The organism is Flavobacterium sp. LK-23, from assembly GCF_058135255.1.
Window position 1 is genome coordinate 173,015 of the sequence record NZ_JBYUVT010000003.1, and the last position, 230,686, is coordinate 403,700.

General features: G+C 33.0%; 213 protein-coding genes and 2 tRNA genes (2 of these 215 cut by a window edge). 104 read left to right on the forward strand and 111 right to left on the reverse strand.

Translation table 11 applies throughout. The features are described from left to right. Positions 1–922: the 3' portion of a PAS domain S-box protein gene (locus tag AC3Y25_RS06330; protein ID WP_489902143.1), read on the forward strand. The gene continues 3,098 nt to the left of window position 1, outside the view; the window shows 922 of its 4,020 coding nt (coding positions 3,099–4,020); the start codon falls outside the window, past its left edge; the stop codon is at positions 920–922. Between the two features lie 88 nt (positions 923–1,010). Here the strand turns inward: AC3Y25_RS06330 and AC3Y25_RS06335 are convergent, their stop codons facing one another. After that, a complete protein-coding gene (locus AC3Y25_RS06335) occupies positions 1,011–1,427 on the reverse strand; it encodes a lipocalin family protein (protein WP_489902144.1) in 417 nt (138 codons plus the stop codon). Positions 1,428–1,559: 132 nt separating this feature from the next. Continuing rightward, positions 1,560–2,528 carry a hypothetical protein gene (locus AC3Y25_RS06340; protein ID WP_489902145.1) on the reverse strand — a complete coding sequence of 323 codons (969 nt, stop codon included), beginning with the start codon at positions 2,526–2,528 and terminating at the stop codon, positions 1,560–1,562. A gap of 358 nt (positions 2,529–2,886) precedes the next feature. Between AC3Y25_RS06340 and AC3Y25_RS06345 the strand changes: the two genes are divergently transcribed. The 9 genes from AC3Y25_RS06345 (at position 2,887) to AC3Y25_RS06385 (ending at position 10,820) form a co-directional block, all read left to right on the forward strand. Beyond that, positions 2,887–3,072 carry a hypothetical protein gene (locus AC3Y25_RS06345; RefSeq protein WP_379796677.1) on the forward strand — a complete coding sequence of 62 codons (186 nt, stop codon included), beginning with the start codon at positions 2,887–2,889 and terminating at the stop codon, positions 3,070–3,072. A gap of 53 nt (positions 3,073–3,125) precedes the next feature. Beyond that, positions 3,126–4,835 (forward strand): tetratricopeptide repeat-containing sensor histidine kinase, encoded by a 1,710-nt coding sequence (locus AC3Y25_RS06350; RefSeq protein ID WP_489902146.1) that lies wholly within the window; start codon positions 3,126–3,128, stop codon positions 4,833–4,835. 6 nt (positions 4,836–4,841) lie between these two features. Then, entirely contained in the window at positions 4,842–5,510 is a 669-nt protein-coding gene (locus tag AC3Y25_RS06355) for a response regulator (RefSeq protein ID WP_489902147.1), read from the forward strand. A gap of 143 nt (positions 5,511–5,653) precedes the next feature. Beyond that, complete coding sequence (locus tag AC3Y25_RS06360) at positions 5,654–6,280, forward strand: hypothetical protein (protein ID WP_489902148.1); 627 nt, start codon at positions 5,654–5,656, stop codon at positions 6,278–6,280. Positions 6,281–6,357: 77 nt separating this feature from the next. Then, on the forward strand, positions 6,358–7,332 hold the full coding sequence (locus AC3Y25_RS06365; protein ID WP_489902149.1) for a PIN-like domain-containing protein: 975 nt from the start codon (positions 6,358–6,360) through the stop codon (positions 7,330–7,332). Positions 7,333–7,474: 142 nt separating this feature from the next. Continuing rightward, positions 7,475–8,542, forward strand: a complete 1,068-nt coding sequence (locus tag AC3Y25_RS06370) for a type I restriction endonuclease (RefSeq protein ID WP_489902150.1) — start codon at positions 7,475–7,477, stop codon at positions 8,540–8,542. 82 nt (positions 8,543–8,624) lie between these two features. After that, positions 8,625–9,038: a hypothetical protein gene (locus tag AC3Y25_RS06375; RefSeq protein ID WP_489902151.1), complete on the forward strand. Its 414-nt coding sequence runs from the start codon at positions 8,625–8,627 to the stop codon at positions 9,036–9,038. Positions 9,039–9,047: 9 nt separating this feature from the next. Further along, positions 9,048–9,257: a hypothetical protein gene (locus tag AC3Y25_RS06380; RefSeq protein WP_489902152.1), complete on the forward strand. Its 210-nt coding sequence runs from the start codon at positions 9,048–9,050 to the stop codon at positions 9,255–9,257. Positions 9,258–9,467: 210 nt separating this feature from the next. After that, on the forward strand, positions 9,468–10,820 hold the full coding sequence (locus AC3Y25_RS06385; RefSeq protein WP_489902153.1) for a GH1 family beta-glucosidase: 1,353 nt from the start codon (positions 9,468–9,470) through the stop codon (positions 10,818–10,820). Positions 10,821–10,954: 134 nt separating this feature from the next. Here the strand turns inward: AC3Y25_RS06385 and AC3Y25_RS06390 are convergent, their stop codons facing one another. Next, positions 10,955–11,320, reverse strand: a complete 366-nt coding sequence (locus AC3Y25_RS06390; protein ID WP_489902154.1) for a hypothetical protein — start codon at positions 11,318–11,320, stop codon at positions 10,955–10,957. 364 nt (positions 11,321–11,684) lie between these two features. Further along, complete coding sequence (locus AC3Y25_RS06395; protein ID WP_489902155.1) at positions 11,685–12,314, reverse strand: hypothetical protein; 630 nt, start codon at positions 12,312–12,314, stop codon at positions 11,685–11,687. Between the two features lie 604 nt (positions 12,315–12,918). Between AC3Y25_RS06395 and AC3Y25_RS06400 the strand changes: the two genes are divergently transcribed. From AC3Y25_RS06400 to AC3Y25_RS06410, 3 genes are all read left to right on the forward strand, one after another. Further along, entirely contained in the window at positions 12,919–13,065 is a 147-nt protein-coding gene (locus AC3Y25_RS06400; protein WP_489902156.1) for a hypothetical protein, read from the forward strand. Between the two features lie 306 nt (positions 13,066–13,371). After that, positions 13,372–14,841 carry a tetratricopeptide repeat-containing sensor histidine kinase gene (locus tag AC3Y25_RS06405; protein WP_489902157.1) on the forward strand — a complete coding sequence of 490 codons (1,470 nt, stop codon included), beginning with the start codon at positions 13,372–13,374 and terminating at the stop codon, positions 14,839–14,841. 164 nt (positions 14,842–15,005) lie between these two features. After that, the gene (locus tag AC3Y25_RS06410) at positions 15,006–16,613 is read left to right on the forward strand and encodes a tetratricopeptide repeat-containing sensor histidine kinase (protein ID WP_489902158.1); all 1,608 of its coding nucleotides are present in this window, start codon (positions 15,006–15,008) and stop codon (positions 16,611–16,613) included. A gap of 71 nt (positions 16,614–16,684) precedes the next feature. Here AC3Y25_RS06410 and AC3Y25_RS06415 read toward each other — a convergent pair whose 3' ends face one another. Further along, positions 16,685–17,218, reverse strand: a complete 534-nt coding sequence (locus tag AC3Y25_RS06415; protein WP_427874840.1) for a 5' nucleotidase, NT5C type — start codon at positions 17,216–17,218, stop codon at positions 16,685–16,687. Between the two features lie 99 nt (positions 17,219–17,317). On the opposite strand from AC3Y25_RS06415, the gene AC3Y25_RS06420 reads away from it, so the two are divergent. Both AC3Y25_RS06420 and AC3Y25_RS06425 read left to right on the forward strand, forming a co-directional pair. Then, entirely contained in the window at positions 17,318–18,067 is a 750-nt protein-coding gene (locus AC3Y25_RS06420; RefSeq protein WP_095929037.1) for a DeoR/GlpR family DNA-binding transcription regulator, read from the forward strand. Positions 18,068–18,469: 402 nt separating this feature from the next. Further along, the gene (locus tag AC3Y25_RS06425; protein WP_111362943.1) at positions 18,470–18,739 is read left to right on the forward strand and encodes a hypothetical protein; all 270 of its coding nucleotides are present in this window, start codon (positions 18,470–18,472) and stop codon (positions 18,737–18,739) included. Positions 18,740–18,896: 157 nt separating this feature from the next. On the opposite strand, the gene AC3Y25_RS06430 is transcribed toward AC3Y25_RS06425, so the two are convergent. The 14 genes from AC3Y25_RS06430 to AC3Y25_RS06495 all read right to left on the reverse strand — a co-directional run bounded on the left by AC3Y25_RS06430 (position 18,897) and on the right by AC3Y25_RS06495 (position 34,448). Continuing rightward, on the reverse strand, positions 18,897–19,460 hold the full coding sequence (locus AC3Y25_RS06430; protein WP_489902159.1) for a DUF2931 family protein: 564 nt from the start codon (positions 19,458–19,460) through the stop codon (positions 18,897–18,899). Between the two features lie 607 nt (positions 19,461–20,067). Beyond that, positions 20,068–20,511 (reverse strand): hypothetical protein, encoded by a 444-nt coding sequence (locus AC3Y25_RS06435; RefSeq protein ID WP_489902160.1) that lies wholly within the window; start codon positions 20,509–20,511, stop codon positions 20,068–20,070. Positions 20,512–20,533: 22 nt separating this feature from the next. Further along, positions 20,534–21,127: a hypothetical protein gene (locus AC3Y25_RS06440; RefSeq protein ID WP_489902161.1), complete on the reverse strand. Its 594-nt coding sequence runs from the start codon at positions 21,125–21,127 to the stop codon at positions 20,534–20,536. Beyond that, positions 21,124–22,119: a hypothetical protein gene (locus tag AC3Y25_RS06445; protein ID WP_489902162.1), complete on the reverse strand. Its 996-nt coding sequence runs from the start codon at positions 22,117–22,119 to the stop codon at positions 21,124–21,126. The genes AC3Y25_RS06440 and AC3Y25_RS06445 overlap by 4 nt, the downstream gene beginning before the upstream one ends. 91 nt (positions 22,120–22,210) lie before the next feature. Beyond that, positions 22,211–23,593, reverse strand: coding sequence for a T6SS phospholipase effector Tle1-like catalytic domain-containing protein (locus AC3Y25_RS06450; protein WP_489902163.1), 1,383 nt, complete (start codon positions 23,591–23,593; stop codon positions 22,211–22,213). 1 nt (position 23,594) lies between these two features. Then, complete coding sequence (locus tag AC3Y25_RS06455) at positions 23,595–24,641, reverse strand: DUF2931 family protein (protein ID WP_489902164.1); 1,047 nt, start codon at positions 24,639–24,641, stop codon at positions 23,595–23,597. Positions 24,642–24,708: 67 nt separating this feature from the next. Next, a complete protein-coding gene (locus AC3Y25_RS06460) occupies positions 24,709–24,882 on the reverse strand; it encodes a hypothetical protein (protein WP_250837012.1) in 174 nt (57 codons plus the stop codon). Positions 24,883–24,892: 10 nt separating this feature from the next. Next, positions 24,893–26,749, reverse strand: coding sequence for a phage baseplate assembly protein V (locus AC3Y25_RS06465; RefSeq protein ID WP_489902165.1), 1,857 nt, complete (start codon positions 26,747–26,749; stop codon positions 24,893–24,895). Positions 26,750–26,770: 21 nt separating this feature from the next. Next, positions 26,771–27,163 carry a type VI secretion system tube protein TssD gene (gene tssD, locus AC3Y25_RS06470; protein ID WP_095929050.1) on the reverse strand — a complete coding sequence of 131 codons (393 nt, stop codon included), beginning with the start codon at positions 27,161–27,163 and terminating at the stop codon, positions 26,771–26,773. Positions 27,164–27,498: 335 nt separating this feature from the next. Continuing rightward, positions 27,499–28,950 (reverse strand): TolC family protein, encoded by a 1,452-nt coding sequence (locus AC3Y25_RS06475; RefSeq protein ID WP_489902166.1) that lies wholly within the window; start codon positions 28,948–28,950, stop codon positions 27,499–27,501. Then, complete coding sequence (locus AC3Y25_RS06480) at positions 28,943–32,110, reverse strand: efflux RND transporter permease subunit (protein WP_489902167.1); 3,168 nt, start codon at positions 32,108–32,110, stop codon at positions 28,943–28,945. Before AC3Y25_RS06480 ends, AC3Y25_RS06475 begins: the two co-directional genes overlap by 8 nt. Positions 32,111–32,230: 120 nt before the next feature. Further along, positions 32,231–33,313: an efflux RND transporter periplasmic adaptor subunit gene (locus tag AC3Y25_RS06485; protein WP_489902168.1), complete on the reverse strand. Its 1,083-nt coding sequence runs from the start codon at positions 33,311–33,313 to the stop codon at positions 32,231–32,233. Positions 33,314–33,490: 177 nt separating this feature from the next. Next, positions 33,491–33,871 (reverse strand): hypothetical protein, encoded by a 381-nt coding sequence (locus tag AC3Y25_RS06490; RefSeq protein ID WP_489902169.1) that lies wholly within the window; start codon positions 33,869–33,871, stop codon positions 33,491–33,493. 169 nt (positions 33,872–34,040) lie between these two features. After that, the gene (locus tag AC3Y25_RS06495; protein WP_489902170.1) at positions 34,041–34,448 is read right to left on the reverse strand and encodes a GNAT family N-acetyltransferase; all 408 of its coding nucleotides are present in this window, start codon (positions 34,446–34,448) and stop codon (positions 34,041–34,043) included. A gap of 175 nt (positions 34,449–34,623) precedes the next feature. Between AC3Y25_RS06495 and AC3Y25_RS06500 the strand changes: the two genes are divergently transcribed. Continuing rightward, on the forward strand, positions 34,624–35,187 hold the full coding sequence (locus AC3Y25_RS06500) for a porin family protein (protein ID WP_095929056.1): 564 nt from the start codon (positions 34,624–34,626) through the stop codon (positions 35,185–35,187). A gap of 48 nt (positions 35,188–35,235) precedes the next feature. Here AC3Y25_RS06500 and AC3Y25_RS06505 read toward each other — a convergent pair whose 3' ends face one another. From AC3Y25_RS06505 to AC3Y25_RS06520, 4 genes are all read right to left on the reverse strand, one after another. Then, the gene (locus AC3Y25_RS06505) at positions 35,236–35,850 is read right to left on the reverse strand and encodes a hypothetical protein (protein WP_427874855.1); all 615 of its coding nucleotides are present in this window, start codon (positions 35,848–35,850) and stop codon (positions 35,236–35,238) included. A gap of 162 nt (positions 35,851–36,012) precedes the next feature. Further along, positions 36,013–37,890 carry a M1 family metallopeptidase gene (locus AC3Y25_RS06510; protein WP_489902171.1) on the reverse strand — a complete coding sequence of 626 codons (1,878 nt, stop codon included), beginning with the start codon at positions 37,888–37,890 and terminating at the stop codon, positions 36,013–36,015. Positions 37,891–38,166: 276 nt separating this feature from the next. After that, positions 38,167–39,747: an NADP-dependent glyceraldehyde-3-phosphate dehydrogenase gene (locus AC3Y25_RS06515; protein WP_489902172.1), complete on the reverse strand. Its 1,581-nt coding sequence runs from the start codon at positions 39,745–39,747 to the stop codon at positions 38,167–38,169. Between the two features lie 75 nt (positions 39,748–39,822). Then, on the reverse strand, positions 39,823–40,134 hold the full coding sequence (locus AC3Y25_RS06520; RefSeq protein WP_095929060.1) for a rhodanese-like domain-containing protein: 312 nt from the start codon (positions 40,132–40,134) through the stop codon (positions 39,823–39,825). 362 nt (positions 40,135–40,496) lie between these two features. Here AC3Y25_RS06520 and AC3Y25_RS06525 point away from each other — a divergent pair, with 362 nt between their 5' ends. Both AC3Y25_RS06525 and AC3Y25_RS06530 read left to right on the forward strand, forming a co-directional pair. After that, complete coding sequence (locus tag AC3Y25_RS06525; protein ID WP_250837022.1) at positions 40,497–41,132, forward strand: Crp/Fnr family transcriptional regulator; 636 nt, start codon at positions 40,497–40,499, stop codon at positions 41,130–41,132. Between the two features lie 173 nt (positions 41,133–41,305). Further along, positions 41,306–42,091, forward strand: coding sequence for a sulfite exporter TauE/SafE family protein (locus tag AC3Y25_RS06530; protein WP_489902173.1), 786 nt, complete (start codon positions 41,306–41,308; stop codon positions 42,089–42,091). Between the two features lie 86 nt (positions 42,092–42,177). Here AC3Y25_RS06530 and AC3Y25_RS06535 read toward each other — a convergent pair whose 3' ends face one another. From AC3Y25_RS06535 to AC3Y25_RS06565, 7 genes are all read right to left on the reverse strand, one after another. Beyond that, a complete protein-coding gene (locus AC3Y25_RS06535; RefSeq protein WP_095929062.1) occupies positions 42,178–42,564 on the reverse strand; it encodes a helix-turn-helix transcriptional regulator in 387 nt (128 codons plus the stop codon). A gap of 239 nt (positions 42,565–42,803) precedes the next feature. Beyond that, complete coding sequence (locus AC3Y25_RS06540; RefSeq protein WP_489902174.1) at positions 42,804–43,208, reverse strand: hypothetical protein; 405 nt, start codon at positions 43,206–43,208, stop codon at positions 42,804–42,806. Positions 43,209–43,731: 523 nt separating this feature from the next. Further along, positions 43,732–44,145 (reverse strand): helix-turn-helix domain-containing protein, encoded by a 414-nt coding sequence (locus tag AC3Y25_RS06545; RefSeq protein ID WP_489902175.1) that lies wholly within the window; start codon positions 44,143–44,145, stop codon positions 43,732–43,734. Positions 44,146–44,277: 132 nt separating this feature from the next. After that, a complete protein-coding gene (locus AC3Y25_RS06550) occupies positions 44,278–45,129 on the reverse strand; it encodes a hypothetical protein (protein ID WP_489902176.1) in 852 nt (283 codons plus the stop codon). Between the two features lie 235 nt (positions 45,130–45,364). Next, positions 45,365–46,441, reverse strand: coding sequence for a cytochrome d ubiquinol oxidase subunit II (cydB, locus tag AC3Y25_RS06555; RefSeq protein WP_489902177.1), 1,077 nt, complete (start codon positions 46,439–46,441; stop codon positions 45,365–45,367). Positions 46,442–46,443: 2 nt separating this feature from the next. Then, positions 46,444–47,790 (reverse strand): cytochrome ubiquinol oxidase subunit I, encoded by a 1,347-nt coding sequence (locus AC3Y25_RS06560; RefSeq protein WP_489902313.1) that lies wholly within the window; start codon positions 47,788–47,790, stop codon positions 46,444–46,446. A gap of 319 nt (positions 47,791–48,109) precedes the next feature. Next, entirely contained in the window at positions 48,110–48,700 is a 591-nt protein-coding gene (locus AC3Y25_RS06565) for an HD domain-containing protein (RefSeq protein WP_489902178.1), read from the reverse strand. A gap of 205 nt (positions 48,701–48,905) precedes the next feature. Between AC3Y25_RS06565 and AC3Y25_RS06570 the strand changes: the two genes are divergently transcribed. The 7 genes from AC3Y25_RS06570 (at position 48,906) to AC3Y25_RS06600 (ending at position 55,447) form a co-directional block, all read left to right on the forward strand. Further along, on the forward strand, positions 48,906–50,318 hold the full coding sequence (locus tag AC3Y25_RS06570) for an MBL fold metallo-hydrolase (RefSeq protein WP_482502477.1): 1,413 nt from the start codon (positions 48,906–48,908) through the stop codon (positions 50,316–50,318). Between the two features lie 159 nt (positions 50,319–50,477). Then, positions 50,478–51,041, forward strand: a complete 564-nt coding sequence (locus AC3Y25_RS06575; protein ID WP_427875739.1) for a YeeE/YedE family protein — start codon at positions 50,478–50,480, stop codon at positions 51,039–51,041. A gap of 10 nt (positions 51,042–51,051) precedes the next feature. Further along, positions 51,052–51,528, forward strand: coding sequence for a DUF6691 family protein (locus AC3Y25_RS06580; protein ID WP_250837030.1), 477 nt, complete (start codon positions 51,052–51,054; stop codon positions 51,526–51,528). Positions 51,529–51,869: 341 nt separating this feature from the next. Beyond that, a complete protein-coding gene (locus AC3Y25_RS06585; protein WP_489902179.1) occupies positions 51,870–53,447 on the forward strand; it encodes a glycerol-3-phosphate dehydrogenase/oxidase in 1,578 nt (525 codons plus the stop codon). Positions 53,448–53,736: 289 nt separating this feature from the next. After that, the gene (locus AC3Y25_RS06590; RefSeq protein ID WP_095929073.1) at positions 53,737–54,195 is read left to right on the forward strand and encodes a MarR family winged helix-turn-helix transcriptional regulator; all 459 of its coding nucleotides are present in this window, start codon (positions 53,737–53,739) and stop codon (positions 54,193–54,195) included. 13 nt (positions 54,196–54,208) lie between these two features. After that, on the forward strand, positions 54,209–54,841 hold the full coding sequence (locus tag AC3Y25_RS06595; protein WP_095929074.1) for an NAD(P)H-dependent oxidoreductase: 633 nt from the start codon (positions 54,209–54,211) through the stop codon (positions 54,839–54,841). A gap of 39 nt (positions 54,842–54,880) precedes the next feature. Next, complete coding sequence (locus AC3Y25_RS06600; RefSeq protein ID WP_095929075.1) at positions 54,881–55,447, forward strand: YceI family protein; 567 nt, start codon at positions 54,881–54,883, stop codon at positions 55,445–55,447. Between the two features lie 381 nt (positions 55,448–55,828). On the opposite strand, the gene AC3Y25_RS06605 is transcribed toward AC3Y25_RS06600, so the two are convergent. After that, positions 55,829–56,065, reverse strand: a complete 237-nt coding sequence (locus tag AC3Y25_RS06605) for a hypothetical protein (protein ID WP_427874866.1) — start codon at positions 56,063–56,065, stop codon at positions 55,829–55,831. Positions 56,066–56,294: 229 nt separating this feature from the next. Between AC3Y25_RS06605 and AC3Y25_RS06610 the strand changes: the two genes are divergently transcribed. From AC3Y25_RS06610 to AC3Y25_RS06680, 15 genes are all read left to right on the forward strand, one after another. After that, positions 56,295–57,575, forward strand: coding sequence for a hypothetical protein (locus AC3Y25_RS06610; protein ID WP_489902180.1), 1,281 nt, complete (start codon positions 56,295–56,297; stop codon positions 57,573–57,575). 299 nt (positions 57,576–57,874) lie between these two features. After that, positions 57,875–59,275 (forward strand): anthranilate synthase component I family protein, encoded by a 1,401-nt coding sequence (locus AC3Y25_RS06615; RefSeq protein WP_489902181.1) that lies wholly within the window; start codon positions 57,875–57,877, stop codon positions 59,273–59,275. Positions 59,276–59,356: 81 nt separating this feature from the next. After that, a complete protein-coding gene (locus tag AC3Y25_RS06620) occupies positions 59,357–59,800 on the forward strand; it encodes a hypothetical protein (protein WP_489902182.1) in 444 nt (147 codons plus the stop codon). A gap of 97 nt (positions 59,801–59,897) precedes the next feature. Next, positions 59,898–60,464 carry an anthranilate synthase component II gene (locus AC3Y25_RS06625; RefSeq protein ID WP_489902183.1) on the forward strand — a complete coding sequence of 189 codons (567 nt, stop codon included), beginning with the start codon at positions 59,898–59,900 and terminating at the stop codon, positions 60,462–60,464. 82 nt (positions 60,465–60,546) lie between these two features. Then, positions 60,547–61,539, forward strand: coding sequence for an anthranilate phosphoribosyltransferase (trpD, locus tag AC3Y25_RS06630; RefSeq protein WP_489902184.1), 993 nt, complete (start codon positions 60,547–60,549; stop codon positions 61,537–61,539). Between the two features lie 73 nt (positions 61,540–61,612). Then, positions 61,613–62,398 (forward strand): indole-3-glycerol phosphate synthase TrpC, encoded by a 786-nt coding sequence (trpC, locus tag AC3Y25_RS06635; RefSeq protein WP_489902185.1) that lies wholly within the window; start codon positions 61,613–61,615, stop codon positions 62,396–62,398. Between the two features lie 144 nt (positions 62,399–62,542). Further along, positions 62,543–63,175: a phosphoribosylanthranilate isomerase gene (locus AC3Y25_RS06640; RefSeq protein WP_489902186.1), complete on the forward strand. Its 633-nt coding sequence runs from the start codon at positions 62,543–62,545 to the stop codon at positions 63,173–63,175. Between the two features lie 12 nt (positions 63,176–63,187). Beyond that, positions 63,188–64,369, forward strand: a complete 1,182-nt coding sequence (gene trpB, locus AC3Y25_RS06645; RefSeq protein ID WP_132989783.1) for a tryptophan synthase subunit beta — start codon at positions 63,188–63,190, stop codon at positions 64,367–64,369. Between the two features lie 80 nt (positions 64,370–64,449). Continuing rightward, positions 64,450–64,770 carry a gamma-glutamylcyclotransferase family protein gene (locus AC3Y25_RS06650; protein WP_202006225.1) on the forward strand — a complete coding sequence of 107 codons (321 nt, stop codon included), beginning with the start codon at positions 64,450–64,452 and terminating at the stop codon, positions 64,768–64,770. A 6-nt stretch (positions 64,771–64,776) separates the two neighbouring features. After that, positions 64,777–65,514 carry a carbon-nitrogen hydrolase family protein gene (locus AC3Y25_RS06655; RefSeq protein WP_489902187.1) on the forward strand — a complete coding sequence of 246 codons (738 nt, stop codon included), beginning with the start codon at positions 64,777–64,779 and terminating at the stop codon, positions 65,512–65,514. Positions 65,515–65,720: 206 nt separating this feature from the next. Continuing rightward, positions 65,721–66,482 carry a tryptophan synthase subunit alpha gene (trpA, locus tag AC3Y25_RS06660; protein WP_489902188.1) on the forward strand — a complete coding sequence of 254 codons (762 nt, stop codon included), beginning with the start codon at positions 65,721–65,723 and terminating at the stop codon, positions 66,480–66,482. Between the two features lie 314 nt (positions 66,483–66,796). Further along, complete coding sequence (locus AC3Y25_RS06665) at positions 66,797–67,426, forward strand: TetR/AcrR family transcriptional regulator (protein WP_202006228.1); 630 nt, start codon at positions 66,797–66,799, stop codon at positions 67,424–67,426. Further along, positions 67,416–68,735 carry a TolC family protein gene (locus tag AC3Y25_RS06670; protein ID WP_489902189.1) on the forward strand — a complete coding sequence of 440 codons (1,320 nt, stop codon included), beginning with the start codon at positions 67,416–67,418 and terminating at the stop codon, positions 68,733–68,735. Before AC3Y25_RS06665 ends, AC3Y25_RS06670 begins: the two co-directional genes overlap by 11 nt. A 12-nt stretch (positions 68,736–68,747) precedes the next feature. Then, positions 68,748–69,827 (forward strand): HlyD family secretion protein, encoded by a 1,080-nt coding sequence (locus AC3Y25_RS06675; protein WP_095929088.1) that lies wholly within the window; start codon positions 68,748–68,750, stop codon positions 69,825–69,827. 5 nt (positions 69,828–69,832) lie between these two features. After that, positions 69,833–71,419 carry an MDR family MFS transporter gene (locus tag AC3Y25_RS06680; RefSeq protein WP_250837043.1) on the forward strand — a complete coding sequence of 529 codons (1,587 nt, stop codon included), beginning with the start codon at positions 69,833–69,835 and terminating at the stop codon, positions 71,417–71,419. Between the two features lie 223 nt (positions 71,420–71,642). Here the strand turns inward: AC3Y25_RS06680 and yaaA are convergent, their stop codons facing one another. Continuing rightward, positions 71,643–72,401 carry a peroxide stress protein YaaA gene (gene yaaA / locus AC3Y25_RS06685; protein ID WP_427874882.1) on the reverse strand — a complete coding sequence of 253 codons (759 nt, stop codon included), beginning with the start codon at positions 72,399–72,401 and terminating at the stop codon, positions 71,643–71,645. A gap of 481 nt (positions 72,402–72,882) precedes the next feature. Here yaaA and AC3Y25_RS06690 point away from each other — a divergent pair, with 481 nt between their 5' ends. From AC3Y25_RS06690 to AC3Y25_RS06700, 3 genes are read left to right on the forward strand one after another with little or no spacing between them, the layout of a single operon-like run. Next, positions 72,883–73,257: a GxxExxY protein gene (locus AC3Y25_RS06690; protein WP_095930985.1), complete on the forward strand. Its 375-nt coding sequence runs from the start codon at positions 72,883–72,885 to the stop codon at positions 73,255–73,257. Between the two features lie 14 nt (positions 73,258–73,271). Then, on the forward strand, positions 73,272–74,705 hold the full coding sequence (locus tag AC3Y25_RS06695) for a CCA tRNA nucleotidyltransferase (protein ID WP_489902190.1): 1,434 nt from the start codon (positions 73,272–73,274) through the stop codon (positions 74,703–74,705). Positions 74,706–74,720: 15 nt separating this feature from the next. Further along, positions 74,721–75,746, forward strand: a complete 1,026-nt coding sequence (locus tag AC3Y25_RS06700) for a COX15/CtaA family protein (protein ID WP_095930986.1) — start codon at positions 74,721–74,723, stop codon at positions 75,744–75,746. A 263-nt stretch (positions 75,747–76,009) separates the two neighbouring features. Here the strand turns inward: AC3Y25_RS06700 and AC3Y25_RS06705 are convergent, their stop codons facing one another. The 9 genes from AC3Y25_RS06705 to AC3Y25_RS06745 all read right to left on the reverse strand — a co-directional run bounded on the left by AC3Y25_RS06705 (position 76,010) and on the right by AC3Y25_RS06745 (position 83,176). Continuing rightward, positions 76,010–76,774, reverse strand: coding sequence for a LytR/AlgR family response regulator transcription factor (locus AC3Y25_RS06705; RefSeq protein ID WP_489902191.1), 765 nt, complete (start codon positions 76,772–76,774; stop codon positions 76,010–76,012). A 40-nt stretch (positions 76,775–76,814) separates the two neighbouring features. After that, positions 76,815–77,195, reverse strand: coding sequence for a 2TM domain-containing protein (locus AC3Y25_RS06710; RefSeq protein WP_489902192.1), 381 nt, complete (start codon positions 77,193–77,195; stop codon positions 76,815–76,817). 13 nt (positions 77,196–77,208) lie between these two features. Continuing rightward, complete coding sequence (locus AC3Y25_RS06715; RefSeq protein WP_248727832.1) at positions 77,209–77,514, reverse strand: 2TM domain-containing protein; 306 nt, start codon at positions 77,512–77,514, stop codon at positions 77,209–77,211. Positions 77,515–77,516: 2 nt separating this feature from the next. Continuing rightward, positions 77,517–77,846: a 2TM domain-containing protein gene (locus AC3Y25_RS06720; protein ID WP_489902193.1), complete on the reverse strand. Its 330-nt coding sequence runs from the start codon at positions 77,844–77,846 to the stop codon at positions 77,517–77,519. Further along, positions 77,827–78,150: a 2TM domain-containing protein gene (locus AC3Y25_RS06725; RefSeq protein WP_489902194.1), complete on the reverse strand. Its 324-nt coding sequence runs from the start codon at positions 78,148–78,150 to the stop codon at positions 77,827–77,829. The genes AC3Y25_RS06720 and AC3Y25_RS06725 overlap by 20 nt, the downstream gene beginning before the upstream one ends. Then, a complete protein-coding gene (locus tag AC3Y25_RS06730) occupies positions 78,150–79,487 on the reverse strand; it encodes a 2TM domain-containing protein (RefSeq protein ID WP_095930993.1) in 1,338 nt (445 codons plus the stop codon). Before AC3Y25_RS06730 ends, AC3Y25_RS06725 begins: the two co-directional genes overlap by 1 nt. Positions 79,488–79,508: 21 nt before the next feature. Then, a complete protein-coding gene (locus AC3Y25_RS06735; protein ID WP_095930994.1) occupies positions 79,509–80,129 on the reverse strand; it encodes a hypothetical protein in 621 nt (206 codons plus the stop codon). Between the two features lie 48 nt (positions 80,130–80,177). Then, positions 80,178–80,585, reverse strand: coding sequence for a DUF2141 domain-containing protein (locus AC3Y25_RS06740; RefSeq protein ID WP_489902195.1), 408 nt, complete (start codon positions 80,583–80,585; stop codon positions 80,178–80,180). Between the two features lie 425 nt (positions 80,586–81,010). Further along, positions 81,011–83,176, reverse strand: a complete 2,166-nt coding sequence (locus AC3Y25_RS06745) for a TonB-dependent receptor (protein WP_489902196.1) — start codon at positions 83,174–83,176, stop codon at positions 81,011–81,013. Between the two features lie 141 nt (positions 83,177–83,317). Here AC3Y25_RS06745 and AC3Y25_RS06750 point away from each other — a divergent pair, with 141 nt between their 5' ends. From AC3Y25_RS06750 to AC3Y25_RS06790, 9 genes are all read left to right on the forward strand, one after another. Then, positions 83,318–83,776 (forward strand): DinB family protein, encoded by a 459-nt coding sequence (locus tag AC3Y25_RS06750; protein ID WP_427874892.1) that lies wholly within the window; start codon positions 83,318–83,320, stop codon positions 83,774–83,776. A 159-nt stretch (positions 83,777–83,935) separates the two neighbouring features. Beyond that, complete coding sequence (locus AC3Y25_RS06755) at positions 83,936–84,394, forward strand: YciI family protein (RefSeq protein WP_489902197.1); 459 nt, start codon at positions 83,936–83,938, stop codon at positions 84,392–84,394. A 3-nt stretch (positions 84,395–84,397) separates the two neighbouring features. Next, entirely contained in the window at positions 84,398–84,973 is a 576-nt protein-coding gene (locus tag AC3Y25_RS06760) for a sugar O-acetyltransferase (protein ID WP_489902198.1), read from the forward strand. After that, positions 84,973–85,362, forward strand: coding sequence for an SMU1112c/YaeR family gloxylase I-like metalloprotein (gloA2, locus tag AC3Y25_RS06765; protein ID WP_379796822.1), 390 nt, complete (start codon positions 84,973–84,975; stop codon positions 85,360–85,362). The genes AC3Y25_RS06760 and gloA2 overlap by 1 nt, the downstream gene beginning before the upstream one ends. Before the next feature lie 397 nt (positions 85,363–85,759). Next, positions 85,760–87,040 carry a chloride channel protein gene (locus tag AC3Y25_RS06770; RefSeq protein WP_489902314.1) on the forward strand — a complete coding sequence of 427 codons (1,281 nt, stop codon included), beginning with the start codon at positions 85,760–85,762 and terminating at the stop codon, positions 87,038–87,040. Positions 87,041–87,125: 85 nt separating this feature from the next. After that, positions 87,126–87,725, forward strand: a complete 600-nt coding sequence (locus AC3Y25_RS06775) for an HPP family protein (RefSeq protein WP_379796826.1) — start codon at positions 87,126–87,128, stop codon at positions 87,723–87,725. 188 nt (positions 87,726–87,913) lie between these two features. After that, positions 87,914–88,456 (forward strand): IS1096 element passenger TnpR family protein, encoded by a 543-nt coding sequence (locus AC3Y25_RS06780; RefSeq protein ID WP_125719847.1) that lies wholly within the window; start codon positions 87,914–87,916, stop codon positions 88,454–88,456. 97 nt (positions 88,457–88,553) lie between these two features. After that, a complete protein-coding gene (locus AC3Y25_RS06785) occupies positions 88,554–88,913 on the forward strand; it encodes a four helix bundle protein (RefSeq protein WP_132989753.1) in 360 nt (119 codons plus the stop codon). 45 nt (positions 88,914–88,958) lie between these two features. Continuing rightward, entirely contained in the window at positions 88,959–90,017 is a 1,059-nt protein-coding gene (locus AC3Y25_RS06790) for a nucleoid-associated protein (RefSeq protein ID WP_095931005.1), read from the forward strand. A gap of 91 nt (positions 90,018–90,108) precedes the next feature. Here the strand turns inward: AC3Y25_RS06790 and AC3Y25_RS06795 are convergent, their stop codons facing one another. Together AC3Y25_RS06795 and AC3Y25_RS06800 are read right to left on the reverse strand one after the other, a co-directional pair. Continuing rightward, positions 90,109–90,690 carry a TetR/AcrR family transcriptional regulator gene (locus AC3Y25_RS06795; RefSeq protein ID WP_489902199.1) on the reverse strand — a complete coding sequence of 194 codons (582 nt, stop codon included), beginning with the start codon at positions 90,688–90,690 and terminating at the stop codon, positions 90,109–90,111. Positions 90,691–90,761: 71 nt separating this feature from the next. Beyond that, on the reverse strand, positions 90,762–91,514 hold the full coding sequence (locus AC3Y25_RS06800; protein WP_489902200.1) for an SDR family oxidoreductase: 753 nt from the start codon (positions 91,512–91,514) through the stop codon (positions 90,762–90,764). A gap of 227 nt (positions 91,515–91,741) precedes the next feature. On the opposite strand from AC3Y25_RS06800, the gene AC3Y25_RS06805 reads away from it, so the two are divergent. Further along, on the forward strand, positions 91,742–94,111 hold the full coding sequence (locus tag AC3Y25_RS06805) for a GAF domain-containing protein (RefSeq protein ID WP_489902201.1): 2,370 nt from the start codon (positions 91,742–91,744) through the stop codon (positions 94,109–94,111). A 216-nt stretch (positions 94,112–94,327) separates the two neighbouring features. Here AC3Y25_RS06805 and AC3Y25_RS06810 read toward each other — a convergent pair whose 3' ends face one another. Further along, on the reverse strand, positions 94,328–95,515 hold the full coding sequence (locus tag AC3Y25_RS06810; protein ID WP_489902202.1) for a Pycsar system effector family protein: 1,188 nt from the start codon (positions 95,513–95,515) through the stop codon (positions 94,328–94,330). 26 nt (positions 95,516–95,541) lie between these two features. Between AC3Y25_RS06810 and AC3Y25_RS06815 the strand changes: the two genes are divergently transcribed. Further along, positions 95,542–99,273, forward strand: a complete 3,732-nt coding sequence (locus tag AC3Y25_RS06815; RefSeq protein WP_489902203.1) for a metallophosphoesterase — start codon at positions 95,542–95,544, stop codon at positions 99,271–99,273. A gap of 161 nt (positions 99,274–99,434) precedes the next feature. On the opposite strand, the gene AC3Y25_RS06820 is transcribed toward AC3Y25_RS06815, so the two are convergent. Together AC3Y25_RS06820 and AC3Y25_RS06825 are read right to left on the reverse strand one after the other, a co-directional pair. After that, entirely contained in the window at positions 99,435–100,292 is an 858-nt protein-coding gene (locus tag AC3Y25_RS06820) for a hypothetical protein (RefSeq protein ID WP_489902204.1), read from the reverse strand. A gap of 85 nt (positions 100,293–100,377) precedes the next feature. Next, positions 100,378–101,430: a hypothetical protein gene (locus tag AC3Y25_RS06825; RefSeq protein ID WP_250837065.1), complete on the reverse strand. Its 1,053-nt coding sequence runs from the start codon at positions 101,428–101,430 to the stop codon at positions 100,378–100,380. A 106-nt stretch (positions 101,431–101,536) separates the two neighbouring features. On the opposite strand from AC3Y25_RS06825, the gene AC3Y25_RS06830 reads away from it, so the two are divergent. Genes AC3Y25_RS06830 through AC3Y25_RS06840 form a run of 3 tightly spaced genes read left to right on the forward strand, consistent with a single transcriptional unit; the run spans position 101,537 to position 105,650 of the window. Then, entirely contained in the window at positions 101,537–102,448 is a 912-nt protein-coding gene (locus AC3Y25_RS06830) for an ABC transporter ATP-binding protein (RefSeq protein ID WP_489902205.1), read from the forward strand. Between the two features lie 3 nt (positions 102,449–102,451). Next, on the forward strand, positions 102,452–103,288 hold the full coding sequence (locus AC3Y25_RS06835) for an ABC transporter permease (RefSeq protein WP_489902206.1): 837 nt from the start codon (positions 102,452–102,454) through the stop codon (positions 103,286–103,288). 13 nt (positions 103,289–103,301) lie between these two features. Then, positions 103,302–105,650 (forward strand): choice-of-anchor L domain-containing protein, encoded by a 2,349-nt coding sequence (locus AC3Y25_RS06840; protein ID WP_489902207.1) that lies wholly within the window; start codon positions 103,302–103,304, stop codon positions 105,648–105,650. A gap of 119 nt (positions 105,651–105,769) precedes the next feature. On the opposite strand, the gene typA is transcribed toward AC3Y25_RS06840, so the two are convergent. Continuing rightward, positions 105,770–107,566 (reverse strand): translational GTPase TypA, encoded by a 1,797-nt coding sequence (typA, locus tag AC3Y25_RS06845; protein WP_250837069.1) that lies wholly within the window; start codon positions 107,564–107,566, stop codon positions 105,770–105,772. A 168-nt stretch (positions 107,567–107,734) separates the two neighbouring features. Between typA and AC3Y25_RS06850 the strand changes: the two genes are divergently transcribed. Both AC3Y25_RS06850 and AC3Y25_RS06855 read left to right on the forward strand, forming a co-directional pair. Continuing rightward, positions 107,735–109,444, forward strand: a complete 1,710-nt coding sequence (locus AC3Y25_RS06850; RefSeq protein ID WP_489902208.1) for a PAS domain-containing sensor histidine kinase — start codon at positions 107,735–107,737, stop codon at positions 109,442–109,444. A 5-nt stretch (positions 109,445–109,449) separates the two neighbouring features. Continuing rightward, on the forward strand, positions 109,450–109,860 hold the full coding sequence (locus tag AC3Y25_RS06855; RefSeq protein ID WP_489902209.1) for a response regulator: 411 nt from the start codon (positions 109,450–109,452) through the stop codon (positions 109,858–109,860). 228 nt (positions 109,861–110,088) lie between these two features. Here the strand turns inward: AC3Y25_RS06855 and rpsT are convergent, their stop codons facing one another. The 4 genes from rpsT to proS all read right to left on the reverse strand — a co-directional run bounded on the left by rpsT (position 110,089) and on the right by proS (position 112,239). Then, entirely contained in the window at positions 110,089–110,340 is a 252-nt protein-coding gene (gene rpsT, locus AC3Y25_RS06860; protein ID WP_073417115.1) for a 30S ribosomal protein S20, read from the reverse strand. Between the two features lie 153 nt (positions 110,341–110,493). Then, positions 110,494–110,565 (reverse strand) — tRNA-Glu (locus AC3Y25_RS06865). A 45-nt stretch (positions 110,566–110,610) separates the two neighbouring features. Beyond that, a tRNA-Glu gene (locus tag AC3Y25_RS06870) sits at positions 110,611–110,682 on the reverse strand. A gap of 78 nt (positions 110,683–110,760) precedes the next feature. Then, entirely contained in the window at positions 110,761–112,239 is a 1,479-nt protein-coding gene (gene proS, locus AC3Y25_RS06875; RefSeq protein ID WP_489902210.1) for a proline--tRNA ligase, read from the reverse strand. Positions 112,240–112,341: 102 nt separating this feature from the next. On the opposite strand from proS, the gene AC3Y25_RS06880 reads away from it, so the two are divergent. The 5 genes from AC3Y25_RS06880 (at position 112,342) to AC3Y25_RS06900 (ending at position 117,926) form a co-directional block, all read left to right on the forward strand. After that, positions 112,342–113,334 carry a hypothetical protein gene (locus AC3Y25_RS06880; protein WP_489902211.1) on the forward strand — a complete coding sequence of 331 codons (993 nt, stop codon included), beginning with the start codon at positions 112,342–112,344 and terminating at the stop codon, positions 113,332–113,334. Positions 113,335–113,376: 42 nt separating this feature from the next. Beyond that, positions 113,377–114,879 (forward strand): OmpP1/FadL family transporter, encoded by a 1,503-nt coding sequence (locus AC3Y25_RS06885; RefSeq protein ID WP_489902212.1) that lies wholly within the window; start codon positions 113,377–113,379, stop codon positions 114,877–114,879. A 210-nt stretch (positions 114,880–115,089) separates the two neighbouring features. Beyond that, positions 115,090–116,403, forward strand: coding sequence for a 30S ribosomal protein S12 methylthiotransferase RimO (gene rimO, locus AC3Y25_RS06890; protein WP_095931021.1), 1,314 nt, complete (start codon positions 115,090–115,092; stop codon positions 116,401–116,403). Between the two features lie 41 nt (positions 116,404–116,444). Next, complete coding sequence (locus AC3Y25_RS06895) at positions 116,445–116,993, forward strand: hypothetical protein (protein ID WP_489902213.1); 549 nt, start codon at positions 116,445–116,447, stop codon at positions 116,991–116,993. Between the two features lie 27 nt (positions 116,994–117,020). After that, complete coding sequence (locus tag AC3Y25_RS06900) at positions 117,021–117,926, forward strand: N-acetylmuramoyl-L-alanine amidase (protein WP_489902214.1); 906 nt, start codon at positions 117,021–117,023, stop codon at positions 117,924–117,926. Positions 117,927–118,362: 436 nt separating this feature from the next. Here the strand turns inward: AC3Y25_RS06900 and AC3Y25_RS06905 are convergent, their stop codons facing one another. The 8 genes from AC3Y25_RS06905 to AC3Y25_RS06940 all read right to left on the reverse strand — a co-directional run bounded on the left by AC3Y25_RS06905 (position 118,363) and on the right by AC3Y25_RS06940 (position 130,738). After that, positions 118,363–119,457 carry an outer membrane beta-barrel protein gene (locus tag AC3Y25_RS06905; protein WP_427874912.1) on the reverse strand — a complete coding sequence of 365 codons (1,095 nt, stop codon included), beginning with the start codon at positions 119,455–119,457 and terminating at the stop codon, positions 118,363–118,365. A gap of 610 nt (positions 119,458–120,067) precedes the next feature. Further along, a complete protein-coding gene (locus AC3Y25_RS06910) occupies positions 120,068–121,033 on the reverse strand; it encodes a glycoside hydrolase family 5 protein (protein ID WP_489902215.1) in 966 nt (321 codons plus the stop codon). An 11-nt stretch (positions 121,034–121,044) separates the two neighbouring features. After that, positions 121,045–122,277 carry a glycoside hydrolase family 27 protein gene (locus tag AC3Y25_RS06915; RefSeq protein WP_489902216.1) on the reverse strand — a complete coding sequence of 411 codons (1,233 nt, stop codon included), beginning with the start codon at positions 122,275–122,277 and terminating at the stop codon, positions 121,045–121,047. Positions 122,278–122,369: 92 nt separating this feature from the next. Then, a complete protein-coding gene (locus AC3Y25_RS06920) occupies positions 122,370–123,629 on the reverse strand; it encodes a fasciclin domain-containing protein (protein WP_489902217.1) in 1,260 nt (419 codons plus the stop codon). Positions 123,630–123,710: 81 nt separating this feature from the next. Beyond that, the gene (locus tag AC3Y25_RS06925; RefSeq protein ID WP_489902218.1) at positions 123,711–124,784 is read right to left on the reverse strand and encodes an IPT/TIG domain-containing protein; all 1,074 of its coding nucleotides are present in this window, start codon (positions 124,782–124,784) and stop codon (positions 123,711–123,713) included. Between the two features lie 20 nt (positions 124,785–124,804). After that, positions 124,805–126,367, reverse strand: a complete 1,563-nt coding sequence (locus AC3Y25_RS06930; RefSeq protein WP_489902219.1) for a RagB/SusD family nutrient uptake outer membrane protein — start codon at positions 126,365–126,367, stop codon at positions 124,805–124,807. 11 nt (positions 126,368–126,378) lie between these two features. Further along, complete coding sequence (locus AC3Y25_RS06935) at positions 126,379–129,546, reverse strand: SusC/RagA family TonB-linked outer membrane protein (RefSeq protein ID WP_489902220.1); 3,168 nt, start codon at positions 129,544–129,546, stop codon at positions 126,379–126,381. 313 nt (positions 129,547–129,859) lie between these two features. Continuing rightward, positions 129,860–130,738, reverse strand: a complete 879-nt coding sequence (locus AC3Y25_RS06940) for an AraC family transcriptional regulator (RefSeq protein ID WP_489902221.1) — start codon at positions 130,736–130,738, stop codon at positions 129,860–129,862. A gap of 304 nt (positions 130,739–131,042) precedes the next feature. Here AC3Y25_RS06940 and AC3Y25_RS06945 point away from each other — a divergent pair, with 304 nt between their 5' ends. The 6 genes from AC3Y25_RS06945 to AC3Y25_RS06970 all read left to right on the forward strand — a co-directional run bounded on the left by AC3Y25_RS06945 (position 131,043) and on the right by AC3Y25_RS06970 (position 139,517). Then, on the forward strand, positions 131,043–132,179 hold the full coding sequence (locus AC3Y25_RS06945) for a glycoside hydrolase family 26 protein (protein WP_489902222.1): 1,137 nt from the start codon (positions 131,043–131,045) through the stop codon (positions 132,177–132,179). Between the two features lie 37 nt (positions 132,180–132,216). Continuing rightward, entirely contained in the window at positions 132,217–133,608 is a 1,392-nt protein-coding gene (locus AC3Y25_RS06950; protein ID WP_095931033.1) for an MFS transporter, read from the forward strand. A 27-nt stretch (positions 133,609–133,635) separates the two neighbouring features. Continuing rightward, a complete protein-coding gene (locus AC3Y25_RS06955; protein ID WP_489902223.1) occupies positions 133,636–134,826 on the forward strand; it encodes a glycoside hydrolase family 130 protein in 1,191 nt (396 codons plus the stop codon). 6 nt (positions 134,827–134,832) lie between these two features. Further along, a complete protein-coding gene (locus AC3Y25_RS06960; RefSeq protein ID WP_489902224.1) occupies positions 134,833–136,023 on the forward strand; it encodes an AGE family epimerase/isomerase in 1,191 nt (396 codons plus the stop codon). 132 nt (positions 136,024–136,155) lie between these two features. Continuing rightward, entirely contained in the window at positions 136,156–137,445 is a 1,290-nt protein-coding gene (locus AC3Y25_RS06965) for a glycoside hydrolase 5 family protein (RefSeq protein ID WP_489902225.1), read from the forward strand. A 92-nt stretch (positions 137,446–137,537) separates the two neighbouring features. After that, positions 137,538–139,517: a retaining alpha-galactosidase gene (locus AC3Y25_RS06970; protein WP_489902226.1), complete on the forward strand. Its 1,980-nt coding sequence runs from the start codon at positions 137,538–137,540 to the stop codon at positions 139,515–139,517. A 50-nt stretch (positions 139,518–139,567) separates the two neighbouring features. On the opposite strand, the gene mgrA is transcribed toward AC3Y25_RS06970, so the two are convergent. Beyond that, a complete protein-coding gene (gene mgrA / locus AC3Y25_RS06975; protein ID WP_489902227.1) occupies positions 139,568–140,524 on the reverse strand; it encodes an L-glyceraldehyde 3-phosphate reductase in 957 nt (318 codons plus the stop codon). Between the two features lie 113 nt (positions 140,525–140,637). On the opposite strand from mgrA, the gene AC3Y25_RS06980 reads away from it, so the two are divergent. Both AC3Y25_RS06980 and AC3Y25_RS06985 read left to right on the forward strand, forming a co-directional pair. Beyond that, positions 140,638–140,868, forward strand: a complete 231-nt coding sequence (locus tag AC3Y25_RS06980) for a DUF433 domain-containing protein (RefSeq protein WP_253788729.1) — start codon at positions 140,638–140,640, stop codon at positions 140,866–140,868. Further along, complete coding sequence (locus AC3Y25_RS06985; RefSeq protein WP_489902228.1) at positions 140,868–141,203, forward strand: DUF5615 family PIN-like protein; 336 nt, start codon at positions 140,868–140,870, stop codon at positions 141,201–141,203. The genes AC3Y25_RS06980 and AC3Y25_RS06985 overlap by 1 nt, the downstream gene beginning before the upstream one ends. Positions 141,204–141,445: 242 nt before the next feature. On the opposite strand, the gene bglX is transcribed toward AC3Y25_RS06985, so the two are convergent. The 3 genes from bglX to AC3Y25_RS07000 all read right to left on the reverse strand — a co-directional run bounded on the left by bglX (position 141,446) and on the right by AC3Y25_RS07000 (position 146,650). Further along, positions 141,446–143,761: a beta-glucosidase BglX gene (gene bglX, locus AC3Y25_RS06990; protein ID WP_489902229.1), complete on the reverse strand. Its 2,316-nt coding sequence runs from the start codon at positions 143,759–143,761 to the stop codon at positions 141,446–141,448. Between the two features lie 416 nt (positions 143,762–144,177). Next, positions 144,178–145,560 carry a sialate O-acetylesterase gene (locus AC3Y25_RS06995; RefSeq protein ID WP_489902230.1) on the reverse strand — a complete coding sequence of 461 codons (1,383 nt, stop codon included), beginning with the start codon at positions 145,558–145,560 and terminating at the stop codon, positions 144,178–144,180. Then, entirely contained in the window at positions 145,550–146,650 is a 1,101-nt protein-coding gene (locus AC3Y25_RS07000; protein ID WP_489902231.1) for an SGNH/GDSL hydrolase family protein, read from the reverse strand. Before AC3Y25_RS07000 ends, AC3Y25_RS06995 begins: the two co-directional genes overlap by 11 nt. A 215-nt stretch (positions 146,651–146,865) precedes the next feature. On the opposite strand from AC3Y25_RS07000, the gene AC3Y25_RS07005 reads away from it, so the two are divergent. Continuing rightward, a complete protein-coding gene (locus AC3Y25_RS07005) occupies positions 146,866–147,366 on the forward strand; it encodes a C40 family peptidase (RefSeq protein ID WP_489902232.1) in 501 nt (166 codons plus the stop codon). A gap of 143 nt (positions 147,367–147,509) precedes the next feature. Here the strand turns inward: AC3Y25_RS07005 and AC3Y25_RS07010 are convergent, their stop codons facing one another. After that, complete coding sequence (locus tag AC3Y25_RS07010) at positions 147,510–149,090, reverse strand: L,D-transpeptidase family protein (RefSeq protein ID WP_489902233.1); 1,581 nt, start codon at positions 149,088–149,090, stop codon at positions 147,510–147,512. Between the two features lie 167 nt (positions 149,091–149,257). Beyond that, a complete protein-coding gene (locus AC3Y25_RS07015) occupies positions 149,258–149,677 on the reverse strand; it encodes a DUF1573 domain-containing protein (protein WP_489902234.1) in 420 nt (139 codons plus the stop codon). 164 nt (positions 149,678–149,841) lie between these two features. Here AC3Y25_RS07015 and AC3Y25_RS07020 point away from each other — a divergent pair, with 164 nt between their 5' ends. From AC3Y25_RS07020 to AC3Y25_RS07030, 3 genes are all read left to right on the forward strand, one after another. Continuing rightward, positions 149,842–151,107: a sensor histidine kinase gene (locus AC3Y25_RS07020; protein WP_427874935.1), complete on the forward strand. Its 1,266-nt coding sequence runs from the start codon at positions 149,842–149,844 to the stop codon at positions 151,105–151,107. Then, a complete protein-coding gene (locus AC3Y25_RS07025) occupies positions 151,104–151,790 on the forward strand; it encodes a response regulator transcription factor (protein ID WP_095931045.1) in 687 nt (228 codons plus the stop codon). The genes AC3Y25_RS07020 and AC3Y25_RS07025 overlap by 4 nt, the downstream gene beginning before the upstream one ends. Positions 151,791–151,874: 84 nt before the next feature. Then, positions 151,875–152,639, forward strand: a complete 765-nt coding sequence (locus AC3Y25_RS07030; protein WP_489902235.1) for an MBL fold metallo-hydrolase — start codon at positions 151,875–151,877, stop codon at positions 152,637–152,639. Here the strand turns inward: AC3Y25_RS07030 and AC3Y25_RS07035 are convergent. Continuing rightward, a complete protein-coding gene (locus tag AC3Y25_RS07035; RefSeq protein ID WP_489902236.1) occupies positions 152,636–154,840 on the reverse strand; it encodes a B12-binding domain-containing radical SAM protein in 2,205 nt (734 codons plus the stop codon). The two genes, AC3Y25_RS07030 and AC3Y25_RS07035, sit on opposite strands and share 4 nt — an antisense overlap. A 114-nt stretch (positions 154,841–154,954) precedes the next feature. Here AC3Y25_RS07035 and AC3Y25_RS07040 point away from each other — a divergent pair, with 114 nt between their 5' ends. Next, positions 154,955–158,344, forward strand: a complete 3,390-nt coding sequence (locus AC3Y25_RS07040; protein WP_489902237.1) for a DUF7948 domain-containing protein — start codon at positions 154,955–154,957, stop codon at positions 158,342–158,344. A 71-nt stretch (positions 158,345–158,415) separates the two neighbouring features. On the opposite strand, the gene AC3Y25_RS07045 is transcribed toward AC3Y25_RS07040, so the two are convergent. The 4 genes from AC3Y25_RS07045 to AC3Y25_RS07060 form a co-directional block, all read right to left on the reverse strand. Next, positions 158,416–159,774 carry an alpha/beta hydrolase family protein gene (locus tag AC3Y25_RS07045; protein ID WP_489902238.1) on the reverse strand — a complete coding sequence of 453 codons (1,359 nt, stop codon included), beginning with the start codon at positions 159,772–159,774 and terminating at the stop codon, positions 158,416–158,418. A 16-nt stretch (positions 159,775–159,790) separates the two neighbouring features. After that, a complete protein-coding gene (locus AC3Y25_RS07050) occupies positions 159,791–160,453 on the reverse strand; it encodes an SdpI family protein (RefSeq protein ID WP_489902239.1) in 663 nt (220 codons plus the stop codon). A gap of 4 nt (positions 160,454–160,457) precedes the next feature. Then, positions 160,458–160,712 carry an autorepressor SdpR family transcription factor gene (locus AC3Y25_RS07055; RefSeq protein WP_250837105.1) on the reverse strand — a complete coding sequence of 85 codons (255 nt, stop codon included), beginning with the start codon at positions 160,710–160,712 and terminating at the stop codon, positions 160,458–160,460. A 102-nt stretch (positions 160,713–160,814) separates the two neighbouring features. Then, on the reverse strand, positions 160,815–162,092 hold the full coding sequence (locus tag AC3Y25_RS07060) for an MFS transporter (RefSeq protein WP_489902240.1): 1,278 nt from the start codon (positions 162,090–162,092) through the stop codon (positions 160,815–160,817). Positions 162,093–162,364: 272 nt separating this feature from the next. Here AC3Y25_RS07060 and bshC point away from each other — a divergent pair, with 272 nt between their 5' ends. The 3 genes from bshC to AC3Y25_RS07075 all read left to right on the forward strand — a co-directional run bounded on the left by bshC (position 162,365) and on the right by AC3Y25_RS07075 (position 165,999). Next, positions 162,365–163,954, forward strand: coding sequence for a bacillithiol biosynthesis cysteine-adding enzyme BshC (gene bshC, locus AC3Y25_RS07065; RefSeq protein ID WP_489902241.1), 1,590 nt, complete (start codon positions 162,365–162,367; stop codon positions 163,952–163,954). A 123-nt stretch (positions 163,955–164,077) separates the two neighbouring features. Then, positions 164,078–165,349 carry an acyltransferase family protein gene (locus AC3Y25_RS07070; RefSeq protein WP_489902242.1) on the forward strand — a complete coding sequence of 424 codons (1,272 nt, stop codon included), beginning with the start codon at positions 164,078–164,080 and terminating at the stop codon, positions 165,347–165,349. Positions 165,350–165,579: 230 nt separating this feature from the next. Continuing rightward, positions 165,580–165,999 carry a nucleoside-diphosphate kinase gene (locus tag AC3Y25_RS07075; RefSeq protein ID WP_012026941.1) on the forward strand — a complete coding sequence of 140 codons (420 nt, stop codon included), beginning with the start codon at positions 165,580–165,582 and terminating at the stop codon, positions 165,997–165,999. Positions 166,000–166,071: 72 nt separating this feature from the next. Here the strand turns inward: AC3Y25_RS07075 and AC3Y25_RS07080 are convergent, their stop codons facing one another. The 16 genes from AC3Y25_RS07080 to AC3Y25_RS07155 all read right to left on the reverse strand — a co-directional run bounded on the left by AC3Y25_RS07080 (position 166,072) and on the right by AC3Y25_RS07155 (position 178,677). Next, positions 166,072–166,791, reverse strand: coding sequence for a hypothetical protein (locus AC3Y25_RS07080; RefSeq protein WP_489902243.1), 720 nt, complete (start codon positions 166,789–166,791; stop codon positions 166,072–166,074). Positions 166,792–166,930: 139 nt separating this feature from the next. Next, a complete protein-coding gene (locus AC3Y25_RS07085) occupies positions 166,931–167,227 on the reverse strand; it encodes a DciA family protein (RefSeq protein WP_095931056.1) in 297 nt (98 codons plus the stop codon). Then, positions 167,208–167,648 carry a lipocalin-like domain-containing protein gene (locus AC3Y25_RS07090; protein ID WP_320492327.1) on the reverse strand — a complete coding sequence of 147 codons (441 nt, stop codon included), beginning with the start codon at positions 167,646–167,648 and terminating at the stop codon, positions 167,208–167,210. Before AC3Y25_RS07090 ends, AC3Y25_RS07085 begins: the two co-directional genes overlap by 20 nt. A 314-nt stretch (positions 167,649–167,962) precedes the next feature. Further along, positions 167,963–168,127, reverse strand: coding sequence for a hypothetical protein (locus tag AC3Y25_RS07095; RefSeq protein WP_427874945.1), 165 nt, complete (start codon positions 168,125–168,127; stop codon positions 167,963–167,965). Positions 168,128–168,133: 6 nt separating this feature from the next. Then, the gene (ftsY, locus tag AC3Y25_RS07100) at positions 168,134–169,087 is read right to left on the reverse strand and encodes a signal recognition particle-docking protein FtsY (protein WP_489902244.1); all 954 of its coding nucleotides are present in this window, start codon (positions 169,085–169,087) and stop codon (positions 168,134–168,136) included. A 189-nt stretch (positions 169,088–169,276) separates the two neighbouring features. Then, a complete protein-coding gene (locus AC3Y25_RS07105) occupies positions 169,277–169,429 on the reverse strand; it encodes a DUF4295 domain-containing protein (protein WP_008468081.1) in 153 nt (50 codons plus the stop codon). Between the two features lie 75 nt (positions 169,430–169,504). Further along, a complete protein-coding gene (gene rpmG / locus AC3Y25_RS07110; protein WP_011963553.1) occupies positions 169,505–169,687 on the reverse strand; it encodes a 50S ribosomal protein L33 in 183 nt (60 codons plus the stop codon). 27 nt (positions 169,688–169,714) lie between these two features. Next, entirely contained in the window at positions 169,715–169,951 is a 237-nt protein-coding gene (gene rpmB / locus AC3Y25_RS07115; RefSeq protein ID WP_008468080.1) for a 50S ribosomal protein L28, read from the reverse strand. A 71-nt stretch (positions 169,952–170,022) separates the two neighbouring features. After that, positions 170,023–171,276, reverse strand: a complete 1,254-nt coding sequence (locus AC3Y25_RS07120; RefSeq protein ID WP_489902245.1) for a CinA family nicotinamide mononucleotide deamidase-related protein — start codon at positions 171,274–171,276, stop codon at positions 170,023–170,025. Between the two features lie 178 nt (positions 171,277–171,454). After that, positions 171,455–171,799: an Hpt domain-containing protein gene (locus AC3Y25_RS07125; RefSeq protein WP_008468078.1), complete on the reverse strand. Its 345-nt coding sequence runs from the start codon at positions 171,797–171,799 to the stop codon at positions 171,455–171,457. After that, complete coding sequence (locus AC3Y25_RS07130; RefSeq protein WP_489902246.1) at positions 171,799–172,410, reverse strand: fumarylacetoacetate hydrolase family protein; 612 nt, start codon at positions 172,408–172,410, stop codon at positions 171,799–171,801. Before AC3Y25_RS07130 ends, AC3Y25_RS07125 begins: the two co-directional genes overlap by 1 nt. Before the next feature lie 87 nt (positions 172,411–172,497). Then, the gene (locus AC3Y25_RS07135; protein ID WP_095931062.1) at positions 172,498–173,268 is read right to left on the reverse strand and encodes a 3'-5' exonuclease; all 771 of its coding nucleotides are present in this window, start codon (positions 173,266–173,268) and stop codon (positions 172,498–172,500) included. A gap of 219 nt (positions 173,269–173,487) precedes the next feature. Further along, positions 173,488–174,846 (reverse strand): dihydrolipoamide acetyltransferase family protein, encoded by a 1,359-nt coding sequence (locus tag AC3Y25_RS07140; protein WP_489902247.1) that lies wholly within the window; start codon positions 174,844–174,846, stop codon positions 173,488–173,490. Positions 174,847–174,930: 84 nt separating this feature from the next. Further along, positions 174,931–176,094, reverse strand: a complete 1,164-nt coding sequence (locus AC3Y25_RS07145; protein WP_489902248.1) for a glycosyltransferase family 2 protein — start codon at positions 176,092–176,094, stop codon at positions 174,931–174,933. A gap of 31 nt (positions 176,095–176,125) precedes the next feature. Beyond that, on the reverse strand, positions 176,126–177,307 hold the full coding sequence (locus AC3Y25_RS07150; RefSeq protein WP_489902249.1) for a BamA/TamA family outer membrane protein: 1,182 nt from the start codon (positions 177,305–177,307) through the stop codon (positions 176,126–176,128). A 179-nt stretch (positions 177,308–177,486) separates the two neighbouring features. Next, positions 177,487–178,677: a DUF5009 domain-containing protein gene (locus tag AC3Y25_RS07155; protein WP_489902250.1), complete on the reverse strand. Its 1,191-nt coding sequence runs from the start codon at positions 178,675–178,677 to the stop codon at positions 177,487–177,489. A 112-nt stretch (positions 178,678–178,789) separates the two neighbouring features. On the opposite strand from AC3Y25_RS07155, the gene AC3Y25_RS07160 reads away from it, so the two are divergent. Further along, complete coding sequence (locus tag AC3Y25_RS07160) at positions 178,790–179,527, forward strand: tyrosine-protein phosphatase (protein WP_427874950.1); 738 nt, start codon at positions 178,790–178,792, stop codon at positions 179,525–179,527. Between the two features lie 16 nt (positions 179,528–179,543). Here AC3Y25_RS07160 and AC3Y25_RS07165 read toward each other — a convergent pair whose 3' ends face one another. From AC3Y25_RS07165 to AC3Y25_RS07215, 11 genes are all read right to left on the reverse strand, one after another. Then, entirely contained in the window at positions 179,544–180,959 is a 1,416-nt protein-coding gene (locus AC3Y25_RS07165) for an undecaprenyl-phosphate glucose phosphotransferase (RefSeq protein WP_489902251.1), read from the reverse strand. 174 nt (positions 180,960–181,133) lie between these two features. Then, the gene (locus AC3Y25_RS07170; RefSeq protein WP_489902252.1) at positions 181,134–183,503 is read right to left on the reverse strand and encodes a GumC family protein; all 2,370 of its coding nucleotides are present in this window, start codon (positions 183,501–183,503) and stop codon (positions 181,134–181,136) included. A 20-nt stretch (positions 183,504–183,523) separates the two neighbouring features. Further along, positions 183,524–184,291 carry a polysaccharide biosynthesis/export family protein gene (locus AC3Y25_RS07175; protein ID WP_489902253.1) on the reverse strand — a complete coding sequence of 256 codons (768 nt, stop codon included), beginning with the start codon at positions 184,289–184,291 and terminating at the stop codon, positions 183,524–183,526. Between the two features lie 135 nt (positions 184,292–184,426). Beyond that, a complete protein-coding gene (locus tag AC3Y25_RS07180) occupies positions 184,427–185,845 on the reverse strand; it encodes an undecaprenyl-phosphate glucose phosphotransferase (RefSeq protein WP_489902254.1) in 1,419 nt (472 codons plus the stop codon). An 18-nt stretch (positions 185,846–185,863) separates the two neighbouring features. Next, the gene (locus AC3Y25_RS07185) at positions 185,864–186,958 is read right to left on the reverse strand and encodes a DUF1972 domain-containing protein (protein WP_489902255.1); all 1,095 of its coding nucleotides are present in this window, start codon (positions 186,956–186,958) and stop codon (positions 185,864–185,866) included. A 106-nt stretch (positions 186,959–187,064) separates the two neighbouring features. After that, on the reverse strand, positions 187,065–188,204 hold the full coding sequence (locus tag AC3Y25_RS07190) for a glycosyltransferase family 4 protein (RefSeq protein WP_489902256.1): 1,140 nt from the start codon (positions 188,202–188,204) through the stop codon (positions 187,065–187,067). Continuing rightward, entirely contained in the window at positions 188,204–189,259 is a 1,056-nt protein-coding gene (locus tag AC3Y25_RS07195) for a polysaccharide pyruvyl transferase family protein (RefSeq protein WP_489902257.1), read from the reverse strand. The genes AC3Y25_RS07190 and AC3Y25_RS07195 overlap by 1 nt, the downstream gene beginning before the upstream one ends. A 2-nt stretch (positions 189,260–189,261) precedes the next feature. Next, positions 189,262–190,473, reverse strand: a complete 1,212-nt coding sequence (locus AC3Y25_RS07200) for an oligosaccharide flippase family protein (protein WP_489902258.1) — start codon at positions 190,471–190,473, stop codon at positions 189,262–189,264. Next, positions 190,467–191,741 (reverse strand): O-antigen polymerase, encoded by a 1,275-nt coding sequence (locus AC3Y25_RS07205; RefSeq protein ID WP_489902259.1) that lies wholly within the window; start codon positions 191,739–191,741, stop codon positions 190,467–190,469. The genes AC3Y25_RS07200 and AC3Y25_RS07205 overlap by 7 nt, the downstream gene beginning before the upstream one ends. After that, positions 191,742–192,722 (reverse strand): beta-galactosidase, encoded by a 981-nt coding sequence (locus AC3Y25_RS07210; RefSeq protein ID WP_489902260.1) that lies wholly within the window; start codon positions 192,720–192,722, stop codon positions 191,742–191,744. It abuts the gene before it with no gap. A 5-nt stretch (positions 192,723–192,727) separates the two neighbouring features. Continuing rightward, the gene (locus AC3Y25_RS07215; RefSeq protein ID WP_489902261.1) at positions 192,728–193,153 is read right to left on the reverse strand and encodes an adenylyltransferase/cytidyltransferase family protein; all 426 of its coding nucleotides are present in this window, start codon (positions 193,151–193,153) and stop codon (positions 192,728–192,730) included. Positions 193,154–193,477: 324 nt separating this feature from the next. Here AC3Y25_RS07215 and AC3Y25_RS07220 point away from each other — a divergent pair, with 324 nt between their 5' ends. From AC3Y25_RS07220 to AC3Y25_RS07235, 4 genes are all read left to right on the forward strand, one after another. Continuing rightward, positions 193,478–194,443: a T9SS C-terminal target domain-containing protein gene (locus AC3Y25_RS07220; protein WP_489902262.1), complete on the forward strand. Its 966-nt coding sequence runs from the start codon at positions 193,478–193,480 to the stop codon at positions 194,441–194,443. 90 nt (positions 194,444–194,533) lie between these two features. Further along, a complete protein-coding gene (locus AC3Y25_RS07225) occupies positions 194,534–196,396 on the forward strand; it encodes an ABC-F family ATP-binding cassette domain-containing protein (RefSeq protein ID WP_489902263.1) in 1,863 nt (620 codons plus the stop codon). A 137-nt stretch (positions 196,397–196,533) separates the two neighbouring features. Then, complete coding sequence (locus AC3Y25_RS07230; RefSeq protein ID WP_489902264.1) at positions 196,534–197,016, forward strand: FKBP-type peptidyl-prolyl cis-trans isomerase; 483 nt, start codon at positions 196,534–196,536, stop codon at positions 197,014–197,016. Positions 197,017–197,037: 21 nt separating this feature from the next. Further along, positions 197,038–197,817, forward strand: coding sequence for an O-methyltransferase (locus AC3Y25_RS07235; RefSeq protein WP_489902265.1), 780 nt, complete (start codon positions 197,038–197,040; stop codon positions 197,815–197,817). Between the two features lie 57 nt (positions 197,818–197,874). On the opposite strand, the gene AC3Y25_RS07240 is transcribed toward AC3Y25_RS07235, so the two are convergent. After that, complete coding sequence (locus AC3Y25_RS07240; protein ID WP_489902266.1) at positions 197,875–198,534, reverse strand: DUF6565 domain-containing protein; 660 nt, start codon at positions 198,532–198,534, stop codon at positions 197,875–197,877. A 290-nt stretch (positions 198,535–198,824) separates the two neighbouring features. Here AC3Y25_RS07240 and AC3Y25_RS07245 point away from each other — a divergent pair, with 290 nt between their 5' ends. From AC3Y25_RS07245 to secA, 4 genes are all read left to right on the forward strand, one after another. After that, positions 198,825–199,517 (forward strand): ABC transporter ATP-binding protein, encoded by a 693-nt coding sequence (locus tag AC3Y25_RS07245; RefSeq protein WP_489902267.1) that lies wholly within the window; start codon positions 198,825–198,827, stop codon positions 199,515–199,517. Positions 199,518–199,647: 130 nt separating this feature from the next. Then, positions 199,648–200,217: a cob(I)yrinic acid a,c-diamide adenosyltransferase gene (locus tag AC3Y25_RS07250; RefSeq protein WP_095931074.1), complete on the forward strand. Its 570-nt coding sequence runs from the start codon at positions 199,648–199,650 to the stop codon at positions 200,215–200,217. 261 nt (positions 200,218–200,478) lie between these two features. Further along, a complete protein-coding gene (locus AC3Y25_RS07255; RefSeq protein ID WP_007138072.1) occupies positions 200,479–200,700 on the forward strand; it encodes a DUF2795 domain-containing protein in 222 nt (73 codons plus the stop codon). Positions 200,701–200,787: 87 nt separating this feature from the next. After that, positions 200,788–204,132: a preprotein translocase subunit SecA gene (secA, locus tag AC3Y25_RS07260; protein ID WP_427874970.1), complete on the forward strand. Its 3,345-nt coding sequence runs from the start codon at positions 200,788–200,790 to the stop codon at positions 204,130–204,132. Between the two features lie 175 nt (positions 204,133–204,307). On the opposite strand, the gene AC3Y25_RS07265 is transcribed toward secA, so the two are convergent. The 4 genes from AC3Y25_RS07265 to cysC are packed head-to-tail and all read right to left on the reverse strand — an operon-like array spanning position 204,308 to position 207,225. Then, on the reverse strand, positions 204,308–204,973 hold the full coding sequence (locus AC3Y25_RS07265; protein WP_095931076.1) for a TrmH family RNA methyltransferase: 666 nt from the start codon (positions 204,971–204,973) through the stop codon (positions 204,308–204,310). A 60-nt stretch (positions 204,974–205,033) separates the two neighbouring features. Beyond that, complete coding sequence (locus AC3Y25_RS07270; protein WP_489902268.1) at positions 205,034–206,002, reverse strand: sulfotransferase family protein; 969 nt, start codon at positions 206,000–206,002, stop codon at positions 205,034–205,036. 4 nt (positions 206,003–206,006) lie between these two features. Beyond that, complete coding sequence (locus AC3Y25_RS07275) at positions 206,007–206,693, reverse strand: aspartyl/asparaginyl beta-hydroxylase domain-containing protein (protein WP_489902269.1); 687 nt, start codon at positions 206,691–206,693, stop codon at positions 206,007–206,009. Between the two features lie 4 nt (positions 206,694–206,697). Further along, positions 206,698–207,225, reverse strand: coding sequence for an adenylyl-sulfate kinase (gene cysC, locus AC3Y25_RS07280; protein WP_489902270.1), 528 nt, complete (start codon positions 207,223–207,225; stop codon positions 206,698–206,700). Between the two features lie 134 nt (positions 207,226–207,359). Between cysC and AC3Y25_RS07285 the strand changes: the two genes are divergently transcribed. The 4 genes from AC3Y25_RS07285 to AC3Y25_RS07300 all read left to right on the forward strand — a co-directional run bounded on the left by AC3Y25_RS07285 (position 207,360) and on the right by AC3Y25_RS07300 (position 212,618). Then, positions 207,360–208,061 (forward strand): SIR2 family NAD-dependent protein deacylase, encoded by a 702-nt coding sequence (locus AC3Y25_RS07285; protein WP_489902271.1) that lies wholly within the window; start codon positions 207,360–207,362, stop codon positions 208,059–208,061. Next, positions 208,058–208,750, forward strand: coding sequence for a sterol desaturase family protein (locus AC3Y25_RS07290; RefSeq protein ID WP_489902272.1), 693 nt, complete (start codon positions 208,058–208,060; stop codon positions 208,748–208,750). Before AC3Y25_RS07285 ends, AC3Y25_RS07290 begins: the two co-directional genes overlap by 4 nt. Positions 208,751–208,818: 68 nt before the next feature. Then, complete coding sequence (gene purB, locus AC3Y25_RS07295) at positions 208,819–210,165, forward strand: adenylosuccinate lyase (RefSeq protein WP_489902273.1); 1,347 nt, start codon at positions 208,819–208,821, stop codon at positions 210,163–210,165. Between the two features lie 215 nt (positions 210,166–210,380). Beyond that, positions 210,381–212,618 carry a cation:proton antiporter gene (locus AC3Y25_RS07300; protein ID WP_489902274.1) on the forward strand — a complete coding sequence of 746 codons (2,238 nt, stop codon included), beginning with the start codon at positions 210,381–210,383 and terminating at the stop codon, positions 212,616–212,618. Between the two features lie 162 nt (positions 212,619–212,780). Here AC3Y25_RS07300 and AC3Y25_RS07305 read toward each other — a convergent pair whose 3' ends face one another. Both AC3Y25_RS07305 and AC3Y25_RS07310 read right to left on the reverse strand, forming a co-directional pair. Further along, positions 212,781–213,419, reverse strand: coding sequence for a peroxiredoxin (locus AC3Y25_RS07305; protein WP_248727929.1), 639 nt, complete (start codon positions 213,417–213,419; stop codon positions 212,781–212,783). A 113-nt stretch (positions 213,420–213,532) separates the two neighbouring features. Beyond that, positions 213,533–214,444, reverse strand: coding sequence for an AEC family transporter (locus tag AC3Y25_RS07310; protein WP_489902275.1), 912 nt, complete (start codon positions 214,442–214,444; stop codon positions 213,533–213,535). Positions 214,445–214,561: 117 nt separating this feature from the next. On the opposite strand from AC3Y25_RS07310, the gene AC3Y25_RS07315 reads away from it, so the two are divergent. The 3 genes from AC3Y25_RS07315 (at position 214,562) to meaB (ending at position 217,003) form a co-directional block, all read left to right on the forward strand. Next, positions 214,562–214,969: an RrF2 family transcriptional regulator gene (locus AC3Y25_RS07315; protein ID WP_489902276.1), complete on the forward strand. Its 408-nt coding sequence runs from the start codon at positions 214,562–214,564 to the stop codon at positions 214,967–214,969. A gap of 57 nt (positions 214,970–215,026) precedes the next feature. Next, a complete protein-coding gene (locus AC3Y25_RS07320) occupies positions 215,027–215,668 on the forward strand; it encodes an NAD(P)-dependent oxidoreductase (RefSeq protein WP_489902277.1) in 642 nt (213 codons plus the stop codon). 237 nt (positions 215,669–215,905) lie between these two features. Continuing rightward, a complete protein-coding gene (gene meaB, locus AC3Y25_RS07325; protein WP_489902278.1) occupies positions 215,906–217,003 on the forward strand; it encodes a methylmalonyl Co-A mutase-associated GTPase MeaB in 1,098 nt (365 codons plus the stop codon). Between the two features lie 9 nt (positions 217,004–217,012). Here the strand turns inward: meaB and AC3Y25_RS07330 are convergent, their stop codons facing one another. From AC3Y25_RS07330 to AC3Y25_RS07350, 5 genes are all read right to left on the reverse strand, one after another. Further along, entirely contained in the window at positions 217,013–217,483 is a 471-nt protein-coding gene (locus AC3Y25_RS07330) for an HAD domain-containing protein (protein WP_379797003.1), read from the reverse strand. A gap of 18 nt (positions 217,484–217,501) precedes the next feature. After that, positions 217,502–217,888 carry a hypothetical protein gene (locus AC3Y25_RS07335; RefSeq protein ID WP_489902279.1) on the reverse strand — a complete coding sequence of 129 codons (387 nt, stop codon included), beginning with the start codon at positions 217,886–217,888 and terminating at the stop codon, positions 217,502–217,504. A gap of 49 nt (positions 217,889–217,937) precedes the next feature. Beyond that, positions 217,938–219,875, reverse strand: coding sequence for an LTA synthase family protein (locus AC3Y25_RS07340; RefSeq protein WP_489902280.1), 1,938 nt, complete (start codon positions 219,873–219,875; stop codon positions 217,938–217,940). A 38-nt stretch (positions 219,876–219,913) separates the two neighbouring features. Beyond that, positions 219,914–220,141: a DUF8828 family protein gene (locus AC3Y25_RS07345; protein ID WP_095931090.1), complete on the reverse strand. Its 228-nt coding sequence runs from the start codon at positions 220,139–220,141 to the stop codon at positions 219,914–219,916. 98 nt (positions 220,142–220,239) lie between these two features. Further along, on the reverse strand, positions 220,240–221,622 hold the full coding sequence (locus AC3Y25_RS07350) for an MATE family efflux transporter (protein WP_095931091.1): 1,383 nt from the start codon (positions 221,620–221,622) through the stop codon (positions 220,240–220,242). 189 nt (positions 221,623–221,811) lie between these two features. On the opposite strand from AC3Y25_RS07350, the gene AC3Y25_RS07355 reads away from it, so the two are divergent. Continuing rightward, positions 221,812–222,330, forward strand: coding sequence for a hypothetical protein (locus AC3Y25_RS07355; RefSeq protein ID WP_379797011.1), 519 nt, complete (start codon positions 221,812–221,814; stop codon positions 222,328–222,330). A gap of 72 nt (positions 222,331–222,402) precedes the next feature. Here the strand turns inward: AC3Y25_RS07355 and AC3Y25_RS07360 are convergent, their stop codons facing one another. Both AC3Y25_RS07360 and AC3Y25_RS07365 read right to left on the reverse strand, forming a co-directional pair. After that, positions 222,403–223,161 (reverse strand): hypothetical protein, encoded by a 759-nt coding sequence (locus AC3Y25_RS07360; protein ID WP_489902281.1) that lies wholly within the window; start codon positions 223,159–223,161, stop codon positions 222,403–222,405. A gap of 104 nt (positions 223,162–223,265) precedes the next feature. After that, on the reverse strand, positions 223,266–224,150 hold the full coding sequence (locus AC3Y25_RS07365; RefSeq protein ID WP_489902282.1) for a PPK2 family polyphosphate kinase: 885 nt from the start codon (positions 224,148–224,150) through the stop codon (positions 223,266–223,268). A 228-nt stretch (positions 224,151–224,378) separates the two neighbouring features. Here AC3Y25_RS07365 and AC3Y25_RS07370 point away from each other — a divergent pair, with 228 nt between their 5' ends. The 7 genes from AC3Y25_RS07370 to AC3Y25_RS07400 form a co-directional block, all read left to right on the forward strand. After that, entirely contained in the window at positions 224,379–224,873 is a 495-nt protein-coding gene (locus AC3Y25_RS07370) for a hypothetical protein (protein ID WP_489902283.1), read from the forward strand. A gap of 28 nt (positions 224,874–224,901) precedes the next feature. Continuing rightward, on the forward strand, positions 224,902–225,738 hold the full coding sequence (locus AC3Y25_RS07375; RefSeq protein ID WP_489902284.1) for a DUF6929 family protein: 837 nt from the start codon (positions 224,902–224,904) through the stop codon (positions 225,736–225,738). Positions 225,739–226,079: 341 nt separating this feature from the next. Further along, positions 226,080–226,580: an RNA polymerase sigma factor gene (locus AC3Y25_RS07380; RefSeq protein WP_489902285.1), complete on the forward strand. Its 501-nt coding sequence runs from the start codon at positions 226,080–226,082 to the stop codon at positions 226,578–226,580. Between the two features lie 2 nt (positions 226,581–226,582). Continuing rightward, positions 226,583–227,539, forward strand: a complete 957-nt coding sequence (locus tag AC3Y25_RS07385) for a hypothetical protein (RefSeq protein ID WP_489902286.1) — start codon at positions 226,583–226,585, stop codon at positions 227,537–227,539. Between the two features lie 71 nt (positions 227,540–227,610). Further along, the gene (locus AC3Y25_RS07390; RefSeq protein WP_489902287.1) at positions 227,611–229,764 is read left to right on the forward strand and encodes a vWA domain-containing protein; all 2,154 of its coding nucleotides are present in this window, start codon (positions 227,611–227,613) and stop codon (positions 229,762–229,764) included. Between the two features lie 62 nt (positions 229,765–229,826). Further along, a complete protein-coding gene (locus tag AC3Y25_RS07395; protein WP_489902288.1) occupies positions 229,827–230,414 on the forward strand; it encodes an LURP-one-related family protein in 588 nt (195 codons plus the stop codon). Between the two features lie 114 nt (positions 230,415–230,528). Then, on the forward strand, positions 230,529–230,686 hold the 5' portion of the coding sequence (locus AC3Y25_RS07400) for a 3-ketoacyl-ACP reductase (RefSeq protein WP_095931102.1). Its footprint extends 559 nt past the window's final position; 158 of the gene's 717 nt are visible here — the first part of the coding sequence; it begins with the start codon at positions 230,529–230,531; the stop codon falls past the right edge of the window.

Here is a 230,686-nt window from a genome sequence, read left to right on the forward strand (position 1 = left end):
AGGAAAAGTGATTCATGAAGGATGGCGCGTACGTAAAAACGGCAGCTTATTTTGGGCAAGTGTAGTGATAACGGCTGTTCATAATAAAAAAGGCGATGTTATTGGTTTTTCTAAAGTGACGCACGATTTAAATGAAAGAAAAAAAGCCGATGATAAATTAAAAATGAATGCACTCGAGCTAGAGCAGAAAAACAATGAATTGGAAGAAATGAACAAAGAGCTTCAGTCCTTTGCTTATATCTCCAGTCATGATTTGCAGGAACCGCTTCGAAAAATACAGACTTTTGCTTCGCAGATTATCGAAAAAGAATCGGAAAATTTATCTGAAAACGGAAAAGATAAATTTAAACGAATGCAGAATGCCGCACAGCGAATGCAGACTTTGATTAATGATTTATTGGCTTATTCTAGAACAAATAGCCAAGAACGAATTTTTGTAAAGACAGATCTTAGCCAAATTATTAAGGAGGTTAAAGAAGATTTAACGGAAGAATTAGAACAGAAAAGTGCCGTAATTGAAATTGGAGAAACTTCTGAAGTTGATGTTATTCCGTTTCAATTCAAGCAATTACTATATAATTTAATCAGTAATTCATTGAAATTCTCAAATCCTGAAATTCCGATTTTAATTAAAATTACAAGCACAATTGCTTTTGGTCAAGATTTAGAAGAAGAAAAACTGATTCCGGCCAAAAAATATTGCCACATTAAAGTTTCAGATAACGGAATTGGTTTTGAAGCGCAATACAACAAAAAAATATTCGAAGTCTTTCAGCGTCTTCATGGCAGAGATCGTTATAACGGCACAGGAATCGGACTTGCTATTGTAAAAAAAATTGTAGAAAACCACAACGGAATTATAACCGCTTCTGGCATTCACAACGAAGGAGCTTCTTTTGATATTTATATTCCCGTCAATTAATTTTACTCCATAAAAAAACGGAAACTTCTTAATTGGAGTTTCCGTTTTCCATTTCAAAACAAATTGAAATTATCTCAAAACAATTTTATTATCTAGTATAAACAGTAATAATACCAGTTGTTTTGTCTTTAATTTTAAGTTCTTTGTTAGTAAGGTTCATAATATCGCTTGTTGAACTTAAATTTCCAACAGTAATAGTCAAATCGTTATGAGATCTTACATAAGTTCCAGTAGTTTCTGTTAAAGCACAATCAGATCCACTATAGTCACCAATAACTGCTGCATTACTTAATCTTAAATCTAAATAATCTCTATTACATCCTGCTGCATTTTCTGGTGCGTCAACCAATACTTCTTTTCCGTCTACAATTGTTCCTCTTTGGCTTAGATTATATTTACCTTGAATTGGTACAATTGTTTCTCCTTCATTATCGTCGTTACTACAAGAGGTTACGAACATTCCCGCGCTTAAGGCTAATACGAATAATATGCTTCTTTTTTTCATGATTTGTTTGTTTTTTATTTATTTAATTCAATAATGCTAAATTAAAAGGATATACTTACAAAAAATTCCATGATTTTAGGAATATTTTACATAAATCGCATTTTATGATATTTTAAAAAAATTAACAAAATATTACTTGCAAGGCTTTCCCTTTAAGTATCTTTTAAACATATAATCAGTCATTGGACGAAGCGCTTTTTTATTCTCTGGGTGCCAACCATTTCCATTGTTATTAAAAAAATCAATTCCATTAGCTGTTTTTCCATACCAAACAATAGCCTCCCCATTAGTTAGAAAACATTTTGTTGTATCGCACGCTTTTATTTTTCTAAAATCCAAAAGATCTTTATTTAATGGAATTACTTCATTTAAGTTATTACCTTCATTAGGTGAAGTACAATCTACAACTTCATAATGATTCCCCGTCCACTGCATACAGTGTTTTTTAAAGAAAGCAAAATAGAACACAGCAGTTATTAAACAAAAAATTAAAGCTATTGCAATTATAGTCTTCTTTAGTTTCTCTTTAAACCTTTGCAAAATTTTCTCCCTTGCATCTATAAATACATTTGTTGATTTTGGTTTTAAAGCAAGAGGTAAATCTTCCGCTTGAACACTTTGGGCCTCTTCCTCAAAACTTTCATCTACGATATCAACACTTACTTCTTTTATTTCTTCCTCATTAGTAGTAGAATTAATTTCATTTTTAGAAAAATCAGGTTCAAATCCTTTTTTAACAAATTTTCTAAAAGGTCGATTCTCAAAATCAACCAAAATAGCGGCTAAATCTACAGTACTAATTTTTGCAGTTTCTCTTTCTGCCTTAAAAAAGGCACCCACTTTTTTAAACTTATCAGTGTATTGCTGTGAGGTGTCAAGCTCTTTTGGAATAAATTCAGTTTTAAAGAAAGTACGATAAACTGCTAAGTCATCAGCTTTAGGTTCTGAATTAAAAATTTCCCAGCACAAATCTCTTAAAAGAGCTTGAGAAGGATTACTTAAATAATGTGCATATTTCCCATCACTTTTCTCAACTCTATATTTATCTCGAATCGCTTCTTTATAATCATTTTCAATATCCTCTTGAGTAATTTTTTTCATAGGCTAACAGGATTTTCAGGATTTATTATCAGTTTTTTCAAGTTTTTATCGGACATCATCGGAGAATCAGGAAATCCTGGAAATCCGTATCAACACAGGCTCAAAACGGTTGTTACTTTGCCTCAACAAAATTAGTTATCGCTTTGATCTGCAGGTCAAAAAGCAAATGTACAAAACTAGTTTATGTACCAAGTGCGGAAAACCGTAAGACGGATTTTATTCCGGGAAGTATAGATGAAAATCTTACTGTTCTACGCACTTCACTTCCCAAACAAAATTTGGTATTGCCATTTAAAAACCAACCTGAAAAAGATTTCGGGCAGCAATACCCATGTCCAATTTTTTAAAAATTAAAATCATGAAAAAATTAATTGTTATGGGTGCGTTTGCACTATTGAGTATTACATTATTTTCTTGCTCTGCAGATGAACTAGAAACAACTAAAGATAAAACTGAAGTACAAAAAGAGTCTATTCCGTCACAAGCTAATATTGGTCCAGATGATGATCCGATCACGGTTCCGCCACCACCAAAAAAACCATAATTTAAAAATTTGTAATTTGCAATAAATTACTATTTTAGGGGAAAGTAACTTTTATGCTACGATCCCCTTTTTTTTGTTTGCTAATTGTTCTATTCTTCTTTTCATGCAAAGAGAAAACAGTTGTATCACCTAAGCCTGATCCTGCTCGGGAAGAAGCTTATAAACTTAGAGATGAAGGCATTGTAAATCTTCAGAACAAAAACTACAATAATGCTTTTTACAATTTCAATAAATCGAAAATAATATTTGAAGGCTCTAAAGATAGCACCAATATTGTCTACAATCTTATTCAGATGGCTGCAATCCAGCAGATAAATGGAGATTTTTACGGAAGCAAAGAGACTTTGACCGAAGCCCTTCCTTATATTAAAAAGAAAGATATTTATAGCGTTTCGATTAACAACTTCTTCGGAATCGCCGATAAAGAGCTTTCGTTATACGAAGATGCCATTTACTATTATAATAAAGCTTTAAAAGATTCTGAAAATGAAGTTTTAAAACAATCTCCTTTAAATAACATTGCTGTTATTTACATTGAGCAGAAAAAATATGACAAGGCCATTCAAATTTTAGAACCTATACTTGCGAAACATATTTTTCCTAAAGACGAATACATCATAAAAAAGGCTAGAATTTTAGATAATTTGGGATTTGCTTATTCAAAAAACGGAATGCCCGAAAAAGGACTTCCGTTAATGATAAAAGGATTAGCACTAAGAAACCAAATTGATGATTTTTACGGCAGTATTGCCAGCAATTTACATTTGGCAGATTATTATGCATCGACCAATCCAAAAAAATCCAATCAGTATGCGCTTGAAGCTTACAAAACGGCTACAAAACTTCGCAGTATTGATGAACGTTTAAAAGCATTATCTTTTTTGATCTCCAATGATTCTGAAACTCAAAATACAGGATTTGCAAAAAAATTCGTTTTCTTAAATGATAGCATTATTACCATTCGAAATAATTATAAAAACAAGTTTGCTAAAATTAAATACGATTCTAAAAAAGAAAAAGACGAAAACCAAAAACTACGATTAGAGAAAGCAGAGGATTTACTTGCACTGCAAAAAGCGCAATACCAAAAGATCTTGTTTATAATCGGTATTACATCGCTTTTTCTTTTATTGCTTTATTTGAGAAAGTATTACCAGAACCGAAATCGAATTGAAAAAATAGAGACGGCGTATAATACCGAAACCCGAATTGCGAAAGATATTCATGATGAGCTGGCAAATGACGTTTTCAATGCCATTGCTTTTACACAGACACAGCCTCTAGAAAATGAAAGCACAAAAGAAACTTTGGTTCAAAAACTAGATACTATTTATTCGCGAGTTAGGGGAATTTCTAGGGAAAATAATGATATCGATACAGGTGCAAATTATGCGAAGAATTTAAAAGAAATGCTCTCGACTTATAATAGCAGTCAAACAAACGTTATTATTAATGGTGTCGATAAAATAAATTGGGATTCGGTTGAGGATTTAAAAAAGATTGCCATTCAGAGAGTTTTGCATGAATTAATGGTTAATATGAAAAAGCATAGCGAAGCTTCTGTAGTATCAATAAAATTTAATTCCAACTCCAATTCGCTCTTTATTGATTACAGCGATATTGGCAAAGGCTGCGAAAAATCAAAAATTATAAAAAATGGTCTGCAAAATATGGAAAACCGTATTTTGGCCTTAAAAGGAACTATTACTTTTGACACTGAACCGAATAAAGGTTTCAAAGTAAAAATAACAATGCCTAAATAAGAGCCCATGTTTAAAAAAGTAATTATTGCCGAAGATTTTGAAGAATTCAATTTAGCCGTAAAACAAACTTTGAGTGACCTCAACATTGTCAATTTTCAACATGCAAAATATTGTGATGATGCCTTGCTAAAAATAAGAAAAGCCATTCAGGATAATGAACCTTTTGATTTATTGATTAGTGATCTTTCGTTTAAAAAAGACCATCGTGAAGTAAAAATTGGAAGTGGTGACGAATTAATTCAAAAAGTTCGCGAACTGCAGCCCAATATTAAGATTATAGCTTATTCGGTTGAAGATAAAAATGTTCGTATAAAATCACTTTTTGAAGATTCAAACATTAATGCCTTTGTGCTAAAAGGCAGAAATAGTATTGAAGATCTCAGAAAAGCTCTTTCAATCATTTCTACTTCTGATCAAAAGTTTATTTCTCCCGAAGTGGCTTCTGCATTACAGGAAAAAGGCAACTACGAAATAGACGATGTAGATATTAAAATTTTAAAGTATTTGTCTGCTGGAACATCTCAGGATGACATTATCGAAATTTTTAAAACCAGCGATATTAAACCAAATAGCAAAAGTGCAATGGAAAAAAGATTATCAAAACTGAAAGATTTTTTCAAGGCAAATAATACCGTTCATTTAGTTTCAATTACAAAAGATATGGGAATTATTTAAATTCTTTATTGCTCCATTTTCAAAGCTCCTTCGGGAGCTTTTTTTATTTCTAAAATTTAAATTTTAAAGATTACGGTTTTCCATAAAATACTGGTTTTGATTGGTTTTACTTTTGGATTATTAATCAATTTAAAATTAAGATCATGAATAAACATATTAAAAATAAAACTACCATAAGTGTATCTCTAACCGATTTTATTGACTTTGTGAATAAATCTGGTAATTCAAAAATGACTAAAGTAAAGCAAGTTAAGTATAGAAATGCATATCATCCTGCTTCAGATTTTTACAAAGCATTACGCGAAGAAATTATTGAAACACATAAAATTAATGGAGATAAAAAATCTCTAGATAAATTAATGCAAAAACTTACTGATTTAAAAAAGAAAGTTAATTATCCTATATCAATTGAAGGTTACAAAAAATTTTGGGGAAAGAAGAAAATCGAATGGTTCGATCCTCCTTTTTATCATTGGTTGACAGGAGATTTAGATGTTAAAATTAATCCTGAATTGGGATTATCATTTGATAATAAATTTTATGTAATCAAATTATTTCTGAAAGCAGATAAAATTTCAAAAGATAAATTATCTCAAATTTTATCTCTAATGGAAAGTCAGTTACGAAAAGAAGTTGGAGAAGATGCTATTTTTGCTGTCTTAGACGTAAAAAATGCCAAATTATATGAGAATGTAAAAGGAGATTTTACTTATTTACCCTTATTAGAAGGAGAAGCTAAAAGTTTTGAATCAATTTGGAAAGCTATTTAATTTTTCAATTAGCAAATTGTTTATTGAAAGCAAATTACTATTTTTAATTATAAAAACAGCAATTAAACTATCCACAAGTGAACATTTTATATATTGATGCAAACATTTTTCTTGGGTTCTATAATTCAAATAAACCTGAATTTAAAAAATTAATAGACTCTGTAATTGAAGTTAAAGATAAAATTTTTTTCACAGAACAGATCAAATACGAGATTGACAGAAACAAACTAAACGTTTTTAAAATATCACTCGACAATTACATAAAACAAGTTTCAATAATAGAAACAATCTTACCTGAGCATCTTGATAAAGATAATTCATCAAAATTAATTGATTGGAATTCTTCAAGAAAAAAACTAGAAAAACTAGTTAAAGATTCTAACCTAGAATTATTTCAAATTCTTAATAACACATTACAAAATGTTTCTTCATCAAAAGATGATGTATCAAAGGCATTTTCCTTGCTTTATAATTCTGCAATAAAACCAACATTTGAAGATTTATCAAAAGCAAGATTTAGAAAAGAAATTGGTAATCCACCTGGGAAAAAAAATGATCCTCTTGGTGATCAATTATCATGGGAAATGCTTTTAAATATTGCTCCAAAAATAAAAACTATCTGGATCGTTTCAAAAGATCAAGATTACTACACAGAGAATAATAAATTTCTGTACTTGAATCCTGTCTTAAAAAATGATCTCATTCAACTAAACCCAAATATTCATATAAAAGTTTTTAATAAATTATCTGAAGCTTTGAGGGATTTTAATAATGAAGAGTTAATTATATCAATACCCAGCAAAGATGATTTAGATCGTATTTCAATTTCAGAATCAGATCATGATAGAATCGATGATATAGATATTCAAATTCTTAAATATTTAGCAGCAGGCATTTCTCAGGATGAAATAATAGAGATTTTTAAAAACTCAGATATAAAGCCCAATAGTAAAAGTGCTATAGAAAGAAAGGTGTCAAAACTAAAAGACTTTTTTAAAGCCAATAATACCATTCATTTGGTTTCAATCGTAAAAGATATGGGAATTATTTAAATTCCTTTTTACTCCATTTTCAAAGCTCCTTCGGGAGCTTTTTTTTATTTCTGAAATTTAAATCTTAGAGATTACGGTTTTCCATAAAATACTGATTTTGATTGGTTTTACTTTTGGAATTATTAATCTAAAATCTAAACCTATGGAAATGAACATTCAACTAAAATCATTAGCAGATAAAATAAATCAGCTGAAAAGTAAAATTGAAACAGAAGAATCTACTAAACATGCTTTTGTCTTGCCTTTTATCCATATTTTGGGATATGATGCATTTAATCCGCTTGAAGTAGTTCCTGAATTTACGGCAGATCTTGGATTAAAGAAAGGTGAAAAAGTAGATTATGCGATCTTCCAAAATGGAGAACCGATAATAATTGTAGAATGCAAAAGCTGGAAAGAAAAACTTACCGTTCATAATTCTCAGTTATTCCGTTATTTTCATGTCACAAAAACCCGATTTGCTCTTTTAACAAACGGAATCAATTATCAATTCTTTACCGATTTGGATGATCAAAATAAAATGGATGAAAAGCCTTTTTTGGAATTTGATATTTGTAATCTAAAAGAAAATACAATAAACGAAATTGCAAAATTCCACAAAGCAAATTTTGACGTTGACAATATTGTAAGCAATGCCAGTTCTCTAAAATACATTAAAGAAATTAAGAAACTGATTAACGCTGAATTAGAGAATCCTTCGAATGATTTTACAAAGTTATTTGCAAGTAAAATATACACAGGCAGATTAACTGAAAAAGTTGTAGATGAATTTAAAGATTTAGTTCAGAAATCAGTTAGTCAATTCATTAATGACAAAATTAATGATCGTTTGAATGCCGCTTTAAGTAAAGAAACGATTAAGCAACAAGATGAAGAAATTAGTTCTGTTGAAGATGACAATAAAGTCATAACAACCGAAGAAGAACTTGATGGTTATCGTATCGTAGTTGCTATTTTACGTCGAAAACTGCCAACGGCAAGAATTGTATCTCGTGATACACAATCTTATTTTGGAATACTGTTAGATGATAATAATCGTAAACCACTTTGCAGACTTCACTTAAATGGCGGAAAAAAATATATAAGTCTTTTCAATAACAACAAAAGTGAAGCTAAAATTGCAATATCCTCAATTGATGATATTTATCAATACGAAAAAGAATTATTAGAAACTGTAGCGCTTTACGAAACAGAATTAAATCCCGTATAAGTACTCATTTTAAAGAATTTAATTCTAATTAGATTTATCGCTACTAAATAAACTTTTAACTCTAACCAAAACCACATAGCCTATGCAAAAAAACTACCTCATCTTACTTTTAATATTTGCGTTTTATTCCTGCAAAAAAGCTAGTGCTCCGCCTCCATTACCGCGAGTAAATTCATTTTACAAAAGCGCTATTAGCGCCGACGACCGCAAAACTATTACAACAGAAGAAGCCAAAACTTATCATGTAAATCCTGTATATAAATACGAATACAGAACCGGGCATCCTGGACAATATAAGTACAACTATCATGTAAAGGGAATAAACATACAAGGCGATTCGGTTTTTGGAAACATTAATACAGAAGGAAAATACGGTGCAGGAATTTTAATAACAGATAGTATTCCTGAACTAGAAATTAGTACCGAATGGGTTTCTCACGGAAAACTAAAGGCTATTGATAAAAAAGGAAACGAATATAGTCTAGTCGTCAAATAAAAATAACTAATGAAATATACTTTACTCCTACTTTTTATTTTTTGCACTTCTTTTCATCCTGTAGAAGACAATGTTTTTATCTGCGGTCCTACTGGGGCAAAAAAGTATCACTATAATGAAAATTGCCGTGGCTTAAGCTCTTGTAGTCACGGCGTAGTAAAAAAATCTTTAAAACAGGCTAAAGGCCTAGGCTTGACACTTTGCGGATGGGAAGATTAAAGATCTTCCCATTTTAATATTTAATCATTTGATAATAATGACTTTACAATAATTTCACATTAGTTTTCTTAATTTGATATAAAACTAATCGTCATGAAATTATTCAATCTAAATTTTCTAGTTTCTTTCAAAGAATGGCTTTTCTTAAGAGCTATGCAATCTTCTTTCCTACATTAATAAATATTTATAAATAAAGGAAAGTACGATTGAATGAATAAAATTGAAAGCTCATTTCTGAACAAAAACCAATTTGGTAAAGATTTCTTGTGGGGTGTATCAACTGCCGCTTTCCAAATTGAAGGTGCGCATGATTCTGATGGAAAAGGTTCTTCTATCTGGGATGTTTTTACTTCTCAAAAAGGGAAAATTAAAAACGGTCATCATGCCATAACTGCTTGCGATTTCTACAACAATTATCAGGACGATATTGGTCTCATTAAGGAATTAAATATTCCTAATTTTAGATTTTCTATCAGCTGGCCTAGAATTATGCCAACGGGCGTTCATCCTATTAATCAAGCAGGAATTGATTATTACAACAAAATAATAGATTCGCTGCTAGCTTCTGGAATCGAACCTTGGATAACACTTTATCATTGGGATTTACCACACGATCTAGAAGTAAAAGGAGGTTGGACAAACCGAGAGTCTGTTTCTTGGTTTAAAGATTATGTTGAAGTCTGCGTACAGTATTTTGGAGATCGTGTTAAAAATTGGATGGTAATTAATGAACCTTCTGTCTTTACAGGCGCAGGTTATTTTTTAGGCATTCACGCACCAGGTAAAAAAGGAATTTCGAATTACCTAAAAGCCATGCACCATGTTACACTTGCAACTGCTGCTGGAGCCAAAATAATTAGAGAACGAGTTTCGAATGCGAATATTGGAACTACATTTTCCTGCACGCATATTGAACCTGCAACAGAAAACACAAAAGATGTTGAAGCCGCAAAACGTGTCGATACTCTACTAAACCGAACTTTTATCGAACCCATTTTAGGATTAGGCTATCCGCAGAAAGATCTTCCTGTTCTTAAAAAACTCAATAATTACATTTTAGACGACGATTTAAACAATCTCGATTTTGATTTCGATTTCATTGGTTTGCAATGTTATACTCGTGAAGTGGTAAAATCGGCAATGTTGATTCCTTATATTGGAGCAGAATTAGTAAGCGCCGAAAAGCGAAATGTAATTTCTACCGATATGGGGTGGGAAGTTTATCCGCCAGCCATGTATCATATTCTTAAAAAGTTTAATGAATATGACGGAATCAGAAAAATCATTGTAACCGAAAACGGAGCTGCTTTTCCTGATACTGTAAAAAACGGAAAAGTGCATGACATAAAACGAACGCACTACATTCAGGATCATTTAGAACAGATTTTAAAAGCAAAACAAGACGGCTTAAATGTAGATGGTTATTTTGTCTGGACTCTAACCGATAATTTTGAATGGGCAGAAGGATACAATGCCCGCTTCGGATTGATTCACGTCGATTTTGAAACGCAAAAACGTACTATTAAAAATTCGGGATTGTGGTTTAAAGATTTTCTTTCCTAGATTATTTAACCGCAAAGCACATAAAGAATAAACGCAAAGTTCGCAAAGCTTATTTAAAGATAAAGCTTTGCGAACTTTGCGTTTTATTTCACCGGTCAAAAATAACTTTGCGTGCTTTGCGGTTAAAAAAACTTTTAACGAAATCTATATTTATAATTCTGTTTTAAGATTCCTACATGAATTTTCCCATTACTTTTTAAATGAGTCGTCATCATAATATATTTTTCTTCGGGATATTTTACTTCAAAATTAAAAGTTGTGTCTTTTACTTTAACTTGAAGCAAATGTTTTCCTTCGCCAGATATCGCCAGCCCAACTGTTTCGTAAGTTGGCAATGCTTCTGTAGCCTTTAAATTAATGTCTTGAACTTTTTCTTTATCCATAAACACTTCTAGTTTTAAATTGTCCAATTTCTTTTCTGTTGGCTGCTCAAATGAGACAACATATTTTTTACAGCTGACGGTGCATAAAACGATAAGTAATAATAGAAGCTTTTTCATAAACGATGTTTTTGTAACTGATACTGATAGATTCAAAATCTATTTTAATTTTTATAAATATAGATATTTTTATTGCAATTCGGCTGCTACAAAAAGCGACTTTTTCTATCTTGTAAATGGGCAATAAGTGGGTTTCAAATTATCGGAAAAAAACGCGTTTTTTAGATAAAAAAAGCGCTATTTCATTGATTTTTATTAGGTTTGACGGGATTTTTTTCTTATCTTTATAGTGTAAATAACAGTAAATATATGCCGAAAAACAAACTTTTTAACTATCCAAATCACACTTCAAAAAATCATTCTTTTTATTGCTTCACGCATTTTATTTTTCAAAATGCAATTAAAAATCGGTTAGAATTTATTTCTACTCTTTTTTCTTCACCAAGTTTACACACGCAGACGATACCAGTGCGAATGCATCGACCGCAACCATAATTATTTTTTCTGGCTGTATTTTCTGAACTATTTTTTTAGAAAATTCATCTGCTAAATCAAACAAAAGATTTCCCTTTTTAGGAACTTCTTTCGACTCTTCATGTTCATTTTCCACCAAAACCTTTTTCTCTATGCCCCTATTTTCAATTTCGACCGTTACCTCTTTAACGACACTTTTAGTTTGTTTTGCTTCTTCAATTCTACATTTTTCATTGAACTTTTTAAAAGGGCGTGGCTGAAAATCGACTATCACTGCGGCAAGATTTATCGCATCAATATTTGATGGATCTGTTTCTCCTTTAAAGAAAGTTTCAATAGGCCTAAACTTGTCTTTCTGATCTTTAAACCTATTCTTTTGAGTATGGTCAAAATCTAAGCACAATAAATTTCTAAAAACATTTAAATCGTCTTGAGTCGGATTATCTTCAAAAATAAGCCAACACAAATCGCGGAGTTTTCCGCGCGAAGGGCTGTACAGAAAATCAAAATATTCTCCCTCTTTTTCGATCTCGTATTTAATTTTAATCGCCTTTTTATATGCTTCTAATGTATTATTCATCTTGCCTTTTTTAGGAACTTCTTTAGACTCTTTAATTTCATTTTTAACCAAAACTTTCTTCTATGCCTTTATTTTCGACTTCTACTATTAAACCCTTTCTAGCACTTTCAATTTTTGTTCCAATTCTATATTATTTATATATTTTTTTTTACTGTTCGCAACCAACTTTTAACGGACTTATTGCATCTATAATAATAGAGATTTGTTTAGAATTAAATAACAATTAATTTAAAAAATAGGCCTTCCGATTTCCTTTTATTGGGAATTCTCGGGAATCTCAGGAAAACGCAGGAATTCCGGGAATCCCTTATCAACAGTGATCTAGAAGCGCCTTTACTTTGCATCAGAAATTAGTTCAAGTTTTGTCTGCAGACTAAAACAAAAATATAAAACTAGTTCTAATTAACATTGTGGAAAACCGTAAGACCGAGTTTATTCGGGAAGTATAAATTACGTCTTACAGGTCTACACAAACTACTTCCCAAAAAAACAATTTTGGTATCGCAATTCCAAGATCTGGTTAAATCCGGACAGCCATACCTATGTCTAATTTCTAAATTAAATTAAAATGAAAAAACTAATACTATTTATAGCTTTCACGCTATTGTTCACGATATTTTCTTGTACTCCTGATGAGTACGAGACTCAACCAAAAAAGAAAGTTGAAAAGAGTGCTAATCTATCTATTGGCGGTGATGGAGAAGATCCAGACGGTCCTGGTGACGGTCCAAAAGGACCAGGAAAACCATAAAATTGTTAATTATATATTTTTTAGTATCTAATTTATTATTGTTATTTTCGGGGAAAGTAAATTTGTATGTTACGGTCCCCGTTTTTTTATTTTATTATATTTCTTTTTCTCTTTTCCTGTGAGGAAAAAAAGACTGTTTATTCTAATACGGAAACTTTACGACAAAAAGCGCTTCATTTACGAGAAAAGGCAGATGAAAATTATATAAAACAAAATTTCAATACTGCTTTTTATGAGTTTAATAAATCAAAAGTTCTCTTTGAAAATTTAAAAGATAGTGCCAATATTTCATATATATTAATTCAAATGGCTGCTATTCAACAAATCAACGGAGACTATTATGGCAGTAAAGAAACCGTTACAGAGGCATTACCTTATGCTAAAAAAAGTAAGGATTATATCAGCTGTATAAATAATACATTAGGCATTGCAGATAAAGAACTTTCTCTTTACGACGATGCTATTTTTTATTATAAAGAATCTGTCAAAGATTCCAAAGATCTTGAAGATAAACACATCCCATTAAGTAATATTGCGGCGGTTTATATCCATCAAAAAAAATATAATAAGGCAATTATCATTCTAGAATTCATTTTAAATCAGAAATTTTTAGAAAAGAAATCTAAGGCACGCTCTAAAGCCAGAACACAAGACAATTTAGGATATGCCTATTTTAAAATTGGATTGCAGGAAAAGGGACTTTACTTAATGATCGAAGGTCTAAAATTAAGAAATGAAATCGAAGATATTTATGGCAGCATTGAAAGTTATCTCCACCTTGCAGACTATTACTCCAAAAAAGATCTTCAAAAATCAGATGAAAATGCTCTCTTAGCTTACAAAATTTCTACAAAATTGAATAGTGTGGATGAAAGATTAGAAGCGCTTCAAATACTTGTTTCAAATGATCACAGCCCAAATACTAGTAAATACGTACAACAATATTTTACCTTAAATGACAGTATTATTAAAGTTCGAAATAACTTTAAAAATAAATCTGCCAAAATTAAATACGATGCGAAGAAAGAAAAAGACGAAAACGAAAAACTACGTTTAGAAAAGGCTGAAAATCAATTATCTCTTCAAAAAGCCAAATATCTTCGAATTGTATTCGTAATTGTATTTTTCTTTTTAGTCATTCTAATTGCAATTTTAATCCGCTATTATAAAAACAAAAACAAGGCTATCGAATTTAAAAGTTCGTACGACACAGAAACCAGAATTTCTAAAAAGATTCATGACGAGTTGGCTAATGATGTATTCCAAGTAATTGCTTTTGCAGAATCTCAGCCACTGGCTGTCGAAAATACGAAAGAGAATCTTCTCCAGAAATTGGATGACATTTATGGCCGCGTGAGAGGAATTTCAAAAGAAAACAATAAGATTGAAACGGGCAAAGACTTTACCAAAAGCATAAAAGAAATGCTTTCTGCCTACAACACCGCTGAGATAAACATTATTGCCACTAATTTAGAAAGTGTAAACTGGGAAGATGTCGACGAGATAAAGAAAATCACCATTGGAAGAGTTCTACAAGAATTAATGGTGAACATGAAAAAGCATAGCAAAGCAAGTCTGGTCGTGATAAAATTTGACAGCGATCAGAAATCAATTCTGATAAATTATACCGATAACGGAATTGGCTGCGAAAAAACAAAGATTTCTAAAAATGGGCTTCAAAACATGGAGCACCGAATTCAGACCGTCAAAGGAACCATCGAATTTGAAACAGAACCCCAAAACGGTTTTAAAGCTAAAATAGCAATCCCTAAATAAGCAAACAATAAAATATATAATTAATTTACTATTTTCGGGGAAAGTAAATTTGCATGTTACGATCCCCGTTTTTTTATTTCATTCTACTTCTTTTTCTTTTTTCATGCAAGGAAAAAAAGCCACTTAATCCACAGACAGAAGATATACGAAAAGAAGCGCTTGCTTTGCGAGATAAAGCAATCGAAAGTTATGACAAACAAAACTTTAATACGTCTTTTAACCAGTTTAACGAATCAAAGAAACTCTATGAAGTCTTAAAAGACAGTGCCAATATTGGATATATTCTTATAAAAATTGCAGATATTCATCAAACAAATGGAGATTATTATGGCAGTAAGGAGGTTATGACTGAAGCACTGCCCTATATTAAAGAAAATAAAAATTATTATGGCTGGATAAATAATATGTTGGGTATTGCAGACAAAGAACTTTCTCTTTATGATGATGCCATATTTTATTATAAAAAAGCATACAATGAATATACAGATCCTATTTCAAAACAAATTCCAATACAAAATATTGCTGCAGTGTACATTCAGCAAAAAAAATATAATGAAGCAATCGCTATTTTAGAATTACTTCTAAAATCTCTTTCAAGTAAAAAACTAAATGATAAAGAGCAACTAATAACCAAATCTATACGACTCGATAATTTAGGCTATGCTTATTTTAAGAATGGGATGAAAGACAAAGGGTTTTTATTAATGAATGAAGGCCTAAAAATCAGAATTGACAATCAGGACACTTATGGAAGTATCGAAAGTTATCTTCACCTCGCCGATTATTATTCTAAAAAAGATCTAAAGAAATCAGATGAAAATGCTCTCTTAGCTTATAATGCTGCCACTAAGCATAATAGTGTGGATGAAAGATTAGAAGCGCTTCAAATACTTGTTTCAAATGACCACAGCCCAAATACTAGTAAATACGTACAACAATATTTTACCTTAAACGACAGTATTATTAAGGTTCGAAATAATTTTAAAAATAAATCTGCTAAAATTAAATACGATGCGAAGAAAGAAAAAGACGAAAATGAAAAACTGCGTTTAGAAAAGGCAGAAAATCAATTATCTCTTCAAAAGGCCAAATATCTTCGAATTGTATTCGTAATTGTATTTGTGTTTTTAGTCATCCTAATTGCAATTTTAATCCGCTATTATAAAAACAAAAACAAGGCTATCGAGTTTAAAAGTTCGTACGATACAGAAACCAGAATTTCTAAAAAAATCCATGACGAATTGGCCAATGATGTGTTCCAAGTAATTGCTTTTGCCGAATCTCAGCCATTGGCTGTAGAAAACACCAAAGAGAATCTCCTCCAGAAATTGGATGACATTTATGGCCGCGTAAGAGGAATTTCAAAAGAAAACAATAAGATTGAAACGGGCAAAGACTTTACCAAAAGCATAAAAGAAATGCTTTCTGCCTACAACACAGCTGAGAGAAACATTATTGCCACTAATTTAGAAAGTGTAAATTGGGAAGATGTCGACGAGATAAAGAAAATCACTATTGGAAGAGTTTTACAGGAATTAATGGTGAACATGAAAAAGCACAGCAAAGCAAGTCTGGTCGTGATAAAATTCGACAGTGATCAGAAATCAATTCTGATAAATTATACCGATAACGGAATTGGCTGTGAGAAAACGAAGATTTCTAAAAATGGGCTTCAAAACATGGAGCACCGAATTCAGACCGTCAAAGGAACCATCGAATTTGAAACAGAACCCCAAAACGGTTTTAAAGCTAAAATAGCAATCCCTAAGTAAACAAAAGCCTTTCAGAAGATTTCTGAAAGGCTTTTTCTTCAAAAACAAGTAATTTTTAAAATTACCTTACATTAAACTGCTTCTTTCAATACAGCAACAGCTTCTTTCCAATTATTTACTCTCAAATAATTCTCTTTTTTGGCATTATGAAATGCTGTAAACATAATAGGCTTACCCATGCAAAAATCTAAATTCTTTGGATGATCATCGATTAGATAATCCGTATTGATAATGCTTTTGCTTCCGCATAAAACAATGTTCTGCCAATTGATAAAAGGAAAATGTTCTGCAAGCCATTCTATTTTTTCATTTAGAGAAAGCGGAAATTCGGTCGCCGCAGAAACAATATAAACCTCAAATTCCTCCTGTAATAGTTTTAAACTTTCTACAGCATCTTCTATTACTGGCAATGTCCTAAAAAAATCTTTAGAGTTTAAAACGCTCATTACCTTCTCACGACCGTGAAAAGCTTCTTCTTCTGTCAAACCTTGAATATCTTCTCTTAAAATTGTTATTCCGAAATCTCTTTCGAAGTAAGTGATTAGGTGTGCCTCTACATCAGCAAGCACGCCATCCATGTCGATTGCGATTGATTTCTTTTTCATTTGTAATTTTATTTTGCTGCTAAATTATGCAAAAATTGCAATAAACAGCAAAATGTTGTAATTTTTTATTTATTTTTGCAACATAAAACCGCAAAACAAATGAGAAAGGAAGAACGTCAACAGACCATTTTAGAATATTTATCTAAAGAACATCGTGTAACTTCGGTAGAATTAAGCGAGTATTTGAGTGTTTCTGAAGATACCATCAGACGTGATTTGAAAGAACTTTCAGATCAAGGGCTTTTAAAAGCTGTTCGTGGTGGGGCGGTCGCTCCTTCTCCGATTCCCCTTCATTATAGAAAAAGAGAAAAACACGATATCGAAAACAAAAAAATTATCGCTCAAAAAGCTATTTCGTATTTAAAAGACGGGCAAGTTGTTTTTATTGACGGCGGAACCACTTCTCTAGCTTTGGTAGCAAGCTTTCCTTACGATTTAAAATTGACGGTTATTACCAATAGTTTCCCCATAGCTTCGTTGGTTGAAGATTTACCCAATATTGATTTAATTTTTGCAGGCGGTAAAATGTGTAAAACTTCTTTTGCTACTTCGAGTATTGAAACAATTGATTTCTTTAGGAATTTTAGAGCAGATATCTTCATTTTAGGAATCTGCAGTATTCATCATGAAAGAGGAATTACAGGAATTTTATACGACGATTCTATGCTGAAAAAAAATATGATTAAGAACTCCAACTTTGTTATTGCTTTAAGCTCTATCGAAAAAGTAGAAACCGCCGAACCTTATTTTGTCTGCCCAATAAAAGATATTGATGTCTTGGTAACCAATGTTTCTCCAGACGAAGAAATTTTAAAGCCGTATAAAAATACTAGTTTGACTATTTTATAAATAATAAAAAAAGCCTTTTAAGAGTGATCTTAAAAGGCTTTTTCTCTACAAATTAATTGGCAATATTATTTCCATCCGCCGCCCAAGTCTTTATAAACATGGATTCTAATATCAAAATTAGGGCGCAATTCAACCACAAATAATATTTTCTATCTTTGTTTTAAACCTAAATTCAGCATCAAAATCGAAAAAAGCAAAAAAAAGTAAGTTTTTTCTTTCTTTAAAAATAAAAGCATATCTTTGCTTTGCTAAAATACCTAGGATATCATCCTAAAAACTTTATAAGTTAACATAAGCGATTCCCTCGCCATGATGTACCTGCGGAAACAATGGTAAATCTATCCTATTCGGGTATTTTAGCACATCTAAAGCGAGGGTTTCGTGTGTCTAATATTTTCGATTATGCTAAAAGAAAATCAAAAACCAACACATCGTGATGTAATGCCATCCGTAATTAATTTCCTTTCAGACGAATTGTTTGAGGGAGACTACAAAGAACAGCCCATGTATTTGCAGGAAATCTTCGAGCTCCTCATGCATACAGAATTTGGCGACGATATTAATTTAAGGCAAAAAATACTGAGCTGTTTAAGAACGAGCCGAAATCTCGCCGAAGCCTTATCGCCATTTTCAGAAAAACAAATTTATAAGGCTTGCGCTAGTAATAGATAAATTACTCTAATAAAAATTGAAAACCCTGCGAATTGATATTTGCAGGGTTTTGTTTTTACTGTATATTTTATTATTTACAAATAAAGAATCGCGTAGCTTTTGTTTTTTATCTAAAATAGAAAAAACAATCTTTGCGGACGCGAATTGCAAATCCGCGCTATCGGGTATGCCAAGTTGCTTTTATTTCTTTGGCTTGATATGTTCCAATTTTAAATTTTGTATCCTTGTCGTTTTTATCAAACTTTTGCATCCAAACTGCAAATTTCCCATTGGGCTGAACTTCAGCAATAAAATGAAGAATCTTATCAGAGTCATAATCATTTTTGACACTCGGAAGCATTCCCATTTGTACCGCTTTTGTTCGGATCATTTCAATTGGCAAAACAAAATCACCACCATAAATTTTTTGTTCTTTGTAAGAAAACCATTTTATCGACAGACTATCAGGAAAGAAAACATTCTTCATATAGTCTTCGCAACCATTAATTTCATTCCAACTATTATCCAGTATCTTATCTTTATTAATATGATAATCATTTCCTTTAAAATTACAGACTGCAACCTGTACAATATTTCCTTTACTACTTATAACACCTCCTGTCCAGTCAAATCTTTCATTTGGTTTATAATTATAACATTGAATAACATTTGAAATTACTGTTATTATCAAAATTAATGAAAGCAATTTATTCGTTCTATTATACATTACTTCTTCCTTCATAAATTTAATTTCTAAAAGCTCTACCCAATTCCTGTATGTACAGAAAAAACAGATAAAAATTGACTGTAATAATTACAAAACAACATAATAGAGTCCCTATTACTCTTCTATACAGTAAATTCTCGCTCTCACGAAGATAAACAAAGATTAATAGTATATCAGTCGTTATAAGAGCTCCAAAGCATACTGCCTCCTCAGAATGGTGTTCTCCATTTAAAAAATAGGTCTGTACAGATATAGCAATTAATATTAGTAAAAAGATTGTTAGGACTAATTTCATTTTTATTGTTTTAAATTATTATTTATAACCTATTTGATTGAGCAATTTTATTTTAAAACGTTTTACGCTTCCGATCTTTTGTTGTTTCCATCCCAATAGAACCATTATCTGCAGACCAATTCCGATAGGGCGGATTTGCAATCCGTGCCCGCAACAATAATACATAATACAAATTATCAGAACAGAAGCTACAAAGAATCATGTAGTTTTTGTTTTTATTCAAAATAGAAAACCAATCTTTGTGGGCACGGATTGCAAATCCGCGCTATCGGGTTAAATAAGCTTTATGCTCATGAGCGTGACGCTCGCGCCGCACGGAAAGTTCTTTTATTTTAAACGTAAATTTTCCATATATGGGTTTTCTACGACTTCAAGTACATATTTATTAATCTCTATAATTTTTAATATTCTGACTTTGATTTGCTTGCCTGTAACTTTTCCTGTTTTTAAAAATCTTTCGAATAAAAAGTAATACAATCCGATTACGATGCCAAACAGAAAAACCAACAAAAAATGCAATAAACTTATTTCGTTTTTTTTCATTTTAATATATTCATCTATTTGTGAAATGGTTATGCTTGGATATTCGGCTAGTTTTGCTACGAGATATTCTGAATTACGATCACTCGCTATCTTTTCAATTGTTTCTATATTTCGATTATGAATAGAAATAAATTCTTTTCCCGAATTTATATTGTGTACATTATCTTTAAAACTATTAATTAGTAAAATAGATTTTTTCAGTATGTCAAGTTCTCTTTCTGTAATCATTACTTAAAAATTTTTATTGACCTCACCAATTTATTCTGGCCTTAACATGTATTGGTTTTTTCTCTTTTTTATTACGAATAACAAATGCTATAGAATCGGGAATCCTACGTAATTCTTCAATAATTTTTGGATTATCTCCTCTAAATTTTTTATATGCGACGAGAGATATAGTGTCATTTATACTTTGTATATCATTAATTGTTTTTTTTGGATTATACTTTTCAATTAACTTTTGAGCTATTTCTTTTGATATTTTCATTTTTCTCCCCATAATATATATGTATGATGGATAATTTGGGTAATGAAAATCATCAAGACTAAAAAGTAATTTATTAGTTTCACTATTATATATCAAATAATCATCATCCTCTGAACGCAACGTATCGTTTAGTGTATAATAAATGTTAACAGATCGTATATTAGAAAAATTATTAAAGAGTAAATTAAATTCTAAAGGAATATTAATTACAAAATCTTCCTTATCTCTAGGAAATTCAGCCATTGCAATATTTACTTTTCTCTCAGAGATAATTTCTTTAAAATATGTTTTTTCTTTGCAGTTTAAGAAACACATAGTAAAAATTAAAATAGTAGTCAATTTTATTATTCTTTTCATAATTCTTCATTCATAAATATACTATCAACAACATCATAATAAGTATCAAGCTCTAAATCTTCCACTCCATATGTTATTAATGTATGGGTTAATTTTTCTTTTGTTATAGATCTCCTATCTCTAATTTGTTGTCGTGTTTTTATCTTTCCAATCAGTAGGTCATTCACAATTTCAGTGTTCACAGGATAAGATCTAAAAAAGTTATCTGATGCCCAGCTATTATTGTTTATGAAAGATAATGCTGCATCCAAACCTTTAGTCTTAGTATTTTGCCATTCCAACCACATTTGTTCATTAAAATTATGCTCCCCTTCTTCAAGTAAATCTTGCGCCATCCATTCAAAAATAAAGGCACCAAAAGCTGCTATTTGATAACTAGGAATAAAAGATAATGCTGTCGAAACTGATGGTGTATTAAATTTGCCATTACTGCTTATTTCAGGCATCATATTTCTAATTTCATCCAAAACCTGATGATAAGTAAAAATTTCAGCTGCTATTTTTCCAAATTTTATTATGTTTTTAATTTTATTAAAGATGGCTATTGTTGATCCTTTTGCTACAGGAACTTCAACTACTTTTTCGTCTATAAAAATGTTGGTTACATTTTCTTTTACATGAAAAAAATGGGTTATTTCTTCAATCTCATAACTAACAGCTTCCAGTCTGTTCTTTTTTATGTTAATCGTTTCTGTATAAATTTCCTTTTTGAATTTTTGGATATCTGCTGTGAATTGAAACTTAGTTGTGGATCGAATTTTTAAAGAAACAAATTTCTGAATTTCCCCACTCGGCAATTGATCAATTGCAAAAACTATTGTGTATCCTTTTCGGGAATATATTTCTGGCAATAAATAGACATCTCCGTCAAATGCCGGTTTGATTCGAAGTTTTACATTTGATGGATAACTCCGATAGCGCGGATTTGCAATCCGTGCCCGCAACAATAAGACATAATACAAATTATCAGAACAGAAGCTACAAAGAATCATGTAGTTTTTGTTTTTATTCAAAATAGAAAACCAATCTTTGCGGGCACGGATTGCAAATCCGCGCTATCGGGTATTATTGAGCAATTTTATTTTAAAACGTTTTACGCTTCCGATCTTTTGTTGGTTCCATCCCAATAGAACCATTATCTGCAGACCAATGCAAATATTGGTTTCGCAACGTTCTTAAATCTTCTTGCTCTTGTAGTTCTTGCTGATATGCTTCAAATCTGCTGTCTCCATTTTTTACTCCTTTATACTTTTCATGAATATTTCCATACCATTTAAAAGTATATGATTGTGCGTTTTCAAAAACATACTTATGTAAACGTTTTTTTACTCGAGCTAATAATGGATTATTTGAAATATTATACTTATCAATAACCAATTTTGTATTATCAAAAGGAACACTCTGCTTTATCGCAGCTTCTGCCATAAAATGTAATGGAATATAACTGTATGAGTTTTTTAAATTTCTAGTGCCTTTAAGTTCATGTTGAGGACCAAAAAAAGAAATCTCTAATTGATCTTTTAAATACCAAGCACTATCAACTAGTTTCTCTGAAAGTTTCTCCAATTTTTCTTTAAAGTTTTTCTCGATTACTTTTACTACTTCAATACCATTATTATAACTTCCTCCAACATCTGAGTGTACACCCGGAAATTCTCTTGTTTTTCCGACGTTAGTTGTAGTAAGCGAAAAATTATTTCGATGCTCATCTGCAGCAGTAAAATGCATAACTGATTCTGCTTTACTTAGATTATTTAATGGTAACTGCTTAGTGTCATTATCAAAATTTGGTTTCCCATCAATTAAAGTCGAGTAAGAAGATACAGTATCAAAAAGACCTAAAAAACGAACTTTTATTAAACCTACCTTAACATCTTTTTGTGCCAAATAATACCCCAAAGCACCTCCTTTATTTTTTCGATTAGCCGATAATGGATACGCTTTTTGGCTAATTTCATCTAAAAAAACTCTAGCGGCAGCTGCACCACGGCTGAAACCAAAAACATCTAAATACAGAATATCTACTTCTGAAATACTATTCCTTTTTAAATTATTGACTATTTCTTTACAGCCCGCTTCTACTTTATCTAATATTCCAGTACCACTAAAAACAAATCCCGTACCTAGGCCAGCCCCTAATACAGAATCAGCTTTTTCAGTTTCCGTACCAATACCGTCAATATATGTGGTTAATTCTAAAGGGTAAGCATCACTCAACCTTGCCACATTCGACCAAGCATTGTAATAACTGCTACTTTCTTTGTCTTTCCCATTTTTTCGATAAGCATCTGCCGAAATTGTTTCTTTTGGATTCAATTTTTCGCCTCTTGCCCTTTTATCATAATATTCTTTGGCTTTGGTATTATTTTTATTGTTATTGGTGCCGTCAAAAAAAACACCAATGATTACTTCATTAGTTTTCAATTCTTTTTTAGGTGGCATGTAATCTCCAAATACTATACTCATCTTAGTTTAGTTTACCAGAATCTTGACAATTTTGATTTAAATTATATTTTTTCCCTTCTTGTACTATATAAAAATCTACTACCCACTTATCATCCTCTTGTTTTGTAGGATCGATTTTTATTACCATTTCTGCAGATTTATTTTTATCAAGATGCTCTTTATACAGCATTCGAATCTCGTTTTTATCAAAATCTACAGGAATTTCATCCTTACCCATAGGTTTAAGATATTTTGCCCAATATTCTTTATCTTTAGTAAAAGCAATTCTAGACACAAACCGTCGTTCTTTTTTGCCTTTAGCAACTGACCAGTAAATTTGAAAAGCGTAAGGAATGGCTCTATATTTCGTATCTATTGGCTTATCATAAGGATCTTCCTTTTCTCCATTACACATTTTAATGTACATTGAAGTAAGCTTAGAACCTTCCGGCAAGATTACTCGTGGTTTCCATAAATATTTTTCTCTATACTCCTCATAAACTTCTGATTGGGGATAACCGTATTGTTTGATTTGTTCCCGAACGTCTTCAGATATAACAAAATTGTTTTCTAATCTATGTTGACTATAACCTTTTCGAAACATATACATTTCGCTTTCGATAATAAGTTTAGGATCTATTACCGTTTCATGAGCCTGAAATCGCGCCACTTCCACCTGACTACCAGCCCCCGCTACCCATACTATAACCATTCCTTTTGGTCCGAGACCAATATTTATATAATCATAAGACTCCTTTACATTTTCTAAACCTGGTTTAGCAGGAAATCCTTCATCAAAAAGCTTTTTTATTTTTTCTGTAGGGAGTTTCCAGTCGCCTTTATAGAATTTATTGTCTACATATGATAACCATGTCATATCAAGTCTGTCTGGCACTGGTGCTTTTATATAATCGATACTACCCAATCCTCCCCAGCCAGAATTGCTAAATCCGCCCATTTGGCTAAAAAAATAGCCTCCTGCTGCTCCTGTATAAACTTCTACAGGATACTCTCTTGGTGCACAAATATTTGCTGCCCACTCATATTTTTTTTCTATATATGAACTCATTGTTATTGTTACTACAGTTATCACTATTATTATGATGAAACATAATAAGATGTTGTATTTCTTGATACTATTTTTTCTCACCGTTTATTATTATTTTTTTACCACAAATCAAATTCAAATCGTCTTTTGTAGCTTCATAATTCAATTTATTGGCATTTTTTTCAAGTTTTCTGCCAACAGTTAATTGATAAGAATCACTCACTTTTATTTGAATAATCTTCGCTTGTTTTGCAATTGCCATAAAAATTAAATTAAAAAAGATTAGATTTTTCTGTGCTATTAATACGCACTTGCTTTCCGCTTTGTATGGTCATGTCTTCTTCATGACTATAAAGACTTGCTTTCGAGGCTATTTCATTTGAACTGTCTGAAGTACGACTAAAATCTTTATCAACCAATTCAGTCCTATTATCTGATCTTTCCATAATATTCCCATTTGCATTTACATAAATATCATTTTGAGCTTCTTGAGAGATATTATAACCTGCATCAACCTCAATATCCTCTTTAGCATCAATTTTTATATTTCTCCCAGCTTTCATAACAATATCATCCCCTGCTTCCAATTCAATATTTTTTGGAGCTTTAAACCTGATGTTTCCATCTCCATGAATTACAGCTATAGTTTCGCCTTTTTGACTTTCTATTGTAATGTCGCCCGTAGCATCATCATTTATAATTCTGTTTCCGCTTCGGCTATGCATTATTGCCTTTATATCATTATTCGGCGTACTATAACCGCTTTTTTCCTTTCTGCTGGTCATAGTTCCTAATACAATCGGCAGTTCAGCATTATTGCCCTGAAAGTCTACAAAAACCGTATCTCCAATTTCAGGTATGATATGAGAACCTCTGGCATCGCCTCCATAATTCTGCATTAGAGGAATATAAGGTGTGGTTTCGCCTTTGGCTGCCTGCCACGGCATCTGTACCTGTATACCGCTGAGTCCGTCAGGATCTGCGTTGGCGGTTACAATGGCAATCTGGCTTTTGCAATAGGGCACTAAATCTGGATCTGTTTCTGGTGAAAACACAGAACCGTTAAAATTTACAGCTGTAAAATGGTTTTCGTAACCGCCTCCATCATCACAGATATGTGTTATCTGAGTAACGCGGTAAGAACTTTCCAACTGCATGTCGACACCTGTTACTCTTACTTCGTTTCCTATAGTAATGCCTGGAACTTCGCTTGAAGCTTTTATTTCTACTAAACCGCTTAAAACAGATCGCATTTTGTTTTTGGCATATTCTTCTGAAGATCGCCTTCCAGATCCGCCCACAGGAGTCTGGTTTAGCTGTATAATGGTTTCTTTATTAAAAACTTCATTAGACCTGTTCAAAAAGTTTTGATGGAAACCGTCGGCTTCTTTTCTGTATTTTAAAGTTTCATCAGTTTTATACTGGCCGTCATTGTTATCGTTTTCTATTACTTTAAACAGTGCAGGGATAAGTTTTAGGGTATAATCAAAATCCTGCATGTTTATTCCATACATTAATTTTGGCGTTGCACCCACACCGCCCGGACTTCCAAAAATGGCTGTTCTTCCGTTATAATAGAACCAATGCCCATTTCTTTTGGCCAAACGATTTAGAAAAGCAAAATTGCTTTCGTTATACTGCACAGTGTAAGGCAGGTTGTCTAAATAAAATGGTCTTACATCGATATCAATGTCACAGTCTGATTTTACTTTTTTTGCAATATCATTCAGAGACATGTTGGTGAACGAATTGCATTCGGGTCCGTTTTCTAAAAGTATTGTAGTACTCTTTCCTTTTATTACGATGGTTTCTTCTACGTCTTTAATACGGGATTTTTGCAGTTTGACTTCGGTTACTATGCCGTAAAACTGCATGATGTAATCTTTAGAATCTGCTCCAATAATAAGATCTTCCAGACCTTCTATAGGTTTTATTTCTATGCTTATTTTTTCTCCGTATAACTTTTGGGAAAAAGGCATCACACTTTTAAATTCTTCTACTAATAAATCTTGTCTTACTTCGAAGGAAAAAGTGTGGTGGTCGTGAATCGTCTGAAAAACTTCTAATTTGTTGAAATTAGCAATTCTTATTTCGCCAATTTTAATATTCGTAATTGTTTGCAATGCCATACTAGTTGTTTTTTAAAAGAGCTATGAGTTTTTCCAATTGTTTTCAAAAATTGTATTCCCAATTTTTACTTCGTTTGATGAAATCAAAATCTCAGTAACCATAGGAACTGATCCTTCACTTCTAAAACTCTTATGAAACGATATGCAGAAGGCCTTTTTAAAGGTTACATTTTTCATGGTGCTCATAGCGTCTCTGCGATAAAAAATGACTTTTCCGTCTTTTACACTGGTCTGAGATACCATCCAGTCTGAAAACAGATCTGTCTGTGTGGTTTCTATTACAAGTTTTATCTGTCCGCCTTTTGTCTTGTTGGCCGGTTTTCCGTTGTTATCGACATTCTGGGTAAAATGAACATCAAATTCTAAAACATTAAACACTTCATTGTCTAATTCTAATTTTGCTAAAAAACTCATATCTAAAAGGTTATTGATTATTTTACAGGCTTTTGTAGATTTTATAACCTTAATCAATAAATGAGAAGTGGTATTTAAGTAAATAAAATATTACATAATTATATTGTAAATATAATAAGACCGTTTATATAAGTAAGAAAAATATTAAATTTTAACAATAGGTAAAAATTTAAAAAGCATAAAAAAACCCCGAAAACTAAATAATAGCTTTCGAGGTTTATGGTCACTTTTTTTTCAGAACAGTGAAATGCAAATATAAGATAATTTTCTTACAAAAAAAACCTTTCAGGATTTTACTCCCAAAAGGCTTTCTTTCTACAAATTAATTGGCAATATTATTTCCATCCGCCTCCCAAGTCTCTATAGACATGAACTGCAGCATTCAACTGTTCTTTTTTAGTATCAATTAATTCTAATTTCGCTTCTAATGCGTCTCTCTGCGTCATCAAAACCTCAAAATAATCTACTCGAGCCGATTTAAACAAATCGTTTGACACATCAATCGAAGTATTTAAAGCATCAACTTGTTTTGATTTAAGATCGTATCCTTTTTGAAGATTCTCGATCTTAGACATTTGGTTTGAAACTTCTAGATACGCATTTAAAACTGTACGATCGTAATTGTACAATGCCTGAATCTGTCTTGCATTGGCACTTGCAAACTCTGCTTTGATCGCATTTCTGTTAATCAAAGGCGCTACAAGATCTCCAGCTAATGAGTAAAGAAGAGATTCTGGCATAGTAAACAAATAAGAAGGTTTGAAAGCCTGTACTCCTATCGCTGCCGTAATATCCAAAGACGGGTAAAACTCGGCGCGAGCCACTTTTACATCTAATTTTGCCGCTACTAATTCTAATTCTGCTTGTTTAACATCTGGACGATTTTGTAACAATTGAGATGGAATTCCAGAACTTACAGAAGCTGGCAATAAACTTAAGAAATTAGTGCTGCTTGTTCTTTTTACTTCCTGAGGATATCTACCCAACAAAAAGTTGATTTTATTCTCAGTTTCTTTAATCTGCTGCAAAATGTCAAACTCCATACTTTGCGAAGTTAAAACCTCTGCTTCGAATTTCTTAACTCCTAATTCTGTTGCTCTTGCGGCTTGTTTTTGAACTTTTACAATTTCTAAAGCGTTAGTCTGCAATTTGATCGTTTGTTTTACAATATCCAACTGATTGTCTAAAGCTAGTAATTCATAATACGAATCAGCAACTTCGGCGATGAGGTTTGTAATTACAAAGTTTTTACCTTCTACTGTAGCCAAATATCTATTTAAAGCTGCTTTTTTAGAATTACGCAGTTTTTTCCAGATATCTACTTCCCAGTTTGCATAAGCCGAAATTGTAAAATCTCCAAGCGGATCTGGAGTTTCTACACCTGGTTTAATCTCTGTAGTAGCATCACCTGCACCTTGACTGGTATATCTACCCACTTTTTCTACTCCAGCTCCGGCACGTAAGCCTGCAGTTGGCAATAAAAGTCCTTTTTTAACGCGAATATCATTTTTTGCTATTTCAATTTCCTGCAAAGTGATATTTAATTCCTGATTGTTTTTAAGAGCAGTATCTATTAAATCAACTAGATTCTGATCTTTAAAATAATCTTTCCAGTTTAATGCTGCCGTATTGCTGTTTGCATCCTGAGTCTGAACTGTTGAGCCAAACGATTCTGGAACTGGTGTACTGGTAGTCACTGCTGCCTCAGGTGCAGGGGTTTTACACCCTGCAACTGCTAGACATACAGCAAACGCAATACTATATTGATATGATTTAACTTTATACATGATTGTTGTCAATTTCTTCTGTTAATGGATTTTCTTCTTCATGTTTTACCAATTTGTGTTTCTCAGCAATTTTAGCAAATATGAAATACAAGCCTGGAATTACAAATACACCGCAAATGGTTCCGATAAGCATACCTCCAGCTGCTGCAGTACCAATGGTTCTGTTTCCAATTTTACCAGGGCCAGTTGCAAAAGCAAGCGGTAATAAACCTGCGATAAAAGCAAACGAAGTCATCAAAATCGGACGGAACCTTGCTTTTGCCCCTTCCATTGCAGCATATAAAACTGACTTACCGGCTGCATGTCTTTGGATCGCAAACTCTACAATCAACACGGCATTCTTACCTAATAATCCGATAAGCATTACCATGGCAACCTGTGCATAAATATTGTTTTCTAATCCTGTTAATTTCAATAAAAGGAAAGCTCCAAAAATACCCGCTGGCAAAGAAAGAATTACTGACAATGGCAGAATAAAACTTTCGTACTGTGCCGCTAATACCAAGTAAACAAATCCTAAACAGATTAAGAATACCCAAATTGCCTGATTACCCTGAGCCACCTCATCGGCAGAAATACCTGCCCAGTCAATATCATATCCTCTTGGTAATTTTTCAGCAGCTACTCGCTGAATTACTTTAATCGCTGTACCTGAACTATAACCAGCAGCTGGCGAACCACTGATTTGTGTTGAGGTATACATATTATGACGTGTGATTTCTGAAAGTCCGTACACTTTTTCTAATTTCATAAAAGCAGAAAAAGGCACCATTTCATCACGATCATTTTTTACGTATAATTTTAAGATATCATCTGGCTGTGCACGATATTCTGGCGAAGCCTGAACAATTACTTTATAGTTGATACCAAATTTGATAAAACTGATTTCGTAGTTACTTCCCACAAGAGTTGACAAAGTATTCATCGCGTTTTCGATAGAAACTCCTTTTTGCTGCGCCAAGTCATTGTCGACTTTCATCATGTATTGAGGGAAACTAGAGCTATAGAAACTAAATACGTTTGATAGTTCTGGTTGTTTGTTCAATTCAGCCACAAAATCGTTATTTACCTGTTCCATTCTCTTATAATCAACCGAACCAGTTTTATCTAACAAACGAAGCTCAAATCCTCCGGCAGCACCATAACCAGGTACAGCAGGTGGTTGGAAAAACTCGATATTTGCCCCCGCAATATCTTTACATTTTTCCTCCATTTCGTGCATGATCTCCAAAACAGATTCTTTTCTATCGCTCCAGTCTTTCAAGTTAACCAAACACGTCCCTGAGTTAGCTCCAGTACCTTCAGACAGAATTTCATAACCTGCCAATGAAGAAACCGATTTTACTCCATCAATGTCCTCAGCAATTTTCTGAACTCTTTCTGCAATATTATTTGTTCTTTCTAAAGAAGATCCTGGCGGTGTCTGGATTACCGCGTAAAACATTCCCTGATCCTCATTCGGAATAAATCCTGATGGAACATTACTACTGATGATCCATGTTCCAGCACAGAAACCAAGAAGCGCAACAATAGTAACTACTCTTCTGTCAACAATTTTGCCTAGTAAGTTCTGATATTTACCTTGCGCTAAATTGAATTTTTCGTTGAAAGCATCAATAAATCTATTGGCTGGTGTTTTCTTTTTAGGCACACCATGATTGTTTTTTAACATCATCGCACAAAGTGCGGGTGTCAATGTTAAAGCCACAATACCCGAAAGGATAATCGCAGTTGCCATAGTTACAGAGAACTGTCTGTAGAATACTCCCACAGGACCAGACATAAATGCAACAGGAATAAATACCGCAGCCATCAAGAAAGTAATTGCAATAATTGCCCCCGCAATTTCGTGCATTGCTTTTTTAGTCGCTTTAAATGGCGAGAGATGCTCCTCTTCCATCTTGGCGTGAACGGCTTCAATAACCACAATCGCATCATCGACGACGACCCCAATTGCTAATACTAAGGCAAATAATGTAATTAAGTTCAATGAAATATCAAAGAATGTCATGAACACAAAAGTTCCAACCAACGAAACTGGTACTGCAATTGCTGGAATAACTGTAGATCGCCAGTCTCCTAAGAAAAGGAATACTACTAAACCTACCAGAATAAAGGCTTCAACCAACGTATGAATTACTTTCTCGATAGAAGCATCAAGGAATTTAGAAACGTCATACGAAATTTCATAATCCATTCCTTTAGGAAATCTCTGTTTGATTTTTTCCAGTTTGGCTTTTACTTCTTCAATAACCTGATTCGCATTACTTCCAAAAGATTGTTTTAATACAATCGCCGCAGATGGTCTTCCATTCAAATTAGAATAGATATCATACATCGAGCTACCAAATTCAACTTTAGCAACATCTTTCAATCTTAAAAGCTCTCCGTTTGGATTTGCTTTTACTACAATGTTCTCGTATTGCTCTTTTGTTGTAAAACGTCCAGAATATTTCAATACATACTCAAATGCTTGAGAACGTTTACCAGAACTTTCTCCCGTTTTACCTGGAGAAGCCTCCAAACTCTGACTAGATAATGCTTCCATTACCTCATCTGCAGAAATTTTATAAGCCAACATACGGTCTGGTTTCAGCCAGATACGCATTGCATATTCACGTGTTCCTAAGATATCTCCAGAACCAATACCATTTACCCTTTTCAATTCAGAAAGAACGTTGATATCGGCATAGTTGTATAAGAACTTCATGTCCGTATTTTTGTCTGTACTGTAAAGATTCACGTACATCAACATACTTGGTACTTCACGAGTGATTTTGATACCCTCACGAATTACCAAAGGAGGAAGTTTATTGGTAACCGAAGCTACACGGTTTTGAACGTTAATTGCTGCCTGATTAGGATCTGTTCCTAAGTTAAAAACCACTTTTATCGTAGCTTCACCATCGTTTCCGGCATCTGAAGCCATATATTTCATTCCTGGAACTCCGTTTAAGGCTCTTTCCAAAGGAATAACAACAGCCTTAACCATCAATTCACCGTTAGATCCAGGATAATCTGCGGTAACATTCACCATTGGAGGTGAAATTGTAGGGAATTGTGTAATTGGTAAATTTAAAACCGACAATACCCCCAAAAAGACAATAATCAACGATATTACTATCGACAGAACAGGTCTTTGAATAAATTTATTAAACATTTTTATATTTTTTAAATGATTAAACTTATTGAAGTTTAAAATGTTTCAAGTTTCAGGTTTCAAGTTTCAGGTTCAGTATGCAACTTGAAACCTGAAACTTGAAACTATTAAAACAAAAAACTATTCTGCTTTTAAGCGTAAATGATTGATTACTTCTTTAGGAGATTCGTAATCGAATTTAATTTTGTCGTTTTCTTTTACTTTCTGAACACCTTCAAGCAAGATCTTATCATTTTCTGTAAGACCACTTTTGATTACATATAAATCAGGGATTTCGCCAGTAATAGTGATTTCTCTAGAACTTACTTTATTGTCTTTTCCAACTACAAAAACATATTTTTTATCTTGAATTTCGTAAGTCGCTTTTTGCGGAATCACAATAGCATTTTTAAGAGGAACATTCATTTGAACTTGGCCTGTTTCTCCATTTCTAAGTAATTTTCCACAATTAGGAAATCTTGCTCTAAAAGCAATGTTTCCAGTTTCGTTGTTGAATTCACTTTCGATTACCTCAACATTTCCTTTTTCCTTAAAAATATCTCCGTTAGCCAAAACTAAGTTCACTTTGTTATCTGCACGGTCTTTAATATTCGTTTCGTAACTAATGTATTCTGGCTCAGAAACATTGAAATAAGCAAACATTTGACTGTTATCTGAAAGACTTGTCAACAATTCTCCCTCGTCGATTAAACTTCCTAGTTTTAAAGGAATACGGTCGATTGTTCCGTCAAACGGAGCTCTAATTTCTGTGAATGATAAATGAAGTTTTGCCAGCGCAACTTCAGCTTTTGCAGATTGCAATTTAGCCTGAGCAACGCTTAATTCGTTTTTAGAAACGATATTTTTATCTGCCAGTAATTTTGAATTTTGCAATTCAATTTCTACAGATTTTTGTTCTGATTGCGCTTTTAATAATTCTGCCTGATACATGTTTGGCATAATTTTAAACAACAGCTGTCCTTTTTTTACAAACTGTCCTTCGTCAACATATATATTTTGTAAAAACCCTTTCTCTTGGGCGCGAAGTTCGATATTACGAACCGATTTTATTTGTGAAACGTATTCTTTGGTAAATGAAGTATCGATTCTAACCGGATTAGTAACGGTAAATTTTTCAACTTCTTCTTTTTCTTCTTTTTTAGATGTACAGCTCGTTAAGCACACCAAGGCCATTAAGCCTGTGAACACAATGATTTTTTTCATGATTTAGTTTGGAAATTAAGCGATTGAATGCTTTGGAATGAAAATTCCTTTTGGATGTTAAAATGCATCAGTCAGCCTTAGCCCAGACCTTAACTTTATATAAGCAGAAGTAGAAAAAATATACAACAGCAAGATACGCAGAGATCAAAACTCAGGTAACCGATGTATACTTTAAAATCAAATTCTTAATACTCGTTGAGTAATATAGATAGGATTTGAATGCCCAAAAACAGGCGTAGAAATTTTTAAACGATTAGAATCATTCGCTGCAGACTGATCTGAAAGTGCCAGATACAAAGTGTCTACCAAACTATACGAAGCAGTAAAATATTTGTTCGCAAGTAAATCAACATCTTCACCTCCAACAAGATCTTCTTCTAAATCAACATCTGTAGCTTCTTCAATTGTTGAAGTCCCACGATCTTGATTAGTAAACTTAACTCTATGTTTCTGTAGGTGATGGTGAGTATGAGCGCCAAAAGTATTTGCATTCAAATATTGGCCTCCGCCAAACAGAAGCATATTCATGAATACTAAAAATACTATTAACTTTCTCATTTCGGTGCGAAAGTAGTAAAAGAATTAAAACAAAAAAAGAATTTTTAACAAGGTTTAACAGTTCCATAAAACGAAAACGTTTTCATTCTCTTAATTTTTATTAATCACTTTACTTCAAAATTAAACCCCTTGTTTACAACACTAAAAATCAACAACTTAAACTTTACAATTAAGAAAGCAAAATTTTCATAATCGTAAATTCTTGTCCTGATTTTATAAAAGTTTTAAAAGTATCTATCATTCCGAACTTCTCATAAAATGATTTTTTATTGGTTCTGGCGTTGCACCATACTTTTTTTACACCTTTTTCTTTTGCAAATTCTAGAATATATTTTAAAAGATGAGACGCAATTCCTTTACCTTGATACTCTTCTAAAGTAGCTAATTTTCTAAACTGCATTTCTTTTTCTTCCATAAAACAGGAAACTATAGAAACCAATTTATCTTCTTCAAAAACTCCAAAATGAAATCCTAAATTATCTTCTTCGAGCTGTACAAACTCAAAAGGCTGGTCTGGCCACATTACTTCGTGTCTTATTTGCCAAGTATCACTTGCGTTTATTTTTTTAACGTCCATTTGAATTTATTTAAGCTTCTCAAAATTAATTCATTTTGATTTAATCGAAAAAAACAAACCAGAAATCTTGATCTGATTAATTATCAAAACTTTACAGAAAAATAAATCAGACAAATCATTCAATTCTAATGTATTATGATTATTTTTATAGTACCAAAATCAAATAAATTCCGTTATGAGAAAATTCCTTTTAGCAACATTTTTATGTATTTGTGCCAATGGATTTGCGCAATTAATACAAATCGGGCCGCAGTTTTCTACAAGCATTACTTCTGTCAATGCCAAAAATTTCAGCTCCGATCATACGAATACAGGAATTGGATTTGCCGCATTTGGTCGATTAAACCTTGCACTTTTTTATGCTCAGGGCGAGTTTGGATATGGTCAAACTAATTTTAGCGTATACCAAAACGGTGTTGGAGAAACTGAATTTAAACTATCAGGAACAGATGCCTCATTAATTGCAGGACTTAAAATTATTCCGCTTGGAAAACTCGGAAATGTGAGGCTTTTTGTGGGATACAACTGGAAAAATTATTCAGACATAAGTACCAGCAATAATCTCAATTCTATAGCTATAGAAAAAAATAATCATAGCATTCTTGGAGGTGTCGGAGTCGATGTCTGGAGACTAACTTTTGATGTTAGATATCTTGCTGGACTTAGTGATATAGATGCTTCTAGCAGTGAAATTAAAACTGGAGTTACCAATCTCTCCATTGGATTTAAATTTCTATAAAACTCATAAAAAAAGGGAATCAATCGATTCCCTTTTTTTATATATCATTTACATTTTAACGTAATAATTTTCCTCATTATCACTTTCTATCTTTTTTATTCCCTCTTCTGTTTTAACAGCTACATTAACAACATGTAATACGTCTGAATTTTCATTAATACTACAGTTCCAAACTGTTCCATCAGAAAGAATAATTTCTGAAAATAATGAGACCGTGCTTTTTGCATCATTATAAACTAAATTTTCAGTTCTGAGAAGTTTCTTTACTTTTGTTTTTTTGTCGACCTCGTAAAACAAGATCTCATTTTCTTTAATTTCGACCACTTCGTCAAAAGTAGATTGACTGGCAGTAACTGCTGTTGCCGCAGACCAAACTGGCTGACTTCCTGTCCTTTTCCAAGTTCCAATTGCTTGATTTAAAATTTCTTTTCTTAAAAGTTCGCGTAAGGTGTCTACCTTTTTAATAGCTTCTTTTCCTATTTCATTTTCAGGTTTAATCTTTGCAGCTAAAGAAAACAAATCAATAGCTTTTACAAAATCGGCTTTTTTGTAGTAAGAATTAGCCAATTCATATTTGTTTTTTTGAAATGCAGTCTTTTGATCGTTCTGCGCAAAAAACTGGAGACTGCTTAGCAAAGCAATCAGAACAAAAGTATTCTTCATTAGATTTGGTGGTATGTTTAGTATTTGGCAAACGTAATATTTTTCCCAGAAATATTTATACTGTTTTTTTGCATCTTGAATATTTTTAATTATTTTAAACAAAAAGCGTCACTTTGCTAAAACAAAGTGACGCTTTAATTTATTTAGTTAAATTTAATTCAATTATTTAACATTTAAAACATTGTTCTCTGGTGTTGCATCCATAAATATCCCACCATCAATCTCAATTTTTTCGATTTTTTTTGCGCTTTTCAAAATTATTTTAGCTGTTTTTTGATTTTTCTCCCAAATCGCTGGAGTTTGATGCAAAGTTGTTTTTGACTTATCTGCATAAGTAATTACAACATCAAAAGGAATTGCAAAACCTCCAATGTTTTCTATTGTTATCGTTTTCTTATCTGCAGAAAGACCTTTTACAGCAATATCTATGTAATTGTTAGTAAAGAACCAATTATTAAAAAACCAATTTAAATTCTTTCCTGTTGCTGTATTAAATGAATTAAAATAATCCCACGGAATAGGATGTTTTCCGTTCCAAGTATCCATATAAAAATGAAGCGCTTTTTTGAACAATTCATCTCCTAACATATCTTTTAAAGCCAAATAAGAAAGAGAAGCTTTACCATAAGAATTATTTCCATAACCTGCGCCAGAAACCTGTGTAGACATTGTTATAATAGGCTGATCTTGTTCTGAAGATCGATCGCTTATATAATGTTTCACTCTAAAATCTTTGTAAAACTTATCTGCAGCTTCTTTACCATGTTCAGCAATTCCGATTAAATATTCAAAAGTAGTTGCCCAACCTTCGTCCATAAAGGCATAACGCGTTTCATTGATTCCCATATAAAAAGGAAAATAAGTATGCGCCACTTCGTGATCTTGAACTAACTGTGCAAAAATAGGATCTCCCATTTCAGAATCGTTACACATCATTGGATATTCCATATCGGCAAAACCTTGGAAAGCCGTCATTTTAGAAAACGGATACGGAACTCCTGGCCAATTGTTAGAAAACCAATCTAAAGCATATTGATTGTTTTTTACCGAATTCACAAAATCGGTTCCCTTTACGTTGTAAGCCGCCTGAACGCTCGCACGACGATTTGTTTTCTTATCCACTACAACGCTACTAGCATCCCATAAATAATGATCACTTAAACCAAAGCAAACATCTGTTATGTTTTTAGCTTCAAATTTCCAGACATTCCAATCGTATTGTTTTGTTACGATTCCGCTTTTCATTTCCTGCTCGTTTGCAATATGCAGAATTTCATCTGTTGTGTATGATTTTTTTAAGCGTGAAGCAAATTCAGGTTGCAAAACCTCATCTGGATTTAATAAATCTCCAGTTGCATACACCACGTAGTTTTTTGGTGCTTTTACAGAAAAAACATAATCGTTGAAGTCATTGTAAAATTCTTGACGATCTGTATGTGGTAATCTATCCCATCCATTGTAATCGTCAAAAACTGAAACACGAGGATAACTGTACGCTACAAAAAATGTCGTTTCGTCAATCTGGCCTTCTCTACCACTTTCTTTGGACAAAGGATAATTCCATTGAATATTTATAGTGGTCTTTGAATTAGGTAAAATTGGTTTTTGCAATTTTACATTTCCAACAGTTCCCCAGTTTTTAGCATCTTCTTTATACACTTCATTTTCTACTTTCAATGAAGTAATCGTTAATCCGTCGCTTAAAAAATCGTTGCTTACTTCACTTCCTCTTGGAGAAGAAGGCTTGTGAAGGTTGTTTACAAAACGGATAACTAAGTTTCTTAAAGTATCCTTGCTATTGTTTTCGTAAATAATGGTTTCAGTTCCGCTGACCAATCTCGTTTTCGGATCAACTGAAATTTCCATATTATATTTTCCACGGTTCTGCCAATAGTTTGAGCCTGGTTTTCCGTCTTTAGAGCGGGTTCCGTTTTCGTAGGCTTTTTTTATATTTCGAGGCATGTAAAGCTCTTGAGCAATAGTATCTTGGGCAAAAAGAACGAATGCTATTAATGCAAATTGCAAAAATCTCTTTTTCATAAATAATTCTTAGGTCTTTAAATTGTTTTGATATATAAGACTGCTGTTTTAAAACAATGTTACAAATTTAATTATTAATTGTTAATGTGAATAGTAAAAGGTAAATAGTGAAATGTGAGATGTAGAAAACTTTATTTTATATTTTACATCAAACTTTTACAAAAAAACTTAGAAACTTAGCATCTTTAAAAAAGAACCTTAGCATCTTTAAAAAGAAAAACCGTCTATCACTAAAAGCGACAGACGGCATCTACAATTAATATATAACCTTGATGACTACAAAATATAATCTGTATTAATAAAATTCGATTCTTTGCTGTTAAGCAATTCCTGCAGAATCTCATTATTATAATCGATATCTTTTGAAGCTACAAACGTACGAATTGAGAAAGAACGCAAAGCATCTGGAATACTCAAAGTTCCTACGGCAGAATCTTTTCTTCCTGTAAAAGGGAAAGCATCTGGTCCTCTTTGGCAAGAACTGTTAAGGTTTACTCTACAAACTAAGTTAACCAAAGCATCAATTAGCGGCGCAAGAGTTTTTATATCTTTACCAAACAAACTTACTTGCTGTCCGTAATTTGATTCTGCCATATCTTTCAATGGTTCTTTAATATCTTTGAAAGAAAGTACAGGAACAACTGGCCCAAACTGTTCTTCGTGATACACACGCATTTCTTTGTTTACTGGATATAAAACTGCTGGAAAAATATAGTTATCAGTATGTTTTCCTCCCTTTTCATTGATGACTTTAGCTCCTTTGTGAACAGCATCATCAATTAATCCTTGAATATATTTTGGTTTGTCGGTTTCTGGAAGCGGTGTTAAAGCAACTCCCTTTTCCCACGGATTTCCAAAAAGCAAACTGTCTACTTTTTCAGAAAAACGTTTATTGAATTCTTCAGCAATCGATTCGTGGACATATAACACTTTTAAAGCAGTACAACGTTGTCCGTTAAAAGACAAACTTCCGGTAATACATTCTTGAATAGCCAAATCTAAATCGGCATCTGGAAGAATAATTGCTGGATTTTTAGCTTCTAAACCTAAAATCAAACGCAATCTATTTTTGTTTGGATGCTGATCTTGTAAAGCAATCGCCGATTTACTGTTTCCAATTAAGGCTAAAACATCAATTTTTCCAGATTTCATAATCGGAGAAGCCACTTCGCGTCCTCTTCCGTAAACAATATTGATTACTCCTTTAGGAAAACTGCTTCTGAATGCTTCCAACAATGGCGAAATACATAAAACACCATGTTTAGCAGGTTTGAAGATTACGGTATTTCCCATAATCAAAGCTGGAATCAACAATGAAAAAGTTTCGTTTAAAGGATAATTATATGGTCCAAGGCATAAAACCACTCCAAGAGGTCCACGACGAATCATGGCGTTTACTCCTTGCACTTTTTCAAAATGCGAACTGCGTCCGTTTAATTCTTTGTAGCTGGCAATAGTATCGTAAATATATTCTACTGTTCTGTCAAATTCTTTTTGCGAATCTCCTAATGACTTTCCAATTTCCCACATTAAGTATTTCACTACTTCTTCGCGGGTTTCTTTCATTTGTTTCACAAATTTTTCCATGCACTTAATACGATCAACTACTTTCATAGTCGGCCATAAGCCTTGTCCCATATCGTATGCATTGGTAGCAGCTTCGACAACTTCTACTGCTTCTTTTTCTCCCATAAAAGGGATAGATCCTAATAAAGTCGGCGAATACTTTTCTGTTGAAGAAATAGTAGAAAACACAGGTGTGGTTTGCCCCGTCCATTGTTTCAATTCTCCATTTACAAGATAGGTATCTTGATTTATCAGACTATTAATCTGATATTCTTCTGGTATAAAACTCATAATTTGGTTTGTTTAATGGTCTGGTAATTTTATTTTCAAAAGAAAAAAGAGGCTTTTTGATTGCCTCTTCTTCATTTATGGTTGTACTGTTTCACCTTCCCAATCTAGGATTCCACCAAGCAGATTGTAGGCGTTTTCGATACCCAACTCGTTCATAATCTGGCATGCTTTTGCACTTCTAGCCCCAGAACGACAGTATACGTAATAGTTTTTATTTTTGTCTAATTCTTCGATTTCATAGATAAATGCCTGCCCTTTATTGATATCAATATTTAGAGCATTCTCAATGTAGCCGTCATTAAATTCGTCTTCAGTTCTTACATCAAGTATAACTGCATTTTCGTCAGCTTCTAACTGAGCAACCCAATCTTCTTGTGATAAATTCATAATAAAATGTGTTTTTGTAAAATTACGACGTTTCTCTATATAAAAAACGTACCAAATGCGATTTCGATTATTATTCTCAGAAAACGTTTTAGAGAAAGTATTATAATCAGTGAATTACAAATTTAGTTACTATTTTTAAAAATTCAGCCTACAAAATCGATAGAAAATAGGATTTTTTCATTTACATAAAATTAATCTTAAATCTAGTTTTCTGATAATTATTCCCATTCCAAACTCTTATCTTTGCAAACAATCCTATATTTTTATCCGATTTTGATAAAAACATTTGCCACCAATTACACGAATTCTCAATAATTACTTGTTTTGAATTAATACAATTGATGGCAAAAAAAATCTATAATATGCAACATTCATTAAAAACCATTTTTCCTAATTTCTCCAACGAACTCATTGCTACGATAGAAGAAAACGGAAGCCTTCAAGATTTTGAAGCCGGAACCATTTTAATGCGTACCGGTCAGTATATTAAAAATACAGTTTTGATAACTAAAGGTAAAATCAAAATCTATCGTGAAGGCGAAGATGGCGGAGAGTTTTTAATGTATTACTTACAGCCTGGACAAGCTTGTGCGATATCAATGATTTGCACCGCAAAAAGTGAAAAAAGCCAAATAATGGCAAAAGTAGTCGAAGATGTTACCGTGATGATGATTCCGTTGCAATTGATGGACAAATGGATGATGGAACACAGATCTTGGTACGAATTTGTAATTGAAACCTACCGAAGCCGTTTTGAAGAAGTTCTCGAAGTAGTTGACAATATTGCTTTCCGTTCTATGGATGAGAGATTAGAATTCTACTTAAAAAGACATTCTGATGCCTGTGGCTGTTCTGAGGTAAATTTATCGCATCAGGAAATCGCAACAGAATTAAATACTTCGCGTGAAGTCGTTTCCAGATTACTCAAAAAAATGGAACAACGCGGTTTGGTCAAACTCAACCGAAACCAGATTGAATTGCTAAATTTTAACCATTAAGATATTAAGTTAATTAAGTTGGATCGCTTAATATTACTTAACCTTTAAAAGTTTCATTAAGAAAGCATAGCTTAATTTCCTTAATATCTTAATGGTAAAATTATTTTAGGTCTGTGATAAATGTTACTGTAGGATTCTAATTTCCGAGGCAACTTTGCATCAAAACAAATGCAATGGAATATTTAGGATTTTTTGCCTCAATCATAATCGGAATTTCGCTTGGCTTAATTGGCGGTGGAGGTTCTATTCTTACTATTCCTATTTTAGTTTATTTATTTAAAGTAAATCCCGATCAAGCCACTTCTTATTCCTTATTTATTGTGGGATTAACCGCTTTATTTGGAAGTTATAGCCATTATAAAATGGGGAATCTAAAACTGAAATCGGCTTTGTATTTTGCTGTTCCTTCAGTTATTTCCATTTTAATAATTCGTGAAGTCATATTTCCGCAAATTGCATCGACTTTGTTTTCTGTTGCTTCTTATACCGTTTCAAAAGATTTTCTAATTATGATCATCTTTTCTATCCTAATGATTACGGCAGCCATTTCTATGATTAAAAAAAATCAGTCCGAAATTAAATCAACAGATACTAATTATTCGCAATTGAGTTTTATAGGTTTTTTGGTCGGCATCGTAACTGGATTTCTAGGTGCAGGCGGCGGATTCTTAATTATTCCTGCCTTGCTTTTTTTTGCCAATCTGCCCATGAAACAAGCCGTGGGAACTTCATTATTAATCATCACTATTAATTCGTCAATAGGTTTTGCTGGCGATCTATACATTGGCACACCAATAAATTACACTTTCTTATTAAGCGTTTCTGCAATGGCTTTAATCGGAATGTTTATTGGAAGCCAGCTTTCTAAAAAAATGGACGGCGCGAAATTAAAACCTCTTTTTGGTTGGTTTGTGCTCGTAATGGGATTTTATATCATTGCCAAAGAAGTTTTATTCTAAAAAGAATTTCAACGTTTTATTTAGTTTTACTTGTAGAGTAATCTTTGTCAAAGTTTTAAACTTTGACAAAGATGAAACTAAAACCTTCAGATTTCTCCAAATTTATCTTTATATCTTTCAAGCTCGATTTCAGTTCTCGAAAGCAGTTTTTCAAGCAATTGAATTTTATCTTCATAAAGCTCCTTCAAAACCGAAGAATTATCGGCATTAATCAAAATACTGCCGTTATTGTTTCCTGTTATTTTGTTGTAATTATTAAAGTATTTATCATAATCAAAACTAATTATATCCTCTACGCTTACATCCAAAATTCTTCCTATTTCAACCAATTTTTCGTAACTCAAAGAAGTCTTTCCTTTTTCAATTTTACTATAACCAGCTTGGGTTACGCCTAATCTTTCTGCCATGTATTCCTGAGTATAATTTTTTAACTCTCTAATATTTTTGATTTTACTTTTAATTGTTGTGGCCATATTATTTCTGATTTGTGGTCATGTATAGTCAAAACAGCCAGCCGTTAGAATGTAACGGCAAGACTATACTATTATTTTTATTGGGAAATTATAAAACTACTTCATAACTAAAGACTTATGTCGCAGCGTTTTGTTAATTTTTTCTTTGTGTAATGATAAAATAACCGTACATCAAAGCTGCCATTATGAAAAATGCAATCATAACGGGAAATACTGAATATAAACATCTCTGATTTTTTTTAAGCAGTTCTTTTTATACTTCTTTCAAACTGAAGATCTAAATAAGAATCGATCTGCTTGCCAACCAATATGCGGTCTTTGGCGGCAATTTTAGTCCTTGTTTTGTTCTGGTAAATATCTTTTACAAAAACAAAATAGGCAAATTCGGCCTTGTTCCCGAATCTCATAGCTAAAATAAACGAATAGCACAGAATTGCAGGAATAATGTAATACAAGTCCATTAAGTTGGAAAATAGCATGCAATAATATGTTGCAGCAGTTACGGCTAAAAAAGCACCGTTTTCAAGAAAATATTTTTTCTTTTTTTTAAGCAGTCCAATTTCTTTAATTTCATCAAAGTGATACTGCCAATTCTTAGATTTGTAACGAAATCTAACCTTGTCGGAAAAAACTGTTAAAGGCATAATAATTTAGTAGGTAAAAATAGATTTAAGCTTCTAGTGAAAAATCAATTTCTAAAAATTCTTAGGGGGAAAAAATTCTTAGATACGCAATATTAAGCATTAACACTTTTTTTTTCTTACAATTAACATTATAGAATATAACTATCGGTTGTAATTAAATCTTTCGTAAAAGTTATCTTATACTTTATTTACAAAAAAAAATCTCAAGTAAGAAGATTCTTTTGGGCGTTGCCTCCGGCCGGGCTATCCGCTTTATTCCCGATTAACAAAAACTACGGCTAAAAAGCCTTGTTTTTCTAAATCGGGAGATACCGCTCCTATCCCTAACGCAGACTCAGGTAAAATGACGTTTTGTCTTTAATATTTTCAATCAATTGCCTAAAGCTTTAGCTGGAGGTAAACAAATGTATACAAAAAGGCTTTAGCCAAACCCGGAAAGTTTGGCTAAAGCCCAATTCAAATTCAAACAAAAAACCTCCAGTTAAAACTGGAGGCAATTCATTTGTATCTTTATGTTTTTCTATTACTTTTTAAGCAATTTCTCTAAATATTCTACTTTTTCTTTTTCAGCCTGAACTAATTCTTTTTCAGCTTGAACCAAACGTTCATAAAGTTCCACCATTTTATCCAGAGGATTAAAAGTAAAAATAGGTCCAGATGCACCTTGACCATTACTTGCACTATTATCATAAAAATTATTAAAGAAATTGAAAACAGATTCTTCCGAAAAATTTTCAATAGCTTCTACGGTCACACCAAGTGCTTTTGCTATTTTTAAAAGCCTTTCCTGATCTAATGTTTCGCTCGATTCAATATTTGAAACCCATTGCTGACTTACACCAATCGCAATTGCCAAAGCTTCTTGCTTCATTCCTTTTAGCTCTCTAATTCGGCTTATGTTTCTTCCTATATGTTTTGGTTTTGCTGTTGTGCTCATAATTCAAAGATATTTAAATTTCTTGAGAAATTATTTGATTCGTAAAAATACAAGTTTTTCGTACTAATGCAAAAAAGCCATAGTCTAACTTTATGATTTTTCTAAAGCCAAATTGACTTTAAAATAAAAACTTTATCTCAATTCATAAGTCCATTTTGAAGTCTTTTCATCAAAATCTACAGAAATATAAGCCATGTAATCAACAGCAATTTGTGTTACTTTACTTCTTTTTAGTTCCCAACTCTTTGCTTTTTTGAGCAATTCTATAGCATAAATTTCAAATTCTGTTATAGGTCTTTTACTTTTTACATTAAATTCTGTCATTAAACCAAAATTCGGGTCAATTTTAAAATCCTCAGAAGATTTATGCCAATCAAAAAAATTAAAAACAGAAACTAATTCTCCTTTTTTATTAATGTACAATGCAAAAAGTCCGAATGGTTTATCAGATTTTATATCTTTCGCATCTTTAAAAATGGTGTCGAGATTGGTAATTGGTTTCGTAGAATTAAATTCATTGTTCACCGTATAGTCAAGATCATAGATGTAGTTATCTAATTTAAATTCATTTCCATGATCCAACACCTTTTGCAAACGAGGATCAATTCCTCTTTCGCGAATAACCTGCGAATTGGAACAAATTATACCAAAATATAATTTTCTGCCTTTTCCATGTGCAAAAACAAGCCATTCTTGATTTAAATATGCTTCTTTATAGCACGAATCCCACATACCTTTTTTTTGATAATCAAATGTAAATGACATTTCTTTCGGAATCTTATCTTTTTTATAGTTTGCAAGCACTTTAAATTTAACGGTATAAGTTGCTGAATCTTTACTAATGGTTTTATTTGTAATTATTCCCTTAAATACATGTTTTGATGCATAAAATTCTAATATTGGTTTAGGTATATCACAACTGCAAGCAATTGCTTTTACAGACACAAATAATAAAATAAGTAACGTTAATATTTGTTTTTTCATAGCTGTTTTTTGAATTGCCTCCAGTTTTAACTGGAGGTAAACAAATGTATACAAAAAAGGCTTTAGCCAAAAACTACAAAGCTTGGCTAAAGCCCAATTCAAATTAAAACAAAAACCTCCAGCTAAAGCTGGAGGCAATTAATTCGATAATAAAGAAATTAAAATTCGTGTAATTTACAGTTGCAAAATTCAGAATTGATTCAAATAAAAATTCGTGAATTCGTGGCCAAAAACATCAATGTTCTCCATATCCAATATCATCCATTTTACCACTAAAAACGCGATATTGAATAATAAAATAAATAATTACGAGAAACAAAGCGATAAAAAACCAGCTCAAACCAGCGTTTAATCCGTATTCATGAGCTGCAGTGTTGTAAATCGTTAAAGACGGATTTACATTATTGGTCGAAGGCAAAACATTCGGAAAAATCGAAACCGCTGTAGACGCAAATCCGCCAACTAAAAATAAGGTCGAAAAAATAAAACCATGTCCGTCTGTTTTGAAAGAACGAACTTTGAATAATCCCGCAATTCCAACAAAAGTCATTAAGGGAAAAAACCAAAGAATCGGATTTTCAATAAAATTATGAAATGGTTTTGGTTCGATAAAATGCCAAATTCCTAAAGAAATAAAAACTAAAATCAACAGAACAAAGTTCAGTTTAAAAACTACATTTTTCAATTTCGGATTCAGCGCCGAATTCGTTTTGTAAATAATCCAGTTTGCACCGTGAATCGTTAATGCCACAACACTCACAATTCCTAAGAAAAGCGTAAACCAGTCAATAATTCCCAATTCATTTGCTTGCGGACTAAAAGTTGGATTCCACAAAGGCAAAAAGAAATAATGCGCTTCCTGCGTAGAAACTCCATTTTGAACCATTCCGAGATTCACACCTCGAACAATATTCCCTAAAGCAATTCCGAAAAACAAAGCCAAAAGCAAACTCGCAATTCCGAAAGCTTTATCCCAAATGCTTTCCCACATGTGATTATGAATCTGTCCACGCATTTCTAATCCGATAGCGCGGAAAATCAAAAGCCATAAAATCATAATCAGAGGCAGATAAAATCCGCTAAAAGAAGAAGCATATAAAGTTGGAAAAGCAAAAAACAAAACCCCTCCTGCCGCAATTAGCCAAACTTCATTGGCATCCCAAAACGGACCAATGGCATTTGTAATTGCCTTTTTATCTTTTTCTGTATCGGCAAAAAATAAATGAATAATTCCTGCACCAAAATCATAGCCATCTAAAACCAGATAAACAGCCAAAATTCCCATTAAAACTACGTACCAAAAAAATTCCATACTTATATTTTTTCTGATGAAAGGTCCACATTATGAGGGCCTTTATTAATAATTTTTCCAACCAAAAGTAAAAACAGCATTCCCAGCAAAAGGTATAAACCAATAAAACCAAGCAATGTAAACAAAGTATTTCCTGACGAAACCGTTGGTGAAGCTCCTTCTGCAGTTCGTAATAAATTATAAACCAACCAAGGCTGTCTTCCTAATTCTGCCGTGTACCAGCCTGTTGTATTGGCAATGTACGGAAACGGCATCATGAACATTAGTGACCATAATATCCATTTGGTTTCAAATAATTTTCCTCTTACTAATTGGAAAAGCGAAAGCACCATTAATCCGATAAACACGGTTCCGAGTCCAACCATGATGTGGTATGCATAATACAAACCAGAAATATTAGTTGGATGCAAATCTTCTTCAAACTGATCTAAACCTTTTATTTCCTGATCCCAATTTCCATAAGTCAAGAAACTCAAAATATTAGGAACGGCAATTTTGTTGTCCAATTTTTTGTCTTTCACATCGGGCTGACCGATTAAGACAATCTCTGAACCTTTTTTCTCGGTGTGAAAAATCCCTTCCATAGCCGCAAAAGTTACCGGTTGATATTTTACTACATTTTTAGCCAATAAATCTCCTGTTGGAACAGCCACAATTACACTCGAAATCAATCCGAAAATAACACCTGTTTTTAAGAACAATTTCCCAAAAGAAACATTTTTATTACTTAAAATATAGAAAGCTCCAATTCCAGCTACAACGAAAGAACTGGTTACCAAAGAAGCGGCTTGATTGTGTAAATAAGACGGCCAAAGCCAAGGATTTAAGAATAAGGCTTGAAAATTATTCAGAACAAATTTTCCGTTTTCTAAGATTTCGTAACCCACAGGATTCTGCATCCAAGAATGTGTGGCAATAATTAAGTAACCGCTCGCCCACGAACCAATCATGATTAATAATCCCGTTACAAAATGCCATTTATGCCCGAGTAGTTTTTCTCCAAATAAAAATAATCCGAGGAAAGAAGATTCAAGAAAGAAAGAAAACATTCCTTCCATTGCCAATGTCTGCCCGATAATTCCTCCTGTTAATTCGGAGAACTTTGCCCAGTTGGTTCCAAATTGAAACTCCATCGGAATTCCCGTTACAACGCCCATTGCAAAATTGAGAGCGAAGATTTTCATCCAAAAATGGGTGGCATGATTGTATTGTTCGTCTTTAGTTTTGAGATATTTCCACTTGAGGTACACAATGATCAGCGAAAGACCCATTGTAAGTTGCGGAAAAAGATAATGAAAAGTAATTGTGAAGGCAAATTGCATTCGATCATAAAAGAGCATTTCTTCCATAATGGTAATTTGTTTATGAAGTTCCACAAATTTAACCATTAGAACCCGAATTAACGTCCTTTAAAAAAAGTTTATCGCCCGATATTTGTTAAACTTTTCAACAATTTAAAGGGTAGAAATGACACTTGTCATTACAACTTTGTCAAAGTTTTGAACTTTGACAAAGTTTGTCGTATACTCTTTTTTTGATTTACGTATCGATTTGCATGAGTAAACATAGCTCGTGGTTTCAACCACGGGAGCACAATGCATATCCGATACGTTTCCTGCGGTTGAAACCGCAGGCTATGTTTGTTTTTGATTACATGGTTATTATTGGTTATTTTTCTAAAATCCCTTTTTCAACACTCTCGTTAATTAAACCTTCGGCATAATTCCATATCGATTTTGAACCTTCTTTTATGATACTTTTCTTTTCGTAAACTTTATCGTATTTCACTCCAAACTCCTTCCAAGTTCCACCGTTGTTTGATGTATTTTGTAATAGAGGTTCTAGTCTGTCCATAGATCTTGCAAATTTGGCTTCGTTGGTTTCTCCCGCTTCAAATTCTTCCCAGATTGCAATAAATTCCTCTGCTTGATTTTTAGGCAATAAACCAAAAATTCTATTGGCCGCTAATCTTTCTTCGTCTGTATTATCATGATTCTTGACAGTGTCGTACATAAAAACATCTCCAGCGTCGATTTCGACAATATCGTGTATCAAAACCATTTTAACAACTTTCAAAACATCAATCGGTTCATTAGAATGGTCTGCCAAAACAATTGCCATTAACGCCAAATGCCAACTGTGTTCGGCATCATTTTCACATCTGTCACTGTTGAATAATTTTGTCTTGCGCTGAATGTATTTTACTTTATCGATTTCTTTTATAAAAGCAATTTGATCCAATAAGTGTTGTGTGTTCATTTTATTTTTTGTTTTGAAATGACATTCGTCATATGCAAAATTAAAGCTTAAAGCGTAATTGCTCAACTTTAAATTTAATTTATCTCAACCGAATATGACAAACGCCACATTTTTTTACACAAAAACCTAATTTCTGTAACATTAGTCACCTATTTTTTTAAAAAACAAAGTTACCTTTGTAACCCATCATTTTACAATACCTATCATGAAAATAGAACAAATTTACACCGGATGCCTTGCTCAAGGTGCATATTATATCACTTCAAATGGCGAAGCGGCCATTATTGATCCGCTTAGAGAAATTCAGCCTTATCTGGATCGTTTAGAGCGTGATGGCGTTAAACTGAAATATATTTTTGAGACGCATTTTCACGCCGATTTCGTTTCAGGTCACGTTGATTTAAGCAAAGAAACCGGAGCTCCAATCGTTTACGGTCCAAATGCTGCTTGCGAATTTGACTGCATTTCTGCGAAAGACGGTCAGGAATTCAAAATCGGAAAAATTACAATTAAGGCACTACACACTCCAGGTCATACCATGGAAAGTACTACTTTTTTACTGATTGATGAAAACGGAAAAGATCACGCTATTTTTTCTGGTGATACTTTATTTATTGGAGATGTTGGCCGCCCTGATTTAGCGCAAAAAGCAGCTGGAATGACACAAGATCAATTGGCTGGAATTTTATATCATTCGTTAAGAGATAAAATCATGACTTTGGCTGATGACGTAATTGTATATCCTGCGCACGGTGCGGGAAGCGCTTGCGGAAAAAACATGAGCAAAGAAACGGTTTCAACAATCGGAAATCAAAAAGCAACAAATTATGCTTTGCGTGCTAATATGACCGAAGAAGAATTCATCAAAGAAGTAACGGATGGATTATTGCCTCCTCCAGCCTACTTCAGCATGAACGTTGCCATGAATAAACAAGGTTACGAAAGCTTTGAAACAGTTTTACACAACGGAATGAAAGCGATAAATGTAAAAGAATTTGAAGCAGTTGCTGAAGAAACTGGCGCTCTAATTCTAGACACAAGAAGTGCCGCCGATTTCAGTAAAGGATTTATTCCGCAATCTATCAATATCGGAATCAATGGTGATTTTGCGCCGTGGGTTGGAACTTTAATTGCCGATGTAAAACAGCCTATTATTCTGGTTACTGCGGCTGGCATGGAAGAAGAAACTGTAACACGTTTAAGCCGTGTTGGTTTTGATACAATTATTGGGCATTTGGAAGGCGGTTTTGAAGCTTGGCAAAATGAAGGTTTCGAAATTGACACTGTTAACAGAATTACTGCTGAACAATTTGCTAATGAGTTTAAATTTGGCGAAGATAAAGTCGTAGATATCCGTAAAGAAACAGAATACGCAGCAGAACATATTGATGACGCTTACAGTAAACCTTTAGCTTACATCAATGATTGGGTAAAAGATATTAATCCAAATGAGCATTTTTATTTGCATTGCGCAGGAGGCTACAGGAGTATGATTGCAGCTTCTATTCTTCAAGCAAGAGGTTTCAGAAATTTCTCTGAAGTTGAAGGCGGTTTTGGAGCGATTTCTAAAACCAATATCCCAAAATCAGATTTTGTTTGTCAAAGCAAAACACTATAACGTGTAATTTTTTCACCATTAAGATATTAAGTTAATTAAGTTTTTGAGCTTAATGAAACTTTTCAAAGAAGGCTAAGAAAAATTAAGCATTCCAACTTAATTAACTTAATATCTTAATGGTTAAAATAAAAAAAATCTAAATTTTAAAAGTAAATGAGTATACTTGAAATCATTAAAGAACCTTGGCCTTGGTATGTTGCTGGCCCGCTGATTGGATTAACAGTTCCAATTTTATTAATTATCGGAAACAAATCTTTCGGGATTAGTTCTTCATTGCGTCATATTTGCGCAGCTTGTATTCCTGCAAATATTTCGTTTTTTAAATACGACTGGAAAAAAGAAAGCTGGAATTTATTCTTCGTTCTTGGAATATTTTTCGGTGGTTTTATTGCGGCTCACTTTTTATCAAATCCAAATCCTGTAGAAATTGCTCCTGAATTATCGGAGAAATTAGCGACTTACGGAATTACTGACCACACTGGTTTAGTTCCATCGCAATTATTTTCTTGGGAAAGTTTATTAACGCTTCGCGGATTTATCATGATTGTGGTGGGCGGATTTTTAGTAGGTTTCGGAACACGTTACGCTGGCGGATGCACAAGCGGACACGCGATTATGGGATTATCAAACTTACAATGGCCATCATTGGTAGCAACAATCTGTTTTATGATTGGCGGTTTTGTAATGGCCCTTTTGATTTTACCTTATATTCTTTCACTTTAAAATTTCAAAAATGAGTTTAGAAAATAAAAATATAGACGGCGAAGGAATCAACGCAAGTCAGAAAAAAGAAACTGCATTTGCAAACCTAAAATATTTAATCGTTGGAATCTTTTTCGGAATTGTCTTCGTAAAAGCAGAAATCATCAGTTGGTTTCGTATTCAGGAAATGTTCAATCTGGAATCGTTCCATATGTATGGCGTAATTGGATGTGCTGTTGTTGTTGGATTAATTTCAGTGCAATTGATTAAAAAATTTAATATCAAAACTCTTGATGGCGAAAAAATCGAAATCCAGCCAAAGACTTTCAACAAAGGACAAATCTATGGCGGATTATTATTCGGTTTCGGATGGGCTATTACGGGAGCTTGTCCTGGTCCGCTTTTCGCTCAAATCGGTACGGGTGCAACTGTAATTGTTGTGACTTTAGTAAGTGCAATTGCGGGAACTTGGGTTTATGGTTTGATTAAGGATAAACTGCCTCATTAAAAATTTGTTTCAGGTTTTATTTGTTTCAGGTTTCAAGTTGGAAAACGTAACAAACTCGACAGGTTAAAAAAACTGTCGGGTTTTGTATTTTAAGAACCTATTCATTCCGTAGGAGTGTCTGGTTGGTAGAAATTAAATTTGAATTCCGTCTACACGTTCCGTAGCAACGTTTGATTAATGATTGAATATATCATTTTATAAAAAACAAGTGTCCCTACAGGACACGACGCAAAACGATATTATCTTTTTTCTACCAACGAGATATTCCTACGGAATATTTCTTCATCAATTTTTAATTTCATTTCGTTAAGTTTGCTTTCAACAAAAAGTCCCGTAAATATATGAACCGCCCAGAGCAATTAACCAAACTACAAAATACCGAAAATTGGGACGTAATAATTATAGGCGGTGGAGCAAGTGGACTCGGAACTGCAATTGATGCAGCAAGTCGCGGCTACAAAACCGTTTTATTTGAAGCCGTAGATTTTGCAAAAGGAACTTCGAGCCGAAGCACTAAATTGGTTCATGGCGGAGTCCGCTATTTGGCACAAGGTGATGTTCATTTAGTTAGAGAAGCATTAAAAGAAAGAGGATTATTAGCGCAAAATGCAAATCATTTAGTTAAAAATCAATCTTTCATTATTCCAAATTATCATTGGTTTAGTGGTTATTTTTATACAATCGGATTAAAGATTTACGATTTATTGTCGGGTTGTCTTAGTTTAGGAAGTTCTAAATATCTTTCGAAAAAGAAAACTATTGAAATGCTTCCAAATGTAGAAGAAAACGGTTTGGTTAATGGCGTTATTTATCACGACGGACAATTTGATGATTCGCGTTTAGCGATTAATCTTGCTCAAACTGCCTTAGAAAACGGAGCTTGTGTTTTGAATTATGTAAAAGTTGTCAATTTGCTAAAAGACGACAAAAATCAAGTTATTGGTGTTCAGGTTCAAGATCAAGAAAACGGAATTAAATATGATGTAAAAGGTTCTGCTATAATAAATGCTACTGGAGTTTTTACAAATGCGATCATGAAATTGAATGATAACGTTTATAAAAAATACATTGTTCCTAGTCAGGGAATACATTTAGTATTTGACAAATCTTTTCTTCCAGGTGAAAATGCTTTAATGATTCCTAAAACAAAAGACGGAAGAGTTTTATTTGCTGTTCCGTGGCATAATCGAATTGTGGTTGGAACAACTGATACTTTAATTAAAAAACAAAGTTTAGAGCCTATTGCATTAGAAAGCGAAATTCAGTTTGTTCTCGAAACAGCGCAACGTTTCTTGACAAAAAAACCAACACGAGCAGATGTACTTTCTGTTTTTGCAGGATTGCGTCCGTTGGCAGCGCCAAAAGAAGAAGGAAAAAGCACCAAAGAAGTTTCTAGAAGCCATAAAATTATAGTTTCAGAAACAGGGTTAATTACTATTACTGGCGGAAAATGGACAACGTACCGAAAAATTGCTCAAGATATTATGGATAAAGCAATCAAAACTGGAAAATTATCTCCGAAGGAATGTCGCACAGAACATCTTCCCATTCATGGAAATAAATCTACGAATTCTTTAGATAGAGAAAATCACCTTTATATATATGGTACTGATATTCCGAAAATAATTGAATTACAAGAAAGCGAACAAGAGTTAAAAGAAAAACTGCATCCTGATCACGAATTTACGATGGCAGAAGTTGTTTGGGCTATCCGTTACGAAATGGCAAGAACGGTAGATGACATATTAGCAAGAAGAGTTCGTTTATTGTTCTCAGATGCAAGAGCTGCAATTGAAGTTTCTGAGAAAACGGCAAGAGTACTAGCTAAAGAATTAGAACATGATGAAGCTTGGATTAACACAGAAATTGCCAATTTCAAACAAATTGCAAACGGTTTTCTTCTCTCGGAATTCCAATGAATGGTAAATTCAGCCTATCTTCAATAACTTTTGTTTTAAAATCTTCTTACAAAAAGGCATTTAAAAAATAGTATAAATCAAAATTGCTTCTTGATTTTAAAAAATCATTAATTCACAATATATCAGAACGTTATATTGGAAAATTATTTTAATTTTAGTATCGAAAAACTATTCTTTTAGTTCTTGCTAAAAGCGCAATTAAACATGTTAACAAATAATTAACACAACATTTGTATATACAACTATTAAAAGTTATACATTTGTATATACAAATTATACACTTACGACTATGACAATTGAAGAGGTTATTAAGAGTACGGTTAAGATGGATAATGCGAAAAAAGTTATTCTGAATATCATGTACACGCAAAATGTGATTCAGGATCATTTCAACGAGTTGATCAAACCGTATGATTTATCTGGAGAACAGTATAATGTGTTGCGTATATTAAGAGGACAAAAAGGAAAACCTGCTAATATGTGCGTGATACAAGAGCGAATGCTTGCTAAAACAAGCAACACAACACGTTTGGTAGACAAATTATTATTAAAGGATTTTGTAACTCGAAATGTCTGTCCAGATAATCGAAGAAAAATTGAAGTTTCGATTACAGAAAAAGGATTAGATGTTTTAAAAGAATTAGATCCGAAAGTAGATGAGCACGAACAAACGTTTGCTAACAATTTACAACCAGAAGAATTAGTTTTCTTAAATCAATTATTAGAGAAATATAGAACCAACAAATAAAATAATAAAAACTATGAGCAATTTCTTAGAAAATCAAAATTGGAGATACGCAGTCAAACAATATGATGCTTCAAAAAAGATATCAGATGCTGATTTAAATACATTAAAAGAAGCAGTAAGATTAAGTGCTTCTTCATACGGATTACAACCTTATAAAGTAGTTATTGTTGAAAATCCAGAATTAAGAGAAAAATTAAAAGGAGCAGCTTGGGGACAAACTCAAATTACAGATGCTTCTCACCTATTCATTTTTGCAAATGATTTAAGCCTTGACGGAGGTTCTGTTGATAAATACATCAACAATATTAGCGAAGTAAGAGGCGTTCCTGCTGAAGCTTTAGGCGGATTTAGCGATATGATGAAAGGTGTAATTTCAAATTTATCTGAAGACGCAAAACACATCTGGACGGCAAAACAAACTTATTTAGCTTTAGGAAACTTATTAAATGCAGCTGCCGAATTAAAAATTGATGCTACTCCAATGGAAGGTTTCAGCGCAGCTTCTTTCAACGAAATTTTAGGTTTTGACAAATTAGGTCTAAATGCTTCTGTAATTGCAACTGTAGGTTACAGACATGATGAGGACAAATCTCAACACCAGAAAAAAGTTAGAAAATCACACGAAGAATTATTTATCACTCTATAATTATTTATTAATCAAATTCAAATTTTAATTTTAAAAAACATGAAAAATTTAAAAACTATTGCAATAGCATTATTCGTAGCAGCTGCTAGTATCTCAGTAAATGCTCAAACTAAAAAAATCGACGTAAAAGCATCTACTATTAAATGGGTAGGTAAAAAAGTAACTGGAGAGCACTCTGGAACAGTAAACTTCAAAGAAGGTTCTGTAGTTTTCAAAGGAAAAAAATTAACTGGAGGAAGCTTTACAGTTGATATGACTTCATTAACTTCTACAGATTTAACTGGAGAATACCAAGGAAAATTAAACGGTCACTTAAAAGCTGACGATTTCTTCGGAACTGACAAATTCCCAACTTCAAAATTAGTTTTCAAAACTATCGGTGCAAAATCTGCTGACGTTTATACTGTAACTGCAGACTTAACTATCAAAGGAATCACTAAACCAGTAACTTTTGATATCACTGTAAAAGGAAACACAGCTACAACTGCTTTCAAAGTTGACAGAACTAAATACGATATTAAATACGGTTCAGGTAGCTTCTTCGACGGTTTAGGAGACAAAACTATCAATGACGAATTCGAATTGGCTGTAGCTTTAAAATTCTAATATTTCAAGCTTACTAATTCAGAAATACAATAAACCCCGACAGTTTAAAACTATCGGGGTTTTGTCATTTATGTACTTCTTTTAATTTTTACTGGGTTTTGTCTTGTATCAAATACATCTAAAATTTCAATTGAATTTTTCTTTAAATTAATCCAATAAATAATTTTATAATTTTTATAAACCAAATATCGTATCTCTTCAGAGTAACTTTCTAAAAGTTCTTCTTTTTGTCCTATCGCATTTGTTGAGTGTGGTTTTAATTTCAGAGTCTCTCTGGCAATTCCGACTACAAGTTTTTTGCAACAGTTAAACTAGCTTCCTTCTTATAATAATCAAAAATCTTTTTTAATTCAGCTTTAGCAAATTCAGTCCAATAAATTTTCAACTCCATTTCTCAATTTCAGAAATTAATTCATCAACATCTGTAATTCTTCCATTTTTTGAATCGTCTATAGAAGCATCTATTCGTTTATGAAATTCGGCAATAGACATTGGCTTTAATTCTAAATCTGCTTTAATTTCCTTTTTTAACAGTTTCTCAAATTGAGAAATTGCTTTCTCACTTTCGAGTTTAAGAAAGTCTCTAATAAAAATCACTTTTCGAGTATCTAAATCCATTTCTTTTATTTTTATCAAAGTTACAAATTATCTTCAAATGAAAATTCAATTGCAAATAATTTTGAAATAGGCATTTATGACCAAAAATACTTTAACTCTTTCCAAAATCTTAACATTCTTAATAATATAGTAACGCTTTCGTAATAAGCATCAGGACTTTGATTAACATACGGCTTCTATTTTTGGGACAATTAAAAAAAATCAAAAACTAGAAATTAAAATCATAGTTATGAAAACAAAATTACATTTTGCATCTATAATCTTCATTATCAGCTTTTTCGCACAAGCTCAACAACAACCAAAAGGAATCGTTGGAACTTCTAACTGGATGACTAACTGGACGAGCTTTAAACCAGCTGGTAATGATTATGGTGAAGCAACCAATATAATTGCTGGAACAATTGATAAAGACACTCGATTGTCAAAGCGTAATATTTACCATCTAGTTGGTGTTGTGTACGTTACAAATAATGCCACTTTAACAATCGAGCCTGGTACTGTAATACGAGGAGACGATAAAACTTGCGGAACTCTTGTAATTACAAATGGAGCTAAAATTATAGCTGAAGGATTAGAAACCGATCCGATTATTTTTACTTCTGAAAATGAAATCAACAATAGAAAACCAGGTGACTGGGGCGGAATTATTGTTTTAGGAAAAGCTCCGATAAACTCTCTTGGCGGTATTCATACATTGCCTTTCGATTTAGATCCAACCTTAAATCACTATGGAGGTCAAGATCCAGAAGATAACTCGGGAATTATTAAATACGTGAGAATCGAATATGCTGGAAGAAAATTAAGCGCTTCTAAAGAATTAAATGGTCTTTCTCTTGCTGGCGTTGGAAGAAAAACAATTGTTAGTCATGTTCAAGTTAGCTTTTCGAATGATGATTCTTTCGAATGTTATGGTGGAGATTTGAATCTGAGCAATTTGGTTTCATTTAGAACAACAGATGATGATTTTGATTTTACCCAAGGTGCTCAAATTAACATTAGCAATAGTATTGCCGTTCGCCATCCGTTTTCTTCAGATATTTCAGGTTCAAGATGTTTTGAGGTAGATTCATACGAAAAAGTTGCGGCTACAGACATGACTAAGAAAATGACTAAAATAAATGCCAACAATATTACATTGGTTAATTTAGAAGAAAACAATCAAGGTTTGGTTAGAGAATCTGCTTACATTAAAGAAAACACTTTTTTCAATTTAACCAATAGTGTAGTTTCTGGATTTGCTCCTTTTATTTTATTGGAAGGAAATATCGGAAATGGTGAAGCTAATCTATCAAAAATCACTTTTAAAAATGTAATTGCAAACAATTGTCAAGGAGAAATTGAAAGTGAATCTGGAAGCAATATTCCTGGCATAAAAAATTATTATGGTAACCCAGCTTACGGAATAGAGTATACAAAAATGAAACTTAGCGAGCTATTTGCTATTCCAAATATTAAAGGAAATCCAGATTTTAGACTAAATGTAAATAACACGGTAGCAAGTGGTAACTAAGGAGTTATAGAGATCCTTTGAATTAAAATTTAACAAATTTCACAAATACGAAAAGATTTTTTTCAAATTTTATGTACTCTAATTAAAATTACATTTATATCTTTGTGACATCAAAATAAAGAAATGAGAACAATTTTAAACAATACTTGGTGGTGGAGCAATTTACGTCAGACGTCGTGAACGAAGCTTCCTATGGTATTGTTAAAACTATAAAATATAAAGGGCTTGTCATCACGACAAGCCCTTTTTTTTGGATCAAATTGAAAATAAATTAACAGAACAACATAAAACTATATATTTTGAAACCATTTATTCTTAATACACATTACAAACAAATTCTGGCAGATACGGTAACGCCAGTAAGTATTTATTTCAAAATCAGAGATAAATTCCCAAATAGTTTATTACTAGAAAGTAGTGATTATCATGGAAATGACAACAGTTTTTCTTATATCTGCTGCAATCCGATTGCTACAATTAAAATAGAAAATGAAGTTATTTCTAAAACTTTCCCTGACGGAACTTCAGAAAAAATCAATATTGATGCTTCTACAAATATTCCTCAGGTAATTCAGGAATTTTCAAGTCAGTTTAAATCAGAAAAAAACGATTTTAAATTCATCAATAACGGTTTATTCGGATACATTTCTTACGATGCTGTTCGTTATTTCGAAAAAGTATCTATTGCAAAAAAAGACAATGCGACTTCTATTCCAGATATTTTTTATGCCGTTTATCAGAACATTATTGCAATCAATCACTTTAAAAATGAAGCTTATATTTTTTGCCATAGTCTAGACGGAAAAAACAATATTTCAGAAATCGAGCAATTATTACAATCTAGAAATATAGCTTCTTATAAATTTTCTAAAGAAGGCGAAGGTTTCTCTAACTTAACCGATGCCGAATTTAAAACAAATGTGGCTTTAGCCAAAAAACATTGCTATCGTGGAGATGTTTTCCAATTAGTTCTTTCTCGCCGATTTACTCAAGGCTTCAAAGGAGATGAATTTAATGTTTATAGAGCTTTAAGAAGCATTAACCCTTCTCCATATTTATTTTTCTTTGATTATGGAGATTTCAAAATATTCGGTTCTTCGCCAGAAGCACAAATTATTGTGAAAGATAGAAAAGCCGAAATTCACCCAATTGCAGGAACTTTCAAAAGAACTGGAAATGACGAACGCGATGCTCTTTTAGCAAAAGAACTTTCAGAAGATAAAAAAGAAAATAGCGAGCATGTTATGCTTGTTGATTTGGCAAGAAACGATTTAAGCAGAAATGGTCACGATGTCAATGTAGAAAAATATAGAGAAGTGCAGTTTTTCTCTCACGTAATACACTTAGTTTCAAAAGTTACGGGACGTTTACACGACAAAGCAACTACAATGCAAGTTGTAGCAGACACTTTCCCAGCAGGAACTTTGAGCGGCGCGCCTAAACACAGAGCAATGCAGTTAATTGAAGATTGCGAAAAAACAAATCGTAATTTTTATGGAGGTGCAATTGGAGTTATGGATTTTAGCGGCAACTTTAATCACGCCATTATGATTCGAACTTTCCTTTCCAAAAATCATCAATTACATTGTCAAGCTGGAGCCGGAATTGTAGCAAGTTCTGATGAAGAAAGCGAAATGCAGGAAGTCTATAATAAATTAAGAGCATTAAATACAGCGCTAGAAATGGCAGAGAAGATTTAGTCATCAGTGTTCAGTTTTCAGTCGCAAAACCTGAAACTTGAAACCTGAAACTTAAAACAATTAACCACAAACTATAAAACCATGAAAAAAGCAGTATCCATTTTAGTTTTAATCATTACGATGACATCTTGTAATTCAGAAAAAAAGCACAATCCGATTGAAGGAACCTGGCGTCTTATATCAGCTGAAACAACTGAGAAAGATTCGACTTTTTCAACTTTCAATACCAAAACAAAAATGATTAAGATTATTAACGATACACATTTTGCTTTTTTTAATCATGATTTAAAACACGGAAAAGATACAACAGCAGCATTATTCTTTGGCGGAGGCGGAAAATATACTTTAAAAGATAGTGTTTATACAGAATATTTAGAGTTTTTCAACAACCGCGATTGGGAAGACAACAAATTTGAATTTGTGGTGAAAGTTCAAAACGACACTTTAATTCAAAAGGGAATAGAAAAAGTAGAAAAATTAGGAGTAGATCGTGTTATCGTAGAAAAATACGTTCGAGAGAAATAAAATTTAGTTTCAAGTTTTACTTGTTTCAAGTTCCAAGTTCACCGTAGCTTTTAACTTGAAACTTGAAACCTGAAACTTTGAAACAAAAAACAACACAATGAAAAAGATTTTAGTTATAGACAATTACGATAGTTTCACTTACAATTTAGTGCACTATTTAGAGGATTTAAACTGCGAAGTTACCGTTTACAGAAACGACGAATTTGATATTGATGAAATCGCTTCTTTCGAAAAAATATTGCTTTCACCAGGACCTGGAATTCCAGATGAAGCTGGTTTATTAAAAGCAGTAATCGAAAAATATAGTCCGACAAAAAGCATTCTTGGGGTTTGTTTAGGGCAACAAGCCATTGGAGAAGTTTTTGGCGGAACGCTTTCTAATCTTGATAAAGTATATCACGGAGTTGCGACAAATGTAAAAACAGTAGTTTCAGATGAAATTTTGTTTGAAGGTTTAGGAAACGAATTCGAAGTTGGAAGATATCACTCATGGGTCGTAGAGAGCAATTTACCAGAAGATCTAGAAGCGACTTCTATTGACGAAAACGGACAAATTATGTCTTTAAGACACAAAACTTATGACGTGAGAGGCGTTCAGTTTCACCCAGAAAGTGTTTTGACTCCAAACGGTAAAAGGATTTTGGAGAATTGGATTAAGAGTTAGTGATCAGTATTCAGTCTCAGTTTACAGTCTCAGTAAAAAACTTAGAATCTCAGCATCTTAGAACCTTAGCAACTTTAAAAAAATGAAAACTATATTAAACAAATTAATCAACCACGAAGTGCTTACTAAAGAAGAAGCAAAAAACGTATTGATTAATATTTCAAGCGGTCAATACAATCCAAGTCAGATTTCGGCATTTTTGACTGTTTTTATGATGCGAAGCATTACAATTGATGAACTTTCTGGCTTTCGCGAAGCTTTATTAGATCTTTGCGTTCGTGTTGATTTATCAGCTTACAATACCATCGATTTATGCGGAACGGGTGGTGACGGAAAAGACACTTTCAATATTTCAACTTTAGCTTCTTTTGTATCTGCAGGAGCAGGAATAAAAGTAGCAAAACATGGAAATTACGGAGTTTCTTCTATTTCTGGATCCAGCAACGTGATGGAAAAAATGGGAATTAAATTTAGCAACGATCCTTCCTTTTTAGAAAAATGTATCGATCAGGCTGGAATCTGCGTTTTGCATGCTCCTCTATTTCACCCAGCAATGAAAAATGTTGGGCCAATTAGAAAAGAATTGGCGGTAAAAACATTCTTTAATATGCTAGGACCAATGGTAAATCCTGCATTTCCACAAAATCAATTGGTTGGAGTTTTCAACTTAGAATTGGCCAGAATGTATGCTTATTTATATCAAAATACAGATACCAATTTTACGATCTTACATTCGCTTGACGGATATGACGAAATTTCATTAACTGGTCCAACCAAAACAATTTCCAATCATATGGAGGGAATGTTGAATCCAGAAGATTTTGGTGTTCATCTTCTTTCTCAAACCGAAATTGAAGGAGGAAAAACAATTGAAGAATCTGCAGAAATTTTTACGAATATCATTTCTGGAAAAGGAAATGAAGCACAGAATAATGTAGTTTGTGCCAATGCTGCAATGGCAATTTCGACTGTTACGAAATGTTCTCCAAAAGAAGGATTTGAACTGGCTAAAGAAAGTTTATTGTCTGGAAAAGGGTTAAAAGCATTACAAAAATTACAAGAATTAAGCAGGTAAAAAATTGTTTCAAGTTTCAGGTTTCAAGTTGTTGGAACGAACCTGAAACTTGAAACCTGAAACAAACAAAACAATGAATATTTTAGATAAAATAATACTTGACAAAAAAAGAGAAGTTATTCTAAAGAAATCAATAATTCCCGTTTCTCAATTGGAAGCTTCTGTATTTTTTGGAAAACAGACTATTTCTCTTAGTCAGAAATTAAAAGAAAGCAATTCTGGAATTATCGCAGAACACAAGCGACGTTCGCCTTCAAAATCAATTATCAACAATAATTTTACAGTTGAAGAAGTAGTTAAAGGTTATGAAAATGCCGGCGCATGCGGAATTTCAGTTTTAACCGATGGCAAATATTTTGGCGGATCTCTTGACGATTTACTTTTAGCAAGAGCTTCAGTAAACATTCCGCTTTTGCGAAAAGAATTTATTGTGGACGAATACCAGATCTTAGAAGCAAAAGCCCACGGAGCCGATTTGATTTTGTTAATCGCAGCATTTTTAACGCGAGAAGAAATCAAATCTTTATCTGAATTTGCAAAAAGTTTAGATTTAGAAGTTTTGCTGGAAGTTCACAATCAAGAAGAATTAGAAAAATCAATTATGCCGACTTTAGATATGATTGGCGTAAATAACAGAAACTTAAAAACATTCGAAGTAAGCTTAGATTTCAGTAAAGAATTGGCTTCACAAATTCCGAATGATTTTGTTAAAGTATCCGAAAGCGGTATTTCATCAATTGAAGCCATTCAAGAACTTAAACCTTACGGTTACAAAGGTTTCTTAATTGGAGAAAACTTCATGAAAACCGATAATGCTGGTCAAGCGGCAACAGAATTTATTAACAAGCTAGGCCTATAAACGTTTGCCACAAAGTCACAAAGGCGCAAATTTAATTTGTGGGAGTTTATAAAATAATAAACTTAGTGTCTTAGCGCCTTTGCAACAAAAACAAAGAAAAAAAACTTAGTGTCTTAGCGCCTTCGTGGCAAAACAAATAAAAAAATGAAACTCAAAATATGCGGCATGAAATATCCAGAAAATATCCTCGAAGTAGGCGCGCTCCTACCCGATTATATGGGATTTATTTTCTGGGAAAAGTCCGCTAGATATTGCAACGGGAATGTTCCCGAATTGATAAAAACAATCAAAAAAGTGGGTGTTTTTGTCAATCAAAGTCAGGAAGAAATTCTGGAAAAAGTCGAAAAATACAACTTACAAGCAGTTCAATTACATGGGGAAGAATCAGTTGAATTTTGCTCAGTATTAAAAGAAAAACTTCCAAAAAAAATTGAAATTATTAAAGTCTTTTCGGCCGATGAGAATTTTGATTTTGAAATCACAAAACCTTTTGAAAATGTCTGCGATTATTTTCTATTTGACACCAAAGGAAAATTACCAGGCGGAAATGGAACAACTTTCGACTGGAGCATATTAAAAAAATACAATTCGAAAAAGCCTTTCTTTTTAAGTGGCGGAATTGGAATGAATGAACTAAAAGCCATTGAAGAAATTTCAAAAACCAAATTACCTATTTATGCTGTCGATGTAAATAGTAAATTTGAAATCGAACCAGGGCTAAAAAATAAAAATCTATTAAGCAATTTCAAGAGAAAATTTGATGTTGCCAACTTTTAAAATTTAAATAAAATGAGTTTTAACGTTAACGAAAAAGGATATTACGGAGAATTTGGCGGTGCTTACATCCCAGAAATGCTGTATCCAAATGTAGAAGAACTACGTCAGAAGTACTTAAGTATAATGGATGAACCTGATTTTAAAGCAGAGTTCAACCAGTTGCTGAAAGATTATGTTGGACGTCCTAGTCCGTTGTATTTTGCAAAACGACTATCTGAGAAATACAATACCAAAGTTTATCTTAAAAGAGAAGACTTAAACCACACTGGAGCTCACAAAGTAAACAATACAATTGGGCAAATCCTGCTAGCAAAACGTTTGGGTAAAAAAAGAATTATTGCCGAAACTGGAGCTGGGCAACACGGTGTAGCAACAGCAACAGTTTGTGCTTTAATGGGAATTGAATGCATTGTTTACATGGGCGAAATCGACATCGCACGTCAGGCACCAAACGTGGCGCGTATGAAAATGTTAGGCGCAGAAGTTCGTCCAGCGCTTTCAGGTTCAAGAACTTTAAAAGATGCTACAAATGAGGCAATTCGTGATTGGATTAACAATCCTGTAGATACACATTATATTATCGGATCTGCAATTGGGCCTCATCCTTATCCAGACATGGTAACACGTTTCCAAAGCATTATTTCTGAAGAAATTAAATGGCAGTTAAAAGAAAAAGAAGGTCGTGAAAATCCTGATTATGTAGTAGCTTGTATTGGCGGAGGAAGTAACGCTGCAGGAACTTATTACCACTTTTTACACGAACCAGAAGTTGGAATTATTGCTGTAGAAGCTGCTGGAAAAGGTGTTGACAGCGGACACAGCGCCGCAACTAGTAAATTAGGAAAAGTTGGGGTTATTCATGGCTGTAAAACGCTTTTAATGCAAACTCCAGACGGACAAATTACAGAACCTTATTCTATTTCTGCAGGTCTAGATTATCCTGGAGTTGGGCCTTTGCACGCCCATTTAGCACAAACAGGAAGAGGAGAATTTTTCTCAGTTACCGATGATGATGCAATGAATGCCGGTCTTCAATTAACAAAATTAGAAGGAATTATTCCAGCAATTGAAAGTGCACACGCTTTTGCAGTTTTAGATCAGAAGAAATTCAAGCCTACAGATGTTGTTGTAATAAGTCTTTCTGGTCGTGGCGACAAAGATTTAGATAATTATATAGATTACTTTAAATTGTAATAAAAATTGTAATTTGGGCGTTCAAATCCCGAAAGTTATCGGGAGTCTGTACGCTAACAAATAAAGAGAAAATCATAATTATGGAACTATTATTCTCCTACGGAACATTAAGATCGAAACAAATTCAGATGCAGATTTTTAATAAAGTTTTAAGCGGCAGTCCAGATCAAATACTGGGCTTCAAACTTAAAAGTTTACAAATTGAAGAAGAGTTTGGAATGGCAGATTATGTTGTGGCTGTACCAAGTGAAAGCTTGGAAGACATTATACACGGTGTTGCTTTTGAAGTTTCTAATCAAGAATTGTTAAAAGTAGATCAATTCGAGTCTAATTCATACAAAAGAGTTCAGGTCAAACTTCAATCAGGAAGAGTAGCTTGGGTTTATACAGAAAATAAATAATATAAAATGATTTTAGCGGCTGCGCAGACCAAACCAAAACGTGGAGATATATCTTCTAATTTACTAAATCATTATCATCTTATTGAATTGGCTGCTCAAAATGGCGCTAATTTAATTGCGTTTCCTGAATTATCTATTACGGGTTACGAAAGAGAAAATGCAGAAGCTTTAGTTTTTACAGAAGATGATTATAGAATTGATCACTTAAAAGAATTGTCGGTTAGAAATAATATTGTCATTATAGCTGGAGCGCCAATTCGAATAGATTCAAAACTATTTATTGGCGAATTTATTATAGCTCCAGATGATACTGTTTCTATTTATACCAAACAGTTTTTACATGAAGGCGAAAGCGATTTTTTCGATTCTACATTTGATTACAACCCTATGTTAACGATTGAGGATCAAAATATTTCTTTTGCAATTTGCGCTGACATTGACAATCCGCTACATCCAGAAAACGCAGCTAAAAATGATACCGATATTTATATCGCAAGTATTTTCTTTTCGCCAAACGGAATTCCGAATGCGTACAGCCATTTGCAAAATTATGCTGAAACACATAAAATGAATGTTTTGATGTCGAATTTCAGTGGAGAATCTTGGGGATCGCCATCAGCAGGCCAAAGTGCTTTTTGGAATAATAAAGGAGAATTAGTCGCCCAAATGAATGATTCGGATTCTGGATTGTTGTTGGTTGAAAAAAAAGGTAATGATTGGGAAAGCCAAATCGTAAAATTTTAAAATATATTGCCACAGATTAGAAAAGATTTTCTCTCGCAGATTTAGCAGATTAATAGAGATTTTATTAAAAGCATCTAAAAAAATCTGCGCAGATCAGCTTAAATCAATATAAATCTGCGTGAAATAAACTTTTAATCTTTGGCAAAAAAGAAAATATAAACATACCTACAAGGTTTTGAAAACCTTGCAGGAGAAAAAATATAAAAATGAACAGAATAACTCAAAAATTACAAGAAGATAAAAAGATCCTTTCGATCTATTTTTCTGCGGGATATCCGAATTTAAATGATACGGTGCAGATTATTCAGGATTTAGAAAAAAACGGAGTTGATTTAATCGAAATCGGACTTCCTTTTAGTGATCCTTTGGCAGATGGACCAACGATTCAGGCGAGTTCTACAACAGCGCTTCATAACGGAATGACAACGCAAATTCTTTTTGATCAACTGAAGAACATTCGCGAAAGCGTAAAAATTCCGTTGATTATCATGGGATATTTTAATCCGATGTTACAATACGGGGTTGAAGCTTTTTGCCAGAAATGTGCTGAAATTGGAATTGACGGTTTAATTATTCCAGATCTTCCAGTTGATGTTTATGCAGATGAATACAAAGCGATTTTTGAAAAATATGGTTTGATCAATGTTTTCTTAATTACGCCTCAAACTTCATACGAACGTATTCGTTTTATTGATAGCGTTTCAAACGGATTTATCTACATGGTAAGTTCTGCAAGTGTTACGGGATCTCAATCTGGTTTTGGAGATGTTCAAGAAAGCTATTTTGAAAGAATCGCTAATCTAAATTTAAAAAATCCTCAAATAGTTGGTTTCGGAATTTCTAATAAAGAAACTTTTAATCAGGCAACAAAGTATGCAAAAGGCGCTATTATTGGAAGTGCCTTTATCAAACATTTGAGTGAAAAAGGAAGCGGAAAAATTGAAGAATTTGTTGGAGAGATTCGATAAATACATCTGATTAAAAATATAATATCCGTTTAGTTTGTCATTTCGACGAAGGAGAAATCTTCGTTACAAAATCGACAAAGATTGGATTTCACTTTACGGAGCTACTTGTGGAGATTTCTCCTTCGTCGAAATGACAAGATTGCGAAAAAAAGCCTGAAAAATAGAGTTTTCAGGCTTTTTTATTTTAACTAATTAATGCCCGATTTAACATAAATTATCGAAAACGCTTTATGTTAATATTGTGTTAAAATAAAATTAAACAAGTGTTTAAATTAAACAAGTGTTTAATTTTGCATCCGATTAGAAACAATACCATGTCACACATCGAATTGAACGATAAAAAAATTCAGATTCTTAATGTTGCAGAAAGGCTATTTTCTGAGAAAGGATTTGAGGGTACATCGATACGGGATATCTCTAAAGAGGCCAAAATTAACATTGCTATGGTCTCTTATTATTTTGGTTCAAAAGAGAGATTACTGGAAGCTCTTATTTTTCACAAAACTGTCGATTTAAAACTACAACTCGAAAATTTATTACAAGAAGATCTAGAACCTCTTGAAAAAGTCAATAAATTAATCGAAATTTACATCAACAGAATTTGCCTTAACAAAGGGATTTACAGGGTTTTACACTTTGAACTTTATAACAAAAAGAGAGAAAAAAGCCTTCAAGCTTTTACTGAGCTCAAAAAAGGAAATTTAAAATCGGTTGAAAGCATTATTAAACAAGGCCAGGCTCTTGGGGTTTTTAGAAAAGATGTAAATATCCAGCTCATTACACCAACAATTATCGGAACCTTTTTTCACTTTCACATGAATCGCTCTTTCTTCGAAGAAATATTTGATTTAAAAACCGAAGAAATGTTTAACAATTACATTAAAAACGATCTTACAAAGCACATTCAACAAACTATAAAAGCGCTACTTGTTTATGAAAATTAGTCAATTAATGCTCTTTGGAGTTTTCTTTATTGGAATATCTTCAGTAGAAGCACAAGAAAAAACAAGTTTAACCTTAGGCGAAGCCGTGAAAATGGCATGGGAAAAGAGTGACGAAGTTACGCTTGCCAACACTAAGGTAAACACAAAAAAATACGAATTACAGACGGTTAAGAATAACCAATATCCTGATTTAAAAATATCTGGTCAGTATCAACGTCTTACAAAGGCTTCTATTGATCTACCAAATCAGGGTCAAAGTGCTTCTCTAGCTTCTCCAGACCGAGCAATGCTTGGTATGGCCAATTTAAGTTTACCAATTTTTGCAGGATTTAAAATACAAAGCAGTATTGATGCTTACGACAGTATGTATGAAGCTGAAACTGCAAACGCCGCAAAGACAAAGGAAGATGTTGCTTTAAGAGTAATTACTTATTACACCGCTTTATACAAAGCCCAAAAAACTTTAGATGCTCTAAACGAAAATCAAAAAAGTGCTAAACAACGTGTTACTGATTTTACAGAGTTGGAGAAAAACGGAATTATCCCAAGAAATGATTTATTGAAAGCGCAATTGTTAGTTTCAAAAACACAATTATCAATCGATGAAGCTAATAACAATATCAATAACATCAATTTCTATTTGACAACATTGCTTAAATTAAACCCAACTGCAAAAATACAGGTAAATGAGGATGATTTTTTCAATTTGAAAACGACTGGTGCACCTACAACAGATGCAATGGCTCTTGAAAACAGAAAAGATTTAGAAGCAATTCGTTTACAACAAAAAGCTTCTGAGGCAAGTGTTAAGATTGCAAAAGCAGGATACTACCCAACGCTTTCATTACTTGGAGGCTATACTGCTCTAGATCTTAAAGATATTATTACTGTAAAATATGCAATGAATTTTGGTTTAGGCTTATCTTATGATTTATCTGGAATTCTAAAAAACAGTGCACACGTAAGAGAGGCTGAAAGTAAAGCTCTTGAAGTAAAAAATACAGAATCAATCATGACAGACCGCATTAAAGTTGAAGTTCAAAAATCTATTGAAGATTATGACTTGGCTATAAATCAAAGTGTGGTTTACGAAGAAGCGCTTCAACAGGCTGCAGAAAATTACCGATTGGTAAAAGATAAATTTGACAACGGTCTTGCTGACACCAATGATTTGGTTGAAGCTGATGTTGAACAATTAAGTGCCAAAATCAACACTGCTGTAGCCAAAGCAACCATTATTCAAAAATATTACGAATTACTTTCAGTATCAGGACAATTATCACAATCATTCAATCTTTCTAAAATATAATCGATAGCTCTCATGGAAAAGAAAAAAACAAATAAAAAATTCATCATCATACTTGCAGTTCTGATTTTAGGAGGCGGAACTTACGGAATATCTAAATACCTACACGGTCAAGCTCACGAAGAAACGGATGATGCTCAAATCGAGAAAAAAATGAACCCGATTATCCCGAGAGTTTCAGGATATATCAGCAAAGTTTATGTGAAAGATAATGATTATGTAAAAAAAGGAGATACTTTATTTACTATTGACAAGAGAGATTATCAATTAAAGATTGATGAAGCTAATGCTGCTTTGTTAGGTGCTGAAGGTCAGTACGAAGCTGCAAAAGCTGATATTGGAAGTGCTTATGCAAGCATCTCAGTATCTGATGCTCAAATGAGATCTGCAACCGGTTCTATCGAAAGTGCAAGAATTAGATTGAGACAGCTTACAAACGATTACAACCGTTACAACAACTTGTACAAAACTCATACTATTACAAAACAACAATATGAGCAAGCTTTAACAGCAAAAGAAGAAGCAGAAAACCAAGTACGTGTTTTAGAGCAACAACAAAAAGCTACTTCTTACCAAAAATCTGTTATTCAGTCAAAATCTAAAGTTTCAGACAAACAAACAGAAGTTGCTGCAGCAAATATCAAAAAAGCAAAAACAATGCTTGATGTGGCTCACTTAAACCTTTCTTATACCGTAGTAACTGCTGCAATTGATGGTCAAGTTTCTAAAGTTGATATTCAGCCAGGACAATTGGTTCAGCCAGGACAATCTTTATTCTACATCATTAACAACAACGAAGCTTGGGTTGTAGCAAACTTTAAAGAAACACAATTAAACAAAATGGTTGTGGGACAAAAAGTAAGTTTAAAAGTAGATGCGTATCCAAACTATGAGTTTAAAGGTACTGTAACTTCTTTCTCACCTGCTACAGGATCTCGTTTTTCATTATTACCTCCTGACAATGCAACAGGAAACTTCGTAAAAACAATTCAGAGATTACCAGTAAAAATTAGTATAGATGAATCAAACGATCCTGAGAAAGTAAAACTTTTAAGACCAGGAATGAATGTTGATGTAGATGTACATTTGAAATAAAATAAATGGCAACAGCAGTACAAGATGACGATTTAGTAGAATACGGTTTTAGACGTGTTGTCATTACGATTACAGCAGTACTTTGTGCACTGCTGGAAATTGTAGATACTACGATTGTAAACGTAGCGCTAACTGACATGCGCGGAAGTCTTGGTGCTACCTTGACCGATGTGGCATGGGTAATTACAGCATACGCTATTGCGAATGTTATTGTAATTCCGATGACGAGCTGGCTATCGCAGCAATTTGGAAGACGTAACTATTTTGTGGCTTCCATTATAATATTTACAGTCTGTTCTTTTTTGTGTGGTAATGCCACAAATATTTGGGAGCTTGTAGCTTTCCGTTTCGTACAAGGTATGGGTGGAGGAGCTTTACTAGTAACAGCCCAAACGATTATTACAGAAAGTTACCCAGTAGCAAAACGTGGAATGGCACAGGCTATTTACGGTATGGGTGTAATTGTTGGTCCAACTCTAGGTCCTCCTTTGGGAGGATATTTAGTAGATAATTATTCCTGGCCTTATATTTTCTATATCAATATTCCGTTGGGAATTATTGCAACTATTTTGGCTTTAACATTTGTTAGAAGTCCGAAATATGGAGAAAAACTAAAAGCCAATCAGGTTGACTGGTGGGGAATCATTCTGTTGAGTGCCTTTATCGGTTCTTTACAATTCGTTTTAGAGCACGGACAGCAAGACGACTGGTTTAACGATTCACTTATTGTAACCTTAAGTGTTGTGACAGTTTTAGGATTGGTTCTTTTTATTTGGAGAGAGCTTACCTACAAACATCCGATCGTAAACTTAAGCGTTTTAAAAGATGGTAACCTTAGAATTGGAACTATAATGTGTTTTATTCTTGGTTTTGGTCTTTATGGTTCAACATTAATCATTCCGATTTACACGCAGTCTATTTTAGGATGGACAGCAACTGATGCAGGATTATTATTGATTCCTGGATCTATTACAACGGCGATCATGATGCCATTTGTGGGAAATATGATTCAGAAAGGTGTACCGCAAGGTTATATGGTTGGAGTAGGATTTTTAGTTTTCTTCTTCTTTACTTTTATGATGTATAGCCGAATGACACCAGATACAGGAGTTGAACATATGTATTGGCCTTTAATTTTAAGAGGTATTGGTTTAGGACTACTTTTCGTACCTATTACAACACTTTCTCTTTCTACTTTGAAAGGAAAACAAATTGGTGAAGGAGCAGCATTTACAGGAATGATGCGTCAGTTAGGCGGGTCTTTTGGTATCGCGATCATTACGACTTTCATCACACGTTTCAGCCAATCGCATAGAGTAGATTTAATTAATAACCTAGATCCTGCCAAGTTTGAAGTACAGCAACGAATTGCAGGAATGCAGCACGCGTTCATGGCAAAAGGATATAGTGCAGATGTTGCTTTGAAAAAAGCGTATCAAGCTATTGAAATGTCAGTCATGAAGCAAAGTACTGTAATGGCATATATGGATATTTTCCTTTATTTAGGAATCATGTTTTTATGTTGCATACCGATTATTCTCTTTATTAAAAAAGGGAAGAACAAAATTAGTGCAGCCGACGCAATGCATTAATGATAATAATAATTTTATAATACGCATAAACGCCGAATTCTTAATTGAATTCGGCGTTGTTTTTTATTTTAATTTTAACCGCAAAGGACGCAAAGATTATATTTTTAAGAGGCCAAAAAACGCAAAGTTCGCAAAGCTTTATCATAAAAAACTTTGCGAACTTTGCGTTAAACTTTGTGCCTTTTCGGTCTAAAAAGCTTAGAACCTCAGCGCCTTAAAAAAGTTACCTTGTAAAAACTAAGTGATTCCCTTTAGAAAGATTCGCATCAAACTGATATCCATCGTAATTGAAACCTTTTAAATCGTCAATAGTTTCAGCGTTTGTATCGATAATATAACGAACCATCATACCTCTGGCCTTTTTCGCAAAGAAACTGATCATTTTTAGCTTTCCATCTTTATAATCCTTGAAATCTGGAGTGATTACAGGAACTTTTAAAGCTTTTACATCAACCGCCGAAAAATATTCATTGCTCGCTAAATTCACAAACAATTCGTCTTTTTTCAATTCTTTATTCAAAGCTTTAGTCACAGTTGGTTTCCAGAATTCATGCAGATTTTTAGATTCACCAACCGGCATTTTTGTTCCCATTTCCAAACGGTAAGCCTGCATTAAATCAAGCGGTTTCAAAAGACCGTAAAGACCTGATAGAATTCGAAGTTTATCTTGTAAATCATCTAGTTTTTCTAACGGAATTGTATAAGCATCTAAACCTGTATAAACGTCGCCATCGAAAGTATAAACTGCCGGACGAGCATTTTCTGATGTGAAAGGCGTTTTCCACTCCTGATTTCTCTTCCAGTTTAAATCGGCTAGTTTGTCTGAGATAGACATTAATTCTGATAATTCAGAAGGCTTTTTTTCTTTTACTACTTTATGAACCACTCTTGCTTCTTTTAAGAATGAAGGTTCTGTATATTGAGATGTTGGTAATTCTTTTTCGAAATTCAATGATTTCGCTGGAGATATAACAATTTTCATGTGTGCATTTTTCTATGATTCAAAAATACAAATTGCATTTCTAAAAACAGATTATCGTAATTGATTTGTTCTATGAGCGTATATTTTTTTTTTGCCACGAATTCACGAATTCATTTTTTACAATCTTTGAGTTTAATTTCGAATGAATTCGGGTAATTCATTACTCTAATTTATTCGAAATGGATTAAAATTAATTCGTGAATTCGTGGCGGAAAATTTAGATTAATTCGTATAGGTCGCCATCAGTGTTTTTTATTTTCATAAAATTGAATTGAAAAATTGTGAATTTACTCAAAAAATTAGGCTGTAGATTATAAAAGGCATTTTCTATGTTGTAAATTTGCAACCATAAAATTCCAAAAACATTTTCAATACAAAAATTGAAAGTTGTATTCTAAATAATAGCCACAAATTCACGAATTAACTTTTTAAAAAATTAATTAGAAAAATTCGTGAATTCGTGGCGGAAAAAATTTAGACTATGTCAAAAATATTGTATCAGCAGGAAAGCTATCAGATAATGGGAATTTTATTTGATGTTCATAGAAATTTAGGTGGAGGCTTTTCTGAAATTGTATATAAAGATGCTTTAGAATATGAATTCAAGAAAGCCAATATTCCATTTGAAAGAGAAAAAGAATATTTGGTAAATTATAAAGACATAATATTAGATCATAAATTTTATGCTGATTTTGTTTTGTTTGATCAAATTATACTTGAAATAAAATCAAGCGATTATTTACATCCAAAATACATTTCACAATGTCTTAATTATCTAAAAGTTTCCAAAAATAAATTAGCCATTTTAGCAAACTTTAATTCTACCTCACTTGAACATAAACGTATTATTTTATAAAAATTAATGAATTCGTGGCGATACAAACAAATTACAAAACTGCTTTACAAAACAAAATCTTCGATGTTATTTCGAAAGCTTCTCAGGAATTAAAAATCGACTCTTATGTGATAGGAGGATTTGTTCGTGATTTGCTTTTAAATCGAGGTTCTAAAAAAGATATTGATGTAGTTGCTGTTGGAAGCGGCATCGAATTAGCGCTTAAAGTTTCCGATTTACTTCCGAATAAACCAAAAGTTCAGGTTTTTAAAACTTACGGAACTGCCATGCTTCGTTTTGAAGATACGGATATTGAATTTGTTGGTGCCCGAAAAGAATCATATAATCGTGATAGCCGAAATCCGATTGTGGAAAACGGAACTTTGCAGGATGATCAAAACCGTCGTGATTTTACAATCAATGCTTTTGCTTTATCTTTAAATAAAAACAATTTTGGAGATCTTTTAGACCCTTTTGATGGTTTAAGAGATTTAGAAAATAAAACAATCAAAACGCCTTTGGATCCAGATATTACTTATTCTGATGATCCTTTGCGAATGCTTCGTGCGATTCGTTTTGCAACGCAATTGAATTTCGAAATCGAAGAAAATTCTTTGAATGCAATTACAAAAAATGCAGATCGCATTAAAATTATTTCTGGCGAAAGAATCGTTGATGAATTAAACAAAATTCTTATGACGGATAAACCTTCTACAGGATTTTTACTTTTATACAAAACAGGCCTTTTGGATATTATTTTACCTGAATTGACCGCTTTGAATCAGGTTGAAGAAATTGAAGGTCATACGCATAAAAACAATTTCTACCATACTTTGGAAGTTGTCGACAATATTTGTCCAAATACAAATGATGTTTGGTTACGCTGGTCGGCATTATTACACGATATTGGGAAAGCACCCACTAAACGTTTCACCAAAAAACAAGGTTGGACTTTTCACGGACACGAATTCTTGGGCGGAAAAATGGCAAAGAAAATCTTTGAACGTTTGCACATGCCATTGAACCACAAGATGAAGTTTGTACAGAAAATGGTTATTATGAGTTCACGTCCCATTGTTTTGGCGCAGGATATTGTAACCGACAGCGCGGTTCGCCGTTTGGTTTTTGATGCTGGTGAAGATGTAGAAAATTTAATGACTTTGTGCGAGGCAGATATCACAACCAAAAATCCAGCAAAATTCAAGAAATATCATAAAAATTTCGAACTCGTACGCAAGAAAATCGTTGAAGTAGAAGAACGAGATCATGTTCGTAATTTCCAGCCTCCTATTTCTGGAGAAGAAATTATGGAAATGTTCGATTTAAAACCTTCACGTGAAATCGGAATTTTAAAAGAAGCAGTAAAAGAAGCTATTTTGGAAGGTGTTATACCGAATGAATATCAGGCGGCTTATGATTTTGTGATTAAAAGAGCGGAGAAATTGGGCTTAAAAAAAGTTGAGAAATAAGTATTATTTAATAAAATGAAAAAAGAGAATAAATCAGTAATCATTTGGTTACTATCAGGCTGTGTTTTATTGTTTTTAATGGTTGTCGTGGGAGGAATTACCCGTTTAACCAATTCAGGTTTATCAATGACGGATTGGCATTTGGTAACCGATACCTTTCCGCCTTTAACAGACGCCAAATGGCAAGCCGCCTTTGACGAGTACAAAAAATTTCCAGAGTATCAGAAAATCAACATTCATAACGATTTTCAATTAGCCGACTATAAATTTATTTATTTTTGGGAATGGTTTCACCGTTTTATCGGACGTATTATTGGCTTAGTTTTCTTTGTTCCGTTTGTTTACTTTTTAGCCAAAAAGAAATTAGATACAGATACGATTAAAAAATGTATCGTTCTTTTGGCAATGGGAGCTTTCCAAGGATTTTTAGGTTGGTTTATGGTAAGAAGCGGATTAATTGACAATCCAGATGTAAGCCACTTTAGACTTTCTTTACACTTAACTTTTGCATTCATTACTTTCGCATACACACTTTGGGTTGCGCTTGATTTGATTTATCCAGAAAGAAATATCAACAAGATTTTACCGCTTAGAAATATTGCGCGTTATGCTTTGGTTGCTCTTCTAATTCAAATCATTTACGGCGGATTTGTAGCAGGTTTAAATGCGGGACTAATTCATAATCACTGGCCTTTAATGAGTGACGGAGAATTTATTCACGAATCGGTTTTTATTGAGCAATCTTCTTTAGTAAAAAACTTAATTGAAGGAAAAAGTGGTGTTCAGTTTGTACACAGAACTTTTGCTTATGTAGTAGTCGCGATTATTCTTTTCCTTTTCTTCAAAAGCAAAAAATATACGCTTACACATACACAAGCAAACGGAATCAAAACTTTAGTCGTTTTTGTTTTCATTCAGTTTTTATTGGGCGTTTTCACTTTATTATACAGCGTGCCATTGGCTTTAGGATTAATTCACCAGATTATGGCGTTTTTCCTTTTGAGTGCAATGACATATACATTGCATAGATTGAGCAAATAAAATCGAATATATTAAAACATAAAAAAGCTGTCTTTTGAGACAGCTTTTTTTATGAGCTTCGGAGAAGCGAAATATTTATAGCAAAAGATAAAAGTTTACAATATAAAGCTCCAGCGGAGCGACATATTTATTTTTTTCAGTTTTAATATATGCCGCTCCTCCGGAGCTTATTTTAATTGTTTATTGCAATTCTATAAATATTTCACCCCTCTGGGGTTTTATTAAATTAAAATCTGTTGAATTTCTAATTTTAATAAAAGCTTCTATCCCAACCAAGTCTTAAAATCTTGTACTTTTTCTCGGCTTACAATGACCTCATCTTCCTTATAAGTTGGAAGAATCACTTTAAGTCGAGAATTAGTATAAACCTGAATTTCTTTAATTGCTTTTAACGGAATAATAAATTTTCTGCTTACGCGAAAGAAATCCTTCTTATCGAGTTCTTGTTCTAAAATCTCCAAAGTCGAATCGATCAAATAATCGCGATTGTCGTAGGTATGAATGTAAGTTCCTTTGTTTTCACTAAAAAAACATTCTATTTCTTCTGTAGTAATGACTTTTAAATGCTGACCAATTTTAACCGTAAACCTCTTTTTGTATGTCTTTTCAAAAGGATTAGATAACATCTGTCGAATCTGCTCAAAGTCCAATTGCAAATTTGAAGTTTCTGCTGTTTTTGGAAGGCGAGATTTATATTTTGAAACCGCTGTTTCTAGATCGTCTTCATCAATAGGTTTGAGAAGATAATCTATGCTATTTAATTTAAAAGCTTTTAAAGCGTACTCATCATACGCCGTTGTAAAAATGATAGCGCTTTTGATATCTATTTTTTCAAAAATCTCAAATGATAAACCATCTGACAGCTGGATATCCAAAAAAATCAAATCTGGATGTGGATTATTTTCAAACCAATGAACCGATTCTTCAACAGAGTGAAGCATTGTTTCTACGGTTACATCTAACTTTTCAAGTTTTCTTTGCAACAATCTCGCCGCTGGTTTTTCGTCTTCTATAATTAATGTGATCATTTACTATAATGTGAAATTTGAAAAAATTATGAAGTCAAAGTTACTCCCATTTATTTTTATTTGCGGTCTCTTTTTCCATGTATTTTTGGATTTTTCTTTTCTCCCAATCTGATCCAAAAAACCAATCAGTACCAAATACAGATAATCCGTGAGCTAGTAAACCAATTCCCCAGAAAAGTGCAGTAGAGTACGTGTGCCATTCCGTCAAACCGCTAAAGTCCAATCCTACATTAGAATTATCTCGGGTTAAACTGGATACAATGATGATGATATTGACAATAATGTAAACTTTAAGGTGTGAGTAAAATCCTTTCAGTTTTTTTACTCTTCTATAAGCTGCATTATAATTTTCGTCATCTGTATATTCTCCAAAATGCTGTTTGGTGTAATCTTCGTACATGTTTCTTCTAAAACGTCCCATAACTATATTTTAATTATTTCCACTTATTTTTATTCTGTTTTTCCTTCTCCATAAACTCTTTGATTTTTCTTTCTTCCCATTCTTTACCCATTCCTGGAAAAACCTCAAAAACTTTTAATCCGTGAAAAACTACTCCAACTCCCCACCATAATAATGGCCAAAAAAACCATAGATATTGAGGTGATGTATAAAGGTTTATAAAAATCAAAATTGCGTTTACCAATATATAAGCAACTAGATTTCCGTAAAATCCTTTTAAATTTTCAACTTTTTTTCTTGCCTGAATATATCTTTCTTCCTCGCTTAAATTCGTTTCCATGATTATTCCCATTTTTGTTTTTTATATTTTTTTTCTAAAATGCTTCTCAATTTTCGTTCTTCCCATTCATGTCCAAAAATCTTATAGGAAGCAAACAAATCGATTGCAGAACCCACTATAACAGCCGACCAAATAATTACAACTACCCAATTGAGATATTTTATCGGAAAAAATTGCAATGGCAGATAGGTATATTCTTTTAAAAGAAAAAGGATCATTGCAATGGCATAAACAAATAAGTGTTTGTAAAAATATTTTAACTGAATCACTTTTTTGGTTGCCAAATCTTTCAAGATAACTTCTTCTTGATCGTTACTCAAATTTGTTTCCATGACTATTTTCTAATCGTTGTTTATTTTCTTTTTCTAGAATTTCCTGAATCTTTTTCTGTTCCCATTTCTGATTAAAGAAAGGCGGAAGACTAAAAACTTTCAGTCCGTGCAAGATTATGGCTATTCCCCAGCCCATTACAGACCAAATCCACCAAAGGTATTCTGGAGAAGTCATATAATTTACCACAATCACAATCGGATTACATAAAACGTAGACAGTCAAATGCTCGTAAAATCCTCTTATCTCTTTTACTTTTTTCTGAGCGTCATAATAGCGAACCGTTTCTGTGAAATTATTTTCCATTATTTCCACGTTTTTTGTTTGTTATCTTTCTCTAAAATCTCGCGAATTTTTCTTTCTTCCCAATCTGAGCTGTATCCAAAAACTTTAAAAGCATGCATTGCAACTCCAAATCCCCAGCCTAAAGCTGAAAACCAAAACCATTGAAATCCTGGTGAAAATTTTAGATTAATAAAAACCAAGAACGGAATCACACAACAATATGAAATTAAATTTCCGTAAAATCCTTTCAGTTCCTCTACTCTTTTTTTGGCTCTATAGTAAGCTTTTGCTTCGTCGGTATATTCTGCACTCATTTCCATAACCGCAATTTGTTTGGTTAAAATTGGAATTCTAACAGTGAAATTCTTCTCATCCTGATCAACTTTCACTTTTCTATCTGTTATAATTCCGTATCTGTTTACAATATTTTGCAATCCGACACCTTGCCTATCCTGCAAAACTTCTTTTTTCTGAAGATCATTCTGAATCGCCAGATAATCTTTATCAATAAAAATTCTAATATGAAGCGGTTTTTGTTCGCTTACTACATTGTGTTTTACAGTATTCTCCAGCAATAACTGTAAAGAAAGTGGCACCACTTTGGCTTCTGGATTAATGTTTTCTGTTGGCAATTCGTAAAACAAACTATTTTCGAAACGCATTTTCAGCAGATTCATATAGGTTTTTGCAAATGACAATTCGTCTTCAACCGAAACCAATTCTTTGTCTTTCTGTTCTAAAACATATCGATAAATTTTAGAAAGAGAAGTTGTAAAACGCTGCGCATTGTCTGGATTTTCTTCTATTAAAGAACTCAGAACATTTAAGCTGTTAAAAAGAAAATGCGGATCGATCTGATTTTTTAAACTTTCGAATTTGGCATTTGCCGTTCCCGCAATAATTTTCTGCTGCGTTACTTTATTTTCCTGATAGAGTTTATAAAAATTAAGTCCATGAAAAAACAAAAGCACAATAAAAGTCATTACTGCAGATTCGATATAATTTTCTGCTTTTTCATTGGCAAGAAAACCTATGATTGTTTTATTCTCGATTATTACACTTGTAAACAAACGCAATACTCCAATTACAATCATCGATATTAAAAACGAACTTGCAAAACCAATTAAGATTCTCTTTAGCGAATATGGATTTTCTCGAAAAACCCTATCTAAAAACTCAAAAAGAACAACGTTTACGATATACAAAACCACACTGTAAAGCATGCAGTACAAGAAATAAATGTAAAGATTCTTGGTAAAAACTGCTGTCCCTAAAGAGGCGAACCGAATTAGAAAAGAAAATAAAAATACTATTCCTCCAACGAAGCATGCTTTTAACAAATTAGGTTTTAATATCATAATGTTTTATAAACTATTGAATTATTTACAAGTTTTTTGAATTTCTAATGCTCTATCCAATCCCCATTTTGGAGCGTAAGGTGTAGCTGGTTTAAAAGTATTAAAAAGTTCAATAGATTTATCAACTTGCGCGCATAAAGGTTTTGTATCTACTCCTGTCCATTTCGCACCTCCTAATTGGTAATCTGCTTCACCAAAAACGGCTCTCGGATTGTTTGGGTCTAGCGCTTTTGCTTTTGCGTAAGCTTCCATCACTTTACCAGAATATTTCATCCCGTTTGTCATTGGATCGGCTACAACGTATCCTGTGTAAATTAAAGCCTGCATTACGTATAATTCTGAATTGGCTTGATCCTTTATCAATTCGATATCTAATGCATCTTGCGCTTTTGTCAATAATAAATCGATTTTAGTTTTGTCTTTTTCTGTAAATACAGCTGTCGCATTGATCAAAGCTACATAGTAATTGGGCAGATAACTGTTTTTTTCAGCCGCCGCAATTCTTTCGAATAAAGCAGAAGCTTCTGTATTTTTTCCTTCTTTCCAAAGTCCGAATGCTTTATTCATTCCTTGTTCAAATTGTGTCTGGGCTGAACTTATTACTACTACAAATAGTGCGATTAAAGTGATGATTTTTTTCATTTTATAAATTATTAATGGTTTTGTTTATATAGATTAGTTATTTATTTTTTAGAATACAATTTCAATTTTTGAATCTTTACTGACATTAAATTTAGCATCTTGATACGAAGGAGGCCCCATAAATCCTTTTGCATTGTTTGAAGCTGCATATTCTTCTACTGGCATTCCCATTGCGTTTCTATCCAGCTTTCGGTTACTGTTTTCATCATGATACGTAGAAATTGCATATTCTCCCGCAGGAAGATTATCAAAAGTTACAACTGCTTTATTGTCTTTAATTTCCGAAGCCAAACTTTTGTAAGTTGTTTTAAGGAAAGTTCCGTCTGAATTATATAATCCCACTTTTACAACTCCTGTATCATTTTTTAAACCTGAAACAGCGACAGTTAATTTTGTATTTTGTGCAGACATTAAGCTGCAGATAAATAAGATGGTTATTGTGATAATTTTGGTCATGGTTTCTTTTTTTAAGTTACTAAGGTTCTAAGATTCTGAGATTCTAAGTTTTTCTTTTTAAGATTCTAAGGTTCTGAGTTGCTAAGCTTCTAAGTTTTTTTCTTAGTTTCTTAGAGTCTTAGCAACTTATTCTCTCGAATTTAATTGATGATTAAAACTCTTTTTTTAGCCTCTAAGTTTGTAAGAAATCTAAGTTTCAAAGCTTTTTAAACTTAGCATCTTAGAATCTTAGCCACTTAGCGACTTTTTTAATTTACACTTCAAAAGTATGTTGGTTTTTAGTCTTTTAAAATTAAATGCTACTGAGTTGTTGATTTTAGTTACTGAATTGTTTTTTTTAAGTTTCTGAGATTCTGAGTTGCTAAGATTCTAAGTTTTTCTCTTAGTATCTTAGAATCTTAGCAACTTAGCATCTATACCAAAAACTACAAGTTTTTCAACTGATTCTCATTTTTATTCTGGCTAATCGTCCAGAAGAAACCTACGAAGAAGAATCTATCTGCTGTTGGAACCACGGCTTGTCTTTGATACACTCCACTTGGATCTGGATTTCTAGCATAATCGTATCCGAAAACATTTTGTGTTCCTAACACATTTGAAACCGAGAAATAAAGGATTTTTTGTGTTGTTAATAAATAGGCCCAGTTAAAACTCAAACTATTGTATGATTTTGTTTTTCCGTTCATAAATTGCGTCTGGTTCGGATCATTGTACGGACGTCCTGTACTGAAACTGTTTGTAAAACCAACTTGCGATTTCCAATCTGTAATAAAATATTTCGTTACAACAGATAAATTATGATTTGCAATAAAACTTGGAGTTGCCAGGTAAGGAAAGTTTTTATATTGTCTTTCTGAATCGATATAAGAGTAGGAAATCCAATATTCTAAGTTTTTGTACAAATTGCTATCTCTCCAAAAAATATCCAATCCTTTTGCATAACCCGATCCGTTGTTATTGAAAACCGAATTGTACTGAATATCTCTTGTGTTGTATTGTACTAAATTGCTGTAATCTTTGTAATAAGCCTCTGCTCTAAGGGTTTGCCCAGGTCTTGTAAACGTATAATTCAAAATATAATGACTTGCCTTTTCGCTTTCAAACTGATGGTATTTAGAAAACTTAATATAATCTACAACTGGCGTCTGAGTAAAATCTCCGTAAGCAAAAGAAAACTGGCTGCTTTTTGAAGCTTTATATCCTAATGAGGCTCTTGGCGCAATATGGTTTTCGTTTAGCAAACTGTTATTAGAAAATCTCAAACCTACTTTTAAAGCTAGTTTTTTAGAAAACATAACATCCCCTTCTGTATATGCTGCAAAAATGTTCGAATCGTAACCATTTGTAACATCAAGCGCAATATTATCGGCTACATTTTCATTGTATTTTGTAATGAAATAATCTGTTCCGAAAGACAATTTAAAATAGTTTGAAAATTTCTTGCTTAATTTCAATTTCAACTGAGCTGCATTTTCCTGACTATCAACTCCCGTGATATCATATTTAAGTTTGTTTTTGCTGTAACCGTAACTAACCCCAGAAGTAATCTGCCATCCTGTTCCAAAACTTCCTTTGTATGAAGAATTCAAATAGAAGTTGTTATTGTTCATGTCGGTTCGAATCGGGTTTTCGAAATTGACGTTTTTCTGATTTAAATCGAATTTTTCAGAATCGAATGAAGCATACAATTTAAAAATTCCATTTGTGAAATTATATCTGTAAACCGTTTCGCCTCCAAGCGATTGATACGGATTATTCCAATCTACATTTTGCGGAATCACAGCCTGATAAGGAGCCAAGTTGATATAAGCCATATTTACGCTTAAAGAACTTTTTTTGAATTTCTGTGTATTTCCCAAACTCAAACCAACCGTCATTAATCCTATATCTGTTTTTTCATGATCTTCCTCATCTTGGGTATTTAAAAGCAAAACACTTGATAAAGCTTCACCATATTCTGCAGAATAACCACCCGTAGAAAATGCGATTCCGCTAAATAAGAAAGGAGAAAAACGGCTTCTTGTTGGTAAATTGTTCGTTGTTGCACCGTAAGGCTGTGCTACACGAATTCCGTCAACAAAAGTCTGCGTTTCGCTCGCCTCACCTCCACGTACAAACAAACGTCCGTCTTCCCCAACTGACTGCGTTCCTGGCAAAGTCTGTAATGCCGCCACGATATTTCCAGCAGACCCAGCTGTTGTAACAATATCCAGAGGTTTTAAAACAGAAACTCTTGCCTTGTCTCCAGATTCTAAAGTTCCAGCTGTAATCACAACCGCATCTAGAGCATTAACATTTTCTCTTAATTTTACCGTTTGGTCTTTATAATTGGCAACATCAATTTCTTGTTTGAAAGTTTCAAAAAGCAAAAAGCTCACTACTAAAAATTTGTTTCCTGTTTCTGTCGTTTCAAAAGAGAAACCTCCAGTTTCAGAACTTGTTGCTCCATCATAAGTTCCGTCAATATATATGTTTGCACCTGCAACTGGTTTTCCTTTTTGATCTACTACTTTTCCTGAAATTGTATTTTGAGCAAAAATTACTGCAGTAAAAAATAAAAAACTAAGGGTAAAAAATAATTTGGTTTTCATGTCATCTTTGGTTTTTGATGAAGCAAATGTATTTTAACATTAAACGTTAAAAAATATATAATAACCCAATTGTAGATTTTCGAGGATGAGTTGTAAAATACTAATTTGTATCTTAGCTAGGAAAACCAAAATCATCATTTTATGTCAGAAAGTAAACGAATTTCAAATCTATATCAGTCTATTTATAATGGAAATCCATGGCTTGAAGTTAATTTAGACAATACTTTAAAAAATGTTACAGCTGAGCAAGCTTACAGAAAAATAAACCCAAACCTGAATACCATCTGGGAAATTGTAAATCATTTGATTCAATGGAGAAGAAATATTTTAGAACGCATGCAGGGCGAAGTAATTATTACTCCAGATCATAATTATTTTGTTCCTGTTTTAGATCCTTCTGAAGCTGCATGGGAACAATCTCTTCAAACCTTAGCAAAATCTCAAGACTCTTGGAATGCTTTTTTTGACGATTTTAATGACGAAGATTTATCGAAGATTTATGTTAATAACGGTCATACGTATTACGAACACATTCACGGGATTATTCAGCATGATGTTTATCATTTGGGACAAATTGTTATTTTGAAGAAATTGCTTTAATACGTTGCGATGTCATTCCGAGGAACGAGGAATCTCCGTTAGTAGCTCAACATAGATTGGAATTTCGTTGTAGAGTTTCTAGCGCGATTTCTCCTTCGTCGAAATGACAAGATTGAGACCAATTTTAAAAAATATCTTTTTTAAACTTAAATTATTTAGATGAAAAATTCACTAATTGTTCTCGCATTTTTGGTTTTTAATGCAATCGGTTTTTCGCAAGAAACTGAAGTGAAATATGATGAAAACCTCGCAAAATCTCTCCATGCCGACGAATACGGAATGAAGAAATATGTTTTTTGTCTTTTAAAATCGGGAAGCAATACAACCGCTTCTAAAGAAGAAACCAAAAAACTTTTTGAAGGTCACATGGAAAACATTGGTAAATTAGCCAAAGAAGGAAAACTGGTTGTTGCAGGACCATTCATGAAAAATGACAGAAATTATCGTGGTATTTACATCTTTAATGTAGAAACCATAGAAGAAGCCAAAGCTCTTGTTGCCACTGATCCAGCCATAAAGGCCAATTTACTCGAAGCCGAATTAACGCCTTGGTACTGCACCGCAGCTTTGCAGGAAACTGTAAAAATACACGACAAAATTGCCAAGACGAAAATGTAAAATATGAAAACAGAAAAAGAAAAAATGATCTCTGGCGAATATTATAATGCCTTTGATCCAGAATTACTAAAAGGCCGTCGCGCCGCAAAAAACCTTTTACACAGCTTAAATGTAAAAGAATATAGAGTTACTAAAAAAGCAAAAGAGATTTTAAACGAACTGATTCCAAATGCTGGAGCAGGTTTATATATTGAACCGCCATTTCATTGCGATTATGGCTATAATATTTTTGCTGGAGAAAATGTTTATTTTAACGTGAATTGTGTTGTTTTGGACTGCGCACCGGTAAACATTGGTTCTAATGTATTTATTGCGCCAAATGTTCAAATTTATACCGCTTCACATCCGCTTGACGCTGAATTAAGAAAAACATTAGAAAATGCTTATCCTGTTACAATTGGAGACGATTGCTGGATTGGCGGAAATTCTGTTATCTGCCCAGGCGTAACAATAGGAAAAGGCTGTGTTATTGGCGCTGGATCTGTGGTTACAAAAGATATTCCAGACAACTCATTAGCCGTTGGAAATCCTGCAAAAGTCATTCGAAAATTAAATCAAGAACCTGAATCAAAATCATAATGCTTACCCTTAATAAAGTTCATCATATTGCTATTTTATGTTCCGATTACGAAAAATCGAAACACTTCTATACACAGATTTTAGGTTTAACCATAATTAGAGAAATCTATCGCGAAGAACGCCAGTCTTATAAATTAGATTTAGCTTTAAATGGTTCGTATGTTGTTGAATTATTTTCATTTCCAGATCCACCGAAAAGACCTTCTAGACCTGAGGCTGTTGGTTTAAGACATTTGGCTTTTGAAGTTATTAATCTGGAAGAAACAATTGCTTTTTTAACTTCAAAAAACATAGAATCTGAACCGATTAGAATTGATGAAACAACCGAAAAACGTTTCACTTTTATTGCAGATCCTGATTTATTGCCAATTGAGTTTTATGAGAGATAAATGAGAGGGACAAAGTAACAGAGTTACAAAGGGACAAAGGTTTATAGTAATATTCTTTTGAATTGAGTCCAGCTTTAGTTGCATGAATAAATTATAGTGCCAAAAGGGCTTTAGCCAGACAAAACGTATTGGGCTAAAGCCCTTCTCTCTTTTATTTTCAACCTCCAACTAAAGTTGGAGGCAATTCAAATTTCATCATGCGAAATCAAATATTTAATGCCTCCGCATAAAACTTTGTTCCTTTGTAACTCTGTAACTTTGTCTCTTTTTTACGAAAGAATTTTCCTGTTTATATTCATTTTAACACACTAAAATGAATATTTCCTAGAAAAAACCGAATTTGATGCTTAATTTTGTAATCCGCAGAAAAAAATGCGGAATTCTCAAACTTATAATGATGAACAAAACGGCGCAAATCAAAAAAAATCATCAATTAATTAAACTCCGAAAATTAGTTATTGTTTCTATCTTAATTGGCTTTCTTTCTGCCTTTCTCGGAATTTCACTAAAAAAAATAACAGAATACTACGAAGAAATCTTCTTTCACGAAGTATCGGTACACCCTATTTTTTATATCGTATTTCCAGTTTTCGGATTATCGGTAATTTATTTTTTAAGGCAATATCTTTTTAAGAAAAAAGAAAATAAAGGAATCAAAGAAGTTTTTGAAAGCACAGCATCAAAATCTAAAAATCTTCCATCTTATAAAATTCCGTCGCATTTCATAAACGGATTACTAACGGTTATTTTTGGAGGTTCAACAGGAATCGAAGTTTCTACCGTTGTCGCTACAGCAACTATTGGATCTGTTGCGCATGAAAAAGAAAATGTTTTCCGTCAATACAAAACAGAATTAATATGTGCGGGAGTTGCAGCAGGAGTTACGGCACTTTTCAGCAGTCCGATTGCGGGAGTTTTATTTGCTTTCGAAGTAATTTCTAGAAAAGTAAGCCGTGCATTTATCATTTCAAATTTAATCGCGGTTTCTATTGCATTTGGTTTATTAACGATTTTAAAAGAAGAACCTTTATTTGCCGTTTCAATTGCAACTTGGAATTTAAAAGCAATTCCGTACTTCATTCTTTTAGGAATTTTAGCTGGAATGAATTCGGTTTACCTAACACGTTGTGTCTTATTCTTCAAATCACAATTTGGTAAAATCGACACCCATTATTACAAAATCATTTTAGGTTCAGCGGTTTTAAGTATTTCCTTATTCTTTTTCCCTCAATTATATGGAGAAGGTTATCACGCCATTAAAGGAATTTTTGGAAACGCACCTCAAACCCAATTGACTATAACTTTGGCTTTAACATTTATCGGAATTTTAATTCTAAAACCAATTGTAACCTCAATAACATTGGCTTCTGGAGGTGATGGAGGTGTTTTTGCTCCAAGTTTATTCATCGGAGCATTTTTAGGATTATTATTGGCTTCGATCTTAAACAGCTTTTTCCATGTAAATGTAATTCCGGTTAACTTTATGATTATCGGAATGGCTGCGGTTCTTAGTGCAAGTATTCATGCGCCTTTTACAGCAATATTCTTGGTTTGCGGATTAACAAACGATTATACTTTGTTTTTCCCAATTCTTGTAGTTTGTTTAATTTCAAAATACACTGCAAAAACAATTTATCCGTATACCGTTTATAGTTATTCTCCAAGTTTAGTTAAATAATTTACAGACTAATAATAATCTGGAATTAAAAACGTACAGCAAAGTATATTTAAAAGCATAACGAGTAAAATATAATACCACAATAATGCCAACTGAAAAAATAAAAAGAAGCTATCGCAAAACACGTTACATTCTTTACAAAGAAACTTTAATAGATTATAAGGAACACTTTTGGTCATTTTTAGGTTCTTTCGTCGGAATCGGAATTTTAGCTTATGTACAATCCATACATTTTTCTGGGCCTGATGCCGTTTATTTAATTGGTTCTTTTGGAGCATCGAGTGTTTTAGTTTACGGAATTATTCAGAGTCCGTTCTCTCAGCCGCGAAATTTAGTTGGCGGACACGTAATTTCTGCTCTTGTAGGCGTTACGGTCCATAAACTAGTTCCAGACATTATGTGGATTGCAGCACCTTTAGCGGTTTCAATAGCCATTATTTTAATGCAGATTACCAAAACGCTTCACCCGCCTGGAGGAGCAACAGCTTTAATTGCAGTTATCGGAACAGAAAAAGTAAAAGCCTTAGGTTATATGTATGTGCTTTCTCCCGTTTTTACAGGAGTTATGATATTGCTTTTCACGGCTTTGATTTTTAATAATATGACTTCAAGCAGAAGTTATCCAAGCCACAACACTTATCACAAACATTATCATAAAATTAGAAAAAGACTGGCGAGAAAATAGTTTTATGCTATTGTATGTCACCCTGAGCGAAGTCCAAGGGCATTCCAATTGGGAAAGGGCTTCGACTTCGCTCAGCCTGACAAACTATTGACAATCAATTTTCTAAAATCTTTTCAACAAATCGTAATTCACAATTCGTATTTCGTTTTTTATATTTTACCTTTGACCTCTCAATAAAAACAAAGATTATGGTTTATAAATTTAGAGTTATTCTAGACGCCGAAGAAGATATTTTTAGAGACATTGCTATTCTTGAGGAAGATACTCTTGAGGATTTACACAATGCAATCTTCAACTCTTTTGGCTTTGACGGATCAGAAGTGGCTTCATTTTATACTTGTGATGATACTTGGAATCAAGAAGATGAAATTCCGCTTTTCGATACAGGAGATGTTCCTGGCGAAATAAGAACCATGAACGATTATCCGTTATCTAGTATTTTAGACAAAGAAAATACTAAAATTATCTACGTTTATGACTTCATCAGTATGTGGACTTTCTTAGTTGAATTGGCTGCCGTTGAAGATGAACAAGTTGGAGTTACTTACCCAGAAACTTTGTTTTCTCACGGTGAAATGCCAGCAGATGCTATCGAAAAAAACTTTGAAGCCGATGACATGCATGATGACATCTACGGAGAATTTGAAGACGACCTAGACGAAGACGATCTTGACATGTTCGAAGGCGATGACAGCTTCGAAGATTATGGATTTGAGGAAAATTGGAACTAACGTTAAGTTGCTAAGATCCTGAGACTCTAAGTTTCTGAGATTTTTCTTACCTTTGAAAGATTTTTCTTATTTTTAAATTTAATTAAAAAATAAGACAATGAGTCATTTTAGAAAGATTTTGGTCTGGCAGAAATCAATTTCATTAGTTACAAAAGTTTATAAAGTAACAAGAACTTTTCCAAAAGAAGAAACTTTTGGCTTAACTTCACAAATACGTCGAAGTTCAGTATCAATCCCAAGTAATATTGCAGAAGGATCTGGAAGAGAAAGTAATAAAGATTTTTTACGGTTTTTATATATTTCTCTAGGCTCCTTATTTGAAATGCAGACCCAACTTGAAATTGCAAAAAATATAATTTATATAAACGAAGAAGAATTTAACCTTTTATATGAGGATAGTCGAGAGATCGAAAGAATGCTAGCGTCGTTAATCAAAAAATTAAAAGACACTATCTAAAAAACTTAGTATCTTAGAAACTTAGAATCTCAGCAACTCAAAAAAATGATCAACTTATTCAATACCCACATCGACACCCTTTCCATACACCGCGTTGGAAACAAAAGTCGTAATGAAGCTATTTTTTTATCAGAGCAACCATTCAACTTAAATGATGAAATTGTTCCTTTGATTAAAGAATTCTTTTTTAAGCCTTTTAGAGAAAAAGAAGAAAACTATTATCAGTTTGCACACGAAGTGGACTTGGACTACAACGACATGTTTAAGTATGCAACTGAGATTTTTGCAAATCCGTCAAATGTTCATGAAGTTTCTAAAAACATCACAAAACATTTATACGAGCAGTCAAATCACCCGCACATTAAAAACGGAGAGGTTTATGTAACTTATTTGACAAACTTAAGTATTGACAACAATGTTGTTGATGCAATCGGAATTTTTAAAAGTGAGTTACAAGCAGACTTTTTACAGTTTGAAGAAAATAACAGTAACCTTGAGATGATTTTACAACAGGGAATCAACTTGAATAAATTAGACAAAGGATGCTTGATTTTCAACTACAAAAAAGAAGAAGGATACAAAATCCTAACTGTAGATAGCAACCGTTATGATGCACGTTACTGGTTAGAGCACTTTTTATCTGTAGATGCTTTTGAAGATGAAAATTTCATCACTAAAAAATATTTGAAATTCTGTCAAAACTTCGCAAAAGACGTGGTTTTGCCAGCAGAAGACAAGAAAGAGGAAGTAATGTTTATGAACCGATCTGTGAATTATTTCGCTAAAAATGATCAGTTTGAAGAACAGAATTTCTTGAATGAAGTAATTGATAATCCTGATTTGATCCCTGAATTTAAAAACTATAAAGTTGATAAAGGAGAAAAATACAGCATCGAAGATGTTACCTCATTTCCAATTGCCAACGCAGCAGTTTCTGACGCTAGAAAATCGATTAAAAATGTAATTAATTTGGATACTCATATTCAGATTAAAATGGATTTTATTAATCCTGAAAGCGCAGAAAAATTTGTTGAAAAAGGCTGGGATGAAGAAAAACAAATGTATTACTACTTAGTTTACTTCAACAAAGAAGAAAAAAGCTAAGAAGTTTTCATTTTCTATTACTTACTTATTAATACAGAAAACGGCAGTTACAAATGTAACTGCCGTTTTTTTATTGTCTTAAATTTTAATGTTATAAAACCGAAAATACGGCTTTTACAATATCATCGTAAACTTGTTTGTTTCTTTCTCCAGCGCGAGCCAAGACTCGAATTCCAGAATAATTATTAAAGATAAATCGAGCCAAAACTTTTGCATCAAGCTGTTTGGAAATATGTCCAGCCTCCTGCCCTTTTTTAACCGCATTTGTAAAAACTTCTTCCATCGTTTGGCTGTTGCTTTTTACAATTTTGGCAATTTCTTCATCGTGCATCGCCAATTCAACAGACGAGTTAACCATAAAACAGCCTTTTGTAATTCGGTCCTCCAAACTTTCGATAACAGCCTGCTTAAAAATAGCCTGTAATGTTTCTTTAACATTTTCAGATTTTTCTAAAAGCTCTTTGACAGTATCTTGCGATTGTTGCTGATAACGCTGTAAAGACTTTGTAAACAATTGCTGCTTATCGCCAAAAGTATCATATAAACTAGAGCGGCTCAAACCTAAGTGAGTTACCAAATCCTGAGCCGAAGTTCCGTTGTAACCTTTGTGCCAAAAAATTTCTATTGCTTTATCTAAAGCCTGATCTTCATTAAATTCTTTCGTTCTAGCCATGACATTCAAATTAAATTCATCTACAAAGATATAAAAATACGGAACAATCGTTCCTGAATTAGTCAAAAAAATTATAATACGCTATTTACGATAAGTCCACCATCAACCACAATTTCAGATCCAGTTATAAACGAAGCATCATCTGAGGCTAAGAAACTAACTGTTTTTGCAACTTCTGCAGCTTGTCCAAAACGTTTTAATAAAATTTTCTCACCTAAAGCAGCTCCTAATCCTTCTACTTCTTCTTTTTCTAAACCAACTTTTCCGTACAATGGTGTTTCAATCGGGCCAGGAGAAACTGCATTTACTCTAATTTTTCTTGAGGCCAATTCTACAGCAAAAACTTTATTTAAAGATAATACGGCTGCTTTACTGGCGGCATAAACACTAGAATTTGGCATTCCAACGTGAGCATTTACGGAAGTATTAAAGATAATTGAACCTCCATCGTTTAAAATTGGCAATACTTTTTGAACGGTAAAATAAACTCCTTTTACATTAACGTTCATGATACTATCGTAATGATCTTCTGAGGCTGAATCTAGAGGCGCAAAAGCTGCTATTCCTGCATTCAAGAATAAAACATCAACTTTTCCGAATTTTGCTTTTACTTCTTCAACCAAATTATCAATTGATTTTAAATCAGATTGATCGGCTACAATTCCTGTAACTTTCAATTCTGTTTCCGCTTTCGCTAAAGCTTCTTTGTTTCTTCCCGTTACAATTACTTTTGCTCCTTTTGATACAAAATCGGCTGCAGCTGCATATCCAATTCCGCTATTACCACCTGTCACGATTGCTACTTTGTTTTCTAAACTTTTCATTTTTATTTGTTTTTAAGTTATTGATTATTTAATTATTACAGTACAAAGATATAATAACGGAATGATCGTTCCGTTATTAATAGTGTTAATTTTTAGTTAAAACAAAAAAGGCCTTCCTGAAACCCATCAATTATAAGAAAAAGAATTATTTAACTATAGAGGAAAGAAATCGAAAAATGTCGAGTATACTTAATTTATCCTTAATTTTGCATTAAAAAATTACTCAGATGGATATTCAATTTTTTAAAGAAAGTCCTTTTACCACTATAATTTCATTTCACAAGCTAATTGAATCTTTTGAAGAAATTGCACAATCAGACATTGATTACAGATCAAACTATGCCAAAGCGATTTTAGAACAGATTGAATTAATTCCGGAACTTAGGACTGGAATCCAGGATTATTCGGTTATCAAGAACAATGAAGCTTTAATTAAAAATATATTAGCCGATTTATTTCCGACTGCATTGACGCACAACGAAATAAAAGCGGTAACGATTCCATTTCAAAATATCTCCTTCAATTATACGGAGCGCTTCAAGAAAATCTTGAAAAATGCGGGAGACGAATTTTACATGGAAATTCGTGATTTTAGCGAACATCAATTTTACATTAATAACTGCTGTTTAATTTTAAGCAACTATTACAAACAGCATATCGATTTCAATCAGCCATTTTTCTATGATATTCCAGATGAAAATGGCGTTGAAAAACATTACCGCATTTTATACAATGCCGATTTCATGGAAATTATTCCTACTGAAAACGCTATTCCTTTAACTCAAGAAGATATCGATCAATTAATAGATAATTACAACGATATCGATTTATGGAAATCTAAATTTCCTAAAGGAAGCTGGATTTTAAGAGGTTTTGGTATTGTTTCTTTGTTTGATGCAACGACCGAAAGTGCTATTTCTATATTGAAAAGTAATCTATTGAAGCCTGGTCCAAAAACAGTTACAACTGGCGAGGAGGTTTCTAATATTTTTCAATCGATTTTTAATCTTCCAAACTTGAAAGTTGGATTCATTATTTACAATCCTGAGGAAGAGAAATTCATGCGACCTGCAAAGTACGAAAACCAACTCAAAAGCTTTTTGCTTTCTGCAGATCAGGAAGTCGATTGTAAAAATGCTTTTTTCGGATGTTCTTTCGAAAATCTATTAGACAATCAAGAGCCTTTTGTTATTTCTAATGTCAGTAAATTCACTGAAGAACAAACCAATAAAAGACTGGGCGAACATTTACTAAAACAAGGAATTCAGAGTTGTATTTTTGCACCAGTCATCAAAAGCGGACATTTATTAGGTGTTGTCGAATTGATTTCTGAAAATCCGAGAGATTTAAATAGCGTAAATGCTACAAAACTGGATTTGGTTCTTCCCTATTTAACTGATACAATTGATCGTTACAATACTGATATGCAACATCAGATCGAAGCGATTATTCAGCGAGAATATACTACAATTCACCCTAGCGTTTATTGGAAGTTTAAAAGGGAATCACAAAATTACTTTCAGAATATGAATCATACTAAGGATTATATTTTTAAAGAAATTGTCTTTAAAAATGTATATCCGCTGTATGGACAAATAGATATTAAAGGTTCGTCTGAACACCGAAATGAAACTGTAAAAATTGATTTAAAAAGCCAGCTTACAGCTCTTTTAGAGATCTTTGATAATCAAGAATCTAATTCGAATCTTGTTCTTTTGGAACAGAGAAAATTTGAACTGGAATCGCTTAGAAGCGAATTGGATTTTCCTTTAAAAGCAGATACAGAACAACATGTTCAGCGTTACATTGAAGAAGAAATTCATCCGATCTTAAAAAACACCAAAAGCAGTGCGAAAAGCGAAAAGCTGGAAGAATTGTACTTTGAAAAACTGGATGAAAAAACTGGAATGTTTTACCACGAAAGAAAAAAGTTCGACAATGCAATGTCAATTATCAATAAAAGATTGGCAACTGTTTTAGATAGAAAACAAGTTGAAGCGCAACAGATTTATCCGCATTATTACGAACGTTTTAAAACAGATGGTGTAGAGCATAATTTGTATATTGGAGCTTCAATTTCGCCAACAAAACCTTTCGATATTATGTATTTGCATAATCTTCGTTTGTGGCAATTGCAAACTTTATGCGAAATGGAATTGGAACATCATGAGCTTAAATCTTCATTACCATACGAATTGGATGTTACTTCTTTGATTTTGGTTTTCAGTTCTGCCCTTTCAATCCGTTTTAGAATGGATGAAAAACGTTTTGACGTTGATGGAACTTATAATGCAAGATATGAAGTCGTTAAAAAACGAATTGACAAATCGCATATTAAAGGAACAAACGAAAGAATTACGGAGAAAGAAAAAATCACAATTGTATATTCTCAGAACAGTGAAGAAGCAGAATACCTAAAATACATTAAATATCTGCAGCATAAAAAAATTCTTGAACCTTCTATTGAACAATTTGAAGTTGAAGATCTTCAGGGAGTTTCTGGATTAAGAGCGATTCGTGTTAAAGTAATCAACAATAATTCGAACTCAGAAATTAAGAAAATAACTTATCAGGATTTATTAGATGAGCTCAACTAAATAGTTGAGCTTTTTTTGTTTTTAAACACATAGAAACATAGATTTTGAAATTTAAAAAAGGCGTTTCACTTGCATCAATTCACATAGCTATGTGTGAGAAACTAGTTTCTTTCTTTATTCTTGTAGATAAGAAAAAACTATGTTTCTATGTGTTTAAAATATTTCTATATAAAAAAACTTTGTCAAAGTTTGAAACTTTGACAAAGTTGTCTAAATCTAGATTGATTTAAAAGCAATCACAAATGCGATTACGGTTATGATGATTCCGAACATAAAAAAGTTATAGGCAATTCGGAGTAAATTATATTTTCGCTGTAAAACCAATCCTAGATAATACAAATCTTTGATCATGGTTGAGTACAAATAATCTCTGTCTTTCATCATTTCATTCATTGCCCAATCGTAATCTTCGAGAGGCATTTTATAGAAATTTCCAAAAAACATTAAATTCACTTTTTTAGCTTCTACGTCATCTCTTGTAAAAAATCCAGAAGTCACTTTTGGACGCGTAGAAAGAATGGCAAAAATAATGGTAATTACACTAGACATCAGCATGATAAAAGTGGGAACAACTAAATGTGCATTTTTCGGACTGTCTAATTTTGGAATAATAGAAGATAATGCAATCGAAATAATAATCGCATTTACAGACAATAATATATTGGCTTTACTATCTGCAATGCCACTTAATCGAGTGTGATTTCCGAGAGTGACACGAAACAGTGTATCAATTCCGCGGTCTGGTTTTTCTGCTTTTTCAGCTTTTTCTTTCTTTTTATTTTCCTCCTCAAGTGCAGCAGCGGCTTTCAATTCCTGTTTATTGATTTTTTTCTGAATCATTAATAGATTTTTTTCCTTCAATGGTTGCCATTTTCTTAAAGCGTAATCGGTATAAAATCTATGTTTATTCAGTAAGAAATTTAAATTTTCTCTTGTCCATTCGGCATTAGAAAAACTAACTATTCCTGCATTTTTCAATTCCAGACGCAATAATTCGCAAGTTGTAGCATATTCCGCTCCCATTAAATGCGCGTAATCTGCATCTCTTATAATTTTTTCAAGATGCGTTTTAGGTTCATATTCTTTAACTGTCCCTAAAATTAAACTTGAAACAAGCGCAATAAATTCTTCCGATTTTCCTTTTTTACGCAAAAAATCTGCTGCAATTTCAGTGCTTTTCTGCTCATGATTTTCATATCCTTCTATATATCCAGTGTCGTGAAACCATGCAGCAACCAAAAGTGCCTCTTTATCCTCACCTTCCACATCTTCTTTTTTGCATAGTTCTTTTACCGCTGTAACTACTGTGAAAGTATGGTTAAAATTATGGTAAGAATATAAATTAGAAAGTTTATCTTTGAGTAAATTACCGACAAAATCTTCGGATTGTTCTATTAGATTCATAAAGAATATTTTTATACCACTAAATTATGAAATTGTTTTTGGATAATCATTTTATTGCCAAGATTAAAAACTTTTCTTTGGCAATTATGGCCCTATTTATCGTTTACTCTTGTTCTACGCGCAAACCGCAGTACGGGAAAAACGTTAGTGCCAACGAAACAGAAAACGCAACTGACACTATAAAAATTGCACATACATTTTTTCTTGTTGGAGATGCTGGAAATGCCGACGAAGAACAAGCGCAACAAACGCTAGAACTTTTGCACAAAAAGCTGAAAAAAGCAAATAAAAAATCGACACTTCTTTTCTTGGGGGATAACATTTACCCTAAAGGTTTTCCCGGTAACAAAAAACCTGAAGACAAGGCTTTAGCAGAAACAAAACTGACGAATCAATTAAAATTAACGGAAGGTTTTAAAGGAAGAACCATTGTAATTCCTGGAAATCATGATTGGTACAGTGGAATCAAAGGTTTAGAACGTCAAGCCGATTTTGTAACGAAATATTTGAACGACAAAAAAGGATTTCTTCCGAGAAAATCATGCCCGATTGAAGATGTAAAAATTGATAGCGTTACTACTTTGATAGCTGTTGATAGTGAATGGTTTTTGGAAGATTGGAACGATCACCCAACCATAAATGATAATTGTGAAATTAAAACTAGGGAAGCTTTTTTTGAAGAATTAGAAAGCCTTTTAAACAAAAATCAAGAAAAGACAGTTGTCTTAGCTATTCATCATCCATTATTAAGCAACGGAACCCACGGTGGACAATTTTCGTTAGAAAAACAATTATTCCCTCTAGAACAAAAAATTCCGCTTCCGGTAATTGGCTCTTTTATTAATTTAGTTCGAAAAACATCTGGCGTTAGTCCGCAGGATATTCAAAATAAGCAATATACTATTTATGCTAAAAGAATAAAAACACTTTTGCAAAAGCAGAAAAATGTCATTGTAGTTTCTGGACACGATCACAATCTGCAATATATCAGCAAAGAAAACATTCAGCAGATCATTAGTGGTGCAGGATCAAAATCGGAAGCAGCAAGAGCCATTAATCCTTACGATTTTTCTTATGGAGGAAATGGTTATGCGGTCTTAACAATGTTTAAAAGTGGCGATGCTAAAGTCTCATATTATGGAAATGAGAATAACAAAGAGAAGCTACTTTTTGAACGTGAAATTATAAAAGCTAAAGAGATTAACTGGGCTTCAGATATTCCGAATAAATTTCCCGCTACAGTAACCACTTCGATTTATTCTCCAAAAATGACTCAAAAAGGTGCGTTTCACAGATTTTTATTTGGGCAACATTACAGAAAATACTACAGTATGCCAATTGAAGCCACAACAGCAACGGTTGATACTTTAAAAGGTGGCTTGAAACCAATTCGCGAAGGCGGCGGACATCAATCGGTTTCGTTAAGAATGTCTGATCCTCAAGGTCGTGAGTTTATAATGCGTGCGATGAAAAAAAGTGCTACAGTATTTTTACAGTCAGTTGCCTTTAAAGATCAATATGTGGTAAATGACTTTGACAAAACCTACGTTGAAGATTTCTTATTTGATTTTTATACCACTTCTCACCCTTATTCTTCTTTTGCAATTGGCAGTATGTCTGATCAAATTGGTTTGAGACATACCAATCCGATTTTATATTATATCCCGAAACAAAATGGTTTGGGCGAATTTAATGCCAGTTTTGGAGATCAACTATATATGGTAGAAGAAAGACCGGCTGATAATCATTTGGATGGTAAAAATTTCGGTAAGCCAAGCAACATCATCGGAACTGATGATATGATGCTAAATCTTCATAAAGATGAGAAATATGGGGTTGATGAAAAAGAATATATAAAAGCACGTTTATTTGATATCCTTCTAGGAGATTGGGACAGACACAGCGATCAATGGCGTTGGGCTGAATATAAAGAAGATGGAAAAGTAATTTACAGACCAATTCCGAGAGATCGTGATCAGGCTTTTGTAAAATACGATGGCGCTTTGCTTTCGCTTATCATGAATATGCCTCCGCTTCGTCATATGCGTTCTTTTAAAGGCGACAGAATCAATGTAAAATGGCTAGGAAGAGAACCTTACCCGATGGATTTGGCATTTTTAAAAACTGCTCAAGAAAAAGATTGGGTTGAACAGGCTAAATATATTCAGGAAAGCTTGACAGATGCTGATATTGATGAGGCTTTCAAAAATATGCCTAAAGAAGTTCAGGATGAAACGGTCGATGAAATAAAAGCAAAACTAAAAAGCAGAAAAAGAGATCTTCAAAAGTATGCTCGCAGATATTCTGATGTTTTAAGCAAAACCGTTATGATTGCTGGAACAGACAAAAAAGACAAATTTGTTTTAAACCATAATGTAAAAAAAGGAATTGAAATTCAGGTTTTCAGAATTAAAAAAGAAGGCGATGAATTGCTTTACACTAAAAATGTAACAGATGATAAAACAAAAAATCTTTGGATTTACGGACTAGACGATAATGATGTTTTTGAAGTAAAGGGGGAAGAAAAATCAAGCATTAAAATTCGTTTGATTGGAGGTCAAAACAATGACACTTATAACATTGAAAACGGAAGAAAAGTGATTGTTTACGATTTCAAATCAAAAGAAAACACATACAACTTAGATTCAAAAGCACAAACGCAGCTAACAGATGACTATGATGTTAATTTATACAACTACGAAAAACCTAAATACAACGTAATTGCAGGACTTCCGAACATTGGATATAATCCTGATGATGGTGTAAAAATGGGCGTTAATTTAAATTATACAGTCAATAATTTTAAACAAAATCCTTACACGCAAAGACATATTTTTAATGCTTTTTACTATTTCGCTACCGGTGGTTTAGAATTTAATTATGCAGCACATTTCCCAGGTTTATTAGGAAAATGGGTTATTGATGTGGAATCTTTATATACGACTCCAAACTTTGCCATGAACTATTTTGGTTATGGAAATGAGTCGCAGTATGATGATGATTTAGGAATGGATTATAATCGTGTCCGAATCAGAAAATTTAATGCTTCTACAGCCATAAGACATGTTGGAAGATATGGAAGTGAGTTTAGCGTTCAGCCTATTTTTCAGAGAATGACAGTTGAAGAAACCGAAAACCGATATATTAATATTCCTGGAATCGTAAATCCTGATGTATTTAATACCCAGAATTTTGGAAGTCTAAAGGTAAAATACCTTTTTAAAAATTCAGATTTTGCTGCAAAACCAACTTTAGGCATGGCGTTTATGGTTGCTGCCACTTGGACAACGAATTTGGATGATACTAAGAAAAATTTCCCTACTCTGGAGAGTTTCTTAGGTTTTACACACAAGATTGATCACAACGGAAAATTGATATTGGCTACTTACGTAAAAGGAAAGGCTATTTTCAATAATAATTACGAATTCTATCAAGGTGCTTCTCTTGGTGGTGATACCGATTTACGAGGTTTTAGAAATGAGCGTTTCTTAGGAAGTTCGTACTTTTCTCAAAGTTCAGATTTACGTTTAAGCATTGGAAAAATCCGCAAAACGATTGTTCCTTTTACTTATGGAATTTTAGGTGGTTTCGACTACGGAAGAGTTTGGCTTGATGGCGAAGATTCTAAAAAATGGCACCACGATTACGGCGGCGGACTTTGGCTGAATGCCATAAATGTTATCACAGCCAGAATTTCTTATTTCAAATCTCCTGACGAAATTGGAAGGGTGATTTTTGGAGCGGCATATAGCTTTTAAAAAAGATGCTGAGATTCTGAGATGCTAAGGTTCTAAGTTTTTTAGCTCTGAGTTTAAAAAAACAGCCACGAATTCACGAATTTTAATTAAAGTATTCGTGAATTCGTGGCTAACTTTTTTTCGAAAAACTTAGAACCTTAGTATCTTAGCAACTTAGAATCTTAGAGTCTAAACTCATAAACCTTTCCTCCTATTTTATTTGTTTTTTCGTCGGCGATTAATAAAGTATTGTTGTCTTTAAAAACGATGGCTTCTTTTTGTGAGAAGTGATTTAGATTGAGTTCTGTATGTGTTCCTTTATGGAATAAATCTCCTTTAAAGTTTTGAAATAAAAGCACTTTATCATGACTAAGCAAAGCAACTTTTTTTCCGTCTGGACTTATTGTTGCACTTGTTAATACGCAATGGTTGTAATTACTGCAGGTTTTAAATTCGCCAATTTTTACTGCTTTTTGAGTTCCTGCAGCATTTTTGATTTTGTAGATAAAAGCTGTTCCATCAAAGCCTTTACTTCTGTTTTTGGTAAAGAGATAAAAATAACCTCCATGTTCAAAGAAACCTTCAACGTCGTAGAACATTTCTTTTTTCTTTGGAGGAAATTCTTTTTGTTCTGGATACGAAAATGAAATTTTATATTCGGCTTTGGCCAAATCATTATTCAATTGATTTTTTGCAACTTTATAAATACATAGATCTTTTCTTTCATTATCATTATTTCCGAAATCTCCGATATAAATATTTCCAGATTTGTCTTTTGTAATATCTTCCCAATCGACATTTGTAGCGTTAGAAATCGTGATTGTTTTAGCTAATTTTCCTTTAGAATCAATGGCGTAAATAGCATTTTTATTTCCGCTATCTTCTAAAGTGTAAAGCAAATTCGTTTCAGGAAAATAGGCAATTCCCGAAACTTCTTTTAATTTTTTAGGAAGGGAATAAAGTTCTTTTAATTTGCTATCTGACTGCTGTTGACACGCCAATAAAACTATAGAAACGGCTACTAAAAAAGATTTTTTCATAATATTATTTTTTATTTTGTCACAGATTAAAAGGATTATAATGATTTAAAAATCCTTTTAATCTGTGAAATCTGTGGCTAAAACTTTAAACTAAGTTAGTGTTTTTAAAATTACGTGTGATAAATTCAAACGCGGCTTGCATAACGTGTCCCATCGATTTTGCATTTTTGAACTTCATATCGTTGGTATAACGGTACAACTCCATTTTTAACTGCGTCAGATGTTCATGAGTAGAAATGGTATCGTGACACATTATACTCAGTAATTTTTTTATTCTGGTTTCGGCAGAATGAATACGTTTTGCTAAAATCGCTCTTTCCTCATCTTTATACTGAATAATGGAACGCTCTTCTAATTTCTCCTTGATTAATTGAATCATTGGGAAATTTTCCTTGAAGAACTGCGGGCGATAAACTTTAAAATTCCCTTCGTAACATTGCTGGTCAAAATCGATTGGACGAATTTTATAAACAACCTGATCAAAATCGTGAATTGGAACAATTACATAATTGTAAGCGCGCATATCTCCCAAAAGTCGAATCATACAGCGTTCGTTAAATTTTACAAATTCTTTTGCAATCTGCGCTTTTTCCATTTCGCTGCATTTATCCAGAAGTGTGTCCATAAAAACATCGCCTGGAATTCCGATAATATGCTCCTCGATCAAGGTATCTTTATAAACCAAAAAGTTGATTTTATCTGGCGAAAGGATATCTTCCAATTCTAATCCGTAGATGCGGGAAGCATCTGCTTTTTTGATGTAAAAGTGAACATAGTTGTCGTTGAGAATATTTCGAACTTTGATTCTAAAAGGCTTCGAATTTCCGAAAGTACAATAATCAATTGCATCGACATTCAGAAATTGAATGATTTCGCTATTTCCATCAGAATGCAGAAGCGAATATATTTTTTTTAGATTTAAATCAATTTCATTGCGCTCAAATTCACCGTAATACACCCGAATCCAGAGTGTATCGTTATCATATTTGTCATAAACATTTATAGAACCCGAAAAACGAAGCAAGTCATCATAAAACACAGAAACTTTAGAAATACGTTCGTATCGTTCTAAATAGCTTAAAAGTGGCTGTGTTAAAGGGTAAGACGGTTTTTTTAAAACCATTAAAGGCTCGCTCATTTTGAATATCTTTATTACAAATTTACATCAATACGATTTAAAGTTAGAATTTAAAGTAACAAAAATCAACTTGGCTCGTCATACTAAAAACTAAAACCAGAAAAATTTGGAAACCATATTAACCATTGAGAATTTAAGTAAAAGATACGGCCGAATTCAGGCTTTGAAAAATGTATCTTTTCAAATACAAAAAGGTCGCGTTTATGGCATTCTAGGGCCAAACGGCAGCGGAAAATCGACTACATTAGGAATTGTTTTAAATGTTGTTAATAAATCGTCTGGCAATTATCGCTGGTTTGATGGCAATGTAGAAACGCACGATGCCTTAAAAAAAGTGGGGGCCATTATAGAAAGACCCAATTTTTATCCTTACATGACGGCAGAGCAAAACCTCCAATTGGTTTGCAAAATCAAAAATATAAACTATTCTAAAGTTAATGAAAAACTGGAATTAGTAGGTTTAATCGAAAGAAAAGACAGCAAATTCAGTACTTTTTCTTTAGGAATGAAACAGCGTCTGGCAATTGCATCGGCACTTTTAAACGATCCTGAAATTTTAATTTTAGATGAACCAACCAACGGATTGGATCCTCAGGGAATTCATCAGATTCGAGATATCATTAAAAAAATTGCATCGCAAGGAACCACTATTTTATTGGCTTCCCATTTATTGGATGAAGTAGAAAAAGTTTGCTCGCAAGTAATTGTTTTAAGAAAAGGCGAAGTTTTGTATTCGGGTCCTGTTGACGGAATGTCTTCTAACGAAGGTTTCTTTGAGTTGCAAGCCGAAGATAATTTAGTTTTAAAAACGGTTTTATCAGAACATCCTGCTATTGATAGAATTGCTGAAGAAGATGGAAAAGTTTTAGTTTACTTAAATTCTGACTTATCTGCCTCGGAGTTAAACCAATTTTTGTTTTCTAAAAATATTGTTTTAAGCCATTTAGTAAAACGTAAAAACAGTTTAGAAGCTCAATTTTTAGAATTAACCAAAAACGCCATCGCTCAAAAAAACTAAACCATGAAAAGACTTCTCTCTATAGAACTTCAAAAAATCTGGATGAACAAAGCCAGCCGTATATTAACCCTAACTTATTTTGTTTTACTTTCTTTTATTGCTTTAATCGCTGCAATAAAATTTGATATAGGACCTTTCAAATTTCACTTGGCAGAAATGGGAATCTTTAATTTTCCATTTATCTGGCATTTCAATACGTATGTGGCTGCTTGGCTTAAATTCTTTTTGGCCATTGTAATTGTTTCTATGATGGCGAATGAATACAGCTACGGAACTTTAAAACAGAACTTAATAGATGGTTTAAGCAAAAAAGAATTTATTCTATCCAAGTTCTTAACTGTAGTTTTATTTGCTTTTGGATCTACTGTTTTCGTATTTATCATGAGCTTACTTCTAGGATTGTCTTTTTCATCTTATACCGAATTTGGAATTATTTTTTCTGACTTAGATTATCTTTTAGCCTTTTTTGTAAAGTTGACAGGATTCTTTTCGTTCTGTTTGTTTTTAGGAATTTTAGTAAAACGTTCTGCCTTTGCGCTTGGCTTTCTTTTAGTTTGGAGCATTATTGAAGCAATCATAAGAGGGACTTTGGCTTTTAAAATTTTCCCAAACAGCGATACTGAGGAAAAAATCACACAGTTTTTACCTTTAGAATCAATGTCAAATCTAATTGCTAATCCTGGACCAAGATTATCGGTAATTAAAAATATTGGCACTCAAATGGGAATCGAAACAGAAGGCAATTTCAGTGTAGATTATACTGCTGTATTAATAGTTTTAGCTTGGACTTTTGCGTTTATATATTTTTCTTACAAACTATTAAAAAATAGAGATTTGTAGTATATTTGCTACTATGAGTCAAATAAGAACATTTCTAATTCTAATTTTGTGCTGTTTTTTCCATAAAATCAGTGCACAGAATATTTCTGTTACCGACACAGCAACACCAACAGATTTAATTCAAAATGTTTTAATAAATAGCTCTTGTATTGATGTACAAAGTGTAACGGCATCAGGAAACCCGAATCTAAGTGGACAAAGTTACGGTTCCTTTACAGCTGGTGCGAATTTTCCTTTTTCAGGAGGAATTGTTTTAGCTACTTCTCCTAGCAAAAATGCAGAAGGACCGTTTTACAAACAAGATTCCAAAGGAGTAAGGATTTTAGGTTGGAATGGTGACGTAGATCTTAATAAAGCTTTAGGAATTACGAATAGCACGCAAGCAACACTTATAGAATTTGATTTTACAGCGCAGACCAATTCAATAAGCTTCAATTATATTTTTGCTTCGAATGAATATCAAACTAATTTTCCTTGCACTTATTCAGATGGATTTGCTTTCTTAATTAAAGAAGTCGGAAGTTCTGAAGAATATAAAAATCTTGCCGTTCTACCTAATTCAACTACGGCAGTTTCAGCTACAACGGTTCATCCTAAAATTGAAACCGTAAATGACAATTATGGCCAGCCTTTAGAAGGATGTGAAGCTTTAAACGAAAACTATTTTAATGGTTATAATGCAAATGGAAGCCCGATCTATTATGCAGGGCAAACAATTGTAATGAATGCCTCTACAAGTGTGATTCCGAACAGAACATACCATCTAAAATTGGTCGTTGCCGATGATGCAACCAGACAATACAACTCTGCTGTTTTTATAGAAGCGGGCAGTTTTGTAACTAAAATAAATTTTGGAGAAAACAGAACTGTAGCCAACAACAATCCAGTTTGTTATGGCCAAACTTATGCTTTAAACACCAACTTGAGTGCTACAGGTTATACTTTTAAATGGTTTAAAAAAGATGCGTCTAACACTTATTCTGAACTTCCAGGTGTTACATCTCCTTCTTACAACGTAACATCATCGGGAACGTATAAAGTGGAGGCAACCTTGGGCAATACAACTTGTGTTTCTGTTGGAGAAATCACTGTTGAATTTGCTCCCGAAATTCCATCGACGAATACTTCTTTGCTTCAATGTGATGATGATACTGATGGTATTTCAATTTTTGATTTGACCAAAGCTGGCAATTTCATCAAAAATAATGATTCTCAATTTGTTAATCAGGGATATTATGAAACTTTGGCAGATGCTCAAGCAAAAACAAATCCAATTTCAAATCCGGAACGATATACCAATAAAGGTGCAGATCAAATTATTTTTGCCCGAATTGAAAACACCTTTGGCTGTTATAAAATAGCTGAAATTACACTAAACATCTCTAATTCTACTATTCCAAATCAATCTCCAATAGAAACTTGCGATGGAGACGCTGTGCAAGATGGCTTGTATCAATTTGATTTAAATGCAGAAGTGACTCCTCAAATTTTAACAGGTCTGCCTGCAGGTTTAGCAATCAATTATTTTTTAACCGCTACTGATGCCCTTACCGAAACCAATCAGCTACCTAATATTTTCAAAAATACAACTCCAAACAGCCAAACGATTTATGCTCGCGTTGTAAATGGTCCAAGTTGTTATGATATTACTTCAATAGAATTAATTGTACACACATTTGATCCTCCTAATTTTGAAGAAGAAACGCATTATTTATGTAAAGGAGACGAAATGACGCTAACCGTTGCAACTGGCTTTAGCAGTTATGCATGGTCTAATGGAAACAGTACAAATTCTACCGTGATTAACAGCGCTGGTGATTACTCCGTAACTGTAAAAGATGCAAATGGTTGCGAAAAAACAAAAAATTTTAAAATAATTTTATCCGAACCAGCTACAATTACCGGAGCAGATGTAAAAGATTTTTCTGGAACTGACAATACAATTCAAGTTCAGTATACGGGTGTTGGAAATTATGAATTTTCTCTGGACGGAACTGTTTTTCAAGACAGTCCTACTTTTGCACAAGTAAATCCAGGCGTATATAATGTAAAAGCTCGAGACAAAAATGGGTGTGGTTTATCTAATTCGTTTTTAGTATATGTTTTAGATTATCCGCGTTTCTTTACTCCAAACGGAGACGGATTCAATGATTTATGGGTTATTAAAAATATTGATCAAATGCCAGATTACACCATTTCTATTTTTGATCGCTACGGAAATCTGCTAAAACAAATGAATCAAAATGGAGCAGGTTGGAACGGGATTTTTAACGGGAGACAAATGCCTTCAGACGATTATTGGTTTACGCTCTTTTTTGCTAATGGAAAAAATGTCAAAGGGCACTTTAGTTTAAAAAGATAACTTTTAATAAATCCCATTTTTTTTAAATTCCAAATTCCAATAAAAACATTATACATAAAAAAGAATCCCAAACTCCAGAATTGGAATTTGGGATTTTTTATATTGAAAATTAAATCGAATTAGATTTTATATCTTTTTCTATCTGTTTCGCTTAAGTAGATTTTTCTTAAACGTAAAGATTTTGGAGTAACTTCAACATACTCATCTTTTTGGATGTACTCTAAAGCTTCTTCTAATGAGAATTTGATAGCTGGAATAATTCTAGCTTTATCATCAGCTCCAGAAGAACGTACGTTAGAAAGTTTTTTCGTTTTAGTAACGTTAACAGTCATATCGTCGCTACGAGTGTTTTCTCCAATTACCTGACCTTCATAGATATCCTCGTTAGGGTCAACGAAGAATTTACCACGATCCTGTAATTTATCGATAGAATAAGGAATAGCTTTTCCGTTTTCCATAGAGATTAATGAACCGTTGTTACGTCCAGGAATTTCTCCTTTGTATGGTTCGTACCCGATGAAACGGTGTGCCATAATAGCTTCACCAGCAGTAGCAGTAAGCAATTGATTTCTTAAACCAATGATTCCACGAGATGGAATATTAAATTTAACAATCATACGCTCTCCTTTACCTTCCATAGAAAGCATTTCTCCTTTACGGATCGTTACGAACTCAACCGCTCTACCTGAAAGGTTTTCTGGTAAGTCGATAGTTAATTCCTCAATTGGCTCACATTTCACACCATCAACTTCTTTGATGATAACTTGTGGCTGACCAATTTGAAGCTCGTACCCTTCTCTTCTCATTGTTTCAATAAGAACAGATAAGTGAAGTACACCACGACCAAAAACCATGAATTTATCAGCAGAATCAGTTTCTCCAACTTTCATCGCTAAGTTTTTCTCAAGCTCTTTTGTTAATCTCTCACGAATATGTCTAGAAGTAACAAATTTACCTTCTTTACCAAAGAAAGGAGAATCGTTAATTGTAAACAACATACTCATAGTTGGCTCGTCGATAGCGATTGTTTGTAAAGCTTCTGGATTTTCAAAATCAGCAATAGTATCACCAATTTCGAAACCTTCAATACCTACAACAGCACAAATATCTCCAGCAACAACCTCTTCTACTTTTCTACGGCCTAAACCTTCAAAAGTGTGTAATTCTTTAATTCTAGATTTGATGATTTTCCCATCTCTTTTTACCAAAGAAATTGGCATTCCTTCTTTTAAAGTTCCTCTTTCAAGACGTCCGATAGCGATACGACCTGTAAATGAAGAGAAGTCTAAAGATGTGATCAACATTTGAGGAGTTCCTTCAGAAACTTTAGGAGCTGGAACATTAGCAATAACCATGTCTAATAATGGCTCAATGTTTTCTGTTTGATTTTTCCAATCATCAGACATCCAGTTGTTTTTAGCAGAACCGTAAACCGCTGGGAAATCCAACTGCTCTTCAGTAGCACCTAATTCAAACATTAAATCAAAAACTTTCTCGTGAACTTCTTCTGGAGTACAGTTTTCTTTATCTACTTTATTGATAACTACACAAGGTTTCAATCCTAAATCGATCGCTTTTTGCAAAACGAAACGAGTTTGAGGCATTGGACCTTCGAAAGCATCAACTAGCAAACAAACACCATCGGCCATGTTCAATACACGTTCTACTTCACCTCCAAAATCGGCGTGGCCAGGAGTGTCGATAATATTGATTTTTGTTCCTTTATATTGAACCGATACGTTTTTAGAAGTAATTGTAATACCTCTCTCACGCTCTAAATCATTATTATCTAAGATTAAATCACCTGTGTTCTCGTTCTCACGAAATAACTGACAGTGATACATAATTTTATCAACCAAAGTTGTTTTACCGTGATCGACGTGGGCAATAATTGCAATGTTTCTAATAGATTCCATCTGTGATTTTTAATGGGCGCAAAGGTACACTTTATTTTTTAAAAAAAAATGTTTCTGCCATAGTTTGCGTATATACAATCAATTAGTTAATATAAATCCTAAAAATATCGGTTCCAAAATGACATTAACATACGTTTAGTTATAGTTAAATTAACTATATTTGAAGTGATGAAAAGTAAAACTCTCCAAATTACTCTTATTTATACCATCATCTCGATAATTATGGCGGTCCTATGTCATAAATTACTCATAATCTACTTTTCCTCATCAGAATATTTATATCTATCCTTAGTAAAAGACGTTATATTTATTCTAATTACAGTATTGGTTTTTAGCTTTATCCTTTCAAAAAACGAAAAAAGAAACATAACCATTTTTGAAAAGTTAAACAAAACCAACGAAGAAATAAAAGAATCTAATGAGAAATATGACATTGTAGCAAAAGCAACCAGCGATACTATTTGGGATTGGAAAATTCAAGAGGATAGTATTAATTGGAACAAAGGAATTGAAAGTGTTTTTGGTTATGACCCCAAAGAAGTAGGAAAAACTTCTAAATGGTGGTTTGACAAAATTCACCCGGAAGACAGTATCCGAATGTCAATAAAATTATATTCTTTTATCGAACAAAAAACTGAAAAATGGCAAGATCAATACCGTTTTAGATGCGCAGACGGATCGTACAAATATGTTCTGGATCGAGGTTTTTTATTAAAAGATGAAAACGGAAGGGCCATCAGAATGATTGGAGCCATTCAAGATATTACAAAACAAAAGGAAGAAGAACAGCGATTAAAACTTTTAGAAACCGTAATTACACAATCTAAAGATTCTATTTTAATTACCGAAGCCAATTCTTCTGAAAGAAAAATACCCAAAATAGTATATGTAAATCCAGCATTTTCTCAAATGTCGGGTTATCAGTCCAACGAAATCATCGGAAAATCGCCGAACATTTTTAAAGGACCAAAATCGGATTCGGATGAATTAAAAAAACTTCTGAGAGCCATAAAAAATGAAGAGGAATGCTTAATCGAAACCATTACATACACTAAAAGCAAAGAAGAATATTGGGTACGCTTTTCTATGATTCCTATTTTTAATAACGAAGGCGTTATCTCGCATTGGATTTCGATACAAAGAGATATTACAGATGAGAAAAAACTAGAAACAGAAAAAGAACATCTTATTCGAGAATTAACACAAAACAATAAAGACTTAAAACAGTTTTCTTACATCACCTCGCATAACCTTAGAGCTCCACTTTCTAACTTAATCGGACTATTAAATTTAATAGAAGATATTCCGATCGAAAATGAAGAGCTAGAAGAAATATTAGCTGGATTTACAAAATCGACTCATTTACTAAACGAAACCATCAATGATTTAGTAAAGGTTATTATTATAAAAGACAATCCTTCGATGCAAAAAGAGGAAGTGTCTCTAAAAGAAGTTTTTGAAAATGTATTCAGCCAGCTTTCATTTCAGATTGAATTACACAAACCTATAATCAAGCTTAAATTTGATAAAGTCCCTGAACTTATTACCAATAAAGCCTATATAGAAAGCATTCTATTAAATCTGCTTACTAATTCTATAAAATACAAATCGGAAAATAGAAAATTAAAAATATCAATAACGGCAGAACAAATAGAACAAAAAACAATCTTAACCTTTAAAGACAACGGAATCGGAATTGACTTAGAAAGAAATCGCGACAAAGTATTTGGACTTTATCAAAGATTCCACAATTATCCCGACAGCAAAGGTTTAGGGTTATACCTTGTAAAATCGCAGGTAGAAACCATGGGAGGAACAATCTCTATCGAAAGCGAAGTTAATAAAGGAACCACATTTACAATAACATTTAAAAATTAATTATTATGCTTGAGCAGATTTTATGCATCGATGATGACCCTATCACACTGATGCTATGCAAAAAGGTAATTTCAAAATCTTCATTTTCTTATGAAGTTATTACAGCTCAAAATGGCGAAGAAGCTCTTCATCACTTCAATACCTTAAAATATACCAACGATCAAGCTAAGAAAAGACCAGAATTAATTTTTTTAGATTTAAACATGCCAATTATGGGAGGATGGGAATTTCTAGATCATTTCACTTCTTCAGATTACAAAGAATTTAATACCGTTCCAGTAATCGTATTATCTTCCACTATTGATCCAGAAGATCTTGCTAAAGCAAAAAAATATCCTATTATAATAGATTTTCTTTCCAAACCTATTACACAGCCAATGCTGGAATATCTTAAAAAGAAAATTGATTTAGAGTGAAAAATTCCAAAAATTAAATTCCAAATACCAAAACCTTCAGCACAAAATTAGATTAAGGTTTATAAAATTCCGAATCTCACAAATAACAAAATTCCAAATTCCAACTATTCATAAAGATTGGAATTTGGAATTTATTTTTTATTGGAATTTCATTTACATGTGGAGTTAAAACAAAAAAAGTCCTCTGAGAAGAGGACTTTTATTTATATATCTTACAAATTGTATCAATTACAATTTAGCAACGTGTTTCGTTAATTTAGACTTCAAGTTAGAAGCTTTATTATCGTGAATGATGTTCTTTTTAGCTAATTTATCAATCATAGAGATTACAGTTGATAATTTTGCAGTAGCATCAGCTTTATCAGTAGCTAATCTTAACGCTTTAATAGCATTACGAGTAGTTTTATGCTGGTATCTGTTAAGAACTCTTCTTTTTTCGTTACTTCTGATTCTTTTTAATGCTGACTTATGATTTGCCATTTTCTTTTAATTTTAGATGTAATAATTATTATAAATACTAGTTAAAAAAGAAAAACCTCCCACAATTGCAAAACAATCACTTTGGTTTTAACTAATAAAACAAAAACCGAGACACCAATTTTTGTTTTACAAAACTTATTTACAACTAATTTGTAGTCCGTAGGGGAATCGAACCCCTGTTACCAGGATGAAAACCTGGCGTCCTAACCCCTAGACGAACGGACCAATATTCTCCTAAGTTGGAAACTTTTCAATATGTAATATAACTTGTAGTCCGTGGGGGAATCGAACCCCCCTTACCAGGATGAAAACCTGGCGTCCTAACCGATAGACGAACGGACCGCGCTTCTGTATTGCGGATGCAAAGATACATCTATTTTTTATTTGCGCAATACCTAATGCAAAAAAATCTATATTTTTTTAATACGCCTTAGCAAAAAGCACTCTTTTAGAAGAAGGTTTCCCAGTAAACACGCAGGTTCCCGCCTCTTCTACAGCATCCAAAGGAATGCAACGAATCGTCGCTTTTGTCAATTCTTTTATCTTCTCTTCTGTCTCAGCAGTTCCATCCCAATGAGCAGATAAAAAGCCTCCTTTTCCTTCTAAAACTTCCTTAAATTCCTCAAAATTATTTACTTCCGTAATATGAGTATTACGATAATCTAATGCTCTTGTAAATAAGTCCGTTTGAATCTGTTCTAAAAGATCATTTACGTGTTCAACGATTTTTTCGTTAGAAACCACTTCTTTTGTCAAATTATCACGTCTTGCCACCTCAAAAGTTCCGTTCTCTAAATCTTTTGGACCAACCGCAATTCTAACAGGCACTCCTTTAAGTTCCCATTCTGCAAATTTAAATCCTGGCTTTTGCGTTGTTCTATCGTCAAATTTGACAGTGATTTTCAATTTTCTCAATTTAGCAGTCAAATCCTTAACCGCCTCTGTAATTTGAGCCAATTGTTCATCTGTCTTATATATAGGAACAATTACTACTTGAATTGGAGCCAAATTAGGAGGCAACACCAATCCTTGATCGTCAGAATGCGTCATAATTAACGCCCCCATTAAACGAGTAGATACTCCCCAAGAAGTTCCCCAAACATGCTCTTGCTTTCCTTCCGCATTAGCAAACTTAACATCAAATGCTTTCGCAAAGTTCTGCCCTAAAAAGTGAGATGTTCCTGCTTGCAATGCTTTTCCGTCTTGCATTAATGCTTCAATACAGTACGTTTCATCTGCTCCAGCAAAACGCTCTGTTTCAGTTTTAAAACCTTTTACAACCGGAATTGCCATGAAGTTTTCTGCAAAATCAGCATAAACATTCATCATTTTCTCTGATTCCTCAATTGCTTCATCTTTTGTAGCGTGAGCTGTATGCCCTTCCTGCCATAAAAACTCAGCAGTTCTTAGAAATAAACGCGTACGCATTTCCCATCGAACCACATTAGCCCATTGATTAATTAACAAAGGTAAATCTCTATAAGATTGCACCCATCCTTTATATGTAGACCAAATAATAGCTTCACTTGTAGGTCGAACAATAAGCTCTTCCTCTAATTTTGCATTTGGATCAACCATTAGTTTCCCAGGTCTATCCTCATCATTTTTCAACCTATAATGCGTTACAACAGCGCATTCTTTCGCAAATCCCTCAGCATTTTTCTCCTCTGCCTCAAACATGCTTTTCGGTACAAACAAAGGAAAATATGCGTTTTGATGTCCAGTTTCTTTGAACATACGATCCAACTCAGCTTGCATTTTTTCCCAAATAGCATATCCGTATGGTTTTATTACCATACATCCTCTAACTCCTGAATTTTCAGCTAGATCTGCTTTTACAACCAGTTCGTTATACCATTTCGAATAATCTTCTGATCTTGTAGTAAGGTTCTTACTCATATTATATTTTTTGGCACAAATTTTGTTTTATACAATTTTAACTAAATAGTTTGACAAAACTAACTAATTTTGTAATGTGCAACAATAAAAAACACCACAGATATGAAAACTTACCTTTCACTCCGCCAAAACTCTAATCATTTTTACTTAATCGGATTATTGAGTTTACTGCTTGCATCATGTGGTTCTTACCAAAATTCATCTTATTACGATAATGATGGAGTATATGGTGGTTCATCAGTTAAATATGTACAAACAGGTACAAACAACCAATACAAAGAATATTTCAGATCATTACAAGATGACAATCAGCCGACTGAGATATTTACAGACGTTGACAATTACACTAACTATTCAGACAGCACCCAAACTGCCTCTGCAGGTTATCCTGCATGGGGAAGCAGTAGCTCTGATGTTTCTGTAAATTTTTACTCTAGTCCATCATGGTCATTCGGATTTGGATGGGGCTATCCTTATTACGGCTACGGCTATGGATATGGATGGGGTTACCCTTATTACGGATGGGGATATCCAGGATGGGGTTACCCTGGTTGGGGCTACCCAAGTTGGGGATATCCATACTACGGCTACAATTACTCTTATAACTATGGAAGAAGAGGCTCTGCAGGTTATTATGGCGATAGAAACTATGCTTATAACAGAAATTACAGCACCAATAGAGGCTATAACACTAGCAGAAACTACACTACAAATAGAGGAAACTACACAACAAATAGAAATTATACCACAAACAGATCAAACGGATACACTGACTTTAGACGTTCTAATATGAACGGAAGAACAAGCAGTCCTACGTTTACAAACAGAAGATCTTACGACAATAGCTCAAACTACAACAATAGCAATTACAGCAACAGAAGATCTTATAATAATAGCGGAAATACCACGACAAATAGAACTTACGCACCTAGCAACAACAGTGGCTCATCAAGAACCTATGCTCCTAGCAATAGTGGTTCATCAAGAAGCTACGCCCCTAGCAATAGCGGTGGAGGCTCTAGATCATACAGCGGCGGCGGTGGCGGCGGTGGCGGAATGAGATCTGGTGGCGGTGGCGGTGGAGGCAGAAGATAATTCTTCCTCAACCCTCTCAATTTCTAACTTAAACTTATCAAAATGAAAAAAATATTTTTCCTATTTATAACAGGACTAACTGTCAGCGCGTCATATTCACAAGAAGTTTCAGATGCTTTACGTTATTCTCAAGAGAACCTTACCGGAACTGCACGCTATAGAGCCATGAGCGGTGCCTTTGGAGCAGTTGGAGGAGACATTTCTTCTTTAAGTGTTAACCCAGCTGGATCTACAATTTTTAACAGCAATCAAGTTGGAGTAACATTTAGCAATCAGAATATTAAAAACAATTCTAATTACTTCGGAACTGAAACATCAGATAAAGAGAACTCTTTTATCTTAAATCAAGCAGGAGGTGTTTTTGTATTTAAAAACAATAATCCAAATGTTGGATGGAACAAGATTGCGATTGGTGCAACTTATGAAAACACCAATAATTTCAATAATGAAGTTTTTTCTGCAGGAACAAATCCAACAAATTCAATAGATGGCTATTTTTTAGACTATGCAAACGGACTTGAATTGGGCAATATCACTAAAATCCCATTCAGAAACCTTACATATTCTGAACAACAAGCTTTTTTTGGTCTTGAAGGATACGTGATCAACCCAGTTACAGGCAATGACAACAATACACAATACTACACAAATGTGCCTGCCGGAGGAAATTATCACCAAGAAAATGATGTTTATACTAGAGGATATAATAGCAAAATAAGCTTTAACATTGCAACTTCATACAAAGACAGACTCTATTTTGGAGCCAATTTAAATGCTCATATAACCGATTATAGAAGATCTTCAAGCTTTTACGAATACAATAACAACCCTTTAGAGACATACGAAACAATATCTAATGTGCGTTTCAACAATGAACTTTACACATACGGAAATGGTTTTTCTTTCCAACTTGGAGCAATTGGAAAAGTAACAGACAATTTCAGACTGGGGATAGCTTACGAATCAAATACATGGTACGAACTTTACGATGAACTTTCACAAAGTTTATATTCCACTACCGAAACTAGCTCAGGTGAAACTTTTAGTAACCCAGTAAACCCAAACATCATAAACGTATACGAATCGTACACTTTACAAACTCCAGACAAATGGACTTTTAGTGCTGCTTATGTTTTTGGCAAATCTGGTTTATTAAGCGTTGATTACGGCATAAGAAATTATGGCAACAGCAAATTTAAACCTACAAATGATCCTGGTTTTAGAGGAATCAACAATGACATCAGCAATACTTTAACTAGCACTGGCGAACTTCGTATTGGTGCAGAATATAAAATCAAACAGTTAAGCCTAAGAGGCGGATATCGTTATGAAGGAAGCCCTTACAAAAACGGAATTACAGTTGGCGAATTAAATAGCTATTCTGCCGGTTTAGGTTATAATTTCGGATCTACAAAACTTGACTTGGCTTACTCTTATTTAGAAAGAGAGTCAAATCAAGGTTTCTTTACAAGAGGATTCACAGATGGAGCTAACATTACATCAAAACTGAACAATGTTACTATGACTTTATTATTTGAATTGTAATTAAAAATCAAAATAGATGATTGAAATTTCCGTCAGGTTTTTATCTGGCGGATTTTTTTTTATCCTTTTAAAAACCCTTTAATTTAAATCTAACTCAAAAAGCACAAGCAACCAGAAGAGTTAACTTCATAAAAAACAGCTAAAAACAAACTGGAAACTAGCGTAGTTTGAATAAAAAAAGTGTAATTTTGCACTCCAATTTATAAAAGTATGAGAACCAAGTCTTTAAAAAAGAACAAAATTAACGTAATCACTCTTGGGTGTTCAAAAAATGTTTATGACAGTGAAGTCCTTATGGGACAGCTGCGTGCAAATGGAAAAGAAGTTGAACATGAAGCTCCTGCAGAAAAAGAAGGAAACATTATTGTAATCAATACTTGCGGATTTATTGATAATGCAAAAGCAGAATCGGTAAATATGATTTTGGAATATGCAGACAAAAAAGATAGAGGACTTGTAGACAAAGTTTTCGTAACAGGATGTTTGTCTGAGCGTTATAGACCAGATTTAGAAAAAGAAATTCCGAACGTTGACCAATATTTTGGAACAACAGAATTACCTCAATTGCTAAAAGCTTTAGGTGCAGATTATAAACATGAATTACTTGGAGAGCGTTTAACCACAACTCCTAAAAATTATGCTTATTTAAAAATTGCTGAAGGATGCGATAGACCTTGTAGTTTTTGCGCAATTCCTTTAATGAGAGGTTCTCATGTTTCTCAACCAATTGAAAAATTAGTCAAAGAAGCTCAAGGTCTTGCTAAAAATGGGGTTAAAGAATTAATATTAATTGCTCAAGACTTAACTTACTACGGACTTGATCTTTATAAAAAAAGAAATTTAGCAGAACTATTAGAAGCTTTAGCAGCTGTTGAAGGAATCGAATGGATTCGTTTACACTATGCTTACCCTACTGGTTTCCCTATGGACGTTTTAGAATTAATGAAACGTGAGCCAAAAATCTGTAACTATATAGATATCCCATTGCAACACATTTCAGATTCTATTCTAAAATCAATGCGACGTGGCACAACTCAAGCTAAAACTACTCAGTTATTAAAAGATTTCCGTGCAGCAGTTCCTGGAATGGCAATTAGAACTACTCTTATTGTTGGTTATCCAGGCGAAACTCAGGAAGATTTTGAAATTTTGAAAGATTTTGTTCAGGAAATGAAATTTGACAGAATGGGATGTTTTGCTTATTCTCACGAAGAAAATACTCATGCTTATTTACTCGAAGACAATGTTCCAGATGATGTAAAACAAGCTAGAGCAAACGAAATTATGGAACTTCAATCTCAAATTTCTTGGGATTTGAATCAGGAGAAAGTTGGTCAAGTTTTCAGATGTATTATTGACAGAAAAGAAGGCGCTCATTTTGTGGGACGTACAGAGTTTGACAGTCCAGATGTTGATAACGAAGTTCTAATTGATGCTTCTAAACATTATGTAAAAACTGGAGAATTTGTTAATATCAAGATAATTGAAGCAACAGAATTTGATTTATACGGAGAACCTGCTTAAATTTACACATAACTATTGCTAACATTAGACAAAATACTTTTATGAAACCTACTCTCAACTTAATTATTTTCGTTTTCACTTTATTCTGTTTCAGTACTGTTTCTGCTCAATACGGAAACGGATACTACAATAATGGCTATGGTAACGGTTATGGTCGTGGTGGCGGAATGGGCATGGATAGAAGTATGATGGCTGGTCCGCAAAGCACGCCAAGTAAACCTAAGGAAACTCCTCCTGAGCAAACTGCAGCATTGATTGTAGATCAGATGAAACAGCAGATCAATTTAGATGAGTTGCAGTCAATTGCAATTTCGAATGTTTTGGCTGACAGCATACGCGAGCAAGGTATTTTATTAAAAAACGAAAGCAGTAATCAAGATCAAAAAATTGAGCAGATAAAAGCTTTACGCGAAAGTACCGATAAAAAAATTAGCGCTTTTTTAAATCCAGACCAAGTTGAAAAATATAAAACTTTTATGGATTCTTTAAAAGAAGTAAAAAAGACCAAATCAAAAAAGAAAAAAGATAAAGATTCTAAAGAAGAAACCAAAGAAGTAAAAGACGCACCAGATACGAAAATTTCAGAATAATCGTTATTAACTATAAAACAACGAATTATGACAAAAAAACATTTTTGTTATCTCATTTTAGCTATTATAATTAGCTCTTGCTCTACAAACCCGTACAAGACTACTGAAAAAGCTTATGATCAGCAACTGAAAACTTTAGAAAACCAGATTACAAGCAAAGAATCCAAAACAATTCCTGCGGTTCCACCTTTGGCAATTGACACTTCTTACGCACAACAACTGGGAATCGTAAAAGACACTTTATCTAAAACCGGCTCTACTTATTTGGTAAACGGAATAAATACAGAATGGGTTGGTACTGTAAATTTTAATTTAAGAAAACCAAGTTTTGTTATTATTCATCATACTGCGCAAGATTCTCTGCAACAAACGATTAATACTTTTACAAAGACCAAAACTCAGGTAAGTGCTCATTATATCATTTCTGAAAACGGAAAAGTAGTCCAAATGCTTAATGATTATCTAAGAGCTTGGCATGCTGGAAATTCTACTTGGGGAAAAACAACAGATTTAAACTCTTGTTCGATTGGTATTGAATTAGACAATAATGGCTTTAAACCTTTTACCGAGGCGCAAATTAACAGCTTACTGGCTTTATTAACTAAACTAAAAAAGGATTACAACATTCCTACCCAAAACTTTTTAGGTCATGCCGATATTGCACCAGGAAGAAAACAAGATCCGAGCGCATTGTTTCCGTGGAAAATTTTAGCAGAAAAAGGATTCGGAATTTGGCCAGACGAAGTCTTAGAACCTGCTCCTTTTGATTTTAAAATTGAACCAGCACTTAGAATAATAGGTTATAATACTAAAAATTTAAGTGCCGCAATTCAAGCTTTTAAACTGCATTATATTCAAACTGATGCAACTTCAGTTTTAGACAGAAAAACAATAGACACTATTTATTCGATTTTCAAAAAACAAGTCCAGTAAATAAAAATTAATTTTTAAAAATATACAACGCATTTCTAGATTTTAGAAATGCGTTTTTTTATTCCATAACAATAACTCATAATACAGTTGACGATTTATATTATAATAATAAAATAAAATAAAAAAAAACGTGCTGCGGCGCGTCTCACAATCACATTAATCGATTCATATTTACGATTCGCAAAAAGACGTTCTGTGGTGCGTGTCCAATATAAATCATATTAATATTCACCATTTACGATTCGCGAAAAGACATACTACGGTGCGTCTCTACAATCATATAAATAACACACACAGCAATTTTAATAAATCATTAAGTATCATTCATAACTCATAATTCATAACTAAAATAACTCATCACAATGTAAAAAAGCTGCCAAAACATTAGAATGTTTCGACAGCTCCAAAAAAAAAAAAAAAATATCAATCTTTATCTCTAGAAAGAGTATGTTGTTGCAATTAAACCATAGAAGCTTCCACCTGTTGGCAATGCATTTTTGTCTAAAAATATATCCTCAGAAGCGGCATCGTATCTTAACTCAGGAATTATGGTAAGTTTTCCAACTTTATAATTTAAAGAAACTGTGTTAGCAAATACACTTGATCCTGCTAAAGTTCCTAAACTTGGAGCGGCATCTTTAGCATCAAAATATTCTATTCTGTAAGCCAAAAGTAATGCTGGATTGAATGTATAATTAGCGTAACCTACTACAGAAAACCAATCTCCATCTAAATTACTATCAAAATCATTTGTTGTTTTTGCATAAGTTGCATTTAATCCAAGAGCGAAACTATCACTAATTGTTTTAGATGCAGTTAAATCAAACTGCGTTTTATTTTCGTCTGAAACTGGAATTGTACTTCCTGGAATTGGATTACTACTTCCTGTTGTAAAATTCAAATAAGCACTTCCTGTATCTCCAATATATCCTACTTGCCCAATGAACGTTTTTTGGTAAGAACCTGCGTCCATAGCCGATTTAAAGTCTGTCGGGTTGGTTAATCCTAACATCGCAGTAAAGTGACCTGAAGTATATTGTGCCTTAACCCCAGTATTAAAAAATGGCCCATAAGAAAACGCATACGACATACTGTAATTTTTATTATCTACTGCATCTAACACTTCATATCCGATGTGGGTTCCGAAACTACCCGCCACTACCTTAAACTCTTCAGTTAAATTGTATGTAAAAAATAATTGTTTAATCATAAATTTTGCGCTTGCATCTTTATCTGGCGTTTCATTATATGAAAATTCAGCTGCTCTTTTTCCGAAACCTAAGTCTACAAAAACAGAAGCTTTTCCAAAAGTATGACCTGCTTCAATCGACGCCATTCCTAATTCGAATGAATTCTGTGAGTTGGTAAAGCTCGTTAATCCATTCATTTGTTTTGAAAAATCATATTTATAGTACGCATCTGCAGAACCTCCCCATGTGGTTGCTGGAGCGGTAGCGGCTGCTTCCTCTTCTTGGGCAAAGGCAAAAGAACTTGTTAACATCGCGGCTAAAATGTGAAATGCTTTTTTCATGTTTTAATTTGGTTTTTAGTTATTAATTGATTCTGGTTAGTTAATCTTTTATATATCTATTTTAATAGTATAAGTCATTTCTAAAACCTTTCATGCGCCCTTCAAATCATCATCATTTTCATTAGCGAATTTATTAACTTTTGCATGAGTAGAATAATTCGAAACTGCTTTTTTGACGTTTTAGGCGAAGAATTACGGATTACAAAAATTAAATCTCCAATAATCGTGATTTGATATTTATCGATAATTGTTTTTGAAAATTCAACAACACATTTTAGCCGATATTTTAATTTTAAAAAGGGTATTTAGAAAATAAAACAGATAAAAACTACAAAAAACCATTATAAAAAACATTAAAAGAAACATACACCCCCTAAAATTTTAGGGGTATACCTTAAAATAAAAAAAATAAGACTTTAAAAACAAAAAACAACTAAGCTCAAAAAAATAATTACAATCATGAAAATTATTCCTACAAAAACAACATCAAATTATATTACCTTTTAGACACTAATTACATCTGTATTTTAGTAAAAAACAGAAGTTTAAAAAACAAAAAAGTCTGCTCTAACACGAGCAGACTTTCTTTATTTAAACTATAAAAAAAAGATTATTCTTCTTTATTGTATTTCTTTAAATATTCTCGGACTTTGATTCCTGAATCTTTCAAATCTTCATCTTTCCACTTTCCTTCCGATTTTGCCGATTTTTTTAAAATAGAACACGTTTCATCTTTATCTGAAACAGACCACGTAATCCAGCTTAATTTTCGAGCTTCCATCCAATCAATATAATCTTGCCAAGCAGTATAGTTTAGAGGTCCGTCGCCAGAAGCTTCCATTCCTGCCGATTCCGAAATAAAAACCGGCAATCCACTTTTTATCGCCTTATCTGTTCTATCTCTTAATTCCTTACCGTGCGTTGCCGCATAAAAGTGCATTGTATACATTATATTAGCGTAACCTCTTATCGGATCTTCTGCAGGAAGGTCAATATCTTGGTCCCAATGCGGGCAGCCTACTAATATTATATTATTAGGATCGTTCTCCCTAATAACTTTAATAACTTCTTCTGCATAGTTTTTTACTTCCCACCAAGTCTCATAATCTGGTTCGTTGAATACTTCATATATTATATTGGGATACTTGGCATACTTTTTTGACATCTCTGCAAAAAATTCTTTTGCTTCTTTCAAATTTACATTATGACTGTGCCAATCTATAATAACATATATATCAGACTTTATAGCGCCGTTTATAACAGCCTCTATTTTCTCTTTAGAAAACTGCGGATCTTTTATATAAGAGTGGTCTCCTAATTCGATTCCCATTGCAGCGCGGACCACATTACAATTAAAATCTTTTTTTAACCAACTTACTGCTTTTTCGTTATAAAATCTCGGCCACATACTATGCCATCCAAAACTTAAGCCGCGTAGCACAATTGGATTATTTTCCTTATCCACAAGCTGAGTACCTAGAACACTCAATTGCCCGTGTTTTTTCACAAATTGTGCTTTTGAAAGATTTACAAATAATAAAAGAAAAAAAGCAGCATACCAAACCTTCGATTTCATACTATATAATTTTAAGGAATTAACTTTAAAGTAATTACGTCATGAGAAGCTACTTCAGCAACAAAAGCCTTTTTCGTATTTCCAATTTCTTTGTTTTTCCAAAGATCTTTTATTTTGAAGATTGTCTTGCTAAAATCGGCTTCATAACCAAAATCAGCATCTTTTATATTGTTTTTCTTCCAATCGAAATTCACTTTTTTTGAAGTCTCGGTTCTATTGACAAAGCTTACTGCCCAAGCTCCATCTGAAAGCGGTTTTACCCATACTTCTACTCCATCTAAAATTACATATTTAAAACCTTGAATTCCTAGTTTATCTTGATTTACTGAAAGTAATTCTTTGTTGGTTAAAATTGCCAAAGTTTCTTTAGACATTTTACGATAATCGTTTCCTGTAAATAAAGGAGAAGAAAGCATGCACCACATTGCAAAATGCGTCTTATCTTCGGTATCGTTCATTTCATTTCCGACCTCCATCATATCAAAATCGTTCCAATGATCCGGACCTGAATATTTACGAATATCTTTTCGCATATCGGCAATTTTCATGAATCCCCAAGATGACCAATTTTCTGGATGTTTGAATTCGCAGTCAAAACATGGATAGATATCTCCAGAAATTCTCCAAAGATTTCCAATTGGTTTCCCCCACTCCCACGGCTGATTATCTCCCCATTCGCAAAGACTAAAAACAATTGGTCTGCCAGCAGTTTTTAAGGCATTGCTCATTGTAGTATAAGCTTCTTTTGCTGTGATCCCTTCTGTATTGCACCAATCGTATTTCAAAAAATCGATTCCGAGTTTTGCATAAAATCTCGCATCTTGATATTCGTAACCCCTAGTTCCGGGATAACCTGCGCAAGTTTTTGTTCCTGCACAATTATACAATCCGAACTTTAAACCTTTATTATGCACATAATCTATAAGTGCTTTCATTCCGCTTGGAAATTTTTCTGGATTAGGCACTAAATCGCCGTTTGCGTCACGCTCGTGCGTCATCCAGCCATCATCTAGAACTATATAATTATAACCCGCAGCAGCCAAACCAGATGAAACCATGATATCTGCCGTTTCTTTTACTAACTTTTCGTCAATATTAGTTGCAAACGTATTCCATGAATTCCAGCCCATTGGCGGTGTCATTGCCAATCCTTCAAATTTTCCGCCCTGCTGTTTATGTGTGTTGCCCTGACTGAAAGCAAAACTCGAAATACTCAGAAGAAATCCTAAAATTATTTTTTTCATTCTTTATTCATTTAAAAAAGATCTATAAAAAGATATTCCCTAATTTTTCAATTAGGGAACACCTCAAACTAACTCATAACATATTATTTTTTTTATAAAAATCCGATATCGTCTATATAAAATGCGCTAGACGGAGTAATTGTTCCTCCAGAAAATTCTTGAATAAACACACTATCAAAATTTCCATCAGTTAAAAGCTCAGGATGTAACGCTGAAATAGGAATTGAAATATTATTCCATTGTCCTGGCACTAAAGTTACAGTTGTACCTTTAGCAGAATCGCCCGTATCACTATTTATGGTCACCATTATTTTAGTGCTTTCTGTTGGGAATATAGACATTTTGACAAATTGATAATCTGTCGCTTTTAGAAGAAGATCTGAGTGCATGAAAAGTCCGCTCCAAGCTTCTGCAACTTTTTTGATTGCATGTGTACCTCTGCTCACTTTTTCTGTGCTTTCCCAGGTAATGTCTCCTCCCCAGCCCCAGCCCCATCCTTTCAATGAGTCTTCGTATAATAAATATTTAAGTCCGATTCCGCTTGGAGCAGATACTCCAAACTCCGTTTCTACAACAATAAGTGCGTACGAATCAAAATCGGCTGGAACGGTTGCTTTTATTTCTGTTTTAGAAACCGCAGTAAATGTCGCTTCAGTAGATCCGAATTTTACACTTTTAACTTTTACAAAATTTTGTCCCGTAATTGTTATAACGTCTCCCGGAGAAGCCAAAACTTGGGATAATCCTGAAATCGCTGGAGCTGGCGGAGTTAATTCGATAACATTGCTCAAAACATTCACAAAACCATTTGTTCCGTAATAATCTAATCCTGGCGCTTCTTTATCGGATCCGTTTACCTTTAAAACACCGTTGGTTACGTTAATGCTTAACAAGTATAAATCTGAATTTACAGCGTTTGCCATTGTAGCATAATCTCCCGTTTCTAAATAATCGGCTTCAACCCCTGCAAGTTTACCCACTCTTTTTTTAACACCTTTAATAACATGACTTAAAACAAGCTGTTTTAAATCTTCTACAGGAACCAGCGTTATATCTGGATATCCCAGATCATTTACATATCCATTGGCTACCAAATAAGCATCGAAAGTGGCATCGTTAGGAACAAAATACGTGTAATTATCAGCTGTATTTAATGTCGATTCTAAACCCGCTAATTTTATTGCTTTTGTAAACGAAGTTAAATTACTATTTGCCTGAATTAGGCCATATGCTGTATTATAATTTTGCTCTGCTCCACCAATATCTTCAATTTCGTTATCGCAGGAAGAAGCTGCAACAACCAAAAAGACACTTAGAGCAATATGTTTTATTTTACTATATATATTTTTCATAAATTCTCTTTTAGTTTTTTAATTATGGATTCTGATTAATAGACCGAACTTTTGTCGAAATCTCTATTTGAATCCTAACAATTATTTTAACACCAATCCGATATCATCTAGATAGATCACATTTCCTCCGAAACCTCCAAATTCTTGATATCCAATTTGAGATAATTCAGTTGGATTACCTAGTGAAGCATAAGGCACCTCAACATAAGTCCAAGAAGTTCTGACATCAACGATCACGATATTTTTCTCAGTATCTCCATTAGCAAAAAACTTCACTTTTCCAGCTTTTTCACCTTTAACCCAAAATCTTACCGCTTTGAATTTATCTGTATCATGATAAGACCAGTTGTTAATACCAATAACATATCCATCCCATTCACCCGCTTTCCATTGAACACACTTAGTTCCTTGATAAACATCTTTAGCGTAGGCTGCATCAAACTCATTTGTTCCATCCCACAGCGATTGCCAGCCCCAAATATTAGTGAAAGCATCGTCATATATTTCAGAACCTATTACTTGTGGAGCTACTGTTGTTCCAGACACATTTGTTACCGATAAACTTTTCAAGTAACTTCCTTCAGGAACTTTAACCACGATCTCAGTTAATGTAGAAGATATTGGCTCAACTTGGATGTCTCCAAAATTAACTACAGGACGCAAGAAATATTCTCCTGTAATGGTAATGACATCTCCTGGATTTGCATTGACAGGAAACCCTTTAATATTAGGACTTGGGGGTCTGATCGCCACTTTATAGTTCAGAGTACCTAAGTTGGTTACGATCTTCATTTCGTCCATTTCATTATAGTATGGCGTTTTTGAATCTACCATAACCACAATTGCATTGTCTGTTACGAATGTCGGATTAAAATAAGACTCTAATCCGTTAAATGAAATTGATCTTAAAGTCGCAAAACCAGATCCTCTAATGATATAGTAATTTCCTGCATTAATAACATCTGTAGGCACATCTACTTTTCTATCTCCTTCAACCAAAGGATCATCAACAACAGATCTGCTAATTCCAGTTACTTCAAGCTTTCCAGATGAACCACCTGCCGAATCATCATTGGAACAAGAAGCGAACAGCAAAATTGAAATCGAAGCCAAAAAATACAACTTCAATAACATTCTATTTTTTATATTTTTCATAGTGATTTACTTTTAAAAAATTATTTGAAAGTATAAGGAACTGGTGCCTCTTTCAATTTTGGATTTTTTCTAACTTCAACATCTGGTTTTGGATAAATAAAATCAGTTGGCGTTGGCGTATAATGTATTACCCCTTGCGAATCGAAACCTCTATCTTGCTGAGAAATAATATTGATTGCTTCCTGACGTGGCAACCTTCCTAAATCGAACCAAAATTCACCTTCAAAAGCAAATTCAACTCTACGCTCATGAAACAAAGCTGCTTTTGTTAAAGGCACATTATTCCCTAAAGTTGCAAGACCCGCTCTAAGTCTCACTTTGTTATATGATTCTTTTGCCGCTGCATTAGTAGTTTCATCAGCTCCAGCCATTGTTGCCTCAGCATGTATTAATAAAAGATCGGCATAACGCATAATATAATTACAGTTATTCATTCCGCCCCATCCATCAGCTGGACCTGTCTCGCTAGTAACTTGCCCTACAACATATTTCTTAACAGCTGCTCCTGTATTGGCTAATACATCTGGATATTTCGTTTTATCCATAACAAAACCTACAACACCATCTCCTTTAATGTTAGGATAAGAATCTCCATAAATCATAAAAGATTCTTTTCTTCTTAAATCTCCAATTTCAAAAGCATCTTGAACGTCATTACTTGGCACATAAGTAGCACCGTATGAAGCATTATCATTCAAAATATCCAAACCATATTGGATATTAGAGAAATTTCCTCCTCCATAAGTATTGATAGCACCAGACCACTGCCAAGAATAAATAGATTCTTCGTTGTTATTTTTACTTGTCAAAAACAAGTCTGCAAAATTTGGCAGTAATCCAAATTCTCCTGAGTTAATCACTTTTTCCGCCATTAATTTAGAATCTGCATATTTCTTCTCATATAAATATACTTTGGCTAAAAATGCTTCAGCAGAACCTTGTGTCACAAAAATATTCTCGCCGCCAGGAGTTCTAGATCTAATTTTTGATTTTAGATTGGCTGCCGCAAATTTTAAGTCGTTTTCGATGAATGTGTAAACATCTTCAATTCTATTGGTATTTACCATCGGATCTTTTGCCAAAGCCAAATTATCTTCAATAATAGGCACTGGCCCATATAAACGAACCAAATAAAAATAAGCTATCGATCTAAAAAAGTGCGCTTCTGCAATAGTGTTTTTAATAACTGCCTTATTCACCTCTGCAGTAGCATTTTTTTCAATATTATTAATCAAGTTATTAGCTTGTGCTATAATTGCAAAACAAGCCCTCCAGGGATCTAACAATATTGGACTATCAGAAGTCAATTTAAACTGAATCAGCTCTGGTCCATCGGCATAAGCCAAACAATTTCCAGACGATAATTCAGACAATGCATAAAAATTCTTTGTATAATAAGGAGCCCACATGGCACCATACATTCCGTAAGTAGTTCTTGCTACCTGCTCATCGGTATTATAAAACTGATCACTGCTGTAACTATCTTCAGAAGGGCGATCTAAGAAATCTTCGCTACAAGAAGTAGTTGCCAAACCTAGCGTTAAGAATAAAACTAAGGTCTTTATATTGATATATTTTTTCATAAGAGTAGTAATTAAAATTCTAAATTCATTCCAAAAGTGAAACTACGATTGGTTGGGTAACGCCCTGAATCGATTCCTGATAATAATGGATCTTGGTTATATGATCCGATTTCAGGATCATAGCCTGTATATTTGGTAAATGTGTAAAGATTTTGAATACCAAAATAAAATCTTAATTTACTAATGCTCGCTTTTGAGAGCACATCTGAAGGCATATTATACCCTAAAGTAACTTGCTGAATTCTTAAATACGAACCATCTTCTACATAACGATCTGAGATTGCAATATTTGGATGTCCGTCTCCGCCATCAGGTCTTGGATATTTTGCATCCGTATTTTCTGGTGTCCAAAAATCCGCAGCTTCTGCCAATTGATTTTCATACAGACGCTGGTTTTTAGTACCTGCACGTCTTGTTAAGTTCATTACTTTGTTACCATAAGATCCTTGTAAGAAAACACCTAAATCAATGTTTTTATACTTAAAAGTATTGTTGAAACCGTAAGTGAATTTTGGTGCTGGATTGCCAATGTAGGTTAAGTCTTTATCATCAATCAAACCGTCTTTGTTTTGATCTACATACTCAACATCTCCCAACTGGCTTTTTACTGCTTTATTTCCTGTAAAAGGAATTGGTGCATTGGCCAACTGTTCGTTCGTTCTGATAATACCAACTGCTTGATATCCGTAAAATTGACCTACTGGCTGACCAACTATAGTTTTGGTTACCGCTTTTGTCGTATAATCATTAAGCAATACATCTTTCGTCAAATCGAAATTATCTTGTAAGCTCAACAATTTATTTTTGTTTGTAGAGAAAATTACTTTTGAATTCCATGAAAAATCTTTTCCAAACTTCTCATTATAATCTAAAGTCATCTCAAAACCTTGATTTCTTAAGCTTCCTAAATTTACACTTGGCGCTCCTAAACCACCTTGATACGCATCTGTACCTGTAACGTAGTAAGGCAATGGCAACACAAATAAAAATCCTTCAGATTCTTTTTTGTATACATCAAATGTTGCTTGAAGTTTTGATTTGAAAAGTGTAAAATCTAAACCTAAATTGGTTTGTTTAGAAGTTTCCCAAGTTAAATCAGGATTTGCAATATTGTTAACCGTAAAGAAGTTCCCTATTGCCGATTTGATTGCGCGAACCGTGCTCATGTAACCTCCACCACCAATATTTTGGTTTCCAGTCTCTCCATATCCACCTCTAAATTTGATATTATCAATATATTCTCTAGTTCCTTCCATAAACTTTTCGTTCGAAAGTTTCCAATACCCAGAAACTGAAGGAAAGTAGCCCCACTTTTCACCTGGTCCAAAATTAGAACTTCCGTCTGCTCTCATGGTTGCCTGCAAACCATATCGATTATCATAGTCATAATTAAAAGATCCGAAGAAAGAATATAAAGCAGAACTTCCTTTATACTCTGAAGCTACAACTGAATCGGGATCTCCTAAACTAATAGAATGAATATCATTACTTAATAACCCGGAAACAGATTGCGAATTACCAAACCAATGACTATCATTTGCCTCTTGACCAGCCAAAACATTAAAATGGTGATTTCCAGCATCAACTTTATACGTTAAAACGTTTTTAACGTTCAGTCCATACCAATTATTTGCTCTCTCTGTCAGCATATTGGTTTCTCTAACCGCTGAACCCCATTTATAAGTAGGCTGAAAACCTTCAAAATTATCTATATTAGTAGATCCACCAAAGTCAAAACGATACTCCAATCCTTTGGCAATTCTAAAGTTAGCATAAAAATTTCCTATAAAATTTTTCTTAATCAACTTATTAGTATTCATCAATGCAGAAGCTACTGGATTGATCCAAACCCCAATTGATCCATCTGCTGGCGGACCAGCATAGTTGCCATTCGTATCTTTTACCGCAACATCTGGCGTAGACAAAATAGAAGTACTGATAATACCATTGCTAGCACCATTGATTGTAATATCTTCATTGGTTACACCTGCTCCAACAGACACTCCAACAGTAAGCCAATCTTTTAGTTTGCTGTCAACATTTGTTTTAAAACTATATCTTTTGAAAGCAGAACCAATAACAATACCTTCTTGATTGGTATAGCCACCTGAAATATAATAGTTAGTACCATCTTTTGCTCCCGAAAATGAAATCTGGTGATTGTTCATTATCGCAGTTTTATAAATCTCATCTTGCCAATTTGTTCCTTTACCAAGAACAGACGGAACAGCAAATTCATCTCTTGGCGCTACACCATAAACACCTGCCAAAGCATTTTGCTGTTCTGCGTATTGACTCAAAGTCATTGTATCTAATAAACGAGTAACATTTTGAATAGAAAAATAGGTATCATAGGTAATTTTCCCTGCTCCTTTTTTTCCTCTTTTTGTAGTAATAATTACAACTCCGTTCGACGCTCTAGAACCATAGATAGCAGTTGCAGAAGCATCTTTCAAAATATCCATTGTCTCGATATCGTTAGGGTTTAAAAAAGCTATTGGACTCGAAGTTACGTTTCCTGTATTCGATCCTAAATAACCTGTAACAATTGAACCTCCAGTTGCAGTATTGGCAGCATCTCCAGAAATCGGAATACCATCTATAATATACAATGGCTCATTGGTTCCAGAGATAGAGGTAGTTCCACGTATTTTAACCGATACACTACTTCCTGGCTGTCCAGAATTGTTCGTTACTGTTACCCCAGCAGCACGTCCTTGTAACAATTGATCTACAGATACTTGTGGAGAGTCTGCAATATCCTTAGTAGTAACAGTAGAAATAGCTCCTGTCAAATCCTTTTTCTTTACGCTTCTATAACCTACGTTTACCAAAACTTCACGCAAATCTTCTGCGCTAAGTTTCAAGACAACGTTTACTGTTCCGCCATTTTTAACATTGATAGTTTGCGAAACATATCCAATAAATGAAACAGAAATAGTAGAGTTTGCAGGTGCTTCGATAGAATATTTACCATCAAAATCTGTTGAAGCCGTCTTCTTTGTAGCTGTAACTATGATATTGGCACCTGGTATAGATAACCCTTTTTCATCAGATACAGTTCCCGAAACCTTTACCTGAGCCGTAATAAAATTACTAGTCAGTAACAAAAATAATATCAAAGGAATGGCTTTGTGGTCAGCCCTCCAATGAATGAAGCTAGTCAATAGTTTTTTCATAATAAGTGTTTGGTTAGTTAAATTTGTTTATTGCATAATCCAAAAGTAAATGCCTGGGTAATTTTTACTTTTAAATTATTTAACAAATCTATAACAGAGAGGATTATCAAATCGATAGTATTATATCATTTAATGATAATATTTTTACTATAAGCCCTTAAAAAAACACATATAAAAATAAAAGCGTATAAATTTTAAATTATTCGCAATCATACCTCTCTCTAGAACACAAACGATGCAAAAAAACCAATGAAATCTTAAAAATCAAACGTTTTCGTTAAAAATAATATTTATTTGTGATAAAAAAGTATCACTATAAAATTCGTTTTAAACCAGAAAACTCTTCACGATATTGGCTTGGTGTACAATTTTTTGTAGCTTTAAAACTACGATTGAAATTTGCTATATTATTAAAACCAGATTTAAAAGCAACTTCAGAAACACTCATATCTTTTTCTACCAGCCAACGCGCCGCATAACCAATACGAATGTCATTTATATAATTCACAAAAGTTTTTCCAGTCCTCTTTTTAATGAATCGGTTAAAAGAAATTATCGACATACTCGCTACATTTGCCACGTCTTCTAAAGTAATTTTTTCAGCAAAATGTTTTTGCACATATTCGTAAACCAATTTCATTTTATCATAATCATCAAAAGTATCATAGTCTACTGTATAAGTCGAAAGCAAACGCTGATTTCTAGAATTGGCCAGATCATACAGCAAGGAAGTAATCTCTAAAAAATAATCCATACCATCCAGCTTAGAAAGCCTTACGAGTCTTGGCATCAATTCTTCGACTGTTTTTTTAGAAAAAAGAATTCCGTGAATTGATCTATTAAACATATCGCGAATCGGATTCATGATACGTCGCGCAAGCAAAGATTCATGAAATAAATCATTATGAAATTGAATCGTAATTTCGTGTATCTTTTTATTTGTACATTTATTCAATTCCCAACCGTGATATAAATTGGGACCAATCAAAACTAGCTCGACATTATCAATTTCTTCAATATTATCTCCTACAACCCTTTTAACCCCTTTTCCATTCTGAATAAAATTAATCTCAAATTCTGGATGATAATGAACTGGAAAATCAAAACTATCTTTTACACGATCAAAAACCAAAAAGCTGTCACTCGCAGCAAGCGGTGCTATTTCTCTATAAAAATTCTTCGTATTACTCATCTTAAAAACTATTTCAGGAAAACAAATGTTCTTTTTTTGATGCAATAATATGATATATAATTGATAAAATAATATTAATTACACTATAATCATCCGTTTATCTTTGAAAAAATTAATTTATCATTTCTTTAAAAAGAACATTAATAATAAACATTAATCATTTTTTATTAAATAACTTTTTATAGTTTTAATAATTTTAACGCTAATAGCATAGAGAATTTTCGACAGAAGAAATGCTATTATTCAAAAACCGTAAACCCTTGTTTAGTTAGCATTTAGCTAAACAGCCAACTCTTATTTTTCGATGAAAAAACATTTTTTAACGCTTTTAACTGTAACTGCACTAAGCAGTTCGTGTTGGTCTCAAAAAAGCACTAGTAATACTAATTTGTCACTTTCAGATAAAAAAGCAACAATAGAAACTAAAACTTTATATAAAGAACTTAATACTTTAACTCAAAAAGGTTTCTTATTCGGACATCAAGACGATTTGGCTTATGGAGTAAAATGGAAATACGAAGACGGACGCAGCGACATTAAAGATGTCGTTGGAGATTATCCTGCAGTTTATGGCTGGGATATTGCGGGATTAGAAAATGACAGTCCGAATAATATTGATGGAGTTCCTTTTGCTAAAATGAAACAATATATTATTGAAGCAGATTCTAGAGGCGGAATTTCGACTATTAGCTGGCATTTTGACAATCCTGCAACAGGAAAAAATGCTTGGGATAATGTTCCAAATTCTTTAAAAACGATTTTACCTGGAGCCGAAAATCATAAAAAGTTTACTTCTTGGCTAGATAAAGCAGCTGTTTTCTTTTTGTCTTTAAAAGATAAAAATGGTAAAAACATTCCGATACTTTTTAGACCTTTTCACGAACTTACTGGCGGATGGTTTTGGTGGGGAAAAGGAAACTGCACTCCAGAGGAATTCAAAACCGCTTGGAAATTCACTTTTGATTACCTTCAGAAAAAAGGGGTTCACAACTTGATTTATGTTTATAACACAGGAAGTTTTGGAAGCGAAAACGACTTTCTAGCCAATTATCCTGGAGATAATCATACCGACATGTTGAGTTTTGACACCTACCAAAACAGTAATGATCCAAATGGCGAAAAATTCGTTGCTGAAGTTCAAAATCAGTTTAAAATATTAAACGAAATCAGCTCAAAAAAACACAAATTAATGGCACTCGCTGAAGCTGGTTATGAAGCCGTTCCAGACCCAAAATGGTGGACGAGAACTCTATTAAAAGCAATTGGAGATTATAAAATTTCTTATGTATTGCTTTGGAGAAACCACGGATGGCAGGAAAAAGAGCAAAAAATGCATTATTATGCGCCATTTTCAGGCCAAGTAAGCGAAAAAGATTTTATCGATTTTTACAATCTTGACCAGACTATCTTTGAAAAAGACATTCAGAAAAAATTAAAATAATTGCCCCGAATTAAATTACAACCTTAAAAAATAACCAATGCACGACAAAATTAGTTTAAAAGAAAAAATCGGTTACGGACTTGGAGACGCTGCTTCTTCTATGTTCTGGAAAATTTTCAGTATGTATTTACTGTTTTTCTACACCGACGTTTTCGGATTGGCGCCTGCTGTAGTAGGAACTATGTTTTTAATTACTAGAATCTGGGACTCATGTTTTGACCCAATTGTTGGAATTCTGGCTGACAGAACCAAAAGCAAATGGGGAAAATTTAGACCTTATTTACTTTGGGTTGCCATACCTTTTGCCGTGATTGGAGTTTTAACTTTTTACACTCCAGATTTTGATGAAAAAGGAAAAATCATTTATGCTTATGTGACCTATTCCTTAATGATGATGATTTATTCTTTAATCAACGTTCCTTACGCATCGCTTTTGGGCGTAATGTCATCTGATAGAAAAGAAAGAAATACACTTTCGTCTTACCGAATGGTTTTTGCTTTTGGAGGAAGTCTTTTAGCGCTTTGGTTAATTGAACCTTTGGTAAATTATTTTGGCGGAAATCTAAATTCTAAAACAGGCTGGTTGGCAACAATTGCCGTTTTTGGGTTAATTACAACTGTCTTTTTCTGGGCTTGTTTTGCCTTCACTAAAGAAAGAATCAAACCTATTGCAGATGAACAGAATAACTTGAAAGAAGATCTAAAAGATCTTTGGAAAAATAAACCTTGGTGGATTTTATTGGGAGCCGGAATTGGAGCTTTGGTATTCAATTCAATTCGTGATGGGGCTGCCGTTTACTACTTCAAATATTATGTAAGCAGTTCTGTAAATTTTGATTTTTCGCTTTTCGGAACCGATTTCCATATGACACCAACTTCAATTTATTTGGTTTTAGGACAAGCAGCAAACATTATCGGAGTAATTATTGCAACACCAATTGCCAATAAAATTGGTAAAAAGAAAACCTTTTTTGGTGCAATGGCTTTGGCAGCCATTTTAAGTCTGATTTTCTATTTATTCGGAAAAGAAGATGTTTTCTTAATTATGAGTTTTCAAGTTTTAATCAGCATTTGTGCGGGCTGTATTTTTCCTTTAATCTGGTCCATGTACGCCGACAGTGCCGATTATTCTGAATGGAAACAAGGACGTAGAGCAACAGGATTAGTTTTCTCTGCTTCATCTATGTCGCAAAAATTTGGATGGACGATTGGTGGCGCAGGAGCTGGATGGCTTTTAGGATATTACGGCTTTCAGGCCAATGTTGAGCAGACAGCAACAGCACAAAACGGAATTCAGCTAATGTTAAGCATATTACCAGCAATTGCGGCAGCAATTTCAGTAGCTTTTATAGCATTTTACCCTTTATCAGAAGAGAAATTACAGATTATAGAACAAGATTTAAACGAAAAAAGAGATCAAAATCATTAAAAACAAAAGACATAGAAATCAATTGATATGACAACGATAACATCTTCAGCCACTTTTCAAGAAAGAAAATCGGCATTAGAAAAACAACATAAAACACTGCTTGAGCAAAAAAACGAACCTCAAGAAATAGTTGGAAACGGCATATATGAACGTTACAAAAGCCCTGTCGTTACTGCGGCACATATCCCATTAAACTGGCGTTTTGATTTTAACGAAAATACAAATCCGTTTTTACAGGAAAGAATTGGCGTGAATGCCGCTTTTAACGCTGGAGCAATAAAATGGAATGGAAAATATTTATTGGCTGTTCGAGTAGAAGGAATCGATAGAAAATCTTTTTTTGCTATTGCCGAAAGTCCAAACGGAATTGATAACTTCAAATTTTGGGATAAACCATGCGTGATTCCACAAACTGAAGAACCCGATACAAACGTGTACGATATGCGTCTTATTAATCACGAAGACGGATTTGTTTACGGAATTTTCTGTACCGAAAGAAAAGATCCAAAAGCTCCAAAAGGCGATACCAGTTCGGCTGTTGCCAATGCGGGAATTGTGCGTTCTAAAGATTTAGTAAACTGGGAAAGACTTCCAGATTTGATTTCAAACACAGGTCAACAGCGAAATGTAGTTTTACACCCAGAATTTGTAAACGGAAAATATGCTTTATATACTCGTCCACAAGATGGTTTTATTGATGTTGGAAGTGGTGGAGGAATTGGTTTAGGTTACGTTGACGACATGACCAATCCAGTTGTAAAAGACGAAAAAATCATTTTTGGAAAACAATATCATACGATTTATGAATTGAAAAATGGTTTGGGGCCAACTCCAATTAAAACATCAAAAGGCTGGTTGCATTTAGCGCACGGAGTTCGAAATACTGCCGCAGGATTACGCTACACTTTGTATATGTTCATGACCGATTTGAATGATATTACAAAAGTAACACACGTTCCTGCCGGACATTTTATGGGACCAGAAGGAATTGAAAGAGTTGGAGACGTATCGAATGTTTTATTTTCTAACGGATGGATCGAAGACGAAGATGGAACGGTTTACGTTTATTACGCTTCTTCAGATACTAGAATGCACGTGGCGGTTTCATCTGTAGATAAACTTGTTGATTATGTAATAAATACTCCAGCAGATACTTTTATTTCGGCAGGTTCAGTTCAAACCATCATTAATCAAATCGAAAAAAATAACGCAATTTAAAATATCGTGTCATTACAAAGAAAGCTTTTAAAATCGGAACTAACCGCAGAACTGGATTCTATCCTAAATTATTGGTCGGAGCGTACTATTGACGATCAAAATGGAGGTTTTGTTGGTCAAATCGATTTTAACGATCATCAAATTGCTCATGCAGAAAAAGGTTCGGTTCTGAATGCCCGAATTCTTTGGACGTTCTCTGCCAGTTATCAAACCACTAGAAACGAAAACCACAAAAGACTGGCAAAAAGAGCATTCGAATTTCTTGCTTCTTATTTTTATGACACAAAATTTGGAGGTCTTTTTTGGAGTATAAATGAGGATAAAACTCCAAAAGACACCAAAAACCAGATTTACGCATTGGCTTTTGCGATTTATGGATTGTCTGAATATTATGCCATTTCAAAAGAAGAAAGAGCTTTAGAAATTGCTAAAAACTTATATGCAAAAATTCAAGAACATAGCTACGACAAGATAAACAAAGGCTATTTTGAAGCTTTTACCAGAGATTGGCAACCCATTGATGATTTGCGTTTAAGCGAAAAAGATGCCAACGAAAAGAAAACCATGAATACGCATCTTCATATTATTGAAGGTTATGCGAATTTATATAAAGTCTGGAAAGATGAGAAACTGCTTGCCACTATTATCGAATTATTAGAAACCATCGAGAAGTATTTTATCAATACCGAAACGGGACATTTACGTTTGTTTTTTGACGAAAACTGGAAAGAAAAACCAGATGTTATCTCGTACGGACATGATATTGAAGCAGCTTGGCTTTTGCAGCAATGCGCCGAAATTTCGGGAAATGAAACTTTGATTGCCAATTATAAAAAACATGCCATTCAAATTGCAGAAGTAACCAAAGAATGTTTAGATGCTGATGGCGGTTTATGGTACGAGTATGATCCTGAAAAAAATGAGTTGATTGCAGAAAAACATTGGTGGCCACAAGCTGAAGCTTTAATTGGTTTTTACAATGCCTATCAATTAACCGGAAAAGAAGAATATTTGGATATCGTTTACAGAAACTGGAAATTCATAAAAAAATACATGATCGATCAGCAAAATGGAGAATGGCATTGGGGAGTTTATGACGATTATAGCTTAATTAAAAAAGACAAAGCCGGATTCTGGAAATGTCCTTATCATAACAGCCGTGCCTGTCTGGAGCTTATTCATCGAATTGAAAATTAAGGTTTCAAATAAAAATCAGAACGTCTTACAGAACGTAAAGCCCTAGCCCCGATAGAAGCGGCATCCTTTTATGGTGGGGTTCACCATAAAAGATACAGCGGATAGCGGGATTAGCTCATTAAAATATAAATTATGAAAAACAGATTTTTTAAAACCCTTTCATTGGCCTTGATTTTTACAGCAATTGCTTGTCAGGCACAGGAAAAAATCACCGTAAAAGGAAATGAATTTTACAAAGGCGATAAACCGTACGCTTATATTGGAACCAATTATTGGTACGGAAGTATGCTGGCTTCTAAAAAAATAGGCGATCGTAAAAGGCTTTTGCGCGAGTTGGATTTAATGAAAAAAAACGGAATCGATAATTTACGTGTTTTAGTGGGTGCCGATGGCGGAAAATATGATTTTACCGTTCGTCCAGCACTGCAATACGAGCAGGGAAAATATGATGAAGATTTATTGGACGGATTGGATTTCTTGATTAGCGAAATGAGCAAACGAAACATGTACGCCGTTTTGTACTTAACCAATAACTGGGAATGGTCGGGCGGAATGTCGCAATACTTAGAATGGAATGGTAAAGGAGCAATTCCAGTTCCGAATATTCCGCCGAATACTTGGCCTCAGTTTATGTCGTATACAGAACAGTTTCACAGTTGTGAACCTTGCATGGAAGCTTTAAATAATCATGTGAAGTTTATTATTGGACGAACAAATGCGTATTCTAAAAAGAAATACAACGAAGATAACACGATTATGTCGTGGCAAGTTGGAAATGAACCGAGACTTTTTACGGTAGAAAATGAAGTTAAATTCACAAAATGGCTCAATAACATTGTCGATTTAATTGACAGTTTAGATAAAAATCATTTAGTTTCTACAGGTTCTGAAGGAAAAAACAGTTCGAACGACAGCATGGAAATCTTCGAAAGAACGCATCAAAATCCGAACATCGATTATTTGACGATGCACATCTGGCCCAAAAACTGGAATTGGTTTAAAGCCGATAATGCCGAGGCAACAATGCCTGCAACAATCGAAAATGCTGGTAAATATATTGACGATCACATCAAGGTTGCCAACAATCTGAAAAGACCTATTATTATTGAAGAATTTGGACTTCCGAGAGAAAATGAAAACTTGAATGCAGGAACTTCTTCTATTTATAGAAATCAGTTTTACAGTTATATTTTTGGAAGAGTTGCAGAAAGTGTTAAAAACAATGGTCCGTTAAGAGCGGCCAATTTCTGGGGTTATGGCGGTGAAGGAAAAGCAGTAAACGAAACCGGAAAATGGAATCCAGGCGATCCTTTAACAACAGATCCTCCGCAAGAACCACAAGGTTTAAATTCTGTTTTTAATGGCGATAAATCGACATTAGAAATTGTAAAAAAATACAATTCAGAGTTAAAGAAAAAGTAAAATTAATTTTCCACCATATAAGTTATATAAGTTCATTTAAAAGTTTGATTAAAATGAACTTATATAACTTATATGGTTTAAAAAATATCCAGATGAAAAATATATTTATTCTTTTTTGTTTACTATTCTTAAATCTTTCTTTTTCTCAACAAAAACAGAGCTTTACAGTTAGTTCTCCTAATGGAAAAATCGAAGTTAAAATTGCTGTAAATGATAAAATATCTTGGTCAATCTCGCATGAAAAAGATTTGATTTTGGCTCCATCTGAAATGTCGATGACTTTAGATCAAAATGAGATTTTGGGAAAAAATCCAGCAGTTTTAAATTCGAAAAAAGAGAGCGTAAATACTTCTTTTGAAACGCCTTTATATAAAAAGAAAACGGTTAAAGATCAATACAACAAACTGATTCTAAATTTTAAAAATGATTTTGCTCTTGAATTTCGTGTTTTTGATGATGGGGCTGCATATCGTTTCATTACAAAAAAGAAAAAAGAGATTATGGTTAAAGACGAAGAAGTCGTTCTCAATTTCGATCAGGATTATAATACTTTGATGCCGTATGTACGTGATTTAAGAAATCCGAAAGATCAGTTTATTTCTTCGTTTGAATCGCATTATGAAAACAAAAAAATAAGTGAATTTGCTAAAGATACTTTAGCGTTTTTACCTTTTCTAATTGAGTATAAAAACCATAAAAAAGCCGTTTTTCTAGAAGCTGATCTCGAAGATTATGCGGGATTATTTGTAACCAATAATAAAAACAAAACCGGTCTTGAATCTCGTTTTTCTAAATATCCAACCCAAGAAACCAACGGCGGATTTAATTACCTCAACAAACTAATTACCGAAAGAGCTGCTTATTTGGTTAAAACAAAAGGAACGAGAACTTTTCCGTGGAGAGCGATTGTCATTTCTGAAAATGATGTTGCTTTAGCCAATAACGATATGGTTCAGAAATTAGCTGAGCCTTCCAAAATAAAGGATGTCTCGTGGATAAAACCTGGAAAAGTCGCTTGGGATTGGTGGAACGATTGGAATATTTACAATGTAGATTTTAAAGCGGGAATCAATACGCAGACGTATAAATATTATATTGATTTTGCTTCTAAAAATAAGGTCGAATATGTCGTTTTAGACGAAGGATGGAGCATTGAAACCGATATCATGAAACACAATCCGAATGTGGATCTGGAAGCTTTAATTGCTTACGCCAAAGAACGAAACGTGGGCATTATTTTGTGGGCTTCATGGATGGCTTTGCATGAAAATATTGATCGCGTTTTTGACAATTATGCAAAATTGGGCGTAAAAGGTTTTAAAGTAGATTTTATTGACCGTGACGATGCCAAAATGGTCAATTCGGTTTATGATATTGCCCAAAAAGCAGCCAATCATAAATTGATTATTGATTTTCACGGAATGTACAAACCAACAGGAATCCAGAGAACATATCCAAATATTCTAAATTTTGAAGGCGTAAAAGGTTTAGAAAATAATAAATGGACTGCAAATGACGATGTTCCGCTTTATGATACCACGATTCCATTTATCAGGATGATGGCTGGACCAATGGATTATACGCCGGGCGCAATGCGAAATGCTACCAAAAGCGAATTCAAACCAAGTCATTCTACTCCAATGAGTCAAGGTACAAGATGCCATCAATTGGCTTTGTACACTATTTTTGAAGCGCCTTTGCAGATGATGGCTGATAGTCCGACGGCTTTTATGAAGGAACAAGAAAGTACAGATTTTATCGCTAAAGTTCCGACTACTTTTGATGAAACCATTGCCTTAGACGGAGAAGTTGGAAAATTCGTTTCTATCGCTAGAAGAAAAGGAAATACTTGGTACTTAGGCGCGATTACAAATTGGGATTCTAGAGATATTACAATTGATTTTACTTTCCTTGAAAAAGGCAAAAAATTCCAAGCAGAAGTTTTCTCAGACGGTCTCAATGCCGACAAAGCTGCAACCGATTATAAAAAAGAAATAATTACTGTTGATTCGACAACTAAGTTAAAATATCGTTTGGCTAGCGGAGGCGGATTGGCGATAATTATAAAATAATTGATGATTTAGAAACCTAACAGGTTTTTAAAACCTGTTAGGTTTGAATATTAAGATAAAATACTCTCAATCGCATTCAATTCATCATGAGAAAACTCTGTATTCTGCAAACAGTCAATATTATTACACAATTGCTTTACAGAACTCGCCCCAATTAAAACAGAAGTAATTCGTTTATCTTTTTGTAGCCAAGCCAAAGCCATTTGCGCCAAAGATTGGTTTCTATTCTGAGCAATTTCATTAAGTTGAATCAATTTCTGAATACGTTCCTGCGTCACCTCATCTTCTTTCAAATGCCCGTTTGGATTATGTGCTCTTGAATTTTCAGGAATTCCATTTAAATATTTATCTGTTAATAATCCTTGAGCCAAAGGTGAAAACGCAATACAACCTACTCCTTTTTCTTCCAAAACATCTAATAAGCCATTTTCAACCCAACGTTCCAACATCGAGTATTTTGCTTGATGAATCAAACAAGGCGTTCCCAATTGTTTTAAAACATCAACAGCAACTCCAGTCTGTTCTGCCGAATAATTACTGATTCCGACATACAAAGCTTTTCCGCTTCTAACAGCGTGATCCAAAGCCATCATCGTTTCTTCAATAGGAGTTTCTGGATCTGGACGATGTGAGTAAAAAATATCGACATAATCAATACTCATTCGTTTTAAACTCTGGTCTAAACTAGATAAAAGATATTTACGCGAGCCCCAATCTCCATATGGCCCTTTCCACATGGTATAACCAGCTTTTGTAGAAATCACGATTTCATCACGCAGATTTCCCTGAAAATTATGCCATAGGATTTTACCAAAATTCTCTTCAGCAGAGCCTGGAACTGGTCCATAATTATTCGCCAAATCAAAATGGGTAATTCCTTTATCAAAAGCTTCAATGGCAATACTTTCGGCATTTTCAAAATTATCAACCGAACCGAAGTTATGCCATAATCCTAAAGAAATTTCTGGAAGCAATAAACCACTTTTGCCACATCTGTTATATTTCATTTTTTTAATTTAAAGTTGGAGTTTTTAATAGATTTTAAAGGTAGAAAACAAACGTCTATAATTAAAAATCTAATTCATTTTTAATTTTGTAAATTTGTTTAAATTTTAAAATTATGAATAATAATTGGCAAACTTTAATTTCAATAAATCCTGATATCAGATTTGGCAAACCTGTAATAACAGGAACAAGAATTTGTGTTTCAGATATTCTTTCGTGGCTTTCCACAGGAATGTCTTTTGAAGAAATTATCGAAGATTTTCCAGAATTAAACAAGGAACATATTCTTGCTGCTTTAGCTTTTGCCGCCAATAGAGAAAACATTACCAAAATAATTGCGGCATAATGAAACTTCTTTTAGATGCCAATATATCTTGGAGAATAATCAAACTTATCGAGAATGATTTTCCTGATTGTTTTCATTCCAAAGATATTCTCGTAAATCAACCTGCAAAAGATTTAGAAATTTGGGAGTATGCTAGAAAAAGTAGCTTTACTATTCTCACGCATGATGATGATTTTGAAAAATTGTTACTGCTTAAAGGAGTTCCTCCAAAAGTGATTATTTTAAAAACCTTTAATAAAAACACAAAACAAATAGCTGAACTTTTAATTTCAAAAAAAGAAATTATTAAATCATTTGTATTGAATGATGAATTAATGATTTTAGAGATTTATTAATTTATAATTTCGCTTTTTTAATCTCGCAAAGTCGCAGAGTCGCAAAGTTTCTTTTGAATAGCCCCTAGCTTTAGCTAGGGGAATAAGATTTGAATAAGAAAGGGCTTTAGCCAAACTTTGTAGGTTTGGCTAAAGCCCTTTCGATTGTGTTTATATTTTCATCCAGCTAAAGCTGGACGCTATTCAATCCTATTTTTAAAAACTAAACTTTGCGACTCTGCGTCTTTGCGAGATTAAAACTTTTACTCTTTAATTTCAAACCCACTTTGCAAACCTTTATCAGAGCTTCCTCCAACCATGATTTTAAAAGTTCCCGGTTCTAATAAATAATCTCCTTCGTTGTTATAAAAACCAAGTTCCTTATCTGTCAAAGTAAACTTTACCGTTTTAGTTTCTCCTTTTTTCAGATTAACCAATTCAAAACCTTTTAATTCTTTTATCGGGCGAATGATACTTGCAAATTCATCATGAATGTACAGCTGAACTACTTCTTTTCCGTCGTAATTTCCTGAGTTGGTAACTTCAACACTAACCTCAACTTTTTCTCCTTTTGCGAAAGACGTTTTATTCAATTTCAAATTTTTATAATCGAAAGTGGTATAGCTTAATCCAAAACCAAACGGAAATTGAGGCGTTTTCTCTACATCCATATAATGCGACCAAAAAACATTTTTATCGCTGTCTATCGGTCTTCCTGTGCTGTATTTGTTGTAATAAATTGGCACCTGACCTACATTTCTAGGAAACGACATTGGCAATTTTCCACTCGGATTATAATCTCCATATAAAACCTGTGCAACAGCATTTCCAGTCTGCGTTCCTAAATGCCAAGCTTCTACAATTGCTGGAACATTCTCTGCTGCCCACGGAATGCTTAAAGGACGACCATTATTCAGAACCAAAACCACATTCGGATTCACTTTATAAATTTCTTCTAGCAATTCTTGCTGTAAACCTGGCAAGTTCAAATCAGTTCTACTTCTTCCCTCACCGCTTTGGAAACCGTATTCACCTAAAACCATTACCACGACATCGGCATTTTTTGCTGCTTTTTTCGCTGCTTCAAATCCACTTTTATCAGTTGTATTGAAAACGGTTTCCGTTAAAAACGTTGCTTTTTGTTTCAGTAAATCAACCCCTTTTTCAAAAGTTAGCTGATTGTCTTTGTATTGTTGCATTCCTTCTAAAACCGAAACCGCTGTATCATCAGAAGCAGCAATTCTCCAACTTCCTAGCGGACTGTTTTTATCATTTGCCAAAGCGCCAATCAGAGCGATTTTCTGTCCAGATTTCTTTAGCGGAAGCAAATTCTCTTTCCGCCCCGGCGGACAAGCATTCTTTAATAAAACGATAGATTTCTTCGCCATATCCAAAACACCATCGTTATTCGCTTTACTCCCAACAACTTCTTTTTCGCGTTTTTCATCACAATATCGGTACGGATCATCAAATAATCCTAATTCAAATTTCACACGAAGAATTCTGCGAACGGCATCATCAATCAAAGCTTCTTTTACTTTTCCCGATTTTACCAAATCAACCAGTTTCGCCACATACAAATACGACTCCATATCCATATCAGAACCTGCAATAACTGCTTTTGCTGTTGCATCGGCTTCGTCTTTTGCATATCCATGCGCAATCATTTCGCGAATCGAAGCATAATCCGAAATTACAAATCCGTCAAACTTCCATTTTCCTTTTAAAATATCTCTTTGCAAAAAGGCATTTCCAGTTGCCGGAACACCATTCAACGTATTAAACGAATTCATAAACGTACGAACTCCCGCTTCAACCGTTGCTTCAAAGGGAGGCAAAACCGAATTGTACAATTTAGAATTACTTATATCTACAATATTATATTCTAATCCTGCTTCAACATAACCATAAGCAGCAAAGTGTTTCGCACAAGCCGCAATCGTATTTACTTTGGCCAAATCTGCAATGGTTTCTCCTTGAAAACCTTTCACACGAGCATAACCCACTTTACTTCCTAAATAAGGATCTTCTCCTGCACCTTCCATCACACGTCCCCAACGCGCGTCGTTGGCAACGTCAACATTTGGTCCAAAAGTCCAGTTAATTCCAGATGCCGAAGCTTCATCTGCCGCAATCGCCGCCGATTTTTTAATCGCTTCCAAATCCCAACTTGCCGCTTCTGCCAACGGAATCGGACTTAACGTTTTATAACCATGTATTACGTCAAAACCAATAATTAACGGAATTCCCAATCGCGTTTCTTCAACCGCAATTTTCTGTACAGCACGAACTTCTTTTACGCCACGAACTGTAAGCATCGATCCAACCAATCCTTTTCTTAAATGTTCGTATTTTAATTCGGCTGTTCCGCCTTTTGGCGCAGGTCCAGTAACATCCCAGAAACCATTATATTGATTCATCTGCCCTACTTTTTCCTCCAGCGTCATTAACGGCAAAAGCAGATCTATACGCTGCTCAACAGTTTTATTCTTATCCAGATACGGCTTTTTTTGTGCATTCATATTTCCAACAGTAAACAGAGCAAAAACTCCAAAAATTAGTATTTTTTTATTTTTCATAGTGGTTTAGTTAGTTTTTCTTTAAGATTCTAAGGTTCTGAGACGCTGAGATTCTAAGTTTTTTTGGGGCGTGTCCCGCCGAAAAAGGCGGGTCGGGCTATCCGTTTCAAGTCCTCGCCTGTTCGTTCCTCACGGCTGTGGGCTTTCCACTTCTATCCCTCACGCAAATCGTTTTCAAAAGAACATTTCCGTTATCTTGTCATCCTGAGGAACGAAGGATCACACTAGAAGCTCCACACAGAACTTCACCAATCTTTGTCGAATCCCGAGTGCGATCCTTCGTCCCTCAGGATGACAAACTTTATGTCTCACTTTGCGGGGCTTCGACTTCGCTCAGCCTGACAAAGCAGATCAATAACCTAAAAATCTAAATTCTATATTCTATGTTCTATATTCTATTTTCTAAAATCTAAAATCTAAAATTCACTCGTAAAACAAGAAGCCGGCAGATTCGCTTTATTAAACAAATCTGATTGCGTTGTATTTCCCCATGCAAACCTCACTTTTGCAGGATTTACAACTTTTTTACTTGTCAAAATCACTTCGTTATTTTTAATAGAAGCTTCGGCTATATAGAAAATTCCATCAGTTCCAGCCACTTCAAATTGATTCGATTTTTTATCTTTAAAATAAAGTCCGTCAGCATAATCAAAAGAAACAATTACCTTGTTTTTTTCAATCTTAACCTCTTTAAACAATGGACCATTTACCAAATTAGAATTGGTTTTATACGTTTCCTTCAAAGCCAGATTCGCTAAACGAATTCCAACCGATTTTTTATTTTTGGGATGAATATCAATCGTATCCGAAATATCGCTAATCACAACCATTCCTGTCTTTGGAACTTCTTTCAATAATTTTCTTTGAGAATTTCTTACCGTTACATTTGAGAAATTATTAGAACCCGTTTTAAACGGCGCTATCTGAACATAGTAAAACGGAAAATTATCATTCCATTCCTTTCTCCAAGAAGTAATTAACGCTCCCAGAGTTTTATCATAAACCAAAGAACCAACATTAGATTCTCCCTGATACCAAAGTGTTCCAGCAATTTTAAATCCTACAATTGGATATATCATAGCATTGTATGCGCGCCCAGGTTGTCTTGGACCATATTCTTGTTCATTTAGTTTTTTGGCATTTTCTAACAAAATTGGATCATTATTTACCACCTCTTCTGGCACCCAGATTTCTGCAGGAGTTCCACCCCAATTCGAAGAAATTAATCCGATTGGGACATTTTTCAAATCTTCGCGAAGACGTTTGGCAAAAAAATAACCAATGGCACTAAAATATTTCATGGTTTCTGGAGTCGATTCTGTCCAATTTCCAAGCAAATTATTCTGCGGACTTGTAGCGGTTAATTTCGGAACCGTAAAAAAACGAATGTTTGGATTCGTTGCATTTTTCATTTCTTCTTCGCCATCATCAATTCCCCAACTTACCGACATTTCCATATTCGATTGACCAGAACAAAGCCAAACTTCACCAATCAAAATATTTTTTAGAACCACTTCATTGTAACCTTTTATGGAAATAGTAAAAGGTCCGCCAGCTTCTGGAGTTTTAATCGTGATTTCCCATTTCGCCTGATTATTGGCTACGGTTTTATATTCCTGATTGTTCCAACTCGAAACCAGTTTAATTTCTTCTTTTGGATTTGCCCAACCCCAAATTTTCACTTCAGAGTTGCGCTGTAAAACCATATTATCACTAAAAATATTTGGAAGCGAAACGTTTGCCATCATAGTACTGGAAATCAATAAAAAGAAAACAAACTTATAGATATTATTTTTCATTTAGTAACTTCTTTAAAAATGGAGCATATTCGTCTGCCAAAACTTTATGTTCAGCCACATCTGGATGTCCAGAACATCCATTTGGAGTCATCGGTTTGAATTTAAAAATCTGAATGGGCTTATGCGCTTTATCATTCGCGAAAGCGTTTTTAACTTTATTTAGGCAATCTTCAAAAACAACTCCTCTTTCTCCTCCAACCATTGGACTATTTGTAATTACAATCTGCACTTTCGGATTATGCTTATAAAGCATTTTGATGAAGTTTACATAATTAGAAACATACTTTTCAGCATTAAATGGAAGACGTTCTTTTTTGCCATCTCCGCCAGAAAAATCATTTGTTCCTAAAGCAATGCTGATAATATCGGGCTGAAAAGCGAAATCATATTTAGGTTTTGAAGCGTCTTTCGTCAGATATAAATTTGGATAAGCATCAGGCATTATAACTTCGTCTTTATTCTCGTCATTCCAATTACGGTACATTCCGATTCCAGAAACGCAACTCATTAAATAGTCAACACCAATTTCTCTTGAAAGTGTTGGACCGTAAGCATAATAACTATTGTGGTGATCGTAATATTCTCCTTTATCGCAAGGAATGTCAGAACCGTCGCTTGCTGCACCGCAAGTAATTGAATCTCCGATAAACTCGATTTTCTTTTTCTTTTTAAAAGAAATTGAAGTCAGTTTTGCCGTTGTTCCAGCGAACAAAACTCCGCCTGTATGCGCTTCTGTATTTTTATAAATTTCTAAACGATGTTCTTTTTGATTTGAAGTAACTTTTATTGGAAAAGATTGAACCGCACCTTTTTCAATTCTAATTTCCCCAATATATTTTCCATCCAAAACCAATTGCACATAATTATGATGTTGATAAGAATCAACACTTTGAAGTGAAATAGAACATTCATTTCCAGTAAAATTGAAAGAAACAGAAGAAGCAGTTCCTATTAAAATGACAGTATCATGTTGCAATTTTTCTATGCGACCTTGATACAAGAAAGTTTTATTTGAATTTAGTGTTTGTGAGTTCGAAATGATCGAAATCAGCAAAAACGAAATTAAAAGTGCTATTTTTTTGGGAAACATAATTTATTTGTTAAAATCTAAATACGATTCACAAATATATTGGAAAGAGATTATCTAAAAAGATACTAAAATGTCAAAAAGTAATAAAAAAACACCACATAAACACATCAATATTTGTCGATAGAACGTTAATTCTTACAATTGAAACAAAGGTATTCTATTGAAATTCTAGATTTAAGGCTTATCTTTACCGTTTAACGCTTTTTGTATACAAAATGAGATCACATTTTTTTATTTTTCTATCAGCCTTTATTCTATTTTCCTCTTTTAATTTTAAAAAGAAGGAAAAGGAAAACCTGCCTCAAACTCCAACCGAAATTAATCGTGATTCTCTAATTGTTTATGCAAAAAAATATTTAGGAACGCCTTATGTATACGCGAGCAGTAATCCACAAAAAGGTTTTGACTGTTCGGGTTTTGTGAGTTATGTGCTTAAAAATTTTGGAATGACGCTTCCTAGAAGTTCAAGCGGCTATAAAAATATAGGTAAAACTTTAAAACCAGAAGAATTTAAAGTTGGAGATATTTTGGTTTTCTACGGATATAAAGACAAAACTACTATTGGACATCTTGGAATAATCTGCGAAGCCAACGGAATGCACTCGAAATTTATTCACGCTTCTTCAGGAAAAGCACAGCAAGTAACGATAACAGCGCTTGATACAGAACACTACACCAAACGTTTTTATAAATGTGTTGATGTTTTGTCTAAATAGTTTTTTTGCTGTTTACACTAAATTTATTTTCACGCAGATTTAAAAAAAATTTAAGCAGATAAGCGCAGATCTTTTTATTTCATAACTTAAAAAAATCTAATTAAATCAGCTTTAATCTGCTAAATCTGAGTGAAATTCATTTTCTATTCTTCAGTCAATAATTTGATAAGACTTTCATCTCTTCCGTAAATATCTTTATAGAAGTTTAGATTTCCTTCTCGGTCTACCCAAGCCGTGAAATAGCCAATGTAAACTGGAACTTTTTTCTTTAAAGTGTACCAGCTTTCTTTTCCGGCGTGCATGGCTTTATCAATTCTTTCAGGATTCCATTGCGGATCTACTTTTAATAATTCAATTGCCAATTCGCGTGGTTTTGCAACACGCACACAGCCGTGACTAAACGCTCGGCTCTCTCTTTCGAACAAACTTTTTGAAGGTGTATCGTGCAAGTAAATATTACTTGAATTTGGAAATAAAAACTTTACCAATCCTAAAGAATTATTTTTTCCTGGAAGCTGACGAACTGCACCGTTATTCCATTCTAGATTTTTTTTCTGCAAATAGTTTTTATCTTTTGCCATTCCAGGTTTAATCTCCGATTTGATAATGCTTGGTGGCACATTCCAATACGGACTGAACACAATATTGCTCATCATTCCGCTAAAAATAACCGTTTTTGTCATCGCTCTTCCCACCACAACTGGCGACACAAAAGCGATTTTTCCATCTTCAACTATATATAATTTAAATTCAGGAATATTAACTTCAATGTATTTTTGACCTTTTTCTAATTCAGGATCAATCCAACGGCAACGCTCCATATTAGCAATAATCGTTTTAATGCGTTCCGAAACTGGAATATTCAAGTCATTAATATGTTCTAATAAAATGGTGTTTTTGGGAGTATAGCCATGACGAACTTCATAGTTTTTCATTGCTTTCATTAAAGTCGTATCGCAAACCGCACTTTTATTGTCTTCTTTAAGATCTTTGGTAACAAAAAGCCTTTCTCTTATCTGAGCCACAACATTTGATGAATCGCCAACTTTTAGAGCTTTATAGTCTTCATCTGCTTCGATCGTTTTCCAACCTCCATTTTTTTCAATTTCTCTATACTCTTTTAAAGCATCACGAAGTTTGTAATATTGGCTGAACATCTTTTTTTTCTTATCATCCAAAATGGTTGATTTTTTAAAGATAGAATCAGAAAGCACTTGGTAATTGAACTTTTTGCGAGGTAAAAGCCATTCTAAAGAGATACTAGTTTTTTCATCAAAACCTGCATATACTTTTTCTGCATAGTAGTAATACAAATTTGACAGCAGTAAATCTGTATCTTCTTTGGATAATTTCTTAGTTGGATTATTTTCGAAAACAGAATTTAGTTCTTCTTTATAAGGATAATTAGCTTTCAATCCTTCTTGATCTAAATTTTTGTATTGATTGAACAGTGTATTTCCAAACTCCACTACTCCTTTATTATCCTGCCATAATTGAGTCGATTTGTTTTTTTGATACAAAGAAGTTACATCGCCTTTAAATTTCTCCAGTTTCGGATAATTTTCATAAAACTTTGCGATTCGGGCAGTATCAATAGTAAGTTTTAATTCCGGAATTTTTTCAACTGTTTTTATCGCTTTTCCCTCTTTTTTATCCGCTTTCGAATTACACGAAAAAACAACAAAAAAAACAACTGCAACTATAGGCGTATACCAAATTTTCATAGCTTAAAATTTTTGAATAAAAGTAAAAAAAATTCTATTAAAACAAAGTTCTCAGCAATAATTCTTAATCCTTATTTTTTGAAGTTTAAACGGTTAATAAAAAAATAAAAGCTCCAAACAATTTGCATGTCTGGAGCTTTCGCCATATAACCAACCTATTAAAAATCTTAGATAACTGTACCTTTTAAAGTAAGCACTTTTGGTGTTGTTTCTGCACTAGTTGTTACTGTAACTGTTTTTGTAAAAGCACCTTTGTTTGCAGCATTGTAAGTTGCAGTAACTTTTGCAGATTTACCTGGCTGAATTGGTTCTTTTGTGTAATCTGTCGCTGTACATCCGCAAGATCCTTGAACGTTTGTAATAACTACAGCTGTTTTTCCTGTATTTTTAAATTCGTAAACAATTGCTTTTGGAGTTCCTTGTGGAATTTGCCCAACATCTATTGTTTCTGCTTTCCAAACAATTGTAGAAGCAGTAGTAGTTTCTGAAATTTCATTCTCTGAAACTAAAGATTGTACTGGTGCAATTGCAGAAAAAGACATAAGGCCTAAAGCCAAAGCTAACATCGAAATTTTGATCATTTTCATAACTGATATATTTAAAATGGTTTATAGTTCATTTTGATATTACAAAGGTAATTCAGACAAAATCAAATCGCTGTTAACCGCTTTCAAACGTTTGTTAATGACTTGTTAATCGCTTATTTTCAGGCTAAAATTGATTAATATTACACTCTCAAAATTTGTTATTCTTGAAAATTAATAAACTCAACAGCATCATTCTCTTAGGATTGGTAGCCATCATTAGTATTTTGGTTGCACAATTGTTATGGACAAAAGAAGCTTTTACAATTGAACAAAAAAAGCTTAGCCAAAAAGCTCATATTGCTTTGTTGGAAGTAGCTAAAAAATTATACGAAGGAACCAACCACGAACTGCCTTTTCAAAATCCGGTTCAGAAAATTGCCAACGACTATTATATAGTAAATGTCGATAACGAGTTTGAACCTGATATTTTAGAATTCTATCTAAAAACAGAATTCAAAAAAATGAACATCACGACCGATTTCGAATACGCGATGTACAATTGTCAAAGCGACGAAATGATTTATGGTGATTACATTTCACTTTATAAGAAAAAAGCAGAATGCAAAAAGACTGTTTATTTCCCTAAACATAAAAATCTAGTCTATTATTTTGCCGTTCGTTTTCCAAATGAAACTACTTATTTATTTAGTTCGATGCGATTTTGGTTTATACTTTCAACGGCATTGATCCTGATTTTATTGATTTACGTTTATTCGATTTTTAAGCTGTTACAGCATAAAAAATATTCAGAACTGCAGCGTGATTTCATTAATAATATGACGCATGAATTTAAAACACCTCTGGCTTCAATTCTTATCGCTTCTAAATATTTAATTGAACAAAAACCTATTAAAGAAGACAAAAAACTGTATACCTACACCGATATTATTATCAATCAAGGAAATAAATTAAACGGCCATATCGAAAAGATTTTAAACATTGCAAAATCCGATTATGCTCCTTTAGAACTTAAAAAAGAAAGTATTTTAATTGTGCCCATAATTGAAGAGGCAATTGAAAACATCCAATTAAAATATCCTGAAGCTTCTATTAAAATCGAAACTTCTTCAAAAGAATATTTGCTGGAAACCGATATTTTTCATTTTGGCAATTTAGTTTATAATTTACTGGATAACGCAGTGAAATATTGTAATGAAAAACCAGAAATTACGATTAAATTCACAGAAGAAAACAATTGTTTAAAACTAGAATTTATAGATAACGGAATTGGAATTAATCCTAAAAAAATATCTTTTATCTTTGATAAGTTTTATAGAGTTCAAAATGAAAAGAGCAATGAAGTTAACGGATTTGGACTCGGTTTATATTATGTAAAAGAAATCTGCAGTCTGCAAAACTGGAAAATAAAAGCCGAAAACAATAAAGAAAAAGGTGTTACTATAACTTTATCAATTCCTAACAAAAAATGAGAAACTTCAAAATACTATATGCCGAAGACGACGAAACCCTTGCGTTTTTAACCAAAGATAATTTGGAGCAAAATAATTATGAAGTTATTCATTGTTCTGATGGAAAATCTGCGCTTAAAATTTTTGAAGAAGAAGAGTTTGATGTTTGCATTTTTGATATTATGATGCCAAAAATGGATGGTTTTGAGCTGGCTGAAGCAGTTAGAAAAATTGACGTCGATGTTCCAATTATTTTCCTTTCAGCTAAAACTTTAAAAGAAGACCGTATTAAAGGCCTTCGTATCGGTGCAGATGATTATTTGGTAAAACCTTTCAGCATTGAAGAATTACTGCTGAAAATTGAAATTTTCTTGAAACGTTCGCAGAAAAATATTTCTCCTGCAAAAACAATTTATGAAGTAGGAAAATATCATTTTGATACTAAAAATTTCATTCTTTTTAATGATGAAGAAAAGGTTGGTTTAACTCAGCGGGAAGCCGAATTATTAAAACTTTTTCTAGATCATAAAAATTCTGTTTTGAAAAGAGAACAAATTTTAACGTCTCTATGGGGAACCGACGACTATTTTATGGGAAGAAGTTTGGATGTTTTCATTTCGCGTCTTCGTAAAATCCTTGCCAATGAAGAAGGAATTTCGATTGAAAACCTTCATGGAATTGGGTTTAGGTTTTCAATAGGATAAATCACAATTCTGTTAAAAATAAAGAAAAATCTGTAAGTAGTTTCTCGAAAAACTTTGTATTTTTAATATCTAATTTTCTCGGATATGAAATTACATCATTTGCGAAATGCCTCTTTGGTAATTGAAACAGAAAAGCATGTCATTTTAGTTGACCCAATGTTAGGTAAAAGAAAAACAATTCCGCCTTTTACTATTTTCAGATACAAACCGAAACGAAATCCGCTCGTGGCTTTGCCAAAAAACAGTCGTGACATTTTAAGTCGAGTGACGCATTGTTTGATCACTCATTTGCATCCTGATCATATAGACAAAGCTGGTGAAGTTTTTTTAAGAAGAAAAAGCATTCCTGTAATTTGCAGTTCTAAAGATGAAAAAGCTCTTGTGCAAAGAGGTCTTAGTGTAATTCAGACTCTTGAATATTGGGAACCTCAAAAATTTCTGGATGGAAAAATTACCGGAATTCCAGCCATTCACGGTTATGGTTTCATTGCCAAATTAATGGGAAATGTAATGGGATTTCTTATTGAACTGGCAGATCAAAAATCGATTTACATCAGTTCTGATACAATTTTTACAGAACATGTAAATAAAGTTTTAACGCAATTTAAACCCGACATTTCGATTGTTGCCTGTGGTACTGCAAGATTAGATATCGGCCAACCTTTGTTAATGCGAATGGACGATATTTTAAAGTTTGTAACACTTGCTCCTGGAAAAGTCCTTGCCAATCATTTAGAGGCTTTAAATCACTGCCCAACCACAAGATTGCAATTAAGAGCTGCTCTTTCAGATCATGGCCTTTTAAACAAAACTTCTATTCCAAATGACGGAGAATGTATTGAATATTAAAGTACCAATAACCCAAATTCACGCAAAGTGTTTATCGGTTTAGAATACCAGAATAATTCGAAATCTTCTAGCGAAGTTTCAAAATCATTCTTGACTTCTTGAAAAGTATAATTTTTAGAACCTGAAACGCCTATTTTCGATAAAATGGAAACTAGCCACTCTCCTTCTTCTTTACTAGTTTGTATATCGAAACTTTCTTTTTTATCATGAAAGGTTAGCGACATCATTTCCCAACTTCTTCCCTTTTTTGATTTTGCGAAGATTTCTGCAGCAGGTTTTCCTCCAAGCCAAACTACTTTTGCATTTGGTTTCGTATTGAAATCATTTTGTTCTTCTAAAGCATTAAAAATAAAATCAGGGTGAATTTTGGTTTTCGGAATTTTAAAATCGAACCAATCCTGAAGTTCATAATCGAAACAGATTCCGTGCATGAAATTGAAAAGCGATTTCTTTAATCCGAAACTAAATTTATCGTGATTAATTCCTGTTGCATCAGTATACTCAATGTCGTTATTTGCAAAAGTTCCTATTATTTCTGTTTTCTTAGTTACACCAAATTGTTCTGGATACAATCCAACCGGACTATGAGCCGTCAACGCAAATTGATGCCAAAAACCCGATTGTAAAACTCCAGCTTCAAACAATTGGCGAACCATTTCTAGACTATCTACCGTTTCTTGAATGGTTTGTGTAGGATATCCGTACATTAAATACGCATGAACCATAATTCCTGCTTCGGTAAAATTGCGGGTTACTTTTGCGACTTGCTCAACAGTTACTCCTTTGTCTATCAGTTTCAATAATCGATCTGAAGCAACTTCTAAACCGCCAGAAACGGCAATACAACCTGAAGCTTTCAGCAATAGACATAAATCTTTTGAAAAACTTTTTTCAAAACGAATATTAGTCCACCAAGTTACGGCTAGCTTTCTTTTTAGAATTTCAAGCGCCAAAGCACGCATTAAAGCTGGCGGTGCGGCTTCATCAACAAAATGAAATCCGTTCTGACCTGTTTTTTCGATCAATTCTTCTATTCGATCACAAAGCATACTTGCCGCAACGGGTTCATATACCTTGATGTAATCTAAAGAAATATCGCAGAAAGTACATTTTCCCCAATAACAGCCGTGCGCCATGGTGAGTTTATTCCATCTTCCGTCGCTCCACATTCTATGCATCGGATTAACAATTTCGATCACTGAAATATATTTATCCAAAGGCAGATCTGAATAATCTGGTGTTCCTACTTGAGATTGCTTGTAGTCGTGTTTTAAAGAATTGTTTTTATAGACTACTTCTCCGTTTTCTAATAAAAATGTTCTTTTAAAAGAATTCGAATCTGGATTTTCTAAATGAAAAATTAATTCTTCAATTGGAACTTCTCCATCATCTAAAGTGATAAAATCGAAAAATTCGAAAACACGTTTATCAGAAAGCGAACGCAATTCGGTATTAGGAAAGCCTCCTCCCATCGAAATTTTAATTTCAGGATGATTTTCTTTTACCCATTGCGCACATCGAAATGCGCTATATAAATTCCCTGGAAAAGGAACAGAAATTAGAAATAAAGCTGGTCTTACCGCTTCGATTTTAGCTTTTAAAAGTGAAATTAAAATCGAATCGATATAAGTCGGTTCTTGCTGTAAGGCTTCATACAATTCATCAAAAGAATTGGCGCTTCGCCCTAAACGTTCGGCATAGCGGCTGAAACCAAAATTCTCGTCAACACATTCTACAATAAAATCTGAAATATCTTCGAGATATAAAGTTGCCAAGTGTTTTGCTTTGTCTTGTGTTCCCATTGTTCCAAAAGCCCAATCGAGTTCTTCTAGTTGCGCAAAACGAGAAGCTTCTGGCAGAAAATCTTCCTGACAAATCTGTAGAGCCAAAGTTGGATTTTTTCCTTGCAAAAACTGAATTACAGAATCGATCGTTTTGATATATTCGTCTTGAAGAGCAAAAATTCGTCTAGAATTATCAGAGATTTCATTTCCAATAATTTGAAACTTCAAACTTGAAACTTCAAACAAATCAATCAATCCTTTTTTCGAAAACAATTGTAAAATCACATCAATACCCAAATCAGCCTGAACTGATTCTATATTTTTAGTATTCAGAAAACCTTTTATATACGCCGTTGCCGGATACGGGGTATTCAGTTGTGTAAATGGCGGCGTAATTACGAAAAGTTTTGTTTTCAAAAGGGAATTATTTTTTTGCAAAAATACGGGATATTTTGAGACTTTTTAGCGTTTCAATTTTTGATTTGAATTTGTAAACATTTAATTACATTTGTCGCAATCCAAATTACTCTAATGAAACATAGATTACTTTTACTTTTTTTCTTATTAACGCTACAATTGTTTTCACAAAACAAAAATCAATCAATTGGTTTTAAAGAAAATAAAGGTCAAATTATCGATCAGAATGGCAAACCTAATACCGACGTTAAGTATTTACTGAATTCGGGAGGTTTAAATGTTCAGTTAAAGAAAAATGGATTTTCTTATGATATTTATGAAGTAAAAAAGACGCCAATTGTTCGTTCGTCAACAGCAAAACTATTTACCGAAAAAGATAATACAGAAAAAGACGATTTTAATCTAGAATATATTTTTCATAGGGTAGACATTGATTTTGTCAATTCAAATTCTAAAGTTGAATTAATTACGGAACAAAAATCAGCTGATTTTGACAATTATTATAACGTTCCAAATCAACCAGAAGGCGTTCTGGGAGTTCATCAGTATAAACAGATTACCTATAAAAATATCTATCCTAATATTGATGTCGTTTTTACAATTCCCGAAGATCCTAAAAAAGCTGTTGAATACAATTTTGTTATTCATCCAAGGGGAAAAATCTCTGATATTCAATTAAAATTTAACGGTGCCAAAACCGATTTAGTCGATAATAAAATCAAAATGAATGTTCGTTTTGGAAAAATGGAAGAAACAATTCCTGCTAGCTGGATTGAAGAAAAAGGACGAAAAAAAGAAATAATTATTGGATATCAAAAGCTAAAAAAAGATGTTTATGGATTTCGTTCTGCAAATTTCTTAGCGGGTAAAACAGTTGTTATTGATCCTACTCCGGTAAGATTATGGGGAACTTATTATGGTGAAGGCGAATCAAATTACTTTGGAGATATAGACACTGACAGTTTTGGCAATATCTATTTTACGGGCTACACGAGCAGTACATCAGGAATTTATGCTACATCTGGAGCCCATCAGACCACTGCTTTCGATTCTAGAAATATGCAATCTGACGCAATAATTGTAAAATTTGATTCTTCAGGAAAAAGAGTTTGGGGTACTTTTTATGGTGGGGAAGGTTGGGATCGAGCATTTGGTCTAAAGATTGACAAACAAAATAATGTTGTAATTACTGGAAGTACAGATAGTAAAAGAAACATATCTACAACTGGGGCTTATATTCAAACTACAACAAGTAACACTACTTATGCATTTCTTGCAAAATTTAACTCCTCTGGAACGAGATTATGGGCAACATACATGGGTAATTCTGGTACAGATTCTGCCGAAGATGTAGATATTGATAGTAATGATAATATCTATATTGTAGGAAGCACAAACAGTTACATTGGATTTTCTACAAACAATACTTTTCAGCCTTTATTAAATCACTCTGGCATGCCTGGAAATAGTTCGTTCGATGGTTTTTTGACTAAGTTTAACCCTAGTGGCGATCTTGTTTGGAGTACCTATGTAGGCGGGGAAAGCAATGATTATTTACATACTATAAAAGTCGCATCTGACTATCTTATTTTAGGAGGAAAAACTTTTAGTTTAAATTATATTTCTACCCCTGGAACATTTCAAGAAACCAATTATAAAAATGGTGTAAATGGTACGGTTTATAAATTCAGTTTGGATGGAAATAGAATTTGGAGCACTTATTATGGTTCTGGCAATAGAATAAAAGCTGTTGTAAATGATGACGAAAACAATGTTTACATTGGAGGAGATTTATTCGGAAGTGACAATGATGATAATATTGCCTCGCCAGGAAGTTTTGATGACTATAATAGATGGAGTCAAACTGGTTTTTTAGCAAAACTAAATAAAGATGGCCAGCGAATTTGGGGAACCTATCTAGGAACATCATCGGCTGTATATTCATTAATTTTTAAAAACAATCACATTTACATTGGTGGCGAAGGTGGCGATCAATCGATAACTACTCCATGCGCCTATAAAAGAAAAGGATTTGCAGAGGGTTATATCGGAAAATTTACTAAATCTGGTAGTTTAGTTTTTGGAACTTATGTTAATGGATTCGATCAGTATTCTGAAAACAAAATTTGTTTTGAAAATAATAATATTGTTATTGGAGGAACTACAGCCCAAGATGCTGTCTTTGCAGATACACCTGTTGAAAATAACAAAATAACAGATTCGAATTCTTATCAGCAAAATCTTAACGGAAGAAAGAATTTTTATTTAATCAATTTTTCTGAAGAAAAAAGTTGTAACATTGATGTGCATCCGTCAACAAATTCACCTGTATGTCTTGGCGAAACATTATCTTTTAAAGCTGATTCTAATTCTGGATATAATTATTTATGGACTGGACCAAATGGTTTCACAAGTACTCTATCTAATCCAATCATTACAAATCCATCAAGTGTAAATAATGGACAATACCATTTAGTGGTAAGCGATGATTGCAACTGTGAAAAAACATACACTTTTGATGTTGTAATTGGAGATATACAAGCTCCAGTTGCAAACATTCCGGATCTTCCCACTATATCGGGAGATTGTCATACTGAAGTAAAAATATTTCCAACAGCCACAGATAAATGTGCTGGAACAATTACTGCCACAACCGCGGATCCTTTATCTTATTCTATTCCTGGAACTTATACCATAAAATGGGATTATGATGATGGAAACGGAAATGTATCATCTCAAAATCAAACCGTTATTATTACGAATCAACTTCCTGAAGTAAATTCTTCACATACATTTTGCGTACAGCAAAACGCAACTTTAAATGATATTCCAATTATTGGGCAAAATATAAAATGGTTTGATACTTTTTTTTCAGCATCTATTTTGCCAGAAACAACTTTATTGGAAAGTCGTATTTATTATGTTTCGCAAGCACAAAACGATTGCGAAAGTGAAAGATTACCAATTACAGTAAAAATACAAGACACACCGAGTCCGATTGCAAATTCTCCACAGGAATTCTGTATTCAAAAAAATGTAAAAATTAGTGATATCATAATTGATGGCCAAAACGTCAAATGGTATGAAAGTTATTCTTCTACAAGTAGTTTAGCAGAATCAACTGCACTTGAAAACGGAATTACCTATTATGCTTCTCAAACCATAAGTGGTTGTGAAAGCGATAGAATTCCTGTAGCAATAGTCATTCTAGAAGCAAAAAGTAGAGATTGCGTCAATTTGACTGAGGAGCTTCCTTTCCCAAAATTCTTTACTCCAAATGGAGATGGTTATAATGACACGTGGACAATTGATCCTGCTTATTTAGCTCCTAATTCGTCTATTAGAATATTTGATCGGTACGGAAGATTAGTTAAAGAATTGGCATTAAACAATTCTTGGAATGGAACTTATCTTGGAAATCAACTACCTGCATCAGACTATTGGTTTACGGTTATAAAAATGAATGGGACAGAATATAGAGGTCATTTTTCTTTAAAACGATAAAAATAAAATCGCAAAGATTTATACCGAAAAGAACTTCTTTGAACTGTATACATCTTTGCGATTACATAATTTTATTTCGTTTGCATTAAAACCCAACTCGAAATTTCTTCTAAAGCTATTGGCGAAAAAGTTTGTTCAATAGTGGCATATTCAGTTGGAGAACCTGTCTTACATTCTTGAAATAAGTGATTTAAATTTGGTAATTCTTTAATGGTTACTTTCTTATTTCCTGCTTCTGTCAAGGCTTTTTTAATGTTTTCAAGATTAACTTGAGCTGGAACCTGCAAATCTTTACTTCCGTTAAGTGCCAAAACTGGACATTTTACTTTTTCTAAAAAAGGCTTTGGATCAAGTTTTACAAGAGCATAATACCACGGACTTGTAACTTGATCTGTAGTGGTTTTAGCCATATCATCATTCCCTAATTTTAATTTAAAATACGAATTGACTTTGGCTTTCAAATCATCATCATTAACAGTGCTTTGAATAATAAGATCATAAGCACCTTTAAAATTTTCTTTACTCTGCTCTACCACCGCATCTGGAACTCCCATTTGTTTTTCTAGTAATTCTCTTTGCAGTAGTAGCAATTTATCGCCTCGAATTCCTGGTCCTGCAAGTAGAACTATAAATTTAACATCTTTAGAATTTCCAGCTATCATTGGAGCAATTATACCGCCTTCGCTATGTCCGATCAAACCAATCTTATTTTTATCGATTTCTTTTCTCGTTTTCAAATAGTCTACCCCAGCTTGTACATCTTTTGCAAAATCCATAGTAGTTGCTTTTTTAAAATCGCCTGTAGATTGACCAAAACCACGATCATCAAAACGTAAAACAGCTATTCCTTTTTTGGTAAGATAATCTGCTAAAACTAAAAATGGTTTGTGCCCTAGCATTTCTTCATCTCGATTTTGCGCGCCACTTCCAGAAATCAAAATAACTACAGGAAAATTACCTTCTTTTTTAGGCATTGATAACGTCCCTGCTAGAGTCACTTTATCTGTTTTATTTTCAAATTTCACCTCTTCTGTATAATAAGGAAATGGCTGTTTAGATTCCTGAGGTCTTATAATTTCAGCATTCCCTTTTGATAAATTAAGATCTAATGTATGTCCGTTTTGAATCAATTTCCCAACAAAAATATTATCAGCACCTAACCTTCCTTCGTATAAACCACCTATACTTGCAATATCTAATTTCAATACCGAATTTTCAAAAGTAGTAGATGCAACAGGAATTCCTTTTGCATTTTGATCCGGACTATCTACCGTAGAACTATACCCTTTTTCTGTTTTAGTAATATTAAATAGAACTCTTAGCTCATTATTTTGAATTTTTAAAACACCATTCCATTGTCCTGAAATATCTTGTCCTAACGATTTTGAAGAACTAAAAATTATCAATATAAAAAGTATTATTTTTTTCATTTCGATGCTTAATTACTTAAAGGTTGTTTTCTTTTTTTTCTAAACTTTTAAACTTAAAATAAGAATAAATAATAGGAACAAAAGCAATGGTAACGCCAATACCTACAAAAATTTTAGAAAAATTAAATCCCGAAAACAACAAGCCTCCCAAGATAAAAATAAAGCCAGCCGCAAGCCATAATTTTCCTGCAAAGGAATGAGTAGCTTTCCACACCTGCTGATTTTCTAAAGTCCACGGAGTTCGAATGCCGATAAAATAATTAGGCTGAATAACTTTAAAATAGTTTCCAAATACTATTAATAAAACTCCAACCGCGACATACATTAACCCGGGGTGAGAAAAAGATTGGTTTTTGGTGATGTAAACAATAAATGTAGCCAGCAAAGACATAAATAAAACCAAGAAAAACTTAAGCTGATAAAACTTTCTCCCCATTAATGAAATTCTTTTTTTAGGATCAATTTTAGATGCTGCGGTCATTACACCATACATTAAAACAGGAAGCAAAAAAACTAGAAACAGTAAACTAATCTTATCTCCCCAATTGTCAATCTGCCCTTCGTAATTCCAATGTATAGGAACTCTCTGGGGAAGACTATTCCAAACTGTTGCCAAATAAATAAAAGGAATCAAAACAATTCCAATTATAGGGAGTTCTTTTTTTAATTCTAGATTCATATTATTATTGTTTAAAGGTTAGTATCCATTGTAAAACATCTTCCATTATAGTGGTATTGATGGAGTAAATGATGAATTGTCCGTTTTTTTCAGATGTAATTAAATCCGCCCGTTTTAAAATATCCAAATGATGTGAAATACTCGGTTTAGAAATATTAAAAGCGTCTGCAATCTCTCCTGCAGATAGATCCTTCTCCTTTAAAAGATCCAGAATCTCTCTTCTAGTGGCATCATTTAATGCTTTAAAAATATCATTCATTACATTTATATATTTAGACAAATATCTAAATACTTTTCTAACAAACAAAAAAAAGCAGTAATTTTTTACATTACTGCTTTTAAAATATTTTAAATCTATAACCTAAAACTTATGTTCGTCTTTACTAATCACCAAAAATGAAACTAAAGATATAAGTGCCGCAGTTACCAAATAGAAACCTACATAACTCACATCATAGGTTTTAGCCAGCAAAATTGCTATCATTGGTGCAAAGGCAGCGCCTAAAATTCCCGCCATATTAAAAGTCAAAGAGGCTCCAGAATAACGAACATTTGTTGGAAATAATTCAGACAGAAAAGTTCCCAAAGGTCCGTAAGTAAAACCCATTAATGACATTCCGATGCAGGCAAAAATAGTAACCAAAACGATATTTCCAGAGCTTAAAAAGTAAGAAAAGAAAAATCCGAAAACGGCAATAGCCGCAGTTGCGACGATAAGCATTTTGCGGCGACCAATCTTGTCGGCCACAACCGCAGAAACCGGAATAAAAAGCGCAAAAAACAATACTGAGAATAATTGAATCAATAATCCGTCTCTTTTTACAATTCCTAAATCTGAAGTAGCCCAGCTAAGTGTAAATACGGTCATTAAATAGAAAACCAAAAATGTTGTTATTGCCGCGAATGTTCCAAAAATCAACTGATTTTTGTATGATTTTACTAATTCCAGAAAAGGAACTTTTACCTCTTCTTCCTCTTTTTTGGCATTTTCAAACGAAGGCGTTTCTGTAATTTTAGTCCTAATATAAAAACCAACTATCACTAAAAATGCACTGGCAATAAAAGGAATTCTCCAACCATAATTCATAAAATCTTCATTACTCATAGAATCTGTCAATAACAAGAAAGTTCCACCAGAAAGCAATAATCCTATTGGAGCGCCTAATTGTGGAAACATTCCGTACCAAGCACGTTTATTTGGTGGTGCATTTTCTATCGCCAATAAAACAGCGCCTCCCCACTCGCCTCCTAAACCAACACCTTGTCCGAATCGGCAAAGCATTAATAATAACGGAGCGGCTACACCAATACTCGCATAGCTTGGCAAAAATCCTATTGTTACTGTAGAAATTCCCATTGTCAATAAAGCTGCAACAAGAGTAAACTTACGTCCGATCTTATCACCATAATGACCAAAAAATGCCGAACCTAAAGGGCGCGACAAAAAGGCAATAGAGAAAGTGGCTAAAGATTCCAGAGTCGCCATTGTCGAATCTGAACTAGGAAAAAATAATTGAGGAAAGACCAACACTGCTGCATTGGCATAAATATAAAAATCAAAAAATTCAATTGTGGTACCAATAAGGCTTCCAAAAAGAACATGTTTTAGAGAGTTCTTTTTATTCTCGTTAGTTTTCATGTAAAATAGATATAACTTTTTTTTTGATTACAAAAATATAGTTTCATTATTAATAATTCATATTTCAAAGAATTAGTTTTAAAACATCATACGTTTTTTAACAAATATGATGTTTTTTCCATTTTAAAAACATGAATTTTACTTCAATTTAAAAACTTGATTTAAGGTACTTTAAAACAAAAATTAAAAATCAAATCTTAAGCATTCGTTAAAAGCGTTTTTAACTGTATATTTTCATTAAATTTACAGCTGTCAAAAATAAATTTAAAATTATGCCTACCGACTGTATCAGCTTTCAATCTTCTGGATATTTCTCTAAATTAATGCAAGATTACTTAGATCAGAAACCAGAGTTAAAACCGCTGTACAACCATTTTCCAAGCCTAGAAAATTTTGAAAAACAAATAGCTGAAAAATCAGCCAATTTTGATCATAACAATAGAACTGCATTGGTTGAAACGCTGGAAAAACAATATCAAAATATTGTAATTTCGGAATCCACTCAACATAATATTGCGCTTTTAAAACTCGAAAATACATTTACCATTACAACCGGACATCAGCTAAATCTATTTAGCGGACCGTTATATTTTTTATATAAAATCATCTCTACGATTAATTTAACTAAAGAATTAAAATCGAAATATCCTTCATACAATTTTGTTCCAGTTTATTGGATGGCGACTGAAGATCACGATTTTGAAGAAATTAATTATTTTAATTTTAAAGGAAAAAAAATCCGTTGGAATGCAGAAAGTACCGGTCCCGTTGGAAGGCTTTCAACTGAAGGCTTAGAAAATTTGTTTGAAATTTACTCTCAAGAATTAGGTTCAAGCACCAATGCAAACGCACTTAAGAAGCTTTTTGAAAATGCGTATTTAAAACACGAAAATCTAGCCGATGCAACTCGCTTTTTGGCCAATGCGCTTTTTTCAAGCTATGGCTTAGTAATTATAGATGCAGACGACACCAATTTAAAACGTGCTTTTATTCCGTTTGTAAAAGAAGAATTAGAAAATCAGACTTCATTTAAAGCCGTTCAAAAATCAATTGAAGCACTTTCTGCCTATACTGTTCAAGTAAATCCTCGTGAAATAAATTTATTTTACATTGAAGATAAACTGCGAGAAAGAATCATTTTTGAAAATGATAAATACCTGGTTAACAACACTAGAATTTCATTTTCGAAAGAAGAAATTCTAAAACTATTAGAAAGCAATCCTGAAAAATTCAGTCCCAATGTAATTATGCGTCCGCTATATCAGGAAATTATTCTTCCTAATCTTTGCTACATTGGCGGAGGCGGGGAAATTGCTTATTGGTTAGAATTAAAAGCTTTCTTTGAGGCAGCAAACATTACTTTCCCAATATTATTAGTTCGAAATTCAGTTCTTTTAGCAACCGAAAAACAAGTTAAAAAAGCCGATAATTTAAATTTAACTTGGAAAGATTTATTCAGTAAATCAGAGAATTTAGTCAATGAAATTACGCATAAACTTTCTCCGTTTCCAATAGATTTAACTCCTCAAAAAGAAGCGCTTGAAAAACAGTTTGCTTATCTTTTTGAATTGGCCGAAAAGACCGATAAATCTTTTTCTGGAGCAGTTAAAGCTCAAGAAGTAAAACAAAAGAAAGGTTTAGAAAATCTAGAAAAACGTTTGTTAAAAGCACAAAAAAGAAAACTAGCCGATCAATTGGAGCGTGTAACCGATTTGCAATGCGAATTATTTCCAAACAACAGCCTTCAAGAGCGCCAAGCCAATTTTTCTGAATTTTATTTAGAAAAAGGAGAACAATTGATTCCGCTTTTAATTCAGAAATTAAAACCTTTAGAACATAATTTTGACATCATAATAATCTAAAATAATTATCTTTAGAAATTAAAAAGTACAGATTTAGAAACAAATAACCAGCACATTTTCTAAACCTGTACTCTCTCAAACCAAATAGAATTATATTTTATAACCTATTAACTAACTAACCTAATGGTAAGAGAACGATTAATTTCGCTTGATGTCTTTCGCGGACTGACAATTCTATTAATGACTATTGTAAACAATCCAGGTGATTGGGGAAATGTTTATCCTCCGCTTTTACACGCGCACTGGAATGGCTGTACACCAACCGATCTTGTATTCCCGTTTTTTATTTTTATAATGGGAGTTGCTGTACCGCTTGCAATGCCAGAGAAAAAGTATGACGAAACAACATTTAACAAAATCCTGATTCGTTCTTTAAGAATGTTCTGTTTGGGGATTTTCTTTAATTTTTTCGGAAAAATTCAGCTTTTTGGATTAGAAGGAATTCCGCTTCTAATTGGAAGATTGGTTATTACTTTTGCGGTTGGTTATGCTTTGATGGGAAGTTTTAGCACGCGTCTAAAAAATATCTTTGCATTTGGCATATTGGCTATTTATCTCATTTTAGCCTACGGCGGATTTGAAAATTATCAAGATGTTCGACTTCCTGGAGTTTTACAGCGTATTGCAGTAGTCTATTTTGTCGTTTCGCTTTTATATTTAAAGACATCTCGAAAAACTCAAATTATTACGGGAGCAATTTTACTTCTAGGGTATTGGGCGGTTATGACTTTAATTCCTGTTCCTGGTTTTGGAGAAGCAAATTTAGAGAGAGGCACTAATTTAGCCGCTTGGGTTGACAGCATTTTCTTGAAAGGACATATGTACCATGAAACCAATACTTGGGATCCAGAAGGAATCCTAAGTACTTTGCCATCAATTGTAAACGGCATTATTGGTTTATTCATCGGACAAATTCTACTGCTTAATGTAACTAAAATCCAAAAAGCCCAAAGAATGGGAATGATCGGCACTGCGTTAATTTTTTTCGGTTTAATCTGGGATTTAGTTTTTCCAATAAACAAATCAATCTGGACAAGCAGTTACGTTTTATATACAACAGGATTGGCAACAATTTGTCTTACAGCTCTATATTATATAATTGACATAAAAGAATTCAAAAAAGGCTTTAAACTATTTGTCATTTGGGGAGTAAACCCAATGATTGTTTTCTTTGCTTCACAGATTATTCCTCAAGCTTTGGTACTCATTCGTTTTCAACATCCATCGCTTGCTGGCGAACAAATTAACCTCTTAGATTATCTATACCGTTTCGGAATTGCACCATTTTTCAGCAATCCAATGACTGCTTCTTTGGCAGGCGCATTAACATACGTTGCAATCTGGACATTTATTTTGTGGGTATTCTACAGAAACAAATTAATCTTTAAAGTCTAATTTTTACACGATATATAGACAGAAACACAATTGTAGAGACGCACAGCAGTGCGTCTTTTTTCATTAAATATTTACTTTGTGCTAAATGCACTGCAGTGCATCTCTACATAATGACTCAAAAAAAACCTATTCTTGGTTAAAACATTATTCTACTATGTTTTAATTACGAATTAATTAAAATCAATTCATAAAAAAAGTATACTTTTGCACAAAATTTAATAAAATATAAAATGGCAACAAATAGAACTTTTACAATGATTAAACCAGATGCTGTTGCAAACGGACACATCGGGAATATCTTAGCAATGATTACTAATGGTGGTTTCAAAATCGTTTCATTAAAATTAACTCAATTAACTGTAGCAGATGCAAAAGCATTTTACGCAGTTCACGCAGAAAGACCTTTCTACGGAGAATTAGTTGAATTCATGTCTCGTGGACCAATTGTTGCTGCTATTTTAGAAAAAGACAACGCAGTAGAAGATTTCAGAACTTTAATTGGAGCTACAAATCCAGCTGAAGCTGCTGAAGGGACTATTCGTAAAGCATACGCTACTTCAATTGGAGAAAATGCAGTTCACGGATCTGACAGCGACGAAAACGCTGCTATCGAAAGCGCATTCCACTTTGCAGGAAGAGAGCAATTCTAATAAGAATTACAAATCAAACAAAAAAACCCGCTTCCAAATTGAAGCGGGTTTTTTATTCTTATTACGAACTGATCATAGAGTATTAGCAGTCTTTTTTACCATTTTCTCGATTCTTCCATCCAAATCTTTCAAAAGCTCATCTAATGCACTCTCACACATTGGTAATACTTTATCAAAAGATAAAACAGGAATACCTCCTACAATTGTTCCAGTTTTCTTAGATGTTGCTCCTTCATTGAAAGCAAATAATTTTTTTCCATTTTTGTCATACAAAGCAATTCTTGCATAAGCTTTCATTTTAATAGTTCCTGTTCCACCCACAGCAAATCCTTTTACTACAGCAAAATGAATTTCAGTAAACAAAACACCATCAGCATTATCTTTAAACATAGTCGCTGTTGCTACTTCGTTTGCAGAACCATTTATTCCTTCATAAATATATTTGTATCCAGGATAGTTGATAATATATTTTCCAGCATCTCCTTCTTTATCAAAATGAGGAACGTAATCAATATATTCTTGTTTTTGAGTTACCTCCGTCTCAGGAATTAAATCAAATGGGATTTTTTTAGAATAATCATTGAAAAATGCATTATGATACTTCTCCAAAATTGGCAATAAATTAAAATTCGGATTACTTCCTAAATCTGTCACTGCAGCCAGACCATTTAAACCAAGCTCAGAAAGATCTATTGTTTTATCTGTATAAAAAGAGACAACAGCAACTTTTTTCTTTTGTGCAGAGCTAGTAAAAGCAAATAATACGGTTAAAATAAGTAAAATTTTTTTCATTGTTTTTTTAATTGTTTTTGGGTTACTAAAAGATGCTACTTACAAAAAATAACGCTCAAATGTATCGCAAAAAAAAACACTTCACAATAGAAGTGTTAATTATTTTTAAAGTTAATCTTGTTAAAAAAAACTAATGAAATCAGCGTAAAACTACATCCTTCACTACCTCACGTCCCAATTCTTCATTAATCATTTTAACAATTTTATATTTTCCATGAGTTAATTCTTCGCGCAGAACAGACGAACCTAATTCTACATAAAGTGTACTACCTTTCAGTACAACATTTCGAGTATAAGTATTGACCCCGCTCCCCATAAGATTTTTCCAAGCGTCACGAACATCAATTTGATCCATACCTGGCTGTAATTTATTCACTTGAATAATTTGCTGTAATACAGCACTAATAGTACTTTCGTTATTTAGTCTTTTCGCCATCGTTTAATAAATTTACTGGTCCAGCTTTTTTATAATGATATTCAATTTTTTGTGGATTTTTAACCACTAATTTGTCATCAGAGAGCGAAATAATTTCCTCGCTCCATTTTGCATAATCCGTTTTATAATCTAAGAAAACTTGTTCTCCAGTAAAACGAACCGAAACATTCTCAAAAGTGTCTGTTGTCAAGAATGTACCATCAAATTGTGGCATCACTTTCGTTCGAACTCCTTTATTGTTTTTAATTTGAAAAAAATCAAAAGTCTCGTTCATTTTATATTCCTTCTCCTCGCCTTTCTCAAAAACCACTTTTTCAATTTCCCAATAACCATTTAATTTGGCGAGGTCTGCAGGTTTTATTTCCTGTTTACAGCTCACAAATAAAAGTGAACAAAACAAAACTATAAAAGTGTTTTTCATAAATAAAAATATTAAAATTTATTCTTTTTTAATCTGAATGAAGTCGAAGAATTAGAAGCTATTTCCTGCTGTCCGCTGTATCTTTTGCGCCGAACCCCGGCACAAAAGGATGCCGCTCCCATCAGGGCTAGGACTCCCGTTTTCAAAAGAGAATTTCTCAGACTACAAAGATAACCTTATAATCATCAAAAGAAATAAAAATCGAAAACACATTCAACTATTTTTCAAAACAGCCATTACCAATAAAAAAGAGTCTTTAAATAGAAACGCCTAAACGAATCCTATTTAAAGACTCAATAAATTTTCAATTATATTTATCGATTAGAACGTATTCTTTTAAGAACTCCCAAAAAGAATAAAACAATTCCTAGAACTAGTAAAATATAATATATCGAAAGATTTTTATCTTTTAAAACATTTGCCAGAACAAAAGATATTACACTAGCAAAATAAAAAGTTAAAGCTGATATATTTTTCATTGTAAATTATTTAAAGAAACTGTCAACGAATTCATATTTATTGAAGACTTGCAAATCTTCAATTCCTTCACCAACACCAATATATTTCACAGGAATTTGAAATTGATCTGAAATTCCAATTACCACTCCACCTTTTGCTGTTCCATCCAATTTTGTAACAGCTAATGAAGTAACCTCTGTAGCTGCCGTAAATTGTTTAGCTTGTTCAAAAGCATTTTGACCTGTAGAGCCATCCAAGACCAAAAGCACATCATGAGGCGCATCAGCAACCACTTTCTGCATTACACGTTTTACTTTTGTCAACTCGTTCATTAAGTTGATTTTATTATGAAGACGTCCAGCTGTGTCGATAATTACAATATCAGCATTTTGAGCAACTGCAGATTGTAAAGTATCAAAAGCTACAGAAGCAGGATCGCTTCCCATTTGCTGTCTTACAATAGGCACATTTACACGATCTGCCCAAACCTGCAATTGATCGATCGCAGCAGCACGAAATGTATCTGCAGCACCTAAAACAACATTATGACCCGCTTTTTTAAATTGATAAGCCAATTTACCAATTGTTGTAGTTTTTCCAACTCCATTTACTCCAACAACCATTAAAACGTAAGGCTTTTTATCTTTCGGAATTTCAAATTCTGTTGCCTCACCTGTATTAGTTTCAGATAATAAAGCACCAATTTCATCACGAAGAATTTGATTCAATTCTTCTGTTCCTAGATATTTATCTTCAGCAACACGCTTTTCAATTCTTGTAATAATTTTCAAAGTAGTATCTACCCCAACATCAGAAGCCACAAGAACTTCCTCCAGATTATCTAAAACATCATCATCAACTTTAGATTTCCCTGCAACGGCTTTACTTAACTTCGAGAAAAAAGTAGTTTTCGTTTTTTCAAGACCTTTGTCTAAAGTCTCTTTTTTTTCGGTAGAGAATAATTTTTTAAAAAAACTCATTTTTTTGTAGATTATTTAGATTTACTAGATTTCTTGATTTTCACGCAAGAAATCAAAATCTTTAAAGAAAGCGCAATTGTTTTCCCAAAAAAGGCCAATTGTTACGATTCTTTAAATTTTTAGACAAATATAGGTAATAAAAAAGCTACTTCCGAAAGAAAGTAGCTTTTCTATATAATGTAATTGTAATTATTTCTTTTTCAAGAACTCATCAACTTCTTCAGGAGCCATAATAGATTCTACGAATGTATATGCACCAGTTTTAGGAGATTTTACCATTTTGATGGCTTTTGATAATCTCTTAGAAGATGTTTGTAACGATGCTACGGTTTTCTTTGCCATGATTCAAATGTTATTTGAAATTCATTAAATCTTCAAATGAAAAACCATTTGAGATTTAATCAAAATCTCTAATTATTACTTAATTTCTTTGTGAACAGTTACTCTTTTTAAAACTGGATTAAATTTTTTAATCTCTAATCTGTCTGGAGTATTTTTTTTGTTCTTAGTTGTAATATATCTAGAAGTTCCTGCAACACCAGAAGCTTTGTGTTCAGTACATTCTAAAATTACTTGGATTCTATTACCTTTCTTTGCCATCTTGCTATATATTTATTTAGGAAAAGATTATTTGATAAATCCTTCTGACTGTGCTTTTTTCAAAACAGCAGTGATTCCATTTTTATTAATTGTTTTTATCGTAGATGCTGCTACTCTAAGAGTAATCCATCTATCTTCTTCTGGAAGATAAAAACGCTTTTTAACTAAGTTTACAGAAAACTTTCTCTTAGTTTTGTTCATAGCGTGAGAAACGTTATTTCCTACCATCGCTCTTTTACCTGTAAGGTCACAAACTCTTGACATTATACTTATCTTTTATCGTTATTCAAAATCAGGGTGCAAAGAAAAGAAAAATAAACCATTGTAGCAAAAAATTATTGCACAAATTTTAAAATTTCTTTCTGTAATATTTCCAAACTCTTGACAGACGCCCTATCTATCACTTTTTCACGAGGTTGTCCGAAGTTAAATTCCTCGACAATTACCCCGTCTGGTGTTGCCAAAGCAATAAAAACAGTGCCTATTTCAGCATCAGAATCGCCTTTTGATGGACCTGCATTGCCCGTCGTTGCTATCGCATAGTCGGTTTTCAGCAAATCTTTAACACTCAAAGCCATAGCCGATGCAACCTCAGCACTAACTACCGAAAATTGATCAATTAAATTTTTCGGTATTCCCAAAACATTTATTTTGACTTCTGTCGCATAAGAAACAACACTTCCTTTAAAATAGCTTGACGAACCTGGAACAGCTGACAATAATGATGCAATTCTCCCACCTGTGCAACTTTCTACTGTTGAGATGGTTTTATTTTGCTTCAAAAGCAGCTTACCAATTACTGTTTCAATTGTTTCATTCTCTTCGTAACCTACAATTATATCGTGAATGATGGCATCCAAGGACTGCACATTATTTTCTATCGCTTCTTCTAATTCCTCCTTATTAGTCCCGCGAGCAGTTAAACGCAGACGAACTCGCCCTGGATTGGGCAAATAAGCCAGTTTTATAAATTCAGGAAGGTTGTTTTCCCATTGCTCAATACGTTCCGCAACTAAACTTTCTCCTTGCCCATACGTCAAAATGGTTTTATGAATAATGTAAGGACGTTTGTATTCGCGGACAATTTTAGGAATTATTTCTTCTTCTACCAGATATTTCATTTCGTACGGAACTCCCGGAAGCGAAATAAATACGGTATTTTCTTTCTTCATCCACATTCCTGGCGCAGTTCCAACTTTATTATGCAAAACAGTACAGGTTGACGGAACAAGAGCTTGATCTTTGTTCAATTGAGAAATGGGTCTTTTATAAAACCCTTCAATTAATTCCGTCACATGCGCCAAAACTTTTTGATCTACAATTAATTCATCATCAAAGTATTCACAGAAAGTTTTCTTTGTTACATCATCCTTGGTCGGCCCTAATCCGCCTGTCACAATCACAACATCTACTTTGTTTTGTAGTTGCGCAAAAGTGCCTAAAATATGTTTTTTGTCATCGCTTATTGATAGCATTTCTGCCACCTCAACTCCAATTCTATCGAGTGATTTGGCAATAAAAGCTGAATTTGTATCTACGATTTGACCAATTAAGATTTCATCTCCAATAGTAATAATTGCTGCTTTCATAATCAGTGAAATATTTGTGTCGCTTAAATAAATAAGCTAATAATTTATAAGTAGAAAATTAAATTTTGTCTAAGAGGAAGGTATTAACGGCTTTTACAAACTATAAGCCCGTTTACAAAATTTAAAAAATGTTTTGACTTATTCCTTTTATAAAAACAGGAATAAGTCAAATTTTATATTAAAGATCAAAATCTTTTTTAATTTCTTTAATCGCTTCTTTTACTTGTACTTTAATACTTTTAAAAGTTTCGATAATATCTTTTTTCTTGCCTTCAGCTTTTGTCCAAGCTTCTACCTGCAAAATTTCTTCAAAAGCCACATTTAACCCCATCAAATCAAGTGTAGGCTTTATTTTATGAGCATAGGAATAGGCGTATTTATGATCCTTCTTTTTTATTCCTTCTTTAATTTGTTTTAAATCTTCTGGAACTTCTGTAACAAATAAGGTTAAAATTTGATTTACAAATTCAGGATCGTTATCTGAAAGCGCATATACTTTCGAAAGGTTGTACTTTAAAGCCATTATTTTACTTGTATTCTGAATAATTTTTTATCTTCTAAAAAGCCTTCTAAAACATAATTTGGTTTTACAGCCGCAACACCTGCAGGCGTTCCTGTAAAAATAATATCTCCAATTTTTAAGGTAAAAAACTGAGACACGTGAGAAATCAATTCATCGATCTTCCAAAGCATCATACTTGAGTTTCCTTTTTGAACTGTTTCCGAATTGCTTCTTAATTCAAAATTAAGATTTTCCATAGAAACAAAATCAGTTTTTGGCAAAAAATCTCCAATAACTGCAGAACCGTCAAAGGCCTTGGCTTTTTCCCACGGAAGTCCTTTTTCTTTCAATTTACTTTGCAGATCTCGCGCTGTAAAATCTATTCCCACACTTATTTCATCATAATATTTATGAGCAAATTTTGGCTCAATATATTTCCCGACCTTATTAATCTTTACGATTATTTCGACTTCATGATGAACATCTTCAGAAAACTCTGGAATAACAAAAGGATGCTGTTTCAACAAAACCGCTGAATCTGGCTTCATAAAAACAACCGGCTCGCTTGGGCGTTCGTTTTTCAACTCTTCTATATGATTGGCATAATTCCTGCCGACACAGATAATTTTCATTCTTTTTTAAGTTACTGAGATACTGAGATGCTAAGATACTAAGAATCTAAAAAACTTAGAATCTCAGAATCTTAGCATCTTAGAAACTTATTTAGTATTTAATTTTCTTAATTTAATTGCTGTCAAAACTTTTTTGGTGTACAACGGAAAATCAGCATTTTGAATCCAGCTGAAATACCCTGGTTCTGTTTCTAGAACCTTCTCCACTTTAGCACCTTTATGTTTTCCAAAAGTAAAAATTTCTTCGTCATCTTTATCAAAAGCAATCATTCCTGCAAAATCGGCGATTTTTTTACGTGTCGTAAATTCAGACAAAGATTTCATGTCGTTCTCTAATTCTGGATAACGATCTAATTGTGCTTTCAAGATTTCGTATGTTGCCATTGTATCTGCTTCTGCCGAATGCGCATTGTCTAAACTTTTTCCACAATAAAATTTCAAAGCAGCACTTAAAGTACGCTCTTCCATTTTATGAAAAATAGTCTGCACATCTACAGAAACTTTGTTTTTCATATCAAAATCAACTCCTGCGCGAAGTAATTCTTCTGCTAACAGCGGAATATCGAAACGATCTGAATTAAATCCGCCAAGATCACTGTCTTTTATCATATTATGAATATGCGGAGCAAGTTCTGCAAAAGTGGGTTCATTGGCAACTTTTTCGTCTGTTATACCATGAACTGCAGTTGTTTGTGGAGGAATTGGAATTGTTGGATTAACCAACCAGGTTTTACTTTCTTTGTTTCCGTTTGGAAAAACTTTGAATATTGAAATTTCTACGATTCTATCTTTACCGATATCAATTCCCGTTGTTTCGAGATCAAAAAAGCAAATTGGCTTGTTAAGTTTTAATTCCATTTCTAATTTTTATAAGTTTACAAATGTAATTTTTAAAGCGGAATATCTCTCTTTATTCTGATTTTTTTTGTCGAAAAATGCTTTCAATTACTCAATTTTAACTTTTCAAAAACAAGCTTTTAATAAGTCTGCGTAGTACTGCTTAATTCTTTTCTTACAAAACAAAAAATCCGACAAGTTTTAAACCTATCGGATTTTGAATTTATTTATACTTTATTTTTAGAAATCTCTATCTACATCAAAAGCTTCTAAATATTCTGCTACTCGTTTCACAAAACTTCCTCCTAATGCACCATCTACGACTCTATGATCGTAAGAGTGCGATAAGAACATTTTCTGACGAATTCCGATAAAGTCACCTTCTGGAGTTTCAATAACCGCAGGCACTTTGCGAATAGCACCAAGCGCTAGAATTCCAACTTGAGGCTGATTGATAATTGGCGTTCCAAAAACGCTTCCAAAAGTACCAACATTGGTTACCGTGTAAGTTCCGCCTTGAGTATCGTCTGGTTTTAGTTTTCCAGCTTTTGCACGGTTTCCTAAATCGTTAACCGCTTTTGCCATTCCAACAAGATTTAACTGATCTGCATTTTTAATTACAGGAACAATTAAATTTCCGTTTGGCAATGCTGCTGCCATTCCTAAATTGATATTTTTCTTTTTAATGATATAATCTCCGTCAACAGAAATATTCATTCCTGGGAAATCTTTTAAAGCTTTTGCAACTGCTTCCATCATAATTGGAGTAAAAGTCAGTTTCTCGCCTTCTCTTTTTTCGAAAGCTGCTTTTACTTTATCTCTCCATTTTACAATATTCGTTACATCTACTTCAATGAAAGATTGTACGTGAGCCGAAGTCTGAACCGATGCTACCATGTAACCAGAAATCAGTTTACGCATTCTGTCCATCTCAACAATTTCGTCACCACCATTTACAGAAACTGGTACTGCCTGCTGGCTTTTTTGAACAACTGGCTCAACTGCCTTTGGAGCTTCAGCTTTTGGAGTTTCTACAACAACTTTTGGAGCAACTTCAACTGTTTGCGGAGCTTGAATAGAACCCGATTTACGAGCTTCTACATATTTTAGAATATCCTCTTTAGTCACACGTCCATCTTTTCCAGAACCTGGAATGTTTTCAAGTTCGTTTAAAGAAAGACCTTCTTCTTTTGCAATATTTTTTACTAATGGAGAAAAGAATTTATCTGATCCTGAGAAATCTTGAGAAGTTACCGTTTCTTTAACCGATTCGATTGTTTTTTCGATTTCTGCAGCTTCTGCAGGAGCGGCAGTTTCTTGAACTGTATTTGCAGCTTCTGGAGTTGCTGTTTCTCCGCCTTCAGTTTCAATAATAGCAATAGTCTGCCCTACCTGCACTAAATCATCTTTACCAAACAATTGCTCAACTAAAATTCCTGATACTTCACTAGGCACTTCGCTGTCAACTTTATCTGTTGCAATTTCGAGTACAGCTTCATCAGCCTCAATTTTGTCTCCAACTTCTTTCAACCAATTTGTAATAGTTGCTTCAGCGACACTTTCTCCCATTTTAGGAAGCTTTAATTCAAATCTTGCCATATTGTTAATCTAAAAGATGTTTTTGATTTTCAGATTGCGAAATTAATGAATATTTTAAACATAAATTTCATTTAATATAATTTTTTACTCGATTTTTATAATTTGCCCTCTGTCATTTCTGGAATTACTTCCAATAATAAAATGGGTATTTTTAGGCAAAACTTTAAAAGTAATACTCTTATCTTTAATAGTTTCTATGATTTCGATACATTTTTTGAATGAAATGTACTGATTATCCAAAATTATTTCGACGTTTTTTCCCTTAAAAATCAGGCACGAATTTACCATTTTTTCTTTCGGGATTTTTAAAAACTGGACTTTATTTTTTAAAATTAGGGTTATTTTGTGAGACAAATCTTCGTTTAAAGAATAAAAAACATGCAATTCTGGATTTGGTTTTATTCTTGTTTTGCCTTGAAACATTTTTACAAAAGAGAAAAACAAAGTTCCGATTTGGATGAAGAAACTAAAAAACAGTGATTTCTTAAAATGCTTCTGATAAAAGAAATTCATAGCTTCCTGAAAACGTTTCATATATTTTTCGTCTTTTATGGTGCTTTCTCCTTTATAGTGCAAAACTGTAGTTTCGTGAAAGTAAAAATTTGCCTTTTGTTTTTGCAATGCTCTATACGATAAATCGATATCATCAGCATACATGAAACAATCTTCATCAAAACCTTTTAGATCTTCATAAAGCTCTTTTTTCAAAAGCATAAAAGCGCCAACAAGAATATCTACTTCCCCCGTTTTATTTTCATCTAAATGCTGTGCGTAATATTGATTGAAGAGTTTGGATTTGGGAAAAACTTTATACAATCCGAAAATTTTGGTGAAAGCAACCCAAGGCGAAGGAATTCCGCGTTTACTTTCTGGAAGAAACTCCCCTGTTCCATCAATTAATTTACAGCCAACAATTCCGAGATTTTTTTGCCTTTCGGCGAAAGCCAAAATCTTCGTAAAAGTATCTTCCGCAACAACGGTATCTGGGTTTAAAATGCAAATGTACTTTCCTTTCGCTTGACGAACACCAATATTATTACCTTTTGGGAATCCAAAATTTTCTTTGTTTTCGATCAGTTTTACGTCTGGAAATTTTTCTTTCATCATCAAAACACTTTCGTCTGATGAATTATTATCAATCACAATAATTTCTGCATCGATTTCGGCAATTGCCTCCTGAACACTTAAAATGCATTGTTCTAGAAAGTAACGCACATTATAATTTAAAATGACAACCGATAACTGCATGAAAAATTGAATCTGTAGATTTTGTCCGAAGTTAGAAATTTTCTGATAACCCCAAACGCAGTGACCAATCGTTTTTACTAATTCCGTAATCTAATGCCAAATTACTGCCATTACGTTTATTCCATTTAATACGAATTCCGGTTCCAACCGCAGGATTCCATTTTTTAAATTGATAGGTATCTAACTTAGAAACCGAAGAAATATTAGTAAAAAAAACAGCACCAAAAAATCCGTTTCGGCTTATGTCGGTTCTGTATTCGGTTTCAAAATAAATAAGGGCATTGCTTCGGTATCTATTTTTAGTAAATCCTCGTCCTGTTTTGCCTTCACGATCCCAACCAATACTTGGTAAATCTAAGTAATGGGGTTTTCCGCCAAACGTTGACCAGTAAAAAGCTCTTGAAGCCCAAACCCGATGTTTAGTTTTACTGAAAGAATGATATTTTCGAGCATCAAAATACAAAGATTGCCATTTGTCTCCTTCGACACCGCTAGTATTTATTCTAAAATCGGCTTCGACATACAAACCTTTTTCGGGATTAATAATGTTTTCCCTCGAATCGTAAAGTCCTTGCAAGGCAAAACCAAACGAAGTCTCATCAGAATAATCGCCATTCATATATTGGTAATAATCGGTTTCTCCATCTATATAAGATTCTTCCGAAATATTATTATAATTATCTAAAAGAAAGCCAACTCCTAAACGATAATTTCCAATAACCTGTCTGGTAATAAACTGATAAAAACGCCATTGCTGGTAATCGAGCGTTGACATTTCTTTATCTGAATTGTCTTCGCCCAAACCGTAAGTATCTTGGGGATAAATCATGTATCGATAATCTCCAATAAGACTCCATTTATTATCTTTTGAATAGATGTAAGGCTGGATTGGAAATACAAATTGCTTATTAAAACTAAAATAAGGCGAAAAAGTAACCTGAGACATTCTGGTTGTTTTGGGATCTCCTAAATAAAATGTAGTCAGAAAAGAAACCACCAAACCTGTACTGGAATTAACGCCAACTGGAACTGGCAATAAGGAAAAAGCCAGTTTTTTATTTCTTTCTGGGCGAATGGTGTCTTGCTTATCAAAAACTCGATGTATAACATCCAAAATATCTCGTGTACCCACATTTGTGCTATCATTTTGAGCTTGACAAAACGATCCGATTAAAAATAAAACTACAATGCATTTATTTTTTAAACCATTCACACACAATATTTTAAAAACACTCTCTTACAAATTTAGAATTTTATTAAGAATATCAATCATTTTTCTATACTAATCTGAATTACATATCAATAAGGTACCAGTTGTGTGTAAGGAGGCTCGCATCCAAGAGTTTCAGGTTTCAAGTTTCAGGTTTCAAGTTTTATGCAGAACTTGAAACATTAAAGATGTAGCTGAATCTTATATCGATTCAAGATTTTCATAACATAAAGCATAATGACAGAAAATACTAGAGACCAAATAATTCCAGGAACTCCTTCTCTAAAATATCCGGGAATAATATGGAGATTAAACGCTTTACAGAAATAATAAATCACACCTGGCAAAATATAAATCAATAACGGATTTGCCGCTGCAGGCATAAAAAATTCACTCCATTTGGTTTGTTTTTTAACTTCCATCAGCCAATACAAGAAATAGAACAACACGGTGCATATTGCTGCCGAAAACATCGTCCACGATGGTGTTCCTTTAATTTTTGAAATTCCAAAATAAGGACGAAGCAAAATAGCCGTTATCGTAAATAGCCCAACAAAACCAATTACAGGCCAGTTGATTTTGGAACTAATTTTTCGATCAAAAAACAATAACGAAACTATTATTCCAGCTGAAGCTAAAGAAGCATGTGTTAAATGTCCCGCTATAAAACTTAACCAAGAAGTATTTTGTACAAAAGAGTTTTCAGTTAGATTAAGCGAATTCATTGCAACAGAAAAAACTAAAAATGCAATCATTGCCCATAAATTTCCAGAAACTAGCCAATAATAAACTACTGTAAAAAGGTACGCCCAACCGATTAATCCGAGTATTCCCCACCATTTTGGAGTCATTCCTCGATCTCCGGTTTCTTGAACATATAAAAAATACAGTGCTATTAGAACTAAAATCCCTCCGTATTGAAGTATATTTTTTAACCAAAGAGGAAAATCTTTTGGATATTTATTCCAAATCGGAATTGGCATCGCATAGGCTAAAAGCCCCCAAAACGCAGGTGCGATTATCATTTTAGAAGCGTCGTAGCCATATTCGGCATTGACCATAAAAACGCCAATTACAATAAGAGCAATGGCTCTTTTAAGAGTATGCGTCCAAATTGTTTTCGGGCTGTCACCTTTTATCAATCTGGCATTAAAAGCAAACGGAATAGACATTCCAACAATGAATAAAAAAGCAGGGAAAACTAAATCAACAAAAGTCATTGCATCGGCATCTGCAGGCATATGTTTTAACCATTGTGGCACGTTTTGAATGCTCGCAAGCTCATTTACAAAAATCATTACAAAAATGGTAATTCCACGCAAAGCATCAATAGAAATAATACGCTGATTAAACAAATTCTCTTTTATTTTCATAATTTTTTACTTTTTTACTAAAAATCAAATATAACATAAATCTAAAATGTCTTGTTACAAATTCTAGATTAATTTTGCAACACAATGAATTGAGCTATACCTTTTTTATACTATGTTATCATTTTTTAAATCGAAACCTCTTTTACGAGATCTGCTGGGCGGTAACTTTGTAGATATTCACTCTCACCTGTTACCAGGAATTGATGATGGCGCAAAAACTATTGATAATACTAAAATGCTCATTAAATCTTTACAGGAATTGGGAGTCTCTCAATTTATTACTACTCCACATATTAGCCACTATCTTTGGGATAACTCTCCTTCGACTATTATCAATTCTTGTCTAGAAACTAAACAGATTATAACAAAGGAAAATATAAATGCTCCTCTTAAAGCAGCTGCAGAATATTTCATGGACGACTGGTTTGAGAATCACTTTAAAAATGAAAAGCTTTTAACTTTAAAAGACAATTACGTATTGGTAGAAATGTCTTACATGAATGCTCCAATACAACTTTATAAAACACTTTTTGACTTACAAGTAGCAGGATATATTCCTGTTCTGGCTCACCCTGAAAGATATTTATTTTATCATAAAAACTTTAATGAATACGATAAATTAAAAAAAGCGGGATGCAGATTTCAGCTAAACTTACTTTCAGTTGTTGGCTATTATGGAAGTGAAATTAACAAAATAGCCGAACAGATTCTCAAAAAAGGAATGTATGATTTTACAGGAACTGATGTACATCACAATAAGCATGTTAAATCTTTTGAGCAGAAGGTAAATATTAGCGATGTTTCCATTTTGAAAGAAGTAATTGCAAATAATTCCTTTTTCAAATTTTAAAAAAATCTAAAACTTACTAATAAGCATTTTCTTCTCCCTGAATAATATTCATAATTGTTCTAATTATAATCTTAATATCCAATAGCAAACTCCAATTTTCTATATACCAAATATCGCATTCTATTCTATTTTGCATATCAGAAAGCTTTTTTGTTTCTCCTCGATAACCATTTACTTGTGCCCAACCCGTAATTCCTGGTTTAGCATAATGACGAACTGAGTAATTATCTATAAGTTCCCCATATTCTTTGGCTAAATTGACCATATGGGGTCGTGGACCTACTACAGACATGTTTCCGAAAAGGACATTAAAAAATTGAGGCAACTCGTCAATACTTGTTTTACGCATAAAGGCTCCAAATTTTGTTATACGTAAATCTCCTTTTTTTGCTTGTTTATTATGTGCCAAATCATTTAGGTGCATGCTTCTAAATTTAAAACATGAAAATGATTTATTGTCACGACCAGAACGATCTTGCCTAAAAAATACAGGTCCAGTTGATTCCAATTTTATAATTATCATCACTATTGGAAAGAGCCAAGGAAAGATCGAAATTATAACAAGTGTAGAAAAACAAAGATCAAATATTTTTTTTAAAAGTCGGTTTATTGCTAATTCTAAAGGTTCAGGACGTAGCATTAACACAGGTGTATTTTCATAAAAAGCTACCTCAACCTTACTAGATTTTGTATACAGCTGAAAATCAGGAACAAACTTAATTCTGACCAAGTTTTGCTCACATACTTTTGTTAACTCATTTATTACTTTAATATTATCTATATGCAAAGCGACATACACTTCTTCTATTTCTTCTCTAATAATAAACTCCTGTACATCATCAAATCCTCCTATAACTGGAATATATTGATTTTCGATTTCATTCTTTTGATCAAAAAAACCTAAAAATTTATATCCATATGTTAAATCTTTAGCTAATATTTTCCGCATCTTTTCTCCTGTTTCATTAGCACCTACAATAATAATTTTTTTAAAATTATAACCTTTAGCTCTAATATATTTTAAGAGTTTCATTAGTATATATCGGGAGATCATCAGTAAAGTGAAAAAAAGCAGGTAAAAATATAACAACCTGAGCCTTGAAATGTCTGTATACTTTAAAAAAACCACAAAAAAGACTATTAATGCGACATGGATAAGAATCTTTTTAATTGTTCTTTTTAAAATTGATTCGATATATTCTATCCTTATAATTCTATGAGAATCTTTTTGCATTAGTAAAACGATCCAGATCAGGTTCGCTAATAATGAAATCGTTTTTTCGTCTTTCAAAAAAAGCTTGTCTGTATCTCCAAATCTTGTCATAGCAGACAGATATACAGCAAAATTTAATAATAAAAGATCCCAGCACACAAATAATAGTTTAGAGTAACGCGAAAAACGATATCGTGATAGGTTTTGTAAAAAATTCATTTTCAAGCTTTTTGTCTGAGTAAGATTTGTTTTTAGTCTAAATGACGAAAATAGTATTTTAATTATTGCTATATACTATTTTTAAGTCAATTCTTGTGAAACATTAAATTAACAATACAGATCAATTGTTTGCAAAAAAAAACGGTTCAAAATATTTTGAACCGTTTTCTTATTTTAGCCGATAATTTTTTTAAGCCATCCTCTTTTCTCCAACTTCTCTCCATAACCATAACTATACTTTCCTTTCGAATTTGTATCATTAAGAACAATACACATATTAGGAAGCTTTTTATCTCTAAAAAATCTGTTTGCAATAGATATCATTCGTTTTTCTAAAAATCTGGCACGCATTACATAAACAAACGTGTCAGCATTTTTTGCTATAAGCAATGTATCTGTTACAAGGCTAGCTGGAGCAGTATCTGCTATAATATAATCATATTCTGCTTTTAATTTTTCAAATAACTGATCTACTTTTTTGTTCGTCAACAATTCAGGCGGATTTGGGGGGACTATTCCTCCCGGCAAAATATAAAAATTCTCATATTTATCATGCTTTACAATATAATCCTCAATTTCTTTATTGTTTGAAGACAAAAAATTTGTAAGCCCTTCAGGAGGAAGATTAATATATTCATTCAGTTTTGGACTTCTAATATCCATACCTATGAGTAAAACCTTTTTTTCTAATAATGCAAAACTGGCTGCTAAATTTGTCGAAATAAATGTTTTTCCTTCGGAAGCTAAAGTTGAAGTTACAAATATCGTTTTTGCTTTACCTTCTTCACCTTTATTCAGCATAAATCCAAGATTGGTTCTAACAATACGAAGCGCTTCTGCAGAACTACTCCTGCTATTAGGTTTGATTAATTCTGACACATGCTCGCAATGAGGCACATCTCCTATAAACGGAATTTGCGTTTTCCCTTCTAAATCATCTCTGCTTTTAATTTTAGTATTTAATAAATCATCTGCATAAATAATACTCAACGGGATCAATATCCCAAATAAAATTCCTGCTAGATAAATTATCTTTTTCTTTGGACTTACTGGATTTTTTTCTGCTTTTGCCGTATCAATTATTCGAGCATTAGGTTCAGTTGCAGCTAATGAAATTGCAGTTTCTTCTCTCTTTTGCAATAAGTATAAATACAGTTCTTCTTTTACTTTTTGCTGTCTTGCTATTATTCTAAATTGACGTTCTTGAACTGGAATTTTTTCAATTTTACTATTCAAAACTCCTTCTTTAGTTTTTAGATCGCGATTTTGAATTTGTAAATTAGACTGCATCCTATTTAAAGTTTCTGCTACATTAAGTTTTAACAAACTTATTTGCTGGTCTAATTTTACAACTGTTGGATTCTCATTTGTTGCCGATTTCAAAACTCGATTACGATCTAAAACCAATTGATTATAGGAATTAATCAAATTAGATGCATCTCCTTTATCTAAAATTAGATTAGAAGGTAACAAATCTGAATTTGAACTTTTTTTAATAAAATCAAGCAACGAATAAACTACGTTTAACTGAATTTCAGTTTCAATCCCTTTTTTATCATATTCATTTGAACTTTCAACATACAGCTTTGCATCAGATTCAATATCAGTTAGTCGATTTGATTTTTTGAAACTTTCAACATTTTGTTCTACACCATCAAGTTCTTTAGTAATTAGAGCAAGCCTGTTGGAAATAAAATTAGAGGTGTTTTCTGAAATGAAATTTTTATCTTGTTTTGCACTCTCATTATAAATCTCAACCATGTTATTTAAAAACTCCTCTGCCTTTTTTGCAACTGGATCTGAAATTGAAATACTAACCACACTACTGGTTTTACTAATAGGCTCTACTTTGAGTTTTTTTCTAAAATCTTCTGTCAAATCATCTAATGGTTTTATCAAAATACAGATAGATTTCTCTCCATTTGAATAAAAATCAGAAAAAAAAGCTGTTTTGTTTACCACTAAAGTTCCTATTTTCGTGAAAATTTTTTCTCCAAATCTAAACCCTTTCTTAGGCGATACTATAGAGCTTTCCTTATTTTCAGTTTTCTCTACCAATGAAAAAGTTTCAGCAGTTATTAATTCGCAATTAAGATTAATACTTGCCTCTTTAAATGATGGCATTTTGTTTACAAAATGAATTTCTATCGGAGCTTCGCCATATATATCACGTTCTATAAAATTTTCCTCATGAAACAAAGCAACATTTAAATTAAGTTTCAAAATTGTACTTTCTGCCAAAGTTCTTGATTTTAAAATTTCAATTTCATTGTCAATATTACTCTTCACACTTGCCCCCAAACCCAAATCTGAAAAAGCGGAAAGTTCTGAAAGCATTCCTCCTTTTTTCTCATCCTTAACAAGTATTGTAGTTGAAGCCTCATAAAAAGCTGTTGAAAATCTTAAATATAAGAAAGCCAACAACAGGCCTATTATAATACTCAATAAAAAACAACGCCAATGAACTAAATATTTTTCTAATTGTTGTTTAAGACCAAGATCTTCGATATCATCATCTTCAACATCATTATAAAACTCTTTCATTATAATTTATTATTTCGATTTTATTTAAAAATTAGAACTGAAAGCGAAACTAAAATAGAGATCGCAGAAATGATTACAGAAGTATTTGGACCAACGGCCGAAGAATTCACTCTAGTTTTATTAGGTTCAACATACACTACATCATTTTGAGCCAAATAGTAAAAAGGGGAATTAATAAAGTCTGATTTTGTTATATCAACTCTATTATAAGTTTTTTGTCCGTTGTTTTCTCTAATAACCAGAATATTATTTCTCTTACCATAAATAGTTAAATCTTTGCCCATACTTAAAGCTTCTATCAAAGTAATTCTCTCTGAAACAACTGAATAAGTTCCAGGTAAATTAACCTCACCCTGTAATGAAATTTTAAAATTTGTTATACGAAGATTTATGATTGGATTTTTAATATACTTAGTGATTTTACTTTGCATGAACTGAAGTGCTTCTGTACGAGTAAGTCCACCTATTTTAATATTTCCCAATACCGGAAATTCTATATTTCCATTTTGATCAACCAGATACGTCTGTACCGTTTCCTGAGCACGGGCAATATCTGCTTTATTATTGTTCGAAATACTGTAAGTCTTTAAGTTAAAAGGTACAGCTGCTTCGGGATCATCAGAAGAAACGAGAATCATTAACAAATCATCAGGTTGTATTTTAATTTCGTAAGAACTCAGATTTTGTTCTTTTGATAACGAATCAATATCTTGATAATAAACTATATTTTTTCTTGAAGCACAAGAAAAAAACACAAACAAAAGAGATAAAAAAACAATTTTTTTCATCAAAAAAATACAATAAAATTTCATTTGTTTTATTTTTTTTAAAAAAATCGTAAACATCAATAACAAAATAAAAAAGTCTATTCTGCTAGCGCATTACATTATAAGGAATCTCATTTTTTAATTATAGAAGTAAAATTAGTAGGCATTTTTTTCTCCATGAAAAGCATTGAGAACTGTTTTTATTATGATTTTTATATCTAAGAGCAAACTCCAATTTTCAATGTACCAAATATCAAACTCTACTCTGTTTTCCATATCGATAAGTTCTTTGGTTTCACCGCGATATCCATTAACTTGAGCCCAACCTGTTATACCTGGTTTTGCATAATGACGAACCAAATAATTATTGATTAATTCTTTATATTCTTCTGTATGGTATAACATGTGAGGTCTTGGTCCAACAACTGACATATGCCCAAAGAGAACATTAAAAAATTGCGGGAGTTCATCGATGCTTGTCTTTCTCATAAAAGCGCCAAATCTTGTAACACGCTTATCTCCTTTCTGAGCTTGTTTTTTATTCGAAACATCATTTACATGCATGCTTCTAAATTTTAAACATAAAAATGTTTTATTATCTCTTCCTGATCTCTCTTGTTTAAAAAAAACTGGTCCTGGAGATTCAATTTTAATAATAGCCATGAGAACAGGAAACAGCCAAGGAAATATTAATATTATAATTAAGAAAGAAAAACAAATATCAAAAATCTTTTTTAAAACTCTATTTGATGTGTTTTCTAATGGCTCTCTTCTAGACATTAGAACAGGCGTATTTTCATAAAAAGAAATTTCAACTCTACTAGACTTAGTATATAATTGAAAGTCTGGAATAAATTTAATTCTTACCATCTGTTGTTCACATATTTCAATTAGCTTATTGATGACATCAATATCATCAATATGAAGCGTTATATACATTTCATCAACATGATTTTTTTTTATAAAATCTTGAATATCATCAAATCCTCCTAAAAAATTTGCTAATACTGAATTTGACATGTTATCTGGTTTGTCAAAAAAACCCAGAAATCTGTAACCATAAGTCAAATTTTTAGCTAAAATTTTACGAATACGTTTTCCTGCGTCATTTGCACCTACAATAATAACATTGCGAAAATTATAGCCCCTCGCTCTAACATATTTCAGAAGTTTCATCGAAAAAATTCGTGAAAAAATTAAAAATGAAAAGAAAAAAATATAGAAATAAAACAATTGTAATCTTGAAATATCCGAATAATCTAAAAAGACAACAAAAATGGCTACAATAGCACTATGGATAATAACTTTTTTTACGGTTCTAGACAATATAGACTCTATGGTTTCTACCCTTATAATTCTATAGGAGTCTTTATATAAAAGAAGACCAAGCCAAATTAAATTCCCTAATAAAGATATCGTTTGTACCTCCTTCAAAAAAAACTTGTCTAAACTTTCAAACTTAAGTAATCCAGAAATGAGAATTGAAATATTTATTAATACAATATCCCAAAGGATAAATATGATCTGGAAATATCTTGAAAAACTATATTGCGATAATTTTTGTAAAATTTTCATAAAGATTTCTACTAAAATTTATTTTACAATAGAGGTGAAATGATTAACATATTGATTAATAATAATCTCCCAATCATACATCTCGTTTATCTTCTTTGTGTTTTCAATTAGCATGGACTGAATCCCAGAATCTTCATATTTTGCATTCATTAAATGCTGTGCCACATCATCATCATTTGTAAAATAAAGAGCATGCTCTTCTAAAATATATCTATTAAAATCATTATTGTGTGCGCAAATCAGACTATTAGACGCCATTGCTTCTAATAAAGAAGGATTTGTCCCGCCTACAGTATGTCCGTGAAAATAAATATTAGAGTAATATCGAAGATTATTTAGAATTTCTATATTGTAAATGCCTCCTAAGAACTGAATGTACGCAAATGAAGAATACTTCATTTTTAAATAATTTCCATATTTAGTATTATGATTTCCAATAACTAAAAAAGGTCTTGAAGGATTTGATTTTGTAACTCCATCAAGGATTATCTCTATACTATTTTCTGGTTCTAACCTGGCAATTAGCATATCATATTTATAAGGCTTTAAACCATAACGCTCTATAACTATATAATCACTATTAACAAAGAGACTGGCTCCATAAGCAATATAAGTTGATGTCACTTTGTATTTCTTTTCTAAATAATTTTTAATACCGATTGAATCAGAAATTAAGTAGTCGCTATGTTTTATTACCAGTGATTCTGAGTAATGAAGAAATTTTCTAATTATTTTAGAGTATTTGCTTCTTTTCCATTCTAGGCCATCCATATTAGTTGTAACAATAGATTTTCTTGGCATTAACCAATTCCAAACTGCACTGCTTGTATACCCTAATTGCAGAATAATATCGCAGTCGCGTTTTCTAACATCGAGAATACAATTTAAGTCATAAATGAACTGTCCTGCAGTTCCTAATTTATCTTCAGGATCATAACAGTGTACAATTTTGACACCTTTCCACTGTTTTTCTTTATAAGGATGATTGTGAGAGTTGTAAACAATAACTTCAAAACCTCTTTTTATTAATCCTAAAGCTAAATATTCGGCACATTGCTCAAAGCCTCCGTAATAATTAGGAATTCCTCTTGTTCCTATAATTGCGATTTTCATTTAAATTACTAATTAATTTATAAAATATACTTGACTAAAAAGTTGATTAAACTGTCTAAAACAAGTAGTTATTTGCATAAAAGAAAATGTGACTTTTAATTTTGAGTTATTTTGAAAGAATTAGATCATAAAATTTTTTAGTCAATTGTCCTATTCTAATCCAGTTATAATTATCTCGAATTATAAGATTTGCATTATTTTTAACTTTCATTAGATTAGACTTATTAGAAATTATTTCTCGAATTTTATGAGCTAAATCTTGAGCGTTTTCATTTTGAAATAAGAAACCGTTTTCATTATGATTAATAATTTCTTTAAAAGGATCTAAGTCAGAACAAAGTACAGGCTTTCCATAACTTAGAGTTAGAAGCAATACCCCGCTTTGATAAATATTGCGGTAGGGCAAAACAACTAAGTCTGCTTTTTGATAAAATGTAACGACTTCGTTGTCTGGAATATATCTAAAATCCGTTATAACTCTATCCTCTATTTCAAGTGTCTTTATTATTTCTTGATATTTTCCCAGTTCATCTTTCCAGACCTTACCTGCTATGGTTAACTCAACGTAGCATTTTTTTTTTTTCAAAATACTTATTGCCTTAAGTAAAACATCTAACCCTTTTACTTTTTTTATTTGTCCGAAAAACAAGAGTGAAAACTTGTCTTTGTCTATAGATTCAACATGTGGCAAATTATTAATAAATGGTAAATAATTACCATGGGGAATTATCGCTTTTGGAATAGGTAAATTAAATTTACTATCTAAAGCTTTTAACGAACTTTTATTATGAACAATTATACCATCGATATACTTAAAACATCTTTTCTCAATAATTCTGTTTGCTTTTTTATAAAAAGAATTGATATCATGAAGTGTAATTATCATTTTAAAATTATTCATTCGAGCATACCAAAGAATAAACAGATCAATGCTTCTAAATGAAAAAAAATGCAAATGAATAATTTTTATATTTCTTTTTTTTAAATCTGAAATTGCCAAACAGTGGCCAATTAGATACTTAAAAACTTTAATAAAAAAGTTTCTTTTCCACATTTTTTTAAAACAAATGAAAGTTTGTACATTATCATATTTTCTTTCATTGGTTTCACTACACGTATAATAAACTACTTTTACATTATTCTCAGCTAATCCCATTGCCAAGCCATAATCATAATAATCCATTCCTCCATGCCCTCCTACTGGTTCAATTAAACCAATTGAAAAATCCTTTACCCTCATGATCATTATTTACTATATTTTGCAAGTACATTCAGAATACTTTGTCTCTTATTTTCAAGATTACCTATTTTAGGCTTTTGAAAATCTGGAATATATTCTTCGAAATTATTCCTGCCAATCAACCTTGAATTTTCGTTTGTATCTTCTACAAATTTTTTGTTCTTATCTGAATAGTTAAACAATGCATACGGAACACTCAGATTTTGCGCTATAACCGCAGGGTGCAAACGTGAACTAATTACAAATTTTGAATTTTTAATAGCTATAAGAGAATCTTCAACTTTGTATCCAAAAACATTATTTACAACAATTCCATTTTGCACAAATAATTCATTCGCTATTCGGCTTTGTTTATCATCTACTTCCAAATCGCAAATTAAATTGACAATTCTTTTTATACTTAAATGTTTACAAACAGCAATAGCAAGACCAGTTAAATAATTGTTTACTTTTTCATTATTTACGTATTCATAACTCGATAAATCACGGCAACAAAAAACAATATAGTCACTAGAATCAGACTTGTTTTGAATTGTATTGATATGCGCTATATCAGGCACATGTTTAATCTTATGTTTAAATAAATTAAACGTTAAATTATTAGCTCTCAGTAAAGATTTTTCATCTCTAAAATATAATGCCTTAGATAATAAAACAGCTGTAAAAACTATAAGTTTAGTTTTTGCTTTATGATCTGAATCAATTCCGACTCCTAAATACAATATTGAAACTTTAGCAAAATATGCTTCGATCATATATTTTAGTCCTCCTGTTCCTCCTTGATCCATAAAACAAGTCCCACCGCCCCAGATAATATATTTAGAACCTTTTACTGTTTTAAAAAAATTACTATAGCTAACTTTCTTATCTCCCGTTAGACCAAAAATTTGAATTTTATTTCTATGAGCATTCAATAAAAGTGAATCACACAAATTATCCTCATTCCCATATGTATAAATATTTATTTGATTATAATGCTGACCATAATAATCAATAAGTGAAGTAAGCATTAATAAATCTCCAAAATTACTTCCGTAATAGCCTATAAACGAAATCTTCATTTTTAACTTATTGCCTTATTGTTAAAATATTTTAAAAAAATTATCGTGTAAATAACAGCCGTAAGAACCTCACTTAAAACAAAAGATATTGATAAAGATTCTTCTCCTATATTTCGGAGAGAAAGCATCAAAAAAACCTGGAATATAAGTCCTGAAAATGATGCTGAAACTTTGCGTTTTATGCATTTTTCATTTAAAAGAGCTGCGCCAATTCCTGTTGAGTAAAAACGAAATGGTAAACTAATAGCCAAAATATTTAATAAATGGGCTGAATTTTTAAAGGTAGCGGGATACAATAATTTTATAACTATTTCTGAAGATGCATAAACCACAATAAAAAACAATATACCCAATACAAATGCGACAATGGAATGTTGCAGACTTGTGATTTTTAATACGGTTTTTTCTAACTTATAATATTGAGGAAGAAGATATGTTCCAAATATTAGATTAGGAAGTATATAACATGCGGTAAGTAATACAATAGCAGAAGAATAAATCCCTGAAGTATTAGATCCAAAAAGATACATTGCCATAATAATGGATAATTGGATCTGGACAACATTTATAGTTCCATTAAAAGAATACAAAAATGATTCTTTAAAAAAAGAAAAGAATACACTTTTAGATTGCTTAAAAAATAAAAGTTGAAATATTTTATTTTGATCGATAAGTTTCAAAAGGATTACAAAGGAGCCCAGATTTGCAAAAAACAGTAAAATAGTTGTATTGGTTAAAGTTGGTGATAGAAGGAATAGAAATAAAATTGTAACAACTCGTAATAAGGGATTAATTATCTGTGCTATCGAAACCTTGGCAAAATTTTCTGAAACCTGAGCATAAGAAATAACAAAATATTGAAATGCAATTGGCAAATAAAAAGAGGCCAAACAAAGTGCCTGAATAATATCTAATCCTGTATTAAAAAAAATAAACTGACTAACAATGATTGCAATGATTATGTTTATCAAAATGCATTTTAGAGCTACGGAAAAATATTCATCGTATCTATTTTCATCAACACATGCTTTACGTAAAAACAAACCTCCAACGCCCATTCCTGCAAAAGGTCCAATCATCGTAAGTGAAGAATTTGCCGCTGCATAAATACCAAATTGATGCATTGGCAATTTATGACTTAACAAAACCTGCAAGAGAAAAGTTGCTCCAGCTGCGCCAACTCCAGAACATAGTATTCTTACTAACTTTAACATTTATTAAATAATAATGAAGATCTTTTATAAAAGAATGGTCGTTTGGCATTTATCATCGAGTGGCAGAATTTATGAATAGATATGAATACAAACAGCCATACAATACTAACAGACTGTGCAGAAATACCCGAGGTAATAATCTTTGATCCAATTTCTAAACACACTATATACAAGAATATATCAAATAGTGTTTTCTTTTCTATAATAAACCTGTTATACAATCTCCTAATTATATATCCAAATAAAAAACATCCAATTATAATTCCGGGATATCCAAAATTGACATAAAAATCTCCCATAATTGTGGGAGGAATTCCAAATCCTTCAAATTCTAACTCTGTAACCTCTTTGAGCCATGATTGATAATCTATTTGTTTACCTGGAAGAGCAGTCAACAAGTCCTTGAAAAAAGTTCCTCCATATTCAAAACTATCTTTTTTTATAAAAGCAGATAATACTTTTTCTAAATTTGATATATAGATCAAGAACCTATAAAGAAATGTTGTTTTCAAATCAACAGTAGTCATGCTGTCAGGATTTCTAAACATTTCAAATAAATTAACAAAAAGTAATCCCGCTATCGTAAAAATCGTCATTTTTTTTATTGGAATAAACGAGTATAGAAAATGTCTAGCCATAAATACGTACAAACAGAGCCATAGAAAATATCTTCGCGAACCAGTTCCTGTCATGACAGCTCCAACGAGAATGGTTAAGACAAATAAGAAGGCTTGTTTATTATCATATAAGTAGGTATACAATGCCAATAATAAAATTCCATACATACTCAACGTCATCAAATAAAGAAAATACCCATTACCGCCCACACCCAGCGCCATTACTCTTGCGACTTCTTTATTAGGAGCAAGAATAGGTATACTGCCAGCTCTCATAAAAAAGATAACTGCAGCTACTAAGCCTATTATGATAAATAAATATCCTGTTGATTTAAATTTCCAGCTTCTGCGTTGCTTTCTAATTTTACAAATAACAAATTCTGTCTTACTATTAAAAACCAATTTTCCAGATGCAGCTGCGTAATATCCTAAATTAATAGATGAGTATCCTAATAATATTATAAAAGATACAAGCTGATAGTTTGCTGTGTTAAAAAGTTCTGCTGAAAAGAAATAAAGTGCTATAGGACCAATTCCTATTAGAATAATAAAGTATAAATTAAGAAAAATTTCAGGCTGAAAAAAGTCCTTATTATTTTTATTATAAATTGAAAAAAAATAAACGACAAAACTTATAAAAAATAAAATCATTTATCTCGGGTTTAAAAATCCTGCAATAACATCTTCGCTCCAAATTTCTAACCATGCAGGTCCAATTTTATCTGCTTTTAACAACATATTGTAAAAATCTTGGTTTGTATTACTTATATTAGAATATATACGTATTGCTTGTAACATTATACTTTGAGTATGCAATTGCAAAACAAGATCTGCATATTGATTCCCTTTATTAAACCATTGCTCTTCAGTAAAAGCAAAAGCTGCAATTTTTATTCTTTTCCTGTATTTTAAAGTACAATATCTAATCAGTTCCTTAGAAACTAAATCGGTTCTTTCAGAGCCATAGGTATCATGGATGGCTAATGTTAAAACTGTATGAGGAAACAGCTCTATAAACTCATCAATAATTTTCTTCCAATTTTCAGTGTATTTGAAATAACTAAAGCTAACTCTACTTAATTCTTTATTAGAGCAAATTAAATTAGTTTCAATACCATTTGTATTGCTTCCTCCAGTAATTTCAATTGCATTAAAAATATTTTGATTTTGATCTACGATAACTTTTAGTTGTAATAAAAAAAACTTAAAGAAATCATTAAAAGTTTTATCCCAAGGCAATGGTGACTTTGCTTGACAAAGTTTTCCTTTTTCAACATAATTATCGGAATGTTCCCAATACAAATATTTTACATGCTTGTTTTCTAACCAATCAGGAGACCATCGGCCAGTTAGAACTCCTAAGTTTATTTTTTTGTTATATTGTTTAGTTATAGTCAAAATTCTCTCCAAAGAAGCAAAATCATATATATTCTCCTCAGGATTTAACTTAGACCAACCGACATAATATGTTATACCCGCTACTTGAGGATTTTCTAATACCTTAATTAAATTCGCATCAGAGGTATTACTTCTCACAATAGCATAAATAGGAGTTTTGAATTCATTATGATTGCCTTTAACGTTAATACATAAAAGGGAAATTAAAATAATATAATAGCTGTTTATTCTCACAAAAGTTATTTTGTTTTTATTAACTCTTTAACAGCAACTTCTTTTCTCAACCCACTACTAGAAAAACGGTGATCACGTTTGTTAAAATATAGCTCTATTCCTTTTTCAGCGCAATAATTTTTCCCTGTAAAGTTTTTATTCTGATATTCTTCACCAATAATACGAACATCAATTTTATGGGAACGCAGAATATCTTCTAAATCTCGCTCTGTTGTGTAAGGAATAATTTCATCAACAAATTTGCATCCTTTAAGTTGGATATATCTTTCAACGACTGTTTGTGTAGGGCTATTTTTTTCAGGACGATCTAAAGCAGGATCTATCTGTAATCCAACAATTAAATAGTCGCATTGGTTTTTAGCCTCTTCTAACATTTTCACATGACCAGCATGCAGTAAATCAAATGCACTAAACGTAATTCCTATCTTCATATCTAGTAATAATTAGCAAAAAAAATAAAAAAGCATAGCTCCGCTCTTCCAACTCACATGAATCAGACTCAAATCCTAGTTTTTAAATAAAAAACCTTAAAAAAATCGTAATTTTAAATGAGGTAAACTTTTTTATTTTTTGCAAAAGTAATTTAGACAAGGTATATTTAAAAGTCAAAATGAAAGAAATGTCTTATTTTAATACAAAAAAAACGTACTCTTCCTCTTTCAAAAAAAAGCAATACTCAAAATATTTTAAAATCTATGACAACTCATCTTAGTTTTAAAAGCTATTTTTACAGAGGAATTAAACCAAATCTTTAAATGAAAAAAACGCTATTATTTTTTTTATTATTTTTCACGTCAGCCCATAGTCAAATTCCTAGCTGTAACGATCCGCAAGCAGAAAATTACAGTTCATCATCTCTACAAAACAATGGAAGTTGCAATTACAAAAAACTAAAAATCAGACCTATATATTCTCATCATCTTAACGTTTCTATACGAGAAACCTCTGGCTTAATTGCTTTTCAAAATTTACTCTGGACACATAATGACGATCATGACACTACAATTTATGGCTTAGATACATTAGGACAAATCAAAAAGAAAATTATTCTTCCCGAAACTATCAATCACGATTGGGAAGAAATATCGCAAGACAGCACACATCTTTATATCGGCGATTTTGGCAATAATTATTCTGGAAATAGAACCGATTTGAAAATTCTTAAAATTGAAAAAACATCTTTTTTAGAGGAAAATCCGAAAATTGAAACTATTGTATTTTCTTATTCTGACCAAACTGATTTTTCTCCATCAAAACCAAACAAAACCGATTTTGATTGTGAGGCATTTATTGTTTCTAAAGACAGTATCTATCTGTTTACCAAACAATGGAAATCGTCTAAGACCAATATTTACGCTTTATCAAAGCAAGAAGGGACACAAATTGCAAAACTTAAAGCAACACTTGACACCAAGGGTCTGGTTACTGGTGCCACTTATTTAGAAAACAAAAAACTAATTATTTTGTGCGGCTATACTAAAGTGGGAAAACCTTTTTTATATCTGCTTTACGATTTTAAAGATCAAGATTTTTTATCTGGAAATAAAAGGCGAATCGATTTAAAACTTCCTTTTCATCAAATTGAAGGAATTGCGACGAAAGATGGTTTACATTATTTCTTAACGAATGAATCTCTTGTTCGAAAACCAGTTATAAATGTTCTTCAGCAAATTCATTATTTCGATTTAAGTTCCGTTCTAAGGTTGTATCTCCATAAATAATTCGCAAATGCAAGATAATAGTTTACTTTTGCAGAAAGTTATGCTTTAGAAAACATTCATAACTCATAATTTATAACTTATAATTACAAAGTGAATTACTTATCAGTCGAAAATATATCAAAGTCATTTGGAGAAAGAGTCCTTTTTGACAACATTTCTTTTGGAATTAATAAAGATCAAAAAATCGCTTTTATTGCAAAAAATGGTTCTGGAAAAACAACCATAATGAGCATTATTAATGGTTTGGAAGAACCAGATACGGGACAAGTTGTTTTAAGAAAAGGAATCAGAATGGCATTTCTATCGCAAGACAATAATCTTCAAGATGAGCTTACGATCGAAGAAAGTATTTTTGCCTCAGATAATGAAGCACTTAAAGTTATTGAAGCTTATGAAAAGGCTTTAGAAAATCCTGCTGACGAAGAAGCTTACCAAAAAGCTTTTGATGCTATGGATCAACATAATGCATGGGATTTTGAAACGCAATACAAACAGATTTTATTTAAATTAAAGCTGGAAGATTTTAAACTTAAAGTTAAAAATCTTTCTGGAGGACAGAAAAAACGTCTTTCGCTAGCCATAATTCTAATCAATCGTCCAGATTTATTGATTCTAGATGAGCCAACCAACCATTTAGATCTAGAAATGATCGAATGGCTTGAAAGTTATTTTGCTAAAGAAAACATCACTCTGTTTATGGTAACGCACGACCGTTTCTTTTTAGAGCGCGTTTGTAATGAAATTATAGAATTAGACAACGGAAAACTATACCAATACAAAGGAAATTATTCTTACTATTTACAGAAAAAAGAAGAAAGAATTACTTCTGAGAATGCCAGTATTGACAAAGCAAAAAACTTGTTTGTAAAAGAATTAGAATGGATGCGCCGCCAGCCAAAAGCGAGAACAACCAAATCTAAATCACGTCAGGATGATTTCTATGTTATTAAAGAAAAAGCACAAAGCCGCCGAAAAGAAAATAAAGTGGAGCTTGAAATTAATATGGAAAGAATGGGAAGCAAAATCATTGAGCTTCATAAACTTTCTAAAAAATTCAAAGACCGAGTTATTCTTGACAATTTCAGTTTTGATTTTCAACGTGGGGAAAGAATCGGAATTATCGGTAAAAACGGAACTGGAAAATCGACTTTCTTAAATCTTTTGACAGGAACAATTGCTCCAGACAGCGGACGCGTTGTTAAAGGAGATACTATAAAAATTGGTTATTACACACAATCTGGAATTAATCCAAAGCCTGGACAACGTGTTATTGATATTATAAAAGAATACGGAGAGTATATTCCGTTAACAAAAGGAAAAATTATTTCGGCTTCGCAATTATTGGAGCGTTTTCTTTTTGATGCCAAAAAACAATATGATTATGTTGAGAAATTAAGCGGTGGAGAACTAAAGCGTTTATACTTGTGTACGGTTTTAATTCAGAATCCGAATTTCTTGATTCTAGATGAGCCTACAAACGATTTGGATATTGTTACGCTTAACGTTTTAGAAAGTTTCCTTTTGGATTATCCGGGATGTTTATTGGTAGTTTCTCACGACCGTTACTTTATGGATAAAATTGTCGATTATTTATTTGTCTTTAGAGGACAAGGCGAAATAGAGAATTTCCCAGGAAACTATTCTGACTTCAGAGCTTACGAAGACAGTGCTGATGTTGCCCAAAAAGAAGAAAACAAAGCAGAAAAGAAAGACTGGAAACAAAACAATCCAACAGGAAATCTAAGCTTTAACGAACAAAAAGAATATCAGAAAATCGAAAGAGAAATTAAAGATTTAGAAGCTGAAAAAGCCAAAATCGAACAATTATTCTCTGACGGAAAAATTGCAGATGCCGATATCGAGAAAAAAGCAAACGAACTTCAAAACATAATCAATAAAATCGAAGCAAAAGAAGAACGCTGGTTTGAACTTTCTGCTAAACTTGAAGGATAGTTATTACACTGAGATTCACAAAGAAATCGCAGAGCTACGCAAAGTTTTTTTTGTGAATCTTTGAGTTTTCTTTGGGAATCTTTGTGAAACAAAAAATTACCTTTTACCATATTAAATATTTTAAAAAAAAATCCACAATGAAAAAACTATTAGCCGCAGTACTTACTTTAACCTTATTTATTTCTTGTAACAATACGGAAAAAGATACAGAAAAAGACCCATCTGAACCAGCAAAAGATTTCACAGAACAAAACGAAAAGGATATTAAAGATTATTTAACCAAAAATAATTTAACTGCAACCAGAACCGATTCAGGTCTTTATTATATCATTACAGAACCAGGCAATGGCGCTCAACCAACTTCTACTTCTAATGTAACTGTTGCTTATAAAGGTTATTATACAAACGGAAAAGTTTTTGATCAAAGTAAAGATACAGGAATTTCATTTGGTTTGAATCAAGTAATTAAAGGTTGGACAGAAGGTATTCCTTATTTTAAAGAAGGAGGATCTGGAGTTCTATTAATACCATCTCGCTTAGGTTACGGAAGTTATGATTATATGACAATACCGGGAGGTTCTGTACTTATTTTCGACGTAAAATTGATTAAAGTAAATTAATCTTTCATTCTAAATTTCTAAATGCTTTTTCAAATAAAATCTTATCTAAGCTTTCTTTGGCATTCTAAGAACGAACATGCCGTTCACTCGCCGTTTGTTTTTAATTTACTGACAAAATGTTTTTATGATAAGAAAACAAAACCTGAATATGAAATTCTAAAAAAATATAGAAAATCACTTTTAGGAAACAAAAACTTTATTGAAGTAACCGATTTTGGAGCAGGCTCCAGAGTTTTTAAATCAAATCGAAGACAAATTTCTAAAATTGCACAAACAGCAGGAATTTCGCCAAAACGAGCAGAATTATTGTTTCGTGTTACCAATTATTTTAAGCCAGAGAATATTTTAGAAATTGGAACTTCTTTGGGTTTGGCAACTTCTGCCTTAGCTTTAGGAAACCCGAAAGCAAAAGTCGTTACTATTGAAGGCTGTCCAAATACAGCAAATGTTGCCCAAAATCAATTGGCTGAATTTGATTGTAATAATGTTGAAAATGTAATTTCTGAATTTGAATCTTTTTTAATTTCTGAGAACATTCAAGCAACAAATTACAATCTGATCTATTTTGACGGAAATCATTCTAAAAAAGCCACTTTAGCTTATTTTGACCTTTTACTGCCAACAATCGACAATGATTCTGTATGGATTTTCGACGATATTCATTGGTCAGAAGACATGGAAGAAGCTTGGGAAATCATCAAAAATCATCCTCAAGTAAAAGTTACGATTGATACTTTTCAATGGGGATTTGTATTCTTTAGACGAGAACAACCTAAAGAGGATTTTATTATTCGAGCATAAAAAAAGACGATCATTTCTGATCGTCTTTTTTATTTTCTAATTCAAAATTTTAAAATCTTATTTTTTAGCGTCTTTGTTTTCTTCAGACTTAGCTCCCATTCTATTTACAGTATACATAGGTGCAAATTTAACTTTCAAACCAGCAATTTTACGATTATCTTCAGCTGTTAGACCTTCTTTTTCAACTGTATTTTTACGGCTGTCAAGAGCTTCATACATTAATTTAATTTCATCCCAGTCTTCTCTAGAATATTTATCTTTATTATTTTCTACAGTATGAACAAACTGCTGATAAACGCTATGAATGTTTTGGGCATTAACCCAGTTAAAACTCATATCATCACCAATTTTTCCTGCACCAAACAAAGAATCTCTTAATTGTTGTTTAGGACTAGGAGCTGGAGGGGCAAATTGGGCGGTCATTTCATTTTTAAATTCCTCGTACTTAATTTTGCTTGCATTTATTTTTTCTGTTGCGGCAGAATTGTCTTTAATATCAGCTAACGCAGCTTGCGCTTCCTGAGATCTTCTATCATATTCTGCTTCTACACTTTTCCAATTCTCTTTTAAGTCAGCAGCTGCAACATTTTTCACAGAGTCAACATAGATTACATAGTTGTCTACTGTTTTTTGAGCTCTTTCTTGTTTTTCATCTTTACACGATGTTAACCCTAATACTAATAAAGCAATTCCTGTAGCTATTTTGATATTTTTCATAATCTTGATTATTTAATTAATTGATTAATCAAATTTACCAAATGCTTTTCTTAATAAATTACATTATTATCATGTTTTTAAAATTAAAAACATCTTAAAACTATAAAACATTTAAAATAATGATAATATTACAATATAATTCTAAAAAGATATAACATTTTTCTTTTTTTAAACGTTTTATCCAAAACTGTATTTACGAAAGAGCATTTGTAACAAAAACCAATTCTCAACTACTTATCCTTTTTATTGAAAAGTGTTTTGTACTTTTAAATCCAAAATTGTAAAATAAAATGGCTGAACCATTAATTAAAATAACCGACATTAAACGAAATTTTACTTTAGGAAATGAAATCGTTTATGTTTTAAAAGGAATAGATCTAGAAATACAAAAAGGTGAATATGTCGCTTTAATGGGGCCTTCCGGATCAGGAAAATCTACATTAATGAATTTATTAGGCTGTTTAGATACTCCAACTTCGGGTCGTTATATTTTAAATGGAAAAGACGTGAGTAAAATGAAAGATGATGAACTGGCAGAAATCAGGAATAAAGAAATTGGTTTCGTGTTTCAGACTTTCAATCTTTTGCCAAGAACTACGGCTTTAGATAATGTTGCCTTACCTATGATTTATGCCGGTTACGGAAAATCTGAAAGAATTACTCGCGCCACAGAAGTTTTAAAACAGGTTAATCTTGCCGACAGAATGGATCACCAGCCAAATCAGCTTTCTGGAGGACAGCGTCAGCGTGTTGCAGTTGCGAGAGCATTAGTCAACAGACCCTCTATTATTCTAGCCGATGAGCCAACAGGAAACTTAGACAGTAAAACCTCTGTAGAAATCATGAAACTTTTTGGAGATATTCACGCACAAGGAAATACCGTAATTCTAGTAACACACGAAGAAGATATTGCAGCTTATGCGCACAGAATTATCCGTTTAAGAGATGGTCTAATTGAAAGCGACACGAGAAAAACTGTTTAATCGTTTAATCGGAAAAAGAAAAACTTATAATTTCAGTTCAATCCAGATAAATTCTAGGGATAGAATCTAGAAAAATAAGCTCAAAGAAGAGAAAACTTAGCATCTCAGAACCTTAGCATCTTTAAAAAAAATGAAAGTATATACCAAAACAGGCGATAAAGGCACAACAGCTCTTTTTGGAGGAACGCGTGTACCAAAAGACCATATTAGAATTGACAGTTATGGAACTGTTGACGAATTGAATTCTTATATCGGATTGATTCGCGATCAGGAAATGGATTCTCATTATAAAACTATTTTAATAGAGATTCAAGACCGCCTTTTTACTGTTGGTGCCATTTTGGCAACTCCACAAGAAAAAGAAGTTTTGAAAAACGGAAAACTTCGCTTAGAAAATCTCGGCATAATTGACTCAGATATCGAATTACTGGAAAACGAAATAGATAAAATGGACGAAAGTCTTCCGCCAATGACTCATTTTGTTTTACCAGGCGGCCATCCTACCGTGTCACATTGTCATATTGCTCGCTGTATTTGTCGTCGTGCAGAACGATTAGCAGTACATTTAAGTCATAATGAACACGTTCCTGAAATAGCAATCACGTACTTAAACCGACTTTCTGACTACCTTTTTGTCTTGGCACGAAAGTTGTCCTCAGACTTAAAAGCGGAGGAAGTGAAATGGATACCCAGAAAATGAATTTTCTGAAAATTCCAAATTTTTGAAATCCCAAATTCCAAGAGAAAAATTTAAATTCTTTTGAATTTATAAAAAACAAAAAAGCCTTCCAACATTGGGATTTGGAATTTAAATATTGGTTTTTAAACTTCTTTTTTGAAGTTTGGAATTTAAAAATTGGAATTTAATAATCGACGTTCTTAAATTTTATTAAAATAAATCAAAATTTACTTGTCTTTTTCAGTAAAAAATTTATTTTTGCACAAACTAAACAGATAACAGATGTATTGGACATTAGAATTAGCATCTTATTTAAGTGATGCGCCATGGCCTGCTAACAAAGATGAACTTATAGACTACGCTATCAGAGCAGGTGCTCCATTAGAAGTAGTAGAAAACCTTCAATCAATCGAAGACGAAGGTGAGATATATGAATCAATGGAAGAAATTTGGCCTGATTATCCAACAGACGAAGATTATCTTTGGAATGAGGATGAATATTAAAAAATAAACCAAAGGAAAAAGTCTCTCATCATAGAGACTTTTTTTTTGGTTCAAATACATATATATAATAAAGAAATACAATAAATCATGAGTTTCATAAACAGTATTATTAAAGTCTTTGTTGGCGATAAGTCGCAGAAAGATGTCAAAGCTTTACAACCTTACTTAAACAAAATTAAAACATTCGAAGCTCCTTTAATGAGTCTATCAAACGACGAATTAAGAGGAAGAACCGTTTATTTTAAAGACAGAATAAAAGAAGCTAGAGCTGATAAAGATGCTAAAATTGCTTCGCTTAAAGCAGAAGTAGAAAACATCGAAGACATCGATAAAAGAGAAGACATTTATGATGCAATAGATGCTCTTGAAAAAGAGGCTTATGAAATCTCTGAAAAAACTTTATTGGAAATTCTTCCAGAAGCGTTTTCTGTAGTAAAAGAAACGGCTCGTCGTTTTAAGGAAAACTCTCATATTGAAGTTACTGCAACTCCAAAAGACCGCGAATTCTCAGCAACAAAATCATACATTACTATTGATGGCGAAAAAGCGATCTGGGCAAATAAATGGAATGCTGCTGGAAAAGACATCACTTGGGACATGATTCACTATGATGTTCAGTTAATTGGTGGTATGGTATTACACGAAGGTAAAGTTGCTGAAATGCAAACGGGAGAAGGTAAAACTTTGGTTGCTACTCTTCCACTTTACTTAAATGCTTTGACAGGAAATGGAGTTCACTTAGTAACAGTGAATGACTACTTGGCAAAACGTGATAGTACTTGGAAGGCTCCTTTATTCGAATTTCACGGTTTATCTGTTGATTGTATCGATAATCACCAGCCGAGTACAGAGCAAAGAAAAAAAGCTTACGATGCTGATATTACTTACGGAACGAACAATGAGTTTGGTTTCGATTACTTAAGAGATAATATGGCGCACTCTCCAAGCGATTTAGTGCAGAGAAAACACAATTTTGCAATTGTCGACGAGGTTGACTCGGTATTAATTGATGACGCTAGAACACCTCTTATTATTTCTGGACCAGTTCCGCAAGGAGATCGTCACGAATTCAACGAATTGAAACCAAAAATCGAAAACTTAGTTGCACAACAACGTCAGTTAGCGAATGGTTTCTTAGCTGAAGCTAAAAAATTAATTAAAGAAGGTAATACTAAAGATGGAGGTTTCCAATTATTAAGAGCTTACAGAAGTTTACCTAAAAATAAAGCATTAATTAAATTTTTAAGTGAAGAAGGAATTAAACAATTACTTCAAAAAACTGAAAATCAATACATGCAAGATAACAATCGCGAAATGCACAAAGTAGACGAAGCTTTGTATTTTGTGATTGAAGAGAAAAACAATCAAGTAGAATTAACAGACAATGGTATTAAATACCTTTCTGGAGATACTGATGCAGATTTCTTCGTTTTACCAGACATTGGAACAGAAATCGCTGCAATTGAAAAACAAAAATTAGATAAAGACGCTGAAGCTGAAGCTAAAGAAAGATTATTCCAAGATTTTGGAGTAAAAAGCGAGCGTATTCATACTCTTACTCAACTTTTAAAAGCGTATGCTTTATTCGAAAAAGATGTAGAGTATGTTATCATGGACAACAAAATTATGATTGTCGATGAACAAACAGGTCGTATCATGGACGGACGTCGTTACTCAGATGGTCTTCACCAAGCGATCGAAGCAAAAGAAAACGTAAAAATCGAAGCTGCAACTCAAACTTTTGCAACTGTTACATTACAGAATTACTTCAGAATGTACAACAAACTGGCTGGTATGACTGGTACAGCGGTTACTGAAGCAGGTGAGTTATGGCAGATTTATAAATTAGACGTTGTTGAAATTCCAACAAACCGCGGAATTGCAAGAATCGATAAAGAAGATTATATCTACAAAACAACACGTGAGAAATTCAACGCTGTAATCGAAGATGTTACGGAACTATCTCAAGCTGGAAGACCAGTATTGATTGGAACAACTTCTGTAGAGATTTCAGAATTATTAAGCCGTATGCTTAAAATGAGAGGAATCACACACAACGTATTGAACGCTAAAATGCACAAGCAAGAGGCACAAATCGTTGAAGAAGCAGGTAAAGCTGGAGTTGTAACTATTGCAACAAACATGGCTGGTCGTGGTACCGATATTAAATTATCTCCAGAAGTAAAAGCTGCAGGAGGTTTAGCAATCGTGGGTACAGAGCGTCATGATTCTCGTCGTGTAGACAGACAGTTACGTGGTCGTTCTGGTCGTCAAGGAGATCCAGGAAGTTCTCAATTCTATGTTTCTCTTGAAGACAACTTAATGCGTTTATTTGGTTCTGAAAGAGTTGCGAAAGTAATGGACAGAATGGGATTGAAAGAAGGTGAAGTTATTCAGCATTCTATGATGACTAAATCTATCGAACGTGCTCAGAAAAAAGTAGAAGAAAACAACTTTGGTGTTCGTAAACGTTTATTAGAATATGATGACGTAATGAACTCGCAACGTGAAGTAGTTTACAAACGTCGTCGTCATGCATTGTTCGGAGAGCGTTTGAAACTGGATATCGCGAATATGCTTTATGATACTTGCGAATTAATCGTAAGCAACAGTAAAGTAACAAATGATTTTAAAGGATTTGAGTTTGATTTAATTCGTTATTTCGGAATCACTTCTCCAATTTCTGAAGCAGATTTCTTAAAATTATCTGATATTGAAGTTACTGGAAAAGTGTACAAAGAAGCTTTAGCTTTCTATACTGAAAAAACAGAAAGAAGCGCTAGAGAAGCTTTCCCAATTATCAAAGGAGTTTACGAAGAGCCAAATAACCATTTTGAAAGAATTGTAGTTCCATTTACAGACGGAATCAAGACTTTGAATGTCGTTACTGACTTGAAAAAAGCTTATGATAGCCAAGGCGCTCAATTAATTGCTGATTTCGAAAAGAACATCACACTTTCTATTGTTGATGAAGCTTGGAAAAAACACTTGCGTAAAATGGACGAATTGAAACAATCTGTTCAATTGGCTGTTCACGAACAAAAAGATCCATTGCTTATTTACAAATTAGAAGCTTTCAACTTGTTTAGAGGAATGTTAGACAACGTTAACAAAGAAGTTATTTCATTCTTATTTAAAGGTGATTTACCAGCTCAAAACGCTCCTGAAATTCACGAAGCAAGAGAAGTAGCTCGTCCAAAAGAAAATTTACAATTAAGTAAAGACGAAATTCCAAATAGCGAAAGCATCAACCGTGAAGCTGGAGAAACTCAACAACGTCAAGTTACTGAAACTATCGTTAGAGATATGCCAAAAATCAACAGAAATGATACGGTTGTAGTTCAAGAAGTTGCTACTGGTAAAACAGAAACAATGAAGTACAAAAAAGCTGAAGCTTTAATCGCAGCTGGAACTTGGGTTTTAATTAACTAATAAATTTTTAAGTATTCAGCCGCAGTATTCAATCACAGTTTACCAACTGATATTTTAAATCCATAAAAAAGACCGATAGTTTAAACTATCGGTCTTTTATTTTTTAGAAAATTATCTTTATTTCCCAATTCACTCCCTCGTCCTAGAACTGAGACTGATCACTAAATACTGAACACTAATCCCTCGGGTTATCCTGATAATAACGTTCTTCAATTCGTTTTATATCTTTTATAGAATTTTTAGCCCAAAGTAAACGTTTCACTAAAATTTCTTCCTCTGTCAATTTCCAATTAATATCAGATCTGCGAAGTCTATTGGTTAAACTTTGAATGATAATGGCAGCTGACACAGAAATATTCAAACTTTCTGTAAAACCAACCATTGGTATTTTTAAGAAACCATCGGCGTTGTCCATAATTTCTTGTGATAATCCTTCTTTTTCTGTCCCGAAGAATAAAGCACTTGGTTTTGTAATATCGAAATCTTCCAACATACAATCTTTCTCATGTGGAGTAGTAGCAATAATTTGGTATCCTTTACTTTTTAAATCAGAAAGGCATCCTGAAACCGAATCAAATCGATTGATGTCAACCCATTTTTGCGCACCCAAAGCAATTTCTTTATCGATTCTTTTTCCAAAACGCTGTTCAATTACATTCAATTCCTGAATTCCAAAAACTTCACAGCTTCGCATTACTGCGCTTGTATTATGCATTTGATAAACATCTTCTACTGCAACTGTAAAATGCTTTGTTCTATTTTCTAGTACTTTTAAAAAATTTGCTTTTCTGTTTTCTGTCAATATATTTTCTAAGAATGCGAGGTAATCTAAATCAATCATTTTATTTATGTTTGGCGCAAAAATAATAAATAAATGAGAAACAAGACTTCACCTTATTTTTCAACCTGCTAAATCTTCAATAAAATTGGCATTAAGTTTTTCGTGCAAAGCATGAAGCTGAGTCAAATTCACAGACAAAATATCGTCTTTATACGAATCTCCCGTAAAAATTGCTTGTTCATTTTTAGAATGTTTTTTAAGACGTTCCAGCATCGCGTTCAATTCACTTTCAGAAAAATCAGTATTAATAAAAGCTATGAATCGCTCTATTACATTCTTCATTCCATCATTGTAATTAAGCATCATTATATTTTGGTCTCTTTCATAAAAATCTAGAAAACTTTGAAAATATTTTTCTAAAACCAAAACTTGATATTGCTGAAAACTTATTTCTTCAATTTCTTTAGAAGTGATTCCGAAAACACTTGAAGGAATTAAATTTGGAACCATATGCATGCCTGCCATTTTTTGGTGCGATCTTAAAACTTCTGCTGGATTTCGATACAATAATGCAAACGGAATTTCAGGAAAAACAGATCTTAAATAAGAAGCTTTAAAAACACTCCAAGCATCTAGTTTTATGATCAAATGTTTTTGCTCAGAAAATCTTTTTTGCCCCAAGAATCTCAAAACCGATTTCAGCAAAGTGGTTTTGATGGCGGAATCAAAAGCATTACTTCTCAAAATCTGATCAATAATAGGAGCTTCAGAAACCATTATATTTTCAGATGAAGTGGCAAGAGACTGACTCAACATGGTAGATCCGCATCTTGACACATGAAAAACCAATCCTTTTAATTCTACAAAATCGAGTTCTTTAGACCAGTCAATAATATTCTCTGCTGTACTTATTAATTTAAATGATTTTGAATTGTAGTCATGGCTTTGGCATTTTACAATGGTTTCTTCAAAAAAAGGTTCTGCAAATGGTATATCAGCAAAATAAATCCATTCGAAATAAACCTCATTATCTTTTTCGATCAATTTAATCGGAATCCAATTTGAAATAAAATCTTTTACATTTTCCATTTTATTATTTCATTTGAGATTGAAGTTCGGCAATAATCTTATCATTTGTCTCCGATGGATTTCTAGAAAGCTCAGCAATAACTTGTCTTTTCACTTCCTCTGAACATTCATATTTCGGTACATAATTCAAATCAAAACCCATTTTAGAAAATAATTCATCAGACCATTCATTTCTAATGCAATCCAAAGTTAAATGAATTCTAGGTTCTGGGCTTTTGTTCAGCACGCTATGTGGTAACTGAAAATTGGCGTACCAGCATTCTCCCATTTTCATTGGAACCTGCTGATGATTGACATAAAAATAAACTTCCGAGTTTGTAATAATTGGAACATGAATTCTAAAAAATCCATCTTCATAGGAAGTATCATTATCAACATGCTCTTTAATTTCGCTATTAGGCCCAAGTCTTAATAATCTTACGGCTTCTTTTTCGCATCCAAACCAATCCATTATTTCTTTAAAATAAGAGCAACTGTCAAGCAAAGGCGTATTTTTATACTCTTTGTCTGGAAAAGAAAAAATATCATTCTCTAAACCCGATTGCGATCGTAAAGAAACACTTGTCCAATTTCCTTTATACCGATTGGTATTAAAATGTGGTGTCCATAAATTGGTTTCGCAAATCAATAAATCATTTTGCAGTTTTTCTATCGAGAAAGAAATCGGAAGCTGACAAGAAGAAGGGTTCATAACCTTAAAAATTTAAATTGCTAAGTATAAAATGGTAGAGTTTATGGGTAGAAACAGAAACGGTTTCAGAATCTGTTTTTAATACTAAATCGGCTTTTTTCGGAATTTCAAAAACATCGCTTATTCCTGTAAAACTTTTAATTTTATTTTGATCACTGTCTGGCAGCAAAGCTCTTTTGTACAAGCCTTTTGGATCTCTTTCGATCAAACTAGAAATGGCGCAATCCAGAAATACCGTTTTTACAAATTCAAAAGACCTTAATTCATTTCTAAGATTTTCATATGGATTAATAACCGACATGAGAACTATTTTCTTTTCCTCAATTAGATTTCGCCCAACATTAAAAAGACGTCTTACATTTTCGCAACGGTCCTCTTTAGAAAACCCTAAATCTTTACAAATCGTTTGTCGGTAAACATCACCATCTACAATTTCGGCTTCAAAATTATTTTGAAGCAAAAGATGTCTGACATTTTCTGCCAATGTCGTTTTTCCCGAACCAGATAATCCTGTAAATTGAATTAAAATCATTTTAGCATCACTTTTATAAAACGTGACATTAAAACTAAATAATTTAGAACGAGAGACAAAGAGTATAAATACCCTTTATTTACTAGCCATTTGAACAAAGAAATCACTATTTTTATCTTTTAATTAAACTAAAAATGAAAAAGAAACTTGTTGTTTTAACAGGAGCAGGAATAAGTGCTGAGAGCGGAATTAAAACTTTTCGAGACAGTGATGGTCTTTGGGAAGGGCATGATGTGATGGAAGTTGCAACTCCGGAAGGCTGGCATAAAAATCAAGAATTGGTTCTCGATTTTTACAACAAAAGACGCCAGCAGTTAAAAGAAGTCAATCCGAATCTTGGGCATATCATTTTGGCTGAATTGGAAAAAGATTTTGATGTACAAATTATCACTCAAAATGTTGACGATCTCCATGAACGTGCAGGAAGCACAAATGTTTTGCATTTGCATGGCGAATTATTAAAAGTACGCAGCACACAAAATAAAAATCTAATTTTAGACTGGACCGAAGATTTACTTACTGGAGATTTTGATGCAAACGGGCATCAATTACGTCCGCATATTGTTTGGTTTGGCGAAGAAGTTCCTGCACTCGAAGAAGCTATTGACATTACAGAAACCGCAGATTATTTTGCCGTAATTGGAACTTCGCTTCAGGTTTATCCAGCTGCTGGGTTAATTGCTTATACTCCAAGTACAACACCTGTTTTTTATATTGATCCGAAACCCATTTCGATTCCGAACCTTCGAAATAAAGTCGAAACTATTGCCAAATTTGCTTCTGAAGGAGTCGCAGATTTAAGAGAAAAATTACTGACCTTAGAAAAAACAACATGATTTTTCAAAGCTGGTTACAACAGTTATTTCCGTTTAATATGTTTTGGCTCTTTGTTTTCTTTTTAATAGAAAATGCTACGTTAGTAGGTTTATCTGTTTTAATTGGAAAAGTAATCGAATCTGAGAACACCGTTTTAAAGAATAAAGATCGAAAATGGGTATTTTCTACACTGCTTTGTAACACATTCATCACTTTAATAGGTTTTGAATTATTTCGCTACGGAATACTGAAAGTAGATTTTTCTGGATCCTTAAAACTTATCATTTTTGATACACTTTTATTGATTCTTTTAATGGATCTTTTTATGTTTATTTTTCATTTTCTGGTTCATCATTTAAAATGGCTTTACCCCATTCATAAACTGCATCATACACACATAGAAACCAATGTTTACAGTTTATATGTTCTACATCCGATAGAAACTCTAGGTTTCGGCTTTATATGGCTGTTTTTAATTACGATTTTTAATTTTAATTATCTGAGTATCATTATTTATTTGATTCTCAATCTTTCTTATGGAATATTTGGACATTTAAAAAAAGACATATTTCCATCTTTCTGGTACAACAATTACTTCACAAAATGGATATCGACTACTAAATTTCATAATGATCATCATAAAAATGAATCTCACAATTACGGTTTTTACTTCACAATCTGGGATAAAATTTTCAAAACCATAATTTAAGCTCTAATATAGCTTTCAGAAGTTTTAACAATACCTTATATTTGCACCTTTCGAAAAACAACATAACAATGACTACTCTAAACGAATTGAATGCTATATCGCCAATCGATGGAAGATATAGAAATAAAACTCAAAATTTAGCACCTTTCTTCTCTGAAGAAGCTTTAATAAAATACCGCGTTTTGGTTGAAGTAGAATACTTCATTTCTTTATGCCAAATTCCATTACCTCAGTTACAAGGTATTGACTCTAGTTTATTTGAAAGCTTGAGAAATATCTACAAAAACTTCTCAACAGAAGATGCGCTTTGGATTAAAGAAACAGAAAAAGTAACCAACCACGACGTAAAAGCAGTTGAATACTTTATTAAAGATGCTTTTGAGAAATTAGGTTTATCTCAATACAAAGAGTTCATTCACTTCGGATTAACATCTCAAGATATTAACAATACTGCTATTCCGCTTTCTACAAAAGAAGCGTTTGAGCAAGTTTATATGCCAACTTTAATTGCCGTAATCGCAAAATTAAAAGAATTAAGCGTTGAATGGAAAGACATCCCGATGTTGGCACGTACACACGGACAGCCAGCCTCTCCTACTCGTTTAGGAAAAGAGATTTTGGTTTTCGTAGAACGTTTAGAAGAACAAATGCGTTTGTTATTCAATATTCCGTTTGCTGCTAAATTTGGAGGAGCAACAGGAAACTTTAATGCGCATCACGTAGCTTACCCGCAAATTGACTGGAAACAATTCGGAAATAAATTTGTTGAAACCGATCTTGGTTTAAAACATTCTTTCCCAACAACTCAAATTGAGCATTACGATCATTTTGCTGCTTTCTTCGATGCTTTAAAAAGAATCAATACGATCATCATCGATTTAGATCGTGATATTTGGACGTATGTATCAATGGATTACTTTAAGCAAAAAATTAAAGCTGGAGAAATCGGTTCGTCTGCAATGCCTCATAAAGTAAATCCAATTGATTTTGAAAACTCTGAAGGAAACTTAGGAATTGCCAATGCAATTTTCGAACACTTGGCTGCAAAACTTCCTGTTTCAAGATTACAGCGTGACTTAACTGACAGTACTGTTTTACGTAATGTTGGCGTTCCTTTCGGACATACCATTATTGCTTTTGAAGCTACTTTGAAAGGTTTAAACAAATTACTTTTAAACGAAAGCAAATTTGCTGAAGATTTAGAGAAAAACTGGGCAGTTGTGGCTGAAGCTATTCAGACAATTTTACGTCGTGAAGCTTATCCAAACCCGTATGAAGCTTTAAAAGGTCTAACAAGAACGAATGAAGCAATTGACAAAAATGCAATTCATAACTTCATTGCAACCTTGGAAGTTTCAGATGCAGTTAGAGCAGAATTATTAGCGATAACACCTAGTAACTACACAGGAATTTAAGAAAAATACCAAATATTTTATCAAAAAAAGCTATCTTTATCGAGATAGCTTTTTTTATTTAACCCGGGGTAGTCCAGATTACTTCACTTAACTTTATTTTAGTTGGAGTTCAGTGAATTACATTAAAAAAGTCTTTTGTTCAGAAAGCCAGATTTTGAACAAAAAACTTTAAATAAAAAGCTGGATCAAGCTCACTGAAAACTAAAATACCACCTATGATTGCACTAAGCGCCGCTGCTGAAACTACACACCACTTACAACCTTTAATTAGTGATTTAGGTTTAATCCTAATGACTGCCGCAATTGCCGTTCTATTATTTAGAAGATTGAAACAACCTTTGGTTTTAGGCTACCTGATTGCAGGTTTTTTGGCTGGAAACCATTTTGATTTTTTCCCATCCATAACTGACATGAAGAGTGTTGAAGTCTGGGCCGAAATCGGGGTTATATTTTTACTTTTCAGTTTAGGACTCGAATTCAGCTTTAAGAAACTAATGAAGGTTGGAGGGACTTCATCTGTCACCGCCATAACCCAGATTCTATTTATGACCGTAATTGGTTATTGCGTTGGGCAATGGATGGGATGGGGAAAAATGGATAGTATTTTCTTAGGAGCCACACTTTCTATTTCATCCACAACCATTATCATTAGAGCTTTTGACGAATTGGGGGTTAAAGGGAAAAAATTCGTCGGGATTGTTTTCGGAGCTTTAATTGTAGAAGATATCGTGGCCATCTTGATGCTTGTTTTATTATCAACTATTGCCGTAAGCGATCAGGTTTCTGGAACTGCATTATTGCAATCTGTTTTAAAACTTGTTTTCTTTTTAATCATCTGGTTCTTAGGAGGAATCTTTATTATTCCCACTATTTTCAAAAAAGCAAAACATCTCTTAACAGACGAAATGCTCTTGATAATCTCATTAGCCTTATGTTTAATGATGGTGATTTTTGCTTCAAATGTTGGTTTCTCTCCAGCATTAGGTGCTTTCATTATGGGATCTATTATCGCTGAAACTACAATGGCAGAAAAAATTGAACATTTAATTCAGCCCGTAAAAGATTTCTTTGGTGCTGTTTTCTTTGTATCGGTAGGAATGTTAATTAACCCCATAACATTGGTTAATTATGCACTTCCGGTGGCTATAATCACTTTATTGACCATCTTTGGAAAAGCATTCAGTTCTTCTATAGGAGCTTTAATTTCTGGCCAGCCTTTAAAACAATCTGTCCAAACCGGAATGAGTTTGGCTCAAATTGGAGAGTTCTCTTTTATTATTGCAACGCTTGGAATGACTTTAAAAGTTACTAGCGATTTCTTATATCCTATTATTGTGGCAGTATCTGCAATTACAACATTTACTACTCCGTTCTTAATTAAATACTCAGAGCGGTTTGCTTTCTTTTTAGAAGCAAAAATGCCTAAAAGATGGGTTAAAAATATTAACCGTTATAGTGTGAATGCGCAAGCGATTAAATCTGTCAGCACTTGGCAGATTGTTCTTCGTTCTTCGATTACACAAATTGTTCTTCATACGATCATTATTACTGCTATCATATTATTGTCATCTAAATTTGTAGCGCCTTTAGTAGCCGATACACGATTCGGAAATACTTTGGCCGCTTTACTAACTTTGGTTGTAATTGCACCGTTTTTATGGGCACTTTCGCTTCGTCGTGTAAAAGTAGATGAAGTTGAAGCACTTTGGGAAGAACGTAAATATCGTGGCGCACTGTTAATGCTTATTTTAATTAGAATGAGCCTTGGTTTATTCTTTGTCGGGTTTTTATTGAATATTTTCTTCTCTCCTTTGGTTGCTTTCGTCGCGCTGATTATTGCAATTGGAGCTTATCAACTTTTTCCTAAAAAATTAAACGAACAATACCACAGAATTGAAAGTCACTTTTTAAAGAATCTTAACGATCGTGAAAACAAAAAGATCGACAGAAGATATGCTAATTTAATGCCATGGGACGGACACATGTCTTTCTTCGAAATTAAAAAGGAATCTAATCTGGTCGGACAAACTTTACAAGAACTTAAAATTCGTGAGCAATTAGGAATTAATATTGCTTACATTAAACGAGGAGAAGTCACAATTCCGATTCCTACTAAAACCGAACGCTTGTTTCCAGGCGACGAAATTTGCGTAATCGGAACTGATGCTCAAATTACAGAATTCACCAAATTCTTAACTCAAAACGAAACAGAACCGCCTGCAAAAGTAGAAGAAACCGATATTGTTTTACGTCAGCTTGAAGTTTCTCAAGACGAATTTATTCAAAAAAGCATCGGACAATTCAGAGCCAAAACAGATGGGATGGTTGTAGGAATTGAACGAAACGGAAATCGTATCTTAAATCCTGAATCTAGTTTGATCTTGGAGAAAAATGACATTCTGTGGGTTGTAGGAGACAAGAAAAGAATGAATGCTTTGTTGGCAGCTAAATAAGTTTCTGAGACGCTAAGATTCTAAGTTTTTACTCTGCCTCTTTTTAAACTTTCGTAAAAAATAAAGCGCTAAGATTTCATTATGAAATTTTAGCGCTTTAATATTTATTATTTTGAAAAATCTTAGAATCTCAGCATCTCAGAAACTTAGAAACTCAGAATATTATTTATTCGGCTGCGGTGTCAAACGCAAATATGGTTTGATAGGCGTATGTCCTTTCGGGAATTTTGCTGGAATGTCACTATCTGGAATTGCCGGTGCAATTACCACATCTTCTCCATCTTTCCAGTTTGCTGGTGTTGCAACGCTGTAATTCGCTGTCAATTGTAAGCTGTCAATTACACGAAGCAATTCATCAAAATTTCTTCCTGTAGAAGCTGGATATGTTAAAGTTAATTTGATTTTTTTATCTGGACCGATAACAAAAACAGAACGTACTGTAAATTTATCACTTGCATTTGGATGAAGCATATCATATAAATTCGCTACTTTTTTATCCTCATCGGCAATAATTGGGAAATTTACTTCTGTATTTTGAGTTTCGTTAATATCTTTAATCCACTCTTTATGAGAGTCTAAACCGTCTACACTCAAAGCAATAACCTTAGTATTTCTTTTTTGAAATTCTGGAACATAGTTCGCTACAGTTCCTAATTCAGTAGTACAAACAGGAGTAAAATCTGCTGGATGAGAAAATAAAACACCCCAAGAATCACCTAACCATTCGTGAAAATTAATTGGTCCTTGTGTGGTTTCTGCCTGAAAATCTGGAGCTATATCGCCTAATCTTAATGTTGACATAATTTATATTTTTTTAGTTCATCTAAAATTAACTAAAAAATGCATTTAGAAAACATTCAAAAGGTAAAAAAAAGTTAAAATTCTACTTTATCGATATAATTACTATTTTACTCTTAGATAAAACTTAGAACGAAGTACCAAAAAGCAAGCGTTATAAATGAAATCGGGATTCCGAAACCAATCATCATACTGCTTAATTTTGGCTTTAATCCGTATGTTGAGGCTAAAATTGCACCGGTTATCATTGGGGCCATAGCAGTTTCCATTATAGTGATTTTTATAACTTCAGAATGCTGGTCAAAAATAAATACATAAAGCACAAAAATCACAAAAGGAATTAAAAGCAGTTTAAAGAAAAGCCCCAGTTGTAAAAATTTCCAATGCTGACTTTTTCTATCAAAAGTTAACTGCAAACCAACCGAAAGCAAAGCTAAAGGCGTTACCAGACTTCCAATTTTTAATAATAAAGATTGGAAATTTTCATTTAAATCAACTTGAAAAATATTCATTAAACAAGCGATAACAAACATTATGAAAGGAGGAAACAAAATAATCTTTTTGAAAATCCCTAAAGCATCTGGACTTCCTTTAGAATAAAAAGCGGCTGTAAAAACACCAAGTGTTGAAACCACAACAAAAGTTCCGGGCTGATCTACCAAAACTGCCGTTTCTAGGCCTTTTTTACCAAACAAGGCTTCAATAATTGGGTATCCGAGAAATGAACTGTTACTTAATCCTGCCGTCAAAATCAAACATCCAATCAGTTTATTCGACCAGCCATTTCTTCTTCCCAAAAAATGAAAAAAAATAAAAGCTAGAATATAAGTAATCCATCCTGCTCCTATCGGAAACAATAATTCGCTACTCCATTTTATCTTCGGAATATGGTATAAAGTAATCGCCGGAAGACAAAAATAAATAACAATTTTATTGAGCGTTTTGTAAATATGAGTCGGGAATTGTTTTACCCGCTGTAAAATCAATCCCAGTGAAAGAAAGAGAAATATGAGAATGAAGTTGTTCATATAGTAAGATCAAGACAAAAATAAGTATTTAAAATTTGAGGTAAAGAATTAATTTTTAGTTAAATTAGTATTTTGTGTTACAAAAAGATGTAAATTTGTAACATATTTTATTACAGTATGATTTCAGGTAAATTTGCCATAACAATTCACATTCTTACTCTGCTGCATAAATTCCCTAATGATTATTTATCATCGGAGTTTATTGCGGGAAGTATTAATTTAAATCCTGTTTTGGTTCGAAAAGAAATTGCCAACCTAAAAGCACATCATGTTGTAGAAAGTAAAGAAGGAAAAAATGGCGGTACAAAATTGGCGGTTAATGCTGCCGAACTGACTTTAAAACAAATATTCGAAATGACCTTTGAAACTATTGGTTTAGGTTTTGCTAAAAACCAACCCAATCCTGATTGCCCTGTTGGAAAAAACATCAATCAGCATTTGGAGAATTTATACAACGAAATGAATCAGAAAGTCAGCTTACAGCTGGAAGGTATTTCATTGGAAGATTTTTCGAATCAATTTTAAAACTATTTTTTTGACCTAAACTGTAACATTTTTTATTACTAAATAAATTTATATATTATGAAAATCGCACTTATTGGAGCTACAGGATTTGTTGGCTCAGCAATTTTAAACGAATTAGCAGATAGAAAACACGAAATCACTGCTATTGCAAGAACTCCAAAAGACACAGCAAATGCTACTTGGGTTGCTGCGGATATCTTTAATGTTGATACTTTGGCAGAGATCTTAAAAGGTCATGATGCTGTGGTTAATGCTTATAATCCGGGATGGACTAACCCAAACATTTACGATGACTTTTTAGCTGGTTCTAAAGCTATTCAAGAAGCGGTTAAAAAATCGGGTGTTAAACGTTTTATCACCATCGGTGGTGCAGGAAGCTTATATGTTGCTCCAGATTTACAAGCAGTTGACACTCCAGATTTTCCAAAAGAAATTTTCCCAGGTGCAAATGCTGCAAGACATTATTTAAATATCATAAAAGAAGAAAAAGATTTAGACTGGGCATTTTTTAGTCCTGCTTTCGAAATGCATGCTGGAACTAAAACTGGAAGAACTGGAAAATACCGTTTAGGTTTAGAAAATCCGGTTTTCAATGATGAGCAAAGAAGTATTCTTTCTGTAGAAGATTTAGCAGTTGTTATTGCTGATGAAGTAGAAACTCCAAAACATCATCAAGTTAGGTTTACTGCTGGGTATTAATTTTCTTCAGCCACGAATTCACGAATTTTATTTTTAAAATCTTTGAGATTATTTTTTCGAATTAATTTGAATAATACTAGATAAAGATTTTAAAAAGAAAATTCGTGAATTCGTGGCAAACTTTTTTTTACTCCTTTTGAGAATAACAAATTAGCGGAAATTCGTGTAATTGGTAGCAAACTAACTTTTTGAAACTGCTTTTGTTTTCTGTACTTTTACATTTCTAAAAAGTGCGTTTTGTCAAATTCAAATAAACAAAGTGGTAGCATATCTAAAAAAGCTGGAATTTCACCTCCCGAAATCACCAATATTTCGGCTATCAATCAAATTAAAAATAAACGCAGACAACAACCCTCTTCTGAAGAATTAATTAAGGGTATTTTAGAAGGAAACAGAACTTCTTTAAGCCGTGCCATTACTTTAATTGAAAGCACCAATCCAGATCATTTTGAAAAAGCTGGCGAAGTCATTCAAGGCTGTTTGGCTTATGCCAATAAATCAGTTAGAATTGGAATTACAGGTGTTCCTGGTGTTGGAAAAAGTACTTTTATTGAAGCTTTTGGAAAACATCTCACTCAACTAGGAAAAAAAGTAGCTGTTTTGGCCGTTGATCCAAGCAGTTCGCTTTCACACGGAAGTATTTTGGGCGACAAAACAAGAATGGAAGAATTGGTTAAAGATGAAAATGCTTTTATTAGACCAAGTGCTTCTGGAGAAACTTTAGGTGGAGTGGCTCGAAAAACCCGAGAAACGATTATTCTTTGTGAAGCCGCAGGTTTTGATACTATAATTATCGAAACAGTTGGTGTTGGTCAAAGTGAAACTGCTGTTCATGGTATGGTAGATTTCTTTTTACTTTTAAAAATTTCTGGTGCAGGCGATGAACTCCAAGGCATCAAACGCGGTATTATGGAAATGGCTGATGCTATCGTGATCAACAAAGCAGACGGCGACAATATAAAAAAAGCCAATCAGGCAAAATTAGAGTTTAATCGTGCTTTGCATTTATTTCCTCCAAAAAAATCAAATTGGCAGCCTAAAGTAACCACTTGCAGTTCGCTAACAAAAAATGGAATTCCCGAAGTTTGGAGTACGATTTCTAATTATTTAGAATTGACAAAAAAATCAGGGTTTTTCCAAGAAAAAAGAAACGAACAAAACCATTTCTGGATGATGGAAACCATCAATGAACAATTGAGGCAGAATTTTTATAACCGCCCTGAAATTATTTCATTATTGGAAGAAAACAAAAAAGCAGTGCAAAACAATGAAATTTCATCTTTTGCAGCTGCTCAGAATTTGTTAAATATGTACATGAAGAAAATTAGCAAATAGTTCTTCATTTTAAGAGGCATAAAGCTCTTCTTTTCTCAAAATTAAGATAGCCTCTAAAGCTAATTCGTCTGTTAAGCCAACTAAAGGGCTGGTTAGAACCAAATTTTCCTTTAAAGAAAGTGGCAGACCATTTAAAGATTTATCATCATCCAATATTACAAAACTATCATGATCAACTCTAGAATTAAACCAATATAAAATCTCTTCTTTACGGTTTAAATAAGAGTTATTCTCAGATAATCTTTCAATCTTATTAACGTGTATACCTCGTATTTCAAAGATTTTAAACCATTCAGATATACTATATTTTGATTTGTGTGATGTAGTCAATAAAATATCTGCACTTGTTTCAGAAATAATTTTCTGAAGTGCAAGTGTTGCTCTCGAACTAAACACCGGAAATCCATCATTTAAAAATTCTGGCTTTTTCCAAGAATTAGCAGGAACCATAACCCCATCTATATCTAACAGTATCAACATATTGCAAATTTACAAAAATTATTCAGAAACAATATCATTTATAGTTTCTATATCAATTTGGTTATACTCTGCATCCCTTTCATTCAAGTATTGAATTTTTGAATCAGTATCCCAATCGTTTTCATCAAACTCAATATCATTCCATTTATACTCTTTTGTAGCAGATGATTTTAAGCTTTTAATTTTACCTATTTCAATTTCAGCCAATAATGAACTTATGTATCTATGATGCCCATCAATAACTAAATTTTCAAAGATTTTAATATCATCGAACTTAATTCCATTAACCATCTTTTTATACATCCTCTTAATCACAGGAAGACTTAATTTATGATGTGTCGATGTTAAAGCTATCTCATTATGTTCAATAAATTTTTTAATTCCTTTTACAGTAATTTCAATCATTAGTATTTTTTTTACAAAAGTAAATAAAATACTACAAAAATAAATATTGTTATTTTTTAGTCCTAAGCTTATACTTACTCTCTTTATACAAATTCCCTGCTGTAATAACATGCGCTAAGGCATCTTTTGCTAAATCTTCGTTTAATTTAACTGGAATTAAAGTTGTATCATTTTTGATTTCAAATTGTAATGGTTTCAAATTGGGTTGCATGATTACAACTTGATTCTCAACTCTAAATGCATTAATGTCGTTGAACTGCATGATAGATCTTCCTTGTACTTTTGAATCTAACTTTGTCAAGTTACGTCCTACCATTGGCGTTTCGAAAGGCATTCCTAAATACCCTAACAATGTTGGCGGAATATCAATTTGACTTGCTAGTCTGTCATAAACTGCTCCTTTTGGAACTCCTGGCCCCATGATAAATGCTGGAATATGGAATTTATTTATTGGAACTAAATTTTTGCCGTATGTTCTCGTATTATGATCTGCGATTACAATGAAAATTGTGTTTTTAAAATAATCCTCTTTTTTTGCCATTTCAAAGAATTTTCCAATAGAGAAATCGGCATATTTCATGGCATTATTTACCGTGTTAGGCTTTTTATCATAAGGTTTAATTCTTCCCGCTGGATATTCAAAAGGTTCGTGATTGGAAGTCGAGAACATTAAGGAAAAGAACGGTTTGTCTCCTTTTGATTTAAAATACTGATTGGCTTTGGTTACCAAATCTTCATCAGAATATCCCCAAGTTCCTTTAAAAGCATATTTATTTCCATCGGATTCAAAATCGGTTTGGTCAACAATATCTTGGAAACCATTTCCATTAAAAAATGAAGCCATATTATCAAAATTGGCCATTCCTCCGTAAATGAAACTAGTGTCGTACCCTTTTTGTTTTAAAGCATCTGCTAAGGTAAAAAAGCCTTGCTGTGAATTTCCTAATCTTACGACACTTTCAGATGGTGAAGGCAAAAACCCAGTAACTACTGCTTCAATTCCGCGAACACTTCTGGTTCCTGTGCAATATAAATTAGTAAACAATGTTCCTTCTTTCGATAATTTATCAAATTCTGGCGTTAATGGTTTTCCTCCTAAAATTCCAACGTACTCTGCGCCTAAACTTTCTTGCAAAAAGATCACTAAATTGTAGGGTTTCTTCAATAAAGAATCTGGTTGCTGGACATGCAAAAACGGAATTTCAGCATCGGTAAAATCCTTCGGCCCTGCGATCATGTATTTTTTTACACGAGCAATAGCTTCGGCTTCATCCATTTTTCCATACATTTTTGTATTTCCTTCATTTTTGATTGAATAGGCAGCAAAAGCAACTGTATAAAATGAATTTAATCCAAGAGCATTTGTTAATTGATCGGTAGAAAAAACTGCATTACTCGCATTAATAGGACGTTTTGAAGTTAAGCTAGAACGTGCTCCAAAAAACAATAAAAAAGCTACTAATGGAAATATCATTAACTTGAATTTGTATTCTGCACTTGAAGTATAGAATAATTGTTTTCCTTTTTTGACAGCAAAATAAAGCGCTACTCCTAAAATTAAAAATGTTACGATTATAGAAGTCAGATAACTTTTTAAAAGCATTCCTACTACTTCCTTTGGATAAATAAGATAATCTAAGAAAATCTTATTAGGACGTGTATCATATTGTTTTACAAAATCTGGCGAAGCTAATTCTACAAAAAGAATTAAAAAAAGAAACAGAAAACTATATACTACCAGAAACTTATTGGTAAATTTTAGCCATTTATTCGGTAAAAAGTTAATTAGTAATGCCGGAAGAAACGACAAATAACAAAGTAATATCAAATCCATTCGAAGACCGATTGGAAAAATATACCAGAAATCTGGCGTTTGAACTACTCTTTCTTTAAAAAGAAAAAATAAAAATACTCGACTTAGAGTAGTAATCAATAATCCGATTGCGATGAAACTAAAAATCGGTTTTAAGAAACGTAAGTTTTTCATTAAGATAGTTATAAGAACGTAAAATCAGACAAACATAATTACTCTTCGTAACGGTTTATTTCTCTGTCATAAAACTCATTTGCTTTTTCAATTAAATCTTCCATTTCGGCATTTAATTCTGCTTCGTCAAGATCTTCTGCTTCTTCTAAAAACTCCACCTCATCATCTTTCAAATTGATTATAAATCTTGGATAATCTAAGTGAATGATAAAAATATCGTCTGGAAAATCTGTGTTATCTCCAAGTAAAAATTTAGGTAATTCCATATTTGTTTATTTTTTTAGTAATTGATTATTATTTTTTTTAAAACCGATTTCTCTTGTTTTAACCTTCAAAATCAGTGAAATATATTTTTCAAATTTAATTATTCTATATCTGATTTCGCAATTAATCTCTTTGTCAAGTAATGAAAACGAATATAAAGACAAATTGCCGCTGCAGTCAAACCTGCCAAAAGTCCGACCCAAACTCCTTGCGCTTTCAGTTCTGTGTGTTCTCCTAAATAATAGGAAATCGGAAAACCAATAACCCAGTAGGCTACAAAAGTAATGTACATTGGAACTTTTACGTCTTGTAATCCGCGTAAAGCGCCCAAAACCACCACTTGAATTCCGTCAGAAATCTGGAAAACAGCAGCAATTAAAAGCAGTTTTGAAGCAATGCCAATAACTTCTTCGTTATCTAAAATCTGCCCTGTATTTTCCATATTCAAGAAAATGTATGGAAGATAATCGTGGAAAATAATAAAGAAAATTGCAAAAACAGTCTCTAAGATTATAGCAAGCAAAAAGATAGAACGGGCAACAACAATCAGCTTTTTATAATCCATCAATCCCCTTTGGTTACTTACACGCACCATAGATGTCACGCTTAATCCCATTGCAAACATAAAAGTCATCGAAGCCAAACTCAAAGCAATCTGATTGGCTGCCTGACTTGTCTTTCCGATGTTCCCGCAAAGCCAGATCGAAGCGGTAAACAAAACCACTTCAAAAAGCATCTGCATTGCTGAAGGAAATCCGATACTTATAATCTTTTTGATCATAGTTTTTTTGATTTCATTAAAACTAAAACCTTTAAAAAATCGCTTTAAATCATCTCTTCGCGAAAGCATAATATGCATGAACATTACCAAAAATATTCTCGAAATTACGGTTCCTAATGCTGCGCCAATAATTCCCATTTTAGGAAAAATCCAGATTCCGTAAATCAAAACATAATTTATACCTACGTGAAGCACATTTGCCATTACCATGGCATACATCGAATATTTTGTCAAAGACATTCCGTCTGCAAATTGCTTATAACCCTGATACATTACAAGCGGAATCAAAGAAAAAGCGACCCATCCTAAGTAAGGTTTCGCAAGTACAATAACATCTTCTGGCTGTTTTAACAATTCCATAATTGGTTTAGCAAACATGATAACCGTAAAAAGTACCAGTCCTAGAATTGTACATAGAAATAATCCATGATGAAAAGCAGAACGAATTTTGGTATCGTTTTTTTCTGCATCACCTTCGGCAACGATTGGCGTAATGGCTGTAGAAAACCCAATTCCTAAAGACATTGCAATAAAAATCATACTGTTACCAAGTGAAACTGCCGCCAATTCTGTACTTCCAATTTTACCAACCATTATATTATCGACAATACCAATTAAAGTATGTCCGACCATACCCAAAATTACGGGATAGGCTAGTCTTAAATTATACGAAAACTCTTTGGTGTACTGCTTTAAATTCACTTTTATTCTATTTTGTGCGCAAAGATAGTCAGAAGCTTCGAATTCTATCCTATCAATAAAAATATATGCCAATTTTAAGACAAAAATAAGACGAACTCAATATTATGTAACGATTTTTAAAAATTGTATAACAAACTCCAAACAGCTCCAATATAATTTTACATCATAGAAATTTCAAAAATATAAGCCATGAAAAAATTACAGATGTTATGCCTAGCTGCGTTCGCGTTTTTATTTGCCAACACAACTTTTGCTCAAGAGAGCGGAGTAGAAAATTACGATCAGGGTTTTAGATTAGGAGTCGGATTAAATGGAGGATTACCGACCGACGGTGATTACGACTGGGCTCTTGGGGGAGACGTTCGTTTACAATATGATCTTTCTAAGAAAACATCTTTGACTTTAACAACGGGGTTTACAAACCTATTTATGGGAAAAGATGACCTTGGAAACAACATAAAAGATCTTGGATTTATTCCAGCCAAAGCAGGTTTTAAAGCTTTTGTATTAAAAGATCAATTTTATGTTTTAGGAGAACTGGGTGCTGGTTTTGCGGTAACAAATGGTTACGATAAAACAACTTTTTTATGGGCTCCAGGAATTGGTTATGCCAACAAATACATCGACTTAAGTGTTCGTTACGAAGATTATCACGATTTTAGAACCAATCAAGTAGCATTGCGTGTTGCTTATGGTTTTAAACTATAAAAAATAGGTTTAATTTATTATTTTGTTTTTGGTAAAAACCCGACAGCCTGAATGGCCTGTCGGGTTTTTTATTTATTCATATTCAATTGTCGTAATACTTTTTATTTCATTATTCCTCTTCATTGTTATTTTTATTGGATAATTCTCAGAATTATATTCATAGTGATACTTTTCATTTCCTCCTTTATTATCGTAACTATAAACAAGATTGTTTTTACCGTTAGAAATTATCTTCAAATAGGCTTCTGAGTATAATAAAGCAAATGAATTGTGTTTATCATCGTACGATTTATATAATGTTTTATGATTTGAAGATTCCCTTTTATATTTCCTTTCAGAAAGATTTCCTTTTTTATCGTACAAATATGTTTCTTCGGCTACAAGTTTACCTTCTTCTGTAATTTGACATTTTACAATCTGTTTCAAATCATTATAGCTGTACAATTTCTGCACCTTTCTCTGCCCATCGCTTTCCATAACATTTACAATTAAATCTTTATCATAATTATAAACTCTTAAAACAGAAATTTCATTTACGCTTTTTAAAGGCTTCGTGTACTCGGTCATTTCTTTAATTTTTCCATTTTCATATCTTACCACGACATTTCCTGTAACCTTATCATCTCTTTTAGATTCAATTTTAGAAATCAAATTATTTTCATAAAAAAAAGTTGTAATCTCCTCCTCATCCAGTATTCCATTTACATAGTATTTTGAAACTTTTTTTACTAATTTCAAAGAATCTTTAGTAATTAAAGATTTCATTTTTAGTTCGTTTGCAGAACAAACGATACCTGTAATTAAGAGCAGTAAAAGAATACTTTTTTTCATATAGCTGGATTAAATAGAATAAAAAAAGACATTTTAAATTGGTTACATATCAGGGCTAGACACCTATTTTTAAAATATTCATAGAAAAATTCAGATTAGAAATATTATTTCACCTTCTCGCCCAATTCTTTCTTATACAATTCAATATTGGCAGCCGTTTTTTCATCTAACTCAGGTTCTTTAATATCGGTATGTTTTTTCATTTCTTCCCAAATAATTTTAGCTACAATATAGCGTGACATTTCTTTGTCATCTGCAGGAACAATATACCATGGTGCATGCGAAGTCGATGTTTTATTGATTGCTTCTTCATAATACTTCATATATTCATCCCAATAACCGCGTTCTTTTAAATCGCCTGGCGAAAATTTCCAATTGTGTTTTTCTTCCTCCAAACGACGCAATAAACGCTGACGCTGTTCTTCTTTACTCAAATGCAGATAGAATTTCATTACGATTGTTCCGTTTTGAGCAATATGCTTTTCAAAATTATTAATCTGTTTAATTCTGTTTTCCCAAAAGTCAGGTGTAATATCGTCTACAGAATTAACTTCTGGTAAGTTTTCGGCCAAGACATATTCAGGATGCACACGCGTAACGAGAACATTTTCATAATGTGTTCTATTAAAAATAGCAAATTTTCCTTTTTCTGGCAAAGCAATATAATGGCGCCATAAATAATCATGCTCCAGTTCTGTTGAAGTGGGCGTTTTAAAACTATGCACCACTACTCCACGCGGATTAAATTCCTTAAAAACTTCTCGAATCAAACTATCTTTCCCCGAAGTATCCATTCCTTGCAGACAAATCAAAACACTGTATTTGTTGTGCGCGTACATTACGTCTTGCAAATCGCTTAATTTGGCTTGTACCTTATCTAATTTTTCTTCTTTTTCGTCATCATCTGCTTTGACATTCAAAACAGTTGGAATTTCTTTAAGCTTTATTTTATCTACAACTTTAAAATCTTTCGGATCTATTGATTTCATATCTTTTTCAATTTTTGTCTTATAAATATAGTAATTTTACGAAGCATATTCCTGCTATTCATTGCAATACTTTTCAATAAATTGCTTTTTTCCAAAGCCATAACAAGAGCTTCCGTTGGTCGCTTTCTTATGTCAGGAAAAAATGCAATTTCTTTTCAAAGTATTTCCATTTCTATCAGGGCTAGACACTCATTTTCAAAATAACAATTCAAGTATTTCAAATTCATAATGAAAAAGATATTTCTAATTGTATTTTTACTTTTCTTAAATAAGTCTTACTGTCAAGATGGAAATTACTCAAATCCTGAAAAAGCTTTAATTAAAGTATATGGAAAATGTTACGAGGATTTAAAGTCAATTGAAGGAACAAGAGGTCTTATTCCTGAAAAGAAAAATGTAAAATTCTGTTCCCTATACCAATGTGTTTCAAGAATTGAATATGCAGAGAAACAGAAAGATATCGAAAAAGCAATTATCAAAAGAGCTGTAGAAATAACTGCTAGACTTTATAGCGAAGGAACTCCTGTATATTTAATCTACGGGATGAACAGTTCAAGCCAAGCCGATTGGGATAATCAAATTTTGACAGACGACGATAATTTAGTCTATATAAGTGTTGCAGAATGTATTGTTTCAAACTCTTTAATAAAAATAAGTGAAGCTGTAAATAAAGCGACAATGGAGTTAGTTAATAACTCGAAATCAGTAAAACAAAAAAAATAAAATAACAGAAGCTCTCAAAACAAAATTCATGGAAAAATTTACATTAGAAATATTATTTCAAATCATCGGAATCGGTTCGGCATCAGGTTTATTTTATAATAATGACGCACTTTATGTAATTGGCGACAACAGCGGATTCCTTTACGAATACAATATGCAGAATCAGCAATTAAATCAACACGCTTTAATTGATAATCCGATGCAAAATATTCCGAAAAATCTAAAACCTGATTTTGAATCCCTAACGCATCATAACGACACATTGTATGTTTTTGGTTCTGGTTCAACCGAAAACCGAAATAAAATGATTGAATTTGATATTAAATCAAAAACGGTTTTACAAAAAAATAATTTAGTCGATTTGTATGGGGTAATGCAGAATTTCGGAGAAATAAAACCCGAAGATTTTAATCTGGAAGGCGCTATTTTCGACGGAGAAAACTGGTATTTATTCAATCGAGGAAATGGCGCTACCAACAAAAACACCATTTTTACCATTCACGCCAAAAATCTAGGAGAAGAATTTGCGCTGATTTCTGTCAATTACAAACTGCCAAAAATAAAAGGCGTCCGTTCCAGTTTTACCGATGCTGTTTTAGTCGATGATAAAATCTATTTCCTTTCAACTGCCGAAGATACCAAATCAACTTACGATGATGGAGAAATTTTAGGAAGTTTCATTGGAAGAATCGACGTTAAAACGATGAAAATAGATTTCACTCAAAAAATAACGGCAACCAACAAATTTGAAGGTCTGACTTTATATAAAAAAGAAAATAATAAAATCGAGTTTTTGCTTTGCGAAGACAATGACACAGAGCTTTTAGAAACAAAGATTTATAAATTGACATTACCGATTAAATAATATTTTGCGAATCTTAGCGAAAGAGCTATTACACAAAGATTCACAAAGATTTTCGCAGAGAAACACAAAATATTTTGATTACAATATTAACGTAGAGAGTGCGTCTAAAATGAGAGAATCCATAATTTGATATTCTTTTCGTAGACGCACTGCAGTTCGCGTATAGAATAAAACCTTTGTAGCTTTGTAACTTTGTAACTTTGTAACTTTGTAACTTTGAACTCAAAAAAAATATTTTAATATTTTTTTACCCCTGTCCCAACCTTTTTATCTTTTTATCTCTCTATACAAGAAAGACAACAATTGTGATAAACGAAACTCAAATAGCAAATTGTAAAAAAATGCACCGCGACGCACAGCGTGAGGTGTACGAATACATGGCGCCAAAGTTGTACCGCCTTTGCAAAAGATATTTAAAAAAGGAAGAAGAAATTGAAGAAGCATTAGCCGATGCTTTCTTCACTATTTTCACCAAACTGGATCAATTAAAAGAAGCTTATGCTTTTGAAGCTTGGGCTAGACGAATAACTGTAAATCATTGTTTGGCGACGATTAGAAAAGCAACCAATTTCAACATGTATTTAGACGACATAAAGCTGATTTCTCAGCCTTCTGCCGATGAACTGAATACGTTGGAAGAAGAAGATCTACTTAATTTATTAAACCACATTCCTGACGGCTGTAAAACTGTTTTTAACCTTTTTGTTATTGAAGGTTACTCTCATAAAGAAATAGCCGAAATGCTAAAGATTTCTGAAGGCACCTCAAAATCACAATTGAATGCCGCTAAGACCAAACTGAAAGAACTGGTTAATAAACTGTATTATCAAAAAGCAAAATAGTCATGGACAATCAAGATAAATTATTCGATAAAATAAAAGAAGCTTCGCAAAAAGCCGAGTTTCAAGACTTTCCAGGAATGGAAAAAGTCTGGTCGCGTGTTGAAGAAAAACTGGACAAAAAAGAAGATAAAAAAACAATCGCTTTATGGAAGAAAATTGCAATTGCGGCTTCTCTTCTTTTACTTATTTCTTTAGGATATCAATTTTTAAATTCAGATAAAGAAACTGTAACAGAAACTCCAAAAGTGGTTTTTGATGCAAAAGAAACCAAACAATCTGAAAAACCCATTTTAGATAAAAAAGTCGCAACTCCATCTTCAGATTCAGAAATAGTTTCTAACGAAGAAGCTGTTAAAATTTTAGAAAATCAAACCAAAAATAAAGAACGAGTTGCGATTCAAGAAACAATGATTCCTAAAGCAGAACCAGTCCAAGCTGTTGCAGCACCAAAAATTGAAGCCGAAGCTACTATTCCTGCAAAAGTCGCAATAAGTGAAAGTTTTGATGAAGAAGATGCTAGTTCTTCAAAAAAAGATGCCGTAGAAGAAAGAAGTTATCTAGAAAAACAATCTGCGAAAGTTGCTTACGCAGCCGCACCCGCTCAAAAAGCTAAGAAAAATGCTCCTTTGGTAATTCTTAACGGAAATGCTATGGCACACAGTGACGATGCTAAAAGAGACAAAATGATGCAGGCCGAAATGTCTAATTTACAGCCTGAAAATGTGGAGTCTCTAGTAGTTTTAGATGATCCTTTGTACATTATCGACGGTATCTATTATTCTGAAGAAGATTTATTTGGCAAAAACCCAACAAGTCCTTATGCGCCTTTAGACAAACAGGAAATTAAAACCATAACTATTTTACAAGACCTCGAAGCCACTTCTAAATACGGCGAACGAGGAAAAAAAGGAGTTCTTATAATCACTACTAAAAACGGAAAACCAGCTCCGAAAAAATAATCTTATGCTTTGTCAAAGTCTGCTGCTTTGACAAAGCAAAAATCAAAACATTAATCCTAAAACTTATTATCATGAAAAGTCTAAAACTTATTTCATCAGCCATTGCTATGCTTATATGTTTCGTAACCATGGCACAAGAAAGAACAATTACGGGAATCATTTCAGATGAAACAAAACAGCCGCTTCCAGGTGTAACCGTTATAAATCAGACCACAAAAGCTAATACTTACACCAATTTTGATGGTCAATACAGCATTCAAGCCAAAACTGGCGATATGCTAGTTTTCAGCTTCATTGGATACAAAAGCCAAAGCCAAAAGATTCAGAACTCAAATATTATTAATATAAAACTTCTTCCAGATAATCAGACTTTAAGCGAAGTTGTAGTTGTGGGCTATGGAACTGCCCATTCTGAATATGAAGACCGAAGTTATGCTCGTGCCGAAAGAAAGAGAGAGAAAAAAGACGCGAAGCAGGCACTTAAAGGAAAAGTTGCAGGAATTCAAACTCAAAATTCTATCGCATATTCTGCTATGCCAGCTCCAATTGCTATTCGCGGAAATGCTACAATTTCTCCAAAAAACGAACCGATGTATATTGTTGACGGAGTTAAAGTGAAAGCCAATCAAATGGCAAAAATTAATCCGAATGATATTGATAATGTTTCGGTTTTAAAAGACCAAGCGGCAACTTCGATTTATGGAAACAAAGCTTCAAATGGTGTTGTAGTAATTTCAACCAAAAATGAAATCTACAAAAACCTTTCAGAAAAAGAATTGGACAAAAAATTAAACATTATGCCAATTCCGACTGAACCAACTCAGGAAGATTATGATGCTTTTGTAGAGAATGATTTTGAAAGTCCGAAAACAGCACCGCTTTCTACTTTTTCTATAGATGTCGATAATGCTTCGTACACCAATATCAGACGTTTTTTAAACAACGGACAGCAAGTTCCAAAAGATGCCGTTCGTGTAGAAGAAATGGTTAATTTCTTTAAATATACCTATCCACAGCCCAAAAACGAAAATCCATTTTCGATCAATACCGAAGTGAGCGATTCGCCTTGGAACTCCAATAACAAAATCTTGAAAATTGGCTTACAAGGAAAAAACATTCCAACTGAAGATTTACCCGCTTCAAATCTTGTTTTCTTGATTGATGTTTCTGGATCTATGGAAGACATGAACAAATTGCCTTTATTAAAACAATCATTAAAAATTCTGGTTAACGAATTAAGATCAAAAGATAAAGTAGCAATTGTAGTTTACGCGGGTGCTGCGGGAATGGTTTTACCGCCAACTTCTGGAGATGAGAAAAAAACAATTATTAATGCATTGGATAATTTGCAAGCTGGAGGAAGTACGGCCGGCGGAGCAGGAATTGAATTGACTTATAAGATTGCAACTGAAAATTTCATTAAAAGCGGAAACAACAGAGTAATCTTGGCTACCGACGGAGATTTTAACGTTGGAAGTTCTTCTAATTCTGATATGGAAAAATTAATTGAAGAAAAAAGAAAAACAGGCGTTTTCTTAACTTGTTTAGGTTACGGAATGGGAAATTACAAGGACAGCAAAATGGAAATTTTGGCTGATAAAGGAAACGGAAATTATGCTTACATCGATAACATTCAAGAAGCCAATCGTTTTTTAGGAAAAGAATTCAAAGGTTCGATGTTTGCTATCGCGAAAGATGTAAAAATCCAGATTGAATTTAATCCAAAACAAGTTCAGGCGTATAGATTAATTGGTTATGAAAACAGAAAATTGCGTCCAGAAGATTTTAAAAACGACGCCATTGATGCAGGAGAATTGGGCAGCAATCATACGGTTACAGCTTTGTATGAAATTATTCCAACTGGAGTAAAAAGTGATTATTTAGCAGAACAGCCAGATGCTCTAAAATATACTAAAACAGAAAATAGTTCTACTAATTACAGCAATGAATTGGCTACAATAAAATTCCGTTACAAAAAGCCTGATGGTGATAAAAGCATCGAAATGGTTCAGGTAATCGAAAACAAATCGGTGATTTTAGAAAAAGCAAGTGATGATATGAAATTTAGTTCTGCCGTAGCTTGGTTCGGATTGAAACTGCGAGATTCAAAATTAATCGCTGACAAATCTTCGAAAGAAATTATAAAATTAGCCAAACAAGGAAATTCAAATGATGGCGAAGGTTATAAAGCCGAATTTATTCGTTTGGTTGAAACTTCTAAATAGTATAATTAATAAATATTATATTACATTTGCCGCTTCATTTTTAAAACTTATTTTACACACGTATGAATCCTATTTTAAGCCAAAATCTATTTTTAGTAAAAGAACATGTTGGAATGTTCAAAGCTGCAAACAATTACGATATTTATCACCCAGAAACCAATCAAATTATAATGAACTGCCGAGAAAACAATCTTGGTTTTTTCACCAAAGTATTTCGTTTTACAGATTATAAAAGAGCCACTCCATTTAATGTTGAAATTACAACTGCTTCTGGAGAAAAATTAATAACAGTAAGAAGAGGTGTTGCCATCTTTAGATCGACCGTTGAAGTTTTGGACGAAAAAGATCGTTTGGTTGGAACTTTCAAACAAAAATTCTTTTCTATTGGAGGAAAGTTTGATATCCTGGATAAAAACGAAAAACCAGTTGCAACGCTTCAAGGAAAATGGACTGGTTGGGATTTTAAATTCTCTCATGAAGGCAAACAATTAGCGCAAGTAAATAAAAAATGGGCTGGATTAGGAAAAGAGTTTTTTACAAGTGCTGATAATTATGCACTTCAAATTGAAGAGACAGTAGCAGCCGATAGTCCGTTGAGACAGTTAATTTTAGGAGCCGTAATGTGTATAGACATGGTTCTGAAAGAATAACAGAAAGTTGTTAAACTTAGATTAAGAATATCTTTTAAAGCATCATTTTAGTTTTCAAAACCTTATTTTTGTAAGACTTAAAATGATGCTTTTTGCATTTCTAAAAATACAATCATGACCGACTTAAAAAATAAAAATGCCTTTATTACGGGCGCAGGAAAAGGAATTGGAAAAGCTGTAGCAATTGCTTTGGCTAAAGAAGGCGTAAATCTAATTTTAGTTTCGAGAACAAAAAGTGATATCGATCAACTGGCAGAAGAAACTGCTAAACT

Coding starts and splice junctions, on each gene's coding strand:
- AC3Y25_RS07270 (WP_489902268.1), bottom strand. CDS start 206,002: ATGGAAAATGTAAAAGATTTTATTTCAAATTGGATTCCGATTAAATTG.
- AC3Y25_RS07175 (WP_489902253.1), bottom strand. CDS start 184,291: ATGAAAAAAATTGTTTTTTTATCTCTTTTGTTTGTGTTTTTTTCTTGT.
- AC3Y25_RS06440 (WP_489902161.1), bottom strand. CDS start 21,127: ATGAAAAGAATAATAAAATTGACTACTATTTTAATTTTTACTATGTGT.
- AC3Y25_RS06425 (WP_111362943.1), top strand. CDS start 18,470: ATGCTAAAAGAAAATCAAAAACCAACACATCGTGATGTAATGCCATCC.
- AC3Y25_RS06550 (WP_489902176.1), bottom strand. CDS start 45,129: ATGAAAAAACAAATATTAACGTTACTTATTTTATTATTTGTGTCTGTA.
- AC3Y25_RS07380 (WP_489902285.1), top strand. CDS start 226,080: ATGCACCGCGACGCACAGCGTGAGGTGTACGAATACATGGCGCCAAAG.
- AC3Y25_RS06355 (WP_489902147.1), top strand. CDS start 4,842: ATGTTTAAAAAAGTAATTATTGCCGAAGATTTTGAAGAATTCAATTTA.
- AC3Y25_RS07030 (WP_489902235.1), top strand. CDS start 151,875: ATGAAATTACATCATTTGCGAAATGCCTCTTTGGTAATTGAAACAGAA.
- AC3Y25_RS07255 (WP_007138072.1), top strand. CDS start 200,479: ATGTATTGGACATTAGAATTAGCATCTTATTTAAGTGATGCGCCATGG.
- AC3Y25_RS07245 (WP_489902267.1), top strand. CDS start 198,825: ATGGCTGAACCATTAATTAAAATAACCGACATTAAACGAAATTTTACT.
- AC3Y25_RS06490 (WP_489902169.1), bottom strand. CDS start 33,871: ATGAGAAAGTTAATAGTATTTTTAGTATTCATGAATATGCTTCTGTTT.
- AC3Y25_RS06700 (WP_095930986.1), top strand. CDS start 74,721: ATGAAAAAAGAGAATAAATCAGTAATCATTTGGTTACTATCAGGCTGT.
- AC3Y25_RS06350 (WP_489902146.1), top strand. CDS start 3,126: ATGCTACGATCCCCTTTTTTTTGTTTGCTAATTGTTCTATTCTTCTTT.
- AC3Y25_RS06420 (WP_095929037.1), top strand. CDS start 17,318: ATGAGAAAGGAAGAACGTCAACAGACCATTTTAGAATATTTATCTAAA.
- AC3Y25_RS06600 (WP_095929075.1), top strand. CDS start 54,881: ATGAAAAATTTAAAAACTATTGCAATAGCATTATTCGTAGCAGCTGCT.
- AC3Y25_RS06665 (WP_202006228.1), top strand. CDS start 66,797: ATGTCACACATCGAATTGAACGATAAAAAAATTCAGATTCTTAATGTT.
- AC3Y25_RS07060 (WP_489902240.1), bottom strand. CDS start 162,092: ATGAAAACTAACGAGAATAAAAAGAACTCTCTAAAACATGTTCTTTTT.
- AC3Y25_RS07230 (WP_489902264.1), top strand. CDS start 196,534: ATGAAAAAACTATTAGCCGCAGTACTTACTTTAACCTTATTTATTTCT.
- AC3Y25_RS06525 (WP_250837022.1), top strand. CDS start 40,497: ATGCAACATTCATTAAAAACCATTTTTCCTAATTTCTCCAACGAACTC.
- AC3Y25_RS06460 (WP_250837012.1), bottom strand. CDS start 24,882: ATGGCAATTGCAAAACAAGCGAAGATTATTCAAATAAAAGTGAGTGAT.
- AC3Y25_RS06910 (WP_489902215.1), bottom strand. CDS start 121,033: ATGAAATCGAAGGTTTGGTATGCTGCTTTTTTTCTTTTATTATTTGTA.
- AC3Y25_RS06805 (WP_489902201.1), top strand. CDS start 91,742: ATGGATATTCAATTTTTTAAAGAAAGTCCTTTTACCACTATAATTTCA.
- AC3Y25_RS06690 (WP_095930985.1), top strand. CDS start 72,883: ATGTCAAAAATATTGTATCAGCAGGAAAGCTATCAGATAATGGGAATT.
- AC3Y25_RS06545 (WP_489902175.1), bottom strand. CDS start 44,145: ATGAGCACAACAGCAAAACCAAAACATATAGGAAGAAACATAAGCCGA.
- AC3Y25_RS07275 (WP_489902269.1), bottom strand. CDS start 206,693: ATGAACCCTTCTTCTTGTCAGCTTCCGATTTCTTTCTCGATAGAAAAA.
- AC3Y25_RS06655 (WP_489902187.1), top strand. CDS start 64,777: ATGATTTTAGCGGCTGCGCAGACCAAACCAAAACGTGGAGATATATCT.
- AC3Y25_RS06510 (WP_489902171.1), bottom strand. CDS start 37,890: ATGAAAAAGAGATTTTTGCAATTTGCATTAATAGCATTCGTTCTTTTT.
- AC3Y25_RS06395 (WP_489902155.1), bottom strand. CDS start 12,314: ATGAATAATACATTAGAAGCATATAAAAAGGCGATTAAAATTAAATAC.
- purB (WP_489902273.1), top strand. CDS start 208,819: ATGACTACTCTAAACGAATTGAATGCTATATCGCCAATCGATGGAAGA.
- AC3Y25_RS07070 (WP_489902242.1), top strand. CDS start 164,078: ATGGTAAGAGAACGATTAATTTCGCTTGATGTCTTTCGCGGACTGACA.
- AC3Y25_RS06775 (WP_379796826.1), top strand. CDS start 87,126: ATGCCAACTGAAAAAATAAAAAGAAGCTATCGCAAAACACGTTACATT.
- AC3Y25_RS06590 (WP_095929073.1), top strand. CDS start 53,737: ATGACAATTGAAGAGGTTATTAAGAGTACGGTTAAGATGGATAATGCG.
- AC3Y25_RS06820 (WP_489902204.1), bottom strand. CDS start 100,292: ATGAAAAAATCTTTTTTAGTAGCCGTTTCTATAGTTTTATTGGCGTGT.
- tssD (WP_095929050.1), bottom strand. CDS start 27,163: ATGAGTTTTTTAGCAAAATTAGAATTAGACAATGAAGTGTTTAATGTT.
- AC3Y25_RS06530 (WP_489902173.1), top strand. CDS start 41,306: ATGGAATATTTAGGATTTTTTGCCTCAATCATAATCGGAATTTCGCTT.
- AC3Y25_RS07080 (WP_489902243.1), bottom strand. CDS start 166,791: ATGAAAAAAATTTTACTTATTTTAACCGTATTATTTGCTTTTACTAGC.
- AC3Y25_RS07145 (WP_489902248.1), bottom strand. CDS start 176,094: ATGCAGTTATCGGTTGTCATTTTAAATTATAATGTGCGTTACTTTCTA.
- AC3Y25_RS06970 (WP_489902226.1), top strand. CDS start 137,538: ATGAAAAATATATTTATTCTTTTTTGTTTACTATTCTTAAATCTTTCT.
- AC3Y25_RS06950 (WP_095931033.1), top strand. CDS start 132,217: ATGCACGACAAAATTAGTTTAAAAGAAAAAATCGGTTACGGACTTGGA.
- AC3Y25_RS06560 (WP_489902313.1), bottom strand. CDS start 47,790: ATGGAAGAAATGCTCTTTTATGATCGAATGCAATTTGCCTTCACAATT.
- AC3Y25_RS07315 (WP_489902276.1), top strand. CDS start 214,562: ATGATTTCAGGTAAATTTGCCATAACAATTCACATTCTTACTCTGCTG.
- AC3Y25_RS06620 (WP_489902182.1), top strand. CDS start 59,357: ATGAAAAAAGCAGTATCCATTTTAGTTTTAATCATTACGATGACATCT.
- AC3Y25_RS06715 (WP_248727832.1), bottom strand. CDS start 77,514: ATGGAAACGAATTTAAGCGAGGAAGAAAGATATATTCAGGCAAGAAAA.
- AC3Y25_RS07085 (WP_095931056.1), bottom strand. CDS start 167,227: ATGGCGAAAAGACTAAATAACGAAAGTACTATTAGTGCTGTATTACAG.
- rpsT (WP_073417115.1), bottom strand. CDS start 110,340: ATGGCAAATCATAAGTCAGCATTAAAAAGAATCAGAAGTAACGAAAAA.
- AC3Y25_RS07355 (WP_379797011.1), top strand. CDS start 221,812: ATGAAAAAATTACAGATGTTATGCCTAGCTGCGTTCGCGTTTTTATTT.
- AC3Y25_RS06750 (WP_427874892.1), top strand. CDS start 83,318: ATGTCAGAAAGTAAACGAATTTCAAATCTATATCAGTCTATTTATAAT.
- AC3Y25_RS07185 (WP_489902255.1), bottom strand. CDS start 186,958: ATGAAAATCGCAATTATAGGAACAAGAGGAATTCCTAATTATTACGGA.
- AC3Y25_RS06565 (WP_489902178.1), bottom strand. CDS start 48,700: ATGAACACACAACACTTATTGGATCAAATTGCTTTTATAAAAGAAATC.
- AC3Y25_RS07385 (WP_489902286.1), top strand. CDS start 226,583: ATGGACAATCAAGATAAATTATTCGATAAAATAAAAGAAGCTTCGCAA.
- AC3Y25_RS07125 (WP_008468078.1), bottom strand. CDS start 171,799: ATGGCTTTAAAGTACAACCTTTCGAAAGTATATGCGCTTTCAGATAAC.
- AC3Y25_RS06450 (WP_489902163.1), bottom strand. CDS start 23,593: ATGAGTATAGTATTTGGAGATTACATGCCACCTAAAAAAGAATTGAAA.
- AC3Y25_RS06445 (WP_489902162.1), bottom strand. CDS start 22,119: ATGATTCTTTGTAGCTTCTGTTCTGATAATTTGTATTATGTCTTATTG.
- AC3Y25_RS07040 (WP_489902237.1), top strand. CDS start 154,955: ATGAAACATAGATTACTTTTACTTTTTTTCTTATTAACGCTACAATTG.
- AC3Y25_RS07290 (WP_489902272.1), top strand. CDS start 208,058: ATGATTTTTCAAAGCTGGTTACAACAGTTATTTCCGTTTAATATGTTT.
- AC3Y25_RS06955 (WP_489902223.1), top strand. CDS start 133,636: ATGACAACGATAACATCTTCAGCCACTTTTCAAGAAAGAAAATCGGCA.
- AC3Y25_RS06455 (WP_489902164.1), bottom strand. CDS start 24,641: ATGAGTTCATATATAGAAAAAAAATATGAGTGGGCAGCAAATATTTGT.
- AC3Y25_RS06375 (WP_489902151.1), top strand. CDS start 8,625: ATGCAAAAAAACTACCTCATCTTACTTTTAATATTTGCGTTTTATTCC.
- AC3Y25_RS06770 (WP_489902314.1), top strand. CDS start 85,760: ATGAACAAAACGGCGCAAATCAAAAAAAATCATCAATTAATTAAACTC.
- AC3Y25_RS07155 (WP_489902250.1), bottom strand. CDS start 178,677: ATGAAAATAAAAGAGAATTTGTTTAATCAGCGTATTATTTCTATTGAT.
- gloA2 (WP_379796822.1), top strand. CDS start 84,973: ATGCTTACCCTTAATAAAGTTCATCATATTGCTATTTTATGTTCCGAT.
- AC3Y25_RS06810 (WP_489902202.1), bottom strand. CDS start 95,515: ATGAATCTAATAGAACAATCCGAAGATTTTGTCGGTAATTTACTCAAA.
- AC3Y25_RS06340 (WP_489902145.1), bottom strand. CDS start 2,528: ATGAAAAAAATTACTCAAGAGGATATTGAAAATGATTATAAAGAAGCG.
- AC3Y25_RS06390 (WP_489902154.1), bottom strand. CDS start 11,320: ATGAAAAAGCTTCTATTATTACTTATCGTTTTATGCACCGTCAGCTGT.
- AC3Y25_RS06840 (WP_489902207.1), top strand. CDS start 103,302: ATGAGTCAAATAAGAACATTTCTAATTCTAATTTTGTGCTGTTTTTTC.
- AC3Y25_RS07120 (WP_489902245.1), bottom strand. CDS start 171,276: ATGAAAGCAGCAATTATTACTATTGGAGATGAAATCTTAATTGGTCAA.
- AC3Y25_RS07170 (WP_489902252.1), bottom strand. CDS start 183,503: ATGAAAGAGTTTTATAATGATGTTGAAGATGATGATATCGAAGATCTT.
- AC3Y25_RS07220 (WP_489902262.1), top strand. CDS start 193,478: ATGAAAAAAACGCTATTATTTTTTTTATTATTTTTCACGTCAGCCCAT.
- AC3Y25_RS06915 (WP_489902216.1), bottom strand. CDS start 122,277: ATGAAAAAAATAATTTTAGGATTTCTTCTGAGTATTTCGAGTTTTGCT.
- AC3Y25_RS06535 (WP_095929062.1), bottom strand. CDS start 42,564: ATGGCCACAACAATTAAAAGTAAAATCAAAAATATTAGAGAGTTAAAA.
- AC3Y25_RS06740 (WP_489902195.1), bottom strand. CDS start 80,585: ATGACCAAAATTATCACAATAACCATCTTATTTATCTGCAGCTTAATG.
- trpB (WP_132989783.1), top strand. CDS start 63,188: ATGAGTTTTAACGTTAACGAAAAAGGATATTACGGAGAATTTGGCGGT.
- secA (WP_427874970.1), top strand. CDS start 200,788: ATGAGTTTCATAAACAGTATTATTAAAGTCTTTGTTGGCGATAAGTCG.
- AC3Y25_RS06675 (WP_095929088.1), top strand. CDS start 68,748: ATGGAAAAGAAAAAAACAAATAAAAAATTCATCATCATACTTGCAGTT.
- AC3Y25_RS06925 (WP_489902218.1), bottom strand. CDS start 124,784: ATGAAAAATATAAAAAATAGAATGTTATTGAAGTTGTATTTTTTGGCT.
- ftsY (WP_489902244.1), bottom strand. CDS start 169,087: ATGAGTTTTTTTAAAAAATTATTCTCTACCGAAAAAAAAGAGACTTTA.
- AC3Y25_RS07075 (WP_012026941.1), top strand. CDS start 165,580: ATGGCAACAAATAGAACTTTTACAATGATTAAACCAGATGCTGTTGCA.
- AC3Y25_RS06835 (WP_489902206.1), top strand. CDS start 102,452: ATGAAAAGACTTCTCTCTATAGAACTTCAAAAAATCTGGATGAACAAA.
- AC3Y25_RS07045 (WP_489902238.1), bottom strand. CDS start 159,774: ATGAAAAAAATAATACTTTTTATATTGATAATTTTTAGTTCTTCAAAA.
- AC3Y25_RS06800 (WP_489902200.1), bottom strand. CDS start 91,514: ATGAAAAGTTTAGAAAACAAAGTAGCAATCGTGACAGGTGGTAATAGC.
- AC3Y25_RS06595 (WP_095929074.1), top strand. CDS start 54,209: ATGAGCAATTTCTTAGAAAATCAAAATTGGAGATACGCAGTCAAACAA.
- AC3Y25_RS06650 (WP_202006225.1), top strand. CDS start 64,450: ATGGAACTATTATTCTCCTACGGAACATTAAGATCGAAACAAATTCAG.
- AC3Y25_RS06945 (WP_489902222.1), top strand. CDS start 131,043: ATGAAAAAACATTTTTTAACGCTTTTAACTGTAACTGCACTAAGCAGT.
- AC3Y25_RS06500 (WP_095929056.1), top strand. CDS start 34,624: ATGAGAAAATTCCTTTTAGCAACATTTTTATGTATTTGTGCCAATGGA.
- AC3Y25_RS07360 (WP_489902281.1), bottom strand. CDS start 223,161: ATGAAAAAAAGTATTCTTTTACTGCTCTTAATTACAGGTATCGTTTGT.
- cysC (WP_489902270.1), bottom strand. CDS start 207,225: ATGATTTTAATTCAATTTACAGGATTATCTGGTTCGGGAAAAACGACA.
- AC3Y25_RS06980 (WP_253788729.1), top strand. CDS start 140,638: ATGAATAATAATTGGCAAACTTTAATTTCAATAAATCCTGATATCAGA.
- AC3Y25_RS06495 (WP_489902170.1), bottom strand. CDS start 34,448: ATGGACGTTAAAAAAATAAACGCAAGTGATACTTGGCAAATAAGACAC.
- AC3Y25_RS06435 (WP_489902160.1), bottom strand. CDS start 20,511: ATGATTACAGAAAGAGAACTTGACATACTGAAAAAATCTATTTTACTA.
- AC3Y25_RS07320 (WP_489902277.1), top strand. CDS start 215,027: ATGAAAATCGCACTTATTGGAGCTACAGGATTTGTTGGCTCAGCAATT.
- AC3Y25_RS07025 (WP_095931045.1), top strand. CDS start 151,104: ATGAGAAACTTCAAAATACTATATGCCGAAGACGACGAAACCCTTGCG.
- AC3Y25_RS06640 (WP_489902186.1), top strand. CDS start 62,543: ATGAAACTCAAAATATGCGGCATGAAATATCCAGAAAATATCCTCGAA.
- AC3Y25_RS06780 (WP_125719847.1), top strand. CDS start 87,914: ATGGTTTATAAATTTAGAGTTATTCTAGACGCCGAAGAAGATATTTTT.
- AC3Y25_RS07200 (WP_489902258.1), bottom strand. CDS start 190,473: ATGTTAAAGTTAGTAAGAATACTATGTTCTGGAGTTGGCGCAGCTGGA.
- cydB (WP_489902177.1), bottom strand. CDS start 46,441: ATGGAATTTTTTTGGTACGTAGTTTTAATGGGAATTTTGGCTGTTTAT.
- AC3Y25_RS06520 (WP_095929060.1), bottom strand. CDS start 40,134: ATGAATTTATCACAAGAAGATTGGGTTGCTCAGTTAGAAGCTGACGAA.
- AC3Y25_RS06935 (WP_489902220.1), bottom strand. CDS start 129,546: ATGAAAAAACTATTGACTAGCTTCATTCATTGGAGGGCTGACCACAAA.
- AC3Y25_RS06475 (WP_489902166.1), bottom strand. CDS start 28,950: ATGTATAAAGTTAAATCATATCAATATAGTATTGCGTTTGCTGTATGT.
- AC3Y25_RS07375 (WP_489902284.1), top strand. CDS start 224,902: ATGGAAAAATTTACATTAGAAATATTATTTCAAATCATCGGAATCGGT.
- AC3Y25_RS07215 (WP_489902261.1), bottom strand. CDS start 193,153: ATGAAGATAGGAATTACGTTTAGTGCATTTGATTTACTGCATGCTGGT.
- AC3Y25_RS06930 (WP_489902219.1), bottom strand. CDS start 126,367: ATGAAAAAATATATCAATATAAAGACCTTAGTTTTATTCTTAACGCTA.
- AC3Y25_RS07050 (WP_489902239.1), bottom strand. CDS start 160,453: ATGAATCTAGAATTAAAAAAAGAACTCCCTATAATTGGAATTGTTTTG.
- AC3Y25_RS06745 (WP_489902196.1), bottom strand. CDS start 83,176: ATGAAAACCAAATTATTTTTTACCCTTAGTTTTTTATTTTTTACTGCA.
- AC3Y25_RS07300 (WP_489902274.1), top strand. CDS start 210,381: ATGATTGCACTAAGCGCCGCTGCTGAAACTACACACCACTTACAACCT.
- AC3Y25_RS06580 (WP_250837030.1), top strand. CDS start 51,052: ATGAGTTTAGAAAATAAAAATATAGACGGCGAAGGAATCAACGCAAGT.
- AC3Y25_RS06605 (WP_427874866.1), bottom strand. CDS start 56,065: ATGGATTTAGATACTCGAAAAGTGATTTTTATTAGAGACTTTCTTAAA.
- AC3Y25_RS06515 (WP_489902172.1), bottom strand. CDS start 39,747: ATGAGTTTTATACCAGAAGAATATCAGATTAATAGTCTGATAAATCAA.
- AC3Y25_RS06995 (WP_489902230.1), bottom strand. CDS start 145,560: ATGAAAAATAATATCTATAAGTTTGTTTTCTTTTTATTGATTTCCAGT.
- bshC (WP_489902241.1), top strand. CDS start 162,365: ATGCCTACCGACTGTATCAGCTTTCAATCTTCTGGATATTTCTCTAAA.
- AC3Y25_RS06570 (WP_482502477.1), top strand. CDS start 48,906: ATGAAAATAGAACAAATTTACACCGGATGCCTTGCTCAAGGTGCATAT.
- AC3Y25_RS06855 (WP_489902209.1), top strand. CDS start 109,450: ATGCTTGAGCAGATTTTATGCATCGATGATGACCCTATCACACTGATG.
- proS (WP_489902210.1), bottom strand. CDS start 112,239: ATGAGTAAGAACCTTACTACAAGATCAGAAGATTATTCGAAATGGTAT.
- AC3Y25_RS06920 (WP_489902217.1), bottom strand. CDS start 123,629: ATGAAAAATATATATAGTAAAATAAAACATATTGCTCTAAGTGTCTTT.
- AC3Y25_RS06885 (WP_489902212.1), top strand. CDS start 113,377: ATGAAAAAAATATTTTTCCTATTTATAACAGGACTAACTGTCAGCGCG.
- AC3Y25_RS06735 (WP_095930994.1), bottom strand. CDS start 80,129: ATGAAAAAAATCATCACTTTAATCGCACTATTTGTAGTAGTAATAAGT.
- AC3Y25_RS07240 (WP_489902266.1), bottom strand. CDS start 198,534: ATGAAAAATATCAAAATAGCTACAGGAATTGCTTTATTAGTATTAGGG.
- AC3Y25_RS07330 (WP_379797003.1), bottom strand. CDS start 217,483: ATGTTGATACTGTTAGATATAGATGGGGTTATGGTTCCTGCTAATTCT.
- AC3Y25_RS07135 (WP_095931062.1), bottom strand. CDS start 173,268: ATGGAATTAAAACTTAACAAGCCAATTTGCTTTTTTGATCTCGAAACA.
- typA (WP_250837069.1), bottom strand. CDS start 107,566: ATGGAATCTATTAGAAACATTGCAATTATTGCCCACGTCGATCACGGT.
- rpmG (WP_011963553.1), bottom strand. CDS start 169,687: ATGGCAAAGAAAGGTAATAGAATCCAAGTAATTTTAGAATGTACTGAA.
- AC3Y25_RS07015 (WP_489902234.1), bottom strand. CDS start 149,677: ATGAAAATGATCAAAATTTCGATGTTAGCTTTGGCTTTAGGCCTTATG.
- AC3Y25_RS06985 (WP_489902228.1), top strand. CDS start 140,868: ATGAAACTTCTTTTAGATGCCAATATATCTTGGAGAATAATCAAACTT.
- AC3Y25_RS07265 (WP_095931076.1), bottom strand. CDS start 204,973: ATGATTGATTTAGATTACCTCGCATTCTTAGAAAATATATTGACAGAA.
- AC3Y25_RS07365 (WP_489902282.1), bottom strand. CDS start 224,150: ATGAAATCAATAGATCCGAAAGATTTTAAAGTTGTAGATAAAATAAAG.
- AC3Y25_RS07205 (WP_489902259.1), bottom strand. CDS start 191,741: ATGATTTTATTTTTTATAAGTTTTGTCGTTTATTTTTTTTCAATTTAT.
- AC3Y25_RS06940 (WP_489902221.1), bottom strand. CDS start 130,738: ATGAGTAATACGAAGAATTTTTATAGAGAAATAGCACCGCTTGCTGCG.
- AC3Y25_RS06485 (WP_489902168.1), bottom strand. CDS start 33,313: ATGAAAAAAATCATTGTGTTCACAGGCTTAATGGCCTTGGTGTGCTTA.
- AC3Y25_RS07005 (WP_489902232.1), top strand. CDS start 146,866: ATGAGATCACATTTTTTTATTTTTCTATCAGCCTTTATTCTATTTTCC.
- AC3Y25_RS06540 (WP_489902174.1), bottom strand. CDS start 43,208: ATGCCTTTAACAGTTTTTTCCGACAAGGTTAGATTTCGTTACAAATCT.
- AC3Y25_RS06670 (WP_489902189.1), top strand. CDS start 67,416: ATGAAAATTAGTCAATTAATGCTCTTTGGAGTTTTCTTTATTGGAATA.
- AC3Y25_RS06730 (WP_095930993.1), bottom strand. CDS start 79,487: ATGATATTAAAACCTAATTTGTTAAAAGCATGCTTCGTTGGAGGAATA.
- AC3Y25_RS06505 (WP_427874855.1), bottom strand. CDS start 35,850: ATGAAGAATACTTTTGTTCTGATTGCTTTGCTAAGCAGTCTCCAGTTT.
- AC3Y25_RS07390 (WP_489902287.1), top strand. CDS start 227,611: ATGAAAAGTCTAAAACTTATTTCATCAGCCATTGCTATGCTTATATGT.
- AC3Y25_RS07250 (WP_095931074.1), top strand. CDS start 199,648: ATGAAAGTATATACCAAAACAGGCGATAAAGGCACAACAGCTCTTTTT.
- AC3Y25_RS06825 (WP_250837065.1), bottom strand. CDS start 101,430: ATGAGCGAGCCTTTAATGGTTTTAAAAAAACCGTCTTACCCTTTAACA.
- AC3Y25_RS07165 (WP_489902251.1), bottom strand. CDS start 180,959: ATGAATTTTTTACAAAACCTATCACGATATCGTTTTTCGCGTTACTCT.
- AC3Y25_RS07055 (WP_250837105.1), bottom strand. CDS start 160,712: ATGAATGATATTTTTAAAGCATTAAATGATGCCACTAGAAGAGAGATT.
- AC3Y25_RS06680 (WP_250837043.1), top strand. CDS start 69,833: ATGGCAACAGCAGTACAAGATGACGATTTAGTAGAATACGGTTTTAGA.
- AC3Y25_RS07305 (WP_248727929.1), bottom strand. CDS start 213,419: ATGTCAACATTAAGATTAGGCGATATAGCTCCAGATTTTCAGGCAGAA.
- AC3Y25_RS07105 (WP_008468081.1), bottom strand. CDS start 169,429: ATGGCAAAGAAAACCGTAGCATCGTTACAAACATCTTCTAAGAGATTA.
- AC3Y25_RS07345 (WP_095931090.1), bottom strand. CDS start 220,141: ATGGAATTACCTAAATTTTTACTTGGAGATAACACAGATTTTCCAGAC.
- AC3Y25_RS06790 (WP_095931005.1), top strand. CDS start 88,959: ATGATCAACTTATTCAATACCCACATCGACACCCTTTCCATACACCGC.
- AC3Y25_RS07310 (WP_489902275.1), bottom strand. CDS start 214,444: ATGAACAACTTCATTCTCATATTTCTCTTTCTTTCACTGGGATTGATT.
- trpD (WP_489902184.1), top strand. CDS start 60,547: ATGAAAACTATATTAAACAAATTAATCAACCACGAAGTGCTTACTAAA.
- AC3Y25_RS07130 (WP_489902246.1), bottom strand. CDS start 172,410: ATGAAAATTATCTGTGTCGGCAGGAATTATGCCAATCATATAGAAGAG.
- AC3Y25_RS06785 (WP_132989753.1), top strand. CDS start 88,554: ATGAGTCATTTTAGAAAGATTTTGGTCTGGCAGAAATCAATTTCATTA.
- AC3Y25_RS07190 (WP_489902256.1), bottom strand. CDS start 188,204: ATGATCATGAGGGTAAAGGATTTTTCAATTGGTTTAATTGAACCAGTA.
- AC3Y25_RS06815 (WP_489902203.1), top strand. CDS start 95,542: ATGAAATTGTTTTTGGATAATCATTTTATTGCCAAGATTAAAAACTTT.
- AC3Y25_RS07140 (WP_489902247.1), bottom strand. CDS start 174,846: ATGGCAAGATTTGAATTAAAGCTTCCTAAAATGGGAGAAAGTGTCGCT.
- AC3Y25_RS06895 (WP_489902213.1), top strand. CDS start 116,445: ATGAAACCTACTCTCAACTTAATTATTTTCGTTTTCACTTTATTCTGT.
- AC3Y25_RS06900 (WP_489902214.1), top strand. CDS start 117,021: ATGACAAAAAAACATTTTTGTTATCTCATTTTAGCTATTATAATTAGC.
- AC3Y25_RS07370 (WP_489902283.1), top strand. CDS start 224,379: ATGAAAAAGATATTTCTAATTGTATTTTTACTTTTCTTAAATAAGTCT.
- AC3Y25_RS06725 (WP_489902194.1), bottom strand. CDS start 78,150: ATGGAAAATAATTTCACAGAAACGGTTCGCTATTATGACGCTCAGAAA.
- AC3Y25_RS07235 (WP_489902265.1), top strand. CDS start 197,038: ATGCTTTTTCAAATAAAATCTTATCTAAGCTTTCTTTGGCATTCTAAG.
- AC3Y25_RS06415 (WP_427874840.1), bottom strand. CDS start 17,218: ATGAAAAAGAAATCAATCGCAATCGACATGGATGGCGTGCTTGCTGAT.
- AC3Y25_RS06430 (WP_489902159.1), bottom strand. CDS start 19,460: ATGAAGGAAGAAGTAATGTATAATAGAACGAATAAATTGCTTTCATTA.
- mgrA (WP_489902227.1), bottom strand. CDS start 140,524: ATGAAATATAACAGATGTGGCAAAAGTGGTTTATTGCTTCCAGAAATT.
- AC3Y25_RS06370 (WP_489902150.1), top strand. CDS start 7,475: ATGGAAATGAACATTCAACTAAAATCATTAGCAGATAAAATAAATCAG.
- AC3Y25_RS06380 (WP_489902152.1), top strand. CDS start 9,048: ATGAAATATACTTTACTCCTACTTTTTATTTTTTGCACTTCTTTTCAT.
- AC3Y25_RS06360 (WP_489902148.1), top strand. CDS start 5,654: ATGAATAAACATATTAAAAATAAAACTACCATAAGTGTATCTCTAACC.
- AC3Y25_RS06965 (WP_489902225.1), top strand. CDS start 136,156: ATGAAAAACAGATTTTTTAAAACCCTTTCATTGGCCTTGATTTTTACA.
- AC3Y25_RS07180 (WP_489902254.1), bottom strand. CDS start 185,845: ATGAAAATTTTACAAAAATTATCGCAATATAGTTTTTCAAGATATTTC.
- AC3Y25_RS06335 (WP_489902144.1), bottom strand. CDS start 1,427: ATGAAAAAAAGAAGCATATTATTCGTATTAGCCTTAAGCGCGGGAATG.
- AC3Y25_RS06850 (WP_489902208.1), top strand. CDS start 107,735: ATGAAAAGTAAAACTCTCCAAATTACTCTTATTTATACCATCATCTCG.
- AC3Y25_RS07010 (WP_489902233.1), bottom strand. CDS start 149,090: ATGAAAATTTGGTATACGCCTATAGTTGCAGTTGTTTTTTTTGTTGTT.
- AC3Y25_RS06480 (WP_489902167.1), bottom strand. CDS start 32,110: ATGTTTAATAAATTTATTCAAAGACCTGTTCTGTCGATAGTAATATCG.
- AC3Y25_RS07095 (WP_427874945.1), bottom strand. CDS start 168,127: ATGAAAAATATATCAGCTTTAACTTTTTATTTTGCTAGTGTAATATCT.
- rimO (WP_095931021.1), top strand. CDS start 115,090: ATGAGAACCAAGTCTTTAAAAAAGAACAAAATTAACGTAATCACTCTT.
- AC3Y25_RS06705 (WP_489902191.1), bottom strand. CDS start 76,774: ATGATCACATTAATTATAGAAGACGAAAAACCAGCGGCGAGATTGTTG.
- rpmB (WP_008468080.1), bottom strand. CDS start 169,951: ATGTCAAGAGTTTGTGACCTTACAGGTAAAAGAGCGATGGTAGGAAAT.
- AC3Y25_RS06385 (WP_489902153.1), top strand. CDS start 9,468: ATGAATAAAATTGAAAGCTCATTTCTGAACAAAAACCAATTTGGTAAA.
- AC3Y25_RS06720 (WP_489902193.1), bottom strand. CDS start 77,846: ATGGAAACAAATTTGAGTAACGATCAAGAAGAAGTTATCTTGAAAGAT.
- AC3Y25_RS07195 (WP_489902257.1), bottom strand. CDS start 189,259: ATGAAGATTTCGTTTATAGGCTATTACGGAAGTAATTTTGGAGATTTA.
- AC3Y25_RS06345 (WP_379796677.1), top strand. CDS start 2,887: ATGAAAAAATTAATTGTTATGGGTGCGTTTGCACTATTGAGTATTACA.
- yaaA (WP_427874882.1), bottom strand. CDS start 72,401: ATGAAAATTGTTATATCTCCAGCGAAATCATTGAATTTCGAAAAAGAA.
- AC3Y25_RS06905 (WP_427874912.1), bottom strand. CDS start 119,457: ATGAAAAAAGCATTTCACATTTTAGCCGCGATGTTAACAAGTTCTTTT.
- AC3Y25_RS07335 (WP_489902279.1), bottom strand. CDS start 217,888: ATGATTGAAATTACTGTAAAAGGAATTAAAAAATTTATTGAACATAAT.
- AC3Y25_RS07285 (WP_489902271.1), top strand. CDS start 207,360: ATGAAAAAGAAACTTGTTGTTTTAACAGGAGCAGGAATAAGTGCTGAG.
- AC3Y25_RS06795 (WP_489902199.1), bottom strand. CDS start 90,690: ATGGCTAGAACGAAAGAATTTAATGAAGATCAGGCTTTAGATAAAGCA.
- AC3Y25_RS06880 (WP_489902211.1), top strand. CDS start 112,342: ATGAAAACTTACCTTTCACTCCGCCAAAACTCTAATCATTTTTACTTA.
- trpA (WP_489902188.1), top strand. CDS start 65,721: ATGAACAGAATAACTCAAAAATTACAAGAAGATAAAAAGATCCTTTCG.
- AC3Y25_RS06585 (WP_489902179.1), top strand. CDS start 51,870: ATGAACCGCCCAGAGCAATTAACCAAACTACAAAATACCGAAAATTGG.
- bglX (WP_489902229.1), bottom strand. CDS start 143,761: ATGAAAAATAAAAAAATACTAATTTTTGGAGTTTTTGCTCTGTTTACT.
- AC3Y25_RS07160 (WP_427874950.1), top strand. CDS start 178,790: ATGTTATCATTTTTTAAATCGAAACCTCTTTTACGAGATCTGCTGGGC.
- AC3Y25_RS07000 (WP_489902231.1), bottom strand. CDS start 146,650: ATGTTTCCCAAAAAAATAGCACTTTTAATTTCGTTTTTGCTGATTTCG.
- AC3Y25_RS07340 (WP_489902280.1), bottom strand. CDS start 219,875: ATGAAAAACTTACGTTTCTTAAAACCGATTTTTAGTTTCATCGCAATC.
- AC3Y25_RS07090 (WP_320492327.1), bottom strand. CDS start 167,648: ATGAAAAACACTTTTATAGTTTTGTTTTGTTCACTTTTATTTGTGAGC.
- AC3Y25_RS06610 (WP_489902180.1), top strand. CDS start 56,295: ATGAAAACAAAATTACATTTTGCATCTATAATCTTCATTATCAGCTTT.
- AC3Y25_RS06760 (WP_489902198.1), top strand. CDS start 84,398: ATGAAAACAGAAAAAGAAAAAATGATCTCTGGCGAATATTATAATGCC.
- AC3Y25_RS06755 (WP_489902197.1), top strand. CDS start 83,936: ATGAAAAATTCACTAATTGTTCTCGCATTTTTGGTTTTTAATGCAATC.
- trpC (WP_489902185.1), top strand. CDS start 61,613: ATGAATATTTTAGATAAAATAATACTTGACAAAAAAAGAGAAGTTATT.
- AC3Y25_RS06465 (WP_489902165.1), bottom strand. CDS start 26,749: ATGGCATTGCAAACAATTACGAATATTAAAATTGGCGAAATAAGAATT.
- AC3Y25_RS07395 (WP_489902288.1), top strand. CDS start 229,827: ATGAATCCTATTTTAAGCCAAAATCTATTTTTAGTAAAAGAACATGTT.
- AC3Y25_RS06625 (WP_489902183.1), top strand. CDS start 59,898: ATGAAAAAGATTTTAGTTATAGACAATTACGATAGTTTCACTTACAAT.
- AC3Y25_RS06710 (WP_489902192.1), bottom strand. CDS start 77,195: ATGGGACGTTTTAGAAGAAACATGTACGAAGATTACACCAAACAGCAT.
- AC3Y25_RS06405 (WP_489902157.1), top strand. CDS start 13,372: ATGGCTGCTATTCAACAAATCAACGGAGACTATTATGGCAGTAAAGAA.